The sequence below is a fragment of the Pseudomonas sp. UBA3149 genome, from assembly GCF_002364655.1.
GTDB classification, from domain to species: domain Bacteria; phylum Pseudomonadota; class Gammaproteobacteria; order Pseudomonadales; family Pseudomonadaceae; genus Chryseomonas; species Chryseomonas luteola.
In genome coordinates this window covers 283,450-514,135 of record NZ_DEYV01000010.1, presented here as the reverse complement: position 1 = coordinate 514,135, position 230,686 = coordinate 283,450, and the positions used below count along the sequence as shown (strand labels likewise).

The window sequence follows — 230,686 nt, the reverse complement described above, 5'->3', positions numbered from 1 at the left end:
ATCTCGCGCAGCGGACCCTTGGGTTTGGCCGTCGCGTCATGAACATAGCTGATCAAGGCACCCACAGAATTGCTGGGCGTCAGCTGCATATGAATCTCGTGGTGATTACGAAACAGGGAAGACAGGCTTTGATAATTGAGCATGGCTACGCCGACCATAACCACGGCGGTTACACCGCTGGCAATGGATTTGCTCAACAGCTCGCGCGGCCACCGACGATACTGAACCGGTGTCCTCCAGAGCAGCCAGACCGGCAGCGCGCCGAGCAGGAGCAGATAGGCAGCCAGCTTGAATGACAGCAGATCCCCCACTTCGGCCGTGTCGGTCTCCAGCATGTTACGGAGCATCTCCGTATCGATCATGACACCGTACTGGTTCATGAAATAGGCAACCCCTGCTGCGCTCAGAAAGAGTACGCTCAGTAGAGGCTTGAAGATCCAGCGAAAGGCGAACAAGGTCAGGATCAGATTGAAGGCTGCCAGGAAAAGAACAGCCACTGCGCCCAAGGTGAGCACACCTTTCATATCGAGAGGTGTCACCACGTCGAACAGGTGAGTCCACAGTGGGACGTTGTAAAAAATCAGGAAAGCCGCACTCACGATCAGCGTGAGCCACTCGGGACGAACCGGTCTCAACTTCAGCATCTCGTACAACTCTTGAAATAAGATGACAAAAGTGTGGTGAGGGGCTCGTCAACGTTTCGTGAAGAAAGCCTTGTAAAAACGTTTCACTTAATTGCTTCTCAAACTGCCCCTCAAGGGTGTAAAAGAGAGAAGGAACCGTGATTCCAGACGGCATGCTTGCTAAGCTCCAAGCATAACCCTCAATAAGAAGATCATAGGGAGCTCCTCATGGCCCGCATCGAACTCAATCTTCCAAGCGACCAGTTTTATTTTACTACCCATCAAACGGTCCGCAGTACCGACATCAATGCCGGTGGCCACTTGAGTAACGAGTCGATGATTTCCATGATTTCAGAAGCTCGTACACGCTTCATGTTTTACTACGGTATCCGGGATGGTGCCGAGGATGGCATTGGTACCATGGTGACGGATCTTGCGACCGTTTATCTGGCTGAAGCCTTTGCAAGGGACAAGCTGCAATTTGACATTGGGGTCATGGACTTCAATAAATACGGGGGCGATATCATCTTCCGCATTACTCGGCCGGATACCGACACCACCATTGCGCTCGCCAAGTGCGGTTTTGTCTTTTACAACTATCGCGAAAAGCATATCGAGCCTATGCCCAAGCCTTTCCACCGTATTTTCCCCAAGGTTAATTGGGTCAGTGATCGGCCAGCGGCCAGCACGCAGAACGTCACGCCTATCAAGGAAAGTTCGCACGGATAATGTGCAATGCGCTTCAAAGTGGTGCAAAAAAGCTCAGAATAGTCAGGATCTCCTGACAAAAAATAGAGCCAGGTCAGGCAGTTACATTCTTGGCACGTCCCCTGCTTAGTCTCTAGGCAGACATCAAGCGCAGCCTTCAACGGCGAACGGCAGCGCTCCCCCGACAGGCCTATGCAGGCCGATAACGGGACCGGACAAAGGCGTCCTCGCATTCATGTGCGGGACGCCTTTTTTGTTGCCTCGATTTCAAGCACGCCCGGTGGGCAGCTTGCGGAGACGCCTGATGAAAAAGCTCAAGCTGGTACTGATCGGCAATGGCATGGCTGGGGTACGCACCCTGGAAGAACTGTTCAAACTCGCCCCTGACCTGTATGACGTAACAGTCTTTGGCGCAGAACCACACCCGAACTACAACCGCATCCTGCTATCCCCCGTTCTGGCTGGCGAGCAGACCTTTAAGGAGATCGTCCTGAACGACCTCAACTGGTACGCCGAGCACGCTATCGAGCTGCATCTCAATCGCAGGGTTACGGAAATCGATCGCCAGAACCGCCGCGTCATAGCCGAAGACGGCACCGTGGCAGAGTATGATCGACTCATCATTGCCACCGGCTCCAACCCCTTCATTCTGCCCATTCCGGGCAAGGATCTGGAGGGTGTGATTGGTTATCGTGACATTGCCGACACCCAAGCCATGATCGATACGGCAGCCACGCATCGCCACGCAGTGGTTATCGGCGGTGGCCTCCTGGGTCTGGAAGCGGCCAACGGCCTCAAGCTACGCGGCATGGACGTCACCGTCGTTCATATCGGTGACTGGTTGATGGAGCGCCAGCTGGACAAGACGGCTGGCAACCTTTTGCAGACCGCCTTGGAAAGCCGTGGCCTCAACTTTCTGCTGCCCAAGCAGACCGCCGAGCTGCTCGATGACGGCAACGGTCGTGTCTGCGCCGTTCGTTTCGCCGATGGTGATCAAATACTTGCTGATCTGGTCGTGATGGCTGCCGGCATTCGTCCCAACTATACGCTGGCCGAATCGGCCGGATTGACCTGTAACCGCGGCCTGACCGTCGACGATACGATGCGCACCTCAGATCCAGACATCTTCGCCGTAGGAGAATGCGCAGCGCACCGAGGCATTGCCTATGGCCTGGTAGCCCCCTTGTTCGAACAGGCCAAGGTGTGTGCCAATCATCTGGCCCTTCAGGGCACCGCCGAATATCACGGCTCGGTGACGTCTACCAAACTCAAGGTCACGGGCATCGACCTGTTTTCTGCCGGGGACTTCATAGGCGGTGAAGGCTGTGAGGAGATCACCCTCTCCGATCCTATTGGCGGTATCTACAAGAAACTGGTGATAAGAGACGACATTCTCGTCGGCGCGTGCCTGTACGGCGATACGGCAGATGGCGGCTGGTACTTCCGCCAGATTCGTGAGAATCACAACGTTAGCGAAATCCGTGACCTGCTCATGTTTGGCGAGCATGCCATAGGCGATGCTGGCCATCAGGGGCAGGACAAGGCCATGCTGATGAGCGACGAAATGGAGGTCTGCGGATGCAACGGCGTCTGCAAGGGCACTATCGTCAAGGCCATCACTGAAAACAACCTGCTCTCCGTGGATGAGGTGAAAAAGCACACCAAGGCGGCCAGCTCCTGCGGCTCCTGCACCGGTCTGGTGGAACAGATCCTGATCAATACGGTGGGCGGTGCGGCCGATGTAAAGCCCAAGAGCGAAAAACCGGTATGTAACTGCACTGACCATACCCATGGCTTCGTTCGTCAGGCCATCCGTGAGCAGCACCTGACGACCATTCCCGAAGCCATGACGGTCCTGGGCTGGAAAACGCCTAATGGCTGCGCCACCTGCCGCCCGGCACTCAATTACTACCTGATCTCCACGTGGCCGAGCGAAGCCAAGGACGATCCGCAGTCCCGCTTCATCAACGAACGCGCACACGCCAACATTCAGAAAGACGGCACCTATTCGGTTATTCCCCGTATGTGGGGCGGCGTAACCAGCGCAGCGGAACTGCGTCGTATCGCGGACGTGGCCGACAAATACAAGGTGCCCATGGTGAAAGTCACCGGAGGCCAGCGCATCGACCTGCTGGGTATCAAGAAGCAGGATTTGCCCGGGGTCTGGAAGGATCTGGACATGCCGTGCGGCCATGCCTATGGCAAATCCATCCGCACCGTGAAGACTTGCGTGGGCAGCGAGCTCTGCCGCTTTGGCACCCAGAACTCGACCCAGATGGGAATTGATCTGGAACATGCCCTGTTCGGCATGTGGTCACCGCACAAGGTCAAGCTGGCCGTCTCCGGGTGCCCGCGCAACTGCGCCGAATCCGGTATTAAGGACGTGGGCATCATTGGTGTGGACTCCGGTTGGGAGTTGTATATCGGTGGTAATGGGGGCATCAAGACCGAAGCTGGCGAATTCTTTACCAAGGTGAAAACGGCTGAAGAGGTCATGGAGTACAGCCTGGCCTTTATCGAGCTGTACCGCCAGGAGGCCTTCTACCTCGAACGGACCGTGCACTACATGCAGCGCGTGGGCCTTGAGCACATCAAGACTGCCATTCTGGACGATGCCGAGCGGCGCAAAGGCCTCTATCAGCAGCTGATGTTCGCCCTGTCGCTGGAACAGGACCCCTGGAAGGCGCGCATCGAACAGACGGCGCTCAAGAAGGAATTCGAACGGATTCCGGTGGCGGCGCTATAGACGTCTCTTGATCGATGGGTATCGCTTCGCTCACCACCCTCCTGCGGAGCGGCCCATCGCGTATCCCTTTTACGCGACTTGAACAGGATTACCTCATGAACTGGCTGAACATCTGCGCATTGACCGATATCCCTCAACTGGGCGCCCGGGTCATCGAAGGTCCCAAAGGCGACATTGCTCTCTTCCGCACGTCTTCTGACGATGTCTTTGCCCTGGATGATCGTTGCCCGCACAAGCACGGCCCGCTGTCTCAGGGCATCGTCTTTGGCAAGACCGTGGCCTGCCCATTGCACAACTGGCAGATTGCTCTCGACTCCGGTGAAGCCCTGGCCCCGGATGTAGGGTGCGCCCACCGTTATCCGGTCAGAGTAGAAGACGGACGCGTCTATCTCGCTCTGGAGAAGACGCGCCGCAGCGCTCACATCATTGCCAGCACGACTGCCGCCTAATCGTTTGACCTGGCTCGCCGCCGGGCCCGCGTGAACAGAATGGAGCACCCCATGACCATCCATCCTCACGAGCCGCGTGATGGCGCTGCTACTCAGATCACTGCTTCAACCTGCTGTTATTGCGGCGTAGGGTGTGGCGTGCTGATCGAACATGACGGTACTCGCATCCTGAATGTGACGGGCGATCCGGCTCATCCAGCCAATTACGGGAGGCTCTGTAGCAAAGGCGCTACGCTGCACCTGACCGGCGATCTGGATGCACGTGCGCTCTACCCCGAACTACGCCTGGGCAAGACGCTGGCACGCAGCCGGACCGATTGGAACAGCGCGCTTGACCACGCTGCCACCGTCTTTGCCGACACCCTCCGCGAGCATGGCCCGGACAGCGTGGCCTTCTATATTTCCGGCCAGCTGCTGACCGAGGACTACTATGCCTTCAACAAACTGGCCCGTGCCCTGATCGGTACCAACAACATCGACAGCAACTCCCGGCTATGCATGTCGTCCGCGGTGGTCGGTTACAAGCGCAGCCTGGGAGCCGATGCGCCACCCTGCTCTTATGAGGATATCGAACACGCACAGACCCTGCTGATTGCAGGCAGCAACATGGCCTATGCCCATCCGGTCCTGTTCAGACGCCTGGAAGAAGCAAAGGCCCAGCAACCCGACATGAAAATCATTGTGGTCGATCCGCGCCGTACCGACACCTGTGAGTTGGCCGACCTGCACCTGGCCATTCAGCCGGGCACCGATGTTGCGCTCTTCCACGGCATCTTGCACCTGCTGCTCCGGGAGGGTTGGACCGACCGTCGCTATATCGATACCCATACCGAGGGGTTTGATGCCCTGAAAGCGCTGGTGCGAGACTATAACCCCAGCATGGTGGCAGAGCTGTGCGGCATTACCGTAGAGGCATTGACGACCTGCGCCCGATGGATTGGCGAATCGCCCGCGTTTCTGTCGCTCTGGTGCATGGGGCTGAATCAGTCCACTGCAGGCGTGGCCAAGAACTCAGCCTTGATCAATCTGCACCTGGCAACAGGCCAGATCGGCAAACCCGGTGCCGGTCCCTTCTCACTGACCGGCCAGCCCAACGCCATGGGAGGACGTGAGACCGGCAGCCTGTCGAACCTGCTTCCTGGTCATCGTGAGGTAGCCGATCCTGGTCACCGTAGCGAGGTCGCGGCTTACTGGGGTATCGATGCGCTACCCGAAACGCCCGGCCTTTCGGCTATCGAACTGTTCGATGCGGTGCACAGCGGCAAAATCAAGGCACTCTGGATTGCCTGTACCAATCCGGCTCAGTCCGTACCAGATCAGGCCAAAATTCATGAAGCCCTGGCCTGCTGTCCGTTCGTAGTGGTTCAGGAAGCCTTTTTCACGACCGAAACCTGTCGCTATGCCGACTTGCTGCTTCCCGCGGCCAGTTGGGGCGAGAAGGAAGGAACGGTAACCAACTCCGAGCGACGCATCAGCCATGTGCGCCGCGCCATCTCCGCACCGGGTGAAGCACGCCCGGACTGGGCCATCACCCTTGACTTTGCCCGCCGGCTGGAAAGCCGCCTGTACCCTGAGCAAAGCAGCCGATTCGCCTTCCCGACACCTGAAGCGCTCTTTGAGGAATACAAGCACCTGACGGCAGGACGTGACCTGGATCTTTCCGGTATCAGCTATTCGCTGATCGATGCCCAAGGGCCCCAACAATGGCCGTTTCCCACCGGCGCCAGCCAGGGCACGCCCCGCCTGTATGAAAACGGTGTGTTTCCCACAATGTCGGGGCGGGCACGCTTTGTTGCCGACGAGTACGCCGCACCGAAAGAGAAGCGTGATGCCCGCTATTCGCTGACCCTCAATACTGGCCGCCTGCGCGACCAATGGCATGGCATGAGCCGTACCGGCACGGCGGCGCGGTTATTCAGCCATGTGGAGGAGCCGCTTCTCTCCCTGCACCCGGACGATATGCGCCGCCGTCGGCTGATGAGCGGCCAACTGACCCGTGTTAAAAGCCGTCGCGGCAGTCTTCTGGTCCGTGTCGAGGCGGACGAGAACATCAGACCGGGTCAAGCGTTCCTGCCCATGCACTGGGGGGATCGCTTTCTCAAAGGGCTCGGTATCAATGCCCTCACCCTCTCGGAATTCGATCCGCTCTCCAAGCAACCGGAGCTCAAACATGCCGGCATTGAAGCGGAAAGGGTAGAACTCCCCTGGGAGCTGTATGCACTGGTAGAAGGCCATGTACAAATGCGCTTCGAAACCCTGCGCCCACTGTTTGAAACCTTTAGCCATGCCAGTCTTACCCTGACTGGCCGCGACCGTCCGGCCCTGCTTATTCGCGCTGCACATGGAGAGTCACCCGACAAGGCCCTGCTTGCACAGATCTATGATGGCCTTAACCTGCTGGACGGACCGGTCATGGCCTATGACGATGCGCGCCGCCAGGTGGGTAAGCGGGTTCGTATCGAGGCGGGCCGTATTACCGCGCTCTGCCTGACAGGTGAAACAGCAGCACGGCGCTGGCTCAAGAGCCTGTGGGAAGAAGGTCGAGCAGATCAGGACCTGCGCCGTTGGTTGTTGGCGCCCCTCAGCACGCCCCCTGGCAGCCCGACCGGGGTTAGTTGCAAAACGCTTTGCAACTGCATGAATGTCAGCGAAGCCGCCATTCGCGGCGGTATCGCTGAAGGACTTGACTTGAACGGGCTGAAGGAGTCGCTGGGCTGTGGTACGCAGTGCGGCTCCTGTGTTCCGGAGATCAAGCGCTTGCTGGCACGTACACCTGTCCATACCTGAAACGTCGGCAATAAGGCGCACCGTTTAGGTGCGCTAGTACCTAAACCTGTGCAAGAACAAGGTAATGGACACTCATGATCATGATGAAAAGTGCTCTACACACCCACTTTCAATACTTGGCATAATCACTGCACTGATTTGTCTGACATAGGATGCGGCGCTCAACGGCGAGTGCGGCATTTTCTGAAGAGGCCTTCAAGGCCCGAACAGAACCGGACAAAGGCGTCCCTGCTGGTTACAGCGGGTGCGCCTTTTTTGTTTGTCCTGATTGAATAGAACACGAGGGTATGTTCATGAATGCAAAAGTCTGGCTGATCGGTGCAGGTCCAGGTGACCCAGAACTCTTGACCCTCAAGGCCGTTCGCGCATTGGGCGAGGCACAGGTAGTCCTGATTGACGACCTGGTCAATCCTGCCGTGCTGGAGCACTGCCCGCATGCACACATCATCAAGGTAGGCAAACGGGGCGGCTGCCGCTCAACGCCTCAAGCGTTCATTCATCGCCTCATGCTGCGTTATGCACGCCAGGGTAAGGTCGTGGCGCGCCTCAAAGGCGGCGATCCATGCATTTTTGGCCGAGGCGGTGAAGAAGCCGAATGGCTGGCGAACCATGGCATTCAAAGCGAAATCGTCAACGGCATCACTGCCGGTCTTGCAGGCGCGACGAACTGCGGCATTTCACTGACTCACCGCGGCATTGCCCGAGGCGTTACGCTGGTCACAGCCCATACCCAGGACGATAGCTCATTGAATTGGGACGCCTTGGCCCGAAGTGGCACGACCCTTGTCATCTATATGGGCGTTTCGCGACTGAACGATGTTCAGCAGGGGCTCCTGGCAGGCCAGATGGCTGCCTCTACCCCGGTCGCCATGATCGAAAACGCCTCCCTGCCGGAACAGCGGGAATGCCGAAGCACATTGGGAACCCTGTTAGCCGACGCAGCCCTCTTTCAGCTCAAGAGCCCAGCCATACTTGTGATTGGCGAGGTCGCGTCTGCTGCCGAATCGCTTCGCCTGCCGCTTGAGCCTGTTCAGAAGACACTTACCGGGTGACCAGAGAGCGCCTGTTCGTTATTGGGCAGGCAAGTATTTCCCTTCAAGTCACTTTATGTGCTCAAAGACTATATTCGTAGCATAATGCTACTATCAACTTTGCCAGCCTGCCGTCGATAACACGACAAGGACTTCACCTCAGTCCCAGGCCCTGCCCCTTGTTCGATCTTGCTACCGAGCTGCTCATGTCTCTGAAGCCCTTTTTCTACTCACTGCATAAAAGGCATTTCAGAGACGTTGCCAGCATCATTGCCTTGGGTGTCTTACTGCTTGTAGTGATGATCGAATGTGATTTCTTCGAGCATCTTGTAGCTTTCAGCGCCAGACACGAAAGCTGGCAAGTCGACGAGTGCATAACGGCATTTATCATCATTGGGTGGTGCGGCTTCTTCTTCGGATTCCGTCGCATCGCGGATATGCGCAAGGAAATCGAAGCACGCAAGCAGGCGCAGGAGGAAGCCTATCACCTGGCCAATCATGACAATCTCACGCACCTGCCGAATCGCCGCGCGTTGAATGAGCATTTCGCACAAGCGATACGCGGCACGCGAGAGCCCTTCTTCCTAGCCATTTTCGACTTGGATGGATTCAAGGCCATCAACGATATATACGGCCATATTACGGGCGACCGGTTGCTCGAAGAGATTTCGCAGCGTGTGGCTACGGCTCTACCTAAAGGAGATTTTATTTGCCGCCTGGGTGGAGACGAGTTTGCTGTTCTGCTGCATTCCGCCAAGAGCGAGACCGCAGCCCACGCCATTCTGAAAGGACTGGCGGGTCTGGTTGCAACCCCGATGGTCCATGGTTCGACTGCACTGATGACGGCGGCCACATTTGGCGTTTCCCATTACCCCAATGATGGGCAGGACATCAGTACGTTGCTTCGTCGCGCCGATGTTGCGCTCTACCAGGGCAAACGCAACGGCAAGAATATCATTCGCTTCTTCGACATGGCCCAGGATCATATGCTGGAACAGCAATCCATGATTGCTCAGGCATTGCGCGAGTCCATCGAACAGGGCTACGTCCGGCCCGAGTACCAGCCAATCGTTGCCTTGGATGGAATGACCATTGCCGGTTTTGAAGCGCTGGCCCGGCTTGATCATCCGATCCATGGCTCCATCGTTCCCGACAAGTTCATTCCGGCGGCCGAGGAAAGCGGCCTGATGACCGAGTTGACGGATTATCTCCTGCGAAAAGCCTGTATCGATGCCAAATACTGGCCTACAGGCATTTATCTGTCCTTCAACCTGAGCGCGATCGATCTGCGCGATCCTCTGCTGCCGGACCGCATTGAACGTATTCTGCTTGAGACCGGATTTGCGGCCTCGCAGCTGGAAATCGAAATCACCGAAACCGCCATCGTCAAGGATATTCGGCAGGCCAAGCTCAACCTGGATCTGCTACGGGAGCTGGGCGTACGGGTTGCTGTCGATGACTTTGGCACGGGCTATTCCAGCATGGCGCAGATCAGCCGCTTTACCTTTGATAAGTTGAAAATCGATCGCGAGTTCATCGACTCCATGGCCATCAATGACAAGGATGACAAGATTGTGCGCTGCATGCTGGGGCTGGGGCATGGTCTGAACATGCCATCCATTGCCGAAGGGATCGAACATGACTATCAGGTCCAGTGGCTACGCGAGGCAGGATGTGAATTCGGTCAGGGGTTCCTCTTCAGCCGGGCGGTGCCCAATTCCGAGGTTCCTGAGCTGCTGGAACGCCACGGTTGCTATAGGTCGGACGCCTCCCGCGCAGAGCCGGTGATTTAGGCCTGCCCTTTCAGGTCACAAGGCGAGCGCAGCCCGCTCGAACTGATCCGCCCCGTTCCGCTCTTATTAGATAAGCCCATCAAGAGCGACACCATGGATCTTGTCATCGCCCGACCCGAAGGTCTCTATTGCCCTCCAGGGGATTTCTATATCGATCCCTGGCGCCCCGTCGAACGCTCCGTCATTACCCATGCCCATGGCGATCATGCACGTGGGGGGAATCAGCATTACCTGGCGTCAGCGCCCAGCGAAGGCATTCTTCGCTCCCGACTGGGGCAAGACATCAATCTGCAAACGCTGCACTACGGCGAAGTCATCGATCACCATGGCGTCAAGATCAGCCTTCACCCGGCCGGGCATGTTCTGGGCTCAGCCCAGGTCCGCCTGGAATACCAGGGTGAGGTCTGGGTAGCGTCGGGGGATTACAAGGTAGAACCGGACGGCACCTGTGACGCCTTCGAACCCGTGCGCTGCCACACCTTCATTACCGAATCCACATTTGGCCTGCCTATTTATACGTGGCAGCCGCAGGCAGAGATTTTTGCGCAGATCAATGCCTGGTGGCGGCAGAATGCAGCGGAAGACCGCGCCAGCGTGCTGTATTGCTACGCTTTCGGCAAGGCACAGCGCATCCTGCACGGAATCGATGCGAGTATCGGCCCTATTCTGACTCACGGCGCTGTGGAACCGCTCAACCGGGTCTACCGTGAAGGCGGTGTGTACATCCCGGATACCCACTACGCAGGGGACTTCAAGAAGAACGACCCTCTTCTGCGCAAGGCCCTGATCATTGCGCCGCCCTCGGCTGGCGGAAGCACCTGGATTCGCCGATTCGGCGAGCATAGCGATGCCTTCGCCAGCGGCTGGATGATGCTGCGTGGAACGCGTCGGCGTCGTGGCGTGGACCGTGGCTTTGTGCTCTCCGACCACGCCGACTGGCCTGGCCTGCTCTGGGCCATTGAACAGACAGGGGCTGAACGGGTCATGGTGACCCATGGCTCTGTGGGAGTGTTGGTTCGCTACCTTCGTGAACAGGGACTAGATGCCCAAGGCTTTACCACGGAATACGGTGATGAAGACGACGAGCCCAACAACGAGAAGTCCGCCTAAGTAAAAAAGAATATACGCGCGTGCCTTTTGCTTGCGCCAATCAATGCTTCAGCGCAATGTCATCAGGCAAGCGACTGTACCGAATCAAGGCGACCCGTTCGTCATGTGGAACCCGCTTTATCAATGCATTCACCGAGTCGGCCAGCTTTTTGAGCACGGAAGGATTGGTCTGGCCAAAATGGTGGATCTGCTCAAATGCAAGCCCTACCGCCAGCTCGAATGTCAGAGGGCGTTCGATCAACCGAATCTTTCCGTCGTCACCGCAATGTGTCCAGCAAGGCTTACGCTGCCCCAGGAACACCAGCGTTTCACAAAGCCGGTCAATGGCTCGAAATGCTGTAGTAGGATCATTGATGGAAGGCGATAACGCCTTGATCGCGATATCTGCCATTTCTATCAGCCAGTACTCGATATCCTGCTCGGGCGTACGATCCGATCCAAGAACGAACTTTTTCCTCAGCTCTGCCATGACGGCAGCATCAGCCGCCTCGGCAGGCCAGATCAAGGCAACTGGGGCACCGGGCAAGATAAAGCTGCCGATGCGGTGCTCCATACGAATGATTAAACTCTGCTTGTGCGCCAACTTGAGCAGCCCCTTGCGGTCGATAGCCTGCAGGTAACCTCCCTGCTGCGTACACAAAGGGTACCCGTTCTTATCCAACGCCTCGTTTACATACGCATCGGGCTCGGCCTGAGGTTTGTCGAGAGGCACGAAGGCCTGCTCAATCTGTTCGATGGCACGATGAGTCACCTGCTGCAGGATGACGGCAATCTGCATGGAGCGGGAGGCGTGATCGATGAAGTAGATAATCAAACCAACGCTGACCAACGCCAGCACTATGCCCAGCGCGATAGCGATTTGCGGAACAAAGGGTACGGATGAGGGCGAGGCCGAGCGGATCATGCTCATGACAATCAAGGTATACGTGAAGGTCCCGATCAGCAGGCCCAAGACCACTTGATTGGCTCGATCAGAGGTGAAGTTTCTGAGTTGACGCGGCGAAAACTGACTGCTGGACAGCTGAAGTGCAACGATCATGATGGAAAAGACTGTACCCGTGACCGTCACCACGCTGGTTCCAATCGCCGATAGCACTGAACGAGCCCCCGCCCCTGTACTGCCCGCCAGCCACACCAGCCGCTCACCTGCATTGATGATGCCCAGGCGCTCTAAGGACACGAGCGCCACGGCCAATCCGGCCGCCAGGAGCGCTATCACCATTGGGATAAACCAGAGACTGTCCCGGCAGGCGATCCAGATGAAGCGGATATGTTGGCCCATCTACTGCAACCTCATTGTCAGACAATCACTTAGAAGGCTGCAGTGGTCCTGCTGTTCCACGTCGCCTGATAAACCGGACAGGGGAACAGGAACACACCACATCACGAACTCCTTTCCCCATAACAGGCTCATAACAACAGCGAAGCGATATCGGATTAACAGAGGCTCGCGAGCGGCCCGTTACTGATTGCTTCTGAACGCTGTGTAGAAAGCGAGACCATGATGAAAGCCTTCGCCGATCTCTATGCCCGCCTGGATGCAACAACCTCAAGCAATGCCAAGCTCCAGGCCATGCAGGATTACTTCAACCAGGCCGAGCCTGCCGATGCAGCCTGGGCCGTTTATTTCCTGGCCGGCGGACGCCCGCGGCGAACGGTGCCCACGCGCCAGCTTCGAGAGCTGACGATTGCCGCCTCGAACCTTCCGGAATGGCTGTTCGAGGAGAGCTATCAGGCGGTAGGCGATCTGGCAGAAACGATGTCGCTGCTTATTCCTACCGCCGAGCATCTTTCGGATGAGGGTCTGGCGGTCTGGATGGAGGAGCGGCTTCTGCCCTTACGTGGCCTTGCGCCGGAAGAACTGGCTGAGCGCCTGCCGCAGCTGTGGTCGCAACTGGACCGGCCCAGTCTCATGGTCAGCCTCAAGCTTATTACCGGCGAGTTTCGAGTTGGCGTATCCAAGCTGCTGGTTACGCGCGCGCTCGCAACCATGGCAGGCCTGGATGCCAAGCGCGTAGCCCAGCGTCTGGTGGGCTATACGGACCTGTCCCATCGTCCGACTGCCGAAGCTTACCTTGCGCTGATCGCTCCCGAGTCGGACGATGAACATGCCCAGCGTGGCGGGCAGCCCTATCCGTTTTTCCTGGCGCATGCCCTCCAGCTACCCGTCGATCAATTCGATGCCCAGCTGGGGCCTGTCGAGAACTGGCAGGTGGAATGGAAATGGGACGGCATCCGCTCGCAGTTGGTCAAACGCGACGGGCGCCTGTGGATCTGGTCTCGGGGCGAGGATCTGGTCACCGATCGTTTTCCCGAATTGCACGCGCTCGCCACCTGCCTGCCAGACGGCACTGTCATTGACGGTGAAATTGTCGTCTGGAAAGACGAGGAAAGCCCCGACCTGCTGATGAGCAGCAAAGAGGTCACCCACCAGCAGGCCGAACACGCGCCCGGCGAGCCTATTCCGTTTGGTGTCAAACCCTTTGCGCTCTTGCAGCAGCGCATCGGTCGTAAAACCCTGAGCAAGAAGCTGCTCGACGATGTACCTGTAGTCATCCTGGCCTATGACCTGCTGGAATGGCAAGGGCATGACTGGCGCAGCCGCCCGCAGCATGAGCGTCGGGCGCAACTTGAAGCGGTCACCGCACAGTGCAACAGTCCTCTTTTACGCCCCTCCCCCCTTCTTGCCGGTGAAAGCTGGCAGGACCTTGCCCACCAGCGGGAGGCCTCCCGCACGCTCGGGGTGGAAGGCATGATGCTCAAGGCCCGGGACTCGCTTTATGGGGTGGGACGCACCAAGGACATGGGCGTCTGGTGGAAATGGAAGGTCGACCCGTTCTCGGTGGATGCGGTACTGATTTATGCCCAGCGCGGCCATGGCAGACGCGCCAGCCTATACACCGACTACACCTTTGCCGTCTGGGATGGCCCGCCGGGCACCGAGCGTACCCTGGTACCTTTCGCCAAGGCTTATTCGGGTCTGACCGATGAAGAAATGCGCAAGGTGGATGCCATTGTGCGCAAGACTACTGTCGAGAAATTCGGCCCTGTACGCAGCGTCCAGCCAACACTGGTATTCGAACTGGGTTTTGAAGGCATAGCCCTGTCCACGCGGCACAAGAGCGGCGTTGCCGTGCGCTTCCCGCGCATGCTGCGCTGGCGTCACGACAAGCCTGTTGAGGAAGCAGATACGCTGGACATCCTGCAAGGCCTGCTGGTTTAACCAGACAGGCCTCCTTTACAGACGTCTCAGAATGCGACTGATGTCTGTAGATAGACGGTACGCGGCTGCCCCAGGTATTTGCCCTTGTTGTTGTCGTCAAAGGAGCGGGTGTAATACTCGGTATTGAAGATATTCTTCACCCCGACCGCTACTTTCAGGTTGGACAGTTGCGGACCAAAGTCATAAGCCGCACGACTGTTCCAGGTCATGTAGCCAGGGATACGGCCGTTGCTGCCATCGGCGCTCTCCTCCACCGTATTGGCATTATCGGCGTACTGGCTGGATTGGAAGGCGCTGTCCAGATCCAGACGCCAGGCATTGTGGGTGTAGCCTACGCCCAGCGTACCCTTGTGTTTGGACGAGAACGGTACACGGTTACCCTTGTTTGGCCCCTCTTCACGAATGGTGGCATCCACGTAGGCGTAGGTTGCGTAGACATCGAATCCGGCCAGGCTCGGGCTCAGGTCTTCCAGCTGATAAGTCACGCTGGCCTCAAGACCGCGGTGGCGTGTTTTACCACGGGCGATAACCGTATCCAGCGTCTGACTGCTGTCGTACTGGTTATCAAAATTGATAAGAAAGGCTCCCAACTCCGCCTTCAAAGTCCCGTTATCGTAACGAGTACCCACTTCCCAGGTGCGTGCCTTTTCCGGCTTTACTTCACCTGCAGCAACCCGGTTCGGCATCTGGCTGTACTGGACCGAACCAAACGAGCCCTCTGTGTTGGCATACAGGTTCCAGGTGTCGGTTACGTGATACATCACGTTCAGCGCGGGCAGCGAGGCGTGGTAGTCACCTTTATAAGGTGTATTGTTGAGCTTGTTGACCTGCTCGGAATCGATCAGCTCGTAGCGAATACCTGGGGTGAACGTCCATTTGCCGATGTCGATACGGTCGTCGATATAGAACGCATTGGCCTCGGTACTGCCGCGGGTGTCGCGATCCTTGCGGCTGGACGTGGATGGCCGCTCCGTGGAGGTCGGTACCCGATATCGCAGCTCGTGACTGGCTTCGTTGACATAGCGGTAGCCGATGCCCACCTCATGCCAGCTCTCGCCTAAAGAAAAGCCCTGGGAGAACCGGGTTTCCACCCCACGCACCCAGTACTCGCGGGGCGATAGCGACTGGAATGTACCTTGATCCAGATAACCGCTGCGTAGGGTCTTGGTGAAGAACGTATTCACCGTGAACTTCCGCGCGTCTTCTTCATACTGATATCCCAGGCCGACCAGGGTACGACGGCCCCAGAATTTATCCAGGGGACGTGTGGACTGGTACGGGTTGCTGTCGAAATCGGCAACCGACAGGCCACCCGGCATCTCTGCCTTGCCCCCGTAGTACTGGCCGATCGCCGTAAAGCTGTTGGCGTCATCGAGCTGGTATTTACCCTTGAGGATCAGATCATCAATCTGCGTATCACTGTGCTCACGGTAGTCACCGCCCCGTACGCCTGAATACAGCAAGGCGCCACCCAGACCGTTTTCCCCCGTACCACCAATGAGCAGGTTGCCACTGGTCTTGATACCGTCATGACTTGAAGACGGACTGAGTTCGTTCTGGATGCCGCCCTTGACGGTAAAGTCGTCAGGAATGGCACGGGTCACGAAGTTGACGATACCGCCCACGTTCTGCGGGCCATAGCGGACTGCACCACCACCGCGCACCACATCGACTGCATCCATGTTGCCCATGGAAATGGGTGCAAAGGACAACTGTGGCTGGCCATAGGGTGCAAACGGGACCGGGATGCCATCCATCAACACTGTCGAACGGGATGCGAGACGCGGATTGAGGTCTCGGATACCAAAGTTGAGTGCCATGTCATGGCTGCCGGTTCCGTTGTTTTCCGGCGCATTCACACCGGGAATCCGGTTGAGCACTTCACGCGCCGTGGAGGCGCCGACCCGCTCGAACTCATCGCGGCGGATCACATCCCGTGCCCCTGGATGCTCGAATACATCCTGCTGCTGCGCATCACCCAGCCAGTCACCTACCACGGTCAGGGTTTCCAGGTTGGCTGCTGCCCCCTCATCGTTAGTGGCAGATGCCGGAACAGCAACGGGTTGCAGGCTATAGCCACCCTTCTGCGCGACGGCCTCAAGCCCACTCCCCTCCAACAGATGGCTCAACCCTTCGAAAATACCGAATTCACCCTCCAGCCCTTGAGTGGTGCGGTTCGTCGTCAGATCGGGACTGAACGCCACCATGATATTCGCCGTCTGGCCGAACTGGTTGAGGGCGGCCTCCAGCGGACCGGGGGCAATATGAAATGTTCGGCTCATCTCAGCCTGAGTAACCGTTTGCGCCGTTGCCATCAGCGGCACACTGCCAAGCAGCACAGCTGTACCGAACACGACATGGCGAAGCGCCCGGCTTAAAGGGGTCAATGTAAATGTAGAGGAAGACATGAGATCAGCCTGCAGTAAGGGTACCTGCCTTACTTGTCACGCGAGAAGTGGAAAAGGCTCACCGCTGATTGAAAATATTCAACTCACGCTGTGCGAGGCTGAATGCTGATCCAGTAGCGCGTCCGCCGCTGGATGCGCACCGGCTGGGTAACTTCCAGCATGGCCAGGATGGCTTCTATGTCCTTGAGTGGATACGTTCCTGAAACCAGCAGACTCTCAACGTGCTCGTCGCACTTCAGCCAACCGGGCTGATAGCGAGATAGCTCCTGGATGAACTGCCCAAGCGGCATATGGGCTGCCACCAGCAGACCGTCACGCCAGGCATCCAGACCACTATCGAGCGGTACTACCTTACCCAGGTGGTGCGCGCTAAAGCGTACCTGTTGCCCCGCCGTCAGGGTCGTGGATAGATCCGGCCGCTCGGCACAACGCACCTGAACGCTGCCAGCAAAAACACTCAACCGGCAGCCATCGTCGAACTTGCGAAGATTGAAACGCCCCTGGGTTGTTGAGACCATGCCTGCCTGGCTCTGTACCGAAAATGGCAGGGCTGAATGGGCAGCGTGTAACAGTATCTCGCCACGAATCAGCATGAGCTGACGCTGCGTAGCCGTGATGCTGACATTCACAGCACTGTCGGTATTCAGATCAAGGCGGCTGCCATCGGTCAGGATAACCGTTCGCTGCTCCCCAATCCGGGTGTGGTAGTCCGCCAACCAGGGCTCGGCACGCTCCTTTAAGAGCCAGGCGGCCGGGCCCAGGAGGGCAAACACCCCCATGAGCTTCAGCGCCTCGCGGCGACCGTATGCGGGCTTGCTCAATACAGCCTGACGCGCAGCCTTTGAGGGCAACCCCTGCAGCCGCTGGTTGATGGTCTCGATCCGCTGCCAGGCACGCTCGTGCTCAGGATCAGCGGCCCGCCATTGTTGCCAGGCCCGATGCTCTTCCTCGCCTGCCCCCGCCTGCAGCTCTACCAGCCACTGCACGGCCTGCTCGGCGATCCGGGGAGAGATGGGCGCTGTCACGCCATGCACTCCGCGAAATAACATTGCTGAGCGGCCTTGGCGATGTACCGCTTGACGGTTGCCAGCGAAACACCGAGATGTGCGGCGATATCGGCGTATGGCATTCCGTCCAGCTGTGCCAACAGAAAAGCCTGTTTGATCGGTTCAGCCAATCCATCCAATACGCGAGCCAACTCCAGAAGTGTTTCCAGAGCGATAGCACGAACTTCCTCGCTGGGAACCTCCTGCTCAGGCAAGGCCGCCAAGGCATCCAGGTAGGCCCGCTCGATATCCTGACGTCGGTAATGATTGAATAGGACACGCTTGGCAACAGTAATGAGAAAAGCCCGAGGTTCAGCAAGCTGGCCCAGCTCCTGACTTCCCAGGAGGCGAATGAACGTATCGTGGGTCAAGTCATCTGCACTATCGGAGCACCCCAGACGCCGGCGCAACCATCCAAATACCCAGGAGCGATGCTCATGATAGAGCTGGCCAAGATCCCCCTGTGGTGAAGTACTGCTGGCGTGCACACCGATATCCTTGCGCTAGAATCCTAGGCATTCACTTAATGATAATTGTTCTCATTATAGGCAAGCCTGGATGATTACAACAAGGGTTAAGCTCAGTTTGCCACTATATAAATGGGCTGGTATTACATAAAACGTTAGCGTCAGCGGACACTATTCCTCAATGCGTACGATGTTGCGGCAATCTGGAAAGGCGCTGCAGCCCCAGAAATAGGCGCCAGCATTGCTTCCTTGCCTGGCCTTGCGCATGACCATGGGCGAGCCGCATTTCGAGCATATCGGAGACGCTGCCTCGCTCGCCGCCTCCCCTTTGCTGGAGCGCCGGGCTGCTGTGCGTTTGCGCGAGGTCAAGGCCCCGCCCTTCTGTAAGACAGCCATGATCTCTTCCCGCACCTGCGCAGTCGAATAAGCCCCTTGTACCGGAATCTGGATAAGCGGCAAGGCAATCGCCCGACAGACGCCCACCACAAAGAGGTCCCGTGCCTGCCGATCAGGCCGCTGGTGGGAGCTGTCATCCAGCTCGATAACCGCCACGAATGACAGGTCATCGCGGTTGCAGAGGACGTAGTCGAAATGTTTGGCGCTGATCTTGTTGAAGGCTCTGTACCAGCTCTTTTGGTCCCGAATGGCTTTCACGCTAGCCACATCTGCAATGCGGACCTTGCCAAAGATGCGGTAGTCCTCACCAATCGCCTCATCGAGTACGGTTAAAAAGGCGCGTTCAGCAGGTGTAAACAGCGCTTCGTTAAGCACATAGGGAAACGCTCGCTGGGTATCACGCGAACGCAGCGCGATGACGATACAAAGAAAAACAACGACGCCAAGCCCGACATAAAGCCAGGGATGCGCTGACAACAGATGAACCATGAGATGACCAACAGCAGGAAAGGCGGATAAAAACAGATGCGTTATACGCCGGCAGCCTATAACGATGCGGTGTTCAGGATGAGTGATAGTACAGGCAAGCCGATGGACTCTTGCGCTTCCATCGGCTCAACAGGGATCAGCTAAGGGCTCAGCGCTTGCCAGCAGGCTCGTATGCGGCCTTGAGCAGACTGCGCAGCCGAAAGCTTTCCGCCATTTTTATGAAAAAGGCCAGAATCCAGACGATGAGCGGCAATCCGTACTGCTGAGTACCGCGAGCGAACTCAACACACATGGCGATGGTACCGAAGAGTGCCAGAATGAGCGCAAGCACGAACAGCGCGACCGACTTACCATCATGTGCAGGAAGATCACCCACATGAGAGGCATTTGCCCGAGGCTCTTTCACCGTCAACTCCAGAAAACAATAAACCTTCGAATAGCTTAGCCTGAACAGGGTATCAGGGGTAGCACATCCAGAAGCTAGCGATCACAGATCATACGGACGTGTCGCTCGTACAGGTCCGGCAAGCGTTCTAGAACGGCCTCCCGCCCCAACATGGATGACTCGGCAACAACCTGCTCCAGCAGATCCAACGTTAGCCATTCGAGCGCAAGGGTTGCCAGCGGCTCATAACTGAGGTGCCAGGGCTCTTCATACATACCGCCCCGGTATTCCCGATAAGGTCGAAAAAAGCCGAACTGTTCGATGTGCGCATCGAGCCAGAGATGCAGCTTATGAAACACACCGCCGGGCTGCGTCTCCTCAGGCAGCAGCTGAACGACATACCCTGGCGGAGCCTGGGTCAGGTCAACCACATCGATTTCGGTGCCCCAGTGATGGCGGCTTGCGCCTGGCAGAGCTGACCAATTCAGAATGCAGTCGATGCGCTCATCCACGGCAAGAGCAGACTGATCACGCACCTGGCCGTTGCGGTCATACAACGGCTTTTCACCGGCAAACTTACGGTTCCAGATTCTGAGCTGCGTCCTGTAGTCACGAAAGGCACTGAATGGATGCAAGGTAAATCCATCCCTCCGTGCAGCCTCCTGCATTGCCTTGAACGGCGCATAGACCTCACGATGGATCGCATAGCGTGGGTTATCGATCTGCAACAGATGCGTTCGCGCCCTGCCTGTCAGCTCCCATTCGTCAAGCATTACCCGCTCCCGTATACGCCTTGATCAATCTAGAAAGATCATGTCATCCAATCGTTTCGAATCCACCCACCGTTTCGCTGCGTTGCTACAAAGCGCACCTCTCTTGGGTGACACTTCCCAAATGGCATACCAGGCTGTATGCACACCAATCAGTTTCAAGATGCCATCATCCTTTCGCACCAAAGCTGTGCAACCTCCTGCTCTCTTAGGGAATTACGCACATTTTAGGTGCAGGATAGTGAATAAAGGCTGCCTTATTCTTCCCGGACGAGACGCCTGGCCTACTCTGTGTTTATGGACATGACCTCAATATAGTGGCAGTTGGTTCGGTTATTGCTGCGAACAGCCCGTCATCTGCAGCGCGACCTCTGGTACGCACTCTATTGCAATTATTCGTATTAGGACGACCCATGAAAAAGAAATGGCTGACCCTCTCCGCAATTGCGCTGTGCCTTTCCGCGGGCTCTGCGCTGGCGAAGGACATCAAGGAGATTCGTTTCGGTGTAGACACCACCTATCCTCCTTTCGAATACAAGGCACCGGATGGAAGCTTTGCAGGATTCGATGTAGAACTGGGCAATGCCATTTGTGAAAAGCTGGCGGTGAAATGCCGCTGGATCGTCAGCGACTTCGACGGATTGATCCCAGGCCTGCGGGCACGCAAGTTTGACGGCATCCTGTCCTCGCTGACCGTAACGCCTCAGCGAGCCGAGCAGATCGACTTCACAGACCGCATGTGGTCAGGCAACTCGTCCATGATTATGGAGAAAGGTGCCAATCTAGAGCCTACGGCCGAGTCACTCAAGGGTAAGGTCGTTGGTGTTCAGCAGGGCACCATTCAGGAAAACTTTGCCAAGACCAAGCTAGCCACTGCCGGCGTGAAGGTACAGAGCTACCAGGACCAGGATCAGGTTTATGCTGACCTGACCTCGGGCCGCATCGATGTATCCATGCAGGACATGTTGCAGGCCGAAGGAGATTTCATGAAATCTCCTCAAGGCAAGGATTATGTCAACCAGTCGATTCGTGACGAGCTGCTGCCTGCCGATACCGCCATTGGCGTACGCAAGGGCAACGACGAAATGAAGGCCCTGCTGAACAAGGGAATCGCGGCCATTCATGCCGACGGCACCTACGAGAAGATTCAGAAGAAGTACTTTGGCGATCTGGATATCTATAACAACAAGTAAGATCCGCCTTAACGTCAGCGCCTCCCGCTTGTGGAGGCGTTGGCATTTCAAGACCTATAAGAACAGCGCGATCAAACATGCCGCAGACTTCGTTCGACACCTTTCTTGAAAACCTGGGGTTGGGCGCCTTCGCACTCCACGGTTACGGTCCTCTACTGCTGGAAGGCACCTGGATGACCATGAAGCTGGCTGTCCTGTCGCTGGTGGTGTCAGTCATCCTGGGCCTGCTCGGCGCCACGGCCAAACTATCCCCCATCAAGGCCTTTCGCCTGCCCGCCGCCCTGTATACCACGCTGATTCGGGGCGTCCCTGATCTTGTGCTCATGCTTCTGATCTTTTACAGCCTGCAGAGCTGGCTGGGCGAGTTCACCGATTACATGGATTGGGACTATATCGAAATTGATCCGCTTTCCGCCGGGGTACTGACCCTGGGTTTCATTTATGGCGCGTACTTCACCGAAACATTTCGTGGGGCGATCCTGGCGGTGCCGCGGGGGCAAATCGAGGCCGCCACCGCATATGGCATGACACGTACGCAGACCTTTTTTCGGATTACCTTTCCGCAAATGATGCGCTTTGCCCTACCTGGCATCGGTAATAACTGGCAGGTGCTGCTCAAGGCCACGGCGCTGGTCTCCATCATCGGCCTGAGCGATATCGTCACCGCGACTCAGGAAGCCGGCAAGACCACCTACAAGATGTTCTACTTCCTGATCCTGGGCGGCGTGATCTATCTGCTGATTACCGCACTGACCAACCAGGTCCTGAACTGGCTGGAGCGCCGTTATTCTGCGGGTGTTCGGGAGGCTGTACGATGATCGAAATCCTGCAGGAGTACTGGCGCGCCTTCCTCTGGACGGATGGTTATGGTTTGTCGGGTCTTGCGATGACCCTGTGGTTGCTGACGGCCTCGATCGCCATCGGCTTCGTGGCATCGCTTCCGCTTTCCGTTGCGCGACTATCGCGCCACCGTCTCATTCGCTGGCCGATACAGTTCTATACGTATGTGTTCCGAGGCACTCCGCTCTATCTCCAGCTGCTGATCTGCTATACCGGGATCTACAGCATCGAAGCTGTACGCAACCAGCCACTGATGAACGAGTTCTTCAGGGATGCACTGAATTGCACCATTCTGGCTTTTGCTCTCAACACCTGCGCCTATACCACCGAGATCTTTGCAGGTGCGATCCGCAATATTCCCCATGGTGAGATCGAGGCAGCCAAGGCCTACGGCCTGACAGGCTGGCGGATGTACATTCACGTCATCATGCCGTCTGCGCTACGCCGCGCCCTTCCCTACTACAGCAACGAAGTCATTCTGATGCTGCATTCCACGACGCTGGCGTTCACGGCTACCGTCCCGGATATTCTCAAGGTCGCTCGTGATGCCAACACTGCGACATTCCTGACCTTTCAATCCTTTGGTATTGCGGCGATTCTGTACCTCATCCTGTCCTTCACGCTCATTGGCCTGTTTCGCCTGGCCGAGCGCCGCTGGTTGGCCTTTCTTGGCCCGGCCCGCTGACCCTTCATGCAGGATGCCACGACCCGCAGGGATGCGGGCTGATTCATTAGGAGTTACCTCATGCGTCACGCCACACACGACCTGATCTCTCCGGTGCCCGGCACCGATCGCAAGATCCACAGCTTTCATTTCGGACCGCAGGACAGCGGCCGCAAGATCTACATCCAGTCCTCGCTGCATGCTGACGAACTGCCCGGCATGCTGGTCGCCTGGAAACTCAAGAATCAACTCCGCACACTGGAAGACGCAGGCCGTCTGAAGGCCGAGATTGTGCTGGTTCCGGTCGCCAACCCTATCGGGCAGGATCAGCAGGTCATGGATATTCACCTGGGCCGCTATGAGCTGGAATCCGGACAGAACTTCAACCGTCGCTTCCTGGACATGACCAGCAAGGTCATTGCTGAAATCGAAGGCACCCTGACCGACGACCCCGCACAAAATCAGGCGTTGGTGCGCAAGGCCTTCAAGGCAACACTTGAGCGTGAGACCGCGAACAATCAATTGACGTCTCAGCGACTGGTTCAGCAGCGGCTGGCCTGTGACGCCGAGATGGTGCTCGACCTGCACTGCGATTTCGATGCGGTAGAGCATCTCTACACCACACCGGAAGCCTGGGATCAGGTAGAGCCCCTGGCCCGTTACCTGGGCTCCAAGGCCAGCCTGCTGGCCACCGACTCTGGCGGTCAGTCATTTGATGAGTGCTTTACGCTTCTGTGGTGGAAGCTGAATCAGCAGTTCGGTGAACGCATTCCCATGGGCAGCTTTTCCGTCACGATCGAGCTGCGAGGCCAAATGGATGTGTCCCATGATCTGGCTGAACAGGATGCCCAAGCCATTCTCGACTACCTGACCCACTACGGCGTCATCTCCGGCGAGGCGCCTGCACTGCCGGAGCTGCCATTCCCTGCCACGCCGCTGGCGGCCGTAGAGCCGATTGAAAGCCCTATAGGGGGTGTTCTGGTCCTGATGGCAAAACCAGGCGATGTAATCGAAGCCGGACAGGTCATCGCCGAAGTGATCGACCCGATTGCCGACCGGGTAGAGCCTATCCGCAGCTCGGTGTCAGGTGTCCTGTATGCCTGCGCCAATCGCCGTATGGCCACAGCCGGCATGGCGGTCGCACGCGTGGCAGGCACCGAAGCCTATCGCAGCGGCTACCTGCTTTCGCCGTAACGCTCGTTTCTGGCACACGGCGAGCCCGCGCAGACGGGCCGCCTTGTGGCCGTGCTCCGATGTCTGGAGCACGGCCGTTTGATTGGAACAAGGACTTCATATGTACAAGCTGACCGTCGAAGGGCTGCATAAGCGTTACGGCGATATCGAAGTGCTCAAGGGTGTCTCGTTACAGGCCCGGACGGGCGATGTGATCAGCCTGATCGGTGCCAGTGGCTCGGGTAAGAGTACCTTTCTGCGGTGTCTCAACTTTCTCGAAATGCCGGATGCCGGTGTCATGACGCTGGATGGCAATCCCATTCGCCTGGAGCGGCACGGGAATGGGCTGCGCGTAGCGGATCAGGCTCAACTGCAACGCTTGCGCACCCGGCTGGCCATGGTGTTCCAACACTTCAACCTGTGGAGCCATATGACCGTACTGGAAAACATTACCCTGGCACCTCGCCGCGTGCTCGGCTTGGGCAAGCAGGAAGCCGAGGAGCGCGCTCGCGCTTACCTTGACAAGGTAGGTCTTCCTCAACGCGCCGCCGATCAGTATCCGTCTTTTCTCTCAGGTGGTCAGCAGCAGCGTGTAGCCATTGCGCGAGCCCTGGCCATGGAGCCGGAAGTCATGCTGTTCGACGAACCCACGTCTGCACTCGATCCAGAATTGGTAGGCGAAGTGCTCAAGGTCATCCAGGCGCTGGCCGAGGAAGGCCGTACCATGCTGATGGTGACGCACGAGATGGGCTTTGCGCGACAGGTGTCCTCACAGGTTGTGTTTTTGCACCAAGGCCGCGTCGAAGAAGCGGGGGCACCCTCTGAGGTACTGGTCAAGCCACAAAGCGAACGCCTGAAGCAGTTCTTGAGCGGCAATCTGAAATAGACCCTATGTCCTTGAGTGGCGGCTTTCTCTCTGCCGCTCAAGGATGTCAAAAAGGGAACCTGCCTACCGCTTGATACTCCGAAGCATAAGCATGACGGAGTCCATCAGTTGCCTGACGATATGATTTCTTCCCCCCGCCTGGGTGCCGCCTGGTTCGCTCAACGTGGCTGGTCGCCCTTCCCTTTTCAGGATGAAGTCTGGCGCGCGGTCGAGCATGGCGAGTCGGGCCTGCTTCATGCGACCACCGGATCCGGCAAAACCTACGCCGTATGGCTCGCGGCACTCAACAGCTTTGCCAAGGACAAACCGCTAACGGCCAAGGGTGAACCCAGCAAACGCAAGCAGGCGGCAGAGCCACTGAGCGTACTGTGGCTGACCCCTATGCGAGCCCTGGCCGCAGACACAAAGCGTGCATTGGAAGCCCCCGTCAATGATTTGGAACTCAACTGGACGGTCGGCCTGCGCACAGGCGATACCAGCAGTGCTGAGCGGGCCCGGCAGAGCCGCCGTCAGCCTACCGCGCTGGTCACCACGCCGGAAAGCCTCTCGTTGATGCTCAGCCGTGAAGACAGCCGCGAGATTTTTTCCAGCCTGCGCATGATCGTGGTTGATGAGTGGCATGAGCTGCTGGGTAACAAACGTGGCACACAAGTCCAGCTGGCCCTTGCACGGCTGCGCCAGTGGAACCCTGCACTGGTGGTCTGGGGGTTGTCAGCCACGCTGGGTAATCTTCCCCATGCGCAGGAAGTGCTGTTGGCGGGTCATCCAGGCCGGCTGGTTCAGGGCAAGCTAGCCAAAGACCTTCTAGTAGACACGCTGTTGCCCAAGCGAGGTGTGGAGCGCTTTCCCTGGGCTGGGCATCTGGGAGTACGAATGGTGCCCCACGTTGCAGACGAGATCGAGCACAGCGCAACCACGCTTATATTTACGAACACCCGAGCGCAGGCCGAAATCTGGTATCAGGCACTGCTTGAGGCCCGTCCCGAATGGGCGGGACTGATTGCTCTGCACCATGGTTCCCTGGACCGCGAAGTGCGTGACTGGGTTGAACTGGGGCTCAAGGAAGGCAAGCTCCGGGCCGTAATCTGCACCTCCAGCCTGGACCTGGGTGTGGATTTTCTGCCAGTGGAGCGCGTACTACAGGTGGGCTCGCCCAAAGGCGTTGCACGTCTGCTGCAGCGCGCCGGGCGAAGCGGCCATGCCCCGGGACGTCCCTCCCGCGTCACGCTGGTGCCTACACATAGCCTGGAACTGGTCGAGGCGGCAGCGGCCCAGAAAGCCGTGGCCGCCCGGCGAATCGAATCCCGCAGCGCGCCGCCCAAGCCATTGGATGTACTGGTACAACACCTCGTCACCATTGCGTTGGGCGGCGGTTTCGATCCGCAGGCCTTGCTTAAAGAGGTCCGTACAGCCTGGGCTTATCGCGAACTGACGGACGAGGAATGGGCATGGTCCCTGGCCTTTGTTCGTCACGGCGGTCACTCGCTCACGGCTTATCCCGACTACCGCCGTGTAGAACCGGATGAACACGGTATCTGGCGCGTACCGGACCGCCAACTGGCCCGCCGGCATCGCATGGGTATTGGCACTATTGTCAGCGAGTCGGCCCTACGGGTGCAGTTCTGGACCAAGGGCGGCGGTGGCGGCAAGTTGGGCAGTATCGAGGAAGGTTTTATCGCCCGCCTGAAACCCGGTGATCACTTCCTGTTCGCTGGCCGCGTGCTGGAGCTGGTGCGTGTGGAAAACATGACAGTGTATGTGCGGCGGGCAAGTAGCAAGAAAGCGGCCATTCCACGATGGAGCGGAATGCGTATGCCGCTGTCGGACGAGATGGCCGAAGCCGTCATTGATGAGCTTACCGAGGCGGATCAGGCGCGGTTCACCTCTCCCGAAATGCAACTGGTCAAGCCGCTGCTGGAGGTCCAGAAGCAGTGGTCTGCCCTGCCGACCCGCAATCATTTGCTAGGGGAAACGATGAAATCCCGAGAGGGCTGGCACCTGTTTCTCTATCCGTTTGCAGGACGACATGCACACCTGGGCCTGGCGAGCCTTCTGGCCTGGCGCATCGCCCAGAAACGACCGATCAGCTTTTCCATTGCCATCAATGATTACGGCTTTGAGCTGCTGTCGCCTAGCAAGGTGAACTGGGAAGAAGAGCTGAATGCCGAGCTGTTTTCCACCGGGACGCTTCTTGCCGATGTCATTGCCAGCCTGAACGCCAGTGAACTGGCGCAGCGACGGTTCCGCGAAATCGCCCGCATCTCAGGGCTTATCTTTACCGGCTACCCGGGCGCGCAAAAAAGTACCCGGCAGCTACAGGCCAGCAGCAGTCTTTTTTTCCAGGTGTTCCAGCAATACGACCCTGAGAACCTGCTGCTTACCCAGGCTGAGCAAGAGGTACTACGCCAGGAGTTGGATGTACGAAGGCTGGAAAAAGCCCTGAATCGCATGCAGGCACTTGAACTTAACCTGCACGCCATTGAGCGGCCTACCCCCTTCAGCTTTCCGCTTCTGGTCGAGCGTTATCGCGAAAGCATGAGTTCAGAGAAACTGGCGGACCGGATTGCACGTATGGTTCAAGATCTGGAAAACGCTGCTGGACCCGGTGATTACGAGCTGCCCGGCGAAGGAAATGACCTGATGGGATTGGGCGCAGGAGAGTCAGACCTGCCCGCTCGCCGCAACGGACGTGCTCCGCGTCAGACCAAAACCGGGCTTCCTCGTACAAAACAGCAAAAGACTGTGTAGCAATTCACGCTTTATCAGTATAAAGGATGAGTGCAATATCACACAATTAATTGGCGCGGTAAAATTGACAACTGCTTCATAAGTAGTTGATATGAAAAATCTTTTTAGTGCCTTACTGCTATTGTTGTCGGCCAAGGCGCGTGCGCCTGAATGGCAGGAAAGTCCCACGTTGGCCCAATTGTTCAAGCGAGCCAACCTCAAGGGTACATTCGTGCTTTACGATGTCTCGGCAGATACGTTTACCGGGTATGACCGGACACGTGCAGACACCCGTTTTGTTCCCGATTCCACCTTCAAGATCGTCAACAGCCTGATCGGTCTTTCCACCGCAACCATTCGTAACGTGAGTGAGGTACTGCCCTATGGAGGGCAACCGCAGCCCTTTCCTGAATGGCAGCGTGACCTGGGGTTACGTGATGCGATCAAGGTCTCCAGCGTACCGGTTTATCAGGAGCTGGCACGACGTATCGGCCTTGAACGCATGCAGGACTTTGTGCGCAGGCTCGAATACGGCAATGCGCAAGTAGGCGACAGTGTGGACGATTTCTGGCTGGCCGGACCGCTCAAGATCAGCGCCCTGGAGCAGGTACGCTTTTTGGCACGCCTGGCACAGGAACGCTTGCCTCTGCCCGAAACCGTACAGGCAACGGTACGCGACCTGATTTGTCTGGAGCAGGGAAAAGACTGGACGCTGTACGGTAAAACCGGTTGGGTTCAGAACCAAGACCCTGACCTTGGCTGGTGGGTCGGCTGGATTGAAAAACAGGGGCTGGTCTATACCTTTGCGCTCAATATCGACATGCCCAACCCTCAGGAACGGCACTTGCGCATTGATCTGGGTATGGATTGCCTCAGATCGCTGGGCATCCTGTAGACGCCGAGCAGCCTGTTGTCTGCCCAGGCTACGTTCCCAGGAACGAGGCTGTTAAAGTGGCAGGCTTTCCGCTGTTCTTGCATGTGCATGCGTACCCATATTCCCGTATCCCTTGCCGGCACTGAGGTGTGGTTGCTGGCTGACAAGGCCGTCTACTGGCCCGAGCAGAAGGCGCTGCTGATTGCCGATATCCATTTTGGCAAGGCAGCTGCCTTTCGTGCCCTTGGGCAGCCAGTACCCCATGGCACCACCGCTACCAACCTGGCTCGCCTGGATGCACTGCTGGAAGCCTACCCGACCGAGCACCTGTACTTTCTTGGCGACTTCCTGCATGCACCGGAATCCGATGCTCCGACCACGCTCAATGCGTTGGCGCGATGGCGTAACGCAAACCCATCGCTGCTCATCACCCTGATTCGGGGTAATCATGATCTACGTGCTGGGGACCCGCCCGCCTCGCTCAAGATCAACGTAGTGCCCGAGCCGCTCTTGATTGGTCCATTGGCGTTACAGCATGAGCCGGAATCGCACCCCAGCCACGTTGTGCTGGCGGGCCATATCCATCCGGCGTTCAGTCTGAGCGGCCGGGGGCGCCAGCGTCTGCGCCTGCCCTGCTTCTGTCTGGATAATGATGTGCTGTTGCTGCCGGCCTTTGGTGACTTTACCGGCGGATGGGAGATCAAGGCCTTGCCGGGCCGAAGGATCTTTGTGGTAGGCGATGGTGGGATCTGGCCATTGGGCTGATCCTGGGAACGCTGCTACTGCAGCGTTCAACAGAGGTTCTTCAATCCATTTGGGCAATGCCAGAAATCATGATGCCGTAACGTTCCAGCAGCGCTACCGTGGGGGCCTCATAGTCCTGGGGCAAATCGGAACTGTCATAACTATCGAGCGCTTGGTCCCGTACCAGTTGAGCGGCTTGCTCCATATCCGGTTTCTGTTCGGCTTCAGTTTCCACGACGGACGTGTTGCCATCATTGTTGGTATAGGTAATTTTCCACTTTGGCATCGCGCAAACTCCAGTAGCTTACTGAACTGTATCTTTAGACGCCGGATTGCGCCGCAGTTCTCTACAAAGCGCCTTTACCTGATGGGCTGCCCGAACAGCGCGTCCAGCATATGATCCAGCCCACCTCCCGTCAGCCCCATGCCTGCCAGCGTATTGCGTGCTGTGCTCAGATGGTTCTCGAGCTGCGTCTGTACCGACTCACGGCCCAGCAGCGCGACCAGCGTGGACTTGCCGTCATCCTGATGGGCATCCTTTCCCAGGCCATGTCCGTCCTGCAGGTCATCAAGCAGTTGGAAAGCCAGCCCCAATTCGGTAGCAAAACGATGCATCCCCTCCCGGACCGACGGCTTGGCACTGACGGCCAGAGTCGTCATGTCCAGCGCTGTCGTGAACAGGAGTCCGGTCTTGAGGTGATTGGTACTGTTAATAGCCTCCGCGCTGCGGCTTTTGGCTCCTTCGCGCAGGTCACGGTATTGCCCCCGCACCAGTCCTTGCGAGCCTACAGCGGATGTCAGCATGCACACCATCTGATTACGCAGGACAGGCGCAACACCTGATGTACTGGCGACGACGCAAAAGGCATGGCTGAGCAGCGCTACTGCTCCCAGAACGGCGACATCCTCACCAAACTGCACATGAATGGTAGGCCGACCGCGTCTGAGCGTGGCGTTATCCATGCATGGCATATCGTCCAGAAACAGCGAGGCGGCATGCACCATCTCAACCGCGCAGCCCAGATCCAGAATAGCCGGCGAAAAGGCATCCAGATCCCGGGAAGCCAACAGCATGAGCAATGGCCGTATACGCTTGCCAGGCGCCAGCGCACCCTCACGCATGGCGGCTGCGATCAGATCATCATTCTCGACCGGCGGAAGCAGCTCCTCTAGTCGGGTATCGATACGGGCACGCTCTGTTACAAGCTCGAAAGCGCATTCCTTCGGAAGTTTTGGCACTAATACCGTTGCCATGAGTCGAGATACTCCAGCACATGTAAGCGAGCCGACGAATGGTCGACACCAGCGACTCAACAATTTCCCTGATCCGATCTTGCAGATCAGAGCCGCTTGACGTACTCATGACCACAATAGCCGACGAAAGGTCGATGGCAACAGGAAAAAGGTAACTCATGGTTGATTGGGAATTGGCAAGTCGCAAGAACGATCACTTGGATATCGTCCTTGATCCTGCACGTGCCTTGAGCAGTATCACGACCGGGTTTGAGCAGATTCAATTCCAGCACTGTGCCCTGCCAGAGCTGCACCTGAACCAGATCGATCTTGCCACCACGCTGCTGGGCAAGCCGCTCAAGGCACCTGTTCTCATCAGTTCCATGACAGGCGGGCCGGAACGTGCACAGACCATCAACCGACACCTTGCCGAAGCGGCGGAAACGCTAGGCCTGGCGCTGGCAGTGGGCTCGCAGCGCATTGCCCTGCAGAACGGTGGAGACAAGGGGCTGACCGGTCAATTGCGGCAACTGGCTCCGTCCATTCCCCTTCTCGCCAATATTGGCGCAGCTCAATTAGTGGCGGGTTATGGCGTGACCGAGGCCCGTCGGGCAGTCGACATGATCCAGGCCGACGCCTTGATCATTCACCTCAACCCACTCCAGGAGGCAGTACAGTCCGGCGGCGATCGCAACTGGCAGGGCGTCCTGGCTGCCATCGAACATCTGGTTACACATTTGGGCGTTCCGATCGTCATCAAGGAAGTAGGCGCAGGCATTTCTGCTGATGTCGCCCAGCAACTGACAGAGGTGGGTGTCGCCGTGATCGACATAGCCGGCGCAGGAGGAACCAGCTGGGCAGCTGTCGAAGCCGAGCGTGCCCATAACGACCTTGATCGTCAGGTTGCTCAGGCCTTTATCAACTGGGGCATTCCAACCGCCCAGGCGATTGCTCAGGTCCGTGAGCAATGCCCGGACATTCCACTCATTGCCTCGGGCGGTATCCGCAACGGCGTCGATGCGGCCAAAGCCATTCGCCTGGGCGCCGATGTGGTCGGTCAGGCTGCCGCCGTGCTGCATAGCGCAACCCTGTCTCCAGAAGCCGTTCTGAACCATTTCGAAGTCATGATCCGGCAACTGAAGGTAGCCTGCTTCTGCACCGGCTCGGCGAATCTGGCCGAGCTGCGCAAGGCCCGCCTGTTAAGACCCGTTTCGCTCGCGGAGACCTGAATGCCTAATTTCGCCCTCATCGCCCCTGCATTTTCAAGCCATCTTCGCGCAATGGAAGCGATTGCCGAAACCCTGGTGGCGCGAGGGCACACGGTCAGCCTGCTCCATCAGGCGGATGTCGGCGAGCGGCTTCGTAGCAACGCCATCCGCTTTTACCCGATAGGCCTTGAGTCTCATCCGCCTGGCTCGCTGGATGCCATGATTCGCCGGGCCGGTAATCCAGGCGGCCCGCTTGGGCTGATGCGCGTTATTCATGATATGGCTCGCAGCACCGAGTTGTTTTGCCGCGAGGCACCGAAGATCCTGCGTGACCAGGCCGTTGATGCCGTAATTTCCGATCAGATGGAGGCCGCTGGGGGGCTTATAGCCGAGCATTTGCGTCTGCCCTACGTCTCGGTAGCCTGTGCCTTGCCGGTCAACCGGGACCCGCTTGTGCCTCTTCCTGTCATGCCATGGGGATACGACACATCGCCACGAGGCCGCCATCTCAATCAGGGCAGTGCCCAGGTCTATGACCTCCTGATGCACGAGCATGCCCGTGTCATCCAGCGATACGCAAAAACCTTTGGTCTTGAGCCTCGGTCAACATTGGCCGACTGCTTGTCGCCTTACGCTCAAATCAGCCAGTGCGTACCGGGATTCGACTTTCCCCGCACCGAGCTGCCAGCCCACTTTCACGAAGTCGGTCCGCTGCGCCTGCCCGCAGCTCAGGAGCCCGCTCTGAGCTATCCGATCCGCACCGACAAACCGTTTGTGTTCGCATCGCTAGGGACATTGCAAGGCGGACGTTTCACCTTGTTCGAACGGATCGCACGCGCCTGCAAAACGCTTGATGTGCAATTACTCATCGCCCACTGCGGTGGCCTCAACCTGCAGCAATGCGATGCCTTGAGGCAGGCTGGCGCTCACTGGGTTACAGACTTTGCACCGCAGCGAGCCACGTTGGCGCGGGCCGATGCGGTCATTACCCATGCCGGTCTCAACACTGTGCTCGACGCGCTGAAAGCAGGAACGCCCATGCTGGCGTTGCCAATTGCCTTTGATCAACCCGGCGTGGCAGCACGCATCGAGCATGCCGGCGTCGGCCTTCGCCTGAGCCCTAAGCGACTGACCTCCGGCAAATTGGCCCTTGCTCTGCAACGTCTTCTGACCGAACCGCATTTTCGTTGGAAAGCCCAGGCCTTTCAGCCTCGGGTTCAGGCAGCCGGCGGCGTACAAAAAGCCGCTGACCTTATTGAGGACGTACTCAGCAAGGTTGCCCTGGAGAGACCCGCATGAATACCTATGACCTGATCCTGGCGGGAGGTGGACTGGCCAACGGGCTGATTGCCCTGAAACTGCGCCAGACACGTCCAGAGCTCCGCATTCTGCTCATCGAGCAAGGCGACCGACTGGGTGGTAATCACACCTGGTCCTTTCATGAGCCGGACCTGACAACGGAGCAGCACGCCTGGATCGAGCCGCTGGTAGCCCATCGCTGGGCGGAGTATCAGGTATTTTTTCCTGGGCTTGAGCGGACACTGAGCAGTGGCTACGCCTCTATCAGCGCCGAGCGCTTTCATGACGTTCTGATGGAGCGCCTGGGTGATTCGGTACGTCTGAACGCTACGGTCAGCGCACTCGGCCCTGCAGAGGTCAGGCTTAACGGCGAAGCGTTTCAGGCGGCTGCAGTTCTGGATGGCCGAGGTCATCGCCCCAGCCCGCACATGGGGTTGGGTTTTCAAAAGTTTCTGGGCCAGGAGTTACAGCTCGCGCAGCCCCACGGGCTTTCCGGTCCGATCATCATGGATGCCACCGTTCCACAAACGGAGGGTTACCGTTTCATCTACGTCCTGCCGCTTACTCAGGACCGGGTTCTGATCGAAGACACCTACTATGCCGATGGACAGAACCTTGACCCTGATCGGCTGCGTGACCACATCGCCCGCTACGCCGCCGATCACGGCTGGACAATCCAGTCCCTGATCAGGGAAGAGCATGGCGTGCTCCCCATTACGCTGAGCGGTGACATTGAGGCGTTCTGGGCCGAAGCGGGAGACATCCCACCTACTGGTCTCGCCGCCGGACTCTTTCATGCTACTACAGGATACTCGTTGCCTGAGGCGGTACGACTGGCGGAACTTATCGCTAGCTGCTCCCGTCTGGATACCTCTACTCTTGTTGATACGGTTCGCCGGCATGCGCTGCAACGCTGGCGAACCTATGGATTTTTCCGCCTGCTCAACCGCATGCTATTTCTGGCCGGCAAGCCTGAGCATCGCTATCGAGTGATGCGTCGTTTTTACGGTCTTCCGGAACCCTTGATTCAGCGTTTCTATGCCGGACAGTTGAAGCCCAGCGATAAGCTGCGCATTCTGACAGGCAAGCCACCGGTTCCATTACGCGAGGCACTGACGGCGGCACTGGCCAGCCGCACCGGTCAAACAGGCGGACCGATTAAGGACATCTTATGAATACAGACGTCGTTTCCAATTCCAGGCAGGCTGTTGTCGTTGGTGCCGGTTTCGGCGGGCTGGCCCTGGCTATACGCCTGCAGGCCTCCGGGATTCGTACCACGCTACTCGAAAAGCGGGACAAACCCGGCGGGCGCGCCTATGTCTATGAGGACAAAGGCTTTACCTTCGATGCCGGCCCCACGGTCATTACCGATCCCTCGGCCCTGGAAGAGCTCTTTACTGTGGCAGGGCGCAAGCTGTCGGACTATGTCGAACTGCTGCCCGTCGATCCGTTCTACCAGTTGTGCTGGGAAGACGGCACCCGCTTCGACTATGTCAACGATCAAGCCACGCTCGATGCCCAGATCAAGTCACTCGACCCCGCCGACGTCGAGGGCTACCAGCGCTTTTTGGCCTACTCCCGCGCAGTCTATGAAGAGGGTTATGTAAAACTAGGTAGCGTGCCGTTCCTGAGCTTTCGCGACATGGTTCGTGCCGGGCCGCAGCTACTGAAGCTTCAAGCCTGGCGCAGTGTGTACGATCAGGTCTCCAAATTCGTTCGCAACGACAAGCTTCGTCAGGCACTCTCCTTTCATACGCTGCTGGTCGGTGGTAACCCGTTCGCTACCTCGTCCATCTATGCGTTGATTCATGCTCTGGAGCGCCAGGGTGGCGTGTGGTTTCCCCGTGGCGGTACAGGCGCTCTGGTCCAGGGTCTGGCCAAGCTGTTTCAGGACATTGGCGGCACATTGGAACTTAACACGCCTGTCGAGCGCATCCTGGTCGACAATTGTCGTGTAACAGGTGTCATTACCGCCCAAGGCAAGCAGATCAATACTGACCTGGTTGCATCCAATGCCGACGTAATCCACACCTACAAGAAGATGCTGGGTCACCATGTGCACGGTATCGTCGAGGCGAACCGTCTCAAGAAGAAGCGTCACAGCATGTCGCTGTTCGTGGTGTACTTTGGCCTGCGCCAGCGCCCTGAAGAACAGAAGCTTCAACATCATACGATCTGTTTTGGTAACCGTTACCAGGGCCTGATCGAGGAGCTATTTTCCGGTCCTGGCGTTCCTGAGGATTTCTCGCTCTACCTGCACTCCCCGTGCGTGACCGACCCCTCCCTGGCACCAGAGGGCTGCAGTGCTCACTATGTGCTGTCGCCTGTCCCGCACCTGGGCAATGCACCGGTAGACTGGTCGGTAGAGGGTCCGAAGTACCGGGACCGCATTCTGGCCTACCTGGAAAAGCATTACATTCCAAACCTGAATCGCGACCTGGTCACCAGCCGGATTTTTACACCCGAGGATTTCCGCACTGAACTCAATGCGTATGTCGGTTCAGCCTTCTCCCTGGAGCCAATCCTGACCCAGAGCGCCTGGTTCCGGCCGCATAACCGAGACGCCGCTATTCCCAACCTTTATCTGGTCGGTGCCGGCACCCACCCGGGAGCAGGCATTCCTGGTGTAGTCGGCTCGGCCAAAGCGACCGCAAGTGTGATTCTGGGGGACCTTGGAGCAGCCATATGAATACGGCAGTCGTCGAACACGCAACGCAGTCCATCAACGTCGGCTCCAAGAGCTTTGCCGCTGCGGCCAAACTGTTCGACGAACAAACCCGTCAAAGCGCCGTGATGCTTTACGCCTGGTGCCGCCATTGTGACGATGTGGTGGACGGCCAGGACCACGGTCATGGACAGGTTGAAGGCGACCGGACGGCAAGCGAAGCCCGTCTTCAGGAACTTGAAGATCTGACGCGCCGTGCCTATACAGGCGAGCCCATGAGCGAACCGGCTTTTGCCGCCTTCCAGCAGGTCATCCAGCGCCATGCCATCCCCGAGCGCTATCCTCTTGAGCATCTGGCGGGTTTCCGCATGGATGTTGAAGAACGGGTCTACTACCGCCTCGACGATACCCTCCAATACTGCTACCACGTCGCCGGCGTGGTAGGCGTCATGATGGCAATGCTCATGGGTGCACGCGACGAAGACACGCTCGACCGCGCCTGTGATTTAGGCATGGCGTTTCAGCTGACCAATATCGCACGGGACATTGTGGAAGACGCCCGCATAGGCCGAATCTACCTTCCTAGGGAATGGCTCGATGAGGCAGGCATTCCCGTCGCCGAACTGGCTGATCCCGCGCATCGTGTCCGCCTGGCCACCCTGGCGCAGCGTCTGGTCGCGCTGGCTGAACCCTACTATGACTCAGCCGCTACCGGTATTGCCGACCTGCCTCTGCGCTCAGCCTGGTCGATTGCGACCGCTCGCGCCGTTTATCGGGAAATTGGTCTGAAAGTTAACGCACGAGGCCCTAGCGCCTGGGACAGTCGGGTATCAACCAGCACCGTTGATAAGCTTCGCCTGGTGATAAGAGGCGCTCTACGTGCACTGGCTTCACGGGCGGGCCGCTCTAGTCCGCGCCCCGCCGATCTATGGACCCGTCCGCGGTAAGTGAACGCACCGGGCGGTAGTGTCTCGTTACGAAATGAAGACTTGCGTCTTTTGCTGAAATTGGTCACAAACAAGGCGTCGCACGGCGACACTAAACCTAAACTTTTCAGTGGTATAGCAGGTCAGACATAAGCGACTACTTTAAGTCGCTCTACAGTAGTCAAGTACGGGATATATTTATGCACAAGACGGAATCGGCTGTTCCAAGAGATCTACAAAACGCACCGACCTCGCTCTTCTCGATCATCCCGCTTGTGCCGAGTGCACACACTACGGCCAGTCCGGACAGATCGCATACCTACAAACCGGAATTTTTCAACGAGAGCGAATGGGCGCTACTCAAGGCAGCTTGCGAACGCCTGACTGCCACGACCAATCAAGGCACCAGTGAATCCCTGGTCGATCTGCCTATTTTCATTGATCAGCATATGTTGTCGCCTTATGCGCACGGCGACCTGGATTGTCTGCAAGACCCTTTCACCGATGCACCCGCCAAACTTCCTCAGGGTCGCCAGCCGCTACGTGATCTGGTACGTGCCGGGCTTGCGGATCTGAATCGCTACAGTCAACAAACGCATCAGCAGCTTTTTACGGCACTGTCAGCCGAAGAGCAGCAGCATGTTTTGAGCAATGCCGAAGCCGGTCTTCTGGGCACGCAAGCCCAGGAATTCATTTCCCTGCTTCGCACTGAAATCGATCACAGTCGCTTCGCCCACTCGTTGTTTCCGGCATACGAACCCCTGTCTGCTTGAACCCTCTGAACCGAATAAAAAAGCGCGCCTTATGGCGCGCTTTTGCGTGGTGCTTTACTCCTGATCGAACCGCCGCTTATTGAGCGGGCCGTCATGCAGATCACGCAGCTGCTTCTTGAGCGCGGTCACTGATGGCGCATACAGGAAGCCAAACGAGACACATCCCTCCTTTCCATCCACGGCATGATGCATGCGATGGGCCTGATAGAGCCGCTTCAGGTATCCGCGACGCGGGACATATTTGAAAGGCCAGCGCTGATGGACAAGGCCGTCGTGAGCGATGAAATACAACAGCCCGTACGCCGTCATGCCGGCACCAATCCACTCGATCCGGCCATAACCGGACGTGCCGAAATAAATCAGGGCGATAGCAAGGCCGGCGAATACAACGGCATAAAGGTCGTTTTTCTCGAACCAACCGGTGCGCGGCTCATGATGGGACTTGTGCCAGCCCCATCCCCAGCCGTGCATGATGTACTTATGTGCGTACCAGGCAAACCACTCCATAAAGGCCACGGTGCCCAGCACGATTGAGGTATTGATTAAGATATCCATGTTCGGCTCCAGGATCGTCCTTCCACCTTACTGCCTGAAACCCATTTGCGCACGATCTGGATCAGGAAACCGGGTCGGACGTCACCAGCAGGGTCGACGGATTCCCGAGCAGAATGGAATCTGTTGGCAGGTGGACATTCAGCGCGGCAGAGCGCACCACAAAACGTACCTTTTTGCTGTGCATGGGTTCGCCGTCCAGATTCATATCGACCCCTTCGCTGGCGGAAACCTCAACCCAGGGTAACCGGGTACGAATGAACAGATCCTCGCTGGCAAATCCGCCTGAAAACCAGGAGCCCAACGTTCCCATCAGATCCTGTGGCGTGGGCAGAATAGTCAGATCAAGCATGCCATCGTTGACGACTGCATTCGGGCACAGCACATGGCCGCCGCCGGCCTGCCGGCCATTGCCAATCCCCATGGCCAGAAACTCGCCTTCCCATTCAAAATCCGGCCCTTCGAAACGACCGTAGGCGGAGCGCACTTCCGCAAAGCGCGTAAGGCCTGTCAACAGATAAGCCGTGCCACCCAGTACGCGCTTGAGTTCCGAGGACGTATTTGCCGTCACTTGTGAACCAAACCCGCCGGTGGCCATATTGAGAAACATCTCGCCGTCTGCTTCGATCAGATCGATGGGTTGCGCTGGCGTATCCAGTAGCGCCAGTGCCTCGGCAGGATCAGCTGGAATACCCGCCGCCCGGGCAAAGTCATTGGCAGTTCCCAGGGGCATCAGGGCCAACGACGCATCGGAGCGCGTACGAGCCAAAGCTTCGGCCACCAGCTTGAGCGTACCGTCGCCTCCGCCTGCTACCAGATGCGTATAACCTGCAGCGACTGCTTCCTCAACAAAACGGGCCGCATCGCCATTTTCCCAGGTGACTCGGACATCGACCGTTTTGCCGGTCGCACGTCGCGCCTCAACCGCTGCGCGGACATCGTCATTGGTGGCCTGATTACCATTGAGAATCAGCAGTGTTTTTTCATTGGAATCGGAGACGGTGACAGGAACATTCATGAACAGAGCACCCAGCAAAGTCGAGTGTCAGTAGGACTACGTCAACGGGTCCACGTTCCTTGGGAGCGACTTGATTTGTGATGAAGCAACCGCTCTGAAACCGACCTGGGAAAGCCGATGCGTTCCCAGGTCGGCAAGACTTCAGCCAATCAGCTCACTCATGGGAATGAAGCCCACAAGATCACCTTCGGCGATGGTTCTTCCTTCACGTACCTCTACCAACCCGTCAGCCCATGCCGCCGTACGCAGGACATTGGACCCCTGGTCGCGATGAGGCACGACCCGGCCATTTTCAAGCCGCGCCCGCTGGTACTCGCGTCGCTCGCCCACGCGCGTCCAATTAAACCCTGCTGCCACTTCCAGCTTGAGGGGCTCAACATCCTGAACGCCCATCCGACGCAGCAGATAAGGACGCGCCAGCAGTCCGAACGTCACCAACGTAGACGCTGGATTGCCTGGCAGCCCGATAACCGGCACGCCGTTATAACGACCACAAGTGAGCGGCTTGCCTGGCTTGAGCGCCAGCTTCCAGAGGGTCAGCTCACCCGCCTCACGTAAGGCCTGGCCCAGGAAGTCCGCCTCGCCTACCGACACGCCGCCGGTCGACAGGATCAAATCCGCCGAGTGCAGCTGCGCTAATTGCTCACGGGTACGCTCTAGATCATCCGGGAGGATGCCCGCATCGATCACCTCGCAGCCCAGACGCTTGAGCCAGGACGCCAGCACCGTACGGTTACTGTTGTAAATCTGTCCTGGCCCCAATGGCTTACCCGGCTCGACCAGCTCATCGCCGGTCGACAGGATCGCTACCCGGGGGCGCCTGAACACATCAAGAGCCGCGCAGCCCAACGACGCCGCAATACCCAGCTCGATCGGTCCCAGTCGCTTGCCAGCGTCCAGTACCGTATCGCCCTGGCGCGTCTCGTTACCCTTCAGGCGAACGTTTTTGCCTGCCTTGAGCGTCTCTACAAAGCGAATGCGGCCGTCATCCAAGACTTCGGTGTTCTCCTGCATCTCCACCGTATCGGCACCTTCGGGCATGGGCGCCCCGGTAAAGATGCGTGCACAGGTGCCCGGCGTGAGCGGCTGCGGGCTTTGCCCTGCAAAGATACGCTGACTGACAGGCAGCGGTTCGCCCTGAAGATCCTCAAAGCGCAGCGCGTATCCATCCATGGCACTGTTGGACCATGGCGGCAGATCGAGCTCCGCTATCACGGACCGGGCCAGAACGCGTCCCTCGGCCTCCGCCAGAGTCACACGTTGCGTTTCGGTGATCGCGTCGGCATCAGCCATCGACAGGAGACGGGCCAATGCCTCTTCAATAGGTAACAGACTCATCCGCGCGGTCCGCAGGGTTCGGCCTTCTTCAGATGCGGCACAAAATTGCAGGGACGATGACGGTTGTCCAGCTGCTCAGCCAGAATGCCGTCCCAACCTGTACGGCAGGCACCCGTCGAACCCGGCAGGCAGCAGACCAGCGTACCGTTGGCCAAACCTGCCAGCGCACGAGACTGAACCGTGGACGTACCGATGTCTGTCGCAGAGATCTGACGGAAATATTCACCAAAACCATCGACCTGCTTGTCCAGCAGGCAGGCTACCGCTTCCGGTGTGCTGTCGCGGCCGGTAAAACCGGTGCCCCCGGTGATGACAACGACCTGGACGGTATCATCGGCAATCCAGTTGGCTACCTGAGCGCGGATTTTGTAGAGATCATCCTTGAGCAGTACGCGTGCAGCCAGAAAATGTCCCGCCTCGGTCAGACGGTCAACCAGCAACTGTCCCGATGTATCGGTTTCGAAGGTACGGGTATCACTGACAGTCAGAACGGCAATATTCAGCGGTACAAAGACCGCATCGGCCTTAGAGCTCATAACAATCATCCAAAACGGCAGGTAAGAGACATTTTATATCACAGGCAGGACCACCACGTAGCGATCCAGACAGAGACAAACCGTCGCCCCGCCACATAGAGCCAAGCCGCGCTACACTGACGGCCCGTATTCGAGCCTGGACGTTCCCATGACCACACGCCTTTCCGACTGCTCCATTCTTCTGCTTGCCGGTGGCCGTGGTCAGCGTATGGGTGGAAGGGATAAAGGCCTGGTGGAATGGCATGGCCTTCCGCTGATCGAGCATATGCACAGGGTGGTCCGCCCCCTGACAGATGACCTCATTATTTCCTGTAACCGTAATGCCGAGCGCTACGCCCGGTACGCCGATCAGATCGTCAATGATGCCGAGCCCGACTTTCCCGGCCCGCTGGCCGGTATCCGTGCAGGGCTCAAGGCAGCTCGTCATCGCTGGCTGATCCTTCTGCCATGCGATGCTCCGCGCATTGATCGTGACCTGCTTGCCCAGCTACACCGCTGCACACAGGAGACACCTGATGATCCGGTCATGGTACGCCAGGGAAATTTCTGGGAGCCCTTGTTTTCACTTATTCCTACCCGCTTGAAAGATCAAGTGGAAGAAGCCTGGCAGGCAGGCGAGCGCAGCCCCCGGGGTGTATTCATTCCATTGGGTGCCCGGGCGCTAATGATTGCAGAGCATGATCAGCGTCTCGCCAATGTAAATGATGAACACAGCCTGCTTGCCCTTTCATCGGAACCTGGCGGGAAGTGACGGGTCAGAATGTCGTTAAACGTGCGTTTAAAAGGAGACTGCACATGAGAACCCGGATTCTACCTGCCTGTTTGCTGGCTCTTGGTTTTACCGTCCTGGCCGGTTGCTCTACACCTTCAGTGATCACGTTGAACGACGGGCGTGAGATCCAGGCGGTAGATACACCCAAGTACGACGATGACTCGGGCTTCTATGAGTTCGAACAACTGGACGGCAAGCCTGCCCGCATCAATAAAGATCAGGTCCGCACCATCAAGGAACTGTAAAGGTTTGCAGAGGGTACGCAAAAAATTTCACCTAAAACCTTGTCTCTAAAATGTTTTTAGGTAAAATGCGCGCCATCTTTCGGAGCGTAGCGCAGCTTGGTAGCGCGTCTCGTTCGGGACGAGAAGGTCGCTGGTTCGAATCCAGTCGCTCCGACCAGTATCCCGGTCTAACTCTGTTTAGACCAACAAAGCCCGCCTTGTGCGGGTTTTGTTGTTTATGGCCTTAATGTTTTTGTCAGCATTTTGCCGTACACCTCGTCCTTTGCCTCCCACATAAGCGCCCTGTTCACGTAATATCCCGCCTCCGGTTGTGTTTACCTGTAAAAGGAAGCGATCCTGCCCTGTGCTCGGCGGGGTCAGCTCGGCTTATGAAAAATATCTTTTCCGCTTTCCTGCTCGCCCTGACCGCGGCGAGCCTTTCTGTGCATGCGGCGGCTCGCCCTGTGCCGCAACCTCCCCCTGCACTTCAGTTGTTTTGCGCTAAGGGCGCTCTGGACGTTATCGAAAAAATCGGCCCTGTTTATGAAGAAACCTTTGGCAGAAAGCTTGTCAGCCATGTAGCGCCGGCACGTGGCAACGATGCCACCACCATTCCTAGTCGACTGGCCGAAGGTGAGCGGGCCGATGTCTTTTTGCTGGACCGCATGGCCATTTCCAAACTGCAGCAGCAGGGTCATATTGATCCAGACAGCTGCGCTGATTTCGGAAAGTCCTATATTGCGCTTGCTGTCCCCCACGGCCAAGGCCATCCGGCCATGACAAGCATGGAAGAATTCAAACAAATTCTGCTGGATGCCAAATCAATTGCCTATTCCGAGAGTGCCAGCGGTTTGTATCTGGAAAATGTTCTGTTCAACCTCATGGGTATCAAGGAGCGAATTGCGCCCAAGTTGAAAAGAATCACGAACGAGTCAGTGGGCGACGCCATTGCCCGGGGTGAGGCGGAAATCGGTCTGGAACAGGTCAGCGAGCTGAGTCCTTTGCAGGGCGTCGATATCGTAGGACTCATACCCGATCAGGCGCAGAAGATGACGCTATACACCGCCTGCATGGCACCTGACACGCCCCATCCTGAAGAGGCCCGCCAGTTCATCAAATATATCAGCTCCAATGCTTCATTCGAGCTGATCAAAGCCAGTGGATTGCAGCCCCTTGTCGATCCTGACTACGAGCTGCACTTCAAAAAAGGTTGATTATCCACTGCCGGGGCGTTTACAACAGCCCCGCCTTATTCTGCCTGGATGGTAAACAGGCGCTCACCCTTGGCTGTTACCGCTGTGCCTTCATTGATGTCTGCCAGGTAATTGTCGTCCATGTCATACACCTGTTCGCCCTCGATGCGGTAGATCAACCTACCCTGATCATCCGAAGCGCGTACAAAGCCGTCATTGTCAATCAGACCAATCTGAACGGCTTTGTCGCCGTATCCAAATACCAGGTAGCGCCCTTGACTGTAATCGGCAGCCATCTCGTTTCCTCCAAGCATTAAGTTGTCCGATGGACAACCTCTATCCAACATCTGTCGCCCTGTATGAACAACAGTACGTTCTGAAGGTTGGAGTCACGCTCTAGGCAAGAGTGCCGAAAAGTCCCGATCAGAACGAGTTGACTACCAGAGTCATGACAGGCCGACTATCCGATAATGGATGGACCTTGAGCCGAGCGCCGGTGCTACAGGTGATGATTGAATGGTGGCTGCCCAGCATTGGCTTATGTTTGACGACTTCAGGGCAATCAAAGCCAAATGTCTTGCTAGCATGCCAGGCAAGATCGGCCTTGCTCAGATTCTGGCTCGTATTGGCCTTTTGAGGCTGGGTGTTGTAAAGCGACTGATCCGCGCGCGTAAGCTCGGCATGAACAGACCAGGATAACGACGATGCCAGCAATAGAACTGCAAACTCTTTGCGCATGAGAACTCTCTTGAACTGCCCGTGCAGCTTTGAACGTTCACTCCTTAATAAATAGCCAGTCATCACCTAAGGCACACCAGAAGCGTTTAGCGCTTGCGACCTACAACCTTCGCAACGACTAACGCATCCTCGATGGCCATCTGCACATCCCCGACAAGATCAGCCGAAACCCACTTGTCTGAGCTGATGACATCGAGCTTGGCCTGCTCTGCAATGGTGTCGGTATCAACACCTAGCTTCAGGGCTGCTCCAAAAACAGAGGCCAGGGCCTGGCTATACACAACTAATATCCTGTCAGTCATGAATACTTACCTATCATCTTGAGCATCTAGGTGAACGTTCAGCACAACCTCAGTGACACTCCTTTGTCAGCACTGCGAACGGGCGGGGCAAAGCCTGCACCTTTCAAGTAGTAGCTGATAAATTCAAGGACTTCCCGAGAATTTCAAACCATCCATCAGCTTGGCTTAAAGCACGCCGGAAAAGCTCCGATAACCTTTTAGCAAGCAGTTCACCCCTACTTCTGCTTGTCTCCATGGTCTTTAAGCCTCGACTCGTCGAGGCTTTTTTCTTTAAGCGCCAGTGCCTGCTCATCCTTACATTGGTATAGCAAGCACCATGCCTGAAAAAACGCCTGATTTCCGGCACTCGGCCGCTTCCAGCCATAAAAACGTCTATCAGAAGCATTTCACGCTAGCGGCCTGAACTAATTTTGCGTTTACGGTCATACCAGAACGCGCTGTCAGCGTGTCCGTCCCCACATGGAAGTAGCGGCAATCCTATGAACACTCTCGCCCTCTGGCTTACCTCCCTTGGCTTGGTTGCCCTGGCAATGCCCTACGAAGGGCTTTACGCCTGCAGTACCTATACGTGGTGTTATACCCAGAACCCTATATGGCTCCCGCTCTGCATCGTTGTGACACTGATGTCGTTCTGGATTTACAAAAGAGAGGGCGCATCCGGTCAGCCTCGGCGACAGAACACGGATCGATCATCCAGCAGTCTTCAGGCTTGGCCGTCTGCGCCAAAAGACCTCACCTAATAAGATGCTATCTGCTCATCGTCCGCTCGTGCTATTACCTTGCGCAACGGCAGTGTGGCTCAGGCACTGCCTGGAAAGGTTCTCGGACAAGGCGGGACGGCTACTAAGCTAAACGGCTAAGCCGAGCCTGGCTCAGACATCTGGCGATGACGCTCAGCTTTTTCCTGCTCAGACTCGGTGCGATTGGGACCTTCGCCTTCCTGCTCAACTTCCGGCCCGCCCCCGTAGACCTCGGCTTGCCCGGCCATCAAGGCATTGAATCCCTGCTGCGCCACCAATGCAGGATCATTCTTCTTGCCTGAGCCTACCTGAGTATCGTCCTCACCGGCCCGGTGGAAAAAGTTGGTTTCGGTCGGTCCCGGCATCAATACCGTTACGCTCACACCGGTTCCCTTCATCTCATTGCCAATGGCATTTCCAAACGACCGCACAAAGGCCTTGGACGCTCCGTATACCGCCTCGAACGGAACAGGTGAGGTTCCTGAAATCGAAGAGGTTAAAAGCATACGACCTCGCCCTTGAGCCACCATGTCCCGACTGAATAACTTGGCAAGGTGTACTACAGACACCACATTGATCTGAATGAGGTTAAGTTCGCTCTCCAGCGTCGTCTCCGCCTCGGTATCCGGTACGAAACTGCCGCCAACGCCTACACCCGCATTGATGGCAATCGCATCAACTGGGCGGTTCAATGCACGAAACGCCGAATAAAGCTGCTCTACTCCTTCATAGGTTGCGAGGTCAACCGCCGCACACTCGACCTGAGCGCCTAGGGCCTGCAATGTCTGCCGGGCCTCATCCAGGCCTTTGCCCCGCGACGCGATAAGCAGGTCGAAGCCGTTCTGAGCGAATTGCCGTGCCAGCTCCAGCCCTATGCCATTCGAGGCACCTGTTACCACCGCCAGAGGTTTGTTCGTCTGAGTCATGCGGGTTACTCCATAAGGGTCATAAGCGGTATGACCTACTGGAGGCCGGGGCGACTCCCTAACCAACCGTATAAAAGTAGCCTGTCGCCACTACAAAACAGTTCTGGCAGCGAGTCGGTAGCCACGCCAAACCATAGGGTGAAAATAAAACTTCACCTGCCCTTGAACAAACGAATCGCCTCCCCCATCTATGTAAGTGCCGAAAGAGGAAAGCCCGCTTTCTTCAGATTCTGCCTTTTACTATCAGGCACTTGACAACTCGGCTGTTCATTTATACAGTGAGCAGTACTCATCAAGGGGGCGATTAGGATTCGACGCCGGTAACAAAACTTGAGGAGCATGCCGAGCTGGTAGCAGACCTCGTAAATTAGCTGCTGCAAACTTATAGTTGCCAACGACGACAACTACGCTCTAGCTGCTTAACGCGGCTAGCAGTCGCTAGGGGATGCCTGTAAACCCGAAACGACTGTCAGACAGAACAGGATCGCCGCCAAGTTCGCTGTAGACGTAACGGCTAAAACTTATACAGATCGCCCCAAGCGCCCTGCCCATCGGGCCGCTAAGGGTTAACTCTAGTAGATTGGGCTAAGCATGTAGCGCCAAGAGCGGAGAGCTGGCGGACGGGGGTTCAAATCCCCCCGCCTCCACCAAGCATAAAGGGCTAGCCAAACGGCTAGCCCTTTTTTATTGCCTAAAATCAGCTACTGTTAGAAATAAGGCGATACAATGGCATTTTGATATTTTTAATGTTCCACAGTCTGCACCATGGCAGGCGCTACTAAGGACATGGTTGGATAATGAAATACAAGGCTTGGTTACTCGCCATAGCAGGATGCCTGGCTTCCCTGGCCGTCCATGCAGGTGAGCTGACGGATGAGAATGACGAGTTCAGAGAGCGGCGCTCCGTAATCTGGACGGGTGATAAATCTGCCAACGATCTGGTATTTACCGTATCGGCTAGCCAGGCGACAACAAGCTCAGGCGGTAAGATCACAACATACATTGCCAAGCTGTCCAGCATTGGCAACGAAGCCCGCTTTGGTGATTGCCGCTTTGCTCGCTGGACGATTGACGGCAAGGTCTTCTATGAAATGGAAGGCAAATACAAGCTCAACACCTTTCGTGATATCTACGGCGAAGACTTCACGACGCCCGTGACCCGGGAAGCGCTGGAGTATGTTGCGTCCGGCCAGCGCGTGGAATACAGGGCCTGCGATGTTAAAGGCAAGCTGTCTGACGACGATCTTGAAGGGCTTCAGCGCCTCTTGGATGTTACCGAAGGCTGACCTTTCCATCAGCAACTGGGCATTATTCGCACTATGCAATTACCGCTCATTTCAGACTAAAGGCTAACCGGAGTTAGCCGATACCGTAGATACCAGGCAGCAACGTGAGCTGCCGCACTCATTCGTGAGTAGCCTAAGACGCTGCCTAAGGATAGAAAAGTGTTCTACTGTCTCGGCCTGATACTCTTTGTTGCTGGCTCCTTCTGCCTGTTTTTTGCGCCAGAGGACCTTCAAATCGTTATCGAGGGTGTATTGCTGATGGCTATCGGCTTTACTTACATTCTTGAAGGCAAACGCAGCCAGCGCAAGCTAAAGGCGCTGGCATCCTGCCGCTATTCAAGTCTGCATATTCCCGGTCGATAATAAGGCGGGGCTGGCAGTTTCCCTCTCTTTCTGCCCGACCCTAAGCCCCGAGCAATCGGGGCTTTTTATTGCCTGCGTCTATCGCGGCTGAGTATGCCGATAAAGACGCACCAAATGGAAACAGGGTCTTTTAAGAAGCCCCATACAAAAAGGGGATGTTCATGACATCCCCTTTCTCTAGTGCCTTATCGCCGCTGTGCTTAGGCGGCTTGCCCTTCCAGCGCAGGCTTTTCGTCGGCACTCAACTGACCGTTGATAGCGATGCGCTTGGGCTTGGCCTCTTCCGGTACTTCACGTACCAGATCGATGTTGAGCAGGCCATTCTTCAAACTCGCGCCCTTCACCTCAATGTGATCAGCCAGGCGGAAGGACAGCTTGAAGGCACGCTGGGCGATGCCCTGGTGCAGATAGGTCACGCTGTCGGCGCTCTTCTCGCGACGGCCGCTCTTCACGGTCAACACGCCCCGCTCCACTTCGAGCTCAAGGTCGTCTTCGGCAAGGCCGGCAGCCGCGATCACGATGCGATAGCGATCGTCGCCATGCTTTTCCACGTTATAGGGTGGATAGGAGCTGCCCGACTCGTTGCGCAATGCGGATTCGAACAGATCATTGAAGCGGTCGAATCCAACCGAATGGCGGAACAAGGGAGCAAGAGAGAATGCAGTGTTCATATAGGGAATCTCCTGAGTCATCAGCAAGTTTCAACGCAAGGCCCGACTTCGGCGCCCTGCAGAATTCCATATAGGAACCCGCTCGTTTTTTTCAAGTAGTACGCCCGACGAACGGTAAATCATGGATCTATAGTCGGACTGATCGAACCAGATAAATCAAACAGAATAGAGCAGGATTTAATCCTGATAGACGACGTTGGCGACTAATAAACCATCTTTTGGGCGATAGCCTATTCACGACCAGCCATAGAGACTTGGCCCGTTTTGCCTGATTGCCATGAGCGTTAGGGCGAAACTCCAGGCTGGCGTCCCGAAGGGCAGGCAGTGCGGGCGATCCGTGCATGGACGTTATCAACGATCAAGGAGAGAGTCTCTATGTTCAGTTTGAAACCTCTTGTACTGGCGGTATCTGCTCTGACCAGCTTTTCGGCCATGGCAGCATTCGATTCGGCCACACTAACTCAGGAAGGCAATAACAACGAAGTAACCCTCAACCAAAGCGCCGGAACCTACAACACGGCGACGCAGACGCAAACCGGCGATGACAATCAGGCTATTGCCGAACAGACAAACAGTAACAACAGCACGATAGAGCAGGTTCAAGCTGGCAACGCCAACCTAAGCCGAGCAACTCAGGCCTATGCCGAAGAGAGCAGCATCACCACTGACCAGAACGGCAGCAACAACACGGTACTGGCAGGACAGGATGACGTTTCAACCAGTACGATTACCGTCACTCAAGGCGGTGATGCCCACACGGTAGCTGTCCAGCAGATCGGTACGACCGACTCTACCGTTACGGTCTATCAGGAGGGCTCTGGACATACCGCATCCATTACCCAGGCGGGCTCAAACAATCTGGCTGAAGCCTATACCTACGGCAGCAACAACACGGTGAATGCCAGTCAGCAAGGCGCTTTCATGGGCGGTCAATACGGCTCGGATCTGACGATGTTTTTTGGGCAGAGCGGTGATTCGAACGTGGTGAATGCCAGCCAGCAGGGATTCGATAATGAACTCTGGACCGGCCAGTATGATGCGAATAACACCATAACGGTTGAGCAGTCCGGCTTTGGTAACGGTCTTCGACTCGCTCAAGATGAAAACAATAACGTCATGACCAGCGAGCAGGCTGGAAGGAACAATACGCAGGCCATGACTCAGTCCGGCAACAACAACGAATTGAATATCAGCCAGGACGGTATGGACCAGCGCGCAACCTTGATCAGCCAGGGAGACAACAACGAAGTCAACATTACCCAGAACGGTACGATTGGAGGGGTAGATATCACGCAGACAGGGAATGACAACCTCGTCAGTACCACCCAGAGCGGAGACTTCCTGCTCTCTACCATCACCCAGACCGGCGATGTAAACCAAATTCAGCTCAACCAGACCAACGCCTGGAGCCAGGCCTATATCCAGCAAACAGGAACAGGCAACTCCGCAACAGTTAGCCAGTAATCGTAACGTCCAGGCGGCTGGCCAATCGGGGGCAGCCGCTTTCCATTTCATAATTCACCGTCCATCTGCTCGTAACGGTCCTTACATAACCTTTACCTTCCTCCTCTTTTTCTTTACAGCGCTTCGTTGTTTTATTGAATGGCCGGCTTTTCATACAGCCGGGCTCCTGAGGAGGAGACGTTCATGATTCGCCAGTTACCCAAGATTGCGCTTTTGGTAGGTTGCCTCGCTGCGGCTGGCCAAGCTTCCGCTCACGGTGGGCACGGCCCAGGACCTGCCATTTTCGGGGCCGTGGTCGGGGCAGTCGTTGGCGGAGCGATTGTGGCTAACTCACGCGCAGCTGAAGCGCCTGTCTACGTACAGGCGGCTCCACCGCCGCCCCCGCCACAGGTGGTTTACTACCCGGCGCAGCCTGTCTATTACGAGACCCAGGTTGTACGCGTAGCTCCTGCTCCGCCGCCACATTATTACTATGGCCCGCCACCTGGCTATTACGGCCCCCCGCCGCGCTGGTAGCTGAAAGAAGCCTCGCTTGATGCGAGGCTTCTTTTTATGAGGCCAAGGCGCTGCTGATCCACAGCCGTTGCAATGACGCACAGGCGCTAAAGGTTCGAATGCTGAGCCTTAGCCTTCGCTCATTGAACCCTCTCCGCAGACTCACGTACCACCGACCGCACATGGCTGATCACAAAACGACTTTCCGGGAGAACTGGAATACGCGTGATATCGATCGAAAGATCCTGCGGGGGTACGTCATAACGCATCCACTGCGTAAGCGCCTTGACTGCCACCTTTAGCAGCTCGATCGTAATCCACTCACCGGGGCAGCGATGGTTCTGATGATGGTCGCCACCGCCTTGAGTGACAAAACCGAACGGGTTTTCATCCCAAGTCAAAAACCGTTCAGGATCAAATCGCTCAGGGTCCTTCCAGATTCTCGCATCGTGATTGATGCCATAGAGATCCAGCAGAACGCGAGTTCCCTTGGTAAAGGGATAGCCTTTCCACTCGAAGTTCTTGCGAACACGCGCCACTGTAAAGGGAAAGAACGAAAAGACGCGCCGCACTTCTTGTACAAAGGGTTCCAGCATGCTCGGCTCGTCGCGCAGTCGTTGTTGCCACTCGGGGTGCTTGTTCAGGGCCCAGGCAGCAAAGACTACAAAGCGTGCAACCGCTACGGTAGGCCTCAGCACATTGAGAATTTCGACCGCAGCCGTTTTAGGGTCAAGCCGGTTACCATCGCTGTCCTTATGGTGGCTGAAGACGTACAAGGCCGTTTGCGGAGCCGGATTCAACGCACCCTGACGCACCTGCGTGACGAGATCTGCAATCCAGGCTTCAGCTTCTTTGCGAGACTTTCGGCCATTGAGGTGCCGAAGCCCTATCCCACCCGCGCCATCAATCAGAGCGGTGAGCTGCGAACGGCGCTTGGCTACGTCGCCCTCGGGCAGCGGCACGCCGGACCACTCACAAACGACCCGGCAGAGCTGAAACTGGGCTGCATAGAGCAGGATGACTTCGTGATTACCGGTCCAGGCGGAAATGTCTCGCTGCCATTGTTCGGCGTACCGGGCCGTCAGTCGTTGGATATTGTCGGGTGTCATCAATGACATGAACATCTGCTTGCGCACGCGGTGCGCCTGCCCGTCTAGCCCTTGAATGGAGCCAAAGCCAAACAGGGTCTTTTTCAACATGCGGGGGGCGGCCGCTTCCCGCATGAAAAGCGACTCGTCGTAAAATAGCCTGGCCCCCTCCTCCCCGGACAGACAGATAGTGTTCTGCATGAGCAGGCGTGCCTGAAAGACATCGCTCTGGTAACGACGGCAGCGCTCAGGGATGTAGCGGTATCCCTCCTTGAGCAAGGTGATAGAGCTGTCCAGATGGGGGTCTTTAGGGATCGCTGACATAAACGACGGCACTCCAATTGATCGACTTGCACATTGCCGTAACGCTCTGCCGATGGGCAGGCGAACGCACGCGTAATGCCTTAATCGACCCTGCAGACAGGCCAAAGGTGCTGTATGTAGCGACCAGCCGTCAGACTAGCGAAAGCTGCGGCTTAGAAAAGGGGACCCTTTCAAACCAAACCGCCAGGGCACATCGCGCGCCTTGGTGATACCGATCCGTGGCCCTGAAATCGTCTCAAAAGGCGCTGTCGGTGCGGCCAATTTGAGGCCTGGCGACTCCAGTACAAGCCCGTCGTGCTCTCCGGTAATTCCCAGAGCCTGACACACACGCCCCGGGCCTGCACATAGCAGGCGTAGCGTATCGAGTCCGCGGCGCTCACGCATGATGTCAATTCCTTCCAGGGGCTCCAATGCGCGGATCAGCACACCCGCCCCATGCCCCGTGTCGCAGCAGACGATGTTCAGGCACCAGTGGATGCCGTAGGAGCGATAGACATAGAGATGGCCTGGCGGCCCAAACATGGTGGCGTTACGCCGCGTAAGCCCGGAAAAGCTATGGGAGGCTGGGTCTTCGCGATCATAGGCTTCGGTCTCGACGATCCGCCCGCCTACACCATTAACGGTAAAAACCCAGCCAATCAGTTGATGCGCCACTTCATGGGCAGGAGATGCAAAATCAATCGGTACAGTCATGGTCATATTGCCTATACAGTCATAGAGACACATGACACTCCTGAGGACCTCAGGTGCCGTTGAACGATCATTCCAGATTGAACGTGTGCAACCTTATCGGCCGATCTTGATGTTGCTTTAACAGGCATTTTCTAAACGCTTGGTAGGAATTTTTAATATCTGACATGTATCACAAAACCCATATGATTCAAAAATAGCCCACGCCTGATAACAATCATGAACAACCTAGTGCCCACTCCCGCGAACGAGTCCGAGCGGATTGCAGAAATCCGGCAGCTGTACCTGATCAATCCGGAACCGGATCGCGCTTTCGACAAGATCGTTGCGCTGGCTGCTGAGTTGTTTCAGGTCCCGATTGCCCTGATCTCGATTATCGATACTCACCGGCAATGGTTCAGTGCGAGCGTCGGGCTTACCATCAGCGAAACGCCGCGTGAGCACTCCTTTTGCAGTCATGCCATCTTGAGTGATGAGCTTTTCATGGTCAGCGATGCTACTCAGGACCATCGCTTTAGGGACAATCCGCTGGTTACCGGGGAACCTCACATCCGCTTTTACGCAGGCGCTCCCCTGCTGACTCAACAGGGCCTTGGGCTGGGCAGTTTGTGCATCATTGACACGAAGCCAAGGCCCGCTCTGGATAAGCATCAGGTAAAGCTGCTGAACCGGCTCGCCGAGCTGGTCATGGCGCGTGTAGAAACACTGCGCAACCTCAACTTCATTGACCTACCGACCGGCCTGTTCAATCGTCCTCGCCTGGAAAGGGATGTCTCGAGCTTTTTCTCGGACCAGGATCTTCCGATCACGCTGGTGGCAGTCGATGTCATTGCGCCTCGTATCCTCAACGACATCGTCAAAGCGTTGGGCTATACGTTTTCAGAACGGCTCATGCTTCTGATCAGGGACCGCCTACAGGCTGTTGTACCCAGGGATCTTGCACTTTACAGGATCAGTCCTACACGCATTGCCTTTATGTTGGCGAACATCGAAACGGAGGCAACTGAAACGCTTTACAGGCATATCCTCGAGTCCTTTGAGGCGCCGCTGGTTTGCGACACCATTCCCATCCAGACGCAGATAGGTCTGGGCATTCTGGTCCTTAACAAGGAAAAGGCACGCTCAACGGACTGGATACGTTCGCTCGTCAGCGCAGCAGACGATGCACGGGAAAACAATGCTGGCTGGGAGATGTACAGCCCGCGCCGCGACCATGCGCAGCAGCGCGCCTTTCGCCTGCTGAGCGCACTGACGATAGCGCTTCAGGCGGACGATCAGCTCAGGCTCTACTTCCAGCCTAAAATCCAGCTGGCTACCAGTGAGTGTACGTCTGTGGAAGCCTTGCTCCGCTGGCGCCATCCTACACTGGGCGATATCAGCCCAGGCGAATTCATACCGCTGGCTGAAAAGACCTTCCTGATTCGCTCAGTCAGCCTGTGGGTCCTCAAGGCTGCGGTCAAACAGGCGAAGGCATGGCAACAACAGGGGTTGAACCTGACGGTGGCCATCAACGTATCCGCGGCCGATCTGGACGATGAGGTATTTACCGATACGCTGACTGCCCTGCTCAGGGAATATGATCTGCCGGCGCAGCGGCTGGAGGTGGAGTTTACCGAGGGCGCCCTGATCCGGCAGACCGAAGTTGTGCAGCGCCAACTGGAGCGCATCCATGATCTTGGGATCGTCATCGCTATCGATGACTTTGGTACGGGCTACAGCAACTGGTCGTATCTGCGAGATATTCCGGTGTCTGTGGTCAAGCTTGACCAGTCCTTCATCCGCAATACGCTTCGGCAGGAAAAGGACAAACGCATCGTCAAGGCCATGATCAAACTGGCCAAGGAGATGGACTACCGGGTAGTGGCTGAAGGCATCGAGACCGAGGAGATCTACAAGCTGATGCGAAACTGGGGATGCGATGAAGGCCAGGGCTACCTCATGGCTCGCCCCATGCCGGCCCTTGCCCTGCTTGAATGGCTCGAGAGTAAACCGCTTCGCTATTAAAGCTCCTCCTGAGTCCTACCGAACAACAAAGCCGTCTAGCAGTTCTCAGCCTCATGAGGCGTTGGTCTTATCAATGGGATAAACCCTTACTTTTTCTGTCACATCATGAACCGATAGAAAAAAGTATTATTTATGGAATCCGGTAGATCCTCCCTCAGCGCCTTGAGCCCTGGTGAACTGGCCCAACTGGTATTGGCCAATACCTCTGACTATGCCGTGGTCGTATCCGACCTATCGGGGACCATCGTGGACTGGAACCCCAGCGCGGAAAAGGTCCTGGGCTGGACGGCAGCCGAAGCCATTGGCCAGCCGGTATCTATTTTCTTTACCCCTGAAGACTGCGCGCAGGACCGGCCCAACATCGAGATGTCGGAAGCCGCCCGCTGTGGCTGCGCCAAGGACGAGCGGTGGCATATCAAACAGGATGGCACACGCTTCTGGGCCAGCGGTGAGATGAGTGCGCTGCGCAGGGATGGCGTGCTGATGGGCTATTCCAAGATCCTGCGTGACCGTACGCCGGAGCGTCTTGCTGCAGAGCGCCTTCGACTGGCTCAACAGGTAGGAGAGATCGGAACGTTCGAATTGCACCCGGCTCAAGGACGCATAACCGTGTCTCGAGAGATGTGCCAGCTTTGGGGGCTGCCTGAGCAGGAGAGCTTTCAGATCGAGGAGTTGATTGCACTCATCCACCCTGAAGATCGCGCACGTGTTATCACCAACAGTCATGAGTTTTTAGAGGGTGCGTTGGATTACGTCGAGTATCGTATCCGCAGGCCTGACAATGGAGAGGAACGCTGGATGGCTCGTCGAGGCGAGCCTATCTTGGTCAATACTCGTGAAGGCATGCGTTATTTTGGCGTGTGCTACGACATCACCGATCGCAAACGGGCTGAACAGGCACGGTTGGAAAGCGATGCTCGCTTGCGCAACCTTACCCAGGAGATGCAGGAAGGCTTTTTCGTCGCAGAGCCCATCCTAGACATAACAGGCCATATGGTTGATTTTCGTTTTATCGAGGTCAACCCAGCCTTCAGCCAGCTGACAGGACTTCCGCCCGAGCAGGTGCAAGGCCGGACCCTCCGCGAAGCACTACCTCATATCGATGACACGCTGATAGAGAGTTATGCACGCTTCATACGTCATAACGATCCCGTACATTTTGAACTGCAGCTGCAGGCGTTGGAAGGTCGTTGGTTCGAGTCCTGGTTAAGGCGTCTGGACCCTACCCGCTTTGTTGTGCTCTTTCTGGATGTCACCGCACGCAAGCAAGCTGAAGCCGCCTTGTCGGAAAGCGAAGCACGCTTCAAGGCCATCACGAACTCCATTGACCAGATGGTCTGGGCCAGTCGCCCGGATGGTCATCATTACTACTTCAACGAGCGCTGGTACGAATTCACCGGATCGGTGCCAGAACATACCGATGGTGACAAGTGGATTGAGATGGTTCACCCCGATGATCGGGAGACCACTTGGGCGTCTTGGCAGCAATGCCTCACAAGTGGTGAGCCCTACCGTACAGAGTTTCGGCTTCGCCATCGCTCCGGCCAATACCGCTGGGTGCTCGGACGGGCTCAGCCGGTACGTAATGAGCGTGGTGCGGTCGAGGGCTGGTTTGGTACATCGACCGATATTCAGGACATCATCGATGCTCGCGAGGTCCTTTCCCGTTCACGGGAGGAGCTTGAAAAGCAGATTGAGCTACGCACGCGCGAGCGTGATCGAATCTGGCGTTTAAGTAACGACCTGATGAAGGTCTGCCAACTGGATGGCCGACTCACTTCGGTGAACGAGGCCTGGTACGAGACGCTAGGCTGGTCGGAAAACGATCTGCTTGGCAGAAACTATCTTGAATTCATTCATCCTGATGATGTTGACCGCGTCACGCATGGGCTCAGCATCATCGATCAGGAACGGCGGGCCCGTTCCTACGAGGTACGCCTGCTCCATCAGAATGGCAACTATAGGTTGACCTCTTGGACAGCCGTACCCGAGGAAGGATTGATCTATTCGGTTGGTCGGGATATTACCGAGCAGCGCCAGCTTGAGGATCAACTTCGTCAATCCCAGAAAATGGAAGCTGTCGGCCAGCTCACCGGCGGTATCGCCCATGACTTCAACAATCTGCTGACGGGCATTATCGGCTCGCTGGACCTGATGCAGCGCCGTTATGAATCGGGGCGCGCCCAGGATCTGGAACGCTATATGAGCGCTGCCGTCACGTCGGCGCAGCGTGCAGCCGCCCTCACCCAACGCCTTCTGGCTTTTTCGCGGCGCCAGGCCTTGGATCTCAAACCGGTCAACCTGAACACCCTGGTTGCGTCGATGGAGGAGCTGCTCAGACGCACCATTGGTGAAAAGATAGCCCTCGATACAACGCTTGCAGCAGGATTATGGCCGGCGCTTACCGATACGAATCAGCTGGAAAGCGCGCTGCTTAACCTTGTGATCAATGCTCGTGATGCCATGCCGGAGGGCGGAACGATCACTATTGCCACCTCCTCGGCGCACTTTGATGAGCACACTGACGACCCACACCTGACATTGGCGCCAGGTGACTATGTCGTACTGTGTGTAAACGATACCGGGACGGGCATGAGTCCAGAGGTTATCGAGCGCGCCTTTGATCCGTTTTTCACCACCAAACCCATCGGTCAGGGTACCGGCCTTGGCTTGTCCATGATTTATGGCTACGCCAAACAATCCAAGGGACAGGTCCGTATCTTCTCCACACAGGGCAAAGGTACAAGCGTCAGGCTATATCTACCTCGATACCGTGGCGCGCTGGATGAGCACGCGATCAATACCGAAAGACAATTGCTTAAAGGCTCCGGAGAGACTGTATTGGTGGTGGAGGACGAAACCATTGTCCGCTCGCTGATCGTCGAAGTGCTCGATGAGCTGGGCTATAGCTCGCTTGAGGCGGTCGATGCGCAGCAGGCGATTCCTCTGCTACAAAATGGTCAACAGATCGATCTGATGATCTCCGACGTGGGGCTGCCGGGAATGAACGGCCGCCAGCTGGCCGATGTAGCCAGAACCCTGCGACCGGAGCTGAAGATCCTGTTTGCTACAGGCTATGCCGAAGGCGCCCAGGTCGAAGGCTACCTGGGCGAAAACATGGAGATCATTACCAAGCCGTTCAATGTGGATGCCTTGGCCAGCAAGATTCAAGAGATGATCAAGGCTCAAGATTGATGCGCGTCAGGAGACTAAGAATCATGCCCCTCTCCCGAAGGGCATGACTCATATCACGAGGCGTCTGAATAAGCCCGTATAAGGCAAGATTGTCAGGGTTGTGCTCCACAAACGCATTCAACGACCCTGTATCAATAGGCCATTACGCCTTGCTGGCGATCGGCTTTTGCGCTTTTAGTGTCCAAAAGCAGGCAAATACCTTTAAAATCCGTCGCTTCGCTCAATGGCCGTACGTGAAAAACGAACCTTTAGCGGGACAGACTGATCCTGTACGGCGTGTATTCAACTCGCGTGAAGGGAACGCACGAACCCCGTCTTTGCCAACATCGCCCCGCTTTCTTATAAGTTGATCTTGCCATGACCCAAGCTACAAACCCCTTTCTGAACTGGCTGATGCGCTCCAGTCTGGTGATGCAGATTCTCATCGGACTGATCGCCGGCATCGTGCTTGCGCTCGTTGCGCCCTCTGCGGCCCAGGCCACAGGTTTCATCGGCTCCGTGTTCGTCACAGCCCTGAAAGCGGTTGCGCCGATCCTGGTATTTGTTCTGGTAGCGTCCTCCATTGCCAATCACAAGCAGGGACAACCTACCCATATCAAACCCATCCTGTGGTTATATGTAATCGGGACGCTGTCTGCATCGGTAATTGCTGTACTAGCCAGCTTTCTCTTCCCATCGACCTTGACGCTGGTCGCCCATACCAGCGATATCAGCCCGCCGGAAGGGATCAGCAGCGTATTGCAAACATTGCTGCTGAGCATCGTCGATAACCCGGTCAACGCGCTTATCAATGCTAATTTCATGGGCATTCTGGCCTGGGCCATTGGCCTGGGCATTGCCTTCCGTCATGCCAGCGAGACGACCCGTACCGTGTTCACTGATCTGGCGGATGGCGTTTCGAGTATTGTCCGCTTCGTGATTCGCTTTGCGCCGCTCGGTATTTTCGGTCTTGTATCCTCGACCCTGGCAACGTCCGGGTTTGATGCCTTGGCGGGTTACCTGCATCTTTTGGTCGTATTGATTGGTTGCATGCTGCTGGTGGCCTTTGTGGTTAACCCGCTCATCGTGTACTGGAAAACACGACGCAACCCCTACCCCCTTGTCCTGACCTGCCTGCGAGAGAGTGGCATCACAGCGTTCTTCACCCGTAGCTCGGCCGCAAACGTACCGGTCAACCTGGGCTTGTGCGAACGGTTGGGCCTGCATGAGGACACCTATTCGGTTTCGATTCCGCTAGGCGCCACGATTAATATGGCTGGCGCAGCCATTACCATTACTGTGCTAACACTGGCTGCAGTCGAAACACTGGGTATTTCCGTTGATATTCCGACGGCTCTTCTGCTCAGCATAGTGGCCGCGGTTTGTGCCTGCGGTGCGTCAGGCGTCGCGGGCGGTTCGCTGCTGCTGATCCCACTGGCCTGCAGCCTGTTCGGGATTCCCAGTGAAATCGCCATGCAAGTGGTAGCGGTAGGCTTCATTATCGGGGTGGTTCAGGACTCGGCAGAAACCGCCCTGAACTCTTCCACCGATGTGATCTTTACGGCAGCGGCCTGTCAGGCCAAGGAAGCCTGACAGTTAGGCAGCGGAAAGAAACCTCCCTTTCCGCTGCCCTACTCCCTACAGTCAGGCAGGCTCCACTGTAATCTTTGGCGTGCCGTTCTGGGTCTGCACCTTGACCCTTCCAGGGGTGTATTCGACGAGGTGGCCCCCGTCAAAGATAAAGGAATAATCCGAGCGATCGGCTGACATGCTGAGCAACCGGTCCCTGTAAACAAGGACGGTCAGCGACCCTTCCTTCTGTACATGATCCGGTTTACCCATCGAGCCTACGAGTTGCTGCTCGGTCATGTACCGCTCAATCTGCACATCCTGAGCGGTCTGGTCATTCTTGTTCCCATGGGTGCACGCTGCCAGGAGCGCCAGGGAAAGCATCACGATTGTCTTGCGCATGAATCTTCATCCTTTTCCGGCCCGGCAGCACTCACGGCTGCACGCCATGCCGAACCCTGATTGACATCGCTACGCTCAAGGCCCGGTCATCCTTAAAGGACTTCAACCCAGTCGTAACGATTCCTTCCGACTCGCTTTCTGTGATTTCGTTCGCAGCGATTGGAAGCTCAGACAGGATGGAGCCAAGAAACAGATGAGATGGCTATATGACCTCAAGGGAAATCAGCGCTTTCCTGGCTGCTTACGTCCACGGAAACGGTTGCGATTGAGCAGTACATAACCGATGAACTGGACAACTGCTGACAGGACCAGGGGCGTCAGGTGACCCGCGTCACGAGGCGCTCTTTCAGGACCGATCAGCGGCACCAGAGCCGTTACCAGCCCCACTACTCCGCCTACGAACAGCACCAGGCCGATCCAGGTTAATGGGCGTACTTTGGATTTGGAGTCGTTCATTCGATTACTCAGCGAGTTTCTAGGCTCGGCTATTCTATAGGATCGCCCGCCTGACTGCCCCCGGTCGGTTGTGCTGAACCGAAACGGTTTCTTACCTTCAAACCTGTATGTTGCCTTCGCAACCCAATCCCATCCGATTCCAACCGCGAGTATTCAGCATGCGTATTGCTTGTCTTGCCTGGGGCTCCCTGATCTGGAAGCCCGGCCCGCTTCCATTGGCTTCTGCCTGGATGAACGATGGTCCAAGGTTGCCGGTAGAGCTCTGCCGCACCTGTGACGGTGGAGAATTAGCGGTTGCCTTGTCTTCAAGCGCACCGGATAGCCCCACGTTCTGGGCACTGTTGAATGTTCAGGACATTGATATCGCCCGTGAATTGCTACGTGATCGCGAGCAGATCAACCGTGAACGCCCTGAATACGTAGGCAGTATTCCAGGCGAATACGAAGGTCCCTATGGTGAACGCATTCGAGCCTGGGCTGACCACAGAGAGCTGGATGCCGTGGTCTGGACGGCTTTGCCTCCCAAGTCGAGGGACGAAGAGGACCGTATGCCTTCTGTTGATGAAGCCATTGCTTATCTCGATGGGCTTGAAGGGGATATTCGAGATCATGCCTGCAACTATGTCAGGCAGCTTCCGCTTGAAATCAGAACGCCTTATCGCACCGCGATCGAGCAGCGCCTGGGCTGGATGCCTGTTGATCAATGACTGATTCCTAACAACGGACAGTTGAGTTCATCGGCGAAGCATGGATTTAATACACTTTGTGTCCCGGATAATCCGGGAGCCGCCTGTTATCCTGTCACATGACCTCACATAACGCTTCTGCTCTAACTCTGTTTCGTGGCCCTGGTGAGATACGTGCCCTGGCAAGGGACCTTGATTGGTCGAAAACACCACTAGGCGCCGTATCCACCTGGCCACAGAGCCTTCGCTCAACGGTCCGTACCCTTCTTTCGTCCCAGTACCCCATGATCCTTACCTGGGGTACTGCATTTACGCAGATCTACAATGATGCCTACGCCAAGCTGATCGGCGATAAACATCCCCAAGCGCTGGGCGAGGATATCCGCACTACCATGGCGGAAAACTGGGATACGCTTGGTCCTATGATCGAACGGGTCATGGAAAGTGGACAGGCGAACTGGACCGCAGCCCTTCCTCTGCTGATGGACCGCGCAGGCTACCGCGAAGAAGCCTATTTCAGCGTCTCCCATGCACCAGCCGAAAATGACGAAGGAAGCATTGTCGGCATGCTGGCTGTGTGTAGCGAAGTCACTCTGCAGGTTGTAGGCGAGCGCCGATTGAAGCTGCTGAGCGATCTCTCAACACAGGCCGGTGAAATTCGAAGTGTCGAAACCACCAGCAGGGACATTGGAGCCGCACTGGCCAGTGATCCGCTGGATCTGCCTTTTGCACTGCTTTATCTAAAAGGCCCTGAAGAGACGCTGAATCTGGTTGCCGCGACGCCCATAGACCCGGGGGCTCATGTGCCCTCTACCATGTCTGTAGGCAGCACCGCGACTGAGCCGCTGTGGCCCTTCAAACAAGTCTTGGCTGGGCAAGCCCAAACCATTACTGGGCTTTCAGATGCGCTGGGGCTTCATGGTGGCCTCTGGCAGGACCCTGTCGATTCGGCTCATATCATGCCGATCGCTGGCGAAAGTGATGCCGAGCCGCTAGGGGTCCTGATCGTGGGGATCAGTCCAAGCCGTGCGCTGGATGATGCCTATGCCACATTCATCACACTGGTCGCAGGGCAGGTTTCGACGGCTCTGCGCAATGCCCGTGCGTATGAACAGGCACAGCAGAGAGCCGAGATGCTGGCTGAGCTGGACCGTGCCAAGACTCAGTTCTTCTCCAACGTATCCCATGAGTTCAGAACCCCCCTGACACTCATGCTGGGTCCGCTTGAGGATCTACTTGGAACACAAACCCTGACGCCCGAGGTTCGGGGTGAGTTGACCATAGCGCACCGCAATGCCCTCCGCCTACTGCGGCTGGTCAACACATTGCTGGACTTCTCCCGTGTCGAAGCAGGCCGCTCGCAAGCCCGGTTTGTGCCTACGGATCTGGCATCTTTTACAGCAGATCTGGCGAGCAGTTTTCGCTCGGCTATCGAGCGGGCGGGTCTTCGTTTCGATGTCTTCTGCCCCACCCTCCCCGAGCCCGTCTTTGTCGACCGGGAGATGTGGGAAAAGGTGGTCCTCAATCTATTATCCAATGCGTTCAAGTTTACGTTCAGCGGCCAGATCCGCCTGGAACTGAGCTCGACCGATACCCATGTTCAGCTGACCGTAGCTGACACCGGGGTCGGCATTGCTGCAGAGCACCTTCCCCGTCTTTTTGAGCGCTTCCACCGAATCGAGGACACCAAGAGCCGTTCCTATGAAGGTTCAGGTATTGGCCTGGCCCTGGTGAATGAGCTGGTTGCACTGCATGGTGGCTCGGTATCCGTGAACAGCGAGCTGAACCACGGTACCACGTTCACCTTGAGAATCCCCTTTGGCAGCCGTCATCTCCCGGACGAATCGCTTCAGGATGCTGCATCCGGTGCGAGCGAAAGCCCTGGAGCGGCACCGTTTGTAGAGGAGGCCTTGCGCTGGCTGGTTGATGACCCCGTGACTCCGCGGCTGGAAACCCAGGCGGCTGGAGCGGTGATGGTCGCAGCAAGGGATCCCATGAAGCGGCGTGCCCGTATTGTGCTAGCCGATGACAACGCGGATATGCGCGCCTACATCCAGCGCCTGCTTGAGCCTGATCATGACGTTGTTACGGTCGCAGACGGAGCCGCCGCGCTTGAGGTTCTGCAGCAGTACGGGGCAGACCTGTTACTGACCGACGTGATGATGCCCCAACTGGATGGATTCGGCCTGGTACGCAAGCTACGGGAAGATCCGCTGCTTAACACCCTGCCCATCATTATGCTCTCGGCACGTGCCGGTGAAGAGGCCAGTGTGGATGGGTTGGCAGCCGGTGCAGATGACTACCTTGTCAAACCCTTTTCCGCCCGGGAGCTCAAGGCCAGGGTTCAATCTACCCTTGAGCTGGCGCACCTGCGCCAGGAAGCCGAGGAGCAGCTAGCCCAGTCGCGAAAGATGGATGCGATCGGTCAGTTGACGGCGGGCGTGGCTCACGACTTCAACAATCTGCTTGCCGTCGTAATCGCCTCGCTGGATTTGCTGGAGCGGCGTACTCACGACGAGCGTACGAGTCGCTTGCTGAAAAATGCCCAACAGGCCGCCAATCGAGGCGCCAGGCTGACCGCACAGCTGCTTGCCTTCTCACGTAAGCAGCGACTCAACGCCCGCCCCGTTGACCTCAACTCGATCCTACAAGGTATGCAGGCCCTGTTGCACGCCACCCTTGGCGGCACCGTAGAACTGGTGATGAACCTTCAAGCAGGCCTCTGGCCCGCGCAAAGCGATTCTGACCAGTTTGAATTGGCTATCGTAAACCTGGCGGTGAATGCGCGGGACGCCATGCCCAGCGGCGGAAGCCTGACCATTCAGACACAGAACATAAGCGCCTCGGATAGTCGCCCGGCCTCCCTGGGACGAGGCGAGTTCATACGTATCAGCCTTACCGACACCGGTGAGGGCATGTCTCAGGAGGTGCTCAGCCACGTGTTCGAGCCCTTTTTCACCACCAAAGCACAGGGCAAGGGAACAGGATTGGGCCTGGCCCAGGTCTATGGCACGGTTCGTCAGTTTGGGGGAGACGTTGAAATACAAAGCCAGCCAGGTCACGGCACGTGTATCTCTCTTTACCTGCCCCGTACTTCAGAGCCGGTACAGGCAATGAGCGAGCCGGTCAACGTAGACCTTTCCTCTCCAATCCCGCTAAGGATTCTGCTGGTGGATGACGACGCGCAGGTACGTCACTCAACGTCTGCCATGCTATCAGAGCTAGGCTATGAACACATCGAGGCGGCAAATGGGCAGGAAGCGATACAGCAGTTACATGATGGAGACGGGATAGATCTGCTTCTGACCGACTATGCCATGCCCGGCATGACAGGCATGGAGCTGTGCAAGCAGGGTCTGGCCATCAAACCGGAACTCAGGATTGTGCTGATGACGGGATATGCGGACTCAGCTGCGCTCTCTGCGGGCAATCTTACAGTATTGAGCAAGCCGTTTACTTTGAGCCAACTTGCCAGCGTTATTATTAATGTTGCAAGCCGCAAGCAAACTATCAAACTTAATTGATATAAGTGCATTGGTATAAACAAAACCCTCAAGACAGGCTCTATCTTGAGGGTTTCAGAAATACTTTATTATTGAGCAAACCGCATGGAAATATTGAATCCATTTAAAATAACGGTTCAATACTTTTTTCAAAGGCAAATAAATACCCTGATCCGCTAAACAGGATCCTATGAAGTAGTTTTGCTTTTATTCTTATGCGGTAAAAGCCACAGGGCTTGAAAGAAGCGTAATCAGGTCAGCAGCGGCGTTTCTTGGGCAGCACGGCTGATGTCTTCGATGATCTGCTCTTTTTGCACTTCAGTCAGTGAATTCCACTGCTTCTGTGCGAAAACGGTAAGACTGAATACGATATAAGCCGAGAGGACGCCAATAACCAGCCATTCCATGATCGATACGCCCTCTCGACGACGTTTCGATGCACCTTCTTTAGTTCTCACGTTACCTCCACACAAGATATTTAAAAAATCGATTCAGCTGCCTGAAGACGCAAGCTTAATATCCAGCGGTCACATCAAAAGGCAGCAAGCTAACTAATAGGAGCAAAATACCTGACGAGCGGTTATTAACCAGTCAAATGACTGCAACCGTTAATTCTTGTCGTTAGGTATCGGTTTAAAAGACTACTTCTTGATAGTCGTAGCGACTTATTCTTGACCTAGCGGCATGTCAAATGGATGACTTGGCCGGGTTTCAGGGAGAACCGGTTGTCCCAGTACTCGATACAAGCGTCGTGGCTGTTTCGAGGGTCAGAAGATAAGGACAATATCCGGTCTTTCAACGCGACACTCAGCCGCACCCCTTTGTACTCGATATCCAACGAAACATTGTCCAGCGCAGCAGGAGGCGCAGGCATCACTTGTAAACAGGCCACATTGGGCACTATCCCCAGGTAATGCCGCTGCAGGACATCCAGCGACCCGGCCATGGCGCCCAGATGAATCCCTTCCTGAATGCCGCTATCAGAAGGTGCATCCAGGTCGGTACGCAAGCTCTGCCTGAAGTAGTCCCAGGAGCGCTCCGCATCCAGACGAGCCAACGCACCCGCACAAACCACTTTCGACAGACTGGACTCATGCGTGATACGTGCCAGGTAATAGTCAGCCGTTCGCCGAATCTCAGCCAAATGCTCGATATAGCCCAAGCGCGCAAAAAGCCGCTCCAGTTCCCGGGGCGGAAACAGGTAAAGTAGCATCAGCACATCGGCTTGCTTGGTCAGCTGATAATTATCGGTCTTGTCACCTTGAGTCTCCAGCATCCAATCCAGGCGCGGCCGCCCATCTTGACGAAATTTTGGGGGCGGTGACTCCAGCCGGTCAAAGCCTTCAAACTGGCTAATCACGCCATCTCCCTGCACAGGGACATACAGCGTACGGCTGATCCGATCCCAATCCACTCGCTCCTGTGGCGTAACACCAAGCCGCTGTTGAAGTGCATCGGCTTCCTCGTCAGGTAGTAGATCAAGTAATTCCAGAGCCAGGGCCAACACCCAGGACGCCATGACATTGGTATAGGCATTGTTATCGAGCCCCGGCACATCGGTATTGGGATACGCGTTGTGATACTCGTCGGGACCAATAACGCCTTCGATTACATAGCGCCCCCGCTCTGGAACAAAACGCACCATGCTGGCCCAGAAGCGAGCAATTTCCAGAATCAGCTCGCCGCCGTTGTGGCTCAACAGGGAGCGATCTCCTGTGGCGAGATACAGCTGCCAGACATCATAGGCAATGGCTGAACCCACGTGCCGTTGCAGATAGGTATGGTCGGGCACCCAGTGATGGGACAATGGATTACACTGATAAGGAGGGGTTTCCTCCCCTCCGGTTCGCCCGCTTCTCCAGGGGAACATCGCTCCGCGATACCTGCTCCTGCGCGCCAACGCCCGTGCCATGTCGAGGCGGGCATAGCGGTAGTTCACTACCGTATGAGCAAGCTCTGGAAAGTGAGTGGCTAGAAAGGGCACGGCAAAAATCTCATCCCAGAAGATCTGCCCAAAATATCCTTCCTGCCAACCTCTGGCAGGCCACCCCATGTCCTGACCAAGACTGTTGGGCGAAAGCGCCTGAAGCACATGGAAACGATGCAGGCGCAGGGGCAAGGCGAGATGATGCTCGGTCATCTGCATGGCCATGCGGCCCCATAACCTGTGCCAATGGGCGGCGTGCCGCTGCAGGACGCTATCAAAATCGGAGCGCCGACGGAGTTGGTCGAGCATAATCGAAAGCGTTCTCCCACTGTCCTCATGACGCGGGATTTCACCCTCGACCCTGACCGTTACATATTTCTCGATGATCAGCGTTCTGCCTTCAGGCAGATCACAGGTAGCCTCAAGGCACAGGCAGTCGCCCATCACGGCCTGTTGCCAGGGACCAGCCGGCATACTTAGCCGGGTATGTGCCGCAACTGCTACTTCGCGGGACCGGTCATGCAGGGATGCCAACACAGCGGCGCCACCGTCAGCTTCGCTATGGAATCCAATGGTTTGCAGGCGTCGCCCCTCATAGGCTGCATCACGCTTGACCCCGGCATTTCTGACCCCGGCGTTGAGCGTCGAGCGCACCCGGATGCAGCCTCCCTCGGGTACGTACACCTCCCAGCGCAGTACGCACAGATCAGGGTCGGCCATGCTGACCAGACGCGTCTCGCTCAACCGCACTTCACGCGTCGGCCCCATCATGAAAGTCATGTCGCGCCGCAGCGTGCCACGGTCTAGTGAAAGTACCTGGCGATAACGCTGAAGCTTGACAGAGGCGAGGTTGAACCACAGGTCATCATCCAGCGCGAACGTGAGTCCGAACGGATCAGGCAGGTTGACCAAGGCCGACATGGCGATGCGCTTCCCATTCACCCTGCGGGGCGCATCGTCATACCAACCCGCACGATAAAAACCAGGGTAGTGCTGGTCGTCCCCCTGGCTCAGACGGCTTGCGCTAAGTTCCGGTGCACTGGCCCGCATACTGAGCACACCATTGCCCAGTGCCAGAAGTGCTTCACGGCGACGTTCGTCCGAGGGCTTATACTCATTGAATATGATCTCGGTGCGAGTTGTGTTGAACGCATCATTCATAGAGATTGCGTACCCCTGCTCTCAGCCGGTCCGCCTGCTGCTCCACCTCCTCGCGCGAAGGATAGGCAGGTTGCGAGCCGTATCCTCTTACTGCCAGGTTGGCAGCAGCAACGCCTCGCAAAGCGGCTTCCAGCGGTGCGAGGCCTTCCAGCAGGGCAATCGACAGAACGCCTGTGAACGCATCACCGGCCCCCGTGCTGTCCACTACATCAGCCTCTCCTGCCGGGATAAGCGCTGCGCCCTCCTCGGTTACTAGCACACAACCGCCATCCTCCAGCTTGATGCACACAATCGAGACGCCCCACTCATGAAGCGCTCGAGCCGCTTGCAAAGCTGATTCGGGAGAATCGATCGTGATGCCGGTGACTCCCTCGGCTTCGGAGGCATTGGGCGATACCGCCAGAACCTTGCTCAGCAATGCTTTTTCAACGCGGTCGGGAAAGGACAAGTCCATTACGACAGGAACGGTACGCTGGTCTGCCGCCTCGACAGCCTTACGCACTACCCAGGCAGGTATCTCATAGTCCACTGTCAGCAACGCCGGCGGAGCGGTCTGCCTGATCGCCTCAACCATGGCCTGGGCAGATGTCTCATCCCAGTGATCGTTGGCGTTGGTTGCCAAAACGATCTGTTTCTTGCCTTTGGGCGGGACCATGATGATGGAAACCCCGGTAGTCGCTCCGCGCGCCGTGCAAACCGAACCTATATCGACCCCTACCGCCTGCAGAGGTGACAGGGCTTGTCTTGCCAGATCATCGTCTCCCACGCAGCCCAGCAGCCGAGACGTACATCCGAATACCGCACCCAAATAGGCTACGTTGGCCGCTTTGCCTCCCGAAAGGCGCACGTGGTCATGGGCGAGCAAGGTTTCGGCACTACCTGGCTCCTCATCGAGCCGCATTTGAAAGTCTGCATTGATGCTGCCCAGGGATAGCAATGTAGAGCGGGTCAAGGCGTTTCTCCCATGAGAATAAGAGCTCTAAGGAGGACTCGCCCCGATTGTTCAGGTTCGCTGAAAGCTCGTTTTTACCGATCGATTGCGCAACCAGGTGTAACAACAGGCTGTCCACCTTAGACCCATACGTAAGGAACACCCATGACCTGTTGCCTGTTCGATATCAATGAAACACTGTTGGATCTGGCAGGGTTGGATTCGGTCTTCTTCCAGACCTTTGGCTCATCCACAGCGCGTAGTGCCTGGTTTGCCCAGACGCTGCAGAACGCCATGACCGCTACGATCACCGGCCCTAGCATTTCATTCGAGGAGGCTGGGCAGGCTGCGCTGACCATGCTGGCGCAGCGTGAACAGGTTCAGCTGTCAGAAGCCGATCGCCACCACGTTAAAACCGCCATGCGTATGCTGCCAGCGCACCCCGATGTCGAGCCAGCGCTTGAGCAGTTGCGCAAGTCAGGGGCTCGAATAGTCGCCCTGTCCAATAATGCACGCGAGCTGGTTGATGCCCAATTATCCGCCGCTGGACTGCGTGGCTATTTTGATGAAGTGCTTTCTGCAGAAGATGCTCAGACCCTAAAGCCGGATGCGCCTGCGTATCTCCAGGCTGCCAAAACTCTAAATACAGACCCAAAACGGCTGTGGCTGATTGCCGTGCATGCCTGGGACATCGCCGGCGCCCAACGCGCAGGCTTCAAGACCGCACTGGTTTCACGCACTGCTCAACAGGTACCCAGCCCATTGGCGCCACCTACAGTTCAGGGTTCTGACCTGACGGCAGTCGTCGAACAGATACTGACCCTGGAGTCAGCCTGAATAGATGTTTCTGTATGTTACTGATTCCTGAGCCCATCAGTGACTAATGCCGCGGCCTCCACGGCAGGCAGAGATCACAGCCAAACTGTATACCCATGCGCATCTGTCGCAGACAGAAAAAAAACGTAGAACTTTGCGGACCTGACCTATGTCAATGAAACCGTAACGTTGGTGTGGCTATCAGGTGAGGCATATGGATAATCCTTTTCAAGTTATCGCTGCGGCTTTCGAAGCTGATTACCGCGTCAATTTCCGTATTGAGCGCATGGATGGAAGCGTCACGCTGACCCTTTCGGACGATACCGGCACCAAGGCTCGTCGTCTGATTACCAAAGAGCAACTGCACACGCCGAAAAAGCTGGACCGCGTCATCGATGGCATTCGCCTGGGCATGGCGATCGACAGTGGCTGTGGTGTACCGGAGCTGTTGGCCTCCCTGTCGCCTTACAAGACGTATTCGATCTCCCGCTGAGCAAGTAGTAGCTGCATGTCTTCACCCAACGGCCTTGGTGGCGTCTCGATGACTTATGATCCTGCTGAGTCGATCGGCGCGCCCTCCTCTTTTAATACGGTAATTCCGCTAGCTGACGCGACGAACCTGTCGTCCAAAGAAAATACAGTCGTTACCGACGCGATCATGGCGACACGCTATGCGTTGGCATGTGATGAGCTGGCAGACGCGTTGGCCCCGCTCAAGGTGTGGCCAACACTGACTGACCTGCAGGGAACATTTTCCTTTAGCGTACTTGATCTGTACGGACGCGTTGCCTACCGCTCAACACGCATTCGTCAGGTGCAATACAGCGAACCCGGTTCGCTGAAAGGTACTGTCTCGGCAGCCCGACGCGCGCTGGCTGCGCAGGGCCTGGGTTTTCCAGTCTGGGATACAGGTCTTGAAAAACCGGACACCTGTCCGGAGGAAACGACAGCCCCTGCAGATCTGCCTTGCAAGGGCTGTCGTTTGATGGGGTGTAAGTACTAGCGTCAATGGCCAGCCCTACTTTTTAGCGCAACAGCAACACCCGCCAATGGCGGGTTTTTTGTTCTAAATCAACACGCATGACATCCAACAGGCAAAGCCTGCTGGATGTCGATTGAGCAAGCGCAATAACACGCTGTCATAGACAGACGCCTATGCCTCAATCAGCGTAACGCATTACGGTAGCGCCCGTGGCTCGCAAGGTAGCCAACGATTGCGGTGCCAACGCCCCCGCGCGAAGCGAGACGTCTTTGCGCATATCGTCGATCACGATTTGCAGCGCGCGGTCATCGCTTAGCTGGCGAGCGGAAATCACACGCGTAACTCGCGCATCGCTGCCCAAATCCTGTACGCAGAACACAACGCTTCCGTCAGGACGAGGCTCAGTTACCGAGCATTCGTAAGTTGGAAAGGCAGTCATCAGTTTTTCAGTTGCGCTATTCATCATTCCCCCATTCATTAAATAGTTTTACGTTTTATGAATGCGATGAGAAAGACAGTGACTTGGAAGCCAGAGTTCACAACAAAAACTTGAAATTCACGAAAAAATGCAATAGAAGTCGCGATCCTGCTGCTATCAATGCGCCATCTACTGGCAAAATAGGCGATTTAAAGACGAAGCAGAGCCATATACTCCCCTTCCTATCTCTATCAGCAGTGATAAAACTGACCTAATCCTGCATTAAAAAGGTAGCGATCTGTTCGCAATTGAACGGCCAATCCAGCTCTCGTCCACTTTCCAGGTGACGCAGTACCGGAATTCGCATGCCGTACCGCTCCACGCCTCCGTCCAATTCCACAATATCAACGGCTTCGACCAGCAGACCATGCTCGACGAAGGGCATCAGTACCCTTTCCGCGTCATGACAGAGGTGGCAGGCTGCGGTAACCAACAACTGACAATGCGGGCTCATGGCCACCTCCTAAACGTGCAACATCTTTCAGTATGGTACGGATTGAGCAAGCCAGGCATTGATATACCTCAATGGAGTTTACGCTGGCTCATTTAGACTTTTGCTCATCATCACGGGGCTTGGCGTATTCGAAGGGGAGATAACCCCTCATTACGTGGTCGACTCAGTGACGTAACCTGACTGTGAGGCCTACGTGTTCATTGATCTTCTTTTGCTGTTAGCAGCGTCCCTAGTGGTCATCTCGCTGATACGCCGAGTCGGACTGCCGCCCTTGCTGGGCTATCTGTTCGTAGGTCTGGTCCTGGGCCCCAATGCCCTGGGCTGGGTTCAACCGGATCAGTCTCTTCCCCTGATTGCCGAGATGGGCGTCGTGTTTCTGCTTTTCATGCTAGGCCTGGAATTTTCCCTGCCTCGCATGCTGGCGTTGCGTCGGGTCGTCTTCGGGTTGGGCAGTTTCCAGGTTCTGCTATGCAGCATTCCGCTGGCACTGCTCCTGAATCTGCTGGGCGCCTCGCCCGGAACTGCCGCGTTGTTAGGGGTTGGACTGTCACTGTCCTCAACTGCCATCGTGACGCGAGAGCTTTCCACCTTGGGCGAAGTGCTGACGCCCCATGGTCAGAACACCATAGGCGTCCTGCTTTTTCAGGATGTGGTCGCGGTACTGCTTTTGACCCTGATTCCGGTCTTCAGCGGGCATGCCGATACCGTGTGGTATTGGGCCCTTCCCCTTACTTTGGGCAAGACGGCCGTCCTGTTCATCACCCTATTGGCGGCCAGCCGCTGGCTCTTGCCTCCCCTGTTTCGTGAAATCGGCAGCTCCCGCTCCGCCGAGCTGTTTCTGCTGCTGGCATTGCTGATCGTCCTGCTCACCGCCTGGCTCACGCACCTGATGGGCCTTTCCATGGGCTTTGGCGCATTTCTGGCGGGGATGCTGCTGGGCGAGAGCCATTATCGGCATCAGGTCGAAGCGGATTTGCGTCCTTTCCGAGATGTGCTTCTAGGCCTGTTCTTTATCAGTGTCGGCATGCTGATCGATATACAGGTCGTCATACGCCAACCTGGTTTCGTACTGCTCCTGGTCCTGGCAATGGTCGTCCTGAAGGCACTCATCGTGGCACTGGTCGTTCGAAACCGCTTTGGCGATAACGCCACCGGCTGGCGCACGGGCGTGGCGCTGGCCCAGGGCAGCGAGTTCTGCTTTGCACTGGTGGCGCAGGCCAGGCAGGAAGGACTGGTGGAAGAAATGTTCTCCGGTGCGCTGTTGACGGCTGTTTTCATTTCCATGGCCATTGCGCCTGTGCTGCTGCGCAATGCTTCGCGGCTGGCCCGATCATTGGGGCTGGTCAGCCCAACACCCGTCTCGGACATTGCCAGTGCCAGTGAGGGTCTCGCCGGGCATGTCATCATCTGCGGCTTCGGCCGGGTCGGGCAGTCGATCGCCCGACTGCTGAGTCTGGAGAAAATACCATTCACAGCGCTGGATAACGATCCTGTTCGGGTCCAGGAAGCCGTGGCTATCGAGGCAAGCGTTCATTATGGAGACTCCAGTCGTACCGAGCTCCTGGAGGCCGTAGGCATTGCCCATGCCCGCCTATTGGTTGTTGCGGTAGACGACCCGTCCCGGGCGCTGGCCATTGTTCGCCTGGCACGTCAGCAACGGGCGGATCTACCTATCCTGGTGCGCACACGAGACAGCAGCCTCAACGCCGACCTGCGCGCTGCAGGTGCCAGTGCCGTTGTTCCCGAACTGCTTGAGTCAAGCCTGATGCTGGGATCTCAGGCGCTACTTCTCCTGGGGTTATCGGAGCGCCACGTCCAGGAGCGTATCGACACTATCCGCCGGGAGCGCTACAGCCTGCTGCAAGGTTATTACCAAGGCGCACAAGCCGATGTGCTGGATGCTCACCGCAACAGCCGCATCATGCTGCATGCCATCTATCTTTCCGATAATGCCCATGCGGTCGGGCGGTCCCTGGGCTCTCTGGAGCTGGAGGCGCTGGGCCTTAGTCTGGAAACCATCCGCCGTGACGGCACGGAGCTGATCATCACGCCGGAGCTACTCCTTAAAGTCCATGACACCGTGCTGCTCAAAGGGCCGGTCGCGGCTTTGGAGCAGGCCGAGGCCCGCTTGTTGGCCGGTATGTCATGAAAGAGCGACAAACGGAACCTTTGCGACCCAGACAGGTTCGAACCCGCTGAAGCAAATGAAATTCAATCTTTCACGATCTTTGCAAGGAGTATCGATATGACGATGGAAAGCGTTCTTCCACCCTCGCAGGAAGACCAGACCGATTCCAGCACTCAGAAGCAGACTCACCGTGAAAACCTGCGTAATGTTCAGAATGCGATTACTGCCGAGTTTTCTGCATTGATTGCAGATGCCGAGCGCCTACTCAAAGGTTCGACATCGTCTTCGGGCGAGCAGATGGATGAAGCCCGCAGCCGCCTGACTGATACCCTGGCCCGCGCCCGCGAAACCCTGAAAGCCCAGCAGGCTTCCGTGTACGATCAAAGCCGTGCGGCTGTTCAAACCACTGAAGAATACGTTATCGAGCACCCGCTGAAGTCCGTAGGCATCGCAGCCGGTATCGGCTTTGTAGTAGGCCTGTTATTCACCCGTCGCTGATAAAGGAGTGGGATGAATGGACATGACACCGCCGAATCCCCATGAAATACCAGACGAAGTACCCAAGCCGTCCCTGAAGCGGATGGCAGGTGCGGCAGTCGGTCTGGTCCAGAGTCACCTCGAGCTGCTGGGTATCGAGGTTCAGGAAGAGAAGGTTCGCACCTTCAAGCTGTTCCTGCTGACCGGCCTGAGCCTGATTTTCGGTTTGCTAGTCCTGGTGGGGCTATCGGCGGCCGTCATCATTGCGTTCTGGGATACTCACCGTTTGCTGGCAACCCTTCTGCTTTCCGCCGCTTACGCCGTCGCGATGGCGCTGTGTGTCTGGAAGGCCATGAGCCTGATAAAGGGGAATCCTCCGTTCCATGCCACGCTTGAAGAGCTGGCCCGTAATCGGGAGCGCCTACTGCCATGAACCAACCTCTAACGGCGGCTGTTGGCCGTCAGAAGCGTAAGGAAATGGTACGGCTGCGCATGGAGCTGTACCGTCAGCAGATCGTTTACAACGCCGAGCCCTTGCACAATCCGCTCGGGACCTTGAAGGAGATGGTTCGTCCCAAGGACGTGGTCACTCAGTCCAAGGGGCCGTTGGTGATTGGTGCGACGCTGCTTCTATCGTTGTTTGGTAAGCGCCTGGGACCCATTGGACGCCTGGCGCGAATAGGTCTTGCCGTGTATCCCTTCGTCAAGCGTTACCAGACCGTGCGTCATAATCAGCACGCGCAGCACGCGGCGCAACAGGGTACTCATCACCCTTACCCTTAGGAATACTGGCGCACGGATGCGCCATATGCCTGCTCTATCCTAGCGAATATTGGCCGCATTCTTGCGAGAGAAAAGAGACCCTCTTTTCAACCTCAGGTCAGCTTACGGCAGACCTAATCCGCAGGAAGGACCCCGTGTTCACAGGATACCCTCTCGCCTTTTTCCAACCCTTCATCGATACCGCAACCGGACAGATCGCCGGCGTAGAAGCCTTGGGCCGCCTGCGTCAGGCAGACGGTAGCTGTCAGTCGGTAGGCCCACTGTTCGCGTCCCGTACGGTTTCACCCATAGACCTGCGCCAGCTGGATCGAGACATCCATGATAATGCCCTGAGCCGCTTCCGCGACGCGCCACCAGACTGGTTTCTGAGCTTGAATATTTCCCCCCGCTGGATCAGCCACGCCCGTGCGGATCACCCATTGCCGAGCCTGAAGCAGGTCGAACGCCAGGGGATTGACCCTCGGCGTATCGTGTTTGAGATCACCGAGTTGGCAGGTAATCAACAACGCTTACTGGACGTGGTTCATCGCTACCGTACCGCCGGTGCCAGAATCGCCATTGATGACTTTGGTGCAGGCTATTCACAGCTGGATCGCGTCATGGACCTGGCACCGGATATCCTCAAGCTCGACATGCGCCTGTTCCAAGCCGCGGCCAGGGGTGGACCCAGTGGTGAAGTCGTCAGAGCCATGGCCCTGATGGCTGAGAAGATTGGCTGCTGGATCATTGCCGAAGGGGTTGAGACGGAAGAAGAGCTTGATTTCGCACTGGAATGTGGCGCTCGCTACATACAAGGCTTTCTTTTTGCGCAAGCGGCTGAGCAGTTTCAACCAACCGGGACCCATGTCGAGCGCTTTGCAGCCCTGCGAACACGTTATGTGCAGCGCAAGCTACGAGAGCGTACAAGGCTCATGATGTTGCGCCAGCAACTGGCCCGTTTTATCCAGGAGGTGCGTCCCTGGGCAGAAAACAGGTCAATGATCAGCGCACTTCCCCTTCCCCACGACCTGCCCTGGCTGCTGCGCCTGTATCAGTGCGATCGACATGGCACCCAGACAAGCCCGAATCTGGAATGGAACGGCATGTTCTGGCAGGAAAATCGTCGCTACCTGAACCACAACTGGTCATGGCGCCCGTACTTCTACAGCCTGCTTGCCGAGGGCGTGGATGAGCGCCGCCTGAATCTCTCCACCACCTACCGGGACGCTACCACTAACCGGTACTGCATGACGGCAGGCCAGTTCATTGCCCAGGGGCAGCGGCTTCTGCTGATCGACATTGACGCCTCGCTTTTGACGGAGCCTCAGACCTGAAAACCTGCCTGATCGAGAACGGTCTATCGTGTAAGCATTGCCCCAGTATCGCCTACAGGCACAAGCCTGCTAGGGTACGCCACACGAAAACCGTTGTTGCGAGGTAGGCCTTGGACTGGCAAACACTTCTAACCCGCGAGCGCCTCGGCAAGGCTGTGCACAGCACCGCCGAACTGGGCCGCAGCCCGTTTCACAAAGATCACGACCGTATCATTTTCTCAGGCGCCTTTCGCCGCCTGGGACGCAAGACGCAGGTGCATCCGGTCAGCAGCAACGACCATATCCATACCCGACTGACCCACAGTCTTGAAGTCGCCTGTGTAGGCCGCTCGCTCGGTATGCGTGTAGGCGAAAGCCTGCGTCATCAGTTGCCGGACTGGTGCGAACCCAGCGATCTGGGGGTAATCGTGCAGTCAGCGTGCCTGGCGCACGACATCGGCAATCCTCCCTTCGGACACTCGGGGGAAGATGCGATTCGCCACTGGTTCGCCCAAGCGGCCGGCCGTGGCTGGCTGGATGACATGAGCGACATCGAGCGCGACGATTTCCTGCACTTCGAAGGCAATGCCCAAGGCTTTCGTGTCCTGACACAGCTGGAGTACCACCAGTTCGACGGAGGCACACGCCTCACGTATGCCACATTGGGGACTTACTTGAAGTACCCCTGGACGTCCCGCTATGCCGAGGCACCCGGCTACAAGAAACACAAGTTTGGCTGCTACCAGAGCGAGCTGCCGCTGCTTGAACAGATTGCCGGCAAATTGGGTATTCCCCTGCTTGGCAAGGAGCGTTGGGCGCGGCATCCGCTGGTCTATCTGATGGAAGCGGCCGATGACATTTGCTATGCGCTGATCGACCTGGAAGATGGGTTGGAAATGGATCTGCTTACCTATGCCGAAGTGGAAGCCCTGCTGCTGGGCCTCGTAGGCGATGATCTGCCCGAAACCTATCGCCAGCTCGGCCCACAGGACTCGCGTCGGCGCAAGCTGGCCATCTTGCGTGGCAAGGCCATCGAACACCTGACCAATGCCACGGCACGCGCCTTTGTCGAACAACAGGACGCCCTGCTGGCCGGTACCCTGAAGGACGATCTGGTCGAACACATGGATGGTCCCGCCAAGCTGTGCGTGCAGCGTGCCAAAGCCATGGCCCGGGAAAAAATATTCCAGGACAAGCGCAAGACACTGCATGAAATTGGTGCCTATACCACGCTTGAAATTCTGCTCAATGCGTTTTGTGGCGCAGCGCTTGAACAGCATCGCGGCCGTGAGCCGTCCTTCAAGCACCGGCGCATTCTGGACCTGTTAGGCAACAGCGCGCCGGACCCGAACTGGGCGCTGCACCGCTCGTTCATGCGGGTAATCGACTTTATCGCCGGCATGACGGACAGCTACGCCACCGAAATGGCCCGCGAGATGACAGGACGCTCAAGCCCTGTTTGACCATGCTCTTAAGCCGCTCATGAAAACGAGCGGCTGAAGAGTTCAGCGAGCCTTGCCGCAATTACCCTGCGCTATCTGGCTGAGCATCAGCAGGGACGAGGAATAATAATCCTCCTGCTTCAACACTTCCGCCTGCAAGGATTGCGGCTGACCATCGAGCAGCGCGCGAATACCCAGCACTCCCCAGGAGGCCGCATAGGGTGCAACCTCACCAGAGGCTAGATCGACCCAGGCAGGGGGTGAAACCGGATCCTTGCTGTGCCAGAACGTACTGACTGCGCGCCACTCACCGCGCTTGCCAAGTCCTGCCCAGGCGCCATACAGCGGCACGCGGACGGCATCGAATCCAAAGCGTGACGGCCAGCCTTCGGCAGGCTTCAGGGTGCCGTCAGCTCCCTGGGCGATCCAGTCAAATGGTAATTTGGCCTCACCAAACTGCGCGGCTTGAAGCAATTGCGTGCCGCTCTGGAAAAGCGCTGTCCAGGGACCTTCCGGTTCGATCCGCGCAAAGGCTTGCAAGGCAGGAAAGATCCAGTACGACAGGTTGATAACGGTTCCGTCTGGACGCTTGAACCCTTCCAGACCTGGCAGCAGCAGCGTATAGCCCTGCTCGCGCTGGATCAGATGTGCTGCAATGGCGTCACGAATCTGTTTCGAAGCCTTTGCATAGGCAGGGTTCTGCCAACGCTCACCTGCTTGCTGCAAGGCCCAGGCAATAAGCAGGTCCCCATCGGATGCGTTATTGCGATCGGTGACGGCAGGATTTGCCTTTGGGTCGTACCTCCACGAGAACAATCGGTCCTCACGCTGCAGGGTCTGCTTCGTCCAGCTCCAAAGACGGTCAAACGCCCTGCGATCACCATTGGCCTCCGCAATCAGCATCGCGTAGCCCTGGCCCTCGGAATGGCTGATGCCCTGGTTACCCGTATCGGTAACACGTCCTTGCGACGTCACGAACCGCTGCTGATAGATGTCCCAACCCTGCTGGCAGCTCAAGGGCTCTCCTGAGACAAGGGCCGAGGCCAGACAAAGCACAGCCAGGAGGGCACATCGCCATGTTCTAACCTGCACAGCGAAACACCAGCGCGCCTTCGGGCGATTCCAGCAGACGAACCTGCAGCCGATGCTCCTCTCCCTGCGCCTGGAATATGTACTCATATAGACCCTCCAATACGGCAGCCAGGCTCCGGGTCCAGCGCTCGGAAGACTCAAGTATTGGATAGCCACCGTGCACGATCTCGATGGCCTTGCCCTGCACGCCAAAGCGTACCCAGCCCCAATCCATGGCCTTCCAGCGCTCGTTGACAACCCTCTCCAATGCCTCAAGTGTAGGCTGCTCGCTTAACACCATGGATTCGCCCAGGCGCGCCCCTACCAGTCGCAGAAAACCCAGCGCATCAGTACTGCCAGCCGACTCATACATCTGGTTGATCAGCGTCAGAATAAGGCTGCCCCACCGCCCCCGCTCTTCTCGCGTGGACAAATAGGCAAGCGTCGCCTGTTCAATATCCTTGGACTGCATTACGGCAGGTTCTCCAGGTTGTGTTTCAAGTAGAGTTGTCCTGTGGTTTCGGAGTAATCACCAAAGGTATCGTAACTCAGCGCGCCGCCTACCTTGGTCTGCTTGCCCAGGCTATATTCGAGTTTAGCGCCCGCATTGAGCGCAAGCCCGCTGTCACTGCTGCCCTTGTATCGGGCGCTGCTGACATAGCCCTGCCCTGCAAGGAACTCCATGCTCGACTGCAAGGCCTTGTCGGTCGGGAAGTAGTCTTCACTCTTCTGATTGAACGCCTGAAATCCGGGCGCCACGTTGAATTTCATGTCCCATTTGTTGTTGTACTTGGCGGTGTATTCGATCGGGAACGAGACGCCTACGTAATTTTGTGGGCTGAAATACCCGCCATGCCCGACGGTATAGCCGCTCAGATTCTTGTCAAAGCTATTCCAGCCGAGGTGAATCCCTATCTTGAGTTCACGGTCAGTCTCATGGATGGGGCGAACGTAGGCACCGGCGTGGACTCCCAGGGCCTGGTTATCGGCAACGCCCTCTCCCCGATAGATAAAGTAGTCGCCACCATAGTAAGCCCCCACATCGCCATCGTCGTAACTGTACTCAGCCGCTATACCGGTCTTGGTGACGCCACCCCAGCGCTTGCCCGTCAGCGGGTCCTTGGCACCTGCATAGGACAAGACGCTGTCTGTTACTGCGCGCCGTTCGACAGCCAGGGACAACTTGCCGTTATCCCCGACCTTGGGCGTCCATTTGAACCCTCCTACCAGGTTTTGCTTCTCAAACCCGAGCGGGGTCGTGCCGACATCTGCCTGGAATTGTTCATGCCTGATTGCGGCGCTAAGCGCTACCCCGGAGTCGGACTGCGAACCCGGCTCGTAGGGCGCCATCACGGCGCTGGCGCGGTTATTGACAAGGCTTTCGAGCAAAGCGCGACCTTTTCCACCCAGCGCATTGCCGGTATCCGCGTTCAACAGCTCATTACGCACACTTTGCGCAGCGGCCTGCCGGTCAGCCGCCGTCATGTTGGTTCGGCTGTAGTTAACGCTTTCGAGAAAATGCGTCGTAACCTTCTGCTCGAAGTTGAACGCCATCTGCCGATAGAGACTACCGGAGCCAAACCGGTTGGCGCTGTCGCCCTCCACCGACCCTGCGCTGATGGAAACAGGCGTGGCGGTAAGCTCCAGCCGGGTATTACCGAACGGCACCAGTGAGACCGTCAACGGCGCATTGACCTCAGTCAGCCTGCTCAGGCCGGTATCGCCATCCCGTGCACGAATGTTCATGCCTCCCTGGATGAAGGGCATCCGCGCCTGTTGAAGATCCGCCAGGGTTCGCTGAATATCGGTCATCAATGGATCGGCTGGTAGACCTGAAGAGGCTCGCTGCGTGTGCAGATAGCCTGGAACAGCAGAATCAGCGCCTGCATCGGCCAGTAACAAAGGCGAGCCAGCCACCGCATACTCCTTGCGGAATGGATTGCCTTGCCCCAAGGCGGCCAACTCGGCAGACGAACCAGACGCCTGAGGTACCACGCCGTGTTGCTTGCGCTGAGCCGCTTTCAGAAGCTCGATGGCGGTGTCTGTTTTACCCTGGGCCTGAGCGATCCGGGCTGAAAGATAAAGCGAGGTGGCATTGTCGGTATGCCCGGTTTTCTTGAGAATGGCCGATGCGCGTGCCGGATCGTTCAATGCCAGGGCGGCACTGACGCCCCCCTTTACGGCATCTTCGTTGGCAGGGGTCTGCGCCAGTACGTATTCGTACACACCCAGCGCCTCCTTGGGCATGTGTCCGCCATCATAGAGCCGTCCCATCGCCAACAGCAGGTCCGGGTCCCGCGGCGACTGCGCCAATGCAGCCATTAACAGGTCATACGCTCCGGCGTTGTCGCCGCGCTTGCGCATCCAGTCCGCCTGATTGACAGCAATTCCCCGGCGCAAGCCGACCAGGCTGGCCTCATCCACTGCCGATAACCGTCCGCGACGCTCCAGCTGGTGCAGCAGCAGATCGGCTTCGGTCGTTTGACCGGCCTGACTCAACACTGAAACGACAGGCACATAATGGGTGACTGGCTGCTGGCCATCGTCACGCTCGAATGCTCTGACCAGCGACAATGCCCAGGCCGTTTGCCCCATATCTGCCAGCGCCTGAGCTACAGCGCCGCGTCCACCAAGGTCCGAAGGCGCATTATCGTAGAGTTCGCGCAGGGCCTGGCGCGCCTGGATCGGATTACCACCGGCGACGATCCTGCGTACGCGGGCGATACGGCTGTTTATTTCGGTGCGCGTGATCAACTGAAGCATGTCCGGGGTACGAGCCGGCAAAGGGACACGCTCGATATAGCGCTGGGCATCCTCCCAGCGCGCCTGCTCAATGGCGAATACTGCAGCGGCGTGCAAGGCTTCCGGATCGTTGCGGCGCGCATCCGGCTCCATAAGCGCCTGGGCCTGTACCGGGTCGGAACCGTGCAACAGCCGTGCATAGGCCAGGCGGATCCAGGGACTGTTTGGCGCAATGGCCAGGGCCTGCGCATAGAGTTCCAGCGCCTGCTCATTATTGCCGGCCACCGATGCCTTACGGGCACGCTCGCTCAAGGCCTGCGCTTCTACCTGCTCAAGGCTGCCGGCTGCCTGTTTGGCCACGGCAGGGTGCGCCTTGAGTAACGCCAACGCCTCGGCACTGCGTTGTTGCATGAGATAGCTGTTGTACAGCCCCAACCCCGCGGCAGTGTCATCCGGGCGCGCGCTCAATAGAGGTTTATAAACGGCTTCCGCCTCGGCTGCCTTGCTATTACGCAGCAGAATGTCGCCATAAAGCAGCTTGCCCGAGCGCCCCTGCTCACCTGTTGCCTGCGCCAGCGCCCGGGCCTGCTGCTCGGCCTCCATCAGGCGGCCCCGGTCACGTAAAGCGCGCACGGCGGTGAGTCGGCCGTAAAAATCGGCATTAGCTACGGCCTCCGCCCAACGAGCACGTTGCGTCGGATCAAGCTGGCTGGCCCGCTCAAGGCTGCGCTTGGCCGCTTCGTAATCCTGGGCGCGCAATTGGATGATCCCCAGGCCGCCCCAGGCCTCGGCATCCTGTGGATCTTCCTGAAGCGCCTGCTGGAATTTACGGGCAGCCACATCGAGCCGACCTGCGTTCAAATCCTTGAAGGCTGCTGCCCTTGCCTGCCCCTGGGCGCTCTCGGCCTGAGCGTTGACCACCGTCATGAAGTGCTGAACGACCTCGGCATCATTCGGATTGACCTGGGCGTAGCGCTCATACAACGCCTGATCGGAAGATTCCGCGCCCAACCACAGCAGCGCCTGTCGCCAGGGTTGCCGCGCCTCAGGCACCGAGCCTGACAGTTCGGCCAGCTGATGGATTCCCTCCCGCCGCGTCTCGTCCCGGTAGGTCAGCGCCTCGGCAAGCGCCAGACGCGCCTTGAGGTCGGCTGGATTGCGGCGAACCTGCTGCTCCAACCCCTCGCGCCCCTGCACCCAACCGTTTTTTGTGCCTGCAAGCGTCTGGTAGTACTCAAGCGCCAAGTCATCTGGCGGAGGATTGCCGTTGAAAAGCGTCCTGTAGCGCAGGGCAGCCTCGTCAGCTTTGCCTTGGCTTGCCAGCTGACGTATTTGCGGCAACTCGCTGCGATCAAGCGTCTTGGCCTGCGCCTGGTTTTGCAGGATCTCGATGCGGGCGCTGTCCGGGTGCAGTTGTTTGAGTTTCTGCAACCAGCCTTCGTAGGCCGCCCTGTCAGTACCCAGGGCAAGCTGAGCCTGGCGGTACAGGACCTCCTCGGATACCGGGTCAACCTGTAGAGCACGGTCGAGCGCCTGACGAGCCATGTCCGGCCGGTTGCGGCTCTGCCAAAAGCTGGCTTGCTGCAGCAAAACGTCTATACCCTGATTTGCAATCGCCGTATCAGGCAGATTGGCATAGGTCATTCCGCTGAGTGCGCACAGCATCGCGACCGATAAGGTTTTCAGCGCATACTTCGGCATGATCAATTCCTTTTGCCCAGTCGCTTGTGGGCCTGGAGCCTGAGCAATGTGTGAAGCCCAAATGCCGCCAGCACTGCTGCAAGCAACAACAACCCCATCAGGACCAGGGGCCGCTCACTGAACAGCCAGCGCACATACATAAACCAAGGCAACTCGCCATAGGTAAAGCGCAGCCCGGTACGAAAGCTCTCCACCTGACCATCACGGCCAAACAAGGCGATATCGCCTCTGATCTCGGCGCTGTGTTCCGGGCTGTTCAAATAGGTAATTACATTAGGCAGGCGTTCTGGCTGGCTAGCCAATGCCATCACTACGACGCGCTTGTTGTTGAGGGGTGACTGGCGGCTGACAAACCCCTGAAAATCCCGATAGCCCGCCAGCGTGCGGTCGGCTGCATCTATCTGGCGATCCCAGTCGCCCAGCAATACTGTTTCAAGCATGCCGGTTGGCGTGAGCGGTTGGATACGAAGCCGGTTCTGGGTGAGTGTGAAGGACGAGCCCTGGAACAGCGTCTTGAAATCCAGCCGATCACTGATCTGGCCAACCACCAGCCAGTCGCGGTCCGCGACTTCAGGCAGATGTGTGGTTCCCAAGAGCACGGTTGCGTTAAGGGCAGGATAGCCCGTGGCATCACCGAAACGCCCCATCAGCGTCAATAAGGCCTCAATCTCACTGGCGCGGGGTGAATGAGGCAGAATGAGCGCCGTCTGGGAAAGATCGGCCATACGTGTAAAGGGAAAGCCGGCTCCAACGAAGAAAGACAGGTTGGGCAGCTGTGAAAAGTGCTTGGCTCCACTCAGGTCAATCACTGAGTCGCCGTCGATGTAGCTATGCGCTGACTCCGGCAGCACAAGGTTGCAGTCTTCGGTGCTGGTGACCTGCTGGTTGTAGTAAAACCCTAGCTGGTTATCGCCATAGATCAGATACGGCGGCACCTCGATCACTGCATCTTCCTGGCGGCTGGGGTAGCCCAGCAGTGACTTTACCTTTTCATACAGGCCCGGCTTGAGTACCGATACTGAACTCAGGTATTGCCCGTTAAGTGAGACATCCAGTCGGGAGCGTGCGGCGTCGTACCAATCCCCTTCGGGGAAGCGAAACCGTATGCGCATCGGCACATTGTCGCCTTCCCAGAGAAAGTTATCGGGTGCAGCGCGAAAACCTATCTTGATGACACCTGGAAAGAGATTGTCGCTGGTCAGCGCCTCAGGCTTTGCCAGATCAGCGAAGCGGGTAACCTGATTGGAGATCCAGCGCGGCGCATCGTAAGGCCGGCGGGCCGGGATCGAAAACGGCGCTAAATTAGCAGCTTCCCCTTTCAGACGATCCGACCTTAGTACCAGATTCTGAGCGGCGACGCGGACTTCCGATGCATCGCGCCCCAGCACCAGCAGGAGCTTGCCCAGGGAATCACGGGGGTTATCGACCACGGCCAGCATGGGACCCTCAATCGCTGGCAGGGTTAAACCTGTAAAGGATTCGCGTGCCGTGCCAATGAGAACGGCATTCCCCATCGGCAGCTCATTGAAGCTGACCGGAAATTCAGCGCCACGAAAGCGGGACTGCATACCAAACCAAGAGGCGACCATCGCAGCGCTTTCTATCTCACCCGCTTCAGGTTGATCGGGCAGTACCACAGGCAGGCGCAGGCGGCTCATATCCGCTTCATCGAAAAAGGGTGCTGGCAGCAATGCCAGATCGCGCGTAATGGGCAGCCTTTCCAAGGCCAGTTCCAGCGTGGAGGCAGGGTCTATTCTGGCCCACAGCGCAGGATGTAACGGGTTCTCACACTGCTGTGAATAATGCGCATCAAGGCGCAGGTTCAGCCGATTATAAGGCAGCAGGAGTAGCGGATTGATGGGCAGATCGACGTCCAGTCCCGAGGCGGTAGCAGGTACCAATGGAATGTTCTGAATCAGCTCATCGTTGACCGATACCTGCAGGACGCTGCTCTCGGCTAAAAGCTTGTCGGAATAGCTGAGGCGCAGGTGCAGCGTCGCGCCTGTAACCACCTGCTGGCGGTTGATGGAAAAAGCTACGCCCGCCTCCCCTCGCCGCCCCTTCAGCATCAGTGCGTCGGACACGCCCAACCGGCTAAGGCTGATCGATTCAACCCTGCCGGGCATAGCAGGCATGCCAGCAGAGGTTATTGTACTGACGGGTGGCGGCAAGGCCGGGAGCGGCGGAAGGGGCTGCTCATCAGCCTTGGACGGCAAGGAAATAATGCACAGCACGGCAACAACCACCAGGGCGGCGGCAGGCATCAGCGCCCTGGCAAATCCCCGTGGCTTGCGAGTCTTGGTTGCGTTGCCGGGCGAGCGTCTGGTCGGCCGCCTGACCAGTAGCGCGCCCGATCGGATCACATTCCACAATGAGCGCAGCGGGTTATCTTCCTGTGTTGGGTGCGTCTTGAGCCAGGCATCTGGCCGCCCCATGACGATAGCCACCAAATCGCGGCGTTGGGCAATTGAGAGGGGTTTGTAACGCAACTGCACATAGCCATCGCGGGCATTGACCATGTCTGTGCCCAGGATCAGAGGCGACTCGCCATACTGGATCTCGATCTCCTCGACTGGCGCGGACAACTCACCCCCCTTGTAACGAAGCCGCGCACCGCCCATGGAAATATCCACCGACTCGCTGCGCACCACACGGCCATCGGCCAGGTACATGAGAATCGGCAGATTGACAGCGAGCCGCACGGTCTGGCGCACCTGCCGGGTCTCGAGTGCCGCTGCAATGGCCGCCAACAGGATCAACATGTTGAAGACTGTCCAGCCAATGTTGAGCATCAGCGTGAACAAATCCGGCCGAATCGCTTCGATCCAGAAATACTTGGCAATACCAAACAGGATGCCGGCACACAAAAAGCCCACCGTAATCAGGTGCGGCTTCACCACAGGAAAATCGAAGAAGCCCCGGTCCAGCAGATCGCCTTTGTCCGTCACGTTGAACTTGCCCTTCCTGGGGTTGAACAGCGTATAGAGCGTGGGCTTGATCAGGTGAAAGGCCAGCACCGTCTCGTAGATTTCCCCCCAGAAGGAATGACGGTGTTTACCCTGGATACGGGCGTTTGTCAGGATCGACAGCACCAGATGGGGCAAGGCATAGGCAAAAATGGTCTGCGCCGAGGCAGCGATGATGTTCTGTCCCAGCAGCAGGAAGGCCAGCGGCGATGTCAGGAAGACAAAGCGCGGCAGGGCAAACTGGAAATGCAGCATGGCGTTCAGATAGCAGAGCCGCTGAGGCAATGCCAGGCCCCGCCCGAGCAGCGGGTTATCCAGCCGGAAGATCTGCGTCATGCCTCGCGCCCAGCGCATACGCTGACCGACATGCAAGGCCAGGCGCTCTGTTGAAAGGCCTGCCGCCATGGGGACGCTGATAAAGGCTGTGTTCCATCCCTTGCGCTGCAGCTTGAGCGCCGTATGCGCATCTTCGGTTACGGTCTCGACGGCAAATCCGTTCGTATCTTCTAAGGCCTTGCGGCGGATGATAGCGCAAGAACCGCAAAAGAACGTGGCATTCCACAGGTCGTTGCCCTTCTGAATCGGGCCATAGAACAGCTCATCCTCACTGGGAACCTTACCCTGGGTACTGAGGTTGCGGGCAAACGGGTCTGGCGAATAGAAGTGATGTGGCGTCTGCACCAAGGCGAGTTTGGGGTCATCGAGGAATTGCCCGACCGTGGCCTGCAGGAAAACCCGGGTCGTGACGTGATCGCAGTCGAAGATGCAGATCAGGTCGCCGTGGGTCTTGGTCATCGCATGGTTGAGATTACCGGCCTTCGCATGATTGTTGTCCGGCCGAACGATATACCCCACGCCTGCGGCAGCGGCATATGCACCAAATTCGGGTCGGCGACCATCATCGAGTACATAGATTCTGAGCTTGTCGGCCGGGTAATTCAGATTCTGGGCAGCCAGGATCGTATCCTGTACTACGCTCAGGCTCTCGTTATAGGTCGGAATGTAGACATCCACGCTTGGCCACACCGAGGTATCGGCTGGCAGACGGCTGGGCCTGCGCTCAAGCGGCCAGGCACTCTGGAAGTAGCCCAACAGCAGGATGATCCAGGCATAGACCTCGGCCAGGTACAGACCGATACCCAGAACCCATTCCACACCATTGCTGAAATGCAGCGTCTCGGTGGTACGCCAGTAGAGATAGCGTGTCGAAAGCGTGATCGAAATGACCACCAGCGTCAAAGTGATTCGGGAAGAAGGGTTGCGCTTGAGCACCATCGTAAACAGGATGGCAGCCACGCTTAGCAGCAGCTGCATCTCGATGCTCATCGGCACCATGATGATCAGTGCAAGGATAGGCAACGCCAGAACAACAAGCCCGCTGGCTGCGAGCTTTCCGACTCCAGAATTCATCCTTGATTCCTCAGGAATACTGCCGTTGACGCGTATCAGATACAGGTGTGGTCTGCTGCTCAAGCGCGGCCAGCAATCGCTGCGCAAGCATATCGAGGTCATGGGCGGCGGCCGATGCCGAATCGAATGCGAAAACCGATTGCTGACTTGCCAGCGCCTCAGGCAGTGACTCGTCACGATGGATCATGCCCAGCAATGCGCCACCGCAGCGCGCCTGCAGAAACACCGAGACGTCTCGATTGAGGCGCCGCCGCCGATCCACCTGATTGACTACATAGCGCACGGTTTCCGTTCCAGCACTGCCAAAGAACTCACCGGACTCGATGTCCGGCAGCAATGCAACCGAGCCTGCATCGGCCAACAGTACCGCTATGCAGAGATCCGCCTGATGGATAAGTGCGCTCAGAGCAGCGCTTGGGCCAGGCGGCGTATCTGCCAATACAATCACATTGGGAATCGTGAGCAGATCTGCCAGCCCTTCCTTCAGAAAAGAAGGATCATTGAGCAGGCGGTGCTCGAACGCCAGACGCGTCGTTGCGCTAACCCGTCCGTATGGCAGCACCTGAATATTGCTTGGAGAGGTTACCTTTAGCTGCCGCCAGTCTGCGCCCGTCAGAGCGCTTTCAACAAATCCCTGACTCAGCCCGAGCGGCAACCCAAAATGCAGGCGCAAAGCGTTCTGCACGTCGAAGTCAACCAACACCACTGGACGCCCCAGACGCTGAAGTGCATACCCCAGGCTGGCCGTCACGGTCGTCTTGCCTACACCACCCTTGGGAGAGGCAACACAGATTAACGGCATGTGGCAATACTCTTGAGTAGCGCTTTCAGAGAGCCCTGAGGTTGAAGGTCTACCTCGTCCACTGCCGGTTTAATTTTGAAGATATTGCCAAACGGGTGAGCGCCTGAGGCAGGCTTGGCCTGGACATCCACCGGAGGAGCGATGCCTGACGAGGGCTCACGCGCCTCTTGTAAGGGATTGCTCGTCACCGCTGGAATGGCCTCGGTAGAGACCGCAGAAAAAGAATGGATAACAGGTAATGGCTGATCAACAGGCGAGGCAATGGCCTCGAGAAGTGCCCACCCTAGCGTATCCCCTGCTTGAGCCGATGCCCCAGACTGCCGGTTCAGGTTTTCTTCATTAAGGCTGTTAATGTAGTCCCGGATGTCCCGCTCGCTCATGATAGCAATCGTCTGTATGGCAATTTGCTATCATTTTAATACCTAATGCACAATTGATCATTATCTTTTGCGATATTTGTCACATTATGGAGATCCGCCAGATAAATGGCTGTTTAATTCCTCCAGGCGGAAAGCTGACAACGCGTGCTAGTCATTTCACAGGCTGTATTGGCTATAAACCGGTTTGCTGCATAATGTCTGTTTCTTGTAACAGATCGCTCGGCTATCACCTTTTCATCTCGGCCCAGCCTTCTTTTGGGGTTTGTTAATGCTGAAATTCTTCCGCTCCGTTTCACTTGCGCTAGGCCTTCTGCCTCTGGGCTTACCCGCTCTGACCTACGCCGACACTGCCGTGCTGCCACCTAAAGTGCAGCAGCTCATGCAAAAGAACAAACTGGCCAATGACGAGTTGTCCCTGGTCATGATTCCGCTGGATGCTGCCGGAAGCGCTGACTTTTACAATGCCGATGTTTCCGTAAACCCTGCTTCTACCATGAAGCTCATTACGACATTTGCGGCGTTGGAACTGCTAGGTCCTACCTATCAGTGGAAAACGGAGTTCTACACCGATGGCCAGCTCCACAACGGAGTGCTCAACGGCAACCTTTATCTCAAAGGCGGTGGCGATCCAAAGCTGAACATGGAAAAACTGTGGCTGATGATGCGTGATCTGCGCGCCAATGGCGTCACCCAGGTCAACGGGGATCTGGTTCTGGATCGCGGCCGCTTCATCAAACCCGAACTTCCTGTTTTCAACGATGACGGCAACGATGAGAACAAGCCGTTCCTGGTTGGCCCGGATGCCTTGATGGTCAATCTGAAGTCGGTCCGCATGGTCATTCGTGCCGATGACGGCAAGGCCAGCGTCTCGATGGACCCGCCGTTGACCAATGTGCGGGTTGAGAATCAGGTCAAGGCCGTGGGCAAAGGCAAGTGCCCTGCGTGGCCTGAAATACGGTTCAACCCAGTCACGGAAGCAGACGGCACTGCCCTCATCGTGACGGGCAACCTGCCTAGCGGCTGTAGTGCCCAGAGCTATCTGTCCCTGCTGGATCACCCAAGCTATACCGCAGGTGCCGTACGCGCCATCTGGAAGGAACTGGGCGGCACCATCATGGGCAAGGACCGGGAGGGTACGGTACCCAAGAGCGCAGAGCTGCTGGCTCGCTCCTTTTCGCCTGATCTGGTCGAGATCATTCGCGATATCAACAAATACAGTAACAACACCATGGCGCGACAGCTGTTCCTGTCCATTGGTGCCCAATACCGCACCAGCGCGGACGCGAATGATGGCGTAGCGGCGCAGCGTGTGATTCGTCAGTGGCTGGCCCGCAAAGGTATCACCGCTACGCACCTGGTCATGGAAAACGGCTCGGGACTGTCCCGCGATGAACGCATCAGCGCGCGGGAAATGGGCCTGATTCTTCAGGCAGCCTGGCAAAGCCCCTATGCCTACGAATACATCTCTTCCCTGCCCATTGCAGGCATGGATGGCACGCTGCGCAAGCGCCTGAAGAATACACCCCTGCTCGGACAAGCCCACATGAAGACGGGAACGCTCAATAACGTACGTGCCCTGGCCGGCTTTAGTCGGGATGCGAATGGCAGGACGTGGGCAGTGGTTGCGATTCTGAACAGCAGCCGTCCCTGGGGTGCGTCCAGCGTACTGGATCAGGTTATGGTGGATCTGTACAACCGTACCAAGCAGGACAGCACTGCTGCTCGCTGAGAACAGCGGTTACGGGAGGGCTTCAGCCCTCCCGCTCCCAGGCACACCGTGCCCGCAAGTCATCTTCCTGTGGGCTATGGAAGCCTTTCTCAGATTCCCAACGGAACGTATGAGTACCGCTCAAGGCGGTTTCCAGATGCACCACGGCGCTGGCCCAATAGAGGCGTTTGAGCAGGGCCTCGAACTCTTCGACCCATAGTTTCCACTCATACTCGACGCCCTCATAACTGGCACCAAAGTGAATGACCTGGGTTTTATAAAGACCTGCGCCGGCCTGCTCGCACTGGCTGAACATCTCCCGCCCCAGAAATGCCCAGGAATCATGAGGGAGATTGGCCAGAACACGACGATTCAAAGCCCGGCGCATGCGGCGCTCCATGGAGTCGCTCGTCGGCCAATCCTTGATGCAGCCATACACTATGGATTCCGAATCCACGGAACACTCCCTCTTTGCTACTCCTTGGGCTTTTATCACAGCCGCCTGGCCGATTAAACGCCGCGCAACACCTAAATGATCGCTCCGTGATGCAAGGCACTGAGACGAGTGAAATAAGAAGAGGTAGCGCAGAAAAGACAAAACCAGAGCAAGCAACGCTTGGCTCTGGTTTTGTCTCACAACTGACATCGGCAAGGCAGGCCGGTGAAGAGAACCCTACTCTCTTGCACCTCTTTGGGCAAGAATTTTCTCCTACGCACCAAGCAGGGGCAAAAAGCGGGGAGCAGTCGGTCTCTATCGATTCGTAAACACTTGATTAGGAAAGACTTTTCATCTTTAAGCCGTCGACGCTAGATCATTCCCAGCAACACCAGCACGAGCAGTACGACCAGCAACACGCCCACGATTCCAGACGGGCCATATCCCCAGCTGCGCGAATGCGGAAACACGGGCAATCCACCAATCAATAGAACAAGCAGGACCAGAACCAATATGGTAGTCAGCGACATGATGCATCTCCTTATAACCGCTACGGGAATCCACAGCACAGGTCGCTTCCCATCACCGAGACCGGAAAAGCTCGGGGAATAAGAAGAAAGCGTACCTGTACTATCGGACTGCCACCTCTGCGGAAAAGTCCTGCAACCGCTTCGCTTGTTGACGAGAAGCACACTATTTCTGTTTAGTACGGCTTGGGCACAGGCCCCTTCAATAATTTGAGAAACATCAGCGAAACCGTTTGTGCGTCCCCAAGCGCGGTATGCCGCCCCGTTACCGGTATGTCCAGCGCCCGCGACAGGGTGTCAAAGCGCAGATCCAAATGCACGTCAGGAAACAAACGGCTGACCTTGCGATGATAGAGGGCTGACACTTCGATCCGGGGATTCGTCAGTCTAGGCATCCCGTAACGGCGAAAATGACGACTGAGCACGGCGATATCAAAGGACACGTAATAACCCAGCAGCGGGCGATTTCCGATGAAGTCTTGCAGTTGTCTCAGGGCATCCTGGATATTGAGCTGCCCCTCCAGATCCATCCGACGTAGCTTGTGAATGCGGATCGATTCGGCGTCCAGACTGGGTGGCGGCTCGACGTACAGCTCAAGACGTTCCCCTACCTGCATCTTCCCCTGTCGAATGAGTATGGCACCCACACTGAGAATATCGGCCCGACGTGGATCAAGGCTGGTCGTTTCCAAATCCAGCGAAACGATCTCATCGGCGTCCATCGGGTCATGCCACCACCAATGCAGGCGTTGCCGCCAAAGGGGCCAATGCAAATCAGGTCTTGAGATGTAGGCAGCCATCAACGCGTATCCAGATGAAACAGACGTCCCAGGGTTTGCTTGAATTTTTTAACTACATGAAGGCTGAAGCGCAGCAGGTCTCGCTCGGTCCGGCTCAGGATCGACACATCGATACCTTGCGTTAATCCATTCCTGTCACCTGCCAATTGCTGTGACAGCCGTAGCTGCATGAACAGCTCGAAAGCCTCAGCGAGGTTATCGGCCATGTTTCGATCCAGAATGCCTCGCTCGCCCAGCATCTGCAGTCTGCCCAAGGTGCCACGCACCATCAAACCGTCTCGCAGGGCGAGTATTCGGGTCCCATGAACGATCGGGAAAAGACCTCCACGCTTGATGTCCAGGCGTTCGCCAGATGTTTTGAACCCGCCAAACAAGGTCAACGGCGTATCAAACTGTAAGGCAGCCAGCGCCATATCGCTCAGCCAGCGCTCCCCCGAGCCAGACCACACGCTCAGCTGAGCCTGCACAGCCATAAACCAATGCTCATTTCCGGCTACAGGGTGGGCATCCATCAGAATGGACAGACGCAGCAGCTGCTCAAGATGCCCCTCGCGGGCGGCCGTCAGCAGCTCATGCCGCCACTCACTGACAGGTTTGCACCACACCGCATTCGAGGCCATTACCCTTCCTGGGCATTGAGGGTAACCAAACCCCGTGAGCGCCTCATTGAAGCGGGCCATCCAGGCCAATGCCTCCTCGTTTGCAATGTCGTCTGCATGGATCAGCGCATTATCCTGATCGGTTTTGAGCAACTGCTCTCCTCGCCCTTCGCTTCCCATGACCATCAGGCAGCAGCGGGAGCGATAAGCCGCAGGAACGCACTGTTCGAAGACGCGCGCCAGTAATTGCTCATTCAGTGCGCTAACAAGTTGCATGATAAAGCGCAGCCGAATGCCGTTACCCTCCAGAGTAGCAATCAGTATATCCAGGGTTTCGGCGGCTCTCTGCAACTCATCAAGCGTTTCGGCGCGGGCGATCCGTAGCGCCAGAACATGAGAATGGGTGGAAAAGAGACTCAATACCTGAGTCAAATGCAGCAGGCCGACTGCCTGATTACCTTGCCTGACCACGACCCGCTCGATGCGTTGGCGGGTCATGAGAATCATGGCATCGAATAGAAAGTCGCCCAGCTCTATAGAGGCCAGCGGCTGATGCGCCAGCGTCCCGATAGGTGTCTCGTCGCCCAGCCCCTGCTGGAAATGGGCAACCATCAGGTCCGTTCTGGTCACAATACCCAGTCCTTCAAAGCCGTCTTCCAGCCGGACCAGCAACGCATCGGCGCCGACCTTTAGCTGCGTACGGGCAGCCTCACCCAATGACAGATCGGCACCGACTTCCACCGCAGGCATCAGATGCTCACGGGCAATGCGGGTCAGAATGAATTCCGCCAGATTCTGCCCGTCCCGGCGCGCCAGTTGCCGCTTGGTGGCAAGGCTTGCCTGAAAATAGGCAGCAAACGAGGTATTTCGCTCGCACAGTTCATGAAACATCTTGGCGTTGAGTTCGTAGACGATGCTTTCCTCAACAGCTCGATAGGCATGTCGGGTCTGCCCATCAAAAAGCCCCCGCACATCAAAGAGATCGTCCGGCCCATAGTGTGCAAATAGCTGGTCGTCCTTGCCACGCTCCTCAATGACACCCTTCAGCACGATATAGAGTGCAAGCGTGACGCTACCCGGCTCGATCAGTATCTCGCCAGGCACGTAGTATCCGACCGATAGCGCCGAGCGAAGCAGGTTACGTTCATACTCACTGAGTGTGTCGAACGGGGCTGCCTCGAAGTTGAAATTATCCGGCATGACGCGAATTCGCCTGAAATGAAAACGGCAGGCCCTGACGAGCCTGCCGATTCAGTACGACTTAGTGAGCCACTGCGCCGGAAGCGCCAAGACCCGTCTGAGAGCGAACGAACTGCGGGAAGAATCGAGCACGCTCTTCATCGGCTGCGGTAGATTTGTCCGTAATCGAGAAGAACCAGATCCCGATGAACGCTACGAGCATGGAGAACAGTGCTGGATACTCATAAGGGTAGATCGCCTTTTCATGACCCAGAATAGTAACCCAGATGGTCGGGCCCAGAATCATCAGAGCCACCGCCGTGATCAGACCCAACCAGCCACCAATCATGGCTCCGCGTGTGGTTAGCTTCTTCCAGTACATGGAGAGCAGCAGAACCGGGAAGTTACAGCTGGCCGCGATTGAGAAAGCCAGACCCACCATGAAGGCGATGTTCTGCTTCTCGAACAGGATACCCAAGCCAATTGCAACTACACCCAAGGTAATCGTTGTGATTTTGGAGACACGCAACTCGTCTTTCTCGTTGGCATTACCTTTCTTGATCACACTGGCATACAGGTCGTGGGAAACCGCCGACGCACCGGCCAGCGTCAAGCCTGCCACTACTGCCAGAATGGTCGCAAACGCTACCGCCGAGATGAACCCCAGGAAGATGCTGCCGCCCACCGCGTTGGCTAGGTGCACCGCCGCCATGTTGTTGCCACCAATCAGGCCACCGGCAGCATCCTTGAACGCAGGATTGGTGCTGACGAGCAGGATCGCGCCGAAACCGATGATAAAGGTCAGGATGTAGAAATAACCGATGAAACCGGTAGCGTAGAACACGCTCTTGCGAGCTTCTTTGGCATCACTCACCGTGAAGAAGCGCATAAGAATGTGCGGCAGACCTGCTGTACCAAACATCAACGCCAGACCCAGAGAAAAGGCTGAGATCGGGTCTTTTACCAGACCGCCGGGGCTCATGATGGCCTCGCCTTTCGGATGGACCGCGATAGCCTGGGAGAACAGCGCACTGAAGTCGAAGTTGACGGACTTCATTACCATGACGGCCATGAAGCTTGCGCCCGAAAGCAGCAGCACCGCCTTGATGATCTGTACCCAGGTGGTTGCTAGCATGCCACCAAACAATACGTACATCACCATGAGGATGCCGACCAGGATCACCGCCACGTGGTAGTCAAGGCCGAATAGCAGCTGAATCAGCTTGCCCGCACCCACCATCTGAGCGATCAGGTACAACGCCACCACCACCAACGAACCACAGGCAGACAGGGTACGGATTTCCTTCTGCTTGAGACGGTAGGAGGCAACGTCGGCAAAGGTGTATTTGCCCAGGTTACGCAAGCGCTCGGCAATCAGGAACAGAATGATCGGCCATCCGACCAGAAAGCCGATGGAGTAGATCAGGCCGTCATAACCCGACGTAAATACCAGCGCGGAAATACCCAGAAAGGAGGCGGCAGACATATAGTCGCCTGCGATTGCCAAACCATTCTGAAAGCCCGTGATGCGACCGCCAGCAGCGTAGTAATCTGCCGCTGAACGGTTGCGTTTGGAAGCCCAATAAGTGATCCCCAATGTCCCCGCCACGAAAGCAACGAACATTACGATAGCGGCCACGTTCAAAGGTTGCCGTTGAACGGCACCGGTCAACGCATCGGCAGCCCAGGCAGCCGGAGCGAACAGAGCCAGTCCCATTACTGCAGAGAGAGGCGCTTTCATTGTTGAACCTCCTTCAAAATGGCACGGTTAAGCTGGTCGAATTCACCGTTGGCACGGCGAACATAGACACCTGTCAGGATAAAAGCGGAAAGAATCAGACCGACACCGATCGGAATTCCCCAGGTAATCGGACTATCCGGGTTGATCCGAGCACCTAATACATGTGGCGCAAAGGCGATAAGCAGGATGAAGGCGACGTAGAGTCCTAACATGATTAGGGAAAGCAGCCAGGCAAAACGCTCACGCTTGGCAACCAGTTCTTTGAATTGCGGATTTTGTTCTATCCGCCGGTAGATGCTGTCGTTCATTATTGTTGTCCTCACAGCGTGACGGGGATCGTCGATTTGTACTCTAGGCTACCGGCACCTGACAGCCAGACGACTTTAGTCGTAACCGGGATAAAGGGACTGTTTCGCGGGATAAAGGGTAGAGGCTTAAAAGTGCGACCCTACAGCCCCGCTGACGCGGCGGGACTGGAGCGGTCGGCATATGGCTCGGATGCCGAATACGCTTACGGCGGCAACAGCAACGTGGGCTATCCGACCTGATCAACCATAGCTATTTGTGTGACGGCATGTGTCTCGAGAGTTGTCGGCGGGCCCGCTAGTAATCCCACAGACTGCGCCACCCCTCCAGCGGATGATGCCCTTCGGCATCGAGCACCGAGACGCTAGCGGTCATTCCGGCACTCAATTGCACCTCCGGCGGCACATCCAAGAGCTCTACGCGGACCGGAATACGTTGCGCCAGTCGTACCCAATTGAACGTGGGCTGAACTTCCGCCAATAGCTGCTCGTCCGGGCTTGCGTTGCGGTCGGTGATTCCGCTACTGATGCTGGCCACACGCCCCTTGAGAATCCCCTTGTGGCTCATCAGGCGGATATTGACGGCATCCCCTACTGCAATATGCGGGATCTTGGTTTCCTCGAAATAGGCCATGACGTAGAAAGAGCGCGTATCAACCAGCGCCATGACAGCTTCACCGGTACGTACGTAGTTACCTTCGGCAAATCGCAGGTTCGTGATGCGCCCTTCGCGAGGCGCCAGCACTTGGCTACGCGCCAGGTTAAGCTCCGCCAGCCGGATATCCGTCAGCGCTTCCTGATACTGACTCCGTGCCACGGCAGCGTTAATCTGCGCATTTTCCCTGTCTTCGGCACTAATGGCGCTGACACCCAGACGATTACGGCGCTCAGCCTCGCTCTCACGCAGGCGCAGCTGCTGTTTGCGTGTATCGGCAACGGCACGGGCGTGGTTGAGCGTAGCCTGGTAGCGCTCCCGGTCGATCTGCATGATCAGATCACCTTTCTTGACCAGCTGATTATCCTTGACAGGCAAGCGAGTCACCCAACCGGCCACATCGGGCGAGACGACTACGACATCGGCTCGAACACGTGCATCACGCGTCCAGGGCGAGAGCATGTAAAACCGCCACAGCCATAGGCCAGCCAGCACGGCCACTATCACCACGACCACTGTAATCGCTACACGGGCCACCTTGCGCATCATGCCCTCCTCATCCAAGCGTTCATATTCACCGTGACCACGTCACGTCGCGGCAACCCATGTAATGGCTGCGAGCAGCAGCAGAAACAGTGCGCACCCAAATAGTGCCTCATGCCAGATCCAGCGACTCGCATGAAGTTTGTGCATGACCAGCCGAATCGTGCCTGTCAGTAATAAAGCCACTACCGCATAAAGAAACAGCGGACTCAGGTAAACGCCGCCGATAGCCCACTCATGCAGGTCCATGGTGATCCTCAAGCGATTGGCACCACATCGTCCAGGTTCGCTGCAACTGGCGAACCGCTCCATGAGCCAGGCGCTTGGGCTCATCCGGCTCTGGTACGGCTTCTAATACAGAGCGTAATCGGTTCGCGGGTTCATCCAGCTGCTCCGGCCGTACATGCTCCAGACCATTTGCCAGGGCTGCCGAAAACGCCTGTAGGAAACGATCGCGCTCCGCCGCCAGTGAGCCGGTCGCCCCGTCAAGGCAGGCGCGCAGGTGCAACAGCTCGTTACCCAGATCCAATGCCAGCAGGCCATCGTGCCAGCGACGACGCTCATGGAGCGGCATCAGGTTGATGTTGCGTGCCAGCTGCAGCAGTCGATCAGCCATGCGCCCTCCAAACCAGGTTTCGGCAACACTGAGCGGGCGCTCTGTCAGACGCTGCAGGTCATAGGTCGTGGCTGAAAGAATTCTTCGGATCAGCCGCCGCGGGTGACGCAGCGTAATCAAACGAAAGATAACGACGGCAAAGCCAACGCCAATGACCAGCGCCTGTGCCTGATTGAGCAGGTTAGCCATGTCCATGCGGGTATGGTTGTTTGGCGAAACCAGCACAATGAAGTGCAACGCAAACGCAGTAGCCGTACCTACCACCGCTGGCGGCCCCGCCATTCCAAGCGCGGCAAAAAACAGCGGAACCCCCATACCCAGGCACAATAACGGGAAGCCGGACCATGACGGCAATACGGCCTGGCTGACAACAATGGCCACCACGATGGCGTAGGCAATACCACGAAGAAAACTTAGGCCGATCTGAACGGCGTTATCGCGGTTGGCGAACAGGCTGCATAAAACAGCACCCAACAGCATGGCACCGGTTGCGGCAGGCCAGGCGGTGTTCAACCAGAAGATCGCAAGTCCGAGCAATGCCAACGCGCTGCGCATTCCATACAACAGCGCCGTCTGGATGTCGCGGTGCCAGGACAGTGCCGAAGGAGCACTGTCATCAGCCACGCCACGGGCAACCGCCCGTTCGGCCTGTTCAGCCGTTAGCGCCTTGCCGAGCAGAATGCCCAGGCGAGCTAGAAAGTAGCGCTGGTCATTGTTGTAACGTGGGTCATTGAGCTCGTCACGGAGCCGGTTGAGCAATGCCTCAATGGCCGCTGGCTCGAACGGGTCCAGATGTTGGATAACCTCCTCACGCCAGGGCGCGACCGCCTCTCGTTCACCTGCTTCAAGGTTACGCCACTGGCGAACCACGCCCCGCGAGGTACGCAACAGGCTCAGCAGATCTCGACAGAACAGTCGCAACGCACGGGCACGCTGACGTCCTCGATGGCCCTCGAACCATGTGTGGTCGCGCTGCGCATCGACAGCCACGATCTGGCCAAACACCCCAAGCAGTCCGGTCGCAGCGGTTTCATCTTCAGCCACCTCAGCGCGTGCTGCCTGCAGACCCGCCTGCCACACCTTGCTGGCCTGTTGACTCAGGTTCTGCTCTACACGTTGCGGCCAGATTACCGAGCTGACGATAGACGCCACAATGATGCCCATACAGATTTCCGTACAGCGAGCGACTGCCTGATCAAAAACGCCGAGCGGCTGAGCAATGGCTGGCAGGCCGATGATCGCTACGGTGTAGCCGGCCAGAACGAAGGCATAGGACACATGATTGCGCAGCAAGGTCGACGCAGCGGTGCACAACCCGAGCCAGAGCGCCATGGCCAGAAGAAAAGCCCAGGGCGTCTGTGCAAACAGGCCAATCAACACCACAGACATGATCGTCCCGGCTACGGTCCCGATCAGACGAAACAGACCCTTGGCTACCACCATGCCGGACAACGGCTGCGAGACGATAAAGACCGTCATCATCGACCATGTGGGCTGTTCAAGATCGAATCGAAACGCAAGCCATAGGGCCAGACACGCTGCAAAAAGCGTCTTGACCGCAAACTTGAGCGCCAACGGGCTAGGCGCAAGGAAAACCTGCCAGGGAATACGCACGTGCTTATTATCGTCGAGTGATGACCGATAGGCTCACGAACGCGTCAGGAAGTTCCTTGCATCCACCTGGACAATATCAGGCAGCTGGCTCGCTAGCCTCTTCGAACGATGCCGGCGCGCAGACACAGCGCGGCACATAACATCACAATGGACAGCAAGGCCAGCTTGAGTCCTACTGCCTGGGCCAACAGACCGATCAGCGGAGGCCCCATGAGGAGCCCGCCATAGCCCAGGGTAGCAACAGCAGCAACGCCAACCCCCGGGTCAATGCCCGGGCGATTGCCTGCAGCACTGAAAAGGATCGGCACAATGATCGACAGTCCCAGACCGGCCAGAGCAAACCCAATGATCGAAATGATCGCATCAGGCGCCAGCAGCGCTACAACCATCCCCAGTGTTGCCAACCCTCCAAGCGCACGAACCAGTGAGTGATCCTGAAAGCGAACACGCAGGCGATCACCAAAGAGTCGGCCAAATACCATCGTGGCGGAAAAGGCGGCGTATCCCAAAGCGGATAACCCTTCGCTGGCACTTTTCACATCATGCAGAAGCAAGGCGCTCCAGTCAGCGATAGCGCCTTCGGACACAAACGAACACAACGCCATGAGACCCAGCCCTACGACTGCCATGGGCGGCAAACGCAGCCCCGAACCTTTATGGGTGCGCGCAGGCATGTGCTCATCAGGCAAAAGCCGTTTACCGCCAGGCAGTAGAAAGATAAGGGCAATCACTGCCAGTAAGAGGAAATGCCAGACGGGTGACAATGCCACCAGCGCAGCCGCCCCTAGCGCACCGACCAGGCCGCCAAGACTGTACATCCCGTGAAGAAGCGAAAGCGTCGGACGCCGAAGGGCTCGTTCGACTTCTACAGACTGCGTGTTGACCGCAACATCCATTGCGCCACTGGCCAAACCAATAAGATACATCGCCAAGGCGAAGCTGAGCCATTGATGGGCCAGCCCGACCAAGGGAAAGGCAAGCAGGAGCAGTAGCCCTCCACCAATTACAATCCGGCGGCTACCCAGCCAGCGCTGGAGAATTCCTGTCAGGGGGAACGCTGTCAAGGCACCCAGCCCCAGGCACAGCAACGCCTGTCCAAGCGTACCTTCGTCAAGTCCGGCCTGCATTTTCAAGGCCGGTATCCGCGCCATCAGACTGCCGTGCACCAGTCCATTGATAGCAAAGAAATAAGCGCAAGCCCAACGCGCAGAGCCTGCTAATGTCTTCTCAGCCATAACCACTCCAACAAAACAAAGCCCCGCCGAAGCGGGGCTTTGTTGAATCCGGTTGACTACTAGACAACCCAGGCAGTCAGAGCCGAAGCGGTTACCAGAAGTTCATCTGGCCATCCGATCAGGCCTCGGTTTTACCCGCAGCGCCTTTGACCAGCTGCTGTAGCTCACCTTTTTCGTGCAGCTCCAGCAGAATATCGCTACCGCCTACCAGCTCACCGTTTACCCACAACTGGGGGAACGTTGGCCAATTGGCATACTTAGGCAGATTGGCCCGGATCTCAGGATTTTGCAGAATGTCCACATAGGCGAACTTCTCACCACACGCCATCAACGCTTGCGAGGCACGGGCAGAGAAACCGCACTGCGGAGCATTGGGGGAGCCTTTCATGTAAAGAAGAACAGGGTTATTGGCGATCTGTTCTTTGATCGTTTCGATGATATCCACGGTGCACCTCGCTGAATTTCAGTGCTGACCAGTGTAACGGAAAACCCAGTGAAACGCTCGGTTTTGCCTCTGGCCACCCGTCCATACAGATAAGGACAACAGGAACAATTTACAAGCCTGATAACGGCGTGACTTGACGCAGAAGGAGAAATTGGCGGGAGGAAGAAAGAACGCGGCAGTCGTTTCTCTTCGAACCGGCGAACTCCATGTCCGCCGGTTCGAGCTCATCCTTAATGGATAGAGCTGATGGTGCCTTTCTGGCCAGTCACTTTGACGTTGACGGCCTTGTACACCAGGTAGTCCTGAACATCGACTTCATAACGCGGGGCAACGATTACGTCAGCGCCTGAAGCCTTGACAGCCTTGTAAGCTGCAGCAGCTTTAGCCGAGGAAACTGGATCCAGTCCCAGAGCAAAACCACCTTCGCCACCACCATAGGTAACGCCGTCTGCAAACTTGCTATCACCACCCAGCTTCAGCATACCGAACAGAACGTTTACGGAAGACTGACCTGTGATGGTTTCACCTACTTTGACATCCGCTTTCAGACCGGTATCAACCGCGCCACCCAGAGGTAGAGCTGGCTGACTTACGTTCTGGCTGGCACAGCCAGTGAGCAGGGCCAAAGTAGAGAAGGCAGCGGCATACACTACGCGTTTCATGCAATACTCCTTTGCATACAATTTTCCAATAACCCCGTTGCGGGGTAATAACGTCGCCTCGAAAGGCGGGCGGCATAGTAGTCATTTAACAAAAATGTAACAACCGTAGCGGAACAATTTTCCAATCTTTGTGAAGTTTTACCTTTTGCGTAATAACCGGTTGCAATCTCATCTTTTCTGCAGCCTCGCCAGGGATTTGCGCAAATATATAAATTACTTATAAGATCCGGCCCTTCCCTTTCCTCCGCATAGGTGCGGCAGTAGCTTTGGGTGTAGCCTGTTTTTCCTGAAGCCGGCCGGCACCCCTGGCCTGTATTCATAGGTATTGATGATGAGCGCTCGGCATTTTCTTTCGTTCATGGATTGCACACCCGATGAGCTGTTGCAGCTGATCCGCCGTGGCATCGAGCTGAAAGAACTGCGTAGTCGAGGCGTCAGCCACGAACCGTTGAAAAATCGTGTTCTTGGCATGATTTTCGAAAAGGCCTCGACCCGTACGCGTCTGTCCTTCGAGGCAGGCATGATCCAGCTAGGTGGCCAAGCCATTTTCCTGTCCCCGCGCGACACGCAGTTAGGCCGCGGTGAGCCGGTAGATGACTGTGCCCGCGTCATGTCCCGTATGCTCGATGGTGTCATGATCCGTACCTATGCCCACAGCACCCTGACGACCTTTGCGGCAAACTCCAACGTTCCGGTTATCAATGGACTGTCTGATGACCTTCATCCCTGTCAGCTGCTGGCTGATATGCAGACATTCTTCGAGCATCGCGGCAGCATTCAGGGCAAGGTCGTGGCCTGGATCGGTGACGGGAACAACATGTGCAACAGCTATATAGAAGCTGCCGAACAACTGGACTTCACCTTGCGTGTGGCCTGCCCTGAAGGCTTTGAGCCAAACGCCCGCTTCGTTGAGCGCGCCGGTGACCGCATTCAGATTGTTCGTGATCCAACGGAGGCCGTAGAAGGCGCTCATCTGGTCAGTACTGACGTTTGGACGTCGATGGGCCAGGAAGAGGAATCGAAAATTCGTCTGGAAACGTTCAAGGCGTATCAGGTCTCACGTGAGCTCTTGGACAAAGCCAGCCGGGACGTCGTTTTCATGCACTGCCTTCCAGCCCACCGCGGAGAAGAGATCAGTCACGACCTGCTGGAAGATCCACGCTCGGTCGTATGGGATGAAGCAGAGAACCGCCTGCATGCGCAAAAGGCATTGATGGAGTTTCTGATCCCACATACACGCAACGCATGAACATTCTCACGCTCAGCCATCTGGCCTGCGGCTACGGTGGCAGCACGATCGTAAGCGACCTGAGCCTGTCTCTTGAGTCAGGAGAGATTGGCTGTCTGCTTGGTCCATCGGGATGCGGGAAAACCACGACGCTGCGCGCCATCGCCGGATTCGAGCCTGTCATGCAGGGCGAAATCCGTCTCGCCGATCAGGTCATTTCCCGAGCGGGGTTTACCCTGGCGCCAGAGCAGCGCGGGATCGGCATGGTCTTTCAGGACTATGCTCTTTTTCCTCACCTGAACGTAGGTGACAACATCGCCTTTGGTATTCGCAAGCATCCCGAGCGCGAGCGCATCGTGGGTGAGCTGATGGCCCTGGTCAAACTGGAGCAGCTGGCTAAACGCTATCCTCATGAGCTGTCAGGTGGTCAACAGCAGCGTGTTGCCTTGGCTCGCGCCTTGGCACCGTCGCCTCGTCTGTTATTGATGGATGAACCTTTTTCCAACCTGGACGTAGAGCTTCGCCGATTGCTCAGCAGCGAAGTCCGGGATATTCTGAAAGCTCGAGGCACCAGCGCCATCCTGGTGACTCATGACCAGGAAGAAGCGTTTGCGGTAAGTGACAAGGTGGGGGTTTTTCAGCATGGCCATCTTGAGCAATGGGATACACCTGGGCACCTCTATCAGACCCCTGCCACGCCCTTTGTGGCAACGTTTGTAGGCCAGGGATTTTTCATTCCAGGTCTTGCCGTCGACTCAGAATCGATCAGAACGGAACTTGGGGTTGTCAGGGCCAGGAACAAAGCGTTCGAGGAAGGCGATGAGCTTCGCGTTCTCCTTCGGCCTGACGACATCCTCTATAGTCCCGCGAGCACGTTGACCGCGCAGGTGGTCAGCCAAGTATTTCTAGGTGCAAGCACCCGCTATCAACTGGCGCTTGCGTCAGGAGCACGCCTCGAAGCGTCCTTCCCAGGTTTTATTGAGCACAGCATCGGTGAACGGATCGGAATTGCGCTCAAGAAAACGGCGCTGACAACCTTCAGCGCCACATAACGTCAATCCAGCAATAGACGCCCACTGGCGACGCGGCGAGCGTGACCCGCAATGCTCACGCGCTCGCCATCCAGACGGCACCAGAGTTCCCCGCCCCGCTCCGAGCACTGGTAGGCTCGCAGCATCCGCTTCGCCAGGCGACGAGACCAATAGGGAATGAGGCTACAGTGAGCCGAGCCAGTCACAGGGTCCTCATTGATGCCAATACCAGGCGCAAAGAAACGGGACACGAAATCATACCGCTCACCTCGAGCAGTAATGATAACGCCCGGCCAACGCAGGCGCGCCAGAGCCGCAAAGTCAGGCTTGCAGTTGCGCACCGCCTCTTCCGACTCCAGGAGAACCAGTAGCTTATCTGCGCCCAGTACATCGACCGGACTAACGCCTAATGCACGCTCCAGCTCTGGTGTGGAACCGATCTCACTTGGAATTTGTGCGGGAAAATCCAGCGCCAGAAGCCCATCGTCTTCCTTATAGGCACGCAGGGTGCCGGAGCGGGAAATGAATTCGATCTTTTCTCCCGCTTCCTCATAAACAGTAAACAGTACATGAGCCGCTGCCAGCGTCGCATGGCCACACAACGGTATTTCAACCTTTGGGGTAAACCACCGAATGCGCCAGACATCACCCTCCCGACGGATAAAGGCCGTTTCCGCCAGATTATGCTCAGCGGCAATCTTCTGCATCAGATCGTCCGGCAACCATGCATCGAGACGGTAGACCATCGCTGGATTACCCGCGAACGGACGATCAGCGAAGGCATCGATTTGGTGAAAGTCGAGTTGCATGGTTTGCTCCATCTTTTCTTTTGAGTTCTTCGTACAGCATGAGCGAAACGTGCCTACGTCACAATGTACAGTTCACCAGCTATGACAGTTAAACTGGGCCGGCAACTCGCTCTGTGTAGGATCTCTCGGATCATCGGCACTCTTGTCAACAACCGCTACGGGCACACTCAAAGCCCGCTGTAATTGCGAGCAGCCAGATAGCGATCAAGGGAAAACACCAGAGCGGCAATAATTGACCATAGCGCAGTGAATCGATTGGTCAACTCACTTGAAAGGACTTCCTTTGCCCACTACCCCTACGAGCAGAGAACCTGCACATTACTCCCGTGCAATCTCGGCAAACTGCCCTGCGGTCAGGCTAGCCAGCGCCTGGGCAGACAGCTCCACTTCAAGGCCACGTCTGCCTGCACTGACATAAATGGTAGGAAACCGCTCGGCACTGCTGTCAATGAACGTTCTCAAGCGTTTCTTCTGCCCCAGCGGGCTGATTCCGCCTACCAGGTAGCCGGTAGCACGTTGGGCTACCTGAGGATTCGCCATGTCTGCCTTTTTGACAGACGCCGCATGGGCCAAGGCTTTCAGGTCAAGACTGCCACCTACCGGAACGATAGCCACCAGCAACTCCTCCTTCTCGGTAGCAGCCAACAATGTTTTGAACACCCGGACGGGTTCAAGTCCAAGCTTGTCTGCCGCCTCAAGTCCATACGAAGCGGCTTTGGGATCGTGTACATAACTGAGCACGCGATGCTCTATCTTGTACTTTTTAAGCAGGTTTATCGCTGGTGTCATGCCATTATCCTTGTGGCTTTATGATCCAGTTTGTCTTTGCCTTTGCAGCGTGTAAAGCCTTGTAACACCTTACTTGGGGCGTCCCGCAAGCGTGACCTGAAACACGCCTTATAAAGTTCCCTTTCAAACAAGTGTTTTGCCTGTCATAAAATATCCTGCTTCGCTCATCACAATTTTCTATGGGGATGAAAGAAGAACCTTTGACAACGTTCGATTTTGAAACTAACTTTTCGTTTCCGAAAGGATGTAGTTTCACTTTTTTTCTACTACCGCAATAAATACAACAATCAAGAGGCTCCTCGTATGAGTACTCCATTAATGCCCACCCTACGTGGGCAATGCATTGCCGAGTTTTTGGGAACAGGATTATTCATTTTCTTCGGAACCGGTTGCGTCGCTGCCATGAAGGTTGGCGGAGCCACTCTGGGGCTCTGGGAAATCAGCATCATATGGGGCATTGCGGTCAGCATGGGGGTTTACTTGAGCGCTGGCGTGTCGGGTGCACATCTGAGCCCTGCCGTTACCATTGCGCTTTGGCTGTTTGGCGGCTTCGAGCGTAGAAAAGTCCCGCTCTACATCATTTCGCAGATCGCAGGCGCTTTTTGTGGCGCCGCGCTGGTATACGGCCTGTATAACAGCCTCTTTTTCGAATACGAACAGGCTCACAATATGGTACGCGGTAGCGTAGCCAGCCTTGAGCTTGCGGGCGTGTTCTCCACCTATCCGAACGCAGCCCTGTCTGTTGGTCAGGCGTTCCTGGTCGAGATGGTCATTACCGCCATCCTGCTGGCCGTGATCATGGCCTTGACCGACGATGGCAATGGTCTTCCACGCGGCCCGCTGGCCCCGCTTCTAATTGGTTTGCTTGTTGCTGTGATCGGTGGATCCATGGGCCCATTGACAGGCTTCGCCATGAACCCGGCTCGTGACCTGGGTCCTAAACTTATGACCTTCCTGGCTGGCTGGGGTGATGTAGCCCTGACCGGTGGCCGCGATATACCCTATTTCCTGGTACCGATCTTCGCGCCCATCCTGGGTGCCTGCCTGGGTGCCGCTGCTTACAAGGCGCTCATCTGCCGTCACCTGCCCAGTCTTGGCTCAGCAGCGTGCGACATTCCAGTCAAAGAAACCTCAGTTGAAACGAATAAGAAAGACGCCGCCGCTCAGCCCAAGATCAGCGCGTCACAGGCTCAATAATAAGGATTTCCATCATGTCTAATAACAAGCATTACATCGTGGCCCTGGACCAGGGCACCACCAGCTCCCGCGCCATCGTGCTGGATCGTAACGCCAATGTGGTGAGCATTGCTCAGCGTGAATTCGCACAGATCTATCCGCAAGCCGGCTGGGTCGAGCATGACCCGATGGAAATCTGGGCTACCCAGAGCGCTACCTTTGTGGAGGCCCTGGCTCATGCAGGCATTAGCCATGACGATGTAGCCGCCATCGGTATTACCAACCAGCGCGAAACTGCCATCGTCTGGGACAAGACCACAGGCCGCCCGATTTACAATGCCATCGTATGGCAGAGCCGCCAAAGCACAGAGATCTGCAATCAGCTCAAGCGTGACGGCATGGAAGAACATATCCGCCGCACGACCGGACTGGTCATCGACCCCTACTTCTCCGGTACCAAGATCAAGTGGATCCTGGACCACGTGGAGGGCAGCCGTGAGCGCGCCCGCCGTGGCGAGCTGCTGTTCGGTACTGTCGATACGTGGCTGATCTGGAAGATGACCCAGGGCAAGGTCCATGTCACCGACTACACCAATGCCTCGCGCACCCTGATTTTTGATATCCATAAGCGTGACTGGGATCCCATGATGCTTGAAGCACTGGATATCCCCCGCGAAATGCTGCCGGAGGTTCGCTCCTCCTCCGAAGTCTACGGCTATGCCACTCTGGGCAGCAGCCAGGAAACCGGCATTCCGATCGCAGGGATTGCAGGTGACCAGCAAGCCGCCCTGTTTGGCCAAATGTGTGTAGAGCCGGGCCAAGCCAAGAATACCTATGGCACCGGCTGCTTCCTGCTGATGAACACTGGTGAGAAAGCAGTGCAGTCCCAGCATGGTTTGCTAACCACTATTGCCTGCGGACCGCGTGATGAAGTGAATTACGCACTGGAAGGCGCCATCTTTAATGGTGGCTCTACCGTTCAGTGGCTGCGCGATGAGCTCAAGGTCATTAACGAATCCCTGGATTCCGAGTACTTCGCCACCAAGGTGAAGGACAGCAATGGTATCTATCTGGTACCGGCCTTTACCGGCTTGGGCGCTCCCTACTGGGATCCCTATGCCCGCGGAGCCATGTTTGGCCTGACCCGCGGCGTCAAGGTTGAGCATCTGATTCGTGCAGCCCTGGAGTCGATTGCCTATCAGACTCGCGACGTACTGGATGCCATGCAGCAGGATGCCGGCGAGCGTCTACGCTCGCTACGTGTGGATGGCGGTGCCGTCGCAAACAACTTCCTCATGCAGTTCCAAGCCGACCTTCTAGGCACCTGCGTAGAGCGCCCCGAAATGAAGGAAACCACTGCCCTTGGTGCAGCGTATCTGGCTGGCTTGGCCACCGGCTTCTGGAGCAGCCTGGACGAACTACGCAACAAGAGCACCATCGAGCGCGTGTTCGAGCCCACCTGTGATGGCGACCATCGCGAGGAGCTTTACAAGGGCTGGAAGAAAGCTGTCGAGCGTACTCGCGGCTGGGCGCAGGACTGATGTCATTGGACGGGGCGACTGGGAAGTCGCCCTTTTCACATCAGGATGATGAAGTTGATGCACTGAACTGGCGCCCGGCGCCTCGCTACGGCATTCTTCCTGTCAAACCACCGTTGAAGGAAGATTGCATGAGCCTGGCGCCCCGTCAGCAGAACATCCTGGACCTTGTCCGCGAGCGTGGCTATGTCAGCATCGAGGAGCTTGCCCAGCATTTCACCGTAACCCCCCAGACGATTCGTCGAGACATCAACCAGCTGGCCGAAAGCGGTTTGCTGCGTCGTTATCACGGTGGTGCTGCCCATGACTCCAGCGTGGAAAACACGGCTTACACCATGCGTGCTGGACAAATGCGTGATGAGAAGCGTCGTATCGCGGAGGCCGTTGCAGCACAGGTCCCGGATCATGCCTCATTGTTCATTAACATCGGTACAACGACCGAAGCGATCGCTCACGCGCTGCTCAATCACCGTAGCCTGAAGATCATTACGAACAACCTCCATGTTGCGAACATCCTTAGTGCGAAAGAGGACTTCGAAGTCCTGATTGCAGGTGGCAGCGTGCGCAGTGACGGCGGCGTGGTAGGCCAGGCGACAGCTGACTTCATCAAGCAATTCAAAGTGGACTACGCGCTAGTTGGCATCAGCGGCATCGATGAAGACGGCACTCTGCTGGATTTCAATTATCAGGAGGTTCGCGTTTCACAGGCCATTTTCGAAAACGCACGCAAGGTCTTTCTGGCAGCCGACTCCAGTAAATTCGGACGCAGCGCCATGATTCGCCTGGGCTCGCTTGAGCAGATCGATGTGCTCTTTACCGAGTCTCAACCAGACGAAGCCTTTACCCGGCTGCTCTCTCAATTCAAAGTCCGTCTTGAAATCGCCTGACCAGAGTGTCAGGCCTTTCACATTTAATTCATTTAAGTTCGTTTATTTTCCTTTTAGAGTTTTTTTATCGGTTTACGACTGGCGCAAGGCAACTCTTTTGTCTACGATTGTTCGAATACGAACATTGATGTTCGTTTATAACAGGAGACGCCCATGCCTCAGTCCACTTTGCTCGGGACGCCGCCCCTTTCCGAGATCTACGACATCGCCGTGATCGGCGGTGGTATCAATGGTGTTGGTATTGCAGCCGATGCCGCAGGCCGTAACTTGTCCGTCTTTCTCTGCGAACGTGACGACCTGGCGAGACATACCTCCTCGGCCAGCAGCAAGCTGATTCATGGTGGCCTGCGTTATCTCGAACATTACGAATTTCGACTGGTACGCGAAGCGTTGGCCGAACGCGAGGTACTGCTGGCCAAGGCTCCGCATATCGTCAAGCCCATGCGCTTCGTCCTGCCGCACCGGCCACATCTGCGTCCGGCCTGGATGATTCGCGCAGGTCTCTTCCTTTATGACCACCTGGGCAAGCGTGAAAAGCTCCCCGCCTCCCGTGGTCTTCGGTTCGGTTCCGATAGCCCTCTGGTCAGTGATATCAACCAGGGTTTCGAGTATTCGGACTGCTGGGTAGACGATGCACGCCTCGTTGTACTCAACGCCATGGCTGCCCGCGAGCGTGGCGCCCATATTCATACCCGCACCACCTGCACAAGCGCCCATCGCGCTAACAAACTGTGGCACCTGACCCTTCAGCGTGAAGACGGCAGTACCTTCTCGATTAAGGCAAAAGCCCTGGTCAATGCGGCAGGTCCATGGGTTGCCCAGATCGTTCGCGAAAACATCAAAGAGCGCTCGCCCTATGGTATTCGACTGATTCAAGGCAGCCACATCGTCGTGCCCAAGCTATATGAAGGCGATCATGCCTACATCATGCAGAACGAAGATCGTCGGATTGTCTTTGCGATTCCGTACCTGGGCCGTTACACCATGATTGGTACCACGGATCGTGAGTACAAAGGTGATCCAGCCAACGTACAGATTACCGAGCAGGAAACTGACTACATCCTAGGTGTGGCAAACGCACACTTCCGCCACAAGCTGACCCGCAGTGACGTCCTGCATACGTTCTCGGGCGTACGCCCCCTGTGTGATGACGAGTCAGACAATCCTTCAGCCATTACTCGTGACTACACCCTGTCACTGTCGGCTCCTGAAAACGATGCGCCTTTGCTGTCGGTCTTTGGTGGAAAACTGACCACGTACCGCAAGCTGGCCGAGTCGGCCATGCAGCAGTTGCAGCCGTTCTTCAAGACGATGGGACAGCCTTGGACAGCCAAGGCTACGCTACCGGGCGGAGAAGACATGACGACGCCTGAAGCACTGGCCAAACAGTTACAGGCACAGGTCAAGGATTTGCCAGCAGCACTTGCCCAGCGCTGGTCAACCACCTATGGCAACCGCACGCGCAAGCTATTGGAAGGCGTTACGCAAATGGCCGACCTAGGCGAATGCCTGGGGGCGGACCTGTATGCGCGTGAAGTGGATTATCTCCATGCTTACGAATGGGCCAACGCGGCAGACGACATACTCTGGCGCCGGACCAAGCTGGGCCTTGAGTTTACCCCTGGTGACAAGACCAAGCTGGAAACCTATCTAGGCAGTCTGGATATCCGCAAGGCCAGTCACGCAGCAGCGTAATGGATACGTGAATGAAACTGGCCGAATCATGAGCCAGTTTCATTCATGCCCTCCTTGGCTTGGAAATCATTCATAATGGATACCTGCTGCACTCATCAGGATCCAGGCCATGCTCGAACTTCGTCACTTGAAAACGCTACACGCACTGCGTGAGGCTGACAGCCTTGTCGAAGCTGCCGAACGTCTTCATCTGACCCAATCTGCACTGTCTCATCAGTTCAAGGAGCTTGAAGAGCGCCTTGGTCTGAGCCTGTTCGTCCGCAAGACCAAGCCAGTGCGCTTTACCAGTGCCGGCCTGCGCCTCCTGCAATTGGCTGATGCGGTATTGCCTCAGCTTCGCAGTGCGGAACGTGACCTGTCACGCTTTGCTGGCGGCACTGCCGGGCGCCTCAACATTGCCATTGAATGCCATAGCTGCTTTCAGTGGCTGATGCCTACCATTGATCAGTTTCGTGATTCCTGGGCTGAAGTGGAGATGGATCTCGCCTCGGGCTTTTCATTCGCCCCGCTACCAGCCCTGGCACGTGGCGATCTTGACCTTGTCGTCACGTCAGACCCGATTGATCTCACCGGCATCACTTACATTCCGCTTTTTACTTATGAAGCGCAGCTAGCTATGGCCAACCAGCATCCCTTAGCTGGCAAGCCTTACATCGTGCCTGAGGATCTGGCTGAAGAAACGCAGATCACCTATCCGGTCGACCGTGAGCGTCTGGACATCTTCAGGCAATTTCTCGACCCGGCCGGCGTCGAGCCTGCCGGCATACGTACGGCAGAGCTGACGGTCATGATGCTGCAGTTGGTAGCATCCGGCCGGGGCGTATGTTGTCTTCCTAACTGGGCGCTCCATGAGTACAGCTCGCGTGGCTATGTGACCGCGAAGCGTCTGGGTGAGAAAGGCTTGTATGCCACACTGTATGCCGGTATTCGAGAGGACATGCTGGAAGCTCCCTTCATGCAGGACTTTTTACTAACAGCCAAGGACACATCCTTCGCTACGCTTGAAGGCGTCAGTGCGGCACGTTAGGGATCAATCTGACCGCTCCGTCAGTCGCCGGTACAGGTACGCCCCAAACACTAGCGCCGCAGCACTGGTTGCTGCCACGACCATGCGCTCATCAGGACGACGCCATCCTCCATCGACACTGCGATTGCCACTGGGAGGGCTGAACAGATTGCCCGAGGAGTGCTCTACCGGCTCCATTCGACTCAAGGCGCGATCCATAAAGATCCGGGACAGCCGAGCATAGCCAGGCACCAGCGCATGGGCTGCACGAAGTACCGTGGCGGCTTGCCCTACTGTCGTAGACTTGCGTGGATAACGCGCCATGGAGAGGATGGCTCTGGCGACCTTTCGAGCATCATAAACAGGTGGCGTCGGCTTTATTGTCCTTCCACTGTAATTACCGCCGTCTCGCAGCCCTGGCGTATCGATGAACGCAGGGTAAACATCGCAGACATGAATATCGGACCAGCGCGTAAGCTCGCCTCTCAAGGCTTCGGTAAACCCTCTCAGGCCTGACTTGGCAGCCGAATAGGCCACTGCATAGGGAAGCGGTACCCAGCTGCCTACCGATAAGGTATTGATCAAAACCCCTGACCCTTGCCGTTTGAAAACCGGCACAACGGCGTAGGCGCCACGCAGATAGCCTAGAAGGTCGGTCTGCACGACGCGTTCATGCGCCTCAAAAGGCGTCTCATCAAACTTGCCTACCGCACCGATACCCGCATTGTTGACCCAGATATCAATCCGTCCGTGTCCAAATTCCAGCGCACGCTCGGCCAATTGCGAGACTGACTCCATCAACGTGACATCCGTAGGCACACCAATCGCCCGGCCTCCCAAGAGAAGACACTCGGAAACCGTATCGTCTAATGCCGCCTTATCTCGAGCAGCCAATACCAGGCAAGCCCCCTGCCGTGCAAACGCCTGAGCGGTGGCCCGACCAATCCCGCTGGAAGCGCCAGTAATGACCACAATGGCGCTATCTAGATTGCGTGCTTTCATCAGGTATCCCCTTTTGCTTTCAAGCTGATTAAAAGAGGACCCCGCTTACCGCCAGCCATTCCTTCATTCAGACATAAAAAAAGCCCTCAAAATCATGAGGGCTTTTTTCAGTGAGGCCGGATTACTGGGAAGACTTGCTTCCGCCCGGAAACCCTGCAAAACGCTTGTTGAAGCTAGAGACGCGACCCTCGCTTTTCAACTGGCGCTGCTCACCGGTATAGATTGGATGCGAAGCACTGGACACGTCCAGTGCCACATAGGGATAGGTCTTGCCTTCAAATTCCTGGGTACGATCAGTCTGTGCCGTAGAGCCGATCAGGAAGTAATGATCTGCCGTGGTGTCATGGAAAAGCACTGGCCGATAGTTAGGATGAATATTCGGTTTCATGGTACCTCCTGGATACTCGGTTGGACTCTACATCGAGCCGCTTCGTTACATTATAACGATACATTACCAATATAAGGTCTTGGCGGTGGCTTTCAACCCTTACCAGCAGATTAATTTCACTAAGGTCTGAAAACGGTACCCAGTCCCCGTAATAGCCTGTTGCCTTGAGTCATTCGGGCGGAAAAATGCAACTTACCCCCACAAATGCTTGTCGTTTCCCTGTGGAGCAATACCTCCCCACCCCAACGGAGCAACCGGTAAGGAACTATGTGCGGTATAGCTGGAGAATTACGTTTCGATAATCGTCCCGTCACCCTGGCCACGCTGGAACGGGTCACCCATCGCCTCGCTCAACGCGGCCCCGACGCCTGGGGCTTTCATAGCCAAGGCCCTGTTGCGCTAGGCCACCGACGCCTGAAAATCATGGATCTGGCAGAAGCCTCTGGTCAGCCCATGATTGACTCGGACACGGGCCTGTCGATGGTTTTCAACGGCGCCATCTACAACTACCCAGAGCTGCGCAGCGAGCTGGAGGCCAAGGGTTATCGCTTCCACTCTGGCGGCGATACCGAAATTCTGCTCAAGGCCTATCACGCCTGGGGCAAGGAGATGCTGCCCAAACTCAACGGCATGTTCGTCTTCGCTATTTGGGATCGCGATAAGCAGCAAATGTTCATTGCACGCGATCGCCTGGGCATCAAGCCCTTGTACCTGAGTCAGACCAATGAACGCCTGCGCTTTGCTTCAAGCCTGCCCGCCCTGCTTGAAGCAGATGATATCGATACCTCTCTCGATCCCGTCGCGCTGAACTACTACCTCAACTTCCATGCTGTTGTACCAGCGCCCCGCACCATCCTGAACGGCGTAAAAAAGATGCCGCCAGCCACATGGATGGTCATTGACGCCAATGGCAAAACCGAACAGCAAACCTGGTGGACGCTGAATTACGGCCCAACTGCCGATGAAGCCAACTACACCATGGAAGACTGGAGCGGCGAAGTCCTGAACAGCTTGCGCGATGCTGTCTCGATTCGACAGCGGGCAGCCCGCGATGTAGGTGTGCTGCTGTCTGGCGGTGTGGACTCAAGCCTGCTGGTCGGCTTGCTGCACGAGTCCGGCGTACGCGATCTGCTGACCTTCTCCATCGGGTTTGAAGATGCAGGTGGAGAGCGTGGGGATGAGTTTCAGTATTCAGACCTGATCGCTCAGCGCTACGGTACACGGCATCACAGGCTGCGCATCAACGAATCTGAAATCATTGAGCAATTGCCCGCCGCGTTCAGAGCCATGAGCGAGCCGATGGTAAGCCATGACTGTATCGCCTTCTACCTCCTGTCGCGTGAAGTGTCCAAGCATTGCAAGGTTGTACAGAGTGGCCAAGGTGCGGACGAGCTTTTTGCAGGCTACCACTGGTATCCACAGGTTAATGGCGCGGCAGATCCGTTTACAGCTTACCGAGCCGCTTTCTTCGATCGTGACTATGCTGAATACGCAGCTACTGTTCAGGACAGCCGCCGTCTGGATCATGACGCTGCAGGTGATTTCGTTCGTCAGCACTTTGCACAACCCGGCGCAGTAGCTGGCGTTGATAAGGCGCTACGCCTGGACAGCACTGTGATGCTGGTAGACGACCCGGTCAAACGAGTCGACAACATGACCATGGCATGGGGCCTGGAAGCGCGTGTTCCTTTCCTTGACTATAAGCTGGCGGAACTGTCTGCCCGTATTCCGGCGCAGTTCAAGCTGGGAGACGGCGGCAAACACGTCCTCAAGGAAGCAGCTCGCAAGGTGATTCCGGCAGAAGTCATTGACCGCCCCAAAGGCTATTTCCCGGTACCGGGCCTGAAGCATCTGCAAGGTAATACCCTGACCTGGGTACGTGAGTTGCTGCTTGATCCCAGCCAGGATCGCCAGCTATTCAATACTGCAGAAATCGATCGACTCCTGAAGAACCCTGACGACCAGATTACACCGCTACGGGGCTCCAAGCTCTGGCAGCTCGCCGCCCTTAATTTGTGGCTGAGTGAACATGGCCTATAAGTGTTGGAGTATTGCACGATGAAAGCCGCCTACTATAATAATCAGCGTCTTCAAAGGGCTCAGACGCCCAATTATGAGCGTCTACAGGCCCAGATGACTGGGGCTGAACGGGCTACGTGCCAATCCGTTTGCCTGCATTGCGGATGGGGTCGAATTCTAATCGGCCATACGTTCTCCGACGCATCGGTATTGGCTAAGGAACTTCTCAAGGAAGAGGCCGGCGAGCGAGACATCGCCCTATACGTGGCTGCGCCTCAGCAGGTACTGGCCTATGCACCGCAACAGCTTTTCCTGGATCCATCCGACACGTTGCGGCTGTGGTTCACCGACTATCGCCCCGCACATGCGCCCTTCCGCGGCTTTCGTATTCGCCGGGCCTTTAGCGAAAGCGACTGGAGCGAGATCAATCGTCTCTACCAGACGCGCCATATGCTGCCCGTGGATATCGAAAAACTCACGCCCCGACACAAGGGTGGGCCGGTCTACTGGCTAGCAGAAGATCAGGACACGGGCGCCATTATCGGCTCGGTCATGGGGCTGAACCACGCTAAGGCATTCAACGATCCCGAAGGCGGCTCAAGTCTCTGGTGTCTGGCTGTCGCGCCTGACTGCCCTCGCCCAGGTGTGGGAGAGGCTCTGGTTCGTCACCTGATTGAGCACTACGCCAGCCGCGGCCTGGCGTTCCTGGACCTATCGGTCATGCATGACAACAGTCAAGCCAAGCGTCTTTACGACAAGCTGGGCTTTCGGGAACTCCAGACCTTTACCGTCAAGCGCAAGAACGCAATCAACCAGACCCTTTTCCTCGGCCCTGGCCCTGAGGCAGGGCTTAATCCCTATGCCAAGATCATCGTAGATGAGGCTCAACGTCGCGGGATCGATGTACAAGTAGATAATGCCCAGGCTGGTCTTTTTACCCTCATACAGGGGGGCCGCCGAATCCGCTGCCGCGAATCACTGTCGGACCTGACCAGCGCTGTCACCATGACACTTTGTCAGGACAAGACCCTCACAATCCGGACACTCAAGGAAGCAGGATTACGGGTTCCTGATCAGTGTCTAGCCAGTGAAGATGAAGAAAACGAAACGTTTCTTGCCAAGCACGGCGCCCTGGTTGTAAAGCCGGTCAACGGTGAGCAGGGCAAAGGCGTCGCCGTGGATGTACGTGATCCTGAGCACCTGAAAGCCGCGATTGCCCAAGCTCGTCGCTACGACGATAACGTGCTGCTCGAAAGCTACCATGCAGGTCTTGACCTGCGCATTGTTGTCATTGGTCATGAAGCCGTGGCGGCCGCTATACGGCGTCCTGCCGAGGTCATTGGTGACGGTCGTCGAAACATTCATGAGTTGATCGAACACCAGAGCCGCCGCCGCCAAGCAGCAACCGGAGGCGAAAGTCGGATACCTCTGGATGAAGAAACCGAGCGCGCGATCAAGTCTGCCGGCTACAGTTATGACACGGTCCTACCAGAAGGCACCCGCCTGTTTGTCCGCAAGACAGCAAATCTTCATACCGGGGGCACGCTGGAAGACGTTACCGATATTCTTCACCCAGAACTGGCGCAGGCCGCGGTAGCCGCTGCCAAGGCCTTGGATATCCCAGTGACAGGCATGGATCTATTGGTACCGGCTGCTGATCAAAGTGAATACGTAATCATTGAAGCCAATGAGCGGCCAGGCTTGGCCAACCATGAACCCCGCCCTACGGCGGAGCGCTTCATTGATCTGTTGTTTCCCCTGTCTCGAGAGGTGCCCGCTTGAATAAGCTGCCGACACCGGATCTGGATTATCTGCGCCGTGTCCTGCTGGAAATGCTCGCCATTCCAAGCCCGACAGGCTTTACAGACACAATCGTCATGTACGTGGCCGAGCGCTTGAGTGAAATCGGCATTCCCTACGAGCTGACACGACGAGGAACGATTCGCGCCACACTAAAAGGACGTAAGGAAAGCCCCGACCGAGCGGTTTCCGCTCACTTGGATACGATCGGTGCCATCGTCAGGGAAATCAAGGATAACGGCCGTCTGAGCCTGGCGGCGGTAGGCCATTGGTCCAGCCGTTTTGCCGAAGGAAGTCGGGTCAGTATCTTTACCGACAACGGAACCCTACGTGGCAGCGTACTACCCCTGCTCGCCTCTGGGCATGCCTTCAATACCGAAGTCGACAAGATGCCCGTCAGCTGGGATCACATCGAGCTACGTCTAGACGCTACCACCAAAAGCCGTTCAGAGACGGAATACCTGGGTGTACGCGTAGGAGATTTCGTAGCTTTTGATCCGCTACCGGAGTTCACGGAGAGCGGCTACATCAGCGCTCGTCACCTGGACGACAAGGCAGGTGTAGCCGCTCTGCTAACGGCGCTCAAGATGATTCAGGAAGCCGGTATTGTTCCCCCCATAGACTGCCACCCTCTCTTTACCATCACGGAAGAAGTAGGGTCTGGCGCGGCGGGTGCATTGCCTTGGGATGTCAGTGAGTTTGTCGGTATCGATATCGCTCCGGTTGCTCCTGGGCAACAGTCCGATGAGCATCGGGTCAGTGTCGCCCTGCAGGACTCAAGCGGCCCTTACGATTATCACTTGTCACGCCATCTGCTGCGTATTGCAGAGCGAAACAGCATTCCGGTCAGGCGTGACCTGTTCCGCTACTACTACAGCGATGCCCACTCTGCTATCAATGCAGGGCACGACATCCGGATTGCGCTTCTGGCGTTTGGCTGTGATGCCACCCACGGCTATGAGCGGACGCACATTGTCAGTCTGGCAGCACTAAGCCAGCTCTTGGTGGGCTATATGACCAGCCCGCCCGTGTTCGATAGCGACGCAGCGCCAGCAGATAATTCCGTTGACCGCTTTACGCATCAGCTCGATTTGGAAGAGACGCATCAGGACAACCAGACGCATCTGCCTCACATTGAGGAATTAATCAAAGAGGGCGGGAAAACATAGTGACCGATAACGCCGCCCCGCTGGGCGGCGTCCTCTCGCCAACTGGCCAAGCTGTACGTTAGCATCGCTGCCCGCTTCAGGAACTGCCGCCATGCTCATACCCTACGACATGCTCAACCCCGATACGCTAGGCAACCTTCTCGAAGACTTTGTTACGCGAGAAGGAACGGATAACGGTGATGAGACACCTCTGGAGACGCGTGTAGCACGTGCACGTCGGGCGCTGGAAAATGGGGAAGCCGTTATCGTATTCGAGCCGGACAGCGGCCAGTGCCAGCTGATGCTCAGACGGGACGTTCCCAAGGAGTGGCTAAACACTCCAGATGAAGAGACACTTTCCTGACAGGCCTGAATATTCAGTGCACTGACAATTTCGGCCCTATTACCAATACCGTCACGCCCAGCAGACACAGTGCAGCCCCTGCCAGATCGGTCCAGGCGGGTCTGGTTTTTTCAACCAGGCCCAACCAGGCCAGCGATGCCACGATATAGATCCCACCGTAAGCAGCATAGGCTCTGCCAGCGTAAGCCGCCTCCACACGTGTCAACACAAGCGCAAACAGGGTAAGCGATAAAAGCCCTGGGAGCAGCCACAGCGGACTCTTGCCCAGTCTGAGCCATAACCAGAATGTGTAGCAGCCGGCGATCTCAAAACAGGCAGCCAAGGCGAACCAGAAATAATTAAGCATGATATTTACACTTAGCCGTCCTGGCGGAACGGCAATGCGTCTGTAGCGGCCTGCGCATAACGCTTGATGCCTTCGCGCTCCTGATCCAGGAACCCGCTCACGGCCTCACGAAGCCCAGGGTGTACCAGATAGTGCCATGAATGGGTAAAGACCGGCTCAAACCCTCGAACCAGCTTGTGCTCTCCTTGCGCGCCCGCATCAAAGCGGGTCAGCCCTTCACTAATGGCATGATCAATCCCCTGATAGAAACATGTCTCAAAATGCAGCCGGTCAAACTCGGCCAGACAGCCCCAGTAACGTCCGTAAAGAGTCTTTTCATCGCACAGGTAAAATGCCATGGCCACAGGTCGGCTCTCCTGACGAGCCAGGACAACGCGAATGGCCTCAGGCATGCGCTCAGCCAGTTCGCTGAAGAACTCACGGGTCAGGTAGGGATCCTGTCCTCTTACGGCGTACGTATTGGCATAACAGGCATAGACAAAATCCCACTCCTGCTCAGTAAGCGACCCGCCCTCTCGCCATTCAAAATCGATACCCTGCCCTGCAACTTGCTCACGCTCCTTGCGAAGCTGCTTGCGCTTACGTGACGCCAGCGCATCCAGGAAGTCCTGAAAATCCCGATACCCTCTGTTGTGCCAATGAAACTGACACCCAAGCCGTTCGAGCCAGCCTTCTCGATCAGTCAACAAGTGATCTGTCGCTTCGTTGGTAAAATTGACATGCAAACTCGAAAGTCCGCGGCCCTCCAGCTTGCTGGTCACTACATGCAGTAGCTCCTCACAAGCTGTACGCTCCCCTAGCAGACGAGCGCCTCCTACCGGGGAAAAGGGAACAGCGGCAAGAAGCTTCGGGTAATAATCAATACCCGCACGGTGGCAGGCATCAGCCCAGGCCCAATCAAATACGTACTCTCCATAGGAGTGGTACTTTATGTAGGCAGGCATGGCCGCTCTCAACGTACCCTCTAGATCACGCACAATATAGTGCGCTGGCTTCCAGCCCGTACGACGCCCTACGCTTCCACTGATCTCCAGAGCATGTAGAAATTCATGCCGCATAAACGGCTGGTTATCCGGTAACAGCGCATTCCACGCCTGCGCAGGCAGCTCGGACAGGTTATCTAGCCGCTCGATAATCACTGATATCCCCTGTTGATTCACTGGCCTATCGGGCAAGACCTGATTCGAATAGTGACCTATTGTTTAGTCTGCTTAAACAGGTTTATTCGTCAGTCAGCCTCGTACGGCTGATATGACCGCTAAAAGGACAAAATTGCAGGCGAAAAAAAACCGCCTATAAAGGCGGTTTAATAAAGATGGCGTCCCCTAGGGGACTCGAACCCCTGTTACCGCCGTGAAAGGGCGGTGTCCTAGGCCACTAGACGAAGGGGACAAAACCTTCGATTGAAACCAGCACTTGCTGGCCCTAGAAATTTGGTGGAGCTAGACGGGATCGAACCGTCGACCTCTTGCATGCCATGCAAGCGCTCTCCCAGCTGAGCTATAGCCCCGTAACACAATGCCACTTTAAACAAGTAGCTATATATGGCGTCCCCTAGGGGACTCGAACCCCTGTTACCGCCGTGAAAGGGCGGTGTCCTAGGCCACTAGACGAAGGGGACGAAACCTTCGATTAAAACCAGCCACTGGCTGATTCTGGGAATTTGGTGGAGCTAGACGGGATCGAACCGTCGACCTCTTGCATGCCATGCAAGCGCTCTCCCAGCTGAGCTATAGCCCCGTCGCTAAGACGGTGCGAATCTTAAGAGGCCCCGGTGTTTGTGTCAACGATATTTATGCATTCTTTTAAAATATTTTGCTGAATACACAAATACTTATGATCGAACCGGCTCTTTACGAAGCTCGCCCTGTCTATGCGTATATCCATATAGATCGGACAGAAACGGCATTTCTTTAGCTCATAAAAAAAGCCCCGACAAGCGGGGCAAAAAGAACTAATGAACTTGCGCTAGCCCGTCAGCAGCGCGCTGACAGTCAGGTGAGCTATTTACCTCAGCTGCATGACAGGCTGATGACGCCGCCTGCCGCGCTGATGCTCAGCGCTTGCGTAGCACCACGGAGCCAATGGAGTAACCAGCGCCAAAGGAGCTGAGTACTCCAAGGTCACCTGCCGTCAGGTCATCCTGATTCAGGTGAAGCGCAATCACCGAGCCCGCAGAGCTGGTATTGGCATAGGTATCCAGAATGACAGGCGCTTCATCTGGCTTAGCGTCACGCCCAAGCAGCTTTCGAACGATCAACTGATTCATATTCAGATTGGCCTGGTGTAACCAAAACCGCCGCACCTGCTCGACCGGAATGTTCAGTTCGGCCAGATGCTCGGCGATCAAATCGGCCACCATGGGGCATACTTCCTTGAATACCTTGCGCCCTTCCTGAACAAACAACTTATCTGGATTACTCATCCCCTCTTCCGCAGCGCGGTTGAGAAAACCAAAATTGTTACGGATATTGTTGGAGAACTGAGTCAGCAGCTTGGTCCCCAGAATATCGAACTGATGAGGAGACGCTGCCAGATCAGCCCGCTCGATGATCATGGCGGTAGCCGCATCGCCAAAAATGAAGTGACTATCTCGGTCTCTGAAATTCAAATGACCGGTACAGATTTCGGGATCCACCAGCAAAATCGCGCGAGCCTGCCCGAGTTGTACGCTATTGGCAGCTGCCTGCAGTCCAAACGTAGCCGATGAGCATGCCACGTTCATATCAAAACCAAATCCATTGATGCCAAGCGCCGCCTGCACTTCAATGGCGACCGCAGGATAAGGTCGTTGCAGGTTGGAGCAGGCTACGATAACCCCATCAATGTCTGCTGGCGTCTTCCCTGCTCGCTCCAAGGCTTCCCGCGCCGCGCTCACGCTCATCTCACACAGTACAGACCATTGATCATTACTGCGCTCAGGAATACGAGGCACCATGCGGGCAGGATCTAGAATCCCATCCTTGTCAATGACATAACGGCTCTTGATTCCTGACGCCTTTTCAATAAAGGCTGAGCTGGATTCCTGCTTGGCCTCTTGCTCGCCTCGTGCTATCGCGTCGGCATGTTCCGTATTGTACTGATGAACATAGGCATTGAAGGAAGCGACCAACTCGTCATTGGAGATGCTGTTCGGCGGGGTATACAGGCCGGTACCGCTAATGACTGCCTGATGCACGATCATTCCTCTGATTTTTATAAAATAAGCCACTATTGTGCCGCAAATCCAGGCCAAACCCTATTGGCTTATCAGGCTGCCTGGATAGATGTTTTTTGCTGACTTTCCGCCTCAACACTTATCTCCCTAACAAGTCGGCTTTCTCACCAGAGAGAACATGAAGAACGCTAACGATATTTAGTTTTTCATTTTTTCTTCATCGCTCTAAAACCAATCTGTAACCGACCCGTCATGAGCGCCGGTAATACTGGCGCCGCTTTCGAATCGACCTGAGTCGATCACTGGAGCGGCCCTGAAAGCCGACTCGTTCAGCGGTGACGCACGTCGCCCTTATAAAATACGGAGATTGAGATATGCGTCTTTTTTCAGTAGGAACAGCCTCAGGTCTTTGTGGTGGCCTTCTATTGGCCATGAGCATTCCTGCCCATGCGGCGGTTGACGCCAAGCTACTGGATATGTTGAGAGCCAACGGCTCGATTACTCCGGCTCAGTACACTGAATTGAAAGCCGATCTAGATAACGAGACGCGCGCAGAACAGGCGAAGGTTGCTCAGCAGCAGAAACTATCCTCGTTTGAAGAAAAACTGGCCTGGGCAGCGAAAACCCAGATCAAAGGCGACGTACGCGTACGTCACGAGAATATCGATATCGATGGCGAACCGGACAATGGTCGTGATCGGGATCGTCAGCGAATCCGCGCTCGACTTGGTGTCTACAGCCAGATCAATCCTCAGGTCGATGCTGGTATTCGCGTAGCATCAGGCGGTGGCGATGATGCACGCTCCACAAACCAGGACATGACTAACTACTTCAACAAGAAGCAGATCTGGATGGACCTGGCGTATATCGACTTTCATCCCACAGCTGTCCCCAATCTGCACGTCATTGGTGGCAAGATGCTTCAGCCCTGGGTAAGCATGGGTGATGTCATCTGGGATGGTGACATCAACCCTGAAGGCTTGGCCGCAACCTACAAGTATCCCCTGGGTGGATCAACCGAGCTGTTTGGCAGCGCCGGCTACTACGTCCTGAAAGATAACGTTGATGGCGAAGGGTACGAGTTCAAGCATGATTTGCGCCTGTATGCCGGTCAGCTGGGTGCCCGCTTTGCGCCTACCGACAACCTGAAGGTAACTGTCGGTGGGAGTATCTACGGTTACGACAAGGACAAGGACAGCACGTGCGGCAACAGCACAACGACGCCCTGTGCCCTGCAAGCGAACGGCAACACGACCAACGAATTCAACCTGTATGAAGGCTTTGGTCAAGTCGATATTGGTGGCTTGGCCATTCCATTGTCGCTATACGGCCAGTATGTTGTTAACAGCGAGGCCGACGATAACGACACCGCCTGGTTGGCAGGCCTGAAAACCAAGGCTTACGGTATTGGCTTCGATTACAACTATCGCGACGTTCAGCGTAACGCCGTAGTGGGTGCGTTTACTGACTCCGACTTTGCCAACGGCTATGTCGGCTCTCGTGGGCACAAGTTCAAGGTCAGCTACGATATCGACAAGAACTTTGGTCTTGGCGCGACCTACTACATGGCCAAGTCTGACTTTGCCAGCCGCACCAAGCGTGATGCTGACGTTGATACCTTGCAATTGGATCTTGAAGCCAAGTTCTAAGCCATCAGCTTCTGGCTTTTCGTAGCAAACAAGCGCCTGAAAATGGCGCTTGTTTTTTATAATGAGAAAAAATTACTGCTTGCGACATACCAGCTTGGCCTTGGTCGGCGTCTCGGCTGACTTGCCCGGCATACGCAGTGTTGCCGACTTGCCCGGCTCAATTACAGGCTCTTCCTGTTCGCTATCCTTGGGCCCATGTGCCTGTAACCAGCATTTGACTGGCGTCTTTTCGTTATTGGTTAACGTGATGGTCTGAGGCGCATCATTAGGTAATTCCTGACTGGAAGACTCAGCCAGAATATTGAGATCCCCTACATCCTGGTCAAGCTCAAGGCCTTGAGCCAGGCACACTGCCGGCATTATCGAGGCAGCAAAAACGAACGAAATGATTTTACGCATAGTGTTTCCCCATAAGGACCTATACGTTTGGGCACCGAAGTGAGCGCACTGTTCATTTTTGAAGTCTCCCAACCCTGCCTGGCGCAAGGTTGGGAGATACAGCCAACTATGTGTCGGGTATCACCGATTGACGAGCTGTGCCGCTCGAATGACATCGGCTCCAATCTCAGGCTCGTATTTCTTCACCAATGGCTGCATCGCCTCCCTCCATGCCTGCCGCTCGGATGGCGTCAACGTAACCAGCTTGCTGGTACCTGAGCCCAAAATGTTGTCACGATCCTTGTTATTAATCGCCTCAGCTTCCTTATTAACAAACTGCGTCACTTCGTCAGAAATCTGCTCAAGCTGAGTGCGGACGCCAAAGGGCAGCGAGTTCCAGAACTTCGAGTTAGTGATCAGCATATACACCAGCACGCCATGATTGCTTTCAGTAATGTATGGCTGAACGGTGTTGAGCTTTTGGCTGTAAAGGTTAGACCAAGTGTTTTCCGTACCCTGTACCTGCCCACTCTGGAGAGCCTTGAAGGACTGGCTGAATGGCAGTTTCAGTGCCGATGCTCCGATCTGCTTGAACTGATCCTCCAGCAGATTGGAAGCCTGAATTCGGAACGCCAGTCCGTGCGCGTCCGCTGGCTTGCGCAGCTCGCGATTGGCAGAAAACTGCTTCATGCCGTTATTCCAGAACGCCAGCCCATAAATGCCCTGGCCGGCCATGGAGCCTAGAAGCTCACGACTTTTGTCCCGCTTCTCGAAGCGCTTGACGGCCTCAAGGTCATCGAACAGGAACGGCATATCAAAAATTTCGAGCTGCTTGGTGTACTGGTCGAATTTGGAGACCGAAGGCGCCAGCATCTGAACTTCGTTACGCTGCAGGGCGTCGAGCTCATCAGCATCGCCGTACAATGTCGAGTTCGGATAGACCTCGATTTTCACTTTGCCTGCCAGACGCTCCTGAACAAGCTTCTGGAATAGACGAGCACCCTTCCCTTTAGGCGTATCGTCCGTTACGACATGCGAAAACTTGATAACAATAGGCTCTTCGGCTACTGCCGGAGTGACATAAGCAACAGCGAGTGATGCCGCAAACAGTGTCGTAGCGACAAACTTGAACATAGTCTTCCCTTCTAACTCCGTGAAAGGGGCATGTTTCTTATTACGCAAGGATGGGTAATCGGCATAAAAGATCCAAAATCTGTTCACTGACATTTATTTTTCTTTTGTGACCGTTTTGGTCTTGTTTACCCGTGGCCTGTCGCGACAAAAAGCTCCCCAATGATTAAGCAGACCGTTCCGATCCCTAGTCGATAACCGTCTGCCAATCACGATGCAAAAAGCTGGCCTTATCGCAATGACTCATGCATCTGATAGTGGCCCCTATAAGAAAAGAAACTGAAGACTGTGCGAAACGTCCTCAACAGCTCGACTCGAAATGTTGAGGACGATGGGCTTTAGCGCTCTTCCTCACTCTCGTCCATTTGACTTTCATCGCCCACTGACTCGATGAAATCTTCATCCACGTCATAACTGCCACCAGGCACATTTTCTATCGAGGTGCCGTCTTCCTTTCCGGCGAAGTGAAAAGGCATGGCGCGTGTTGCGAATACATTTGACTCAATAAGATGCATGGTCATGTCCTCATAAGTATGCCTACCAACGGTGGACCTGCCTCATACCGGCCAGTTCGACACAGGAACCCCTTGTGAAACGGTTTGTCGCTCGGGTAGCGTGAGCGGTATCAAAACGACAATAAAAAGGATCGTGACCATGAAGGCATTTGCGGTAGCAGGACTGCTTGTGGCGGCCACCAGCGTCTACGCAGCAGACAGCACCTCGCACCTTGATACGGTTATACAAAAAAAGACACTTCGCGTTTGCACCACAGGCGACTACAAGCCGTACACCTTTCTCCGTGACGACGGCGTATACGAAGGAATTGAGATCACGATGGCCGAGGCACTGGCCAAAAGCCTTGGCGCTGACGTCGAGTGGGTAAAAACCAGTTGGAAGACGTTAATGCCGGACTTTCTGGAGGGCCGCTGCGATATATCGGTAGGAGGCGTATCGATTTCCCTCGAGCGTCAGAAAAAAGCCTTTTTCAGTAACGCCATTACGGTGGATGGAAAGATCCCTCTGGTTCGCTGTGATGATGCCAAACGCTTTGAAACCATTGAGCAGATCAACCAGCCCTCGGTCCGCTTGATAGAGCCGCCAGGTGGTACCAACGAAGCGTTTGCTCACCGCGAGTTACCGCAAGCCCAGCTGAGCCTCTTCAAGGATAACGTCACGATTTTTGAAAAACTTGTCAGCAAAGAAGCCGACGTCATGATTACTGACGCCTCGGAGGCATTGTTTCAACAGAAACGCTACCCCTCCCTGTGCGCAGTTAATCCAGATAAGCCCATGCAGTACAGTGAAAAGGCTTTTCTGCTACCCAGGGATGATGTCGCCTGGAAAGCCTATATCGATCAGTGGCTTCACCTCTACAAAGCAACTGGTGAATATCAGAAAACCGTAGATCATTGGCTGGCCAAGCCTGACGCCTAAAATATTGTGGAGCAGTACGCTATCGGCCGGCCTGCTCCACAGCCTCTAGAGACTTCAACCTCTTCCCATTTGCCTGAGCTTTTCCAGGCGAAAGGCAAGCACCTGCTCCAATGCACTGAGCTTTTTTAATAGTTGCGTTCGCAGGGCTGTATCCTGGGTATTGCTGATTTCCTCTTTCAAACGGGCACGCTGATTAAAGAGCTCAATCTCTTGAGGGGGAATGCCCGCATTCTTCAGGACACGAAACGGCATTCGAAGCCCTTCAGGTGTTTGTAGCCATCCTTCATCGATTTTGGTTGGCTCGCCCTTGCCCTTCACCTGCTTCTGCCAGGCTGCCACCTCTCGCGCAATCCTGCGTTCGATTTCTTGCTCCAGTGTGCTCATAACGACTCCTGGATTAAACTGCCATACCTCTATAGAGCGATTAGGCGCCTCCGATGCTTAATGCTCGGCAGTACAGCCGACAGAATGAAGTTCTTTAGTTGCTCTAACAGAACCTCACAGCATTACCAGAAGCGCTATAGTCATAAGCTGCCGACTACCGCCTGAGGTCCCGCGTGAATTTTGCAGCCGCACAATGCCTAAACTCCCGATTCTGGCGCGACGACGCACTGCCGTTCATCGAGATTCGTACAGTCAATGATGGTCGTCAGGTAAGTCATGCCAAGCATACGCATGACACCTTCTCCATCGGGGCCATTACGGCGGGTCGAAGTCACTACCTCAATGCCCGAAGCCAAACCCAGATAAGCCAGGGCTCCGTTGTGATAGTAAATCCTGAGACGGTACATGCCTGTAATCCCGTCAAGGGCGAACACTGGGCCTATCAGATGTTTTATATCGATACGCAGTGGCTGGGCAGGCTACAGACGGAGTCGAGATATAGCACGCAGGACTCATTCGTGCCGTTTGATGTCATCCATACGCGCGTACCTGCCCTACACACAGGACTCGTCAGGCTGCATGAAACACTGACATCACCATGTAACGACAGGCTTTACAAGCACAGCGCAACCCTCGACTTTTTTCTCCAGCTGCAACGATCGCTTTCGACGCGCCCCGCTAAAGCTCCAGAAATACCCCATGTACACCTTAAGCGAGCCGCCGACTTTATCCGTGAGCACTGCGCTGAACCGCTGACCCTGGATGACATCGCCACCGCGGCGGAATTATCGGCGTCCTATCTCATCAGGGCGTTCAAGGATCACTATGGCTTGACGCCCCATGCCTACTTGATCAACCGACGTATCCAGCTCAGCCGCCAATGGCTTCGGCAAGGACACAGTCTTGCTGACGTGGCGATGGCAACCGGTTTCGCTGACCAGGCTCACTTCCAGCGCACTTTCAAACGGCACTTGGCTGCTACGCCTGGGCACTATCGCGGCTGACATTTGCCTTCCTCACTAACCTTGTAAAAGGTATAAGGCACTGGCGACCAGCAACCCTGCCATCATCCGATTCAGGAACCGAACACGACTTGGTCTTTGCACATAACGGCGCAGAAAACTACCGGTAAATGCCCAGCAGGCAACCGAGCCATAGCAAACCACGAAGTAGAGGATGGCAAACGTCCAGACCATGACCGTATTGCCATCGGCAACGAAAAGCCCCATACCTGCCAACGAGGCCAGCCAGGCTTTAGGGTTCAGCCATTGCATCAGCGCGCCGCGCATCATTGAAGGGCCAGAACCTTCCTCTTTTATATCCAGCACCCCATCATCCATTGCAAGCTGGTAGGCCATATAAAAAAGAAAGGCAACACCACTCCATTGAATGAGCTTGATCAGTTCCGGGATGCGGGCCAGCACTTCGTACAATCCCAGACCAATAAGCAAAAGAAGTGCTGTAAAGCCGGTCGTTGCTCCTGTGACGTGCCTAAGGCTCTTACGAAAGCCATAACAGGCTCCCGAACTTAGGGCTACAAGATTGACGGGACCAGGTGAAATAGAAGAAGCCAGAGCGAAGCCGGCCATGGAAAACAACACGTCCATTGATGTCTGCTCATGTGTTCAAGGAACAGACACCATATTTCGCCAGCCTCATGTGGTATTGAATAAAATTACCCTTCTACTGAAGACCTAGTGAATCAATTCAGAGCCGGATATTTCATTATTACTCCAGCCCCAAGTCTTATCTTGCTGGCCGTCCCAGTGATAAAGCGTCTCTTCTCGTCTAGTCGACAGTAGCCATCCTGTTCGAGCGCCTACCAAGGTAGTAACCGCATGCCTGCGTCCAAATACATTGTGACGGGCTAAAAACAAGGCACTGTCACGCAACCAACCAAGGGCCTTGCTATGCGACTGAAACAGTGGAGTCAGAAAACGGCTGGCTTGCCGGTAATAACGTAAATGCTCACGGCGGGCGACACTATAGGCCTCAAAGACAGTTGGCCAGTGGTCCCGGAAGGACACCGACATATCTACGGCATCGGCCAGCGCAGCGGCATCGACTAACGCCATGTTTGCACCCTGACCCAATTGAGGACTCATTGCATGTGCGCAATCACCGATAGCCAGTACTCGCCCATCACTCCAGCGTTGCATCCAGACATCTGCGTAAGCGGCAAATGCTAGTTGCTCTGATTGATTAATGTGTTGCAGGAAAGGCCTTGCGGTTTCGCCAGCCAATTTCACAACCTGCCTTTTCCAGCTATCCAGACCCGCTGTCTGCCATTGGGGATAATCGATGACGGGTAGACTCCAGAACAGGCTGCTCAGCTGGGCATCGCGTTTTTGATGCGTACAGCCTGTAGGCATGATTCCGAACATCTCAGAACAGTGTCTGTACCATTGGCGTAACTCTGTAGAGTCCGAGTGTGCTGGCGTCGAGACCACGCTCCACAACGCACCCCATGGGTAGGGTTTGACATGTTGTTTAACAGCCATCTGCCCACGTAATGCCGAACGTGTTCCGTCTGCCAGAATCAACGCAGCAAAATCGCCTAACAAGCTCTCGTTGCCCTGTGCGTCTCGATGAAAAAGCTGGACGTGACTTGGTGTTTGATGAAAGCGGGTGATGCCACTGCTGGTTTCTATGCTGACGCCTGCATGTCGCGCAGCGTTCAGTAAGGAAGTCATCAGGACGCCGCGGTGAATACCCAATCCAAAACTACCTGGCCTCCAAGTATCATAACGGGTATCCAGAACGACGCGTTTGCCCTGCATGGATGTTCCGTAGAGGCGGCTGACTGGCGCACCTAGAGCAGTACATTCGGTCAGCACGCCCAACGTGTGTAGCACTGCCAACCCCGAAGGTTGCAATAGGATGCCTGCACCAACCGTCCGCAACTCAGGTACACGTTCGAACAGCCTGACCTGATAACCCCTGCGGGCCAGGAAAGTAGCCGTAGCCAAACCTGCGGTACCTGCCCCAACGATCCCTATTGCCACCTTCTCCATAGCCATACTCCTGTTATTGGCTGAGGTACATTCTACGTCTCTCGATCAGCGACGAGTGAGCAGGCTGGCAGCCTTGATTGTCCGCAAATCGCTTTTTATGTATCCACACGTTGGTAGAGCACGGCTAAATCACGATTAGCTCTCACTTAATACAGGTGTGATTAAGTAAAATCCGCCGCCCTGGATTTCCAGCTACTGATTTACGAAAAGGATTTCATATGTTTCTTATCAAGAAATGGTTCGCCCTGATTTTTGTTGCCTCCTTCCTGGTCGCCTGCTCTGGTGCCAACACCCCGGAAAGCGTTGCGGAGCGCTTCATAAAAGCGGCTTACACCCAAGACCTCGATACCATGATGGATCTGATCGATGTACCCAAGGATGCGGATGCGAACGCAAAGGACTTTGTACGTGGCAAGTTTCAGATGCTGCTTACGGAAAGGGCTAAACAGGCCGAATCACTGGGTGGCGTCAAGAGTATAAAAGCCGAAAAAACAACCTATAACGATGACAAGACACGCGCCGATGTCAGCGTAACGGTTACTTTCAAAAAAGACGGCGAAACCCGTACTGAACACACTCATCTAATTCAGAGCGACGGCGACTGGAAGATCAAGATCTGATTGGACGAGGGCTTTGTCCACATCGGATAAAGCCTTTTGCTATTCGACAGATGAACAGTTTGTGTCGTTGGGCTCTAACAGCCCTGCTGTGCATGGGCCTGGCAATAACGGCCTACGAAGGCCGCCAGCCTCAGGCATTACCTACCCTACCTGGGCAGCGCCTGAGCCCGTCGTCACTGGCAGTTGGCGACTGGCTGTTTCGACTGGGAACATCAACAGACAGTCGAATCGTAGAACAGGTAAGTGGTAGCAGGTTTTCCCACGTAGGCATGGTTGTCGCCACAACACCTACGGTCCTGATCGTTCATGCCACAACAGACGATGATCCTGCACATCCAAACCAAGTCCTGCTTACGCCTTTAGATGAGTTTCTAAAGCCAGACATGGCAAGGCATTTCGCAGTAGCACGGCCGACTTTTTTGAATCCTGAACAAAAGGAACGCATTGCGCAGTATCTGAAAAGTACTTTGGGACGAACCTTTGTGCTCGAACCGCGCGACAAGCCCCATCTTTATTGCACAACACTATTGGCTGAAGCGATTGCTACTCAACTACCCTCTTTCGCGCCCCGCTGGACAAGTCTGGATGTCCCAGTTTTCCGAGGTGACTATCTTTTTCCTCAGGCATTCGCGGATTATCCTGGACTTGAATGGATTTACCGCCAGTAACAGGCAGGCAGGGTTGAGCAGCTCAACCCTACTCTTACCGTAAGCCCTTACGCCTCTACGGACTGCCATTGCTTGCTGAGGCGCTTGTCGGAGACAGGCATCTGCGTACCCAACTGCTGAGCAAACAGCGACACTCGATACTCCTCCAGCATCCATCGATACAAGACCAGATTCTCATCATGCTTGCCCTCTTGAGCATGCTTGGTTGCCCTAGCCTTGTATTGCTCCCAGTAACCCGCCAATTCGCTCGTCCAGACCCGATCCCGCTGAACCTGAGACCCCACCTTGTCCAGACGCTGATCGACAGCCTTGAGATAGCGCGGATACTCCTTAAGCCATTGCAGAGGCGTTTCACGAACAAATCCGGGGTAAACCAGAGCACTGAGCTGTTGCTTGATATCGTTGAGCGCCATGGCCTGAGCCAGATCGATCTTGCCTTTGAATCGCTTTTGCAGGGCATGCCACTGCTTGAGAATCTCCAACACCAATCGTGCCGTACGCTCGGCATGCTCGGCCAGCCCGCCTCGCTTTTTCTCGGCCAGCGACGCCAAAGCAGCCCCCTCTCGAGGCAACGGCTGTTCACCGTCCAGAATGCAGCTATCAAGGCTGGCCAGAAGGATATCCTCAACCAGTGAGTCGATACGTCCCAGGTCTCGATAAAGCAATCCTAGCTCGGTCAGCCCAGGCAGCTTATTGCGCAGGAACTTGACCTGATCGCTCAACTGCTGCAACAAAAGCCGCTGTAGTGCCCGGCGATGCTGGAACTCCGCTTCCGACTGGGTAGAGAACCGGCCCTCCTTGACTACACCGTTCTCCTCCACCAGCGCCGGATACACTGTCATGGAGAGACCTGCAATCTTTTGCTGGGCCTGCTGTGGGACGATTGCAAAAGCTTTAGCCTCAACAGGCTTTTGCTGTTCGGTCTTTTGCTGAGGAACGGCCAGAGCGGCCTGGCTGGCTTCGGCAAAACGGGCTGTCAGCTCTGTGAGGTCACGGCCTTCACCCAAGTACTTGCCGCTGGCATCGACAACCTCGATGTTCATTCGAAGATGTCTATCAAGCAGATTGGCAGCCTCCGGCCAGGCATCTTCAGGTATCCGCGCTCCGGTCATGCGTAACAGCTCACGCCCCAGGCTTTCGTATAGTGATCCTTGTCCAAAGGTGATCTTGCTCAATGCTGCCTTGACGAAATCCGGAACCGGAACAAAATTCTTGCGAATCGCCTTGGGCAGGTTGCGCACCAACGCAACGGCCTTATCGTATAACAACCCTGGCACGAGCCATTCCAGTCGCTCCGGTGGCAATTGTGACAACAGGGGCGCCGGTACACGCAGGGTAACGCCATCGCGTGGCTGGGCGGGGTCAAACTCGTAAGTCAGCGGTAGCTGCAGATCGCCAATACGTAACGTATCTGGATACTGCGCTGCGGTAACCTCGCTGGCCTCACGGGCGAGCACATCCTCCTCGCGCATGATCAGCAGCTGCGGGTTCTTAGCGCTTTCCCGCTTGTACCAGCTGTCAAAGGTTGCTGTCTGGTAAATATCGGCAGGCAAACGAGCCGAGTAATACTCGAACAGCGTCTCTTCATCGGCAAGAATGTCACGCCGACGCGCTTTGGCCTCCAACTCATCAAGTCGTTCCAGCAGTTGGCGATTGGCGCTCAGGCACTTCGCGCGCGACTGGATCTCGCCTCTCACCAAGCCTTCACGGATAAACAACTCACGAGAAACGGCAGGGTCGATAGGCCCATAATGCACGGGCCGTTTGGCTACAATGATCAGCCCATACAGCGTAATCTGCTCGTACGCAATTACCTGTCCTCGACGCTTCTCCCAATGTGGTTCGAAGTAATTAGCCTTGGTGAGATGGCGCGCCAGCGGCTCGATCCAATCCGCATCGATCTTGGCTACCATGCGCGCAAACAGTTTGGTCGTTTCAACCAGCTCGGCCGCCATTACCCAGTTTGGCTTCTTGCGGCCAATAACGCTGGATGGATGAATCCAGAAGCGTCGCTGGCGGGCCCCCTGAAAGTCGCCCTCTTCAGTCCTGTTACCAATTTGGCTTAAGAGACCTGACAGAATGGCCTTGTGCACCGAGGCATAACTTTTCGCCCGCTGTGCAGCCTCGGCCGCTTCGGCCTGCAGGGCAGCTTTGGTGTTGACTTTCTTGTCAGTCGAGGGCGAGCTGTCTTCGATCACAGGCACTTGAACAACAGGCTGTGCGTCGGCAGGTTTGCTCTTGAGCTTGAGCTCTCGGCAGATCAGAGTGAGCTGACGGTGCGCATCCCGCCATTCACGCAGGCGCAAGTAATTGAGAAAATTTTTGCGGCACCAGCTGCGAAGTGCATTTGAGCCGAGCGCCTGGCGCTGCTCCTCGAAGCCATGCCACAGCTTGATTAGCGCACCGAAGTCCGAGTCTGGATCTTTCCACTGGGCATGAGCCTGATCGGCAGCCTGCTGACGCTCCGCCGGGCGATCACGGGGATCCTGCACAGACAATGCACTGGCTACAATCAGAACGTCGGAAAGACTGCCCTGCTCTGCCGCCTCCAGCAGCATGCGGCCTAGGCGAGGATCGATTGGCAGGCGCGCCAGTTGCCGTCCTAATGCTGTCAGTTGTCCCTGATTCGTTACCGCCGACAGCTCTTGAAGCAGCGTAAAACCATCCTTGATCGCCTTGCCATCCGGTGGCTCGATGAAGGGAAAGTCCTCAATCCGACCTAGCCGCAGGTGCAGCATCTGAAGAATGACCGCGGCCAGATTGGTCCGCAGAATCTCAGGGTCCGTAAAAGCTGGACGTGAAAGAAAGTCTTCTTCGCTATACAAACGAATGCAGATACCGGGCTCCACCCGTCCACAGCGCCCCTTACGCTGATTGGCACTGGCTTGGGAAACCGCCTCGATAGGCAGCCGCTGAACCTTCGCTCTATAGCTGTAGCGGCTGATACGAGCCGTGCCGCTGTCAATGACGTAACGGATACCCGGCACAGTCAACGATGTTTCAGCCACGTTGGTCGCCAGGACTACACGCCGCCCGGGATGGGACTGAAAAATCTTCTGTTGTTCGGCTGGCGTAAGCCGCGCGTACAGCGGCAGGATTTCCGTGTGCTTGAGGTTGGCCTTGCGCAGCACTTCGGCTGCATCTCGAATTTCACGCTCCCCTGGCAGGAACACCAATACGTCGCCGGGTCGCTTATGCTCGCTGCGCTCGAAGGCTTCCAGCTCATACAGCGCCGCCAGGATGCCCTGATCAACACTCAGATCGTCTTCCAGGCGTTCGCCATCTTCATCCGTTTCTGCGGCCAGAGGACGATACCAAGTCTCGACCGGATAGGTCCGTCCCGACACTTCGACGATGGGGGCATCGCCGAAATGTTTGGAGAAGCGCTCCAGATCAATGGTCGCTGACGTGATGATCAGCTTGAGATCCGGGCGCCGCGGCAGCAGAGTCTTCAGAAAGCCCAGCAGAAAATCGATGTTCAGACTGCGCTCATGCGCCTCATCGACAATGATCGTGTCATAGCGCTCAAGGTAACGGTCATGCTGGGTTTCAGCCAGGAGAATGCCGTCAGTCATCAGCTTTATCAGGCTGCGCTCATTGGACTGATCCTCAAAGCGCACCTGATAACCTACCAGCTCCCCCAAGGGAGTACCGATTTCTTCAGCAACTCGGCTGGCTACACTACGCGCCGCCAGGCGACGCGGCTGAGTATGGCCGATCAGGCCGTGTATACCTCGGCCGATCTCCAGACAGATCTTGGGCAACTGCGTGGTCTTGCCTGAGCCGGTTTCACCGGCGATCACGACTACTTGATGCTTTTCAAGCGCCGCCTTGATCTCTTCGCGCTTGGCGGCGATGGGCAGGTTGTCGTCATAGCGCATGATCGGCACACTGGCACGACGCGCCTCCACTTTGGCGCAGGAGGCCTGAAAGCGCTCTGTCCACTGTGCAAGCCGGGCATCATCAGGCTTCTTGCGCAGGTCACCCAATTGGCGACGCAAACGGTGCCGATCGGCAGTAAGGGCTTGGTCCAGACGCTTGGAAAGTTGTTCGAAAGACGATGTTTGCTCAGTCATTGAATGCTATATGGCAACCATTTCAAGTAGGAACCTGAAAGGCTGGCTCGGTTCGCCAGTTCAGGCACCTTATAAAGAGAGAGATGGGCATTGTCGCAGGTTTGCCCAAACGAAAACGACAAAGCCCCGAAAGTCGGGGCTCTGTGCAGGAAAAGCCGATCAGGCCTTGAGCTTTTTCAGCTCGGCATCACGCAATTCGCGGCGCAGAATCTTGCCGACATTTGTCGTAGGCAGACTGTCTCGGAACTCGACCTGCCTGGGTCGTTTATAGCCTGTCAAATTATCGTGCATGTGCTTGAGCACCTGCTCGGTCGTCAGGGAGGCACCAGGCTTAGGTACAACGAATACCTTGATCTGCTCGCCCGCCTTTTCATCCGGCACGCCAATCGCTGCACACTGCAGGACGCCTGGTAGCTGAGCCAGTACATCCTCCAGTTCGTTCGGATACACGTTGAATCCGGAAACCAGAATCATATCCTTTTTACGATCCACGATTCGGATATATCCGTCTGGATCGATTACTGCGATATCACCGGTACGCAGCCAACCTTCCGGACTCAATACCTCGGCAGTCGCCTCGGGGCGGTTCCAGTACCCCTTCATGACCTGAGGGCCCTGGACACAGAGCTCACCAGGCTGCCCGAACGGCTGGGCAACGCCATCCTCATCCACTACCTTACAGTCCGTAGAGGGTACCGGGATACCGATGGTGCCAATGCGTCGATGCTGGATAGGGTTCACACTGACGACAGGACTGGTCTCGGTCATGCCGTACCCTTCACAGACGCCACATCCGGTTACCTGCTCCCAGCGCTCGGCAACCGCGTGCTGCAAGGCCATACCGCCAGAAAGCGTTACCTTCAGAGCAGAGAAATCCAAGGCGCGGAAGGCCTCATTATTACACAACGCCACAAATAGCGTATTGAGCCCGACGAACCCCGTGAACTTCCACTTGGACAGGTCCTTGATCATTGTAGGCAAGTCACGTGGATTAGTGATCAGCACGTTGTGGTTGCCCAGAAGCATCATCGCCATGCAATGAAAAGTGAACGCATAGATGTGATACAGCGGCAGCGGCGCGATTACAATCTCGCGGCCTTCTTTCATATTCGAGGCCATCAGAACCTGACACTGCAGCATATTGGCCAGCAGGTTCCGGTGCGTCAGCATGGCGCCCTTGGCAATACCTGTAGTACCTCCGGTGTACTGCAGCACAGCGACATCATCTCCGTGCGGCTGGCTTTCCTTGAGAGCACCCTGGCGCCCCTTGGCAAGTGCAGTCGTGAACTTCACAGCCTGAGGCAACCGGTAGGCCGGGACCATTTTCTTTACGTATTTGACTACGCTATTGACCACCAGGCGCTTGAGCGGAGGCAGCATGTCACCTACTTCCGTAATGATGACATGGCGAATCTGCGTATTGGGCAAGACCTGCTCGGCAAGGTGAGCCATGTTGGCCAGACACACCAGCGCCAGCGCACCGGCGTCCTTGAATTGGTGCTGCATCTCACGCGCGGTATACAGCGGGTTCGTATTGACGACGATCAGCCCCGCACGCATAGCACCAAAGACGGCAATCGGGTATTGCAGAACATTGGGAAGCTGTATGGCGATCCTGTCGCCCGGCTTGAGATCGGTATGATTCTGAAGATAAGCCGCAAACTGCCCAGACAGGCTATACAGCTCACGATACGTGAGGGTCTGCCCTAAATTGCTGAAGGCAATCTTGTCGGCGAAACGCTCACAGGACTCCCTGAGGACCGTCTGGACATTAGGATAACGATCAGGGTCGATCTCGGAAGCGATACCGTCCGGATATTTGTCCTTCCAGAAATTCGGGGTCATGGAAGCCCACTCCTAAGCGACAACGTGATCTTGTTGTGATTGTATCGCCTACTCATACGATGAAGGCGAGCCGAGATTATCAGCTTTGACAGGTCTCCACCAGCACCGAAAAGCGGACTCTTGGTAACGAAAATGACTAAAAAAAGATTTATGGTCACGAGCGGTAATTAGACAAACTCATAATACTCCGTCATAACCTGCTGAAATAGCAGAGAACGTGCCGTATCGCCGTAACCTGGCGTCCTTGAATTTAACATTGGGCGCCGGTCCCATTAGCATCGGCCGCCCTTACCGTAACAATAGAATACGAGATCTCTTTCAAGCATGACCGACAATATCCCATACGAAGCCTTGGAGGTAGGCCAGAAAGCCTCTGTCAGCCGTACCATCGAAGAGCGTGACCTGCTCTTATTTGCCGAGGTTTCCGGTGACCGAAATCCAGTACACCTGGACGCCGAGTATGCCGCCAAGAGTGTCTTTCGTGAGCAGATTGCCCATGGCATGTTGAGCGGTGCGCTGATCAGCGCTGCCATTGCCTGTGAACTGCCCGGGCCAGGTTCCATTTATCTAGGACAAACCTTGAGCTTTAACAAGCCGGTCAAGTTAGGCGACACGCTAAAGGTCGAGATCGAGGTGCTGGAAAAGCTGCCGAAAAATCGGGTGCGCCTGGCTACACGGGTCTTCAATCAGAACGATGAGCAAGTGGTTGATGGGGAAGCTGAGGTGCTCGCCCCCAAAAAAGCATTGAGCATCGAATTGAGCACGCTTCCGCCAGTAACCATTGGTTAAATGAAAAGCCCCGCAAACGCGGGGCTTTTACCTTACCGTCTAGAGCCAGCTCTTGACCCGGTCAGGATGGGCTTTCAACCAATCTTTTGCAGCCTGCTCAGGCTTTTTTCCCTCTTCAATGGCCAGCATGACTTCATTGACCTCTCCCGGCTGCCAGGAGAATTTTTTCAGGAAATCCCATACCGGCTTGGCCTTTTTTTCCAGTCCTGGATTAGCCATGGTACGTACCTGCTCGGAGCCGCCATAGACGCCCTTGGGGTCATCCAGAAACTTGAGCTTCCACTTGGCAAACATCCAATGAGGAATCCAGCCCGTGACTGCAACTGGCTTCTGGTCTCGCTCCGCACGTATCAGCTCGGCAATCATTCCACTGCCGGAGCTTGCCACCAGCTTGTAATCCAGATCATAGGCCTTGATCGCCTCCTCGGTCTTGATCATGACGCCCGCCCCGGCATCAATGCCTACGATGCGCCCACCAAAATCGCTTTTCTGGGCGGCCAGATCGGCAATACTGGAGGCTTTTACGTACTCAGGAACGATCAGGCCGATCTTGGCGTCCGGTGTGTTCACGTTCAGGTCGGCAACATCATTCTTCATCTTTTCATAATAGGAACCATGGGTCCCAGGCAACCATGCCGAGAGCATGGCGTCCAGCTTGCCCCGTGCAACGCCTTGCCACATGATCCCTGCTGCAACCGGCATCAGCTTGACTTCGTACCCCAGCTGCTGACGAATGACTTCGGCCGCCGTGAAGGTGGTCGCAACGCTGTCGGCCCATCCATCTACATAGCCAATGGTTACCGTTGGCTTGGCCGCCATAGCCAGATTGGCCATTGCCGACAGGAAGAGCACCATACCCAGGCCTACTACCTTTCGAAACATTCGCATCCTCTGTCCCCTTTTTGAAAACGGCATCACTGCGCCATCCTTATCTTCAAGGGCGACGAAAACGGGACTGCCCTGAGAGCGACCTGAGCAACCGCCATATGCGACACCCGCAATGAAATGGCACCTCTATTGCCTCCAGGAAATAGCCTCGGCATGCTTAGCGCTTTCGATGTCGAGGTTTTCACATGTCCCGCCTGAATATCCGCCCAGCTACTGACGCTGACGTTTCGCACATCCTGACTTTCATCAAAGAGCTGGCCGACTACGAGAAAATGCCTGAGCAGGTCATGGCGACTGAAGACAGCTTGCGCGCGACACTGTTTGGTGAGCGCCGTTACGCCGAGGTGCTTATTGGAGAAATAGACGGGACGCCTACCGGCTTTGCCCTGTTCTTTCACAATTACTCAACATGGCTCGCCAAGCCGGGTATCTATCTGGAAGATCTCTATGTCAGCCCTGCTGCGCGTGGTGAAGGCCTCGGAAAGGCACTGCTTATCAGCCTGGCACGGCTGGCAGTAGAGCGTAATTGTGGGCGTCTGGAGTGGTCCGTGCTGGATTGGAACGAGCCTGCGATCCAGTTCTATCGCAGCCTGGGCGCCATCTCAATGGATGAATGGACAGTCAATCGAGTAACAGGCGAAACCCTGACCAATCTGGCCGAACGCACAATTTGATAGAGAACCAACAAGCACAGCGCACCTTATTATCAGGCTGTGGTCATAGGCTTATTCCAATAAGCAACCCTGCGAAAGGATTCTCCTTATGCTTAGCCCGTTGCGCATCACAGCTCTCCTGGGTGCGCTCTTGCTTGGTCTTTCCGGCCGTGGTGTCGCAGCTGATATTGACGCTGCCACCTATGGCTACCCATTGACCAACCCCTTCGAAGCCACTATCACCTCCACGCCGCTGGAATTACAGCCACTGCTGCCTACTGATCTGGAAATTGACCAGAAAGACTACAGCATCAACTTGCGGCCTGAACGGGAGTACGAACTTCCGGATAACTTCTGGCCGGTCAAGAAGCTGCACTATCGTCTGGCGATGCAGGATCATCCGGCGCCGCTGATCTTCATCATTGCCGGAACCGGCGCCAACTACTCATCCAGCACACCGGAGTACCTCAAGCGCCTGTATTACAGCGCGGGTTACCATGTCGTTCAGCTTTCCTCACCCACCAGCTACGACTTCATGGCAGCGGCCTCCCGGCAGGCTACGCCCGGCTACACCCCTGGCGATGCAGAAGACCTCTATCGCGTCATGCAGGCCGTTCGCGCGCAGCACCCCAAACTGCCTGTAACCAAGTACTTTCTTACCGGTTACAGCCTGGGCGCACTGGATGCAGCGTTCGTTAGCAAGCTCGACGAGAGCCAGCGCAGCTTCAACTTCTCTCGTGTCTTGCTGCTCAATCCGCCGGTCAATCTGTTGACCTCGGTACGCAACCTCGATCGACTGGTTCAGACCCAAGTCAATGGGATAACCAACAACCGGACGTTTTACGAGCTAGTCCTGGCAAAGCTGACCCGTTACTTCCAGCAGAAAGGCCATGTTGATCTCAATGAAGCCCTGCTTTTCGATTTTCAGCAGTCGCCCCAACGCTTGAGCAATGAAGAAATGGCGATGCTGATTGGTACATCGTTCCGCTTTTCAGCGGCAGACATTGCCTTTACATCCGATTTGATCAACCGTCGTGGCTTGATCACACCGCCCGACTACCCGATCGATCAGGGGACCAGCCTGTCGCGCTTCTTTGCTCGCGCCCTGCAATGCGATTTTGACTGCTACATGTATGACCAGCTCTTACCCTTCTGGGAACGGACGACCAAGGGCACCAGCCTGGCTGAACTGGCCAGGCAATCCAGCCTGACGGCATTGGAAGGCTATCTCAAGGAGAGCGACAAGATCGGCGTGATGCACAACGCAGATGACTTGATTCTTGGTCCTGGTGATATCGGCTTCCTACGTCGTACGTTCGGTAATCGCCTGACCCTTTACCCGCTGGGCGGGCATTGCGGCAATCTCAATTATCGCGTCAACGCCGACGCCATGCTGGAGTTCTTCGCCCGTGGCTAAATTCCTCTGCCTGCTTCCCTTACTGGCTAGCGCTTACGCTTTCGCCGATACGGATTCGTCAACTTTATCACCTTCACCCGTAGGCGCAGACGGGTTTACCAACCCCTTGTCCACGCTGAAATTCAACCCTGGCCTGGATCAGCGCGAGTTCGAGCGGGCGTCGCTCAATGCGCTGGATGTCTATGACCCACTGGAGTCCTGGAACCGCCGTGTCTACCACTTCAACTACCGCCTGGATGAATGGGTACTATTACCTGTCGTCAATGGCTATCGTCGGGTCACGCCGGGCTTCGTGCGAAGTGGCGTTAGCAATTTCTTCAGCAACCTGGGTGACATCAGCAATCTGCTGAACAGCACGCTGCAACTCAAGGGTAAAAGGGCTCTGAATACCACGGGGCGTCTGCTGCTAAATACTACTATCGGCGTCTTTGGCCTGTGGGACCCCGCTACGCGCATGGGACTAGCCAAGCAATCCGAAGACTTTGGCCAGACGCTGGGTTTTTATGGTGTTCCCAGCGGCCCTTATCTGGTATTGCCGTTACTGGGTCCGTCCAATCTGCGTGATGCCAGCGGTTTTGCGGTAGATACCCTGGCCGAGAATCAGATCAACTATCTGAATGTAAATGAGGAAAGCGGCCGTCACCCGGAGATTCTACTGTTACGCGGTATCAACCTACGTTACATCACCAACTTCCGGTATGGGCAGCTCAACTCGCCGTTTGAGTACGAAAAGGTCCGTTACGTCTATACCGAAGCACGTAAGCTTCAAATAAAGGAATAAGAAAGAAGCCGGCCTCATGCCGGCTTCTTTCCAACCAAAAGCATCATATTATTAGATATGAAATACATATAATATGGATAAATAGATTAAAATAAATGAAGTATTATGACCTCATCTAGAGATCAGACACCTTGTCTGGCCGCTTGGAGAGCACGAATCATGTACCGCAACGTTCTTGAATTGCATACAGGCCAGCCCGCTTCTGATGGCGCGGGCGTACGCATGACGCGAGTATTTGCCGGCCAGGGCGTTGAGCGCTTCGATCCTTTTCTCATGCTGGACCAGTTTGATACAGCCAATGCAGATGACTATATCGGTGGTTTTCCAGCCCACCCTCACCGCGGCTTCGAGACCGTCACCTACATGCTCGAAGGTCGTATGCGCCACGAGGATCACCTGGGCAACCAAGGTCTTCTGAAGCCTGGTGGCCTGCAGTGGATGACGGCTGCTCGCGGTATCATTCACAGCGAAATGCCCGAGCAACAGGAAGGCCTGATGCGAGGCTTCCAGTTGTGGCTGAACCTGCCCGGCAAAACCAAAATGGGACCCGCCAGCTACCGTGACTATGAGCCTGCAGAAGTACCTCGCCTGACTACCTCACAGGGCGTTGAAGTTGTCGTGCTTGCTGGCCATTTTGATGACGGGGAACACCAGCAGCTGGGCGCCGTGCAGCGGCCGGATACGGACCCTTATTATTTCGACCTCATCATGCCGGCACAAAGCGCTATCAGTCCGCGCCTTCCCGAAGGGCATCGCGCCCTACTCTATGTGTATGAAGGACAGATTGAAGTCGAAGGCGATACCGTGGCGCCTGTAACGACCAATCGGCTGGTTCGCCTGAGCGATGAAGGGCAGCTGCGGATTCGATCCGCCCAAGGTGCTCGCGTGTTGTTGATTGCAGGCGCGCCGCTGAATGAGCCCATTGTTCAATATGGCCCCTTCGTGATGAATACACGTGAGCAGATTGAACAAGCCCTGCATGACTATCAGCGCGGCGAGTTCGGTCAGTGAGCAGCGGCCAATTCCAGCCCTAGGAACTGAATGAGTTGATCACGCTGGGCCAAGGCATCCCGCCGCCCAAGTGCGATCAACTCAGAACAGTAACCTGCCTCGAACAGCAGGTAGCTCAATACGGCAGACCCGCTTTTCTTTGTTGCACCAGGCCCACGAAGAAACAAACGCAGGGACGCTGGCAGCTCATGTCGAAAGCGGCCCGCAATCTCAGCCAAGGGCTCGCTCGGTGCGATCACCAGTGTTTCAACCGGCTTTACACCAAGACGCTTCTGCTGCTCCGAGGGCGGAATCATTTGGCTCATCAAGTTGATACGCTCAAGCACCTCGGTGTCGCTTTCCAGACTATCGATAAACGTACTGTTCAGCAGATGCCCGCCAATCTGCGCCAGTGTAGGCGCCTTACCGGTTGCGGCAGAGGCGTCCTCCGAACGGGAGGCATCGGCGTGAGGGTTGTTGCTGACGCCCACGATCAATACCCGGTTAGCCCCCAGGTGCAATGCCGGACTGATAGGTGCCGCCTGACGCACCGAGCCATCGCCCAGGTATTCACGCCCCAGTTTGACTGCCGGGAAGATAAGCGGAATGGCCGAACTGGCCATTAGATGCTCGACATTCAGACGAGTCGGAAACCCAACCCGGCGATGACGCAGCCAGGGATCAATCGCACCGTGCCCCTGGTAAAAGGTCATCGAGTGGCCGGAGTCATACCCAAATGCAGTAATGGCTATGGCCCGCAGATGCCGGGCCTTAACTGCGGCTGTAATACCTGAAAAGTCCAGCTCCCGAGTTAGCAGTGCGCGTAACGGTGCATTATCCAGCAATGCCGCTGGCGTCTTGCCACGTATACCAAAGACATTCTGTCCAATGAAGTGACTGGCCTGCCGAATCACGCCGGGCCAGTCACTGCGGTAGACCTGATCAATATGAAAATTCTGCCAGACCTGGGTCAGGCGCTGACAGGCCAGTTGGAACTGCAGCGCACCACAGGCTAATACCGTTGCATTGATGGCACCCGCCGATGTTCCCACGATGACAGGAAAAGGATTGCGCGCACCCGCAGGCAGCAGCTCAGCAATGGCAGAAAGCACCCCTACCTGATACGCCGCCCGAGCGCCACCGCCAGACAGGATCAGCCCTGTAACAGGAACAGCCGAAGTAACGTCCAACACCCTTTCCTTGAGTCCGAGGTTAAACACATCGCCTTGAGCATAGCGTGTCATGGGTGCGCGACGGAACTTAGTCGCTTTTGGCGTACAGTTTGGGTTCGCCAGCTGGCCGCGTCTTGAAGCGACGGTGTGCCCATAAGTACTGCTCGGGCAGCTTACTGACTTCTTTTTCCACCCACTGGTTGATTCTTAGGCAGTCAGTCTCCTCTGTCTCACCCGGGAAGTCCTCCAGCGGCGGATGGATAACCAGGCGGTACCCTGACCCATCGGCCAGCCGCTCTTGAGTAAAGGGCATGACAAGTGCCCGGCCCAGGCGTGCAAATTTGGTGGTAGCAGTAACCGTAGCGGCCTGAATTCCGAATAACGGCACGAAGATACTTTGCTTGGCGCCATAGTCCTGATCAGGTGCGTACCAGATGGCGCGGCCGCCTCTGAGCACCTTCAACATGGCTCGTACATCTTCGCGCTCGATGGCAGTGGCATCCAGATTATGTCGCTCACGCCCCTTGCGCTGCACGTAATCGAACACTGCGTTTTTGTGTTCGCGGTACATTCCGTCGATGGTATGCCGCTGCCCAAGCAGCGCAGCGCCGATTTCGAGCGTCGTAAAATGCAACGCCATCAGGATGACCCCCTTGCCCTCTTGTTGGGCTCGCTGGAGGTGCTCGATTCCCTCGATATGAGCGAGCCGACTCAGGCGTGATCTGGGCCACCACCAGCTCATGGCCATCTCGATCAAGGCGATACCGTTCGATGCGAAATTTTCCCTGAGCACACGCTTACGTTCGGCCTCGCTCAATTGAGGAAAGCACAACTCGAGATTGCGCATCGCAATATGGCGTCGACTGGCAGAAACGTGCAGTATGACCCAGCCTATTGCGCGACCCAGGCGAAGCAGTACGCAATAGGGTAGCTGGACGATCAGCCAGAGTACGCCCAATCCCAGCCAGAGCAGCCAATAACGGGGATGAAGAAAAGCAGGTCGAAAACGAGGGCGTTCCATCAAACATCCTGGTAAACATTAAACGGTACATTCTACATTCCTGACCGTTAGCAAGCAGCCATGCTTGCGACATGCTTGTCATCTCGTTATAAGTCCTCGGCATCTGACGCACGCGGTCCCAACATGAGCCAGGTTGATCTTCTCGATAACGATTCCGTATTCCAGCTAAAGGGCAACATGCTTGCCGTTACCGTGCTGGAACTCTCCCGCAACGATCTTTCACGCCTCGACCGCCAATTGGCACAGAAGGTGGCACAGGCGCCCAATTTCTTTCACGACACCCCGCTCATTCTATCGCTCGACAAGCTCGAGGAAGACGATGAGGTGCTTGACCTGGGTGCCCTGCTCGATCTCTGTCGCCGCCATGGCCTGCGAACCCTGGCGCTTCGAGCCAGGCGGCCTCTGGACATCCGGGCCGCCAACGATTTCGATCTGCCGGTGCTTCCTCCGGCAAGCGGTGCAGGGCGCGAGCGTGCCCTTGAGCTGCGCGAGCGGGAACCGGCAAAAGCGGCAGACCCTGCACCTGAACCGGAGAAGCCTGCCGAACCTGCCGTGAACCCTACCAAAGTCATTACGGCACCCGTACGCGGCGGCATGCAGCTTTATGCACCCGGTGGTGACCTGGTGGTGTTATCCTCGGTCAGTCCGGGAGCTGAATTGCTCGCAGACGGCAATATTCATGTGTATGGGCCAATGCGAGGTCGTGCCCTTGCAGGTGTGAAGGGCGACACAAAAGCAAGAATTTTTTGCCAGCAACTCACCGCCGAACTGGTCTCGATTGCTGGACAATACAAAGTAGCGGAAGACTTGCGCAGACATCCCCAGTGGGGAAATCCTGTTCAGATCAGTCTGTCTGGAGATGTGTTGAACATCACACGTCTTTAACGGATACTGCCGCGAATTTTTTACGAAGCGGTAATGTCATCGATACCGCTTTCAGACCCGAATGGCGTCTGGAGTCCAGCCGAGTATTGTGTAGTGTTCCGGCGGCCATTTTTTGGTACTCCAGCCGTTCATTCCGTGAGCTTATTTCGAATTTAGGGTGAATCAGCTTGGCCAAAGTACTCGTAGTCACCTCCGGTAAAGGCGGTGTCGGCAAAACAACCACAAGCGCGGCCATCGGCACTGGTCTGGCCCTGCGCGGGCATAAGACCGTTATCGTCGACTTCGACGTGGGTTTACGTAACCTTGATCTGATCATGGGGTGCGAGCGTCGTGTTGTGTATGACTTTGTAAACGTCATCAACAACGAAGCCACGCTCACCCAGGCGCTTATCAAAGACAAGCGTCTCGAGAATCTGTATGTGCTGGCAGCCAGCCAGACGCGTGACAAGGATGCCCTTACGCTGGAAGGTGTCGGCAAGGTAATCGAAGAACTTAAGGGTAACTTCGAATATATTGTCTGCGACTCCCCTGCCGGGATCGAGAAAGGCGCCCATCTGGCCATGTACTACGCCGATGAAGCCATTGTCGTGACCAACCCAGAAGTCTCTTCCGTACGTGACTCGGATCGTATGCTTGGCCTGCTCGCCAGCAAATCCAAGCGCGCCGAGAACGGCGAGGATGCGATCAAGGAGCACCTGCTTCTGACCCGCTACAACCCAGAGCGCGTCAACAAGGGTGAAATGTTGGGCGTAGAGGATGTGGAAGAGATTCTGGCTATCCGTCTACTCGGCGTCATTCCTGAGTCGCAGGCTGTCCTGAAGGCATCGAACCAGGGTATTCCGGTCATTCTCGACGAACAGAGCGACGCCGGCCAGGCCTACAGCGACGCGGTAGAGCGGCTGCTGGGCAAGGAAATGCCTCATCGCTTCCTCGACGTGAAGAAGAAAGGCTTCCTACAACGACTATTTGGGGGGAGTGAATGAGCCTCTTTGCTTTCTTTCGCGATCGGAGGAAGCAAAACAGCGCTTCCATCGCCAAAGAGCGGCTGCAGATCATCGTCGCTCACGAACGCGGACGTCACTCCCAGCCTGACTACCTGCCTCAGCTGCAGAAAGATCTGCTGGAAGTCATCCGCAAATATGTACCGATCGAGCAGGACCAGATCCAGGTGGAATTGGAAAACCAGGGTAGCTGCTCGATTCTGGAACTGAACATCACTCTGCCAGACCGGGATCGTTGATCCCTGGCTGGTCATTCATCGGCGGCTCATACCGCCGATGGGCTCTTTTCTGAACGTGACATGCCTCTCTCAAATATCCGTTTCATCCACCAGGACGATGCGTTACTGGTAGTAGACAAGCCGACCCTGCTGCTCTCGGTTCCCGGTCGAGCCGAAGATAACAGGGATTGCCTGGTAACCCGCCTCCAGGAGAATGGCTACCCCGAGGCACGTATTGTGCACCGCCTGGATTGGGAAACCTCCGGGATCATGGTGCTTGCGCGCGACGCAGACAGCCACCGTGAACTCTCTCGCCAGTTCCATGACCGCGAGACTGAAAAAGCCTATACCGCGCTTTGCTGGGGTGAGCCTGAGGCCGACAGCGGCCGCATCGAATTACCACTGCGGTATGATCCACCGACCAAGCCACGGCATGTCGTCGATCACGAGTTGGGGCGCCACGCGCTGACTTTCTGGCGCGTCCTGGAACGTTGCGGTCATTACAGCCGGGTCGAGTTGACGCCTATTACGGGACGCTCCCACCAGCTCCGTGTGCACATGCTGTCCATTGGTCATCCGCTATTAGGTGATCGGCTTTATGCTCATGAAGACGCCTTGAATGCGCATTCCCGGTTGTGCCTGCATGCCAGCCTTCTGGCACTGACACATCCCAAAACAGGTGAGCGCATGCGCTTTGAAAGCGCAGCACCATTTTAAAAAGGCCCAAATGGACCGGCTATTACGACGCCATAGGTGACGAGCCGGCCCGCCCTACACTACTGCGTGCGCTGGATCATTGGAACGGTCCCACTGGAGTAGCGCTTGATTTTGGCTGTGTTACAGCTCGTGACACGCTCGAACTCCTGGCGCGCGGCTGGGATGTCATTGCCGTTGATGCACAGGCAGAGGCGCTGAGCGCCTGAGCATTCGTTTCCCGGAATTACACTGCTGCAACCGCGCTTCGAGACACTGGAGCTGCCCAAATGTCAGTTGATCAATGCGAGTTTCTCGCTTTCCTTTCGCGAGCCCTCGTCCTTCAACACCTTATGGCACTCAATTTCCACGGCGTTACGGCCAAACGGGCTATTCGCCGGTCAATTGTTCGGACCGCGAGACAGTTAGGCTGCCCCAGGCATCACAGTGCTGGACAGAGCCTCCGCTCTGGCGCTCTTCTCGGGGTGGACGCTGATTCATTTTGACGAAACTGAGGGGGCCGGGAATACGGCAAAAAGAGCCAACAAGCATTGGCACCTTTTCGACCTTGTGGCGCGTTAATCGACTAACTGAGTTAGCCCCCTAACAGCATAAATGGATAGACTAGGAGCATATCGTAAGGAGTACCGCATGCGCGACACACTCAATCAAGGTTTGATCGACTTTCTCGCTTCGTCCCCTACCCCTTTTCATGCTACCGCCACGATGAGTCGCCGCCTTGAGCAGGCCGGCTTCCAGCGGCTGGATGAGCGGGATACCTGGCATATTCGTCCGAGTGGACGTTACTACGTTACACGTAATGACTCCTCCTTGATCGCATTTCGCCTGGGTGATGATCCGCTACGCAACGGCCTGCGGATGGTCGGCGCTCATACTGATAGCCCCTGCCTACGCGTAAAGCCCAACCCAGAGCTCTACAAGCAAGGTTTTTGGCAACTGGGTGTGGAAGTTTACGGCGGTATGCTGATGGCGCCCTGGTTCGATCGGGATCTGTCCCTGGCAGGTCGTGTCACCTTTCGCCAGACCGGCACTCAGCATAGCCGCCTGATCGACTTCAAACGTCCGATCGCTATCATTCCGAATCTGGCTATTCATTTGAACCGTGAGGCCAATCAAGGCTGGCCCATCAATGCCCAGAACGAGCTTCCCCCCATTGTGGCGCAGGTACCGGCCAGCGAGCGACGCGATTTCCGTGCGCTGCTGACCGAGCAACTGGAGCGGGAGCATGGCATCCTGGCCGAGTCGGTACTGGACTTCGAACTATCGTTCTATGACGTGCAGAAAGCCGCTGTGGTGGGTCTGGATGAAGACTTCATTGCCGGCGCCCGCCTGGATAACCTGCTGTCCTGTTATGCCGGTCTGGAAGCGCTGCTGTCAGCAGATGGCAACGAAAGCTGCGTGCTGGTGTGCACAGACCACGAAGAGGTGGGCTCGAGTTCCCATTGTGGCGCAGACGGCCCGTTCCTTGAGCAAGTCATGCGCCGTGCTCTACCGGAAGGTGAGGACTTTACCCGGATCATCGCCCGCTCACTTTTGATCTCGGCCGATAACGCCCATGGCGTACACCCGAACTATGCCGAGAAGCATGATGGCAATCATGGCCCTAAACTCAATGCCGGGCCGGTCATCAAGATCAATAACAATCAGCGCTACGCGACCAACAGCGAAACCGGTGGATTTTTCCGTCATCTCTGCCTGGAAAATGAAATACCGGTTCAAAGCTTTGTGACCCGCAGCGATATGGGTTGTGGCTCGACTATCGGCCCGATTACTGCCAGCCAACTGGGCGTTCGCACAGTCGATATCGGCCTGCCGACGTTTGCCATGCATTCGATCCGCGAACTCGCTGGCAGCCATGACCTGAATTATCTGGTGAAAGTCCTTAAAGCCTTCTATTCCAGCCATGTACTGCCATAAGGCAGAGGGAACCGCACGATGATCACGCATATCCGCAACAGTCTGCTTGAAGCCAAGACAGCACTGGATAACTTTTTGGCTGACGAACAGGCGCTACGGAATATCGAGCGTGCGGCAGAACTGCTGGTTGAAAGCTTCGAGCACAAGGGCAAGGCCTTCTCCTGTGGTAACGGCGGCTCCATGTGTGACGCCATGCATTTCGCTGAAGAGCTGACCGGCCGTTACCGCAAAAACCGCCCGGGCATTGCTGCCGTCTCCATAAGCGACGCCAGCCACATCAGCTGTGTGGCAAATGACTTTGGCTACGACTACATCTTTTCTCGCTATATCGAGTCCCACGGGCGTGAAGGAGATGTCTTGCTGGCCATCAGCACCAGCGGCAAGAGTCCCAATGTGCTCAAGGCCGCTGAGGCTGCAAAAGCGTTAGGCATCAAGGTCATTGCACTAACCGGCAAACCAGGCTCCCTGCTCGAAACCATGGCTGATGTCTGCATCTGTGCGCCTGGCGGCCACTATGCCGATCGTATCCAAGAGCTGCATATCAAGGTCATCCATATCCTTATGGAGCTGATCGAGCGTAAGTTGAACCCGGAAAACTACGCCTGACTTAACCATTCGGAGGCGGTGCCAACCATGGCGCCGCACTCACCTTACTCTGGCACGTCTACGCTGACATGAATGGCGTCGTGCCGCCAGTATTCCAGATCGCAATCGATCAGACGCCCCTGCTGATCGCGGTTGATACGTGTGATATGCAGCGCCGGGCTTCCCATGCTGACCTTAAGTGCCTGCGCAGCGTCCGCATGCAACGCTGTAGGCCGCATTTCGAAACGAACACGCCCATACCGGATACCGTATTCACTGGCATAGAGATCGGTTAGCGAATGGGTCAGGTCAAATTGCAGGATATTGGGAAAATAGATCGGGTTGAGATAGTGCTCCACATAGAGCACCAGACGGCCGTCGATACGCCTGGCTCGCCGTATCTGATAGACGCCTGTACGCTCGGGAAGCTCGAGAAGCCCACACACCGTTGCATTAGCAGACACCAACCGAGCCGAGAGGACTTCGGTAGCCGGAACACGGCCCTGCCCTGCCACCATGGCATGAAAATGCGAGCGTACTAGCGGGTTGTAGGCCACTCTGGGGGGCGAAACAAACCAGCCACGTCGCTCTTCCCGATAAATCAGCCCCTGCGACTCCAACTGCCCAAGCGCTTCACGCAATGTAATCCGGGTCGTTGAAAACGACTCGCTCAAACGTCGTTCTGCAGGCAGCTTGGTGGAGGGCGCAAGCGCACCACACATAATCTGCTCCTCCAATGAGCGGCAGATGGCTGTGACGGTTTTTGGTGCGTCATCGTGCGGGCTTGCTCTCATTTGGACTAGTCCAGCCGGTAAAGCTCAGGGATGCATGAGCCAGAAAGAAATAGTGGCAGCTTAGATTATCTAGATGACCGCCCCGTTAAGCTGCGAGTTAGCTCATGATTCGTCGTTAGGGCAACCCTCTGCATAGATGCCATCAAGGTGGAAATCAAATCGTCATCCTTCGGCGGTAGATTGGCTTGCGTCTTGCTGATCTAGACCAGCCAATCGACCACGCCTCGAAGGAGCGCTCAATGAAACGCTTGCTTGCTTCACTGTTGGGTAGCGCACTTGCGCTGAATGGCACCCTGGCCCTGGCCGCCACGGATATGAACACACTCGAGCAGGCTGCCCGCCAGGAAGGCCAGGTTGATAGCGTAGGCATGCCTGACACCTGGGCCAACTGGAAGGACACTTGGGCCGATCTGCAGAAAAAGTACGGCCTCAAGCACATGGATACAGACATGAGCTCAGCCCAGGAAATAGCCAAATTCGCAGCCGAGGGTGAAAACGCCACCGCCGATATGGGTGATGTGGGCGCCTCGTTTGGCCCCATTGCCGTTGAGAAAGGCGTGACCCAACCATACAAGCCCACCACCTGGGGGCAGATTCCCGATTGGGCCAAGGACAAGGACGGTCACTGGATGCTGGCGTATACCGGCACCATCGCGTTTATCGTCAACAAGCAGCTGGTAGCTGATGTACCCCATAGCTGGGCTGACCTGCTGCAGGGCAAATACAAGGTTGCCATTGGTGATGTAAGCGCTGCCTCACAGGCAGTGAGTGGGGTCCTGGCGGCTACCTACGCTAACGGCGGTGACGAAAAGAACATCAAGCCCGGCCTGGAATACTTTGGCAAGCTGGCGCAGCAGGGCCGTTTGTCCATGACCAACCCGGTCGTCTCGACCTTGGAGAAAGGCGAAGTCGAAGTGGGTATCGTTTGGGACTTCAACGGATTGAACTATCGCGATCAGATCGATACTTCACGCTTTGAAGTGCTCATCCCTTCAGACGGCTCGATTACGTCCGGCTACACCACGATTCTGAACAAGTATGCCAAGCATCCGAATGCAGCCAAGCTGGCACGTGAATACATTCTTTCCGATGCTGGCCAGATCAACTTGGCTCGCGGTTATGCCCGCCCCATCCGTGCTGACCATATCCAGCTACCCGAGGATGTAAAAGCTAAACTGTTACCAAGCGAGCAATATGCCAGTGCCAAGCCCATCGCGGATGCCAAGGCCTGGGAAGAAACAGCCAAGCGTCTGCCACGTCTCTGGCAGGAAAACGTGATCATGCAGATGAAGCAGTGATCCAATGAAGACGATCCTGGTTGTGCTGGACGGTCTGGCCTATGGAGTCGCCCGTGACTGCATGGGCTACCTCCAAGGTATCTGTCAGGCAGGGCGCGGACGGCTCTATACCATGCAGTGTGAATTGCCGTCACTTTCCCGCCCGCTCTACGAGTGCATTCTCACAGGGGTACGCCCCGTCGACAGCGGCATTACGCACAATCAGGTCGTTCGGCTTTCGAACCAGCGCAGCGTGTTTCATTATGCGCGCGAGGCCTACCTCACGACGGCGGCTGCGGCCTATCACTGGATCAGCGAACTTTATAACCGTTCGCCCTTTGATGCCGCACGGGACCGTCATATCTGTGCCCCGGACCTGCCTATCCAGTACGGCCATTTCTATTACGCCGATCACTATCCAGACTCTCACCTCTTCGACGACGCAGAAAGCTTGAGACGACGTCATTCCCCTGATTTTCTGCTGGCTCACTCGATGAATATCGATGATGCTGGCCACAAATACGGACTTTCCAGCAGCCAATATCGAAACGCCGCACGTGTGGCAGATATATGCCTGTCCGGCCATTTACCGGTATGGCTGGAGGCGGGCTATCAGGTGATGGTGACAGCCGATCATGGCATGAATGATGACCGCAGCCATGGGGGGCTGCTGCCTGAAGAGCGTGAAGTCCCGTTATTCGTGTTCGGGACAGGCTTCAGCCTGCAAGAGGCAAGCCCTGTACAAACTGACCTATGCGGTACACTTTGTGAGCTTTTAGGTGTCGCCCATGACAAGCCGGTTTGTCGGGAACTCCTGGCATGAAAGGCAAATGGCTCGCCACATTGTGCCTTCTGCCCTTTCTAGTTTTCTTTTGTGCATTTCAGATAGCCCCATTGATCTGGATCGCTATCAACAGCCTCAAGCATCTGGATGGCTGGGGCCTGGGTAACTTCACCGAAATCCTTGAATCACCCTTCTATCGCCAGGCTATACGCTTTTCACTGGAGATTTCGGTCTGGTCCAGCCTGTTAGGCCTGCTAATCGCCATTCTGGGCAGTTACTCGCTACGCCAGGTCGACTCGAAGCTAAGAGATTTCGTGACAGCCTTTGCCAACATGACGAGCAATTTTGCCGGTATTCCCCTGGCGTTCGCCTTCATCATCCTGCTTGGCTTCAACGGGTGCCTGACCCTGCTGCTCAAGCAGACCGGGCTGATCGAGGACTTTAACCTGTACTCCAAAAGCGGATTGATCCTGATCTATACCTACTTCCAGATCCCGCTAGGCGTTCTGTTGCTCTACCCTGCCTTTGATGCCCTGCGCGAAGACTGGCGTGAAGCTGCCTCACTGCTTGGCGCCAATACCTGGCATTTCTGGCGTCATATCGGGCTACCGGTGCTGACTCCGGCACTGCTAGGTACATTCATCATTCTACTGGCCAATGCGCTGGGGGCCTACGCAACCGTATATGCCCTGACGACGGGCAATTTCAATGTGGTCCCGGTCCGTATAGCGGCATTGGTCTCTGGCGACATCTTTCTCGATCCGAACCTCGCAAGCGCCCTTGCCATGCTGCTGGTGATGCTCATGGCCGTGATTACCCTCGTTCACCAATGGCTGCTACGCCGGGGCTACCATGTCAAACGCTAACCGGTCGGTTTCACTCTACCATCGCCTGGTCGTCTGGCTGCTCTTTCTGATTCTTCTACTGCCGCTCGCTGCCACCCTGCTGTATTCATTGGCAACACAATGGTCCGCCACGCTTCTTCCCAGCGGGCTGACCTTGAAGTGGTACGTAGCGCTCTGGAGCGACTCACGCTTTCTCATCGCCTTCGGGCATTCATTGATCGTCTGCGTGGGCGCGCTGTTACTGGCCGTCTTCCTCGTACTTCCTCTCATGTTCGTCATCGCCTACCACTTCCCCAGGCTCGATGCACTCATGAACGTGTTCATCCTGCTGCCGTTCGCCGTGCCGCCTGTGGTGTCTTCCGTAGGATTGCTGCAACTCTATGCTGGCGGCCCCTTGCCGTTGATAGGCACACCATGGATTCTGATCGGCTGTTATTTCACCATCGCCCTGCCGTTTATGTACCGAGCCATCAGCAATAATCTGCAGGCACTGAATATTCATGACCTGATGGATGCGGCTCACCTGCTGGGCGCCAGCACCTTCCGGGCGGCCCTCCTGGTGGTACTGCCCAACCTGCGCAAGGGTCTTATGGTGGCGCTGTTTCTGTCATTTTCGTTTCTGATTGGCGAATTCGTTTTTGCCAACATTCTTGTTGGAGCGCGTTACGAAACCTTGCAGGTCTATCTGTACAACATGCGCAATGGCAGCGGCCATTTCACGAGCGCACTAGTCATCTCGTACTTTCTGGTCGTCCTGACCGTAACGTGGGCCGCCAGTGGTTTGAGCCGGGATAAATCATGAGCTTTCTAAGCGTTGAACATCTGCATAAGAGCTACGGCTCGAACATGATCTTTCAGGACATCGATTTCTCTGCAGAACAAGGTGAGCTGGTTACGCTTTTAGGACCTTCCGGCTGCGGCAAATCCACCTTGCTGCGCTGCCTGGCAGGCTTAACCTCGGTAAACGGTGGACGCATCCTGCTCGACGGTCAGGATATTGCGACCCTGCCGCCGCAAAAGCGCGGCATTGCCATGGTGTTTCAGAGCTATGCGCTGTTTCCCAACATGACGGTCGCGCAAAATGTAGCGTTCGGCCTGAAGATGCAAAAAGTGGATCGCCAAACTTTACACCTGCGCACCGCCGAAGTGATCGAACTGGTAGAACTCGAGGGGTTCGAAGACCGCTACCCTCATCAGCTGTCGGGAGGGCAATGTCAGCGTGTCGCCCTGGCGCGATCACTGGTCACTCGTCCACGTCTGCTGCTGCTCGACGAGCCGCTATCGGCACTGGATGCGCGCATCCGCAAGCATTTACGAGAACAGATACGGAGCCTTCAGCAAGCGCTCAATCTGACTACCCTGTTTGTCACGCATGATCAGGAAGAAGCCTTGACAATGTCCGACCGCATCGTGTTGATGCAAGCGGGCCGCATCGTACAAAGTGGCGATGCGGAAACCCTCTATACTGCGCCAGCCACGCTGTTTGCAGCAGGCTTCATGGGTAACTACAACATTCTGGATCCTGCTCAGGCTTCTACCCTGTTAGGGCGAAACTTCACTCAACAGGTGGCGATCCGCCCCGAATCGATCAGGATCAACGCATCGGAAGGCCCCAGTGCCGAGATTGTCGGACATACGCTGCTAGGCAATGTTATTCGCTATCGCGTGCAGACATTGGGGATCGAACTACTGGTAGATGTCCTCAATCAGGATGCCTCTGCCTTGCACCCGTGCGGCTCACGCGTCACATTGGGGATCGATTCATCAGCCGCAAGAGAAGTCGCATGACCCTCGCTATTTTCGACCTTGACGAAACCCTGATCGACGGTGACTGCTCCAGCTTGTGGTGCCAGCGAATGGCCCAACTCGGCTGGGTTGACGATTCCTTCATCCAGCGTGATGCCGCCCTGATGAAGGCATATGCCGAAGGCGCCCTGGCCATGGAAGAATACATGGCATTCGCCCTGGAGCCGCTCATAGGTCGAGCACCTGAGGAGCTGGAGCCGGAGATTGACGCCTATGTCGAAGACGTGATCGAGCCTCTAATCTTCAGCGATGCCTGCCGCTGCATTGCGGAACATCGCGCCAGAGGCGACCGGATCGTATTGATTTCGGCGTCCGGTGCTCATCTGGTCGAACCGATTGCCGGTAGACTGGGGATCAGCGAAATACTGGCCATCGACCTGGAACTGGCCCATGGGGTCTACACTGGCCGTACTCAAGGTGTCCTGACCTATCGAGAAGGCAAGCTGACGCGCCTTCTCGAGCTGATAGATCATCAGGAGGTCGAGCTTGCAGATGCCAGTTTCTACTCTGACTCACGTAACGATCTACCCTTGCTAGAACGCGTTGGGCATCCGCACGCCGTGAATCCCGATCCCTATCTGCGCGAGCAGGCCAGCCGGCGGGGTTGGCCAATCCTTGAGTGGAAATAGCCAAACAAAGGCTGGCCATGCCGGCATGGCCAGCCTCGACATCAGATTAGGCTGTCATCGAGGATCATCACGACCTTACCGTTCACCTTGTTGCTCGACAGTGCCGCAAACGCCGCCTCGGCATCCTTGGCAGCAAATTTCCGCTCCAGGTTCGGCTTGAGCTTGCCTTCTGTAAACAACGGCCAGACCCGTGCAGCCAGCTCTGCCATCAATCGGGCTTTGAACGCCGTATCGCGGTTACGCAGCGTAGAACCGATCAGGCTAATGCGCTTGCTCAACACCTTTGCCAGATCGAACTGCGCCTCTCGACCACTCATCAGGCCAATCAGTACCCACCGCCCGTCACGGCGCAGCACATCCAGATTAAGTTCGGCGTAGCTTGCGCCTACCGGATCAAGGATCACGTCGAATGGCCCGAAGTCACGCAGTCCTTCCAGCCCCTGGTGCCGATCAACGCCCCCTTCGGCACCCAGCGAAATGCAATAGTCCAGCCGCTCGGCCGAACCTACGCTGACCCAGCAAGGATTATCAAAAGCCTTACAGAGTTGAATGGCGGCAGAACCTACGCCGCTGGCCCCTGCATGCAAGAGTACTTTCTCGCCAGGTCGCAAGGCTGCCAATTCGAAAAGATTGCACCAGGCTGTTGCCCAGACCTCAGGTAGCGCTGCTGCCTCAGCCATCGACAGCCCTTCGGGAACCGGAATCGCATGCTGAGCATTCACCACGACTTCGCTGGCCATACCACCACCGGCCAGCAGAGCACAGACACGATCCCCGACGTTCCAATTGGCTCCCTCACCAACTTCGACCACAACACCGGAACACTCCAGACCGAGGGTTTGCGGCGCTCCAGGCGGTGGCGGATAGTTACCGGCCAATTGAAGAAGATCGGCGCGATTAAGCCCGGCCGCGGCGACCTGGATGCGAATTTCACCTGCGGAAAGAGCAGGACTTGTCAGCTGTTGCCACTCAAGCTGACCTTCAATACCTTGCAATGCGTTCACGGTGCCTCCATAGTGAGCTAGCTTTTGACCTTTAACAGCGTACTTGACTGTTGCGGGGAACCGGAACGGTCAAGTACGGCCTATAGCGTTATTACCCGTACTCTAGTCGAATCAAGCATGAAGCAGCTCCTCCCCCGTACCGCCCTCCTGTTCATCCTCGGTGTCAGCGCTCTTCCGCTGGCAGCCAAAACAGCGAGCCCAAACGTCTGGGACGGTCTCAAACCAGACCGCGATCAAGTCGTGGCAAGTCTCAATGTGGTAGAGCTGCTCAAGCGCCATCACTACAGCAAGCCGCCGCTTAACGATGAACGCTCGATAAAGATCTATGACAGCTATCTCAAGATGCTTGATCCCAATCGACTGTATTTCAACGCAGCCGATATCGCCGAGTTTGACGCATGGCGGACTCGCTTCGACGATCTGCTCAAGCAGGGCGACCTGAATCCAGGCTTCACGATCTACAAGCGTTACCTGGACCGTGTGAAGGAACGCCTCGACTACACACTGGGCCTGCTGGACAAAGGCATTCCCCAGCTGAATTTTGCGGCAGACGAAACGTTTGACGTCAACCGCGAAAAGGCGCCCTGGCCGACCAATACGGCCGCACTGGATGATCTGTGGCACAAGAAGCTCAAAGATGAAGTGCTGCGTCTGAAACTGGGTGGCAAGGACGATGCTGCCATCAAGGAGCAGCTGCAGAAGCGCTATCGCAATCAGTTGGCGCGCCTGAAACAGACTCGCAGCGAAGACATCTTCCAGGCTTACATCAACGCCTTCGCCCAAACATACGATCCGCACACGCAGTACCTCTCGCCTGAAAGCGCAGAGAACTTCGATATCAACATGAGCCTTTCCCTTGAAGGCATCGGTGCGGTACTGCAGAGCGATAACGATTACGTACAGATCGTTCGTCTGGTACCGGCCGGTCCCGCCGACAAGAGCAAGCAGCTCGCACCCGCTGACAAGATCGTGGGTGTAGCGCAAGGCAAAGACGGCGAAATGGTCGACGTCGTCGGCTGGCGTCTGGACGAGGTCGTCAAGAAGATCCGCGGCGCCAAGGGCTCCGTTGTTCGCCTGGAAGTCATCCCCTCGAGCAATCCGCCGAATGACCAGACCACAAAGGTCGTCTCGATTACACGTGAAGCGGTAAAGCTTGAAGAACAGGCAGCCCAGAAACACATCATTGACGTGCCTCACAACGGCAAGACCTACAAGCTGGGTGTAGTCGATGTGCCTGCTTTCTACTTGGACTTCAAGGCTTATCGCGCCGGCGACCCGAATTACAAGAGCACTACCCGTGACGTGCGCAAGCTGATCGGTGAGCTGAAAAACGAGAAAGTCGACGGTATTGTCATCGACCTACGCAACAATGGTGGAGGCTCCCTACAGGAAGCAACCGAACTGACTGGGCTCTTCATCGATCAAGGCCCAACGGTGTTGGTGCGTAACAGCGACGGCAAGGTAGACGTGTTGGCTGACGATGAAGGCGATGCTTTCTACACAGGTCCCATGACCGTGCTGGTCAACCGCCTCTCGGCCTCGGCTTCGGAAATCTTTGCGGGTGCCATGCAGGATTATCACCGTGCCTTGATCGTGGGCGGACAGACCTTCGGCAAAGGCACTGTTCAAACCATACAGCCTTTAAATCACGGTGAACTGAAGCTGACCCTGGCCAAGTTCTATCGCGTCTCAGGACAAAGTACCCAGCATCAGGGCGTTATCCCGGATATCAGCTATCCGGATATCGTAGATAACAAGGAGATCGGCGAAAGTGCGCTACCCAACTCCATGCCATGGGATACGATCCGTCCGGTTCTTGAGGTAGAGAACAATCCGTTCAAGCCGTATCTGCCTGAGCTGATCAACCGTCACGATACCCGCACCAAGACCAACCCGGACTTTGTCTTTGCTCGTGAACGCCTTCAGTTTGCACAGGATGTCATGAAGGATACGACGGTCAGCCTGAACGAGCAGAAGCGTCGCGCCGAGCAGGACGCCCTCGACAAGCGCCAGCTGGCAATCGAGAACGAGCGTCGGGTAGCTAAAGGTGAGGAGCCCCTCAAGGAATTGAAAAAAGTTGATGACGACGCTATTGCTGCCGCCAACAACGACGAAAAGACCAAACCTCAAGACGATGCCTACCTGATGGAGAGTGGTCAGATCCTGCTCGACTATCTGGACTTGAGTCACGGCGGTCCGTCTCACTGATTGCCGTCATCAAATAGTCATCGAACTGTCGTGAAATGAACAAGGCCAGCTTATCGCTGGCTTTGTTTATTCAGGACCAAGATAGATGACCGTCAACGAACAGTTGAGCGCGCTTGAGCAGATACTGGCTCGAAGTGATATACACAGCCTTTTCCAACCTATCGTTTCCTTGAGCGAACGCCGCATCATTGGCTATGAAGCACTTAGCCGTGGGCCTTCCAACAGTCCTTTGCACTCCCCGCTTCCCCTGTTCGCCATTGCTCGTACGGCACAGCGTCTGTCCGAGCTGGAAATGGCGTGTCGCACCCAGGCATGCACCGGTTTCCGTGATCTAGGCCTTGAAGGTAAGCTCTTCCTTAACATTTCCCCCGAATCACTTCTTGAGAACAGTCACGAGCAGGGCCGCACCCTGAAACTGCTACAGCGTCTGGGTATCCCTGCTAACCGAATCGTCATCGAGCTGACCGAACAGGCCCCAACCGACGATCTGGGCCTGCTTGATACCGCCTTGCACTACTATCGCGCAATGGGCTTTTCGATTGCTCTGGATGACCTGGGGGCCGGCTATTCCAGCCTGCGCCTGTGGTCCGAGCTGCGCCCGGACTACGTGAAGATCGATCGTCATTTCATCGATGGTATCCATCGTGATGGCGTCAAACGGGAGTTTGTAGGCTCCATCCTTCAAATGGCCAAGGCGTCCAACGCCGTGGTGGTTGCTGAAGGCATTGAGCTGCATGAGGAACTGGTCGTGCTGGCCGAAATGGGCATTGATCTAGTTCAGGGCTACCTTCTGAGTCGTCCTGAAGCAAATCCCCCGCGGGAAGCACGCGAGATCATGCCTCGCCTGGAGACACGCCCCAAAAGCCTTACAGAGGGCGGTACAGGCCTGACATCCATGTTACTTGAGCGGCCTGCCATCCAGGAGCAGACGCTGATACCTGCCGTCATGCAGCTTTTCCACGACAAACCCAGCTTTAACTCCCTGGCCGTGCTTGATGAACACGGTGCGCCTGTCGGCATCGTCCACCATTATGCCCTTGCAGAAGCCCTGCGTAAGCCCTTTGCGCCGGAGCTGTTTGGTCGCAAGCCCATTACGCGACTTATGCATCTGGATTTTCTATGCGTGGAGAAGAGCCAATCTCCTCTTCACGTCAGCCGACTACTCACCCAGCGCGCCAAGCAACGGGTAGAAGAAGACTTCGTTATTGTTGATCAAGGCCAATATGTCGGCATGGGTCGTGTGGTTGATCTTCTCCAACTAATTACTGAACAGAAGATTCAGGAAGCACGGCATGCCAATCCTCTGACAGGCCTGCCCGGCAGCGTACCGATTCATCATTGTCTAAGCCAGTTACTGGAGCACAACCAAAACGCCACCCTGTGTCACCTTGATATCGACAGCTTTACGCCCTTCAATGAGATTTATGGATATGCCAAGGGAGACGAAGTACTGCTGTGCCTGGCACAGGCCTTGGCAGAAAGCATGGATCGCACCCAGGACTTCATCGGTCACTACGGCGATGACAACTTTATAATCGTCCTACGCTCCATGGACTGGCGAGCACGGCTGACTCGACTCATGGAGACTTTCCAGAGTCGCTGCCGTCGCTTTTACGCACCGGAGCACCTGGATGCAGGCTGCCTGATAGCAGAAGATCATGAAGGCTACCGACGCGAGTATCCGCTGCTCTCTCTATCTCTTGGGGTTGTAAGGGTTACGGCAGAAAGTCGAACGTCACGCGATGCCCGCCAACTGCTTAAACTGGCGGAAAGCGCCAAGGCCCAGGCCAAAACCATTCCCGGCTATAGCTTGCACCTGATGGCCGAAACGGCCTGAGTTACCTATCTGAGGAAAAGTTGTACTCGAATACGCGCGTGACTTCAGATGCATGCCAGGCAGCCGCCTCTATACCATCCACCTCGCCGTTGAAGCGCCCGACTCGCTGGGCGCATTCAAAGAAACCAAGACGCGGCAGCCGGCTCGCACCCTGGCTGACCACCAATGCGCTGCGCAACGGCACACCCTGACGGGCATCCAGCGCTATCAGGTGTTCAAGGGCAGCAGTCAGTGTCGCCATGGCGGGCGTCGGTAACTGTAGACGCTCAATCAGCGAGCGATAGGTTACCAAGTGCCGCTGGCAACGGGCTTCTTCCAACTCGGCCAGCAACGCCTGCCAATGGGTACGACTGATCTGTAACGCCACAATACAAACCTGAATTCAACGAAAGGTTACTATAACAGCACAGCTTATCCTGTTCCGATGTGCAAGCACCTCTCGCCACCCAGGCTCAAGCCCGCTCAACCACTATAACGCCCTCAGCGGGTTTCTCATTGGGAAGCGGCGGAGCCGATAGCGACTTTTGCACCGCTACGGGCTGGGCATCTCTCCAGGCGCGAAAGGCATCAAGCTCGCTCTGCCAGGTTTTGCTTACCCACGCCAGCACTGCCAGATCATCAATGAAGCCAAAGGTAAGCATCCAGTCAGGGATCAGATCAACAGGCGAAAGGAAATAAGCAAGTGCTGCGACTACCGACAAGAGTGCCTGCCGACTAATACCCCGATATTCTCCACGCCACCAGGCCAGTAGCAGGGAATGGAAGAGCCCCAGGGTATCCTTGGCGGCACCCAACCGAAAATCTCGCTTGGCCAGCTTACGCCCGACGGCCAATAACAGTGCCGGTAAGCGCCCCCGAACAAGAAAACGTTGGGCAAGCCTCAGATAACGATCAAATCCAACGGGTGGCTTCATGAGATCTCCCCGCCTCGCAAAGGCAGTCTGATAGAGCGTTTGGCGAATAGGTAAATAATTACCTAGATTAGAGCATCGTCCTCACAAACAGGTTTCCTAAAACAAAAAAGCCCCGTATGAACGGGGCTTTTTAATAGAACGGCATGTTACTTCTTGGAAGTATCCTGCTCTTGTGCAGCGTCCGACTCGTCGGATGGCTCTTGCGTCAGGCCATTGTCGCCCTGAGCGCTTGGATCCTTGATACCTAGCAGCTCCAGGTCAAAGACAAGCACGGAGTTGGCAGGAATGGCAGGGCTTGGGCTCTGCGCGCCGTAGGCCAGTTCGCTGGGAATGTACAGCTTGTACTTTTCACCTACATGCATGAGCTGAAGCGCTTCAACCCAACCCGGAATCACGCCACTCACCGGCAAATCAATCGGGCTGCCACGCTTGATGGAACTGTCGAATACAGTACCGTCAACAAGACGGCCTTCGTAGTGAACTGTCACTACATCATTCGGCTTGGGCTGCGGACCATCTGCCTTCTTGACCACTTCATACTGCAAACCGGAAGCCGTTGTGACAACACCCTCGCGCTTGCCATTTTTTTCCAGGAAATCCTTGCCTGCTTTGGCATTGTCTTCGCTGAGCTTGGTCATGCGCTCTTCTGCACGCTTCTGCAGATCGGCAAACGCATCTCTTAGCTGATCATCGGTAAGCTTCTGCTCTTTCTTGCCCACAGCATCTTCAATACCCAAAGCCACTGCTTTTGAATCCAGGTCATCGATGCCTTCCTGAGCAAGGCTTTTACCCATGTTCAAGCCGATGCCGTAGGACGCTTTCTGAGCTGGAGTTTCAAGATTAACCTTGGATTGTGATTGTGAGTCGCAGCCGCTGAGAACCAGGCCAACGAGGGCCACTGCTGCTGCCAACCGGTGCTGTTTCATGCTGTTTCCTTGTCCGTGCGCGAAGCGCGTTCGATAAAACCGCGAGCTTATCAGGGCCTAACTGCCACTGGCTACGGCATGATAAGAATAGTTAGTAGCTTATAAGTTCAGCGCTGAATAGTGACTGAATACAAAGCAGTCTGTGTCCGTGACGTATCAAACAACCCTGAACATACGGACTAGACATCTTTAAAAGAAACTAACTGTACAAAGAACTTCCAGCAAAGAATGCTTAATAGAAGCGGAAAACAGCCGCTAGAAAGGGAATAAACCTGTAGACACGAAAAAAGCGGCGCAAGGCCGCTTTTTCGTAATTTATCGGGAGTTCAGTGGGCCCGATAAACTTAATATGGCGCAGCGGACGGGACTCGAACCCGCGACCCCCGGCGTGACAGGCCGGTATTCTAACCGACTGAACTACCGCTGCGTATATCGCAAAATGGTGGGTGATGACGGGATCGAACCGCCGACCCTCTGCTTGTAAGGCAGATGCTCTCCCAGCTGAGCTAATCACCCACGTAGCTTTCGCTAGTGTTCTTCCTGGGTTCATCAAGAGGATTTAAAATCCTAATCAAGCAACCCAAGATGAAGCAAAAATGGCGCAGCGGACGGGACTCGAACCCGCGACCCCCGGCGTGACAGGCCGGTATTCTAACCGACTGAACTACCGCTGCGCGTAACTTCAAGAGTGGTGGGTGATGACGGGATCGAACCGCCGACCCTCTGCTTGTAAGGCAGATGCTCTCCCAGCTGAGCTAATCACCCACTTAACTTTCGTAAGCGTTTGCTCTCGAAGTGGGGCGCATTCTACGGACGGTTTTATAGGCTGGCAAGCCCCCAAGTGAAAAAAATTTCAAATGATCCAAAGGCTTAGGTTCTTTTCCTTTATTTCCAAGCCTTTGGATCATTTCCCGGGTCTGCCCTTGCAGGCAGGACCGTATCGTTACGCCCCAAAAAGCGGCCTGTTTGTCATTAAAGCCCTTTAATCGTTGCCAATGATCAATTGGGGGTTGGCCTTGGAAGCATGGCAGCGGAATAATGCGCGCTTCGTTTTTTGGGGAATCGTCACGCCATGTGGTTTCGTAATCTTCTTATTTATCGTCTTACCCAGGATTTATCACTCGAAGCCGAGGCCCTGGAAACCGCGTTGGCCAGCAAACCTGCACGTCCCTGCGCCAGCCAGGAACTGACCACTTACGGTTTCGTTGCTCCTTTCGGCAAGGGAGAAGACGCTCCTCTGGTACATGTCAGCCAGGATTTCTTTCTGATCGCAGCTCGCAAGGAAGAGCGCATTCTGCCCGGCAGCGTAGTAAAAGATGCCGTGCAGGAAAAAGTTGATGAAATCGAAGCACAGCAGATGCGCAAGGTTTACAAAAAGGAGCGTGACCAGATAAAGGACGAAATTGTCATGAGTCTGCTGCCACGGGCCTTCATTCGCCGCCAGACTACCTTTGCAGCAATCGCGCCCAAGCAGGGCTGGATTCTGGTAGATGCCTCCAGTGCAAAGCGCGCAGAAGATTTGCTTTCCACCCTTCGTGAAGCGCTGGGCTCCCTTCCGGTTCGTCCGATGTCGGTCAAGCAGGCACCGACTGCAACCTTTACAGATTGGGTCAAGTCTCAGGCAGCCACAAATGATTTCCATCTGCTGGATGAGTGCGAGCTACGCGATAGTCACGAGGATGGCGGTGTTGTCCGCTGTAAAGGGCAAGACTTGACCAGTGAAGAAATCCAGAATCATCTGGGCGCAGGCAAGCTGGTGACCAAGCTGGCCCTGGCTTGGCAGGACAAGCTGTCGCTGTCAATCGATGACAAGGTCGCGCTCAAGCGGCTGCGCTTTGAGGACTTGCTTCAAGAGCAGGCCGAGCAGGATGGCGGCGATGATGCCATGGCGCAGCTGGATGCTACCTTTACTCTAATGATGATGACCTTTGCCGAATTTATTCCGTCGCTGGTCGAAGCGCTGGGTGGAGAAGAAATTCCGCAGGGGCTCTAATCAGGTGCGGCGCCCCGGGGCGCCGCCCAACTTCCAAGGCTCATATTTTTATAAGGATAATCATGGGCGCTCTCGCAGCTTTAAGCCGCTTTGCAGGCAATACCTTTGCCTTGTGGGTCCTGCTGGCGGCTGTTCTAGCCTTTATATGGCCTGAAGGGTTTCGCTCCTTAACGCCAGCTATCGTCCCCTTATTGGGCCTGATCATGTTCGGCATGGGGCTCACGCTCAAAGCTGAGGATTTCAAGGAGGTCTTTCGCAAACCTCTTAGGGTTCTTCTAGGTGTAATCGCTCAATTTATCATTATGCCCGGCATGGCGTGGCTGCTTTGTCTTGTCATGCAATTGCCGCCGGAAATTGCAGTAGGCGTTATTCTTGTGGGTTGTTGCCCTGGCGGTACGGCGTCCAATGTCATCACCTGGTTTTCACGCGGGGACGTCGCACTGTCTGTTGGCATCACTGCCGTCACTACCCTTCTGGCCCCGTTGGTGACCCCTACATTGATCTGGCTATTGGCTTCGGCCTGGCTACCAGTCAAGTTCTCAGCCCTTTTTCTATCCATCGTCCAGGTCGTTATCCTCCCGATTGTGCTGGGACTAGTTGCCCAACGCTTCCTGGGGTCAAAGGTACGGGCAGCGGTTGAGGTGTTGCCCCTGGTCTCGGTTATCAGCATCGTGCTGATCGTGGCGGCCGTTGTGGCTGTCAGCCAGGCGAAAATTGCAGAGTCAGGATTTTTGATTATGGCTGTAGTCGTACTGCATAACACATTGGGACTGATGCTTGGCTATCTGGCCGGAAAAGTGTTTGGGCTACCTCTGGCGCAGCGCAAGACGTTGGCTATCGAGGTCGGTATGCAGAATTCGGGACTGGGCGCAGCACTGGCAACAGCACATTTCTCCCCTCTTGCGGCTGTGCCCAGTGCCTTGTTCAGCGTCTGGCATAATATTTCCGGAGCGCTGCTGGCCACATGGTTCCGTCGCTTGAATGACGAGTCCTCTGCAAAAGAGTGAGCATATAACGAAACCGGCGCGCTCGGGCTTGGCTAGAGCGCATCGGTTCGCGAAGGGGACGACCCCATCGCCTGAAACTATCCGGGGACGGCCCCGCTTTACCAACCCTGGAATCTTTATGTCCTGGATTATTCTTTTTCTGGCCGGGCTGTTTGAAATAGGCTGGGCTATAGGCCTCAAATACACCGAAGGCTTTACCCGCCCTCTTCCTACTGTCCTGACGGCAGCCGCCATGCTGACCAGCATAAGCCTCTTGGGCATGGCCGTTAAGCAGCTTCCTCTTGGTACAGCCTATGCCATATGGACGGGTATTGGCGCAGTAGGAACGGTAATTGCTGGCATCATTCTATTTGGCGAAAGCGTCAGTCCGATCCGTCTGCTCAGTGTGCTGCTTATTTTATGTGGCTTGATCGGGCTTAAACTGAGCCATTAGCGCCTAGTCGCGGATGCTGCGCGTAGGGTCTCCACCGCCTATCACGGCGCGAAAGCGCATCAGGAATTCTGGCACGCTTGCAAACAGGAAGGCATTGACGCCTATATTCATCAACGCAACCGCCAGAAACAGCTCCGGAACTGTCATCTTGAATACAGACAAAAGCAGCATAGTGATAAGGGCCGAGCAGACCATTAGGAGCGCATTGAGAATATTGGTGGCAGCGATAACCCGAGAGCGCTCCTCCTGTGGCGTGCGTGCCTGAATCAGCGCATAGAGCGGAACGATATAAAATCCGCCAGAGATCCCCAGTCCCAAAATGCACCCAAGCGCTGGCCACATGGAAAATTCTTTCAGCGCTGCCCACCCGCCATAAGACCCTGTGATAGCGGCCATGTCAGGCGTGACGGCATAGAGCAAGACGCTGAAGACAGATAACCCCAGCGCACCCAGCGGAACAATACCTGCCTCAACATGCCCCTTGGACAACCGGCCACATAGAAGAGAGCCCAGCGCAATGCCTACCGAGAACAAGGTAAGGATCAGCGAAACCATGCTTTCCTGACCGTGCAGGTAGTCCTTGGCATAGGCTGGTATCTGGGTAAGGTATACCGCACCCACAAACCAGAACCAGGAATTGCCCAGCAGAGAACGAGAGACCGAGGGCGCCTGCCCCAGCCCCATACGTAAGATCACCCATGTTTGCCGGAAAATGTTCCAGTCCAACCTCAGGTGCGAGATGACGGCCGGCGCGGATGGAATACCCAGGCTGGCCAGAAAACCAGCCAGAGCGATCAATACGACGCCTATGGCTACGGCCTGTGAATAATCCGGGAGAGAGAGCAAGGCCCCTGCCCCTATCGTCCCGCCCAGGATGGCCAGGAATGTGCCCATCTCCACCAACGCGTTACCGCCCATCAACTCTCGAGACTCGAGATGCTGGGGCAAAATTGAGTACTTGGAAGGTCCGAAGAGCGCCGAGCGTGTACCCATGGCAAACAGAACAAATAACAATAGTGGCAGGCTGTTAAGCCAAAAACCTAGACTGCCTAACAGCAACATGACGATTTCCGAGCCTTTCAGCCATCGCATGAGCCGCGCCTTGTCATATTTTTCGCCTAACTGTCCGCCTAACGCTGAAAACAGCAGGAACGGAAGAATAAACAGCAAGGCGCACAGGTTGACCAGCAACAGCCTGTCACCGGTAACGCTCAAGTGAAACAGCACCGCCAGAATCAGTGACTGCTTATAGACGTTGTCATTAAAGGCGCTAAGGGACTGTGTTATGAAAAACGGTAGGAAGCGCCGTTTTTTCAACAGAGCGAACTGTGAGGACATCGAACGAGGTCCTATTCGAAGAAGGGAAACCGGAACGGGCCACAGCCATCCTTGCAGCCCGAGATAACAACCGCGTTACATCGTACGTCAGTCAAACATCGTTATATCCGAATAGCCTTAGGAAAAAGAAGCTTCCAGACTGGCTTTTACCGTCGGCCACTCACGGTCGGTAATACTGTACATGACGGTGTCATCAAGCCGACCATCGGCCAAACGTCGATGGTTACGTAACAGTCCTTCACGTACAGCTCCTAGCTTTTCAATGGCGCGTTGCGCACGCAGATTGCTAGCTGCCGTCTTGAGTTGTACACGTACCAGATGCCAGTTCTCGAACGCATGACGCAGCAGCAGGTATTTGATGTTGGCATTCAATCCACTGCCATGCTGCTCCCGATCCAGCCAGGTCCAGCCGATTTCAGCGGCAGGTAGCGCAGGCAGAAACTCTGAAAAGCGAGTGGTACCCACCAGCTTGTCAGCCAGCCTGATGGTAAAAGGGATAGTTTTGCCTTCACGCTGCTCGGCAATGGCGTGCCTATACCAGTCCGGTCGTAGTGGACCGCTCAGGTAATGCAACTCGTCCCGGTTGAGATCAGCCAGGCTGACCAGTTCCAGTACGTCGCTTTCCACCATAGGCTCTAAACGAAGAGCACCGCGCTGCAAGGTAATGGGATGCGCTTCGAACATGGCGCCACTCTCCTTGATAACACTGCGACACGCTAACAGGCTGAAGCCCTCGGCTCAACCAAACCTGCGACATTGGTCTCAGTGACCTTGGAGCAGTCGCTTTGATGAGACACTTATAAAGCCTGCCATGCTCCCCAACGAGCGCATTAGAATAGTCCCTAGGTATTCCCACTACTCGAGACGAGCTCTTTTTAATCTATCTGGCAGCGGAAGGCCTAGGGCCAACCACCTATAAAAGGCCCTGCACAACAAAATTCACAGGAGTTCGCATGACCCTATCCAGCGGACTGATCGCCGCCGTTGCTCTGCTGTACATGGCGGTGCTCTTTGCGATTGCCTTTTATGGCGACAGACGAAAAACGCCGTTGCCCCCCAAGTTACGCGCCTGGGTTTACAGCTTGTCGCTTGCGGTATATTGCACCAGCTGGACATTCTTTGGCGCCGTTGGACAGGCGGCCGACCAACTCTGGTCCTTTCTGCCGATTTACCTAGGGCCTATCCTGCTCCTGCTATTCATGCCACGTCTGATCAAGAAAATGATCATGATCAGCAAGCAGGAAAACATTACTTCCATTGCCGACTTCATTGCCTCCCGCTATGGAAAATCGCGGGCGCTGGCGGTTGTGGTTACGCTGATCTGCCTGGTAGGCGTGCTGCCTTATATCTCCCTGCAGCTCAAAGGCATTGTCATGGGCGTTAATCTGCTGACCGGTGTAGGGGCCGAGTCAATAGGCATGCGTGCACAGGACACCGCCTTGATCGTCTCGCTGGCATTAGCGGTATTTACCATCCTGTTCGGCACTCGCAACCTTGATGTTACCGAGCATCACCGGGGCATGATGCTCGCAATTGCCTTTGAGTCGCTGATCAAACTCCTGGCATTTCTTTCCGTAGGGATTTTTGTGACCTATGGACTTTATGATGGATTCGATGACCTCTTCGATCAGGCACGCATTGCGCCCGAGCTGTCCAAATACTGGCAGGAAACCTTCGACTGGCCCGCACTGCTGGTGCAAACCGGAGTAGCGTTCACGGCCGTCATGTGTCTGCCACGACAGTTTCATGTCACGGTAGTTGAAAATACGGATGCGCGTGACCTGAACCTGGCCCGCTGGGTATTTCCTTGCTACTTAGCCTTGGCGGCGCTGTTTGTTGTTCCCATCGCCCTGGCAGGACAGATGCATCTGCCCAAAGGGGTCGTACCTGACTCCTTTGTTATAAGCCTGCCCATGGCACAGGCGCATCCCGGCCTGGCGCTCCTGGCTTTCATTGGTGGCGCTTCGGCCGCTACCAGTATGGTGATCGTCGCCAGCGTGGCCTTATCCACCATGCTATCCAATGATATTTTGCTGCCCCTCTTATTCCGTAAGCAGAAGGTAGAGCGCCCCTATGAGGTGTTCAGCCACTGGCTGGTAACCATTCGGCGTGTTGCGATCGTGGCGATCCTGCTATTGGCGTATCTCTGCTATCGCCTGCTGGGCTCTACGGCAAGCCTGGCTACCATCGGGCAGATCGCCTTTGCAGCTATCGCTCAACTGGGCCCGGCCATGGTAGGGGCACTCTACTGGAAGCAGGCGAACCGGAGAGGTGTATTTGCAGGACTTGCAGCGGGCGCCTTTCTTTGGGCTTATACCCTGGTTCTGCCAGTCATGGCAGAAAGTCTGAGCTGGCCACTCGACCGTTTTCCTGGGCTAGCCTGGCTGGCGGCCAATCCGTTTGGCCTGCCCTTCAAACCCCTGACTCAAGGCGTACTGCTGTCCTTGGCAGGAAATTTTCTCCTCTTCTTTCTGGTTTCCAATCAGGCCAGGACGCGAGTATCCGAGCACTGGCAGGCCGGCCGTTTCATTGGGCAAATGACCTCGGCGCGCCTGAATACCCGGTCGCTATTGGCAGTGCAGCTAGAGGATCTTCGCGCACTCGCTGCCCGCTTCGTAGGCGATGAACGTGCTCGGCAGAGCTTTATTCGCTTCGCTGACCAGACGGGCCTGACCTTTCATCCGGCCCAGAATGCCAACGGAGAATGGATTGCCCATACCGAGCGCCTGTTAGCCGGCGTGATTGGAGCCTCCTCTGCGCGGGCGGTGGTAAAGGCTGCCATCGAAGGCCGTGACATGCATGTGGAGGATGTCGTACGCATTGCCGACGAAGCGTCCGAAGTACTTGAATTCAACCGCGCGCTTTTGCAGGGCGCTATCGAAAATATTTCTCAAGGTATCAGCGTTGTCGATCAATCTCTTCGGCTGGTGGCCTGGAACCAGCGTTACCTGGAGTTGTTTGACTACCCGGACGGCATGATCCAGGTCGGGCGTCCAATCGCCGAAATCATCCGCTATAACGCAGAACGGGGCCTCTGTGGCCCAGGCGATCCTGACGAGCACGTAGCACGACGTGTTGATCGAATGCGGCAAGGGATTGCCCACACATCTGAGCGACAATTCCCTAATGGCCGGGTAATCGAACTCAGTGGCAAACCCATGCCGAAACGCGGCTTTGTCATGAGCTTTACCGACATCACTGCGTTTCGCGAAGCAGAGCGCGCCCTTCGTGAAGCCAATGAAGGGCTGGAGCAGCGCGTGGAAGAGCGAACCCGGGAGCTCTCCCAGCTTAACCAGGCGCTGACAGAGGCCAAAGCCCATGCAGAAGCAGCAAACCAGTCCAAAACACGCTTTCTCGCTGCCGTCAGCCATGATCTGATGCAACCGCTAAACGCAGCCCGCCTGTTTACGGCCGCCCTCGCCCACCACGATGCGTTACCAAAGGATGCTCGCGAGCTGGTTAACAACATGGATTCGTCCCTGCGCTCCGTGGAAGACCTGATTGCCGACCTGCTGGATATCTCGCGCCTGGAGAGCGGACGGGTTCATACGGAAGTCGGCACGTTCGCAATCAATACGCTATTTGATACGCTGGGCGTAGAGTTTCGTGCCCTGGCGCGAGAACAAGGCATAGATTTCCACCTAAGCGGAAGTCGCCTGAGAGTAGAAAGCGACGTCAAGCTTCTGCGCCGAGTCCTGCAGAACTTTCTGACCAATGCTTTCCGCTATGCCAGAGGGCATGTATTGCTAGGTGTCCGCCGCCATGGTGATCATGTGACACTGGAGGTATGGGACCGTGGCCCAGGTATCCCGGAAGATAAGCGGCAGGTCATTTTTGAGGAGTTCAAGCGACTCGATAGTCATCAGACGCGCGCAGAGAAGGGATTGGGCCTGGGACTGGCTATTGCTGATCGTCTTTGCAAGGTACTGGGCCATCGTATCGAGGTACGCTCCTGGCCAGGCAAAGGCAGTGTATTCAGTGTCTCGGTGCCCGTCGCGACTCAAATTCTATCCGAGCCTGTCCTGCAGCCTACACGCGAACACACCAGCGAACCGCTACGAGGCGCACCGGTATTTTGCGTTGATAACGAGGAAAGCATCCTGACGGGTATGCAGAGCCTTCTTAGCCGCTGGGGCTGTGAGGTTCATACGGCACGCAATCAGCAGGAGTGCGAGGCGTTACTGGCGCAAGGCATTCAGCCACAGATAGCGCTGGTGGATTTCCATCTGGATGACGGCAATACCGGACCTCAACTGATGGCATGGCTTCGCACGCGGCTTGATAAGCCGTTGCCTGGCATTGTGATCAGTGCAGATGCACATCAGGATCGTGTCAGTGAAGTGCATTCGGCTGGGCTGGATTTTCTACCTAAACCCGTAAAGCCAGCCGCCTTACGCGCATTGCTTAGCCGTTATCTGAATTTAAGATGACTTGGCGGCGCCCGTGTCGATAGGTCATAAAAACCCAATCGAAATAATGCAAAAAAATTCTTGCATTTTGATGAAGCCAAGCGTGATGCGGTCTACAGGGTTAATCCACAGAACCTGTGGATAACTCTGTAGAAAAGTTGGTGGAAATGTCCTGTAAGCTAGATGAAATGGGGGGTTCCGTTAAACTGTCCATTTTTTAACCAATCAAAAAAATCCTTATAAATCATATATTTATACCTAAATAACCGTTCTAAATATTTTTATGCCTGTTTAAGCGAAGCGCTTGACAAGCGCATTAGTGCTTGTGCACAAGTCCTGAACATTGCCCCTTGACTCAGGGTGTATTTTTGAGCATAGCCCTTCGCCTGAGTTAGAAAATTTAGTGAATTCATATGTTTTATCACCCTGCCAGACTGACCTCGGCAGGACGACGACTCATTAACACCCTGCCCTCACGGACAGAAAACAGTGGAAGGCCCTGGCTTCTTATCATTTCGTAGTCCGAATCGGCTGACAGGATCAGCAGATTGGCCGGGCGCCCTACTTCCAGCCCATATCGGTCACCCAGCTGCATGGCGTTGGCGCTATTTACGGTCACCAGATCCAAGGCATGCTGCAGGCGCTCATAACCGAGCATGTGACAGATATGCAGGCCAGCCTCCAGTACCCTGAGAATGTTGCCGTTACCCAGTGGATACCATGGATCAACAATGGAGTCCTGCCCGAAGCACACATTCATACCGGCCTCCAGCAGTTCGTTCACACGCGTTACGCCACGCCGTTTGGGAAAGGTGTCGAAGCGACCTTGCAGGTGAATGCTCTCGGTGGGGCACGATATAAAGCTGATACCCGAACGACTCAGCAGACGAAACAGCTTTGAACAGTAGGCATTGTCATAAGAACCCATGGCAGTAGTATGGCTGGCAGTGACACGTGAGCCCATGCCACGACTACGCGCCTCCTCTGCCAACACTTCCAGAAAGCGGGAATGGGGATCGTCTGTCTCATCGCAGTGAACATCCACCAGACAACCTGTGCGCTCAGCCAGATCCATCAGAAATTTGACGGAACTGACCCCTTGCTCACGGGTATATTCGAAGTGAGGGATTCCGCCAACCACGTCGGCTCCCAGCCGAATGGCCTCCTCCATCAGTTCTCGGCCCTGAGGATAGGATTCGATTCCTTCCTGGGGAAACGCCACAATTTGCATGTCAACTAAATGGCTTGTTTCTTCCCGAATTTCCAACATGGCCTTCAAAGCCGCCAGACTGGCATCGGTTACATCCACATGGGTACGAACATGCTGGATACCGTGGACCGCCAGGGCATTAATGGTCTGCTTGGCCCGCGCCTTGGTATCTTCGTGGGTAATAGTCGCCTTTCGCTCTCCCCAGCACTCAATGCCTTCGAATAACGTGCCGCTCATGTTCCACCGCGGTTCCCCAGCTGTCAGGGTGGCATCCAGATGGATATGCGGCTCGACGAAAGGCGGAATAACCAGATTGCCTCGCGCATCCAGTATTTCAGCGCTGGCTGGGCTCACAAAAGCGACCTGTGATTCGATTGCAGCGATCCGGTCGCCTTGCAAACGCACGGTAAACAGCCCTTCCTGACCACGCATCCGCGCATTGATGACATTCATCGACAGACTCCTCAAGCAAAGGACTACTTACTCTTTATAACAGTAGGTGACCTGGAACATTTCCAGCCTATGCCTCTGCGCGAGCGACAACCGATAGCCGGGCCCCCACCAGGCCACACAGCATTACGTACCCCAGCGCGGCAGTACCAACGCCGACAAGAGGCGCCAACCAAGGGGAGAAAAAGGCTGCCAGAACACCCAGGCCATAGGCCGCAAGCCCAACCCAATTGAATTTAGGTAAATGAACAGTCGCCAAGAGGGGGTAACGCCCTCTATGACGATAAAAGAAATCAGCTGCAATCACGCCGCCGATAGGAGGGATAATGGTTCCCAATATAATCAGGTAGGGGACCAGCAGATCGTACATGCCCAGCACTGCCAGCAATGTACCTATTGCTGCGCCAACCAGCGTAACGGTTCGCCGGCGATCTGTTCGAACCAGATTACAACCCGCCACAGCGAAGTTATAGATAGTATTGTCCTGCGTGCTCCAAAGATTAAGCATGAGCATGGCTATCGCTGCCAGCGAGAAACCCTGAAGCAGCAAGACCTCCACCACGTCCGGTTGTTGGTACACAATGGCGCCATAGGCGCCGATCAGCACCATCAGGCCATTGCCGATAAAAAAACCAGCCAGGCTGGCCAGAATGGCAACTCTCCCAGTGCGAGCAAAACGTGTCCAATTAGTAGCCTGTGTCGCCCCGCTGACAAATGTGCCAAACACTAATGTCAGCGCTGTGCTATACTCCATCGTGTTGCCTGGTTGTATGGCCAGCAGGCCTTCCAGCCCACCGATCTTTCGTGTTGCAACCCACATGGATAATGCCAGCAGGCCACACATGGCGGGTACAGCAATATAAGACAGGATCTCCAAGCCTCGGTAGCCAATATAGGCTGTGGCACAAAAGCCAAAACCGAAGATCACCATCAGCAACAGCACAATGCCTTCGGGCAATCCCAGAAACTTACCCAGCACGACTGCCGCCGTCGCCGTGCCCCAGGCATACCAGCCAATCTGCGTGAATCCCAACACCAGATCAGACAACTTGCTTCCTACTTCGCCAAAGCAGAACCGGCCCATCAGAACAGAATTAAGGCCGCTTCGATACGCGATATATCCCAGCAAGGCGGCATAAAGACCAAGCAGCAGATTACCTACCATAATCACGCTCAGCAGGGTCTTGAAATCGAACGCCGTGCCGATCTTACCGCCTGCAAACATCGTCGCGGTAAAGAAGGTAAAGCCCAGCAGCACCAACGTTGTCGACCAGACGCCCCGACGGGCTGACATAGGCACTTCACTTAACGGATAGTCGTTCGCGCTTGCGTTCGTCTCGCTCATTTCGCTATTCCCGCTTGGTCATGGACCTGAGAGCAAGTGCGAAGCGCATGCCAAACGCTGTAACGCTCTGGTGCAACCCAATGACTGCGGCAGGAAGGTGCTAAACAAGAGGCCAACGCACAAAAGCGGCTCATTGTCCTTTAGCTTTGCCTTGAAATGGTTCACTGCAGCGGCAAACACAACATTGTGCTGAAGCAATTTGAAGCACATGAAAAAGAGACATTTCCCATTCAGCGACTTAGCTTAATGGGAAAAGTTGGCAAAAAACTTGCTAAAGCAGGTTATCAATGCAGCAAATTGACGCCGCTGCTGTCATAAGCGCGTCACGTGATTCAACTAAAAGAAGATTATGAATACACATCAGCAAACTCAAACCGCAATCCAAATGCTTTCTTCTGCTTTCGCTCCGTTCGATTGTGTAATCGCTGCGCCCAGCAAGAAAGGCTTTTCATTCATCATCGTCAATGAATTCGGCGTTGCGCGCCATACTCAGCGACTTTACCGTGAGGAATACAGTTGCCCGACTCGTCTGCAGTCCGTTATCGAACGTGCACGCAAAGCCATCAGCGCCTGATCCATTCCCGCCTTACTTTTCCTAATACGATGCCCGACACGCGCCTGACAGGCAGCGTGCAACGGTGCATGCGTGCCAGCGGAATCCTCCCCTTTCCGGCAGGCACAAAAAACCCGTAGCGGTCACAGACGCACTACGGGAAGACGAGGAAACTCTCGCGCGGCTCTACAGGATCTAACGCTTGCGCTTTGCGCGGCGAGCCAGCATGTTCAGGCCTTCGATAACGGCCGAGAATGCCATGGCAGCATAGATATATCCCTTGGGCACATGAGCGCCAAAGCCTTCAGCGATCAGGGTCATGCCGATCATGATCAGAAAGCCCAGCGCCAGCATGACAACCGTGGGATTGTTATTGATGAAGCGCGCCAGCGGATCAGCGGCGACCAACATGACGGTCACCGCGACGATAACGGCGATGATCATGATGGGCACATGCTCGGTCATCCCGACAGCCGTAATAATGCTGTCGATGGAGAAAACCAGATCGAGCATGAGAATCTGGACGATGGCCGAGGTAAACCCGAGGGTAACGGCCTTTTCGCCGCTTTTACCTTCGAATAGGTCGCCTTCCGGATCAGGATCCACATTATGATGGATCTCCTTGGTTGCCTTCCAGAGCAGGAAGAGACCACCTGCTATCAGGATGATATCTTTCCATGAGAAGCCCTTGCCAAAGAGTTCGATCACCGGTTCGGTGAGCTGAACGATCCAGGCAACCGTTCCCAAAAGGCCCAGTCGCATGACCAGCGCCAGGCCTATTCCGATACGCCTGGCCTTTTGCCGATGCTGCTCGGGCAGCTTGTTGGTCAGAATGGAAATAAAGATCAGGTTATCAATACCGAGCACCACTTCCATGGCGATCAGCGTCGCCAAGGCAACCCAGGCGGTAGGATCCGAAATCAACTGCTGGAGGTAATCCATGAACCTTTTTCTCAGAAAATAGGAGAGTTAAGGCGCCGATGAGTTACCAAAGGCACCCAGTTACCCTGAACTATAGCCAAAAGAAAGATGTGAAATTTTTGTCGTATCGCTGATTTGTTTTTGTTTCAAATCATTGAGCTAGACATCTGCCCCGGAGATACTCCGGTTTCGATATCGCCGAACGAAACGATCAACATACTCGTCTGCCGGTTCGTTGAGAATGTGCTGCGGGCTTCCCACCTGAATCAGCTGGCCGTCCCGCAGGATTGCAATCCGGTTTCCCAGCCTGACCGCCTCGTCCAGATCGTGGGTAATGAACACGATGGTCTTGTGCAGGCGCTGCTGTAACTCCAGCAACTGATCTTGCATCTCGGCACGAATCAGTGGATCGAGCGCCGAGAACGCTTCGTCCATGAGGATGATTTCTGTGTCAGTTGCCAACGCCCTGGCCAGCCCGACTCGCTGGCGCATACCGCCTGACAGCTGATGGGGCCATTTGCGCTCATACCCTTTGAGCCCTACCGCTTCAATCCAGTGCTGTGCATGCGTTTCTCGTGCAGTCCGGCTTTCGCCACGTAGTTTCAAGCCGTAGGCCACATTACCCAGTACGGTTTTATGGGGTAACAGCCCGAAGCCCTGGAAAACCATGCTGATCTTGTGGCGCCGGAAATGCCTGAGTTGCTGCATGTCATAGGCCAGTATGTTCTCGCCATCGACTCGGATAGAACCGCTGGTGGGATCAATCAGGCGATTCAAATGCCGAACCAGCGTTGATTTGCCCGAGCCTGACAGCCCCATGATCACAAATATTTCGCCCGCTTCGATGGACAGCGATAGCCCATTGACTCCGACAACACACCCGGTTTCCGCCAGCACCTGATCCTTATCCCGGCCCTGGCGGACCAGCTCAAGCGCTGCGGCTTCGCGACGGCCGAATATCTTATAGACGTTATCGAGCTGAATTTTCATCGCTCGCCCTCATAGCGTGAACGACCATACGCCTGAGTAATGCGATCAATCACGACCGCCAAGATAACAATCGCCAAACCTGCTTCTAGCCCCTTGCCTACGTTGAGCGTCTGGATACCGACCAGAACTTCTTCACCCAAGCCACGTGCACCGATCATCGAAGCGATTACAACCATAGACAATGCCATCATGGTTGTCTGATTGATACCCGCCATGATGCTAGGCAAGGCCAATGGGAGCTGTACGCCAAACAGCTGTTGCCAGCGATTGGCACCAAAAGCATTGACGGCCTCCATGATTTCCTTATCGACCTGTCGGATTCCCAGATCGGTCAGACGAATCAGCGGTGGCGCTGCATAAATGACAGTAGCAAAGATAGCCGGCACCTTACCCAAACCAAACAGCATCAGGACAGGAATGAGATACACAAAGCTAGGCATGGTCTGCATGATGTCCAGCAGTGGCAGCAAGACCATACGCAGCCGGTTACTGCGTGCACACAGAATGCCCAGGGGAATGCCGATCAGCACCGCAATCAGTGTCGCGACCAGCATCAGCGCCAAGGTCTGCATGAGCTTGTCCCACAACCCCATGGCGCCCACGAGAAATAGCAGCCCGGTAATGACCGCAGCCGGTATCACACGTCGCGTGGCGTGGTAGGACACAACAGCCACGACCAGCAGAATCAACCACCACGGTGTTGTCCGGAGAGCGCCTTCAAGCCGGACGATTGCCAGCAGAAGCACATCGGAGATCTGGCGGAACACATCGCCATAATTGGCGACCAGAGCGTCTACCCAGCCATTGACCCAGTCAGCAATAGAAAACGTGAGATTGTCAGGAAACATAGACATGCCCGTTTGGTAAAGGTAGGCCCTTCAAACAGGGCCTACCCTCACATGACCTGCGAAAGCCTACAAAGAGGCCTCGATTTTTTGTGCAGCGGCAGCATCAACCCATTCATGCCAGACATCGGGGTGCGCCTTCAGAAAAGCTCTGGCAGCGGTAGGCGCGTCCTGCTTATACTCGGCCTGTTCTGCCAACGCCTTGTTCAACAGGTCAATCGGCACGTTGACCTTTTCCAGAACGGCAACAAGCTCCGGGGCGTTTTCATAAAAAGGTTTGGACAATCCAGCCTGCACCGTTATGGCTTTCTCATCTCCCGGTTTGCTGGCCAGCTTGATGAGATCCGCTCGCCCCAATAGTGGCGTAGGCGACCAGTAATAGGTCAAGATGGGCTGCTTGCGCTTCACGGCCGATAGGATTGCGGCATCCAGTGCCGGCCCTGTGCCAGGGCGAAAATTGGTAAATGTGTCGGCCAATCCATAGCGTTCGAGCATCTCGGTATTTTCCAGCTCGCATGTCCAGCCGGCTGGGCAATTATAAAATCGACCTTTCCCAGGCTCCTCTGGATCGCGAAACAGCTTGGCGTATTTAGGCAGATCACTGATGGACTTGAGATCTGGAGCCTTGGCATTCTTGCCTTCCACCAGATAGCGCGGCACGTACCAGCCTTCCGTCGCACCTTTGATGGGTGTACCAACGCCTACTACCTTGCCTGCATCAGCGGCTTTATTCCAGACGTCACTACGACCGATCCACTCTTCAGCAAAAACCTGAATATCATTAGAGGAAAGTGCAGCCTCCAACGTAATCGAGTTACCTGGAATACTATCGGTCTTACAGCCGTAGCCTTCCCTCAAGACTGTCGACATCAGCTCGGTGAGAAGCATCCCGCTTTCCCAGTTCACACCGGCGAACTTGACTGGCTTACCAGACTCACACCAACCGGCTGCCTGCGCGTTGCCTATAACCAGCCCCAGCGCCAAAAGGCCTACCGCCAGGCCATTTCTTGCGTTCATGATCTGCATCCTTAGCATCCATACGCCTGCCCGGCGCGAAAAGTCGTTACCTATCGAAGCGGCTGTTTTGAGCCTGGATGCCCTCTGCAGTTTCATAAAAACTACAGCGAAACAGGAAAAAGCCTGTCCGGCTACTCATGCAATAATGGGATATCCAGCGACCATTGCTCGATCACGCTGGGCAAGAATCACTCGATAATCGTCAAGGGAGGCCGGTACAAACGAGCGAATAGCCAGTGTTTCAGCCAGCGCAGGCTGCTCCTGCAGGACCTCATTCAACACGTGCTGCATCTGCTGTACCTCTTCCAGACTACGTGACGCTGCGGTAATGATCGGCAACGCAGGCGTCAGCTCCGTGCGGGCAAGAACTCGTGTGCGGGCTAACGTGTCAGGCGCATAACGCTCAAGGTACCCCCAGGTGACGCAATCAATAGCTGTCAATTCCGTCTCGCCGCGGCTGAGTAACTCCAGGCTTGTCACATGGGCACCGCTGGCCTTGACCTCACCAAAGAATCGCCCCTTTTCAGCCATGGGCGCGACCGTCACCCTTAATAAATTCATGCCGCTATTGGAGTCCAGCGCGTTGATGACCACACGCGCACCTCGAAAGGCCTCCAGGGTACTGCGCTCATCATCTGCGTGGATCACGATAAAACTGCGGTGCTGAGCACCTTCACAGCCGCTCAGCTCATAACAAGGCGTTGCTACGATCTGAACCTTGTCGCGCAGGCGCGTCATCACCGGATAGCCGCAGCTCTGAGATAACAACAGGCTCGGTGATGACCATTGCGCCATGAGATCAGCGGGCGCTTCCTCACATTGTTGAATACCCAGATGCGCCAGGACCCGCTCGATAAAGATCTGACCGGCCTCGCGTACCGGTTCAGGCGTAACGTACATGGGCCATGTAGCTAACGATGTCACGGGTAAATACTCACTGTGCGTTCAAGGCGGCATCCACCCGCGCCGCGGCATCAGCCGAAAGCCAGGCAGACCATATATCGCGATGTTCCTTGAAGAACGCCAGGCTCATCGCATCGGCATCCTTATGTTTCTCCGACATTTCGGCCAATATGTTGTTGAATAATGGAAGCGGTATTTGCACCTTTTCAAACAGCTGTACAAGCTCAGGTGCCTGGTCATGCAGATCTTTCGAGATGCCGATCGTAATCTTCGCAGGGAGCGAGCGGGACGGTAGAGGACTGGGATTCTTGGAGTCGGAAAGTGTTTCCCAGGCTTGCTGACTGAACGGTGGCTCCTCAAGCTGTATCAGCTTGAAGCGGCCCATCAACGGCGTAGGCGACCAGTAGTAAAACACGATCGGCTCGCCTCTGCGGATAGCCGTACTGATGGCTGCGTCCAGGGCTGGACCGGTTCCAGTACGGAAATTCGTAAAACTGTCAGTTAACTTGTAGGCCTTGAGCTTTTGCGTATTGACGATTTCACAGGTCCAGCCAGTCGGGCAATTATAGAAACGGCCTTTGTCGGGTGCTTCAGGATCCTTGAACAGATCCTTGTATCGCGACAAATCCGTTACAGACCTCAGCTCAGGCGCCTTGGCCTCAATCCCACGAGCCGAATCGCCCTTAACCAGATATTCTGGAACCCACCATCCCTCCGTAGCACCCTTGACCGTTTCTCCAACCGAGAACACCTTGCCGGCCTTCTCCGCCTCACGCCAAAAAGGGCTACGGCCAGCCCACTGCTCGCCTGTTACCTGAATATCGTTTTGCGCCAGCGCATTTTCCATCGTTACTGTATTGCCGGGAATCGCATCGGTCTTGCAGCCATAGCCCTTTTCCACCAGAAAGCGCAGCACTTCAGTGGCGAACATGCCGCTCTCCCAGTTGAGACCTGCAAATATCACAGGCTTATCATAGGGACATTTCACCTCATCAGCGTAGGTGTAATGTGTCATACCCAGACTTGTGACAATCGCAAGAATGGACAAAGAGATACGCATGGAAGCTCCTTCATGCTTGGCAACAAGGTCTTCGCCTGTCGCTAAATTGCTCATGCAGCTCGTACTGAGCGGCTACCTCACAGTATTTCAACAATCCGTAACGGTGTAGTCTCAACTCAGCAGTACCACCCGCCCCTGCCAGGTATAACCATTACGGGACGCGATTACGAGCGCTTCACGGTCATGTGGCGCCTGGATAACAATTTCACCATCAGGCAGCCAGAACGTACTACGTCCGGTCGCAAGCCAGCCACCGGTTTCGCCTACATGGTTAGCCAACAGGACAGGAAAGCCATGAATCTGCGCATATGACCTTAGCTGCGCAGTATCAGCTTCAAAACCACCTGGCGTAATCAGAGCGCTGGTGACATAAAGAGAAGCACCCGCCTGAGCCGCACTTACAGCATGCTCGGGGTGACTTGTGTCGGCACATATGGCCAAGGCTATGCGCTCGTTCTCAAGAAGTAGCAGTGGCCCACCGCTTCCCGCCTGAAATGCCTGGTCTTCACCTTCGTGCAGGTATCGCTTGGTATATAGCACGTCGTCCCGCCCCGCACCTATTACCAGCGCCGCAATAAGCGGCTTCCCTGTCGAACTTAACGGCATGCCTGCCAGGATTGATATGCCTGTCTGAGCAGTAGCCTTACGCAACGGCACCAAGCGAGAGTCATTGGGCAACAACGCATTCTGGCTAGCCGTCTTCCGCTCATACCCTGTCAGTGACAACTCAGGAAAAACAAGAAAGTCGACGCCTTGCCGAGCAGCCTGTTCGATTACACGGACATGGCGCTCGACATTGGCTTGAATGTCATGACCAACCGGCGTGATCTGTGCAGCAGCGATTACGATACCTGTAGAACTCATCAGCACATCCCGGCAAGGTTGGAAGGCCAGAGGATGCCATATAACAAACCCATGACGTCAACATAACGTCCGAGCCATACCCGACAAGACAGGTAGTAAAGGGGTAGAAAGTGATGGGTGCAGTCAGTCCCTAGGCAAGGGCAACAGAATGACTTCTACCCAGTTTTCATAATCCATGCAGATTTCAAGTGTCTCGATAGTTGAGACCATATGAGTCGTCTTGATCTCAGGATCGAAGCGCTTGTTCTGGATAACAGCCTTCCCACCATTGTTGAGCATCATAGCCACAATGATTGGTTCGCTTTCAAAATTGACCAAATGACGAAAAACAGCCTCGTAAATATCCTGAGTGCGACCAGAAGCAGGCGAGTCAATTTCTACCTGGTAAATAGTACCGGCCTTCAAATAGCGATAACTCACAGTAGAGAAATGCATCGGTCAAGCACACCGAAAGACAAGGTTTCTTATCTTACCTGATAGCAATTGGCCATTTATCAAAAAAGCGTAAATCTCCGCAAAAGAAAAAGGCTATTTGCGGGCAAAACTTCAAAATGAACCTGACCGTTTTCAATAGCTGAACAAAAAACAAAGCTTGACTGGACGAACTTGCCGGATAATCAGCTGGTCGATGGTTGAGAATGATCAGAATGGGTTTTCCATGACATTTCCTCTCGTCCGCCACGCTTATCGATCCACTCGGCTTCTGGCCTTTTCCGCTTCGGTTGTTCTGTTGGGTGCCTGTGCCACTGCTACAGACAGATCCGAGATGTGGAGCTATCAAAATGCCCAACAGCATCAGGCGCTCCCACCAGACCAGGCGTACCCGGAATTATTTGCAGCCGTACAGCAGCAATGGTTGTTCGACGATCAAAAGCATTTTGTCGATGCCCTACCGCTAAGGCCTCCCGCCACTATCCGGGCGGATTACTTGGCGAAACGAGCCAATCCTGGCTTTGATCTCAGACGCTTTGTGGCGGACAACTTCGAGCCATCAGGAGCTGCTGAAACCCAAAAGCCTCAGACAGGTACCGATATTCGTGAACATATCGATAACCTCTGGCCTGTACTCACACGACATTATGAGAAGGTACCGGCATATAGCAGTATGCTGCCGCTACCCTACCCCTATGTTGTTCCGGGGGGTCGCTTTCGCGAGCTGTACTATTGGGACTCCTACTTCACCATGCTTGGCCTGGTAGAGAGTGGACAAACGAAGTTGGCGCGTCAGATGCTGGATAACTTCGCCTACCTGATTGATACCTATGGCCATATCCCCAATGGCAATCGCACCTACTATCTGAGCCGCTCCCAGCCACCTTTCTTCTCTTACATGGTTGAACTGGAAGCAAAGACGGAGGGGGATGAAGTCTATCGCCGTTACCTTCCGCAATTGCAAAAGGAATACGCTTATTGGATGGAAGGTTCGCAAACGCTAAAGCCTGGCGAGGCTGCCCAGCACGTTGTTCGTCTGGCTGACGGTACGCTATTCAACCGCTACTGGGATGCCAGCGATACACCTCGCCAGGAATCCTACATGCAAGACAAGGAAACGGCAGCCAAGGCTGCTAATCGCCCGGTCAATGAGGTTTACCGAGACCTGCGAGCCGGGGCAGAAAGTGGCTGGGACTACACGTCACGCTGGCTGGGTGATGGGAAAACTCTCGCGACTATCCGTACAACCGCTATCGTTCCGGTAGACCTCAACAGCCTTCTCCATCATCTGGAAACCACAATTGCACTTGCTTGTGAAAAGAACGCCATGTCGACTTGTACGCAACGCTACAGCCAGCGTGCAGAAGCGCGAAAGGCTGCCATAGAGAAACACCTGTGGAACAACAAGGGCTATTACGCTGACTACGATTGGCAGAAGAATCAACTCAGCGATCAGATCACAGCCGCTACGCTCTATCCTCTTTATGCAGGGATCGCCAACTCCGATAGAGCCCGGCAAACCGCATTGACTGTTGAAAAGAATCTGGTCAAAACCGGTGGGCTTGTCACTACGCAAATCCATAACGGACAGCAGTGGGACTCTCCCAATGGCTGGGCTCCGCTTCAATGGATCGCCGTAGAAGGTTTGCGCCGTTATGACCAGCAGGATCTAGCCAGAACCATCGGCCAGGGTTTCCTTGATCAGGTGCAGACGCTGTTCACCAAAGAGCACAAACTGGTCGAGAAATATGATGTGGAGGGTTCAAGCCAGGGAGGTGGCGGTGGTGAGTACAAACTGCAGGATGGCTTTGGCTGGACCAACGGTGTCACGCTGAAACTACTCGACCTCTATCAGCAACCACCAGCTAATGCGCAACCTTGACACCATTAACCAGAGGGCAAGTCTATCTCTTTGCCCTTTGGCTGCCTCGCTAGGCATGGACGTCCTGGCTTTTCACAGCTTTCGTTCCTATCGCCTAGGCTGAGCAATACACCCCGTTACCGGAGCGCCCATGATCGACACGACTTCCCACAATATCGCTGACATGAAACAACACCTTTCTAATGCATTGGACGAAGGTGTAAATGAAATCAAAGCGCATCAGGAGGAAGGTCTCGATATCCCGGAGGCCATGCATGAGCGCCTGATCCGTATCCGCTCAATGCAAGAATCCCTTGAAAAAGGAGAAGACATACGTCTTGAGCTCGAACACTTCGAGGCGTGGAAAAAAGAAAATAATTTGATTTGAGCTGTATAGAAATAAAAAAGCCCCGCAGCATAACTGCGGGGCTTTTTAATATGGCGGAGAGATAGGGATTTGAACCCTAGGAGCCATTGCTGACTCAACGGATTTCGAATCCGTCCCGTTCGGCCACTCCGGCACCTCTCCAATGCAGCGCATGATAACAGCTGAAATGCGTCAGGCGAAGCCTTGAATGCAAAATTTCTACCATTATCAGGCGTTTGCAAAAGTCGCCTGCCAACCTTAGAGCGGTACGCCTAAGCGGTTAGCCACTTCTTCATAGGCCTCGATAACGTCACCCAGCCCTTGGCGAAAGCGATCCTTGTCCATCTTCTTACGGGTTTCCTTATCCCATAGACGACAGCCATCAGGGCTGAACTCATCGCCCAGCACAATCTGGCCATGGTGCACACCAAACTCCAGCTTGAAATCCACCAGCAGCAGCCCTGCGTCATCGAACAGCTTTTTCAGCACGTCGTTCACTTGGAACGTCAGCTCTTTCATGCGAGACAGCTGTTCAGGCGTAGCCCAGCCAAATGCATAGACATGGGTTTCGTTGATAAAGGGATCGTGCAGTGCATCATTCTTGAGGAACAGTTCAAACGTGGGCGGGGAAAGCTCTAGCCCTTCCTCAACACCCAGGCGACGCACTAGGCTACCAGCAGCATAGTTACGAACCACACACTCCACAGGAATCATGTCGAGCTTTTTAACCAGACATTCATTGTCCGCAAGCAACGCATCGAATTGGGTTGGAATCCCTGCGGCCTCAAGCTTTTGCATGATGAAAGCGTTGAACTTGTTGTTCACCATGCCTTTACGATCAAGCTGCTCTACCTTTTGACCGTCGAACGCAGACGTATCATTGCGAAAGAGAAGAATGAGACGGTCCGGGTTGTCCGTCGTGAACACAGACTTGGCTTTGCCGCGGTAGAGTTCGGTGCGTTTTTCCATGATGGCTCCGCTTTTAAATAATCGAAGGTTCAGGCAATGAGCTGCCAACCAAGACCTTCGTGCTGATCGGCGACCTGCAGCCAGTCCGCATCACACCCCAGGGTGTCGACGAACGTTTGCCGAGCCAGATGCGGCCGATTGTTCTTTTCACTCAGATGCGCCAACACAAGATGCTGCAGGGCATCGCATTGCAAGCGGCAAACCAGCGAGGCCGCCTGCTGATTACTTAAATGACCGTGTGATCCACTGACCCGCGCTTTCAGAAAATAGGGGTACAAACCTTCATCCAGCATCTGCCGGTCGTGGTTCGCCTCGATCACCAGGGCGTCCAGATCACGATAACATTCCAGTACTGTCGTTGTAGCCTCGCCCAGATCGGTAAGCACACCCAAGCGACGCCGGCCATCAAAGAAGACGAACTGTGTCGGATCGTATGCATCATGAGACACAGGAACGCTTTTGATCTCAATGGCTTCTAACTCGAGCGTATCGCCTGCTGCCAGTACCGTTGTAGCAGCAATAGGCTTGCGTAAGCCGCGCACTGTACCCTCGGTCAGATAAACCGGAATCCCATAACGACGCGATAACAGCTCGACCCCATGAACATGGTCGGAATGCTCATGGGTAACGAGAATGGCATCGAGTTGTGTAGGTTCGACGCCCAGGCGAGCCAGGCGTCTTATCGTTTCACGTAGCGGAAAACCGCAATCGATCAGTATGTAGGTGTTATGGCTGTGAACCAGGGTTGAATTCCCCCGGCTCCCGCTGCCCAGGACCGCGAAGCGCATATTGCATGCTCGTCTGTAGCTTTTTCAGCACCGTCTCGGCCATATCGGCTGGCGCTACGGTGTTGATGTCTTTATCCAGCGTGACTTGAACAGCATCGCCTACATTGGTCAGACGAACCTGATAACGCTCGGCACGAGCGTTTTCTTCTTCCTTGGAGGGCTCATGACCAAACAGGCGCTTGAAGAACCCAGGTTTGTCCTCGTTGGGCTTGCGTGCACCCTCAGCCAGATTGATGTAGTACACCCCCAAGCTACGGTCCATATCGTCAACGCGTATGTTAGCGCCTTCCAGGGCACGACCGACACTGGACCAGGCACGATCAAAGTCGCTCGTCAGGCTCAGCATCGGGTCGCCATTGCCATCTCTCGTATAGGAGACCCGCTCAGGCGTATCGTAGGAACCAGCAGCCAACAGCGATACTGAACCACCTTGGGTATCGGCACTTGCCAGACTGGTTACCATTTCATTCAGCAGGGCTGCATCGAAGGCCGATGTATCCGAGCGAGAGGACCAGCTCGGCTCACTGCTGCTGCCAGTCTTGCGCGTCTGGCTTTGTACAAAGATTTCACTGGTGTTGCTGGAAACCCCTGGCTCGATCCGCACCCGAATACGTGTTTCGGAGCCCGGCTCGATATCACCACCTGTGCTCAAGCTGCGAGCCAAAGGTGTCGTCAGGTCGGTCAAAGGTTGCCAGCGTGTCGTGAACTCACCGGTCTGCGGACGTGCCTCACCAATCACGAAGCCATTATCGGTAAAGAACTGATTGGCCACCGGCCAGATCTCGGCAGGCTGCTTTTGAGCGACAACCCAGCGGGCCTTACCATTGCGCTGCAGGCTATAGCTACCCGTATCAGTCTGGACAGCCAATGCTTGAGGCCGTGGAGCCTCGAACTCTGCAGGATGGTCCTGGGTATCCGCTACGTTAGCGGGAATAGGTAGCAGGGGCTGCAAGGACTTGGCCTGAACATCAGTCGGAACCTGCATCGGAGCCGTTTGACGCGACTCCAGATAATCATTACTGCGATCACGAAAATACCCGTGCTCGCCCCATAGCCAGCCACACCCACTGGTCGTGCTGATTACTACGGCAAGGGTTGTTAGTCCAGCCAGTCGCTTCATGCGTAAATTCTCCATCAGGCCAGCACACCGGACTGACGCATTGCCTGGCGAAGCGGCTCATGACAGCGCGGACTCAACCAGGTCAGAGGAAGACGGATACCCTCAGGCATCATTCCCATTTCATGCAACGCCCACTTGACCGGGATCGGATTGGACTCGATGAACAGGTTCTTGTGCAGAGGCATCAATTTTTCATTAAGCGCACGAGCAGTCTCGGCGTCGCCACGCAGGGCAGCCGCGCAAAGTTCGCTCATGTCACGGGGCGCCACGTTGGCTGTAACAGAAATATTGCCTTTGCCGCCCATCAACATCAGTTCAACAGCCGTGGCATCATCACCGGAGTACAGCATGAAATCGCTGCTCACACGATCCAGAATGTCACGGGCGCGCTGCAAATCGCCTGTCGCTTCCTTGATACCAACGATATTCGGCACTGTCGAAAGCCGTTCTACCGTCTCGGCCAACATGTCACAGGCCGTACGCCCGGGCACATTGTAAAGGATCTGGGGAATCGCTACGGATTCGGCGATATGCCGGAAATGCTGATAGAGGCCTTCCTGAGTAGGCTTGTTGTAGTAAGGCGTAACCAGCAGGCAAGCGTCCGCACCTGCATCCTTGGCCGCCTGCGTCAGATCAACCGCCTCACGCGTGGAATTGCCGCCCGTCCCTGCAATGACGGGAATACGGCCAGCCACCTGTTTGACTACACGGCGAATGACCTCGGTGTGTTCTTCTACATCCAGAGTGGCGGACTCGCCAGTTGTTCCGACCGCAACGATGGCATTGGTGCCTTCGGTCAGATGAAAATCAACCAGCTTGGTCAGGCTGGACCAGTCCAGATGCCCCTGTGCATCCATGGGCGTGACCAGCGCCACCATACTGCCTGTGATCATGCAACCGCTCCTGCCGAGAAAAGAGAGCCGTAATGGTACTGACGCTACCAGCCTTGCACAAGCCAAGCTCCGGTAAGGCATTCCCCAACAACGCGCTTTTCGCTACCCTTCGGTTTTGGCCGGTCTACCGGTTTCATCATCAGGAAACACTGAATGTCTGCTACACCACCGCCTCGTGAGCAATTTCTAGTTATCAGTGCGCTGGGCTCCAACCCTATGGAGCTAACCAATGTGCTCTATCGCACGTGTTTGGAAAGCCGCTGCGCGGTCGTCAGCAGCCGCCTGAGCCGACACGGCGAATTCAGCGCACTGATCCTTCAAGTGTCCGGCAACTGGGACGGCCTGGCTCGACTGGAGTCCAGTTTACCTGCTCTGGCAAAGCGACAAGGTTTCACGATTGGTGTAACACGTAGCGCAGCGTTGGAAAACCGAGCGCAAGCCCTACCGTACGTCGTTTATGTCAGTGCGGCCTATCGCTCGGATATTCTCAATGAACTCTGCCAGTTCTTTACCGACCATCGCATAGAGGTAGAAAGCCTGGTTTGCGATACCTATCAGGCGCCCCAGACAGGCGGCACCATGCTGACAGCGACCATTACGGTCATTCTGCCAGCCGGTACTCAGATCAGTTGGTTACGGGATCAATTCCTGGACTTTGCGGACGCACTGAACCTTGACGCGCTGATCGAGCCCTGGCGACCTCAGAACCCGTAATCCAGTAAGCTAAGCGAAGAAACGAACATGACAGTTACCGTTGATCAACCCGTTCCCGATTTCATAGCGGCTGCTACTGGCGGAAAGGACCTGTCGCTCGACACGTTCAGGGGTCGGCAGGTTGTATTGTATTTTTATCCCAAAGACAGCACGCCGGGCTGCACAACCCAAGGCCAGGGGTTTCGCGATCATTACGAGGCATTCCAGGCTGCCAATACCGTAATAATTGGTGTCTCCCGCGACGGCATCAAGTCCCATGAAAACTTCAAAGCCAAGCAGGCATTTCCATTTGATCTGATCAGTGACAAATCAGAAGCGCTGTGCACGCTGTTTGATGTGATCAAATTGAAGAAGCTGTACGGCAAGGAGTATATGGGAGTTGACCGCAGTACCTTCCTGATCGACAAGGAAGGGATTCTTCGCCGGGAATGGCGTGGGGTAAAGGTCCCGGGACACGTGGAAGACGTTCTAGCAGAGGCCCAGGCCCTGAACAGTTGATTTCCAAGGGAGGCTTCTGCCTCCCTGCACTTCATGCCTTGCGCAACCAATAATGAAATACGTTTTCCTGTGCCTGCTCGCCGATCAATGCATGCCCTGACAACTGGGCAAAGGTCCTGAAATCACGCTGCGAGCCGGCATCCGTTGCCGTGACCTTCAATACCGAGCCAGAGGCCAAGCGGTTCAGTTCCATTTTGGCTTTCAGCAATGGCAGTGGGCAACTTAATCCACTGGCATCCAGCTCCGCATCACACGGCCCTGTATAAGTACTGGATTCACTCATAAGAAAACTCCATAAATCCCAAGGATAACGTTCACAGCCTTTCATCGCTAGGCAGCAGCTGTGGGGACAGATAAAGTAAGGGTTTTGCAGTCATGAGCGCCCCTATGAAATTTTTGCGCCCTGCCCTTCTTGGTCTGTCCTGCCTGATAGCTGTACCCGCTCCCGCAGCCACTGATTTACCGTCGCTAGGGGATGCAAGCTCTTCAGTTGTCTCTCCTGAACAGGAGTTTCAGCTTGGCCGTACCTGGTTGAGTATGCTCAGGGGGCAAATCACGACATTGACCGACCCACAACTCAAGCAGTTCGTGGAAAGCAGTGTTTATAGACTGGCCGAGACGAGCCAGATTCAAGATCATCGCCTCGTATTCATCCTGATCAAAGACCCACAAATTAACGCATTTGCTGCCCCCGGTGGGGTCGTAGGCGTCAATGGGGGGCTATTCCTGTATGCCCAGACCGAAGCTGAGTATGCAGGCGTCCTCGCGCACGAATTAGCCCACCTGAGCCAGCGGCACTTTGCACGAGGCGTCGAAAATCAGAAGCGCATGCAACTACCGTTGATGGCAGCCATGCTGGCCGGCATTGTGGCCGCTGCTGCTGGCGGTGGTGATGCCGGTATCGCAGCGATTGCCTCTACACAGGCAGCCGCCATACAAAGTCAGCTCCGCTTCTCTCGTCAGAACGAGCAGGAAGCGGACCGGGTAGGCCTGATCAACCTGGCTAAGGCTGGCTATGACCCACGAGGCATGCCCAATATGTTTAGCCGATTGGCTAGGCAATACCGTTACGATCAGCGACCACCCGAGTTTCTCCTTACCCACCCGGTAACAGAGGATCGCGTTGCAGATACTCGTAACCGTGCAGATCAGTATCCCGCAGGAGGACGAGAAGACAGCCTGCAGTATCAACTGATGCGCGCAAGGGTTCAGCTGCTTTTCGAGGAAACTCCAGGCATAGCCGTCAAGCGCTTTCGTGCCATGTTGGATGAAAACCCAAAGTTGGAAGCAGCACGTTATGGCCTTGCTGTTGGCTTGACTCGCCTCGGCCAGCTCAATGAAGCACGCGAAACGCTTAAGCCTTTACTGGATGCCTCTCCAAACGATGTCACGTACAACCTGGCCCAGATCGAGCTCGACATTACCAATAACCGGCTGCCTGACGCACAAAAGCGCGTAGCGAGAATGATGGAAATGTACCCCGACAACTTCGCGGTCAACATGCTACAAGCCGATCTACTGGTTAAGCTCGATAAGCCCAAGGATGCCAGCGCTTTACTGGACAAGGTAATCAAAGCGCGCCCACTGGACCCTGATGTATGGTACCGGGCTGCAGAGGTGCGCGGCCAAGCGGGTCAGCTGATAGAGGTCCATCAGGCCCGTGCCGAATACTTTGCCCTGACAGGTGATTATGATCAGGCCATACAGCAGCTGGGATTTGCAAAACAGCGTGCTTCAAATAATTTTCAGTTAGCGGCGCGGATAGATGCACGTCAGCAGGAAATGATTACGCAAAAGCGAACTGCTGAAGAAATTATGTGATAGGAAACGCCCATCAGGCGTTTCCTGTCTGCCTTAATCTTGCTGCCTGGGTAAAGTCCAGCATGCGCTTGAGTGGTTTTACTGCCCTAGGTATCAGGGAAGGATCAACCAGAACCTCACCGCTACCCTCCTGCAAACAGGCCAGCGTACGCTCCAAGGTATTCAGGGCCATCCAAGGGCAATGCGCACAACTACGACAAGCAGCACCATTACCCGCCGTAGGCGCCTCAATGAATACTTTGTCAGGACACAACTGCTGCATTTTGTAAAAGATGCCTTTATCCGTTGCGACAATAAACGTCGAGTTAGGCATCGTCTGTGCAGCCTTGATCATTTGACTGGTCGAGCCAACCATGTCCGCCAGCTCGATCACCGCCTCAGGAGATTCGGGATGCACCAGAACCGCAGCATCAGGATAGAGCGATTTGATATCAGTTAGCTGAGAAGACTTGAACTCCTCATGAACGATGCAAGCGCCATCCCAAAGCAGCATATCGGCACCTGTTTCCCGCTGAATGTAGCGGCCTAGATGACGGTCCGGTGCCCAAAGAATAGGTTCGCCGTTATCCATCAAGTGCTCAACGATATCCAGGGCACAGCCAGAGGTTACAACCCAATCTGCCCTGGCTTTTACGGCAGCTGAAGTATTGGCATAAACCACTACCGTCCGCTCGGGATGCTTATCGCAGAACGCAGCGAACTCCTGAGCTCCGCATCCGATATCCAATGAACAAGTAGCCTCCAGCGTAGGCATGAGCACTCGCTTCTCGGGATTGAGAATCTTGGCAGTTTCTCCCATGAAACGCACCCCAGCCACCACGACTGTAGAGGCCTTATGCTGGTTACCAAAGCGTGCCATTTCGAGCGAGTCTGCCACGCACCCGCCCGTTTCCTCGGCAAGCGCTTGCAGAATGGGATCGGTATAGTAATGCGCAAGTAGAACAGCGTCACGCGCTTTGAGCTCAGCCGCAATGGCACGGCTAAAATGCTCTCTTTCAGCTGTACTTAAAGTTTTAGGCTGCTTAGCCGCGAGATGGGCTTGGACCAGAAGTCGTTCCGAGATTTGCGACATGCTCGCTACACCCAAACGCTAAAGGGACAGAAGGAGTGTATCGCCAGGAAGCGGCGATCTAACGAAACAACAAGGGGAGGAAAATGGTGGGTCGTGTAGGATTCGAACCTACGACCAATTGGTTAAAAGCCAACTGCTCTACCGACTGAGCTAACGACCCCGAAAGCGAGTGCTATAATAATGATTTCTTCTGGATAATCAATACCCTAGCGCAACTTTTTTTTAAAAATATCGCGTTGGATCTTCAAGGTGTGCCGCACGGAATCCTTCTGCACGCAAGCGGCAACTGTCACATCGCCCACAGGCACGCCCTTCGTCGTCAGCCTTGTAGCAGGAGACGGTTAGGGAGTAGTCCACCCCATTCGCGACGCCCCACTGGATAATCTCAGCCTTCGACATGAACTGGAGCGGTGCAATGATTTTAAAGCCATTGCCCTCAACGCCCGCTTTGGTGGCAAGATTAGCCATACGCTCAAAGGACTCGACAAATTCAGGGCGGCAATCTGGATAGCCTGAGTAATCCACCGCATTAACACCAATAAAGATATGCTGAGCCTCGAGCACCTCAGCCCAACCCAAGGCAAGCGAAAGAAAAACGGTATTACGGGCAGGTACATAGGTGACAGGAATACCCTCGGTAGGTGCTTCCGGCACATCGATAGTGCTATCGGTCAACGCCGAGCCGCCAATACCATTCAGGTTCAAACCAACCACTTTGTGTTCGACCACACCCAATTGAGTTGCCACACGTTCAGCGGCCTTGAGCTCGGCTCTATGACGCTGTCCATAATCAAAGCTCATGGTGTAGCAGGCAAAGCCCTCAGCCCGAGCCATGGCGACAACCGTGGCAGAATCCAGACCACCAGACAGCAAGATAACGGCTTTTTTCTGGTTCATATCAATGTCCTGGCTCGTCATTCCAAAGAATTTTATGCAGCTGCAGCTGAAAGCGTACCGGCAAGTTGTCTTCTACAATCCACTCAGCCAACTGACGCGGGGTAACCTGCTGATGGCTAGGGGAAAACAGCACCTCATCCACCCGCTCATCAAGGCGATACTGAATCAGCTTAGACACAGCCCACTCGTAATCTTCACGTGAGCAAATTACGAACTTCACCTGATCGTTTGGCGTAAGATGATCAATGTTGTCGTACAGATTGCGAGAGACTTCAGCAGAGCCGGGCGTCTTCAGATCGACGACCTTGACGACTCGCCGATCTACAGGCGCGACGTCGAGCGCACCACTGGTTTCAAGTGACACCTCATAGCCAGCGTCACATAGGCGCTCTAGCAAGGGTAAGCAGTTTGGCTGGGCAAGCGGCTCGCCTCCTGTTACACACACATAGCGAGGCTTATACTGAGCGACACGCTCAACGATTTCGTCCAGCGACATGATCTGACCGCCACTGAAGGCATAAGCCGTGTCGCAATATTGGCAACGCAAGGGACAGCCTGTAAGGCGCACGAAAACAGTTGGCAAGCCAGCTGTCCGTGTTTCCCCCTGCAGCGAGTAGAAAATCTCGGTAATACGCAGAGTATTTTGTTGCATGTAGGCCACGGGCGTGACAGCGATACAGGCCGTCCGCCTCCGTTGCGAAAAAAGGGAGGCGGATTCTAACGAAAAAACCTGCCGTTAGGGCAGGTTTTTGAGATCACGCTGGGCTAATTGTGCGGCAGACGATCCAGGATACTGCGCAATGACCTGTTGGTACATTGCTTTAGCCTTGTCTCGATTTCCAAGCCGCTGCTCAACACCAGCCAGCTTGTAAAGAGAGTCTGGAACCTTGGGATGATTTGGGTAAGCCTGACTTACGCGTGCAAACGCCTGTCCTGCAGCTTGTAAATCCCCGGAAGCCATATTGACTTCGCCTAACCAATATTGGGCATTTCCCGCATACTGGCTATTGGGATACTTACGCAGAAACGCTGTAAAGGCTTGGCTCGCCTTGGCAAAATCCTTTGCCTTGATCAGATCAAAGGCCGCATCGTAATACAGCTTTTCCTTTGCGGGATCACCAGGCTCGCTGTTGGCCTGAGAAGCTGGCGGAACAGGTGCGGCGTTCGCATTGATGGCCCCTGCAGACGAACCAGCATCATTACCACCAGTGGCATTCGCTGGCGCTCCAGAAGAAGCACTTGCAGAAATTCGGCGATCAAGGTCCTGGTAACGTTCCAGTCCTTGCTGTTTTAACTGATTGATTTCATTTTGCTGCTCCTCAACCTGACCACGCAGGCGCGCAATATCATCTTGCATCTGCTGCAATTGCATGAAGAGCTGCCCCTGTGCAGAGACAGGGGCGCTAGCGCCCCCATCCCCTGCATAGGGAGCGCCTTGGGTGCTATAGCCGGGAGTAGAACCGCTCCCACCATACCCCCCCTCCTGAACCGGTACCTGTGCCCATACAAAGGAAGTGCACAGAGCCAACGATGTCAGTACAAACAGGCGCTTCGGCATAGATCTTACTTCTTCAGCTCAACGCGACGGTTCTGAGCCCAGGACTGCTCGTCATGACCGATAGCAGCAGGACGCTCTTTACCATAGGAAACGAGTTCCAGCTGAGCCGGAGAAACGCCCTGCAGTACGAGGTAACGCTGAACAGCCTTGGCACGACGCTCGCCCAGAGCCAGGTTGTACTCACGAGTACCGCGCTCGTCAGTATGGCCTTCCAGTACAACGCGCTGACCACTAGTTTTCAGGTCACGAGCATGAACGTCCAGAGCGCGCATGGCTTCCGGCTTCAGATCGGAGCTGTCGTATTCGAAATAGAATGTAGTGATAGCACGCAGAGCGGCTTCGTCGCTCATGCTGCCATCAACGGCACCGGCGTTAGCGCCATAGCCTGCGTTTGGATCGACAGCACCGGCGCCAGCGCCAGCACCTTCACCAGAAGCATCACCACCCTTGGAAGAACAACCTACTGCAACGGCCATGGCCAAAGCCAGAGCAGCGAACTTGCCGAATTTCAGCATTTCCATCGTTAACTCCTAAAGAACCGCAAAGTGTTTTGTATAGAACAGATTATATTGCCGTCAGTTCAGGTAAGGGGACCAAGAAGGCTCGCGAACATCGCCTTGGGTGGTGGGTAGCGTAATACGCACACGTCCGTTGATGGATACAAGCATCAGTACGCCTCGGTCCTGCTGGCGGGACGCGTAGATTACCATGGTGCCATTTGGCGCAACAGTAGGCGAATCGTTAAGACTGGTGTTGGAGAGCACCCGGACGCTGCCACGCTGAAGATCCTGGGCACCAATCTGGAAGTTGGTGAAACCTTCCTGACGATGCACCATTACCAGCGTTTTTTCATCGGCAGATAGTTTAGGGTTCGCATTGTAATTGCCTACGAATGTAACGCGCTCTGCCCCACCGCCGCTAACACTGGTTTTATAGATCTGTGGTTTTCCGGAACGATCTGAAGTGAAATAGATAGTCTGCCCATCACGTCCCCAGAACGGCTCGGTATCAATCGCAGAGTCGTTGGTAACGCGACGAATCTGACGCGAATTCAGGTCCATCACATAAATCTCAGGGTTTCCATCGCGCGACAGCACGAACGCCAGGCGGTTACCGTCCGGAGAAAAAGCCGGAGCGCCATTCAGTCCTTCGAAATTGGTGAGCTGCTCACGACGACCTGTATCTACGTACTGCAGAAAGATACGTGGGCGCTGCTGTTCAAAGGAAACATAGGCGATACGCTTGCCATCAGGAGCAAAACGAGGCGACAGGATTGGTTCACGAGACTGTAGGAGTGTCACGGAACGAGCACCGTCATAGTCTGCACGTTGCAGGGTATAACGAGTGTTGTTCTGGGAAAAACGCTCGGCAGTGACGTACAGGAGCTTCGTAGAGAACGCGCCCTTGATACCGGTCAGCTTTTCGAATGACTGATCGGAAATATAGTGAGCCATGTCGCGCAGCTGATCAGTACCCCCGCCTACGCTACCCGTCATGACCTGCTGCTGTGTAGCGATGTTAAACAGTGCATATTGGATTTGCAGACGACCACCGCTGGGCACGATATTGCCGATCAGCACATAGCTGACCCCCAGTGCCTGCCAATCCTTGTAGGACACTTCGCTTGCCTGAGTCGGCAGGCTAAGCATGTTCTGCCGGTCGATGGGAGCAAAAGAGCCGGAATTGCGCAGATCGTTACCAATGATATTGGCCATATCATCGGGCAGTGGTTGACCACCCTGCCAGCCAAAAGGCACGACTGCAATCGGGATGGCCTTGTCATTGCCACTGGATACCACCAGGGGGTCGGCAGCATGGGCAGCGCCTACCAGGAACATGAATCCCAGCAGAACGATACGAATCAGGTTATTCACAGACTCAAATCCTCCGGTTTGAAGATAATGCGACGCTTGCGATAAAGCTGGTCGAACGTCGCGCGATCAAGCTGTTGCATTTCAGGTATGCGTCCTACGTTGCGCACGGCAGCCACTGCCGAGCTATCGAAAGCAGAATCACCGCTAGACCGGGTCACACTGGCATTGGTTACCGTTCCGTCAGGTAGCATTTCAATTTGCACTTCCACACTCATACCGTTGCGGGCAGATGGCGGGCGGCGCCATTGCTCACTGACCAGACGCACGATAAGGTCATCAAAGTTCGACGCTACCTCATCGCCTACCTCATCAGCCATTGCCTGCTGTCGCTGCGTATCATCGGAAAGAAGCTCAGCTAACGCCTGTGCTTTCTTATCCTCTGCTGCCTTGCGTGCGGCAGCCTGAGCTGCCTTTTTCTTGGCGTCCTCAGCAGCTTTGGCTTTCGCCTGCTTGGCCGCTTTTTTCTTGGCCTCTTCAGCTGCTTTCTTTTTAGCTTCTTCAGCGGCTGCTTTTTTCTCTGCCGCTTCAGCCGCTTTCTTTTGTGCGTCTTCCGCTGCTTTCTTCTTAGCTTCTTCAGCGGCTGCCTTTTTCTGAGCAGCCTCCTCAGCCTGTTTTTTTGCCAATTCAGATTTGCGCTGCTGCTCTGCGGCGGCTTTTTCCTGCGCTGCCTTTTCAGCCTTTGCTGCGGCCTCAGCTTTTGCCGCTTCGGCCTTGGCTTCAGCGGCTTTCTGGGCAGCTTCTACCTGCTGCGCCTTTCGAGCGTCCTCAGCTTTCTTTTGTTCCGCAGCTTTGGCGGCTGCCGCCGCAGCAGCGGCCTGGGCCTGCTGCTCTGCTTTCTTCTGCTCCATCTGCTCGACTTCATACTGGCGAGAAGACGTTTTTTTGGCCTCTCCAGCCAGCTTCTGCTCTGTCTGCACCTGAGCAGGGCTTTTGGATTTCAACTGGACCAGAGTCGCCTGAACAATTGGCTTGGACTGTGGCAGCTCCGGTGCCATTGCCCAGCTCACAAACAGAGCGGCAAAAATGACAACATGGAGAGCCACAGCCCAAACGATAGGCCAGAAATAGCTCTCTGAAGGAGAACGCTCACGGTCTTGCATCAAGGCGCCTCGGTGATCAACCCGACATTGGGTACACCTGCCTGCTGCAGGCCGCCCATGGCTGCTGCCACTATCCCATAGTTAACAGCCTTGTCACCCCGAATGAAAACCTGGGTATCAGGTCTTGCACGCATGATCTTGGTAACCTGCTCCGTCAACTGAGGCAGGGCAACAGCGCTGGCACTGTCACGCTGCTGGTCCGTCTCGACTTCCTTACCTGTATTCCAGTAGTAAGTACCGTCCGCCTTGATAGAAATAGTCAGGATCTGCTTGTTGTTATCCTGCGGCATGGGCTGGCTGTCCGCATTAGGCAAGTCGACCTTGACCCCTTGATTGATCATTGGCGCAGTTACCATGAAAATGACCAGCAGTACCAGCATCACATCGATGTAAGGTACGACGTTCATTTCGGCAACCGGCTTACGCTTATGTCTACCCCTGGAGGACATGGTTGATACCTATTACTCGTCGCTGGTGTGGACTTTGCGATGCAGGATGGACTGGAACTCATCAGCAAAGGTGTAATAACGTCCGATCAGTGTCTCTGAGCGCGCAGCAAACCGGTTGTACGCCACTACGGCCGGAATCGCTGCAAACAAACCGATCGCGGTTGCAATCAATGCTTCTGCAATACCAGGCGCAACGGTAGCCAGCGTAGCCTGCTGTACCGTAGCCAGACCGCGGAATGAGTTCATGATGCCCCATACGGTACCGAACAGACCTACATACGGACTGGTGGAGCCGACGGTAGCCAGGAACGGCAGGCTTTGCTCAAGCTTCTCTTCTTCGCGAGAAATGGCGACCCGCATGGCACGCTGAACGCCTTCCATCACCGCGTCAGGGTCTACCCCCGCCTGCTGACGCAGCCTGGAAAACTCTTTGAAGCCAGCACGGAAGATCTGCTCGACACCTGAATCGGGGTCAGGATTGCTGCCTGCCTGACGGTAAAGCTTGGACAGGTCGATACCCGACCAGAAACGCTCCTCGAAAGTCTCCAGTGCACGTTTGGCTGCACGGATGGCATTGGCACGCTGGATAATCATGACCCATGATGTTACCGAAGCCGCTACCAGCGTCAGCATGACCAGCTGAACTACCAGGCTGGCATTGCTCACAAGGCTCCACATGGAGGAATGGTCGACAGTTGGTTCCACGCTAAATCTCCTGCTTAAATTGAGTCCGAATCGCTCGCGAATACTGTTCGCATGGCCTCAGGAATGGCCCTGGGCCTGAAGTTGTCTGAACGTACACACGCAACCGTCACATACCCTTCGCATAACAGAACACCATCGTCTCGCCGAGTCACCTGCTGATGAAAGCGCAGGCTGGCCCGGTTCAGTTCAATAACCCGAGCGCTGACCTCCAACTCGTCATCCAACCGAGCCGGTGCATGGTAACGTGCCTCACATGAATGCACGACAAATAGGATGTTTTCTTCCGCCAGGCGAGATTGAACAAAGCCTAACGCCCGCAACCGTTCGGTACGAGCACGTTCCATGAATTTGAGATAGTTGACGTAGTAGACGATGCCTCCTGCGTCGGTGTCTTCGTAATACACTCGACACCGCAGCGAATACGGCTGAGTCACATGTTGCGCGCGCATACTCTAGAACCAAGCCTTCAATTTGCCAATCAGAAATACTTGCAGTTGCAATTAATTATTATCTTCCTCAAAAAGATCAGGCACGGTTCCTGGCCCCATACGCTTGGGCACGTTCAAACCAAAGTGAAGATAAGCATGGCGGGTTACCATCCGACCCCTTGGCGTACGCATGATATAGCCCTGCTGAATCAAATACGGTTCCAAGACATCTTCAATGGTGTGACGTTCCTCACTGATTGCAGCAGCCAGACTGTCTACCCCTACCGGCCCGCCGTCGAACTTGTCGATGAGCGTCAGTAGAAGTCTTCGGTCCAGGTGATCAAAGCCGCGTGCATCCACATCCAGCAGATCCAGAGCCTGGCTTGCAATCGTATGACTGATTCGTCCCTGCCCTCTCACCTCTGCAAAATCGCGTACACGCCTTAACAACCGGTTCGCAATACGGGGAGTACCGCGGGCACGGCGAGCGATTTCCACAGCGCCTTCGGCCTCAATTGTCAGATTCAGGATTTTGGCAGAACGCGTAACGATGCTGGCAAGGTCCTCTACGCTATAAAACTCAAGCCTCTGAATAATTCCGAATCGGTCCCTTAATGGGTTCGTCAGCATTCCGGCACGCGTAGTGGCTCCCACCAATGTAAACGGTGGCAAATCCAGCTTGATTGATCGCGCGGCAGGGCCTTCGCCGATCATAATATCGAGCTGATAGTCCTCCATCGCTGGATAGAGGACCTCTTCTACAACCGGCGAAAGGCGATGGATTTCGTCTACGAAAAGAACGTCTCCAGCCTCGAGACTAGTCAGCAGAGCAGCAAGATCTCCTGGCCGCTCAATTACCGGCCCAGATGTGCTTTTGATGGCAACACCCATTTCCTCGGCAATGATATTGGCGAGCGTGGTTTTGCCTAGCCCTGGCGGCCCGAAAATAAGCGTATGGTCTAGTGCCTCGCCCCGCCCCTTTGCCGCCTGGATGAAAAGACTCATCTGCTCGCGCACGACCGGCTGGCCAATGTACTCGGCCAGTCTCAGAGGACGGATAGCACGATCCTGCTGCTCTTCACGATCTCGGCCCGCGGCAGAAATCAAACGATCCGGTTCAATCATGGTTACACCATGCCTTTGAGGGCACGACGAATAAGGTCTTCACTACTGAGGCCTTCTTCAGCGATGGCAGATACTGCACGACTGGCTTCCCGCGGCTTGAATCCGAGCGACACTAACGCACTGACCGCATCAGTTTCAGCTGTTACGACAGGCTTGCCGGCAGCCGTTTCCATCATGAGCGGTGCGATAGACGGAAGGCTTTCCCATGCCTTGAAGCGATCCTTGAGCTCGACCAGCAGACGTTCAGCCGTCTTTTTGCCGACGCCGGGAATCTTAACCAGCGCAGACGCATCCTGGGCCTGTACGCAGCGCACCAGCTCGTCCACCTCAAAGCCAGACATCAGCGCCAGCGCCAGCTTTGGCCCTACTCCATTCAAGCGAATCAACTCACGGAAGAGTTCTCGCTCGCGCTTTTCAAAAAAGCCGTAAAGCAGATGAGCATCCTCACGCACGACCAGATGCGTATGCAAGGTAACTGGCTCACCCAACGACGGAAGGCGATACAACGTTGTCATGGGGACTTCCAGCTCGTAGCCCACGCCATTGACATCGATGATTACATGCGGCGGCTGTTTTTCAGCCAGAGAACCGCGGAGACGTCCAATCACAGAAATACCTATTAAAGACGCAGGCGACCACCGCGCCGGCGAGCTCCTAGAAGCCCATGAGGGGTCAGACTTTGCCGCGTATGCGCATGACAAATAGCAATCCCGAGGGCATCGGAAGCATCTATCTGGGGCTTCTCCTTTAGTTTCAACAAGTGCATGACCATCATCATGACCTGTTGCTTATCGGCAGCACCTGAGCCCACGATGGCTTGTTTGACCTGGGTAGCTGTGTATTCAGCTATTTCAAGCCCCGCTTCGGCACAGGCCACAATGGCCGCACCTCGAGCTTGTCCCAGCTTTAAAGCAGAATCGGCATTGCGCGCCATGAATACCTGTTCAATGCCCATGGTGACTGGCTCATAAAGCCCAATGACTTCCCGCACCCCTCTGTAGACGATTTGCAAACGCTCATACAAAGGGCCATTACCTGTACGAATACAGCCAGAGGCTACGTATTCGCACCCTTTACCCGTGTCCCGGATTACGCCGAATCCAGTGATTCGCGAACCAGGGTCAATGCCTAGTACCAGGGTCATCTCTATATCCTTCCCAGACCAGGCGGGAGAAAGGTGACTGCTTTAAGGAGGCCTGTACCTTTCCAGTAGCAGCCACCCCTGTTGCGCGCTGACACTATAGGGGTATCAGGCCCTTTAGCCTAGCTGCGCCATGACATCATCTGGAATTTCCGCATTGGAGTACACATTCTGGACATCATCCAGATCCTCCAGCATATCGATAAGCTTGAGCACTTTCTGGGCCGTATCCAGATCCAGCGGCGTTGTAGTAGACGGAATCATGGAAATCTCGGCAGCTTCGGATTTGAAGCCAGCTTCCGTCAATGCCTCGTTTACGGCAATAAAGTCGCTAAATGAGGTAAAGACGTCAACAGATCCATCATCATTGGTGACTACATCATCAGCACCTGCTTCAAGCGCCGCTTCCATGAGTGCATCTTCGTCGACGCCCGGTGCAAAGCTGATCTGTCCCTTGCGCTCGAACATGTACGCTACCGAGCCATCAGTACCCAGGTTACCGCCGCACTTGCTAAAGGCATGACGCACCTCAGCGGCCGTACGGTTGCGGTTATCCGTCATGGCCTCTACGATCAAGGCGACACCACTCGGGGCATAGCCCTCATAGGTCAGCTCTTCAACGTTATCCCCTTCGTTGGCGCCTGCCCCTCGTGCAATGGCGCGATCGATGGTGTCACGTGTCATATTGGCAGTAAGCGCCTTATCCACTGCCAGGCGAAGACGCGGGTTATCCGCCGGAACGCCACCACCCTGACGGGCAGCTACGGTCAGCTCACGGATGATCTTGGTAAAGATCTTGCCCTTCTTGGCGTCCTGTCGCTCTTTGCGGTGCTTAATGTTGGCCCATTTGGAATGACCCGCCATAACGAACTCCAAATCACTTTTTGACAAAGGGCAGCCTTGCGGCTGCCCGGTTGATCAATTACTCAGCTTTTGGCTGCTCACGCAAACGAATGTGCAGCTCGCGCAACGCCTTGGCATCCACTGCGCCAGGTGCCTGAGTCATGACATCGGCAGCGCTCTGGGTTTTCGGGAAGGCAATAACTTCACGAATAGACTGCGCGCCGGTCATCAGCATTACCAGACGATCCAGGCCGAAGGCCAAACCACCATGCGGTGGCGCACCAAACTTGAGTGCGTCGAGCAGGAAGCCGAACTTCTCTTCCTGTTCCGCCGCGTCAATGCCCAGCAAGCGGAACACAGCCTGCTGCATTTCCTTGCGGTGGATACGGATGGAACCACCACCCAGCTCGGTGCCGTTGAGGACCATGTCATAGGCGCGAGACAATGCATTCGCCGGACTCGCCTCGAGCTCTTCCGGTGTGCACTTGGGCGATGTGAAGGGGTGATGCAGTGCAGAGAAACTGCCATCATCGTTTTCTTCGAACATCGGGAAGTCAACGACCCAGAGCGGCGCCCACTCACAGGTCAGCAGGTTCAGATCATGCCCCAGCTTGATACGCAGACCGCCCAACGCATCACTGACGATCTTGGCCTTGTCTGCGCCAAAGAAGACGATATCGCCGTCTACCGCACCCACGCGATCAAGAATGGCGTTGAGGTTCGGCTCAGCAATATTCTTGACGATAGGTGACTGCAAGCCTTCAACACCCTGGGCGCGGTTGTTGACCTTGATATAGGCCAGGCCCTTAGCGCCAAAGATACCCACATACTTGGTGTAATCATCGATCTGCTTACGGGGCATGCTGGCACCACCCGGTACGCGCAGTGCAGTTACACGGCACTTGGGATCGTTAGCCGGGCCGGCAAACACCTTGAAATCGACATCCTTGAGCAGATCAGCTACATCCACCAGCTCCAGCGGAATGCGCAGGTCCGGCTTGTCTGAACCATAACGGCGCATGGCCTCCTCGAAGGTCATGTGCGGGAACTCGCCGAACTCTAGATCCAGCACTTCCTTGAACAAGGAACGGATCATGCCCTCGGTGATACCCATGATGTCTTTCTCATCGAGGAAGCTGGTCTCGATGTCAATCTGGGTAAATTCGGGCTGACGGTCTGCACGCAGGTCTTCGTCGCGGAAGCACTTGGCAATTTGGTAATAGCGATCAAAGCCCGCCACCATCAACAGCTGCTTGAACAGCTGAGGTGACTGCGGCAGAGCAAAAAAGCTGCCAGGATGGGTACGGCTAGGCACCAGATAGTCACGAGCGCCCTCGGGTGTCGCACGGGTCAGGATAGGCGTTTCCACATCCATGAAGCCCTGCTCGTCCAGATAACGGCGAATGCTGGAGGTTATGCGCGAACGCAGCTTGAGCTTGGCAGCCATCTCGGGGCGGCGCAGATCAATGAAACGGTAGCGCAGGCGTGTTTCTTCGCCCACATCGGAATATTCGTCCAGCGGGAACGGCGGCGTCTCGGCCTGGTTCAGCACTTCAAGGTCATAACCCAGCACCTCGATAGCCCCTGAAGCCATATTCGGGTTGACCGCACCCGCAGGACGCAAACGGACCTTACCCGTTACCTTGACGACATATTCACTGCGTACACGGTCGGCCTTGGCAAACGTCTCTGCCCGATCCGGATCGAACACGACCTGAGCAAGGCCTTCACGGTCGCGTATATCCAGGAAGATAACGCCTCCATGGTCGCGACGGCGGTGAACCCAGCCGCAAAGGGTGATTTCCTGGCCGTCCAGGCTCTCGTTCAATTGGCCGCAATAATGGCTGCGCATCATGGTTGTGTTTCGCTTCTCTTGAGTCCGGAATTAAGAGATGGGGAGCAAGCATCATTCACAGGCACGTCTCGCAGAACTGCTGCAACGTAAAGCCAGCCAAAGATTGTATTCCCATCTGGTTTCTCTTGGTCAGTGGGCGATTCTATAACAATTACCAAGCCTGAGGCAGCCGACCTATGACAAGCCGGCTGCCTTTTAAGAGCCTAGACTGACTTTTATAGAACCCAAGCGATCAGGCCCTCCCTGACCGGTGCTTGCGAGCATTCCATTTCCAAGGGCCTGTGTTAGGCTCCGTTTCAAATAAACATCACTGCCAAAGGAGAGCGGTATGGAAATCAATATCGGAATTGCTGAGCAAGATCGTGCGGCCATTGCAGATGGGCTCTCTCGTCTGCTTGCAGATACCTACACACTGTATCTGAAGACCCATAACTTTCATTGGAACGTGACAGGGCCGATGTTCAACACGCTGCATACCATGTTCGAAACCCAGTACACCGAACTGGCTACCGCAGTTGATGATATTGCCGAGCGCATCCGCGCATTGGGATTCGCTGCACCAGGCACCTACTCGGCCTATGCCAAGCTATCCAGTATCAAGGAAGAGGAAGGCATTCCAGAGGCGCAGGAGATGATTCGCCTGCTCGTACAAGGCCAGGAAGCAGTCGTTCGTACCGCTCGTGAAATTTTCCCGATTGTAGATAAGGTCAGCGACGAGCCAACAGCCGATCTACTGACTCAACGTATGCAAACGCATGAGAAGACAGCCTGGATGCTACGCAGCCTCCTGGCCAACTGATAAAAGCCCGGCAGACGCCGGGCTTTTTCATTTTTCCCTCTCATTCTGATGGCATCATCGGGCCATTGATTGAGTAGCCTTCACCTTTACGGTTAAATAACGCTGTGCGTATCTGCGCATAAGTCGATCATTCATAGCCACGCGTTTCAGGCAACAACAGCGATCGACTTGCTATTTCTCCAAGGTGACATCATTGAATACGCTTACACTTGTTCACATTGCGTCTGGTGCGATTGCACTTTCGATAGCCGTGGTTTCCTCTTTACAAGCAGATAAACCCAGCTTTTTTCATCATCATGAAGCCTTGCACATGGCTTTTCTTGGTCTTCTCTTGCTGATTACGACCCCTTCCGTCAGCAGCAAAAATAAGGGAGCTACGCAAACCATCACCTCAACGCTGCTGATAGCAGCTGCATGCCTTCAAGCCCTGGAACTCTTGGCTCCTGATGCCTTTCCTGGCCTACCGCCCCTGGTCAGCATCAGCCTGCCGATTGCGATGATTGCAACGCTAGTCAAGCTGTTTGCAGCCTTTAAATCGTCCAAGACAGGCAGCTACAACAAGCACAGGAAGACACGACACAACGCCCAGGATGCACTTCCTGCAGAGGGCCGTGAAATAGGCACTGTAAAGTGGTTCAACACCTCGAAGGGATTCGGGTTCATTTCACGCGATCAGGGGGACGATATTTTCGTTCACTTTCGAGCTATTCGGGGCGAAGGTCATCGCGTCCTGGTAGAGGGCCAGCGTGTCGAGTTTTCCGTTATTCAGCGTGACAAGGGGCTTCAGGCAGAAGACGTGACAGTATCGTTTGCACGTTGACCCGCTCAAAGGCGGCTCCTTTGGGAGCCGCCTTTATCAACATCAATAATGAGGTGGCGGAGCATCGTCCTCGACCGCCCCTTGCGAAACCGCGATTTCAGCCTGCCTTCTCGCAAGCTCTTCGATCTGCAGCTTCATTCGATCCAGCACTCTCTGCTGCTCGACAATAATATCGTTCAAGGTCTGGATCAGATCATCCTGAAACGCTTGTCGCATTTCCAACTCGTTGATTCGTTCTTCAACCGTCATGCTTGTCACCCTCCCACTTTTCGGCAAAAAGGGACTTGAGGTCACTCAGGCATTTTTCAAGCTCGCTTTTACTATAGGCTTTTGCAGGTCCTTTACCCCATACAGGACCCGGCCACGCTAAATCCTCTTCAAAACGAGCCACTACATGAATATGAAGTTGCTTAACTATGTTTCCCAATGTGGCGACATTTATCTTTGCCGCATGGGTGTAGTCTTTCAAACGCTGTGCAACGTATGACGATTCCTTCATCAGTTGCATCTGATCCTCTAACGACAACTCAAATACTTCGCTGATATTGGATCGCCGGGGAACAAGTATCAGCCATGGATAGTTGGCATCCTTCATTAAAAGCAACTTGCACAACGGTAAATCGCTTACCTCTACAGTATCCGCCCCAAGGCGCTCATCAAGATCAAACATAGTTACCTTCCTAACTAAAAACGGGACGGACATTGACGCCCTTGCACCAAAGCAGTTCAGCTACGCCTTTCATCTGAAAGAGCGCGCCTCAAAAGTGTGCATGTACCGAGTGCAAGTCATTGATTATCTACCCGATAACGTGCTGATGGCACTTTGTGCACACTCCTTGCTTAGCGTTCGAGCATCTTATCAAGGGGAACTCTTATCAATCCGGATGAGATTGATAAGGCATCTTTCTGATTCTAAAAAATTATAGAAAGCGCCCATAAAAATTCGATGGGAACTTTCAAGCCTGACACTAGAGTGCTATAAGTTGGCACCAACAAGAACAACCAGTCACGTTTAACGATGACTGACATTTCAATCCAAAGGAGCAATCATAATGCAAGTGATGAAGTGGAGCGTCATCGCCCTCGCCGTAGCGGCAGGGACGACCCAGATGGCATTCGCCAGTCAGCAGTCTGAATCTAAAGGCTTTATTGAAGACAGCAGCCTGACGCTGACCAACCGCAACTACTACTTCAATCATGACGGCAAGAACGGCGCAGGTGATGGTCGTGACTGGTCACATGCACTTTTGACTAACTTCCAATCCGGCTTTACACAGGGCACAGTCGGCTTTGGTGTCGATCTCTTCGCCAATATTGGTTTGAAACTCGACAAGCGCTTTGGTGGTGCAGGTAACGTTCCGGTTCACGACGACGGCAAATCGCCTGACGATTGGGAGCACGTAGGCGGGGCGGTTAAGCTGCGTGTATCCAACACCGTATTGAAATATGGCCAGATGGCACCGACCGCTCCGGTATTTGCTATCGGCGGCTCCCGGATTTTTCCGCAAACAGCCACAGGCTTTAACCTGCTGAGCAGTGAAATCGAAGGTCTTAAGCTTGAAGCCGGACATTTCACTTCGGGTACAGGGCCTCGTGGACAAAGCAACCGTGAGCCTCTATACGCAGCATATGCCAGCGTTGAAGCCAAGAACGTGGACTACCTAGGCGGCAGCTATGATCTGGCTGATGGCCTAAGCGTTAGCCTTTACGGCTCTGAATTCGAAGATATCTGGCGCCAGTATTATGGCAACGTGAACTACGCCATTCCCCTAAGTGATCAGCAGGCGCTGACATTCGATTTCAACCTCTACCGCACATTGGATGAGGGTCGCGCAGATGCAGGCTCCATTAACAACACCACATGGTCGCTGGCTGCCGCTTACTCGCTAGGTGCTCATACATTCACTCTAGCCTATCAAAAAGTCCATGGTGACACTCCATTTGACTATGTAGGTGTTGGCGAAGAGAACAGCGGCGGTGACTCGATTTTCCTGGCAAACTCGATTCATGTTTCTGACTTCAACGGCCCTGGCGAAAAATCTTGGCAGGCTCGCTATGATATCAACATGGCATCCTATGGCGTTCCCGGCCTGAGCTTTATGACTCGTTATGCCAAAGGTTATGATGCTGATGGCACCAATACTGGCAACGGCTCCGCCTACGCAGGCCAGTACGGGGAAGATGGTAAGCACCACGAGTGGGATGTGGAAGCCAAATATGTTGTTCAAAGCGGCCCCGCTAAAGATCTTTCCATCCGTGCGCGTCAGGCCTTCCATCGTGGCAACAGTGATTATGCTGACGGTGATACCAACCAGTTCCGCCTGATGGTGGAGTACCCGCTGAGCATTCTGTAATACAGAACTCATTAGCAACACCTAAAATGCCCGGCCTGCCGGGCATTTTACTTTTCCCGTCACATCTACTTCTCTCTAATGCTTGCCCCTCTCGCCTGTACGGCTAGGAAAGCCCACCGTACAATGCAGTTTTCGCTGATCAGAAAAGACCTGCCCTCATGCGTACTAGTCAGTATCTTCTCTCTACCCTGAAAGAAACGCCTTCTGATGCCACTGTCATCAGTCATCAACTCCTGCTACGCGCCGGCATGATCCGCAAGCTGGCGTCCGGCCTCTATACCTGGCTGCCGCTGGGCCTGCGTGTATTACGCAAGGTTGAGACTGTTGTACGCGAAGAGATGAATGCGGCCGGCGCCCTGGAAGTACTCATGCCAGCCATTCAGCCCGCCGAGCTGTGGCAGGAATCAGGCCGCTGGGAACAATATGGCCCCGAACTGCTCCGCCTCAAGGATCGTCATGAGCGCGACTTTTGCGTAGGCCCAACCCATGAGGAAGTGATTACAGATCTGGCGCGCAACGAGCTCAACAGCTATAAGCAGCTTCCGATCAACATGTACCAAATTCAGACCAAGTTTCGCGATGAGATTCGTCCTCGCTTTGGCCTGATGCGTGGGCGTGAATTCGTCATGAAGGATGCCTATTCCTTCCATATGACCCAGGAATCGCTGCAGGAAACCTATGATCGAATGTATCAGGCCTACTGCAACGTATTCACCCGACTCGGGTTGAACTTCCGTCCTGTTCAAGCTGATAACGGATCCATTGGTGGCAGCGGCTCCCATGAGTTCCATGTACTGGCCAGCTCCGGCGAAGACGATATCGTATTCAGTGACAGTTCCGATTACGCAGCCAATATTGAAAAGGCTGAGGCGCTACCCCGTGAAACTTCACGCGGCGCGGCTACTGAAGAGCTTCGCCTGGTTGATACACCAGACACCAAAACCATCGCGGCGCTGGTAGAGAACTTCAATCTGCCGATTGAGAAGACGATCAAGACATTGATCGTACATGGCGCAGAAGAAGGCACGCTCGTTGCGCTCATCATTCGTGGCGATCATGAGCTGAACGAAATCAAGGCCTCCAATCTCGAACTTGTTGCCTCCCCTCTCGAATTTGCTACTGAGGCGGAAGTTCGTGCAGCCATTGGCGCAGGCCCTGGCTCCCTAGGCCCGCTGAACCTTCCGATGCCTTGCGTCATTGATCGCTCGGTTGCCATGATGAGCGACTTCGCAGCAGGTGCAAATATTGATGACAAACACTATTTTGGAGTGAACTGGGAGCGTGACCTGCCGCTGCCTGAGGTCGCTGATCTGCGCAATGTGGTGGCAGGCGATCCCAGCCCCGACGGCAAGGGCAACCTGGTCATCAAACGCGGCATCGAGGTCGGTCATATTTTCCAGCTTGGCACCAAGTACAGTGAAGCAATGAACCTGACCGTCCTGAGCGAACAAGGAAAGCCCGTCAAGCTCACTATGGGCTGCTATGGCATCGGCGTGTCTCGTGTCGTCGCGGCAGCCATCGAGCAGAATCATGATGAACGCGGCATCCTATGGCCCGATGCGCTTACTCCCTTCCACATTGCGCTGGTTCCTCTGAAATATGAAAACGAGCGCGTACGGGAAGTAACGGATCAACTGTATCAGGCGCTAACTGCTGCCGGTTATGAAGTCCTGTTGGATGATCGTGACAAAAAGACAAGTCCCGGCGTCAAATTTGCAGATATGGAGTTGATCGGCATTCCTCACCGGATCGTAGTAGGTGATCGCGGCCTTGCTGAAGGTACTTACGAGTACAAAGGACGCCGCGAGCAGGACAACCAGAATGTGCCGATCAATGAATTGCTGCCATTTTTGGAAGCACGCATTAATCGTTGAGCCAAGCCATGCCTGTAAGAAGCCCTTCTTTTCTCCTTTCCGTCACGCTTGCCAGTGTGACGGTGCTTTCTGGGTGCGCCAATCACTTACCGCAGCGCAGCGAGCACGAGGAGCGCGTCGATCGCAAATTGATCGAACACAGCCTGCAGATCAATGCTGGCGAAAAAGAAGTGCTCGAACTGCCACAGCGACGAATCAAGGTACTCGATCAACATCGTTATGAAGTGACTGATTTCGAAGTAACACGTCATTACGATCGGTATACGCCTTATCAGCCCTGGCGGGAGCTTTATGAGGTTCCGCTGGGAGCTGTAACACTCGTGGCAGGCATAGGCGCCAATATTCTCAATGTGCCTCTTCTTGGCAGTCTTCCTGAAAGCGCAACACATGGACTGGTCGTCTATGGGCTGGACGGCCTTAACCCGTTCATGAACGTGGCGTCCAATGGGCGCTCCGAGCAGAACCTGGCCAGCATTGATGAAAAGCAGCTCGATAAACGCGTCGAATACACCAGCCTTCCCTGGGCTGAGCGCCCCGTTGAAGTCAAGGCGGGCAAGGCTCGACATGAGCTGCTGACCGACCAAAACGGCTTTTTGCGTCTGAACCTGCTGGAAGACCCTTTTGCAGGTCATGACATCAGCGGCATTGGCAAGCTGGACATCACGGTTATCGACCCTGAAGACCAGACCAAAGCCGAGCGCACGTTAACGGTAAGCCGCAGCCTGCGTAGCAAACTTCTGGAGGCCCATGAGCTTATTTACGATGACCTTGAAGAGGACGATGTGACTCGCTGGGTTCATCGTGTAAAGCGCTTGTCTGAACTAGGCCTGGAAGAAGAATCCAGCGAACTGGAACAGAACCTGATCGAGCTGACCCACAATGATCCGGAGCTGCAAAATGAGTTTGTCACTGCATTAGCCAAAGCAACCGGAACACCCAAGACCATCAGCCAGTAAGCATCTATATGGCTGTTAGCGCCATACTGTAAAGTTACCAAGCCCCAATGGCGCATGATCCTGAACCAGGACTTGATTGACATTTGCCTGTGCGGGGCCATGACGAAGCCATGCCAGAAACTGCTCCAGCGCTTCTGGCTCGCCTTCACATTTTATCTCGACACGCCCATCGTCCAGGTTTCTTACCCACCCTGTGATACCTAGGCGTTCTGCCTCTTCCCGGGCACTTTCTCGATAACGGACGCCCTGTACCCGTCCGTCGACGTGGATATGCCTTGCCTGACTGCTCATGGTGACTGCTTCTCCAGCTCAGCGATACGTGCCTGTATGACCGCAGCCGTTTGCTCCCCTACAAGCTTTTCCCTGAAACGGCCTTGAGGGTCAACAAGATAGGTGGCTGGCAGGACATTGCTGACCGGCAGATCGAAATGCTTGGCAGGATCCTTTTGGAAGACGGCGTATTGAATACCCATCGTTTCTGCACTCTTACGCAATGCATCGTCCTGCTGGTGATCGTAGTTAACGCCTAGCACCCTTATCTCAGCATTGGCTTTGGCCAAGGCATTGAGCTGGGGGATTTCCTTGTGACAGGGTCCGCACCACTCTGCCCAATAATTAATTACCAACCACCGCCCGTCCAGCTGAGCGTTGTCGATTTTATGGCCATACTGGTCATTTCCGTAATCCGGCGTACAGGCTGCCAACAAGAAACTGACGGCAAGCAGGCCGCCACGTAACGCTTTAGTAATCATGTTGACTCCATGGAAGATACTGGTTTGGCTTCAGGTTTCAGCCACTTGGCGAGACTGCCGCCCAGAAGTTGCTCACGTTGCTCATGAAGCTGTTTAAGCGCTTCAATCAGAGGAGGATACCAGTCACCTGTACAGCGCTCGACCTCAGGAAGACGATCGATTTTTGGTAGATGCCATGGGCTCTTTTCCATCAATTGCGTCAGGGTGAATGTGTTGAGATCCCGGCAGAGCACCCATCTTCCACTACTGGTGTGGCACACCAGTTTCTCTTTCTTGAGAAAGTCCAGAATGGGTTGCCATTGATCCTCAGGCAATTTCCAGCCGCTTTTCTGGAGCTCGACAAGATCGAGCGAGGCGCCTGTCTGTTGCCGATCCAGAAAGACACGAAGCACGCCCAGTAAGACAAGAAACGTAGGGATTGGCTGTCGGCGCCACTGCTTGGAGGAAGAAAGGTTGCACACCAACTCAGCGCCAAAAAGAACGATCAGCCAGGAGACGTAAATCCAGACCAGAAAAAGCGGAATGGTCGCAAAAGCGCCGTAGATCAGCTTGTAGCCCGGAAAAAACATGACATACAAGCCAAACAATGACTTGGCCGCCTCGAATAGCACTGACGTAAAGATACCCCCAACCAACGCATGCTTGAGCGGAACACGCGTGTTTGGTACCGCGGCATAGAGCAAGGTGAAGGCAGCCATGCTGAAGAGGAGCGGCATGAACTTGAGCAGCACGGCCGTTCCCATGACCGCATACCGACCGGACATCATGGACAGCGACGCGATATAGGTGCTGATCGCAAAGCCTGCGCCTAGCAAAAGAGGCCCCAGACTGAGGATTGCCCAATACAGGAGAAAACTGGACATGCCTCGACGAGGTTGGGAAACCCGCCAGATGTCATTGAAGGTTTTTTCAATGGTCACCAGCATGGTGAGGGACGTTACTGCCAGCAGCGCGACGCCTAGCCATGTCAAGTGGCGGGCCTGCTCGATAAATCCACGCAGGTGCTCCTCCAAGGTCTCGCCGGTCGAAGGGACGAAGTTATGGAAGATGAATATCTGAATCTGCTCTTCTGTTCCCTGAAAGGCGGGAATGGCAGAGAGCATGGCAAAGGTCACCGTCATGATGGGAACAACGGCAAACAGGGTGGTATAGGTCAAGGCCGCCGCGTTGTTGGGCGCTCGATCGCCAAGAAAGCGTTTGACCAGGAAACGGCCCCATTCAAATGTGTCGCTCAGGCGCTGACGCATTCTATTTCCTCAACCATGCGTGAATCGTCTTGAATCCAATTACCCAGCACAATGCTCGTTCAGACCACCGGAGGCCCGTTAGAATAGCTGTCACCTCCACAACGATGCGACCTTTTCAATGAGCGAATCGATACTCTTCCACAATCCTCGTTGCTCCAAGTCCCGCAGCGCACTCGAATTGCTGCAGGAAAAAAAGCTGGACCTGCATGTGGTTCGCTACCTTGAAACGCCCCCTACCGCCACAGATCTCAAGGATATTCTGCTTAAACTGGGCATCCCGGCTCGTCAGCTTCTGCGTACCGGCGAAGAGGAATACAAAGCGCTAGGCCTGGCGGATGAAACTCTTTCTGAAGACAGACTGATTGAAGCCATGGCGAGTCATCCGAAACTGATTGAACGCCCCATTTTCATCGTAGGCGACAAGGCGGTCATTGGCCGTCCGCCAGAAAAGGTTCTGGAGATACTGCCATGAGTGCTTCCTATATCCTGGTGCTTTATTACAGCCGACATGGTGCTACAGCCCAGATGGCTCAGCAGATTGCCCGAGGTGTAGAAATGGGTGGCCTGGAGGCACGTATCAGGACCGTTCCGAGTGTGTCGACAGTATGTGAAGCAACCGCACCAGAAATCCCAGAGGAAGGCGCGCTATATGCCAGCCTTGATGATCTGCGGCATTGTAGCGGCCTGGCCTTGGGCAGCCCTACGCGGTACGGCAACATGGCGGCGGCGCTGAAGTACTTTTTGGATGGCACGAACAGCTTGTGGCTGACAGGCGAATTGGTAGGAAAGCCGGCCGCGGTCTTCACTTCCACTGCAAGTCTGCACGGTGGTCAGGAAAGCACGCTGCTCTCCATGCTGCTGCCTCTGCTCCATCACGGCATGCTGGTAACCGGATTGCCGTACAGCGAAAGCGCCCTGCTTGAAACCAAAGGCGGCGGCACACCTTATGGTGCCAGCCACTTTGCCGGAACCGATGGCAAGCGGGCCTTGGATGAACATGAGATCACGCTGTGCCGTGCGCTAGGCAAGCGCCTTGCAGCCACAGCCCTGCAACTGGAGTCGAGCCGCTGAAGTGCTTAGCTACAGCGCCGTAAACAGGTAGCGGCTCACCAATCCATGATTTCCTTGACGAACGGAATGGTGAGCTTGCGCCGGGCCTGCAGAGAGGCATGATCCAGGCGCTCCAGCACATCGAACAAGGAGTTCATGCTCCGAGAGCCACGCGTCAGGATATAGCGTCCCACTTCTTCGTTCAGATGCAGACCCCGTCGAGAGGCGCGCAGCTGCAGCGCGCGCAGCTTGTCTTCATCAGACAGCGGCTGAAGCTGGAAGACCAATGCCATGGTAAGCCGTGATTTGAGATCCGGAAGCTTGATAGGCAATGACCGTGGAGGCTTGGAGCCAGACAGCAAGAGCCGCTTTCCAGCATCCCGCACACGATTGAAGAGATGAAACATCGCCTCTTCCCATTCTCGCTTGCCTGCCAGGGCATCCAGATCATCCAGGCAAACCAGCTCGCACTGTTCGAGATTTTCAAACAGTGCGGTTCCATACCCGGAAAGCTCGGCCATTGGCAGATAAACGGCTTGCTCACCCATCTGATAAAACCGCAGGCAGGCAGCCTGCATCAAATGGCTACGCCCGGCGCCTTCCGTTCCCCAGAGGTAGATAAGGCTTTCAGCCCAACCTGCGTCCAGCTCGCATAGGCGCTCGACATAACCCAGCGCCGCCGCATTTGCGCCGGGATAATAATTGGCAAAGGTAGCGTCATCGCGTAGACGCACACCCAAGGGTAACTGTATCGGTTTCATGCCGTGTCTGGCGGCTCGCTGGATTCAGGTCGACCGGGTTTGGAGTAAAGGTCGGAAAGTTTATACAAATCATGGATATGACGCAGCAGAACCATCAAGACGGCGGCTACGGGTAATGCGAGAAGAATACCGCTGAAACCAAACAGTTGACCACCCGCCAGAACGGCAAAGATGACCGCAACGGGATGTAGGCCAATACGATCACCCACCAGAAGCGGTGTCAGCACCATGCCTTCGATCATTTGTCCGAAGACAAATACCGCGAGAATGCCCAGCAGCGGATACCAATCAAGGCCAAACTGGAAGAATCCAGCAGCCATGGCTGCAGTGATGCCAACCGCAAATCCCATATACGGGACAATGCTGGCCAGTCCCGCCAGCAGACCAATCAACAGGCCCAGCTCAAGCGCTACCAGCATCAGCCCACCGGCATAGATGATTCCAAGGCCAAGCATGACCATCAACTGTCCGCGCAGGAAGGCGCCCAGTACCTCATGACAGTCACCCAGCAGCCGAGTCACCAAACCTTCGTGTCGACGCGGGAGCAGGCCCCTGAGCTTGCCAACCATGACATCCCAGTCGCGTAACAGATAAAAGCTTACGACCGGGATCAACAACGTGTTTCCGATCCAGGCCAGTAAAGCAAGACTGGAAGACGTTGCCTGGGCGAGAACGATACCGACGATATCACCGGTACGATCCAGATGGCTGGTCAGCACCGCCTTGATACGATCGAAGCGCCAGAAGCTGTCTGCAAGACCGAATTTGATCTGAATCCATGGCAATGCGGTGAACTGAAGCCAGTCGAGTATGGCAGGCATCAACTCGTAGAGACGGATGAACTGCCTGACCAGCATGGGCACGATGACAAGCAGCATGCCCAGCAGAACCAGCAGGAAGGCCAGATATACCGTAAGCACGGCCAATGTGCGGGAGAGCCCCAGCCGCTCCAGCCGATCTACCAATGGATCACCCAGGTAGGCCAGTAACATGCTGATCAGAAAGGGAGACAGAATAGGCTGCACCGAGTGCAGCAGCCACAGCAAAACGGCCAGCCCGCCAATGACATACCAGCGGCGTGTCGTCATGTTCGTTTCTCGCTAAATAATTTGTGCATAAAGAAAGCCGCCAGGCGAAGGCCAGGCGGCTTGGGAGTGTCTGATGATCGGCCTGCGGTAAGGTCTCTCTTTAGCGGACCCGATCAATGCCAGCGATAATAGAGTATCTGTTGTGCTGGCGCAGGTGCGGGCGGCTGTGAAGCGCCTGGTGCAGCTTGGGTGTCCGGTGCCGCAACGGGCGCGTTGGCATCGACCGGTGCAGAAGATTGCTCCAGATCGGCCAGGCCTAACTGTGCATGAAGTTGATCCGGGTTAGCGGTCAGCTGATAGCGAAGCTGTCCATTCTCTGCCTTGAGCAACCGAGCACCCATGGGTTCCAGCAGCTTTTGCAGCTGAGAGTAGCGCTCGAAATTGGCCCCACCCACTACTAGTGTCAGTGCTTGTGTAGAACCTGGCTTGGTAATGAACTGCTTGGCCAGACGTGTACTTAGCTCATGCATGATAGTATTGGCCAGGGCATCCAGATCGGCTCCCTGCGCATTGCCCTGTGCCGAGTTGGTCCCCTGCCACATCCGCCATTGAGCCTGCCAGGAACCACCCGATTGCCTGGCATGAACCGCCAGCAATACATCACCGCCATAACGCTTGGAAGCCTCACGCAGAGCGTCTGGCTTACCGGAATCAATATTTTCGGCAGTACCGACCAGCTGTTCACTGAGGTCTGCCAAGGGCAGGACGAGCGGCAGGCCACTGTCCTGAGCGGCCCTTTGCAAAGGAGCTGCCGCTGGCTGGCTGTCACCCACCAGGGCACTACCGCCATCAGAATCATTCAACCACCACGTCATCACGGAGGGGCGATTGGCTCCCCAGATAGGCAGCCCCGCCTGCGTTAGGGTACGGTTGACGGATGCAGGATCGAAATTGACGACCAGCACGGCTGGCGGGCCGGCATCGTAACTGTACTGGGTAATCAGTTGCTGAGGGCTTTTTACCGACTCGGATAAGGCAGGGCTCTGAGCGGCATTCGCATCGCCAGTCAAACGAACCACCAGATCCTGCAGGGCACGCCCCAGCGCAGCGTCGCGCTCTGAGGGCTGCTGGGAGGCAACGGGCTCGCGCACCTGATAAAGGCCTTCCACCAAGGCTGCTGAAGCAGACTGGCTCAGCAAGGGTAGGCAGAGCGTAAGCAGAAAGGCAAAACGACGCATGTAGAGTCTCGGCAAGCAGGAACGAAGAGGCATACCTTAAAAGGCGCCCTGCCCGGCGGCAAGCCTGAGGGCAGGTTATGTGCAGCATCACGGTGAAATCAGACCGCGCTTTATGCCAAAAGGCTCCTTTATGACTGAATAAAAGCTGAATAAGCCTGACAAGGTCATTCGATGACCAACAGTGCCTCGTCAGGAAGCGCCGTTTCTCGATTGCTTCTGGTAAAATCGCCGCCTCTCAAAAGCTGTGCCCGCGGCATAGCCTGTTTCGCAGCATTTTTAAAAGGCCTGGATTCATGAGCAAGCAACCCTCGTTGAGCTACAAGGACGCCGGAGTGGATATCGACGCAGGCGAAGCCCTGGTTGAACGTATCAAAGGCGTCGCCAAGCGTACTGCCCGCCCGGAAGTCATGGGCGGCCTCGGTGGTTTTGGCGCCCTCTGTGAAATCCCGGCCGGTTACAAGCAGCCGGTTTTGGTTTCAGGTACGGACGGTGTCGGCACCAAGCTTCGTCTGGCAATGAATCTGAAAAAGCATGACAGCATTGGTATCGACCTTGTTGCCATGTGTGTAAATGACCTGGTTGTCTGTGGCGCCGAGCCACTCTTCTTCCTGGACTACTATGCCACCGGCAAACTGAACGTTGATGTCGCGGCTCAGGTAGTGACCGGTATCGGCGAAGGCTGTGAGCAGGCAGGATGCTCGCTGGTAGGGGGTGAGACTGCCGAAATGCCCGGCATGTACGAGGGCGAAGACTATGATCTGGCTGGTTTCTGCGTAGGCGTGGTGGAAAAGGCCGAGATTATCGACGGCTCCAAGGTAGCGACCGGCGATGCGCTGATCGCGCTGCCCTCCTCCGGCCCGCACTCCAATGGTTACTCCCTGATCCGCAAGATCATTGAGGTTGCAGGCGCGGATATCGAAAGCATCCAGCTCGACGGCAAACCTTTGACCGACCTTCTGATGGCGCCGACGCGTATCTATGTCAAACCCCTGCTCAAGCTGATCAAGGACACCGGCGCCGTGAAAGCGATGGCCCACATTACTGGTGGCGGCCTGCTCGAAAACATTCCGCGCGTTCTGCCTGAAAACGCGCAGGCAGTCATCGACGTGGAGAGCTGGACACGTCCGGTCGTATTCGACTGGCTGCAACAGCAGGGCAACGTTGACGAGACAGAAATGCATCGCGTGCTGAATTGCGGTGTTGGCATGGTCATCTGCGTCGCGCAGGAGCACGTTGATAAAGCGCTGAACACGTTGCGCGATGCGGGCGAGCAGCCTTGGGTAATCGGTCAGATCGCCGCCTGCGATGAAAGCGCTCCTCGCGTTGTACTGAACAACCTGAAGACGCATTGATGCCTGCACGTTGTAATGTCGTGGTATTGATCTCAGGTGCCGGTAGCAACCTGCAGGCACTGATCGATGCCTCGACCAGCCCGGAGGCGCCCATCCAGATCCGCGCGGTGGTTTCCAACCGTGCGGATGCCTACGGATTGGAGCGTGCTCGCCAAGCGGGCATCGAGGCGCAGGTTCTTGACCATACACAGTTCGCTGATCGGGAGGCGTTCGACGCTGCCCTCGTCGAGCTGGTTGATCGCTTTGAACCAGACCTCTTGGTCCTGGCCGGCTTCATGCGTATCCTGACGGAGCGCTTCGTGACCCATTACCGAGGCCGGCTGCTCAATATTCACCCTTCCCTGTTGCCACGCTATACCGGTCTGCGTACGCATCAACGTGCGCTGGATGCAGGCGATCTGGAGCATGGCTGCAGTGTTCACTTTGTTACGGAAGAGCTTGATGGCGGCCCGGTTGTTGTACAGGCCGTCGTTCCCATTCATCCTGGCGACACAGCGGAAACCCTGGCCCAGCGCGTTCACGGACAGGAACACGTAATTTATCCTCTGGCTGTCAGCTGGTTCGCCCAAGGGCGCTTACGGCTGACTGAGCGAGGCGCTGAACTGGATGCCCAGCCGTTGCCGGCTACCGGACATGTCATTCGATCCTAGGAGAAATATCCCATGCGACGATTGTTGTGCCTGATCGCATTTACGCTGGCCCTGCCCGCCCATGCGTTCGACCTTAAACCCTTTGATGCCAGCTACACCGCCGACTGGAAGCAGATGCCCATGAGTGGCTCAGCTGAGCGGCACCTGACAAAACAGCAGGATGGCAATTGGAAACTTGAATTCAGTGCCTCCATGCTGGTGGCGGGCCTGACCGAAGCCAGTACGTTCCGCTACGAAGGCGACACGTTCCTGCCCACGAGCTATAGCTATTCACGCCATGGCCTGGGTAAAAGCCGTGAAAGCAAGCTGACCTTTGACTGGACCGCGAAGAAAGTCACCGGCACTGAAAAAGGCGACTCGGTCAACCTGCCGCTGGACCGTGGTCTGGTGGACAAGTCCACTTACCAGCTGCTCTTGCAGCATGATGTGGCAGACGGCAAGAAAAGCATGAGCTACCAGGTGGTCGATGGTGATGAGATCGATACTTACGACTTTCGCGTAATTGGCGAGGAGCGCGTGCGCACCAAGGTGGGTCTGGTTGATGCCATCAAGGTCGAGCGTGTTCGAGATCCCACCAAGAGCAACCGTAAGACTGAACTGTGGTTTGCGAAGAACTGGGATTACCTGCTGGTCCGCCTGTATCAGATGGAAACCGATGGCAAGGAATACCAGATCATGCTGGAAGACGGCTCTGTTGATGGCAAGCCGGTAAAAGGTCAGCAAGGCTAAATCGCCTGGTACCTCTAAAACGCGTCTTATCGAGAGGTAAGACGCGTTTTTTATTGCCTGTGTTTTTGCAAAAGAACGTGCCGCCTGTTGAACCTGCGACATATTGTCGCTATAAATGTAACAGATTATTGCAAACAATCAGCTTGGTCTCTTTTCCTGATTGATCAATGATCGAGTTGTTAGCTGCCTTGCGTGCCCTTTTAACCAAGGAGAAAGACAATGACCGTTACAGTGACTGAACGCGACGAAAACCATATGTCTCAAGAAGCCCGTTCACTGGGTTTATCTGTCTGGGACGTTCACCAGGAAGGCCATTTAGTCGGCATTTATCATTCCGAGGCCGATGCGGTCGCGTATAAAGCGCAGATCGAAGAAGAAAGTCAACGTTGATTTAAAGCAGTATCCATAAAAAAGCCCGCTTGTTAGAGGCGGGCTTTTTTGATCAGTCGTTTTATTCGAAAACCTTATCCAGGGTAATTGGCAGATCGCGAATACGCTTGCCTGTTGCGTGATAGACCGCGTTAGCGATAGCCGCCGCAACCCCTACGATACCGATCTCGCCTATCCCCTTTGCACCGAGCGGATTGACAATCTCGTCGTGCTCTTCGACAAAGATGACATCCAGATCATGCACATCGGCGTTTACCGGAAAATGGTATTCGGCAATGTTGTGGTTCATCCAGCGGGCCAGATCCTTATCAAGCATCCCCTCTTCCTGCATGGCCATGCCAATCCCCCAGACCATTCCGCCCAGGATCTGGTTTCGTCCTGGCTTGAGGCTCAAGACGCGCCCCGCTGCAATAGCACTGACCATCCGGCTGACCTGAATCGTACCGAAGTCTTCGTCGACCTTGACCTCCACAAACACTGCAGAGTGGGTAGCCGTTGTGTAATCGTCCCGCTCCTTCTTAGGCGAGGCACTGGCGGAAGCCTCCATGCTTGGCGCCCCCCCCTTTTTCAAGAGATCAGCGATCTTGATTCGCTCGACAGGTGCGGCCTTGATGTAAATTTCACCGTTTTCGAAAACGACGTCGGTCAACTCAAGGTTGCTGAAGGGCGATTGATCCTCTTCCTTGGCTTGATCAAGCAGTTGCTGTTGAAGGGTTTCGCATGCCTGCTTAACGGCGGAGCCAACAGAAGAAACGGTAAACGATCCTCCTTCCAGGGGCGCCTTGGGCAAAGTCGAGTCGCCCAATCTGAATGTGACCTTTTCCAGAGGCAGACCGAAGATTTCCGCTGCGATCTGGGTCATGACGGTATAGGTACCCGTACCGATATCAGCTGTAGCGCTGGAGACGACCAAGCTACCGTCGATGTTGATCACTGCCTTAGCACTGGCGGGATTCTGCATGGCCTCCCAGACACCGGTTGCCATTCCCCACCCTACCAGCTGCTTGCCATCGCGCATTGAGCGTGGTTCGTGACTACGCTTGGACCAGCCAAACCGTTCGGCACCCTGGCGGTAACATTCGAGCAACTCCTTGCTTGAGTAAGGCTTGTTGGAGGCAGGATCGACATCCGTGAAGTTGCGGATACGAAACTCCAATGGATCAATATTGGCCGCGTAGGCCAGCTCGTCCATCGCGGATTCAAGGCCATAGACACCTAGCACAGCGCCTGGGGCACGCATGTCCAGCGGTGTATAGAGGTCAAGGGGAGCCAGCTTGTAATCCAGCCGCACGTTGGGGCATCCATAGAGCGAAGCGGACCAGACCACGACCATCTCGGTGAAGTCCTCAAAGCTTGAAGTCTCGCCTACCACTTCGTGGATAGTCGAAACCAGCTTGCCTTCCTGGTCACACGCCAGCCGGAAATGCTGGATGGTTTCCGGGCGATGACCAAACGAGAACATTTGCTCGCGGGACAGCACTACTCGAACGGAACGCTTGAGCTTAAGCGCCGCCATGGTCGCCAGTACCAGTTGATATTGTGGGCGCAGACCAGAACCAAAGGCGCCACCTACAAAGGGTGTTACGACACGTACATCTCCATCAGGCAGGCCGAAGATGTTGGAAATGAACTGAGCGCTGTTCTGCACGCCCTGCGTCTTGTCGTGGACGGTCAACTTGCCATCCGTGTTGTAAATGACCGTAGAGGCATGCATCTCCATCGGATTGTGAAACTCGGCGGCCGAATGGTATTCCGCCTCGATCTTGACTGGTGCACTCGCCCAGGCGCTATCGGCATCGCCTCGATCTGGCGGCATGGGCGTAGGCGCCTTATGAGCATCGCCACGCTGAGCGTAGATGTCAGCCTGATGCGGCTCGGTTTCGTAATCCACTCGAATCAGCGAAGCCGCATAGCGAGCAGCTTCGAAGCTTTCTGCCACCACCAGCGCAACCGGCTGCATGTTGAACAGGACTCGGTCGTTATAGAGAGGACGAAAGTGCTTGCCATCTGCGGCGTCCATATCGGTGTAGCTTTCGTTATACGATGCCACCTCGGGACGGTTTTCATGGGTAATGACATCCAGAACACCCGGAACACTGAGCGCTGCCTGGGTATCGATGCTCAGGATGCGGCCCTTGGCTACTGAGCTGTTGACGACATAACCGGTGCAGAGGTCGGCTGTACCGAACTCACTGGCATAAAGGGCTTTGCCAGTTACCTTGAGTGGCCCATCGACCCGAGAAACGGCCTTTCCTAGATAAGCTGTCATTTGGCATTTACTCCTGAAGCAGCCTCGCTCAAGGCACGCACAATGGCGCGCTTGGCCAATTCGATCTTGAAGCTGTTGTGCTCGAACCCCTGGGCTCCCTGCATGAGCAATTCTGCAGCTGCCCGAAAGTTCTCTTCGGTAGCCGGCTTGCCTACCAGCAATGCTTCAGCCTCAGGTTTACGCCAGGGCTTATGGGCCACACCTCCCAAGGCAATACGGGTTGTGCCTACGTTGTCGCCGTTGAGTTCCAGCGCCGCTGCAACCGAGACAAGCGCAAAAGCATAGGACGCTCGGTCACGGATCTTGACGTAGGCGTAGTTCTCGGCAAATCCTCTGGGAGGCAGCTCAACAGCAGTAATGAGTTCATGCTGTCCCAGATTGGTGTCCAGATGCGGTGTATCACCAGGCAAACGGTGAAACTCGCTCATCGGAATCACGCGGTCACCCTCAGGCCCTGACACATGAACCGAGGCCTCCAACGCAGCCAACGCAACGGCCATGTCGGATGGATGGACGGCGATACACTGATCGCTGTGCCCCAGAACGGCATGGATGCGGTTCTGGCCATTGAGCGCCCCGCAGCCTGAGCCCGGCTCGCGCTTATTGCAGGGCGTGCCGATATCGTAGAAGTAATAACAACGCGTGCGCTGGAGCAGATTGCCCCCGGTGGACGCCATGTTGCGCAGCTGGGCCGAGGCACCCGCCAGAATGGCTTGAGAAAGCAAGGGATACACCCGCTCGACATCAGGATGGTAGGCAACCGTCGAGTTCTTGACCAATGCCCCGATATGCAAGCCTCCGGCCTGCGTCGTTTCGATCTCGCGCAAGGGCAACGCATTGATATCGACCAGCTGGTCGGGGCGTGCCACGTTTTCCTTCATCAGGTCGAGCAGGTTGGTCCCGCCGGCGATGAACCGCCCCGTGTCACTTAACTGCTGGATGGCATCGGTGACTTGCTGGGGTTTTGAATAACTGAAGCGATTCATTCCCGTGGCCCTCCCTTGCAGGCAGGCATGGCCTGCTCGATAGCCGCCAGAATGTTGTTGTAAGCACCGCAACGGCACAGGTTTCCGCTCATTTGCTCACGAATCTCATCACGCGTCTGCGCCTTGCCTTCCTTGATCATGCCAATGGCAGAACAGATCTGCCCCGGTGTGCAATAACCGCACTGGAAGGCATCTTGCTCAACGAAGGCTGCCTGCATGGGATGTAACTCATCGCCGTTGGCCAGGCCTTCGATAGTTGTGATTTCAGCGCCGTCCTGCATGACGGCCAGACTCAGGCAGGAGTTGATGCGGGTTCCGTTGACCAACACGGTACAGGCACCACACTGTCCATGGTCGCATCCTTTCTTCGTACCGGTCATGTCCAGGTGTTCGCGTAGCAGATCAAGCAATGTCGTCCAGGGCTCGACGGTCAGCTCATGCTGTTTACCATTGATGATCAGGGAAATCGTATGGGTATCAGCACCGGCGTCGGGCCGAAGCTGGCGAGTAGGAGTCGCATTCATAAAGGCCTCACGGTCGTAAAGGGGAGTGATCTGAAGTCACTCTTTTTTCATGAAAGGCATCGATTGGATGTCTATTTCAGGAATACGACTGAAAGCTTCCGTCAAGGGTTCAGCACAAACCCATGGCAAGATGTGATGGAGGACTCAGTGCGATGCTCGACCAGAAACCGTTATTCACTACAGATATAAAAGGCTTCGCCTGAAGGCTCGGTTTTTGCACAGCCTTCATGGTGTTTGAGCGGTACGTGAAGGCAGTGAGGAAAAGCACTATGGCAATGAGTCCCTTGCAATCCATTGCACAAGCGTTCGAGGCGGATTTCAGTATCAATTTTCTGATCGAAAATCTGGAAGGCAGCGTCACGCTGGTACTGACCGACCAGAAAGGCTCGAAAATCTGCCGAATCATCACAGCGGAACAACTGGCAGACCCGGCAAGGGTTCAGCGCGTAATCGACACCATACGGTTTGGGCTGGCCATTGACGCAGGCCAAGGGATTTCGGTGATGAAAGCGCTTTCGGAGCCGGCCAATGATCAGGCACTTACGCCATCAATTGGCCGGCAAGGTGCGGCTTCCGATGGCACTGCCTAGGTGCGCCGTTGACCCACGACGGCGCACGGAACGTGCTATCAAAAGGGTGTCAGCAACGCCTCTGCAACGGTGTCGCGCTGTTCCTTACCCACAAGCTGATTGACCAGTTCAAGAGCAAACAGCTGGGCTGTACCGGGGCCTTGGCTAGTGACACAACGGCCATCCACTACGACGGGCTCGTTGACATATTGCCCTTGCTCGAGTTGCTCGATAAAGCTTGGGTAGCAGGTTATACGCTTACCCTCGACCAACCCCCAGGGTTCGAGAATGACAGCAGGCGCAGCGCAAATCGCTCCGTAGAGTCTGCCCTGTTCTACATGCCGTCGCATGAAATGGCGCAGCGCCGTGCAGTCGGCCAACCGTTGAGCGCCTGGCATGCCACCAGGCAAGACAATAAGATCAAAGCTCATGGCCTGCACTTCCAGTAAGGTCACATCGCTCATCAAGCGGGTACCTCTGGCCAGCGTAATCTGGCGACGCGCCTCGATACTGGTTACCAGTACCTCGATGCCAGCACGACGCAGTACATCGATCAGCGTAACGGTTTCGATATCCTCATTACCGTCCGCAACGGCAAGCAAAGCGCGAATCATGGAACCTCCTGCTGTCAGACACGCATACCTTAGTGCAAAGCATAGGTTCTAAAAACAACAAACGGTTCAGTTTGTTACCTTCGTTGAGGAGATCAGCGGGAATAGGATTGATCGATGACATTGATAGTGCAGCTAAACTCGGCATTCCAGAGCGCCCGGCAAAAGTCGAGCCTTGTTTGTACTACTCGCAAGATAAATCGGCCCACTGCAACGACATACTCCTTCCTGCTCACCTGTCATAAGCAAAGTTTGTGAATATCATTGTGCCTTAATATTTTAGGCTGGTATTACTTTGCTTTAAGAGAAAAGGCGTCGCAGGCTCTGCCGTGACGCCCCAGCTCAACAGGTAGGTTGGTTATTTATGGTGACCCTGTAGGTTACAAGGTCACTTAAACGCCGGCTTGATGCAGCGTTCTGGATGTTTTACGACCACGCAAGCTGGGCGACCATAGCCCCAGACGCGCCTGAAGTTGCTCGATACGTGCCAGCGCCTCAGCGTATGACTCGTTCAGTCCTTCGATAGTGTGCTTCTGCTGCTCAAGCTCTTTACGCAGCAGTTCATTTTCCTGGCGCAGGTTCAGTTCAAGCAGGATTTCATCAGAGTGGAAAAGATCATTCTGCATTACGAACACCCTTGATACTGTACACGCATACAGTAACCCAAAACTCCTCCTTGACAAATCAAAACCCGACCAAATGCACCTGTTTTTGAAGGGCAAAACCTCAGCAATGGCGCGGCCTCCAGCCCTCCTGGCAACCTCAATTGACTGAACGAGCAGACAAATCGAAAAAGAGGCATTTGAAATCAAACAGATAGCTATATTTTCTCGGAATTTCATTGGCATTTATCAGCCGCTTCGCTGAAATTAATCATTTTCTCTTCTTTTCCAACCTTATTGGCTATACCCCACCCTTAACGATATCTGTAGGATGCTGTTGATCCATTTCCTGATGTTTCTCTCATGTCTTATTCCAAACGCCAGTCGACTTCTGTAGCCCTACTGGTAGCTGCCACCTTTTTCATGGAAAACCTGGACGCTACCGTGATCGCAACGGCACTTCCACAAATGGGAGAGTCCTTTCGGCGTTCGGCTGTCGATCTTAACGTTGGGATCAGTGCCTACATTCTGGCGCTTGCTGTGTTCATTCCTATCAGCGGATGGATTGCGGACCGCTTTGGTGCCCGCCGTGTCTTTGCGAGCGCTATAGGCTTCTTCACACTGGCCTCGCTGCTATGCGGCATTGCTCAGACACTTGAGCAATTCATTGCCGCCCGGGTGTTGCAAGGCATTGGCGGTGCCATGATGGTGCCCGTAGGCCGTCTGGTAGTGTTGCGCATCACTGAAAAGAAAGATCTGGTCAGAGCCATTGCCTTTATTACCTGGCCTGGCTTGATCGCACCTGTACTAGGTCCTCCGCTAGGTGGACTGATTACCGCCTATACGTCTTGGCGCTGGATTTTCTACCTTAACCTGCCCCTGGGGCTGATCGCCCTTATTCTGGCTCTACGAATGATTCCGACCGGCACCGAAACGCGCCGGGCACCACTTGATTGGTTTGGCTTTCTATTAGTAAGCGGTGCCTGCCTTACGCTTATGTTCGGCATGGAGCAAATCGGTCAAGGTCACGATACGCTGGGCAGTAATCTGGTATGGATACTGGCAGGCCTCATGCTGGGTGGATTGGCCGTCTGGCATATGCGCCAGCAGGAACATCCACTGATCGACCTTTCGAACCTCGGCATTCAGACCTACCGCGTGTCGCTGTATGGCGGCACTCTGTTTCGTATCAGCATCAACACCGCACCCTTTCTGCTGCCATTGATGTTCCAGCTGTGCTTTGGCTTCAATGCGTTTCATGCTGGCCTGATTCTACTAGCGCTGTTTGCCGGAAACCTGTTCATGAAGGTGTTTACCACACCGGTCATGCGTCTGTTCGGCCTGCGGCGAACCCTGATCGTCAACGGTCTGGTTTGCGCCGTGACGCTTCTGCTCTGCGCTCTGCTGTCCGAGCGCTGGCCCCTGCCCGCTATTTTGATTCTGCTATTCGTAAGCGGCATGGCACGCTCACTGCAATTTACCGCCAACAATACACTTGCCTTTTCCGACGTCCCCAAGCCCAGGATGAGCGACGCCTCCACCCTGTTCAGTACGGTATTTCAACTCTCGACCGGTATTGGCGTGGCTATTGGCGCATTGGCGCTCAGGGCCTCCATGGAGTGGAACGATCATGCCACAGCGCAGCTTACCGATTTCCACACGGCCTTCATCGTCATTGGCGTAATAGGCTTGTTAAGCGTGATAGACAGCCTTGGACTGGCCCGCAATGCAGGGGATGCCGTTACGGGACATCAACCACGCCACGTCCGCTGAACAAGCGTTAGACGTCAGCCCATTGCCGGAGTAGGTTGTGATAGGTTCCGGTCAGTGCAAGCAGGGCCTCGTGATCAGGCACATCGCGGGTAAGACGCTGTATGGCCTGATCCAGGTCATACAACAAGCGGCGATGACCATCATCACGCACTAGGCTTTGAGTCCAGAAAAAACTGGCGATACGTGCGCCGCGTGTCACCGGCGCAACCCGATGAAGACTCGTAGCAGGATAGATGACTATGTCACCTGCAGGAAGCTTGACCTGCTGCTCGCCATAGGTGTCCTGAATAATCAGCTCACCGCCATCGTAGGTATCGGGCGAAGAGAAGAAAAGTGTCGCAGAGACATCCGTACGGACCCGCTCAGGATGCCCTTTCAATGCGCGGATGGCGTTATCGATATGAAATCCGAAAGACCCGCCTTCTCTATAACAGTTGAACAACGGAGGAAACACCTTTCGTGGCAAGACTGCCGACACGAAAACAGGGTGGTGGCTCAGACGCTGAACGATCTGATTGCCCAGCTCGATAGAGACCGGGTCATCCTCGGGTAATTGAATATTGTGCTTGGCTCTGGCGGACTGATGGCCTGCCGTTACCTTTCCGTCTCCCCATTTCGCCTGCCGCAACACATGTTCGATGTCACATGCCTCTTCGGGCGAAAATACGCCGGGGATATGTACGAGCATAAACGTTTCCTTTAGGTGTCAGGGCACAGCGAAAGTGATGATGAAAAGCCTTCCTTGCCGGAAGACATCGCTGGCAAAGGTTCCTGCATTCGGGCGTAGCGGCTATTGATTTCAGCTGCCAGCGCACGCAATGGCTCACTGTCGGAGACCGCCAGTGCCTCGGCTATTTTTTGTAGAAAGCCGGGTGTGGCAGTTCGCATGGCCTGCCTTAGCCACGATACCGCTTCATCCACCCGGCCCTGTCGGGTCAGTAGGGCTGCATGACTGCACTGTCCTCGAAAGTCGCCAGCCTGTGCGGCAGACAGATACCAGCGTGCAGCCTCTTCCATGTCCACGGGTACGCCCCAGCCTTCTTCATAAAAGCGTCCCACTAGGTTCATTGATTTGGCGTGGCCTTGTCTGGCTGCCTGGCGATACAGCTCCAATGCGGCGGCGCGATCCCTGGGTACACCATGCCCCTGCGCCAGCAGGTTGGCATAATTGTAGAATCCCCAGTCGAGCCCAAGCTGCGCGGCTTGGGCATACGCCCGTGCGGCAGCTGCCAGATCTACAGCCGTCCCCCAGCCATTTTCCAGACAACGCCCCACCATGTTCATGGCATCCGCATGACCATGGTGGGCTGCAATACGGAACCACCGCAACGCCAACGCCTGGTCGCGCTGAATGCCGTTACCATCAAGCAGGATCTGCCCGAGACGCGCCTGCGCCTCGGGCAAACCACGTTCGGCCCCCTGCAGGAGGAACCGAGCAAGTCGCCGCGGATCCTCCAGCCCGTAACGCAGCAGGGAGTCAGTGCCCAATGAGGGGTGCCGCCCTGTCAAAAGCTGTACTCGGCTGTTAACTGAGCACCGCGTCCTTCCCCTGGAACACCGAAGCCACGGCCGTTGTACTGACGCCAGTAGTGCTTGTCGAACAGGTTGACGATGTTGAGGCGCAGGGCCAGATCAGAGGTCGCCTGCCAGTCCACCGCCGCGTTATGCACCACATAATCCGGCACCTTTACACGCTGTTCGCTGGTAATCGCCTGCGCACGGCCCAAGGCAATGTAGCGCTCCCCTACATAGTTGACGCCATAGCTGACCGTCACGTCATGCGGCAGAGCATAGCTGGTCCAGAGGCTGGCTGAATGGCGCGGCGTGTTGGGCAGCGAAATTCCCTCCTCACTGGCGTTGGGGTTGGCAAAGTCGGTGCTACTGTTAACCGAGCTGTAGCTGCGGATCTTGCTCTTCATATACGCGTATCCACCGAACACCGACCACTTGTCCGTGATGTTGCCGGAAGCACCCAGCTCAAGACCATCAACGCGATATTTTGAGCTGAAGACATTACCCAGCTCGTCGTCACTGTCATATTGCGTGCTTTCCAGATCCGTACGGAACAGGGCGGCCGTCAGTGACAATCGCTCGTGCATCAGATCCCACTTGGTCCCTACCTCATACGTCTTGCCCTTGGTAGGTGAAAGCCCCTCCTCTCCCAAGCTTCCAGTTGTGGCAATCTGAATAGAACCGGGCTGCTTGGCATTGCCATAGCTGACGTAGAACGTCCCGTTATCCACGGGCTTGTAGCTCAGAGCGCCACGGTAGCTGAAAAGCTTTTCCTTCTGGCTGACGTTTGCTGCGTCCGTCCAGTTGCTCAGCGTACCGGTAGTCGTGTTCAGGGTGCGAGTGCGGTCACGCGTGGTACGTGCCTTCCAGTGATCCTGACGGGCCGAAACATCCAACTGCCATTGCGGTGAGAACTTCAGGGTATCAATCAGGTAATAGGCTTTGGTTTCCGACTCGGCGTTGATCTCGCCAGTGTAGGCGACCTCACGAGAACCAACGAACTTGGACGGCGGGTTGGCCGGATCAACGGCAAAGGTGTTGCCCTGGGCACCATAGCGCAGGCTGCCCGTCTTGTACCGAAGGTCTTCCCGCGTGTATTCCAGGCCTGTGACCAGAGTATGCTCGATACCCGCCGTATCGAAGCGCCAAGTCACGTTCGCCTGGTCACTCAGTGTCTGGTTGTCGGTATGCCGCGCC

Annotated in this window: 218 protein-coding genes, 11 tRNA genes, 1 other RNA gene and 1 pseudogene (2 of these 231 running past the window's edge); 104 read left to right on the top strand and 127 right to left on the bottom strand. The window is 55.6% G+C overall.

The genetic code is table 11. The features are described 5' to 3' along the window. Positions 1–644, bottom strand: partial view of a phosphoethanolamine transferase gene (locus B3729_RS08430; protein WP_286787598.1) — the 5' end (the start) only. 1,042 nt of this gene lie to the left of the window's left edge; only the first 644 of its 1,686 coding nucleotides appear in the window; its start codon is at positions 642–644; the stop codon falls past the left edge of the window. Positions 645–851: 207 nt separating this feature from the next. Here B3729_RS08430 and B3729_RS08425 point away from each other — a divergent pair, with 207 nt between their 5' ends. From B3729_RS08425 to B3729_RS08395, 7 genes are all read left to right on the top strand, one after another. Further along, the gene (locus tag B3729_RS08425) at positions 852–1,352 is read left to right on the top strand and encodes a thioesterase family protein (RefSeq protein WP_286787597.1); all 501 of its coding nucleotides are present in this window, start codon (positions 852–854) and stop codon (positions 1,350–1,352) included. A gap of 283 nt (positions 1,353–1,635) precedes the next feature. Continuing rightward, positions 1,636–4,077 (top strand): nitrite reductase large subunit NirB, encoded by a 2,442-nt coding sequence (gene nirB, locus B3729_RS08420; protein ID WP_286787596.1) that lies wholly within the window; start codon positions 1,636–1,638, stop codon positions 4,075–4,077. A 95-nt stretch (positions 4,078–4,172) separates the two neighbouring features. Beyond that, a complete protein-coding gene (gene nirD, locus B3729_RS08415) occupies positions 4,173–4,526 on the top strand; it encodes a nitrite reductase small subunit NirD (protein WP_010794994.1) in 354 nt (117 codons plus the stop codon). A 51-nt stretch (positions 4,527–4,577) separates the two neighbouring features. Then, the gene (locus B3729_RS08410) at positions 4,578–7,313 is read left to right on the top strand and encodes a nitrate reductase (protein ID WP_286787595.1); all 2,736 of its coding nucleotides are present in this window, start codon (positions 4,578–4,580) and stop codon (positions 7,311–7,313) included. A gap of 293 nt (positions 7,314–7,606) precedes the next feature. Beyond that, the gene (cobA, locus tag B3729_RS08405; RefSeq protein WP_286787594.1) at positions 7,607–8,365 is read left to right on the top strand and encodes a uroporphyrinogen-III C-methyltransferase; all 759 of its coding nucleotides are present in this window, start codon (positions 7,607–7,609) and stop codon (positions 8,363–8,365) included. A 185-nt stretch (positions 8,366–8,550) separates the two neighbouring features. Beyond that, entirely contained in the window at positions 8,551–10,137 is a 1,587-nt protein-coding gene (locus B3729_RS08400) for a putative bifunctional diguanylate cyclase/phosphodiesterase (protein ID WP_286787593.1), read from the top strand. A gap of 93 nt (positions 10,138–10,230) precedes the next feature. Further along, on the top strand, positions 10,231–11,247 hold the full coding sequence (locus B3729_RS08395; protein ID WP_125889253.1) for a ligase-associated DNA damage response exonuclease: 1,017 nt from the start codon (positions 10,231–10,233) through the stop codon (positions 11,245–11,247). Between the two features lie 40 nt (positions 11,248–11,287). Here B3729_RS08395 and B3729_RS08390 read toward each other — a convergent pair whose 3' ends face one another. Beyond that, on the bottom strand, positions 11,288–12,529 hold the full coding sequence (locus B3729_RS08390) for a DUF2254 domain-containing protein (protein ID WP_286787592.1): 1,242 nt from the start codon (positions 12,527–12,529) through the stop codon (positions 11,288–11,290). A 219-nt stretch (positions 12,530–12,748) separates the two neighbouring features. Between B3729_RS08390 and B3729_RS08385 the strand changes: the two genes are divergently transcribed. Further along, positions 12,749–14,470 carry an ATP-dependent DNA ligase gene (locus B3729_RS08385; RefSeq protein ID WP_409438656.1) on the top strand — a complete coding sequence of 574 codons (1,722 nt, stop codon included), beginning with the start codon at positions 12,749–12,751 and terminating at the stop codon, positions 14,468–14,470. A 26-nt stretch (positions 14,471–14,496) separates the two neighbouring features. Here B3729_RS08385 and fecA read toward each other — a convergent pair whose 3' ends face one another. The 6 genes from fecA to B3729_RS08355 form a co-directional block, all read right to left on the bottom strand. After that, entirely contained in the window at positions 14,497–16,878 is a 2,382-nt protein-coding gene (fecA, locus tag B3729_RS08380; protein ID WP_286787591.1) for a TonB-dependent Fe(3+) dicitrate receptor FecA, read from the bottom strand. An 83-nt stretch (positions 16,879–16,961) separates the two neighbouring features. Further along, positions 16,962–17,903, bottom strand: coding sequence for a FecR domain-containing protein (locus B3729_RS08375; protein ID WP_286787590.1), 942 nt, complete (start codon positions 17,901–17,903; stop codon positions 16,962–16,964). Continuing rightward, positions 17,900–18,412, bottom strand: a complete 513-nt coding sequence (locus tag B3729_RS08370) for a sigma-70 family RNA polymerase sigma factor (protein ID WP_286787589.1) — start codon at positions 18,410–18,412, stop codon at positions 17,900–17,902. The genes B3729_RS08375 and B3729_RS08370 overlap by 4 nt, the downstream gene beginning before the upstream one ends. A 150-nt stretch (positions 18,413–18,562) precedes the next feature. Next, positions 18,563–19,276: a DUF2726 domain-containing protein gene (locus B3729_RS08365; RefSeq protein ID WP_286787588.1), complete on the bottom strand. Its 714-nt coding sequence runs from the start codon at positions 19,274–19,276 to the stop codon at positions 18,563–18,565. A 148-nt stretch (positions 19,277–19,424) separates the two neighbouring features. After that, positions 19,425–19,682, bottom strand: coding sequence for a hypothetical protein (locus B3729_RS08360; RefSeq protein ID WP_219652394.1), 258 nt, complete (start codon positions 19,680–19,682; stop codon positions 19,425–19,427). 74 nt (positions 19,683–19,756) lie between these two features. Continuing rightward, entirely contained in the window at positions 19,757–20,434 is a 678-nt protein-coding gene (locus B3729_RS08355; RefSeq protein WP_286787587.1) for a M15 family metallopeptidase, read from the bottom strand. A gap of 410 nt (positions 20,435–20,844) precedes the next feature. Between B3729_RS08355 and B3729_RS08350 the strand changes: the two genes are divergently transcribed. From B3729_RS08350 to pdeM, 8 genes are all read left to right on the top strand, one after another. Next, positions 20,845–21,624: a transporter substrate-binding domain-containing protein gene (locus tag B3729_RS08350; protein WP_286787586.1), complete on the top strand. Its 780-nt coding sequence runs from the start codon at positions 20,845–20,847 to the stop codon at positions 21,622–21,624. 77 nt (positions 21,625–21,701) lie between these two features. Beyond that, complete coding sequence (locus tag B3729_RS08345; RefSeq protein WP_010795008.1) at positions 21,702–22,442, top strand: ABC transporter permease; 741 nt, start codon at positions 21,702–21,704, stop codon at positions 22,440–22,442. Further along, the gene (locus B3729_RS08340) at positions 22,439–23,149 is read left to right on the top strand and encodes an ABC transporter permease (protein WP_010795009.1); all 711 of its coding nucleotides are present in this window, start codon (positions 22,439–22,441) and stop codon (positions 23,147–23,149) included. The genes B3729_RS08345 and B3729_RS08340 overlap by 4 nt, the downstream gene beginning before the upstream one ends. Before the next feature lie 60 nt (positions 23,150–23,209). Beyond that, entirely contained in the window at positions 23,210–24,322 is a 1,113-nt protein-coding gene (locus tag B3729_RS08335) for a succinylglutamate desuccinylase/aspartoacylase family protein (RefSeq protein WP_010795010.1), read from the top strand. A gap of 100 nt (positions 24,323–24,422) precedes the next feature. Next, complete coding sequence (locus tag B3729_RS08330) at positions 24,423–25,187, top strand: ABC transporter ATP-binding protein (RefSeq protein WP_286787585.1); 765 nt, start codon at positions 24,423–24,425, stop codon at positions 25,185–25,187. 120 nt (positions 25,188–25,307) lie between these two features. Continuing rightward, the gene (locus B3729_RS08325) at positions 25,308–27,935 is read left to right on the top strand and encodes a ligase-associated DNA damage response DEXH box helicase (RefSeq protein ID WP_286787584.1); all 2,628 of its coding nucleotides are present in this window, start codon (positions 25,308–25,310) and stop codon (positions 27,933–27,935) included. Positions 27,936–28,026: 91 nt separating this feature from the next. Further along, positions 28,027–28,809, top strand: coding sequence for a class D beta-lactamase (gene blaOXA, locus B3729_RS08320; RefSeq protein ID WP_197872307.1), 783 nt, complete (start codon positions 28,027–28,029; stop codon positions 28,807–28,809). Positions 28,810–28,896: 87 nt separating this feature from the next. Then, on the top strand, positions 28,897–29,553 hold the full coding sequence (gene pdeM / locus B3729_RS08315; RefSeq protein WP_286787583.1) for a ligase-associated DNA damage response endonuclease PdeM: 657 nt from the start codon (positions 28,897–28,899) through the stop codon (positions 29,551–29,553). 40 nt (positions 29,554–29,593) lie between these two features. On the opposite strand, the gene B3729_RS08310 is transcribed toward pdeM, so the two are convergent. Then, positions 29,594–29,818, bottom strand: coding sequence for a hypothetical protein (locus B3729_RS08310; RefSeq protein ID WP_010795015.1), 225 nt, complete (start codon positions 29,816–29,818; stop codon positions 29,594–29,596). Positions 29,819–29,892: 74 nt separating this feature from the next. Continuing rightward, a complete protein-coding gene (locus B3729_RS08305) occupies positions 29,893–30,786 on the bottom strand; it encodes a polyprenyl synthetase family protein (protein WP_286787582.1) in 894 nt (297 codons plus the stop codon). A 158-nt stretch (positions 30,787–30,944) separates the two neighbouring features. Between B3729_RS08305 and fni the strand changes: the two genes are divergently transcribed. The 6 genes from fni to B3729_RS08275 all read left to right on the top strand — a co-directional run bounded on the left by fni (position 30,945) and on the right by B3729_RS08275 (position 37,636). Continuing rightward, complete coding sequence (gene fni / locus B3729_RS08300; RefSeq protein ID WP_150347006.1) at positions 30,945–31,994, top strand: type 2 isopentenyl-diphosphate Delta-isomerase; 1,050 nt, start codon at positions 30,945–30,947, stop codon at positions 31,992–31,994. Continuing rightward, entirely contained in the window at positions 31,995–33,272 is a 1,278-nt protein-coding gene (locus B3729_RS08295; RefSeq protein WP_286787581.1) for a glycosyltransferase, read from the top strand. It abuts the gene before it with no gap. Then, positions 33,269–34,447: a lycopene beta-cyclase CrtY gene (gene crtY, locus B3729_RS08290; protein ID WP_286787580.1), complete on the top strand. Its 1,179-nt coding sequence runs from the start codon at positions 33,269–33,271 to the stop codon at positions 34,445–34,447. The genes B3729_RS08295 and crtY overlap by 4 nt, the downstream gene beginning before the upstream one ends. After that, a complete protein-coding gene (locus B3729_RS08285; RefSeq protein ID WP_219652403.1) occupies positions 34,444–35,961 on the top strand; it encodes a phytoene desaturase in 1,518 nt (505 codons plus the stop codon). Before crtY ends, B3729_RS08285 begins: the two co-directional genes overlap by 4 nt. Next, entirely contained in the window at positions 35,958–36,884 is a 927-nt protein-coding gene (crtB, locus tag B3729_RS08280) for a 15-cis-phytoene synthase CrtB (RefSeq protein ID WP_074823682.1), read from the top strand. Before B3729_RS08285 ends, crtB begins: the two co-directional genes overlap by 4 nt. 179 nt (positions 36,885–37,063) lie before the next feature. Continuing rightward, complete coding sequence (locus B3729_RS08275) at positions 37,064–37,636, top strand: gluconate 2-dehydrogenase subunit 3 family protein (protein ID WP_125889267.1); 573 nt, start codon at positions 37,064–37,066, stop codon at positions 37,634–37,636. Between the two features lie 54 nt (positions 37,637–37,690). On the opposite strand, the gene B3729_RS08270 is transcribed toward B3729_RS08275, so the two are convergent. The 4 genes from B3729_RS08270 to moaB all read right to left on the bottom strand — a co-directional run bounded on the left by B3729_RS08270 (position 37,691) and on the right by moaB (position 41,080). Then, positions 37,691–38,191, bottom strand: coding sequence for a sterol desaturase family protein (locus B3729_RS08270; protein WP_286787579.1), 501 nt, complete (start codon positions 38,189–38,191; stop codon positions 37,691–37,693). 61 nt (positions 38,192–38,252) lie between these two features. Then, positions 38,253–39,206 (bottom strand): lipid kinase YegS, encoded by a 954-nt coding sequence (gene yegS, locus B3729_RS08265; protein WP_074824378.1) that lies wholly within the window; start codon positions 39,204–39,206, stop codon positions 38,253–38,255. A gap of 141 nt (positions 39,207–39,347) precedes the next feature. Further along, positions 39,348–40,544, bottom strand: coding sequence for a gephyrin-like molybdotransferase Glp (gene glp / locus B3729_RS08260; RefSeq protein WP_286787578.1), 1,197 nt, complete (start codon positions 40,542–40,544; stop codon positions 39,348–39,350). Next, positions 40,541–41,080, bottom strand: coding sequence for a molybdenum cofactor biosynthesis protein B (moaB, locus tag B3729_RS08255; RefSeq protein WP_010795026.1), 540 nt, complete (start codon positions 41,078–41,080; stop codon positions 40,541–40,543). The genes glp and moaB overlap by 4 nt, the downstream gene beginning before the upstream one ends. Before the next feature lie 148 nt (positions 41,081–41,228). On the opposite strand from moaB, the gene mobA reads away from it, so the two are divergent. The 4 genes from mobA (at position 41,229) to B3729_RS08235 (ending at position 43,290) form a co-directional block, all read left to right on the top strand. Then, a complete protein-coding gene (gene mobA / locus B3729_RS08250) occupies positions 41,229–41,831 on the top strand; it encodes a molybdenum cofactor guanylyltransferase MobA (protein ID WP_286787577.1) in 603 nt (200 codons plus the stop codon). Positions 41,832–41,875: 44 nt separating this feature from the next. Beyond that, positions 41,876–42,097, top strand: coding sequence for a YgdI/YgdR family lipoprotein (locus tag B3729_RS08245; protein WP_122042123.1), 222 nt, complete (start codon positions 41,876–41,878; stop codon positions 42,095–42,097). Between the two features lie 80 nt (positions 42,098–42,177). Further along, a tRNA-Pro gene (locus B3729_RS08240) sits at positions 42,178–42,254 on the top strand. Between the two features lie 211 nt (positions 42,255–42,465). Continuing rightward, positions 42,466–43,290, top strand: a complete 825-nt coding sequence (locus tag B3729_RS08235) for a molybdate ABC transporter substrate-binding protein (protein ID WP_122042122.1) — start codon at positions 42,466–42,468, stop codon at positions 43,288–43,290. A 35-nt stretch (positions 43,291–43,325) separates the two neighbouring features. Here the strand turns inward: B3729_RS08235 and B3729_RS08230 are convergent, their stop codons facing one another. The 4 genes from B3729_RS08230 to B3729_RS08215 all read right to left on the bottom strand — a co-directional run bounded on the left by B3729_RS08230 (position 43,326) and on the right by B3729_RS08215 (position 45,975). Then, positions 43,326–43,565, bottom strand: a complete 240-nt coding sequence (locus B3729_RS08230) for a hypothetical protein (protein ID WP_150346995.1) — start codon at positions 43,563–43,565, stop codon at positions 43,326–43,328. Positions 43,566–43,692: 127 nt separating this feature from the next. Continuing rightward, on the bottom strand, positions 43,693–44,007 hold the full coding sequence (locus B3729_RS08225; protein WP_286787576.1) for a hypothetical protein: 315 nt from the start codon (positions 44,005–44,007) through the stop codon (positions 43,693–43,695). 86 nt (positions 44,008–44,093) lie between these two features. After that, positions 44,094–44,309 (bottom strand): hypothetical protein, encoded by a 216-nt coding sequence (locus B3729_RS08220; RefSeq protein ID WP_010795032.1) that lies wholly within the window; start codon positions 44,307–44,309, stop codon positions 44,094–44,096. An 856-nt stretch (positions 44,310–45,165) separates the two neighbouring features. Then, positions 45,166–45,975, bottom strand: a complete 810-nt coding sequence (locus tag B3729_RS08215; RefSeq protein ID WP_074823659.1) for an SDR family NAD(P)-dependent oxidoreductase — start codon at positions 45,973–45,975, stop codon at positions 45,166–45,168. 296 nt (positions 45,976–46,271) lie between these two features. Between B3729_RS08215 and ssrA the strand changes: the two genes are divergently transcribed. From ssrA to B3729_RS08200, 3 genes are all read left to right on the top strand, one after another. Next, positions 46,272–46,625, top strand: a transfer-messenger RNA (tmRNA) gene (gene ssrA, locus B3729_RS08210). A gap of 147 nt (positions 46,626–46,772) precedes the next feature. Then, the gene (locus tag B3729_RS08205) at positions 46,773–47,261 is read left to right on the top strand and encodes a hypothetical protein (RefSeq protein ID WP_010795039.1); all 489 of its coding nucleotides are present in this window, start codon (positions 46,773–46,775) and stop codon (positions 47,259–47,261) included. 159 nt (positions 47,262–47,420) lie between these two features. Then, on the top strand, positions 47,421–47,624 hold the full coding sequence (locus B3729_RS08200) for a hypothetical protein (RefSeq protein ID WP_074823656.1): 204 nt from the start codon (positions 47,421–47,423) through the stop codon (positions 47,622–47,624). A 200-nt stretch (positions 47,625–47,824) separates the two neighbouring features. Here B3729_RS08200 and B3729_RS08195 read toward each other — a convergent pair whose 3' ends face one another. Continuing rightward, positions 47,825–48,295 carry an Hsp20 family protein gene (locus B3729_RS08195; RefSeq protein WP_150346992.1) on the bottom strand — a complete coding sequence of 157 codons (471 nt, stop codon included), beginning with the start codon at positions 48,293–48,295 and terminating at the stop codon, positions 47,825–47,827. A 375-nt stretch (positions 48,296–48,670) separates the two neighbouring features. Here B3729_RS08195 and B3729_RS08190 point away from each other — a divergent pair, with 375 nt between their 5' ends. Further along, on the top strand, positions 48,671–49,759 hold the full coding sequence (locus tag B3729_RS08190; protein ID WP_286787575.1) for a hypothetical protein: 1,089 nt from the start codon (positions 48,671–48,673) through the stop codon (positions 49,757–49,759). Between the two features lie 183 nt (positions 49,760–49,942). Next, positions 49,943–50,275 (top strand): hypothetical protein, encoded by a 333-nt coding sequence (locus B3729_RS08185; protein ID WP_010795044.1) that lies wholly within the window; start codon positions 49,943–49,945, stop codon positions 50,273–50,275. A gap of 119 nt (positions 50,276–50,394) precedes the next feature. On the opposite strand, the gene B3729_RS08180 is transcribed toward B3729_RS08185, so the two are convergent. Beyond that, entirely contained in the window at positions 50,395–51,666 is a 1,272-nt protein-coding gene (locus B3729_RS08180; RefSeq protein WP_286787574.1) for a cytochrome P450, read from the bottom strand. 135 nt (positions 51,667–51,801) lie between these two features. Continuing rightward, on the bottom strand, positions 51,802–52,359 hold the full coding sequence (locus tag B3729_RS08175; protein WP_286787573.1) for a DNA-3-methyladenine glycosylase: 558 nt from the start codon (positions 52,357–52,359) through the stop codon (positions 51,802–51,804). A 216-nt stretch (positions 52,360–52,575) separates the two neighbouring features. Between B3729_RS08175 and B3729_RS08170 the strand changes: the two genes are divergently transcribed. The 3 genes from B3729_RS08170 (at position 52,576) to sstT (ending at position 59,127) form a co-directional block, all read left to right on the top strand. After that, a complete protein-coding gene (locus B3729_RS08170) occupies positions 52,576–54,360 on the top strand; it encodes a putative bifunctional diguanylate cyclase/phosphodiesterase (RefSeq protein WP_286787572.1) in 1,785 nt (594 codons plus the stop codon). Positions 54,361–54,492: 132 nt separating this feature from the next. Beyond that, positions 54,493–57,555, top strand: coding sequence for a PAS domain S-box protein (locus B3729_RS08165; RefSeq protein ID WP_286787571.1), 3,063 nt, complete (start codon positions 54,493–54,495; stop codon positions 57,553–57,555). Between the two features lie 357 nt (positions 57,556–57,912). Beyond that, positions 57,913–59,127, top strand: coding sequence for a serine/threonine transporter SstT (gene sstT / locus B3729_RS08160; protein WP_010795049.1), 1,215 nt, complete (start codon positions 57,913–57,915; stop codon positions 59,125–59,127). Between the two features lie 51 nt (positions 59,128–59,178). Here sstT and B3729_RS08155 read toward each other — a convergent pair whose 3' ends face one another. Together B3729_RS08155 and B3729_RS08150 are read right to left on the bottom strand one after the other, a co-directional pair. Further along, a complete protein-coding gene (locus tag B3729_RS08155; RefSeq protein ID WP_010795050.1) occupies positions 59,179–59,505 on the bottom strand; it encodes a hypothetical protein in 327 nt (108 codons plus the stop codon). 222 nt (positions 59,506–59,727) lie between these two features. Next, complete coding sequence (locus B3729_RS08150) at positions 59,728–59,961, bottom strand: hypothetical protein (RefSeq protein ID WP_010795051.1); 234 nt, start codon at positions 59,959–59,961, stop codon at positions 59,728–59,730. 158 nt (positions 59,962–60,119) lie between these two features. Between B3729_RS08150 and B3729_RS08145 the strand changes: the two genes are divergently transcribed. After that, positions 60,120–60,668, top strand: coding sequence for a hypothetical protein (locus B3729_RS08145; protein WP_286787570.1), 549 nt, complete (start codon positions 60,120–60,122; stop codon positions 60,666–60,668). Positions 60,669–60,766: 98 nt separating this feature from the next. Continuing rightward, on the top strand, positions 60,767–64,171 hold the full coding sequence (locus B3729_RS08140; protein ID WP_286787569.1) for an ATP-binding protein: 3,405 nt from the start codon (positions 60,767–60,769) through the stop codon (positions 64,169–64,171). Positions 64,172–64,401: 230 nt separating this feature from the next. Here B3729_RS08140 and B3729_RS08135 read toward each other — a convergent pair whose 3' ends face one another. The 3 genes from B3729_RS08135 to B3729_RS08125 form a co-directional block, all read right to left on the bottom strand. Next, positions 64,402–64,608 (bottom strand): hypothetical protein, encoded by a 207-nt coding sequence (locus B3729_RS08135; protein WP_026003743.1) that lies wholly within the window; start codon positions 64,606–64,608, stop codon positions 64,402–64,404. A gap of 218 nt (positions 64,609–64,826) precedes the next feature. Next, positions 64,827–67,238, bottom strand: a complete 2,412-nt coding sequence (locus tag B3729_RS08130; RefSeq protein ID WP_286787568.1) for a glycoside hydrolase family 65 protein — start codon at positions 67,236–67,238, stop codon at positions 64,827–64,829. Then, entirely contained in the window at positions 67,231–68,190 is a 960-nt protein-coding gene (locus B3729_RS08125) for a PfkB family carbohydrate kinase (RefSeq protein ID WP_286787567.1), read from the bottom strand. The genes B3729_RS08130 and B3729_RS08125 overlap by 8 nt, the downstream gene beginning before the upstream one ends. Before the next feature lie 144 nt (positions 68,191–68,334). Here B3729_RS08125 and B3729_RS08120 point away from each other — a divergent pair, with 144 nt between their 5' ends. The 3 genes from B3729_RS08120 to B3729_RS08110 all read left to right on the top strand — a co-directional run bounded on the left by B3729_RS08120 (position 68,335) and on the right by B3729_RS08110 (position 69,988). Then, a complete protein-coding gene (locus tag B3729_RS08120; RefSeq protein WP_010795058.1) occupies positions 68,335–69,006 on the top strand; it encodes a haloacid dehalogenase type II in 672 nt (223 codons plus the stop codon). Positions 69,007–69,199: 193 nt separating this feature from the next. Further along, on the top strand, positions 69,200–69,478 hold the full coding sequence (locus tag B3729_RS08115) for a DUF3509 domain-containing protein (protein WP_010795059.1): 279 nt from the start codon (positions 69,200–69,202) through the stop codon (positions 69,476–69,478). Positions 69,479–69,493: 15 nt separating this feature from the next. Further along, positions 69,494–69,988, top strand: a complete 495-nt coding sequence (locus B3729_RS08110) for a hypothetical protein (RefSeq protein WP_162997611.1) — start codon at positions 69,494–69,496, stop codon at positions 69,986–69,988. 157 nt (positions 69,989–70,145) lie between these two features. Here B3729_RS08110 and B3729_RS08105 read toward each other — a convergent pair whose 3' ends face one another. Next, positions 70,146–70,430, bottom strand: coding sequence for a DUF3509 domain-containing protein (locus tag B3729_RS08105; RefSeq protein WP_010795061.1), 285 nt, complete (start codon positions 70,428–70,430; stop codon positions 70,146–70,148). A gap of 226 nt (positions 70,431–70,656) precedes the next feature. Further along, complete coding sequence (locus B3729_RS08100) at positions 70,657–70,899, bottom strand: glutaredoxin family protein (protein ID WP_286787566.1); 243 nt, start codon at positions 70,897–70,899, stop codon at positions 70,657–70,659. 193 nt (positions 70,900–71,092) lie between these two features. On the opposite strand from B3729_RS08100, the gene B3729_RS08095 reads away from it, so the two are divergent. The 6 genes from B3729_RS08095 (at position 71,093) to B3729_RS08070 (ending at position 77,042) form a co-directional block, all read left to right on the top strand. Continuing rightward, positions 71,093–73,048 (top strand): monovalent cation:proton antiporter family protein, encoded by a 1,956-nt coding sequence (locus tag B3729_RS08095; protein WP_286787565.1) that lies wholly within the window; start codon positions 71,093–71,095, stop codon positions 73,046–73,048. Between the two features lie 96 nt (positions 73,049–73,144). Then, positions 73,145–73,525 (top strand): DUF883 family protein, encoded by a 381-nt coding sequence (locus B3729_RS08090; protein WP_019365812.1) that lies wholly within the window; start codon positions 73,145–73,147, stop codon positions 73,523–73,525. 16 nt (positions 73,526–73,541) lie between these two features. Continuing rightward, complete coding sequence (locus B3729_RS08085) at positions 73,542–73,937, top strand: phage holin family protein (RefSeq protein WP_010795065.1); 396 nt, start codon at positions 73,542–73,544, stop codon at positions 73,935–73,937. Beyond that, the gene (locus B3729_RS08080; protein WP_010795066.1) at positions 73,934–74,287 is read left to right on the top strand and encodes a hypothetical protein; all 354 of its coding nucleotides are present in this window, start codon (positions 73,934–73,936) and stop codon (positions 74,285–74,287) included. The genes B3729_RS08085 and B3729_RS08080 overlap by 4 nt, the downstream gene beginning before the upstream one ends. Before the next feature lie 134 nt (positions 74,288–74,421). Beyond that, positions 74,422–75,600 (top strand): EAL domain-containing protein, encoded by a 1,179-nt coding sequence (locus tag B3729_RS08075; protein ID WP_286787564.1) that lies wholly within the window; start codon positions 74,422–74,424, stop codon positions 75,598–75,600. A 110-nt stretch (positions 75,601–75,710) separates the two neighbouring features. Further along, entirely contained in the window at positions 75,711–77,042 is a 1,332-nt protein-coding gene (locus B3729_RS08070; RefSeq protein ID WP_286787563.1) for a deoxyguanosinetriphosphate triphosphohydrolase, read from the top strand. A gap of 42 nt (positions 77,043–77,084) precedes the next feature. Here the strand turns inward: B3729_RS08070 and B3729_RS08065 are convergent, their stop codons facing one another. From B3729_RS08065 to B3729_RS08040, 6 genes are read right to left on the bottom strand one after another with little or no spacing between them, the layout of a single operon-like run. Further along, entirely contained in the window at positions 77,085–78,077 is a 993-nt protein-coding gene (locus B3729_RS08065) for a glycosyl hydrolase family 8 (protein ID WP_286787702.1), read from the bottom strand. Positions 78,078–78,102: 25 nt separating this feature from the next. Next, positions 78,103–78,564, bottom strand: a complete 462-nt coding sequence (gene bcsD / locus B3729_RS08060; RefSeq protein WP_286787562.1) for a cellulose biosynthesis protein BcsD — start codon at positions 78,562–78,564, stop codon at positions 78,103–78,105. Beyond that, complete coding sequence (locus B3729_RS08055) at positions 78,564–82,535, bottom strand: cellulose biosynthesis protein BcsC (RefSeq protein WP_286787561.1); 3,972 nt, start codon at positions 82,533–82,535, stop codon at positions 78,564–78,566. The genes bcsD and B3729_RS08055 overlap by 1 nt, the downstream gene beginning before the upstream one ends. A gap of 2 nt (positions 82,536–82,537) precedes the next feature. Next, positions 82,538–86,911 (bottom strand): UDP-forming cellulose synthase catalytic subunit, encoded by a 4,374-nt coding sequence (gene bcsA / locus B3729_RS08050; RefSeq protein WP_286787560.1) that lies wholly within the window; start codon positions 86,909–86,911, stop codon positions 82,538–82,540. Between the two features lie 10 nt (positions 86,912–86,921). Then, a complete protein-coding gene (gene bcsQ / locus B3729_RS08045; protein WP_019365819.1) occupies positions 86,922–87,713 on the bottom strand; it encodes a cellulose biosynthesis protein BcsQ in 792 nt (263 codons plus the stop codon). After that, complete coding sequence (locus tag B3729_RS08040) at positions 87,704–88,093, bottom strand: hypothetical protein (protein ID WP_286787559.1); 390 nt, start codon at positions 88,091–88,093, stop codon at positions 87,704–87,706. The genes bcsQ and B3729_RS08040 overlap by 10 nt, the downstream gene beginning before the upstream one ends. A gap of 268 nt (positions 88,094–88,361) precedes the next feature. Between B3729_RS08040 and dacB the strand changes: the two genes are divergently transcribed. Then, positions 88,362–89,822, top strand: a complete 1,461-nt coding sequence (gene dacB / locus B3729_RS08035; RefSeq protein ID WP_286787558.1) for a D-alanyl-D-alanine carboxypeptidase/D-alanyl-D-alanine endopeptidase — start codon at positions 88,362–88,364, stop codon at positions 89,820–89,822. A 22-nt stretch (positions 89,823–89,844) separates the two neighbouring features. On the opposite strand, the gene B3729_RS08030 is transcribed toward dacB, so the two are convergent. From B3729_RS08030 to B3729_RS07975, 12 genes are all read right to left on the bottom strand, one after another. After that, positions 89,845–90,258: a hypothetical protein gene (locus tag B3729_RS08030; protein WP_010795076.1), complete on the bottom strand. Its 414-nt coding sequence runs from the start codon at positions 90,256–90,258 to the stop codon at positions 89,845–89,847. A gap of 350 nt (positions 90,259–90,608) precedes the next feature. Beyond that, complete coding sequence (locus B3729_RS08025) at positions 90,609–90,767, bottom strand: DUF3309 family protein (protein ID WP_010795077.1); 159 nt, start codon at positions 90,765–90,767, stop codon at positions 90,609–90,611. Positions 90,768–90,940: 173 nt separating this feature from the next. Continuing rightward, positions 90,941–91,564 (bottom strand): 3'-5' exonuclease, encoded by a 624-nt coding sequence (locus B3729_RS08020; RefSeq protein ID WP_010795078.1) that lies wholly within the window; start codon positions 91,562–91,564, stop codon positions 90,941–90,943. Further along, a complete protein-coding gene (locus B3729_RS08015) occupies positions 91,564–93,363 on the bottom strand; it encodes a DUF294 nucleotidyltransferase-like domain-containing protein (RefSeq protein ID WP_286787557.1) in 1,800 nt (599 codons plus the stop codon). Before B3729_RS08015 ends, B3729_RS08020 begins: the two co-directional genes overlap by 1 nt. Positions 93,364–93,424: 61 nt before the next feature. After that, positions 93,425–95,083: a cation acetate symporter gene (locus tag B3729_RS08010; protein WP_286787556.1), complete on the bottom strand. Its 1,659-nt coding sequence runs from the start codon at positions 95,081–95,083 to the stop codon at positions 93,425–93,427. Then, the gene (locus B3729_RS08005) at positions 95,080–95,391 is read right to left on the bottom strand and encodes a DUF485 domain-containing protein (protein WP_019365825.1); all 312 of its coding nucleotides are present in this window, start codon (positions 95,389–95,391) and stop codon (positions 95,080–95,082) included. Before B3729_RS08005 ends, B3729_RS08010 begins: the two co-directional genes overlap by 4 nt. 295 nt (positions 95,392–95,686) lie before the next feature. Beyond that, positions 95,687–96,589, bottom strand: a complete 903-nt coding sequence (locus B3729_RS08000) for an HlyD family secretion protein (RefSeq protein WP_019365826.1) — start codon at positions 96,587–96,589, stop codon at positions 95,687–95,689. A 42-nt stretch (positions 96,590–96,631) separates the two neighbouring features. Next, on the bottom strand, positions 96,632–96,835 hold the full coding sequence (locus tag B3729_RS07995) for a DUF1656 domain-containing protein (RefSeq protein ID WP_219652435.1): 204 nt from the start codon (positions 96,833–96,835) through the stop codon (positions 96,632–96,634). After that, complete coding sequence (locus tag B3729_RS07990) at positions 96,822–98,816, bottom strand: FUSC family protein (RefSeq protein ID WP_286787555.1); 1,995 nt, start codon at positions 98,814–98,816, stop codon at positions 96,822–96,824. Before B3729_RS07990 ends, B3729_RS07995 begins: the two co-directional genes overlap by 14 nt. A 92-nt stretch (positions 98,817–98,908) precedes the next feature. Next, entirely contained in the window at positions 98,909–100,051 is a 1,143-nt protein-coding gene (locus B3729_RS07985) for an MFS transporter (RefSeq protein ID WP_286787554.1), read from the bottom strand. A gap of 118 nt (positions 100,052–100,169) precedes the next feature. Further along, entirely contained in the window at positions 100,170–100,496 is a 327-nt protein-coding gene (gene grxD / locus B3729_RS07980) for a Grx4 family monothiol glutaredoxin (RefSeq protein ID WP_010795086.1), read from the bottom strand. A gap of 230 nt (positions 100,497–100,726) precedes the next feature. Then, positions 100,727–101,158: a hypothetical protein gene (locus B3729_RS07975; RefSeq protein WP_010795087.1), complete on the bottom strand. Its 432-nt coding sequence runs from the start codon at positions 101,156–101,158 to the stop codon at positions 100,727–100,729. A gap of 331 nt (positions 101,159–101,489) precedes the next feature. On the opposite strand from B3729_RS07975, the gene argF reads away from it, so the two are divergent. Beyond that, on the top strand, positions 101,490–102,407 hold the full coding sequence (gene argF, locus B3729_RS07970; RefSeq protein WP_125888248.1) for an ornithine carbamoyltransferase: 918 nt from the start codon (positions 101,490–101,492) through the stop codon (positions 102,405–102,407). Further along, positions 102,404–103,438 (top strand): ABC transporter ATP-binding protein, encoded by a 1,035-nt coding sequence (locus tag B3729_RS07965; protein WP_286787553.1) that lies wholly within the window; start codon positions 102,404–102,406, stop codon positions 103,436–103,438. The genes argF and B3729_RS07965 overlap by 4 nt, the downstream gene beginning before the upstream one ends. Positions 103,439–103,440: 2 nt before the next feature. On the opposite strand, the gene B3729_RS07960 is transcribed toward B3729_RS07965, so the two are convergent. Beyond that, positions 103,441–104,226 carry a PhzF family phenazine biosynthesis protein gene (locus B3729_RS07960; RefSeq protein WP_019365832.1) on the bottom strand — a complete coding sequence of 262 codons (786 nt, stop codon included), beginning with the start codon at positions 104,224–104,226 and terminating at the stop codon, positions 103,441–103,443. A 318-nt stretch (positions 104,227–104,544) separates the two neighbouring features. Then, positions 104,545–105,015 carry a Cys-tRNA(Pro) deacylase gene (gene ybaK, locus B3729_RS07955; RefSeq protein ID WP_010795091.1) on the bottom strand — a complete coding sequence of 157 codons (471 nt, stop codon included), beginning with the start codon at positions 105,013–105,015 and terminating at the stop codon, positions 104,545–104,547. Between the two features lie 303 nt (positions 105,016–105,318). On the opposite strand from ybaK, the gene B3729_RS07950 reads away from it, so the two are divergent. The 5 genes from B3729_RS07950 to metR all read left to right on the top strand — a co-directional run bounded on the left by B3729_RS07950 (position 105,319) and on the right by metR (position 111,338). Beyond that, positions 105,319–106,212, top strand: coding sequence for an MIP/aquaporin family protein (locus B3729_RS07950; protein ID WP_010795092.1), 894 nt, complete (start codon positions 105,319–105,321; stop codon positions 106,210–106,212). A 14-nt stretch (positions 106,213–106,226) separates the two neighbouring features. After that, positions 106,227–107,732 carry a glycerol kinase GlpK gene (gene glpK, locus B3729_RS07945; RefSeq protein ID WP_286787552.1) on the top strand — a complete coding sequence of 502 codons (1,506 nt, stop codon included), beginning with the start codon at positions 106,227–106,229 and terminating at the stop codon, positions 107,730–107,732. A gap of 128 nt (positions 107,733–107,860) precedes the next feature. Beyond that, the gene (locus B3729_RS07940; protein ID WP_010795094.1) at positions 107,861–108,616 is read left to right on the top strand and encodes a DeoR/GlpR family transcriptional regulator; all 756 of its coding nucleotides are present in this window, start codon (positions 107,861–107,863) and stop codon (positions 108,614–108,616) included. Positions 108,617–108,769: 153 nt separating this feature from the next. Continuing rightward, positions 108,770–110,311 carry a glycerol-3-phosphate dehydrogenase gene (gene glpD, locus B3729_RS07935; RefSeq protein WP_010795095.1) on the top strand — a complete coding sequence of 514 codons (1,542 nt, stop codon included), beginning with the start codon at positions 108,770–108,772 and terminating at the stop codon, positions 110,309–110,311. A 109-nt stretch (positions 110,312–110,420) separates the two neighbouring features. Next, positions 110,421–111,338, top strand: a complete 918-nt coding sequence (gene metR, locus B3729_RS07930; protein ID WP_010795096.1) for a transcriptional regulator MetR — start codon at positions 110,421–110,423, stop codon at positions 111,336–111,338. A gap of 3 nt (positions 111,339–111,341) precedes the next feature. On the opposite strand, the gene B3729_RS07925 is transcribed toward metR, so the two are convergent. Next, positions 111,342–112,319, bottom strand: coding sequence for an SDR family oxidoreductase (locus B3729_RS07925; protein WP_286787551.1), 978 nt, complete (start codon positions 112,317–112,319; stop codon positions 111,342–111,344). 121 nt (positions 112,320–112,440) lie between these two features. After that, positions 112,441–112,707, bottom strand: a complete 267-nt coding sequence (locus B3729_RS07920; protein ID WP_010795098.1) for a type B 50S ribosomal protein L31 — start codon at positions 112,705–112,707, stop codon at positions 112,441–112,443. 267 nt (positions 112,708–112,974) lie between these two features. Here B3729_RS07920 and B3729_RS07915 point away from each other — a divergent pair, with 267 nt between their 5' ends. The 4 genes from B3729_RS07915 (at position 112,975) to B3729_RS07900 (ending at position 118,038) form a co-directional block, all read left to right on the top strand. Beyond that, positions 112,975–114,747 (top strand): N-acetylglutaminylglutamine amidotransferase, encoded by a 1,773-nt coding sequence (locus tag B3729_RS07915; RefSeq protein ID WP_286787550.1) that lies wholly within the window; start codon positions 112,975–112,977, stop codon positions 114,745–114,747. A gap of 18 nt (positions 114,748–114,765) precedes the next feature. Continuing rightward, positions 114,766–116,508 (top strand): N-acetylglutaminylglutamine synthetase, encoded by a 1,743-nt coding sequence (gene ngg, locus B3729_RS07910; protein ID WP_286787549.1) that lies wholly within the window; start codon positions 114,766–114,768, stop codon positions 116,506–116,508. Then, the gene (locus tag B3729_RS07905; RefSeq protein WP_010795101.1) at positions 116,505–117,695 is read left to right on the top strand and encodes an osmoprotectant NAGGN system M42 family peptidase; all 1,191 of its coding nucleotides are present in this window, start codon (positions 116,505–116,507) and stop codon (positions 117,693–117,695) included. Before ngg ends, B3729_RS07905 begins: the two co-directional genes overlap by 4 nt. A gap of 91 nt (positions 117,696–117,786) precedes the next feature. Continuing rightward, complete coding sequence (locus B3729_RS07900; RefSeq protein WP_010795102.1) at positions 117,787–118,038, top strand: YheU family protein; 252 nt, start codon at positions 117,787–117,789, stop codon at positions 118,036–118,038. Between the two features lie 13 nt (positions 118,039–118,051). Here B3729_RS07900 and B3729_RS07895 read toward each other — a convergent pair whose 3' ends face one another. From B3729_RS07895 to B3729_RS07865, 7 genes are all read right to left on the bottom strand, one after another. Next, a complete protein-coding gene (locus B3729_RS07895; RefSeq protein WP_010795103.1) occupies positions 118,052–118,384 on the bottom strand; it encodes a YnfA family protein in 333 nt (110 codons plus the stop codon). Positions 118,385–118,395: 11 nt separating this feature from the next. Then, a complete protein-coding gene (locus B3729_RS07890; RefSeq protein ID WP_122042080.1) occupies positions 118,396–119,523 on the bottom strand; it encodes a GNAT family N-acetyltransferase in 1,128 nt (375 codons plus the stop codon). Positions 119,524–119,700: 177 nt separating this feature from the next. Next, positions 119,701–119,776 (bottom strand) — tRNA-Glu (locus B3729_RS07885). Positions 119,777–119,818: 42 nt separating this feature from the next. After that, a tRNA-Ala gene (locus B3729_RS07880) sits at positions 119,819–119,894 on the bottom strand. Positions 119,895–119,929: 35 nt separating this feature from the next. Next, positions 119,930–120,005, bottom strand: a tRNA-Glu gene (locus B3729_RS07875). Positions 120,006–120,048: 43 nt separating this feature from the next. Next, positions 120,049–120,124: transfer RNA gene (locus tag B3729_RS07870), tRNA-Ala, on the bottom strand. 316 nt (positions 120,125–120,440) lie between these two features. Further along, positions 120,441–121,562: a beta-ketoacyl-ACP synthase III gene (locus B3729_RS07865; RefSeq protein WP_074825144.1), complete on the bottom strand. Its 1,122-nt coding sequence runs from the start codon at positions 121,560–121,562 to the stop codon at positions 120,441–120,443. A 353-nt stretch (positions 121,563–121,915) separates the two neighbouring features. On the opposite strand from B3729_RS07865, the gene B3729_RS07860 reads away from it, so the two are divergent. Continuing rightward, positions 121,916–123,190, top strand: coding sequence for a putative porin (locus B3729_RS07860; protein ID WP_074824429.1), 1,275 nt, complete (start codon positions 121,916–121,918; stop codon positions 123,188–123,190). Between the two features lie 72 nt (positions 123,191–123,262). Here the strand turns inward: B3729_RS07860 and B3729_RS07855 are convergent, their stop codons facing one another. The 3 genes from B3729_RS07855 to B3729_RS07845 form a co-directional block, all read right to left on the bottom strand. Further along, positions 123,263–123,589 (bottom strand): hypothetical protein, encoded by a 327-nt coding sequence (locus tag B3729_RS07855; RefSeq protein ID WP_019367132.1) that lies wholly within the window; start codon positions 123,587–123,589, stop codon positions 123,263–123,265. A 120-nt stretch (positions 123,590–123,709) separates the two neighbouring features. Further along, positions 123,710–124,702: a TRAP transporter substrate-binding protein gene (locus B3729_RS07850; RefSeq protein WP_167517216.1), complete on the bottom strand. Its 993-nt coding sequence runs from the start codon at positions 124,700–124,702 to the stop codon at positions 123,710–123,712. 335 nt (positions 124,703–125,037) lie between these two features. Beyond that, positions 125,038–125,214 (bottom strand): hypothetical protein, encoded by a 177-nt coding sequence (locus B3729_RS07845; protein ID WP_010795109.1) that lies wholly within the window; start codon positions 125,212–125,214, stop codon positions 125,038–125,040. Positions 125,215–125,353: 139 nt separating this feature from the next. Between B3729_RS07845 and B3729_RS07840 the strand changes: the two genes are divergently transcribed. Next, positions 125,354–126,133, top strand: a complete 780-nt coding sequence (locus B3729_RS07840; RefSeq protein ID WP_286787548.1) for a transporter substrate-binding domain-containing protein — start codon at positions 125,354–125,356, stop codon at positions 126,131–126,133. A gap of 54 nt (positions 126,134–126,187) precedes the next feature. Here B3729_RS07840 and B3729_RS07835 read toward each other — a convergent pair whose 3' ends face one another. Continuing rightward, a complete protein-coding gene (locus tag B3729_RS07835; RefSeq protein ID WP_010795111.1) occupies positions 126,188–126,517 on the bottom strand; it encodes a DnaJ family domain-containing protein in 330 nt (109 codons plus the stop codon). Positions 126,518–126,690: 173 nt separating this feature from the next. Here B3729_RS07835 and B3729_RS07830 point away from each other — a divergent pair, with 173 nt between their 5' ends. Beyond that, positions 126,691–127,521 carry an AraC family transcriptional regulator gene (locus B3729_RS07830; RefSeq protein WP_286787547.1) on the top strand — a complete coding sequence of 277 codons (831 nt, stop codon included), beginning with the start codon at positions 126,691–126,693 and terminating at the stop codon, positions 127,519–127,521. A gap of 15 nt (positions 127,522–127,536) precedes the next feature. Here B3729_RS07830 and B3729_RS07825 read toward each other — a convergent pair whose 3' ends face one another. Next, positions 127,537–128,124 (bottom strand): LysE family translocator, encoded by a 588-nt coding sequence (locus B3729_RS07825; RefSeq protein WP_286787546.1) that lies wholly within the window; start codon positions 128,122–128,124, stop codon positions 127,537–127,539. Positions 128,125–128,211: 87 nt separating this feature from the next. Next, entirely contained in the window at positions 128,212–129,531 is a 1,320-nt protein-coding gene (locus B3729_RS07820; RefSeq protein ID WP_286787545.1) for an FAD-dependent oxidoreductase, read from the bottom strand. 218 nt (positions 129,532–129,749) lie between these two features. Here B3729_RS07820 and B3729_RS07815 point away from each other — a divergent pair, with 218 nt between their 5' ends. Further along, on the top strand, positions 129,750–130,151 hold the full coding sequence (locus tag B3729_RS07815) for a DUF4878 domain-containing protein (protein WP_010795115.1): 402 nt from the start codon (positions 129,750–129,752) through the stop codon (positions 130,149–130,151). Positions 130,152–130,201: 50 nt separating this feature from the next. Further along, positions 130,202–130,819 (top strand): YiiX/YebB-like N1pC/P60 family cysteine hydrolase, encoded by a 618-nt coding sequence (locus B3729_RS07810; RefSeq protein ID WP_010795116.1) that lies wholly within the window; start codon positions 130,202–130,204, stop codon positions 130,817–130,819. A 47-nt stretch (positions 130,820–130,866) separates the two neighbouring features. On the opposite strand, the gene hrpA is transcribed toward B3729_RS07810, so the two are convergent. Together hrpA and fadD1 are read right to left on the bottom strand one after the other, a co-directional pair. Next, positions 130,867–134,895, bottom strand: coding sequence for an ATP-dependent RNA helicase HrpA (hrpA, locus tag B3729_RS07805; protein ID WP_286787544.1), 4,029 nt, complete (start codon positions 134,893–134,895; stop codon positions 130,867–130,869). A 159-nt stretch (positions 134,896–135,054) separates the two neighbouring features. Beyond that, a complete protein-coding gene (fadD1, locus tag B3729_RS07800) occupies positions 135,055–136,740 on the bottom strand; it encodes a long-chain-fatty-acid--CoA ligase FadD1 (RefSeq protein WP_019367141.1) in 1,686 nt (561 codons plus the stop codon). A 324-nt stretch (positions 136,741–137,064) separates the two neighbouring features. Here fadD1 and B3729_RS07795 point away from each other — a divergent pair, with 324 nt between their 5' ends. Then, positions 137,065–137,529 (top strand): MaoC family dehydratase, encoded by a 465-nt coding sequence (locus B3729_RS07795; protein WP_074824462.1) that lies wholly within the window; start codon positions 137,065–137,067, stop codon positions 137,527–137,529. A gap of 39 nt (positions 137,530–137,568) precedes the next feature. On the opposite strand, the gene B3729_RS07790 is transcribed toward B3729_RS07795, so the two are convergent. Further along, positions 137,569–138,417, bottom strand: coding sequence for a glycine betaine ABC transporter substrate-binding protein (locus tag B3729_RS07790; protein WP_026004140.1), 849 nt, complete (start codon positions 138,415–138,417; stop codon positions 137,569–137,571). Between the two features lie 185 nt (positions 138,418–138,602). Between B3729_RS07790 and B3729_RS07785 the strand changes: the two genes are divergently transcribed. From B3729_RS07785 to B3729_RS07770, 4 genes are all read left to right on the top strand, one after another. Then, positions 138,603–139,091, top strand: coding sequence for a GNAT family N-acetyltransferase (locus B3729_RS07785; protein WP_286787543.1), 489 nt, complete (start codon positions 138,603–138,605; stop codon positions 139,089–139,091). An 88-nt stretch (positions 139,092–139,179) separates the two neighbouring features. Continuing rightward, positions 139,180–140,487 (top strand): serine/threonine protein kinase, encoded by a 1,308-nt coding sequence (locus B3729_RS07780; protein WP_074824467.1) that lies wholly within the window; start codon positions 139,180–139,182, stop codon positions 140,485–140,487. Then, on the top strand, positions 140,480–141,268 hold the full coding sequence (locus B3729_RS07775; protein WP_010795123.1) for an MlaA family lipoprotein: 789 nt from the start codon (positions 140,480–140,482) through the stop codon (positions 141,266–141,268). The genes B3729_RS07780 and B3729_RS07775 overlap by 8 nt, the downstream gene beginning before the upstream one ends. A gap of 159 nt (positions 141,269–141,427) precedes the next feature. Then, the gene (locus tag B3729_RS07770) at positions 141,428–142,279 is read left to right on the top strand and encodes a pirin family protein (RefSeq protein WP_286787542.1); all 852 of its coding nucleotides are present in this window, start codon (positions 141,428–141,430) and stop codon (positions 142,277–142,279) included. Here B3729_RS07770 and B3729_RS07765 read toward each other — a convergent pair. Together B3729_RS07765 and B3729_RS07760 are read right to left on the bottom strand one after the other, a co-directional pair. Next, positions 142,273–143,502: a patatin-like phospholipase family protein gene (locus tag B3729_RS07765; protein ID WP_286787541.1), complete on the bottom strand. Its 1,230-nt coding sequence runs from the start codon at positions 143,500–143,502 to the stop codon at positions 142,273–142,275. The genes B3729_RS07770 and B3729_RS07765 overlap by 7 nt on opposite strands. A gap of 16 nt (positions 143,503–143,518) precedes the next feature. Continuing rightward, positions 143,519–144,451 (bottom strand): lipid A biosynthesis lauroyl acyltransferase, encoded by a 933-nt coding sequence (locus B3729_RS07760; protein WP_286787540.1) that lies wholly within the window; start codon positions 144,449–144,451, stop codon positions 143,519–143,521. Positions 144,452–144,574: 123 nt separating this feature from the next. Here B3729_RS07760 and minC point away from each other — a divergent pair, with 123 nt between their 5' ends. The 6 genes from minC to lpcA all read left to right on the top strand — a co-directional run bounded on the left by minC (position 144,575) and on the right by lpcA (position 149,792). Further along, positions 144,575–145,336: a septum site-determining protein MinC gene (minC, locus tag B3729_RS07755; protein WP_074824478.1), complete on the top strand. Its 762-nt coding sequence runs from the start codon at positions 144,575–144,577 to the stop codon at positions 145,334–145,336. 167 nt (positions 145,337–145,503) lie between these two features. After that, the gene (gene minD / locus B3729_RS07750; protein WP_010795128.1) at positions 145,504–146,319 is read left to right on the top strand and encodes a septum site-determining protein MinD; all 816 of its coding nucleotides are present in this window, start codon (positions 145,504–145,506) and stop codon (positions 146,317–146,319) included. Continuing rightward, complete coding sequence (gene minE, locus B3729_RS07745; protein WP_010795129.1) at positions 146,316–146,576, top strand: cell division topological specificity factor MinE; 261 nt, start codon at positions 146,316–146,318, stop codon at positions 146,574–146,576. Before minD ends, minE begins: the two co-directional genes overlap by 4 nt. 60 nt (positions 146,577–146,636) lie before the next feature. Beyond that, positions 146,637–147,272, top strand: coding sequence for an RluA family pseudouridine synthase (locus B3729_RS07740; protein ID WP_019367149.1), 636 nt, complete (start codon positions 146,637–146,639; stop codon positions 147,270–147,272). Between the two features lie 627 nt (positions 147,273–147,899). Continuing rightward, positions 147,900–149,186 (top strand): M18 family aminopeptidase, encoded by a 1,287-nt coding sequence (locus B3729_RS07735; RefSeq protein ID WP_286787539.1) that lies wholly within the window; start codon positions 147,900–147,902, stop codon positions 149,184–149,186. An 18-nt stretch (positions 149,187–149,204) separates the two neighbouring features. Next, a complete protein-coding gene (gene lpcA, locus B3729_RS07730) occupies positions 149,205–149,792 on the top strand; it encodes a D-sedoheptulose 7-phosphate isomerase (RefSeq protein ID WP_010795132.1) in 588 nt (195 codons plus the stop codon). Positions 149,793–149,836: 44 nt separating this feature from the next. Here the strand turns inward: lpcA and B3729_RS07725 are convergent, their stop codons facing one another. Then, positions 149,837–150,565, bottom strand: a complete 729-nt coding sequence (locus B3729_RS07725; RefSeq protein WP_037029642.1) for a UTRA domain-containing protein — start codon at positions 150,563–150,565, stop codon at positions 149,837–149,839. 239 nt (positions 150,566–150,804) lie between these two features. On the opposite strand from B3729_RS07725, the gene B3729_RS07720 reads away from it, so the two are divergent. Genes B3729_RS07720 through B3729_RS07695 form a run of 6 tightly spaced genes read left to right on the top strand, consistent with a single transcriptional unit; the run spans position 150,805 to position 155,906 of the window. After that, positions 150,805–151,863, top strand: coding sequence for an ABC transporter substrate-binding protein (locus tag B3729_RS07720; RefSeq protein WP_286787538.1), 1,059 nt, complete (start codon positions 150,805–150,807; stop codon positions 151,861–151,863). 4 nt (positions 151,864–151,867) lie between these two features. Next, entirely contained in the window at positions 151,868–152,665 is a 798-nt protein-coding gene (locus B3729_RS07715) for an alkaline phosphatase family protein (protein ID WP_286787537.1), read from the top strand. Next, entirely contained in the window at positions 152,662–153,492 is an 831-nt protein-coding gene (locus tag B3729_RS07710; RefSeq protein WP_286787536.1) for an ABC transporter permease, read from the top strand. The genes B3729_RS07715 and B3729_RS07710 overlap by 4 nt, the downstream gene beginning before the upstream one ends. Beyond that, the gene (locus tag B3729_RS07705; protein WP_010795137.1) at positions 153,479–154,273 is read left to right on the top strand and encodes an ABC transporter permease; all 795 of its coding nucleotides are present in this window, start codon (positions 153,479–153,481) and stop codon (positions 154,271–154,273) included. Before B3729_RS07710 ends, B3729_RS07705 begins: the two co-directional genes overlap by 14 nt. Then, positions 154,270–155,259, top strand: coding sequence for an ABC transporter ATP-binding protein (locus B3729_RS07700; protein WP_125888224.1), 990 nt, complete (start codon positions 154,270–154,272; stop codon positions 155,257–155,259). Before B3729_RS07705 ends, B3729_RS07700 begins: the two co-directional genes overlap by 4 nt. Next, positions 155,256–155,906, top strand: coding sequence for an HAD family hydrolase (locus tag B3729_RS07695; protein WP_286787535.1), 651 nt, complete (start codon positions 155,256–155,258; stop codon positions 155,904–155,906). The genes B3729_RS07700 and B3729_RS07695 overlap by 4 nt, the downstream gene beginning before the upstream one ends. Before the next feature lie 41 nt (positions 155,907–155,947). Here the strand turns inward: B3729_RS07695 and B3729_RS07690 are convergent, their stop codons facing one another. Next, entirely contained in the window at positions 155,948–156,910 is a 963-nt protein-coding gene (locus B3729_RS07690; protein ID WP_177411897.1) for an NAD(P)H-quinone oxidoreductase, read from the bottom strand. A 117-nt stretch (positions 156,911–157,027) separates the two neighbouring features. On the opposite strand from B3729_RS07690, the gene B3729_RS07685 reads away from it, so the two are divergent. Both B3729_RS07685 and B3729_RS07680 read left to right on the top strand, forming a co-directional pair. Continuing rightward, entirely contained in the window at positions 157,028–159,118 is a 2,091-nt protein-coding gene (locus tag B3729_RS07685; protein WP_037029645.1) for a carboxy terminal-processing peptidase, read from the top strand. Between the two features lie 85 nt (positions 159,119–159,203). Further along, on the top strand, positions 159,204–160,955 hold the full coding sequence (locus tag B3729_RS07680; protein WP_286787534.1) for a bifunctional diguanylate cyclase/phosphodiesterase: 1,752 nt from the start codon (positions 159,204–159,206) through the stop codon (positions 160,953–160,955). 1 nt (position 160,956) lies between these two features. Here the strand turns inward: B3729_RS07680 and B3729_RS07675 are convergent, their stop codons facing one another. The 7 genes from B3729_RS07675 to B3729_RS07645 form a co-directional block, all read right to left on the bottom strand. Then, on the bottom strand, positions 160,957–161,322 hold the full coding sequence (locus B3729_RS07675; RefSeq protein ID WP_286787533.1) for a hypothetical protein: 366 nt from the start codon (positions 161,320–161,322) through the stop codon (positions 160,957–160,959). An 85-nt stretch (positions 161,323–161,407) separates the two neighbouring features. Further along, complete coding sequence (locus B3729_RS07670; RefSeq protein ID WP_010795144.1) at positions 161,408–161,869, bottom strand: YkvA family protein; 462 nt, start codon at positions 161,867–161,869, stop codon at positions 161,408–161,410. A gap of 146 nt (positions 161,870–162,015) precedes the next feature. After that, on the bottom strand, positions 162,016–162,795 hold the full coding sequence (locus B3729_RS07665; RefSeq protein WP_010795145.1) for an FKBP-type peptidyl-prolyl cis-trans isomerase: 780 nt from the start codon (positions 162,793–162,795) through the stop codon (positions 162,016–162,018). 350 nt (positions 162,796–163,145) lie between these two features. Next, a tRNA-Asp gene (locus tag B3729_RS07660) sits at positions 163,146–163,222 on the bottom strand. A gap of 13 nt (positions 163,223–163,235) precedes the next feature. Next, positions 163,236–163,311: transfer RNA gene (locus B3729_RS07655), tRNA-Val, on the bottom strand. An 81-nt stretch (positions 163,312–163,392) separates the two neighbouring features. Next, a tRNA-Asp gene (locus tag B3729_RS07650) sits at positions 163,393–163,469 on the bottom strand. 15 nt (positions 163,470–163,484) lie between these two features. Then, positions 163,485–163,560 (bottom strand) — tRNA-Val (locus B3729_RS07645). A gap of 307 nt (positions 163,561–163,867) precedes the next feature. On the opposite strand from B3729_RS07645, the gene rdgC reads away from it, so the two are divergent. The 3 genes from rdgC to sugE all read left to right on the top strand — a co-directional run bounded on the left by rdgC (position 163,868) and on the right by sugE (position 166,228). Continuing rightward, the gene (gene rdgC, locus B3729_RS07640) at positions 163,868–164,788 is read left to right on the top strand and encodes a recombination-associated protein RdgC (protein WP_286787532.1); all 921 of its coding nucleotides are present in this window, start codon (positions 163,868–163,870) and stop codon (positions 164,786–164,788) included. Positions 164,789–164,850: 62 nt separating this feature from the next. Further along, on the top strand, positions 164,851–165,795 hold the full coding sequence (locus B3729_RS07635; protein WP_010795147.1) for a bile acid:sodium symporter family protein: 945 nt from the start codon (positions 164,851–164,853) through the stop codon (positions 165,793–165,795). A gap of 118 nt (positions 165,796–165,913) precedes the next feature. After that, a complete protein-coding gene (sugE, locus tag B3729_RS07630; RefSeq protein WP_010795148.1) occupies positions 165,914–166,228 on the top strand; it encodes a quaternary ammonium compound efflux SMR transporter SugE in 315 nt (104 codons plus the stop codon). 51 nt (positions 166,229–166,279) lie between these two features. On the opposite strand, the pseudogene B3729_RS07625 reads toward sugE, so the two are convergent. Next, positions 166,280–167,566: pseudogene (locus tag B3729_RS07625) on the bottom strand (MFS transporter); the annotation flags it as partial. 117 nt (positions 167,567–167,683) lie between these two features. Then, positions 167,684–168,250, bottom strand: a complete 567-nt coding sequence (locus B3729_RS07620; protein ID WP_010795150.1) for a GNAT family N-acetyltransferase — start codon at positions 168,248–168,250, stop codon at positions 167,684–167,686. Between the two features lie 269 nt (positions 168,251–168,519). Between B3729_RS07620 and B3729_RS07615 the strand changes: the two genes are divergently transcribed. Next, positions 168,520–171,996, top strand: coding sequence for a hybrid sensor histidine kinase/response regulator (locus B3729_RS07615; RefSeq protein ID WP_286787531.1), 3,477 nt, complete (start codon positions 168,520–168,522; stop codon positions 171,994–171,996). Positions 171,997–172,396: 400 nt separating this feature from the next. On the opposite strand, the gene codA is transcribed toward B3729_RS07615, so the two are convergent. Further along, positions 172,397–173,638 carry a cytosine deaminase gene (gene codA, locus B3729_RS07610; protein WP_286787530.1) on the bottom strand — a complete coding sequence of 414 codons (1,242 nt, stop codon included), beginning with the start codon at positions 173,636–173,638 and terminating at the stop codon, positions 172,397–172,399. 67 nt (positions 173,639–173,705) lie between these two features. Next, entirely contained in the window at positions 173,706–174,980 is a 1,275-nt protein-coding gene (gene codB, locus B3729_RS07605; RefSeq protein WP_286787529.1) for a cytosine permease, read from the bottom strand. 349 nt (positions 174,981–175,329) lie between these two features. Between codB and B3729_RS07600 the strand changes: the two genes are divergently transcribed. After that, positions 175,330–175,554: a hypothetical protein gene (locus B3729_RS07600; RefSeq protein WP_010795154.1), complete on the top strand. Its 225-nt coding sequence runs from the start codon at positions 175,330–175,332 to the stop codon at positions 175,552–175,554. 174 nt (positions 175,555–175,728) lie between these two features. Here the strand turns inward: B3729_RS07600 and B3729_RS07595 are convergent, their stop codons facing one another. The 8 genes from B3729_RS07595 to B3729_RS07560 form a co-directional block, all read right to left on the bottom strand. After that, positions 175,729–176,475, bottom strand: coding sequence for a TerC family protein (locus B3729_RS07595; RefSeq protein WP_010795155.1), 747 nt, complete (start codon positions 176,473–176,475; stop codon positions 175,729–175,731). A 138-nt stretch (positions 176,476–176,613) separates the two neighbouring features. Next, on the bottom strand, positions 176,614–177,444 hold the full coding sequence (locus B3729_RS07590) for a quaternary amine ABC transporter ATP-binding protein (protein WP_286787528.1): 831 nt from the start codon (positions 177,442–177,444) through the stop codon (positions 176,614–176,616). Then, positions 177,441–178,292, bottom strand: a complete 852-nt coding sequence (locus tag B3729_RS07585) for an ABC transporter permease (protein WP_150348591.1) — start codon at positions 178,290–178,292, stop codon at positions 177,441–177,443. Before B3729_RS07585 ends, B3729_RS07590 begins: the two co-directional genes overlap by 4 nt. A gap of 66 nt (positions 178,293–178,358) precedes the next feature. Then, the gene (locus tag B3729_RS07580; protein ID WP_286787527.1) at positions 178,359–179,306 is read right to left on the bottom strand and encodes an ABC transporter substrate-binding protein; all 948 of its coding nucleotides are present in this window, start codon (positions 179,304–179,306) and stop codon (positions 178,359–178,361) included. Positions 179,307–179,441: 135 nt separating this feature from the next. Next, positions 179,442–180,230, bottom strand: a complete 789-nt coding sequence (locus B3729_RS07575; RefSeq protein ID WP_150346933.1) for a phosphate/phosphite/phosphonate ABC transporter substrate-binding protein — start codon at positions 180,228–180,230, stop codon at positions 179,442–179,444. Between the two features lie 10 nt (positions 180,231–180,240). After that, on the bottom strand, positions 180,241–181,269 hold the full coding sequence (locus tag B3729_RS07570; protein WP_286787526.1) for an ABC transporter substrate-binding protein: 1,029 nt from the start codon (positions 181,267–181,269) through the stop codon (positions 180,241–180,243). Positions 181,270–181,380: 111 nt separating this feature from the next. Beyond that, positions 181,381–182,133: a carbon-nitrogen hydrolase family protein gene (locus B3729_RS07565; RefSeq protein ID WP_019367185.1), complete on the bottom strand. Its 753-nt coding sequence runs from the start codon at positions 182,131–182,133 to the stop codon at positions 181,381–181,383. A 123-nt stretch (positions 182,134–182,256) separates the two neighbouring features. Then, the gene (locus B3729_RS07560; RefSeq protein ID WP_019367186.1) at positions 182,257–182,568 is read right to left on the bottom strand and encodes a hypothetical protein; all 312 of its coding nucleotides are present in this window, start codon (positions 182,566–182,568) and stop codon (positions 182,257–182,259) included. A gap of 223 nt (positions 182,569–182,791) precedes the next feature. On the opposite strand from B3729_RS07560, the gene treA reads away from it, so the two are divergent. Together treA and B3729_RS07550 are read left to right on the top strand one after the other, a co-directional pair. Beyond that, positions 182,792–184,447: an alpha,alpha-trehalase TreA gene (gene treA, locus B3729_RS07555; RefSeq protein ID WP_286787525.1), complete on the top strand. Its 1,656-nt coding sequence runs from the start codon at positions 182,792–182,794 to the stop codon at positions 184,445–184,447. Between the two features lie 130 nt (positions 184,448–184,577). After that, on the top strand, positions 184,578–184,814 hold the full coding sequence (locus B3729_RS07550; protein WP_239381165.1) for a hypothetical protein: 237 nt from the start codon (positions 184,578–184,580) through the stop codon (positions 184,812–184,814). Between the two features lie 51 nt (positions 184,815–184,865). Here B3729_RS07550 and B3729_RS07545 read toward each other — a convergent pair. The 5 genes from B3729_RS07545 to dapA form a co-directional block, all read right to left on the bottom strand. Next, positions 184,866–184,955: transfer RNA gene (locus B3729_RS07545), tRNA-Ser, on the bottom strand. Between the two features lie 96 nt (positions 184,956–185,051). After that, positions 185,052–185,762 carry a phosphoribosylaminoimidazolesuccinocarboxamide synthase gene (gene purC, locus B3729_RS07540; protein WP_010795165.1) on the bottom strand — a complete coding sequence of 237 codons (711 nt, stop codon included), beginning with the start codon at positions 185,760–185,762 and terminating at the stop codon, positions 185,052–185,054. A 29-nt stretch (positions 185,763–185,791) separates the two neighbouring features. Then, a complete protein-coding gene (locus B3729_RS07535) occupies positions 185,792–186,550 on the bottom strand; it encodes an MBL fold metallo-hydrolase (RefSeq protein WP_010795166.1) in 759 nt (252 codons plus the stop codon). Beyond that, positions 186,489–187,670 (bottom strand): outer membrane protein assembly factor BamC, encoded by a 1,182-nt coding sequence (gene bamC / locus B3729_RS07530; RefSeq protein WP_286787524.1) that lies wholly within the window; start codon positions 187,668–187,670, stop codon positions 186,489–186,491. Before bamC ends, B3729_RS07535 begins: the two co-directional genes overlap by 62 nt. A 14-nt stretch (positions 187,671–187,684) precedes the next feature. Continuing rightward, positions 187,685–188,563 carry a 4-hydroxy-tetrahydrodipicolinate synthase gene (gene dapA, locus B3729_RS07525; RefSeq protein ID WP_010795168.1) on the bottom strand — a complete coding sequence of 293 codons (879 nt, stop codon included), beginning with the start codon at positions 188,561–188,563 and terminating at the stop codon, positions 187,685–187,687. A gap of 153 nt (positions 188,564–188,716) precedes the next feature. Here dapA and B3729_RS07520 point away from each other — a divergent pair, with 153 nt between their 5' ends. Together B3729_RS07520 and B3729_RS07515 are read left to right on the top strand one after the other, a co-directional pair. After that, positions 188,717–189,277 (top strand): glycine cleavage system protein R, encoded by a 561-nt coding sequence (locus B3729_RS07520; protein WP_010795170.1) that lies wholly within the window; start codon positions 188,717–188,719, stop codon positions 189,275–189,277. A gap of 27 nt (positions 189,278–189,304) precedes the next feature. Beyond that, entirely contained in the window at positions 189,305–189,775 is a 471-nt protein-coding gene (locus tag B3729_RS07515; protein WP_010795171.1) for a peroxiredoxin, read from the top strand. Between the two features lie 31 nt (positions 189,776–189,806). Here B3729_RS07515 and B3729_RS07510 read toward each other — a convergent pair whose 3' ends face one another. Then, positions 189,807–190,058 carry a sulfurtransferase TusA family protein gene (locus tag B3729_RS07510; protein WP_010795172.1) on the bottom strand — a complete coding sequence of 84 codons (252 nt, stop codon included), beginning with the start codon at positions 190,056–190,058 and terminating at the stop codon, positions 189,807–189,809. 104 nt (positions 190,059–190,162) lie between these two features. Here B3729_RS07510 and B3729_RS07505 point away from each other — a divergent pair, with 104 nt between their 5' ends. Next, on the top strand, positions 190,163–191,596 hold the full coding sequence (locus B3729_RS07505) for a M48 family metalloprotease (RefSeq protein ID WP_122042034.1): 1,434 nt from the start codon (positions 190,163–190,165) through the stop codon (positions 191,594–191,596). A gap of 13 nt (positions 191,597–191,609) precedes the next feature. Here B3729_RS07505 and nadA read toward each other — a convergent pair whose 3' ends face one another. The 16 genes from nadA to aspS form a co-directional block, all read right to left on the bottom strand. Further along, positions 191,610–192,668 (bottom strand): quinolinate synthase NadA, encoded by a 1,059-nt coding sequence (gene nadA, locus B3729_RS07500; RefSeq protein ID WP_286787523.1) that lies wholly within the window; start codon positions 192,666–192,668, stop codon positions 191,610–191,612. Between the two features lie 84 nt (positions 192,669–192,752). After that, a tRNA-Lys gene (locus B3729_RS07495) sits at positions 192,753–192,828 on the bottom strand. Between the two features lie 62 nt (positions 192,829–192,890). Then, complete coding sequence (queC, locus tag B3729_RS07490; protein ID WP_286787522.1) at positions 192,891–193,565, bottom strand: 7-cyano-7-deazaguanine synthase QueC; 675 nt, start codon at positions 193,563–193,565, stop codon at positions 192,891–192,893. A 1-nt stretch (position 193,566) separates the two neighbouring features. Continuing rightward, entirely contained in the window at positions 193,567–194,217 is a 651-nt protein-coding gene (queE, locus tag B3729_RS07485) for a 7-carboxy-7-deazaguanine synthase QueE (RefSeq protein WP_010795176.1), read from the bottom strand. Between the two features lie 84 nt (positions 194,218–194,301). Next, positions 194,302–195,123, bottom strand: a complete 822-nt coding sequence (ybgF, locus tag B3729_RS07480) for a tol-pal system protein YbgF (protein WP_122042031.1) — start codon at positions 195,121–195,123, stop codon at positions 194,302–194,304. A 5-nt stretch (positions 195,124–195,128) separates the two neighbouring features. Beyond that, entirely contained in the window at positions 195,129–195,644 is a 516-nt protein-coding gene (pal, locus tag B3729_RS07475) for a peptidoglycan-associated lipoprotein Pal (protein ID WP_010795178.1), read from the bottom strand. Between the two features lie 54 nt (positions 195,645–195,698). Continuing rightward, on the bottom strand, positions 195,699–196,997 hold the full coding sequence (gene tolB / locus B3729_RS07470) for a Tol-Pal system beta propeller repeat protein TolB (RefSeq protein ID WP_010795179.1): 1,299 nt from the start codon (positions 196,995–196,997) through the stop codon (positions 195,699–195,701). After that, entirely contained in the window at positions 196,994–198,100 is a 1,107-nt protein-coding gene (gene tolA, locus B3729_RS07465; RefSeq protein ID WP_286787521.1) for a cell envelope integrity protein TolA, read from the bottom strand. Before tolA ends, tolB begins: the two co-directional genes overlap by 4 nt. Then, positions 198,097–198,546, bottom strand: a complete 450-nt coding sequence (tolR, locus tag B3729_RS07460; protein ID WP_010795181.1) for a protein TolR — start codon at positions 198,544–198,546, stop codon at positions 198,097–198,099. Before tolR ends, tolA begins: the two co-directional genes overlap by 4 nt. Positions 198,547–198,558: 12 nt before the next feature. Then, positions 198,559–199,251 carry a protein TolQ gene (gene tolQ / locus B3729_RS07455; RefSeq protein WP_010795182.1) on the bottom strand — a complete coding sequence of 231 codons (693 nt, stop codon included), beginning with the start codon at positions 199,249–199,251 and terminating at the stop codon, positions 198,559–198,561. Positions 199,252–199,265: 14 nt separating this feature from the next. Further along, positions 199,266–199,700, bottom strand: a complete 435-nt coding sequence (gene ybgC / locus B3729_RS07450) for a tol-pal system-associated acyl-CoA thioesterase (protein ID WP_010795183.1) — start codon at positions 199,698–199,700, stop codon at positions 199,266–199,268. Between the two features lie 51 nt (positions 199,701–199,751). Beyond that, positions 199,752–200,804, bottom strand: coding sequence for a Holliday junction branch migration DNA helicase RuvB (ruvB, locus tag B3729_RS07445; RefSeq protein WP_074824567.1), 1,053 nt, complete (start codon positions 200,802–200,804; stop codon positions 199,752–199,754). 2 nt (positions 200,805–200,806) lie between these two features. Continuing rightward, the gene (gene ruvA, locus B3729_RS07440; RefSeq protein WP_286787520.1) at positions 200,807–201,412 is read right to left on the bottom strand and encodes a Holliday junction branch migration protein RuvA; all 606 of its coding nucleotides are present in this window, start codon (positions 201,410–201,412) and stop codon (positions 200,807–200,809) included. A gap of 11 nt (positions 201,413–201,423) precedes the next feature. Continuing rightward, positions 201,424–201,948: a crossover junction endodeoxyribonuclease RuvC gene (gene ruvC / locus B3729_RS07435; protein ID WP_010795186.1), complete on the bottom strand. Its 525-nt coding sequence runs from the start codon at positions 201,946–201,948 to the stop codon at positions 201,424–201,426. Between the two features lie 114 nt (positions 201,949–202,062). Next, on the bottom strand, positions 202,063–202,809 hold the full coding sequence (locus B3729_RS07430; protein ID WP_010795187.1) for a YebC/PmpR family DNA-binding transcriptional regulator: 747 nt from the start codon (positions 202,807–202,809) through the stop codon (positions 202,063–202,065). Between the two features lie 58 nt (positions 202,810–202,867). After that, positions 202,868–204,643: an aspartate--tRNA ligase gene (gene aspS, locus B3729_RS07425; protein WP_219652641.1), complete on the bottom strand. Its 1,776-nt coding sequence runs from the start codon at positions 204,641–204,643 to the stop codon at positions 202,868–202,870. Between the two features lie 328 nt (positions 204,644–204,971). On the opposite strand from aspS, the gene B3729_RS07420 reads away from it, so the two are divergent. Continuing rightward, on the top strand, positions 204,972–205,442 hold the full coding sequence (locus tag B3729_RS07420) for a Dps family protein (protein WP_286787519.1): 471 nt from the start codon (positions 204,972–204,974) through the stop codon (positions 205,440–205,442). 193 nt (positions 205,443–205,635) lie between these two features. Continuing rightward, positions 205,636–206,262 (top strand): cold-shock protein, encoded by a 627-nt coding sequence (locus B3729_RS24760; protein ID WP_019366319.1) that lies wholly within the window; start codon positions 205,636–205,638, stop codon positions 206,260–206,262. A gap of 42 nt (positions 206,263–206,304) precedes the next feature. Here B3729_RS24760 and B3729_RS07405 read toward each other — a convergent pair whose 3' ends face one another. Further along, positions 206,305–206,511 carry a SlyX family protein gene (locus tag B3729_RS07405; RefSeq protein ID WP_010795191.1) on the bottom strand — a complete coding sequence of 69 codons (207 nt, stop codon included), beginning with the start codon at positions 206,509–206,511 and terminating at the stop codon, positions 206,305–206,307. Continuing rightward, complete coding sequence (locus tag B3729_RS07400; RefSeq protein ID WP_286787518.1) at positions 206,501–206,932, bottom strand: HIT domain-containing protein; 432 nt, start codon at positions 206,930–206,932, stop codon at positions 206,501–206,503. The genes B3729_RS07405 and B3729_RS07400 overlap by 11 nt, the downstream gene beginning before the upstream one ends. A 382-nt stretch (positions 206,933–207,314) precedes the next feature. On the opposite strand from B3729_RS07400, the gene B3729_RS07395 reads away from it, so the two are divergent. The 3 genes from B3729_RS07395 to B3729_RS07385 all read left to right on the top strand — a co-directional run bounded on the left by B3729_RS07395 (position 207,315) and on the right by B3729_RS07385 (position 211,446). Next, positions 207,315–208,616, top strand: coding sequence for an OprD family porin (locus B3729_RS07395; RefSeq protein WP_150346922.1), 1,302 nt, complete (start codon positions 207,315–207,317; stop codon positions 208,614–208,616). Between the two features lie 158 nt (positions 208,617–208,774). Then, complete coding sequence (locus tag B3729_RS07390; RefSeq protein ID WP_010795194.1) at positions 208,775–210,490, top strand: proline--tRNA ligase; 1,716 nt, start codon at positions 208,775–208,777, stop codon at positions 210,488–210,490. A gap of 8 nt (positions 210,491–210,498) precedes the next feature. Next, the gene (locus tag B3729_RS07385; RefSeq protein WP_286787517.1) at positions 210,499–211,446 is read left to right on the top strand and encodes a hypothetical protein; all 948 of its coding nucleotides are present in this window, start codon (positions 210,499–210,501) and stop codon (positions 211,444–211,446) included. A 15-nt stretch (positions 211,447–211,461) separates the two neighbouring features. On the opposite strand, the gene B3729_RS07380 is transcribed toward B3729_RS07385, so the two are convergent. From B3729_RS07380 to B3729_RS07370, 3 genes are read right to left on the bottom strand one after another with little or no spacing between them, the layout of a single operon-like run. Further along, the gene (locus tag B3729_RS07380; protein WP_019366325.1) at positions 211,462–211,737 is read right to left on the bottom strand and encodes an acylphosphatase; all 276 of its coding nucleotides are present in this window, start codon (positions 211,735–211,737) and stop codon (positions 211,462–211,464) included. Further along, entirely contained in the window at positions 211,734–212,198 is a 465-nt protein-coding gene (locus B3729_RS07375) for a TlpA family protein disulfide reductase (RefSeq protein WP_010795197.1), read from the bottom strand. Before B3729_RS07375 ends, B3729_RS07380 begins: the two co-directional genes overlap by 4 nt. Further along, on the bottom strand, positions 212,195–213,445 hold the full coding sequence (locus B3729_RS07370) for a YihY family inner membrane protein (RefSeq protein ID WP_286787516.1): 1,251 nt from the start codon (positions 213,443–213,445) through the stop codon (positions 212,195–212,197). Before B3729_RS07370 ends, B3729_RS07375 begins: the two co-directional genes overlap by 4 nt. A 118-nt stretch (positions 213,446–213,563) precedes the next feature. Between B3729_RS07370 and arsC the strand changes: the two genes are divergently transcribed. Together arsC and wrbA are read left to right on the top strand one after the other, a co-directional pair. Further along, a complete protein-coding gene (gene arsC, locus B3729_RS07365; RefSeq protein ID WP_286787515.1) occupies positions 213,564–213,917 on the top strand; it encodes an arsenate reductase (glutaredoxin) in 354 nt (117 codons plus the stop codon). After that, positions 213,914–214,516 carry an NAD(P)H:quinone oxidoreductase gene (wrbA, locus tag B3729_RS07360; RefSeq protein WP_286787514.1) on the top strand — a complete coding sequence of 201 codons (603 nt, stop codon included), beginning with the start codon at positions 213,914–213,916 and terminating at the stop codon, positions 214,514–214,516. Before arsC ends, wrbA begins: the two co-directional genes overlap by 4 nt. Before the next feature lie 35 nt (positions 214,517–214,551). Here wrbA and hda read toward each other — a convergent pair whose 3' ends face one another. The 3 genes from hda to B3729_RS07345 form a co-directional block, all read right to left on the bottom strand. Continuing rightward, a complete protein-coding gene (gene hda / locus B3729_RS07355; RefSeq protein WP_010795201.1) occupies positions 214,552–215,256 on the bottom strand; it encodes a DnaA regulatory inactivator Hda in 705 nt (234 codons plus the stop codon). Continuing rightward, positions 215,253–216,344, bottom strand: coding sequence for an AI-2E family transporter (locus B3729_RS07350; protein ID WP_286787513.1), 1,092 nt, complete (start codon positions 216,342–216,344; stop codon positions 215,253–215,255). The genes hda and B3729_RS07350 overlap by 4 nt, the downstream gene beginning before the upstream one ends. Positions 216,345–216,457: 113 nt before the next feature. Next, on the bottom strand, positions 216,458–217,522 hold the full coding sequence (locus B3729_RS07345) for a DUF2066 domain-containing protein (protein WP_286787512.1): 1,065 nt from the start codon (positions 217,520–217,522) through the stop codon (positions 216,458–216,460). Between the two features lie 293 nt (positions 217,523–217,815). Between B3729_RS07345 and purM the strand changes: the two genes are divergently transcribed. The 4 genes from purM (at position 217,816) to B3729_RS07325 (ending at position 220,643) form a co-directional block, all read left to right on the top strand. Beyond that, positions 217,816–218,874 carry a phosphoribosylformylglycinamidine cyclo-ligase gene (gene purM / locus B3729_RS07340; RefSeq protein ID WP_286787511.1) on the top strand — a complete coding sequence of 353 codons (1,059 nt, stop codon included), beginning with the start codon at positions 217,816–217,818 and terminating at the stop codon, positions 218,872–218,874. Beyond that, positions 218,874–219,524, top strand: coding sequence for a phosphoribosylglycinamide formyltransferase (gene purN / locus B3729_RS07335; protein ID WP_074824605.1), 651 nt, complete (start codon positions 218,874–218,876; stop codon positions 219,522–219,524). Before purM ends, purN begins: the two co-directional genes overlap by 1 nt. A 12-nt stretch (positions 219,525–219,536) precedes the next feature. After that, a complete protein-coding gene (locus B3729_RS07330) occupies positions 219,537–220,253 on the top strand; it encodes a DUF3108 domain-containing protein (RefSeq protein WP_286787510.1) in 717 nt (238 codons plus the stop codon). 219 nt (positions 220,254–220,472) lie between these two features. After that, complete coding sequence (locus tag B3729_RS07325) at positions 220,473–220,643, top strand: hypothetical protein (RefSeq protein ID WP_019366332.1); 171 nt, start codon at positions 220,473–220,475, stop codon at positions 220,641–220,643. A gap of 61 nt (positions 220,644–220,704) precedes the next feature. Here the strand turns inward: B3729_RS07325 and B3729_RS07320 are convergent, their stop codons facing one another. From B3729_RS07320 to B3729_RS07310, 3 genes are read right to left on the bottom strand one after another with little or no spacing between them, the layout of a single operon-like run. Beyond that, the gene (locus B3729_RS07320; RefSeq protein WP_286787509.1) at positions 220,705–222,912 is read right to left on the bottom strand and encodes a xanthine dehydrogenase family protein molybdopterin-binding subunit; all 2,208 of its coding nucleotides are present in this window, start codon (positions 222,910–222,912) and stop codon (positions 220,705–220,707) included. Then, positions 222,909–223,898, bottom strand: coding sequence for an FAD binding domain-containing protein (locus B3729_RS07315; RefSeq protein ID WP_286787508.1), 990 nt, complete (start codon positions 223,896–223,898; stop codon positions 222,909–222,911). The genes B3729_RS07320 and B3729_RS07315 overlap by 4 nt, the downstream gene beginning before the upstream one ends. Further along, positions 223,895–224,422, bottom strand: a complete 528-nt coding sequence (locus B3729_RS07310) for a (2Fe-2S)-binding protein (protein WP_286787507.1) — start codon at positions 224,420–224,422, stop codon at positions 223,895–223,897. Before B3729_RS07310 ends, B3729_RS07315 begins: the two co-directional genes overlap by 4 nt. A gap of 269 nt (positions 224,423–224,691) precedes the next feature. Here B3729_RS07310 and B3729_RS07305 point away from each other — a divergent pair, with 269 nt between their 5' ends. Continuing rightward, positions 224,692–225,012, top strand: a complete 321-nt coding sequence (locus B3729_RS07305; RefSeq protein WP_286787506.1) for a DUF3509 domain-containing protein — start codon at positions 224,692–224,694, stop codon at positions 225,010–225,012. A gap of 38 nt (positions 225,013–225,050) precedes the next feature. On the opposite strand, the gene B3729_RS07300 is transcribed toward B3729_RS07305, so the two are convergent. Continuing rightward, positions 225,051–225,605 (bottom strand): DJ-1 family glyoxalase III, encoded by a 555-nt coding sequence (locus B3729_RS07300; RefSeq protein WP_019366336.1) that lies wholly within the window; start codon positions 225,603–225,605, stop codon positions 225,051–225,053. A 389-nt stretch (positions 225,606–225,994) separates the two neighbouring features. Next, positions 225,995–226,228, bottom strand: a complete 234-nt coding sequence (locus B3729_RS07295) for a hypothetical protein (RefSeq protein WP_010795213.1) — start codon at positions 226,226–226,228, stop codon at positions 225,995–225,997. A gap of 339 nt (positions 226,229–226,567) precedes the next feature. Between B3729_RS07295 and B3729_RS07290 the strand changes: the two genes are divergently transcribed. Next, positions 226,568–227,977 (top strand): DHA2 family efflux MFS transporter permease subunit, encoded by a 1,410-nt coding sequence (locus B3729_RS07290; protein ID WP_286787505.1) that lies wholly within the window; start codon positions 226,568–226,570, stop codon positions 227,975–227,977. A 7-nt stretch (positions 227,978–227,984) separates the two neighbouring features. Here the strand turns inward: B3729_RS07290 and B3729_RS07285 are convergent, their stop codons facing one another. The 3 genes in view from B3729_RS07285 to B3729_RS07275 are tightly spaced (at most 17 nt apart) and all read right to left on the bottom strand, a layout consistent with a single transcriptional unit that may run on beyond the window. Beyond that, entirely contained in the window at positions 227,985–228,665 is a 681-nt protein-coding gene (locus B3729_RS07285; RefSeq protein WP_286787504.1) for a Fe2+-dependent dioxygenase, read from the bottom strand. Between the two features lie 11 nt (positions 228,666–228,676). After that, positions 228,677–229,465, bottom strand: coding sequence for a tetratricopeptide repeat protein (locus B3729_RS07280; RefSeq protein ID WP_286787503.1), 789 nt, complete (start codon positions 229,463–229,465; stop codon positions 228,677–228,679). A gap of 17 nt (positions 229,466–229,482) precedes the next feature. Continuing rightward, a protein-coding gene (locus tag B3729_RS07275; RefSeq protein WP_286787502.1) for a TonB-dependent receptor crosses the window boundary here: on the bottom strand, positions 229,483–230,686 show its 3' portion. The gene runs 1,094 nt beyond the window's last position; only the last 1,204 of its 2,298 coding nucleotides appear in the window; its start codon lies beyond the right edge, outside the window; it ends in the stop codon at positions 229,483–229,485.

Excerpts from the sequence above, each read along its gene's own strand:
- B3729_RS08215 (WP_074823659.1), bottom strand. The coding sequence starts at position 45,975 with ATGACTCAGACGAACAAACCTCTGGCGGTGGTAACAGGTGCCTCGAAT.
- B3729_RS07820 (WP_286787545.1), bottom strand. The coding sequence starts at position 129,531 with ATGGAGAAGGTGGCAATAGGGATCGTTGGGGCAGGTACCGCAGGTTTG.
- B3729_RS08085 (WP_010795065.1), top strand. The coding sequence starts at position 73,542 with ATGGACATGACACCGCCGAATCCCCATGAAATACCAGACGAAGTACCC.
- B3729_RS08395 (WP_125889253.1), top strand. The coding sequence starts at position 10,231 with ATGGATCTTGTCATCGCCCGACCCGAAGGTCTCTATTGCCCTCCAGGG.
- lpcA (WP_010795132.1), top strand. The coding sequence starts at position 149,205 with ATGATCACGCATATCCGCAACAGTCTGCTTGAAGCCAAGACAGCACTG.
- rdgC (WP_286787532.1), top strand. The coding sequence starts at position 163,868 with ATGTGGTTTCGTAATCTTCTTATTTATCGTCTTACCCAGGATTTATCA.
- B3729_RS07430 (WP_010795187.1), bottom strand. The coding sequence starts at position 202,809 with ATGGCGGGTCATTCCAAATGGGCCAACATTAAGCACCGCAAAGAGCGA.
- B3729_RS08355 (WP_286787587.1), bottom strand. The coding sequence starts at position 20,434 with ATGCTTGACGAATGGGAGCTGACAGGCAGGGCGCGAACGCATCTGTTG.
- B3729_RS08110 (WP_162997611.1), top strand. The coding sequence starts at position 69,494 with ATGTCTTCACCCAACGGCCTTGGTGGCGTCTCGATGACTTATGATCCT.
- bcsQ (WP_019365819.1), bottom strand. The coding sequence starts at position 87,713 with ATGCCGTTAATCTGTGTTGCCTCTCCCAAGGGTGGTGTAGGCAAGACG.
- B3729_RS08295 (WP_286787581.1), top strand. The coding sequence starts at position 31,995 with ATGCCTAATTTCGCCCTCATCGCCCCTGCATTTTCAAGCCATCTTCGC.
- queE (WP_010795176.1), bottom strand. The coding sequence starts at position 194,217 with ATGCAACAAAATACTCTGCGTATTACCGAGATTTTCTACTCGCTGCAG.
- dapA (WP_010795168.1), bottom strand. The coding sequence starts at position 188,563 with ATGATCACAGGCAGTATGGTGGCGCTGGTCACGCCCATGGATGCACAG.
- ybgF (WP_122042031.1), bottom strand. The coding sequence starts at position 195,123 with ATGCCGAAGCGCCTGTTTGTACTGACATCGTTGGCTCTGTGCACTTCC.
- B3729_RS07290 (WP_286787505.1), top strand. The coding sequence starts at position 226,568 with ATGTCTTATTCCAAACGCCAGTCGACTTCTGTAGCCCTACTGGTAGCT.
- glpK (WP_286787552.1), top strand. The coding sequence starts at position 106,227 with ATGTCTAATAACAAGCATTACATCGTGGCCCTGGACCAGGGCACCACC.
- B3729_RS07735 (WP_286787539.1), top strand. The coding sequence starts at position 147,900 with ATGCGCGACACACTCAATCAAGGTTTGATCGACTTTCTCGCTTCGTCC.
- B3729_RS07680 (WP_286787534.1), top strand. The coding sequence starts at position 159,204 with ATGACCGTCAACGAACAGTTGAGCGCGCTTGAGCAGATACTGGCTCGA.
- B3729_RS08140 (WP_286787569.1), top strand. The coding sequence starts at position 60,767 with ATGACCTCACATAACGCTTCTGCTCTAACTCTGTTTCGTGGCCCTGGT.
- B3729_RS08115 (WP_010795059.1), top strand. The coding sequence starts at position 69,200 with ATGGATAATCCTTTTCAAGTTATCGCTGCGGCTTTCGAAGCTGATTAC.
- B3729_RS07895 (WP_010795103.1), bottom strand. The coding sequence starts at position 118,384 with ATGCTTAATTATTTCTGGTTCGCCTTGGCTGCCTGTTTTGAGATCGCC.
- B3729_RS07855 (WP_019367132.1), bottom strand. The coding sequence starts at position 123,589 with ATGCGTAAAATCATTTCGTTCGTTTTTGCTGCCTCGATAATGCCGGCA.
- B3729_RS07285 (WP_286787504.1), bottom strand. The coding sequence starts at position 228,665 with ATGCTCGTACATATCCCCGGCGTATTTTCGCCCGAAGAGGCATGTGAC.
- glpD (WP_010795095.1), top strand. The coding sequence starts at position 108,770 with ATGCCTCAGTCCACTTTGCTCGGGACGCCGCCCCTTTCCGAGATCTAC.
- ruvC (WP_010795186.1), bottom strand. The coding sequence starts at position 201,948 with ATGACCCTGGTACTAGGCATTGACCCTGGTTCGCGAATCACTGGATTC.
- B3729_RS07985 (WP_286787554.1), bottom strand. The coding sequence starts at position 100,051 with ATGGCTGAGAAGACATTAGCAGGCTCTGCGCGTTGGGCTTGCGCTTAT.
- tolR (WP_010795181.1), bottom strand. The coding sequence starts at position 198,546 with ATGTCCTCCAGGGGTAGACATAAGCGTAAGCCGGTTGCCGAAATGAAC.
- B3729_RS07620 (WP_010795150.1), bottom strand. The coding sequence starts at position 168,250 with ATGTTCGAAGCGCATCCCATTACCTTGCAGCGCGGTGCTCTTCGTTTA.
- B3729_RS07785 (WP_286787543.1), top strand. The coding sequence starts at position 138,603 with ATGTCCCGCCTGAATATCCGCCCAGCTACTGACGCTGACGTTTCGCAC.
- B3729_RS08385 (WP_409438656.1), top strand. The coding sequence starts at position 12,749 with ATGATGAAAGCCTTCGCCGATCTCTATGCCCGCCTGGATGCAACAACC.
- B3729_RS07375 (WP_010795197.1), bottom strand. The coding sequence starts at position 212,198 with ATGATTACTAAAGCGTTACGTGGCGGCCTGCTTGCCGTCAGTTTCTTG.
- B3729_RS07585 (WP_150348591.1), bottom strand. The coding sequence starts at position 178,292 with ATGTTTCCTGACAATCTCACGTTTTCTATTGCTGACTGGGTCAATGGC.
- nirB (WP_286787596.1), top strand. The coding sequence starts at position 1,636 with ATGAAAAAGCTCAAGCTGGTACTGATCGGCAATGGCATGGCTGGGGTA.
- ybaK (WP_010795091.1), bottom strand. The coding sequence starts at position 105,015 with ATGACACCAGCGATAAACCTGCTTAAAAAGTACAAGATAGAGCATCGC.
- B3729_RS07570 (WP_286787526.1), bottom strand. The coding sequence starts at position 181,269 with ATGCGTATCTCTTTGTCCATTCTTGCGATTGTCACAAGTCTGGGTATG.
- B3729_RS08090 (WP_019365812.1), top strand. The coding sequence starts at position 73,145 with ATGACGATGGAAAGCGTTCTTCCACCCTCGCAGGAAGACCAGACCGAT.
- metR (WP_010795096.1), top strand. The coding sequence starts at position 110,421 with ATGCTCGAACTTCGTCACTTGAAAACGCTACACGCACTGCGTGAGGCT.
- B3729_RS07300 (WP_019366336.1), bottom strand. The coding sequence starts at position 225,605 with ATGATTCGCGCTTTGCTTGCCGTTGCGGACGGTAATGAGGATATCGAA.
- B3729_RS07560 (WP_019367186.1), bottom strand. The coding sequence starts at position 182,568 with ATGCATTTCTCTACTGTGAGTTATCGCTATTTGAAGGCCGGTACTATT.
- B3729_RS08305 (WP_286787582.1), bottom strand. The coding sequence starts at position 30,786 with ATGGCAACGGTATTAGTGCCAAAACTTCCGAAGGAATGCGCTTTCGAG.
- B3729_RS07380 (WP_019366325.1), bottom strand. The coding sequence starts at position 211,737 with ATGAGCAGTCAGGCAAGGCATATCCACGTCGACGGACGGGTACAGGGC.
- B3729_RS08175 (WP_286787573.1), bottom strand. The coding sequence starts at position 52,359 with ATGACTGTACCGATTGATTTTGCATCTCCTGCCCATGAAGTGGCGCAT.
- B3729_RS08410 (WP_286787595.1), top strand. The coding sequence starts at position 4,578 with ATGACCATCCATCCTCACGAGCCGCGTGATGGCGCTGCTACTCAGATC.
- B3729_RS08205 (WP_010795039.1), top strand. The coding sequence starts at position 46,773 with ATGAAATACAAGGCTTGGTTACTCGCCATAGCAGGATGCCTGGCTTCC.
- B3729_RS08055 (WP_286787561.1), bottom strand. The coding sequence starts at position 82,535 with ATGCCGAAGTATGCGCTGAAAACCTTATCGGTCGCGATGCTGTGCGCA.
- B3729_RS07310 (WP_286787507.1), bottom strand. The coding sequence starts at position 224,422 with ATGAATGCGACTCCTACTCGCCAGCTTCGGCCCGACGCCGGTGCTGAT.
- B3729_RS08310 (WP_010795015.1), bottom strand. The coding sequence starts at position 29,818 with ATGCCAAAGTGGAAAATTACCTATACCAACAATGATGGCAACACGTCC.
- B3729_RS07320 (WP_286787509.1), bottom strand. The coding sequence starts at position 222,912 with ATGACAGCTTATCTAGGAAAGGCCGTTTCTCGGGTCGATGGGCCACTC.
- B3729_RS07695 (WP_286787535.1), top strand. The coding sequence starts at position 155,256 with ATGACCCTCGCTATTTTCGACCTTGACGAAACCCTGATCGACGGTGAC.
- B3729_RS08025 (WP_010795077.1), bottom strand. The coding sequence starts at position 90,767 with ATGTCGCTGACTACCATATTGGTTCTGGTCCTGCTTGTTCTATTGATT.
- B3729_RS08145 (WP_286787570.1), top strand. The coding sequence starts at position 60,120 with ATGCGTATTGCTTGTCTTGCCTGGGGCTCCCTGATCTGGAAGCCCGGC.
- bamC (WP_286787524.1), bottom strand. The coding sequence starts at position 187,670 with ATGAAGCGACTGGCTGGACTAACAACCCTTGCCGTAGTAATCAGCACG.
- codB (WP_286787529.1), bottom strand. The coding sequence starts at position 174,980 with ATGAGCGAGACGAACGCAAGCGCGAACGACTATCCGTTAAGTGAAGTG.
- B3729_RS07510 (WP_010795172.1), bottom strand. The coding sequence starts at position 190,058 with ATGAGTGAATCCAGTACTTATACAGGGCCGTGTGATGCGGAGCTGGAT.
- glp (WP_286787578.1), bottom strand. The coding sequence starts at position 40,544 with ATGAGTCTGTTACCTATTGAAGAGGCATTGGCCCGTCTCCTGTCGATG.
- B3729_RS07810 (WP_010795116.1), top strand. The coding sequence starts at position 130,202 with ATGAACAGTTTGTGTCGTTGGGCTCTAACAGCCCTGCTGTGCATGGGC.
- B3729_RS08350 (WP_286787586.1), top strand. The coding sequence starts at position 20,845 with ATGAAAAAGAAATGGCTGACCCTCTCCGCAATTGCGCTGTGCCTTTCC.
- B3729_RS07580 (WP_286787527.1), bottom strand. The coding sequence starts at position 179,306 with ATGAACGCAAGAAATGGCCTGGCGGTAGGCCTTTTGGCGCTGGGGCTG.
- codA (WP_286787530.1), bottom strand. The coding sequence starts at position 173,638 with ATGAATGTCATCAATGCGCGGATGCGTGGTCAGGAAGGGCTGTTTACC.
- B3729_RS07790 (WP_026004140.1), bottom strand. The coding sequence starts at position 138,417 with ATGCGAATGTTTCGAAAGGTAGTAGGCCTGGGTATGGTGCTCTTCCTG.
- wrbA (WP_286787514.1), top strand. The coding sequence starts at position 213,914 with ATGAGTGCTTCCTATATCCTGGTGCTTTATTACAGCCGACATGGTGCT.
- B3729_RS08390 (WP_286787592.1), bottom strand. The coding sequence starts at position 12,529 with ATGGGCCAACATATCCGCTTCATCTGGATCGCCTGCCGGGACAGTCTC.
- B3729_RS08270 (WP_286787579.1), bottom strand. The coding sequence starts at position 38,191 with ATGGATATCTTAATCAATACCTCAATCGTGCTGGGCACCGTGGCCTTT.
- B3729_RS08365 (WP_286787588.1), bottom strand. The coding sequence starts at position 19,276 with ATGGTTCATCTGTTGTCAGCGCATCCCTGGCTTTATGTCGGGCTTGGC.
- B3729_RS08130 (WP_286787568.1), bottom strand. The coding sequence starts at position 67,238 with ATGAATGATGCGTTCAACACAACTCGCACCGAGATCATATTCAATGAG.
- B3729_RS08180 (WP_286787574.1), bottom strand. The coding sequence starts at position 51,666 with ATGTCAGCGATCCCTAAAGACCCCCATCTGGACAGCTCTATCACCTTG.
- B3729_RS08150 (WP_010795051.1), bottom strand. The coding sequence starts at position 59,961 with ATGAACGACTCCAAATCCAAAGTACGCCCATTAACCTGGATCGGCCTG.
- B3729_RS07595 (WP_010795155.1), bottom strand. The coding sequence starts at position 176,475 with ATGGATTACCTCCAGCAGTTGATTTCGGATCCTACCGCCTGGGTTGCC.
- B3729_RS07505 (WP_122042034.1), top strand. The coding sequence starts at position 190,163 with ATGAAATTTTTGCGCCCTGCCCTTCTTGGTCTGTCCTGCCTGATAGCT.
- treA (WP_286787525.1), top strand. The coding sequence starts at position 182,792 with ATGACATTTCCTCTCGTCCGCCACGCTTATCGATCCACTCGGCTTCTG.
- B3729_RS08340 (WP_010795009.1), top strand. The coding sequence starts at position 22,439 with ATGATCGAAATCCTGCAGGAGTACTGGCGCGCCTTCCTCTGGACGGAT.
- B3729_RS07400 (WP_286787518.1), bottom strand. The coding sequence starts at position 206,932 with ATGTTTGATCTTGATGAGCGCCTTGGGGCGGATACTGTAGAGGTAAGC.
- B3729_RS07515 (WP_010795171.1), top strand. The coding sequence starts at position 189,305 with ATGACAGTTACCGTTGATCAACCCGTTCCCGATTTCATAGCGGCTGCT.
- B3729_RS08330 (WP_286787585.1), top strand. The coding sequence starts at position 24,423 with ATGTACAAGCTGACCGTCGAAGGGCTGCATAAGCGTTACGGCGATATC.
- hda (WP_010795201.1), bottom strand. The coding sequence starts at position 215,256 with ATGAAACCGATACAGTTACCCTTGGGTGTGCGTCTACGCGATGACGCT.
- B3729_RS07520 (WP_010795170.1), top strand. The coding sequence starts at position 188,717 with ATGTCTGCTACACCACCGCCTCGTGAGCAATTTCTAGTTATCAGTGCG.
- B3729_RS08195 (WP_150346992.1), bottom strand. The coding sequence starts at position 48,295 with ATGAACACTGCATTCTCTCTTGCTCCCTTGTTCCGCCATTCGGTTGGA.
- minE (WP_010795129.1), top strand. The coding sequence starts at position 146,316 with ATGAGCCTCTTTGCTTTCTTTCGCGATCGGAGGAAGCAAAACAGCGCT.
- B3729_RS07925 (WP_286787551.1), bottom strand. The coding sequence starts at position 112,319 with ATGAAAGCACGCAATCTAGATAGCGCCATTGTGGTCATTACTGGCGCT.
- nadA (WP_286787523.1), bottom strand. The coding sequence starts at position 192,668 with ATGTCGCAAATCTCGGAACGACTTCTGGTCCAAGCCCATCTCGCGGCT.
- B3729_RS08100 (WP_286787566.1), bottom strand. The coding sequence starts at position 70,899 with ATGAGCCCGCATTGTCAGTTGTTGGTTACCGCAGCCTGCCACCTCTGT.
- B3729_RS08245 (WP_122042123.1), top strand. The coding sequence starts at position 41,876 with ATGAGAACCCGGATTCTACCTGCCTGTTTGCTGGCTCTTGGTTTTACC.
- B3729_RS07840 (WP_286787548.1), top strand. The coding sequence starts at position 125,354 with ATGAAGGCATTTGCGGTAGCAGGACTGCTTGTGGCGGCCACCAGCGTC.
- B3729_RS08275 (WP_125889267.1), top strand. The coding sequence starts at position 37,064 with ATGCACAAGACGGAATCGGCTGTTCCAAGAGATCTACAAAACGCACCG.
- minC (WP_074824478.1), top strand. The coding sequence starts at position 144,575 with ATGAGCCAGGTTGATCTTCTCGATAACGATTCCGTATTCCAGCTAAAG.
- B3729_RS07295 (WP_010795213.1), bottom strand. The coding sequence starts at position 226,228 with ATGCAGAATGATCTTTTCCACTCTGATGAAATCCTGCTTGAACTGAAC.
- ybgC (WP_010795183.1), bottom strand. The coding sequence starts at position 199,700 with ATGCGCGCGCAACATGTGACTCAGCCGTATTCGCTGCGGTGTCGAGTG.
- aspS (WP_219652641.1), bottom strand. The coding sequence starts at position 204,643 with ATGATGCGCAGCCATTATTGCGGCCAATTGAACGAGAGCCTGGACGGC.
- moaB (WP_010795026.1), bottom strand. The coding sequence starts at position 41,080 with ATGAGCTCTAAGGCCGATGCGGTCTTTGTACCGCTGAATATTGCCGTT.
- B3729_RS07825 (WP_286787546.1), bottom strand. The coding sequence starts at position 128,124 with ATGGACGTGTTGTTTTCCATGGCCGGCTTCGCTCTGGCTTCTTCTATT.
- B3729_RS07550 (WP_239381165.1), top strand. The coding sequence starts at position 184,578 with ATGATCGACACGACTTCCCACAATATCGCTGACATGAAACAACACCTT.
- B3729_RS07600 (WP_010795154.1), top strand. The coding sequence starts at position 175,330 with ATGAATACACATCAGCAAACTCAAACCGCAATCCAAATGCTTTCTTCT.
- B3729_RS07325 (WP_019366332.1), top strand. The coding sequence starts at position 220,473 with ATGACCGTTACAGTGACTGAACGCGACGAAAACCATATGTCTCAAGAA.
- B3729_RS07975 (WP_010795087.1), bottom strand. The coding sequence starts at position 101,158 with ATGAAACGCGTAGTGTATGCCGCTGCCTTCTCTACTTTGGCCCTGCTC.
- B3729_RS07760 (WP_286787540.1), bottom strand. The coding sequence starts at position 144,451 with ATGGAACGCCCTCGTTTTCGACCTGCTTTTCTTCATCCCCGTTATTGG.
- hrpA (WP_286787544.1), bottom strand. The coding sequence starts at position 134,895 with ATGACTGAGCAAACATCGTCTTTCGAACAACTTTCCAAGCGTCTGGAC.
- blaOXA (WP_197872307.1), top strand. The coding sequence starts at position 28,027 with ATGAAAAATCTTTTTAGTGCCTTACTGCTATTGTTGTCGGCCAAGGCG.
- fecA (WP_286787591.1), bottom strand. The coding sequence starts at position 16,878 with ATGTCTTCCTCTACATTTACATTGACCCCTTTAAGCCGGGCGCTTCGC.
- B3729_RS07700 (WP_125888224.1), top strand. The coding sequence starts at position 154,270 with ATGAGCTTTCTAAGCGTTGAACATCTGCATAAGAGCTACGGCTCGAAC.
- B3729_RS08015 (WP_286787557.1), bottom strand. The coding sequence starts at position 93,363 with ATGCCGGATAATTTCAACTTCGAGGCAGCCCCGTTCGACACACTCAGT.
- B3729_RS08165 (WP_286787571.1), top strand. The coding sequence starts at position 54,493 with ATGGAATCCGGTAGATCCTCCCTCAGCGCCTTGAGCCCTGGTGAACTG.
- crtB (WP_074823682.1), top strand. The coding sequence starts at position 35,958 with ATGAATACGGCAGTCGTCGAACACGCAACGCAGTCCATCAACGTCGGC.
- purM (WP_286787511.1), top strand. The coding sequence starts at position 217,816 with ATGAGCAAGCAACCCTCGTTGAGCTACAAGGACGCCGGAGTGGATATC.
- B3729_RS07765 (WP_286787541.1), bottom strand. The coding sequence starts at position 143,502 with ATGACACGCTATGCTCAAGGCGATGTGTTTAACCTCGGACTCAAGGAA.
- arsC (WP_286787515.1), top strand. The coding sequence starts at position 213,564 with ATGAGCGAATCGATACTCTTCCACAATCCTCGTTGCTCCAAGTCCCGC.
- purC (WP_010795165.1), bottom strand. The coding sequence starts at position 185,762 with ATGGAAAAACGCACCGAACTCTACCGCGGCAAAGCCAAGTCTGTGTTC.
- B3729_RS08285 (WP_219652403.1), top strand. The coding sequence starts at position 34,444 with ATGAATACAGACGTCGTTTCCAATTCCAGGCAGGCTGTTGTCGTTGGT.
- B3729_RS07685 (WP_037029645.1), top strand. The coding sequence starts at position 157,028 with ATGAAGCAGCTCCTCCCCCGTACCGCCCTCCTGTTCATCCTCGGTGTC.
- ruvB (WP_074824567.1), bottom strand. The coding sequence starts at position 200,804 with ATGATTGAACCGGATCGTTTGATTTCTGCCGCGGGCCGAGATCGTGAA.
- cobA (WP_286787594.1), top strand. The coding sequence starts at position 7,607 with ATGAATGCAAAAGTCTGGCTGATCGGTGCAGGTCCAGGTGACCCAGAA.
- argF (WP_125888248.1), top strand. The coding sequence starts at position 101,490 with ATGAGCGCTCGGCATTTTCTTTCGTTCATGGATTGCACACCCGATGAG.
- ngg (WP_286787549.1), top strand. The coding sequence starts at position 114,766 with ATGAAAGCCGCCTACTATAATAATCAGCGTCTTCAAAGGGCTCAGACG.
- B3729_RS08425 (WP_286787597.1), top strand. The coding sequence starts at position 852 with ATGGCCCGCATCGAACTCAATCTTCCAAGCGACCAGTTTTATTTTACT.
- B3729_RS08185 (WP_010795044.1), top strand. The coding sequence starts at position 49,943 with ATGATTCGCCAGTTACCCAAGATTGCGCTTTTGGTAGGTTGCCTCGCT.
- B3729_RS07740 (WP_019367149.1), top strand. The coding sequence starts at position 146,637 with ATGCCTCTCTCAAATATCCGTTTCATCCACCAGGACGATGCGTTACTG.
- B3729_RS07965 (WP_286787553.1), top strand. The coding sequence starts at position 102,404 with ATGAACATTCTCACGCTCAGCCATCTGGCCTGCGGCTACGGTGGCAGC.
- B3729_RS07835 (WP_010795111.1), bottom strand. The coding sequence starts at position 126,517 with ATGAGCACACTGGAGCAAGAAATCGAACGCAGGATTGCGCGAGAGGTG.
- sstT (WP_010795049.1), top strand. The coding sequence starts at position 57,913 with ATGACCCAAGCTACAAACCCCTTTCTGAACTGGCTGATGCGCTCCAGT.
- B3729_RS07305 (WP_286787506.1), top strand. The coding sequence starts at position 224,692 with ATGGCAATGAGTCCCTTGCAATCCATTGCACAAGCGTTCGAGGCGGAT.
- B3729_RS08080 (WP_010795066.1), top strand. The coding sequence starts at position 73,934 with ATGAACCAACCTCTAACGGCGGCTGTTGGCCGTCAGAAGCGTAAGGAA.
- B3729_RS07845 (WP_010795109.1), bottom strand. The coding sequence starts at position 125,214 with ATGCATCTTATTGAGTCAAATGTATTCGCAACACGCGCCATGCCTTTT.
- B3729_RS07950 (WP_010795092.1), top strand. The coding sequence starts at position 105,319 with ATGAGTACTCCATTAATGCCCACCCTACGTGGGCAATGCATTGCCGAG.
- B3729_RS07900 (WP_010795102.1), top strand. The coding sequence starts at position 117,787 with ATGCTCATACCCTACGACATGCTCAACCCCGATACGCTAGGCAACCTT.
- B3729_RS08000 (WP_019365826.1), bottom strand. The coding sequence starts at position 96,589 with ATGCGCAAGGTGGCCCGTGTAGCGATTACAGTGGTCGTGGTGATAGTG.
- B3729_RS08120 (WP_010795058.1), top strand. The coding sequence starts at position 68,335 with ATGACCTGTTGCCTGTTCGATATCAATGAAACACTGTTGGATCTGGCA.
- B3729_RS07390 (WP_010795194.1), top strand. The coding sequence starts at position 208,775 with ATGCGTACTAGTCAGTATCTTCTCTCTACCCTGAAAGAAACGCCTTCT.
- B3729_RS07615 (WP_286787531.1), top strand. The coding sequence starts at position 168,520 with ATGACCCTATCCAGCGGACTGATCGCCGCCGTTGCTCTGCTGTACATG.
- B3729_RS08040 (WP_286787559.1), bottom strand. The coding sequence starts at position 88,093 with ATGAGCGAGCGGGACATCCGGGACTACATTAACAGCCTTAATGAAGAA.
- B3729_RS07725 (WP_037029642.1), bottom strand. The coding sequence starts at position 150,565 with ATGAGAGCAAGCCCGCACGATGACGCACCAAAAACCGTCACAGCCATC.
- B3729_RS07915 (WP_286787550.1), top strand. The coding sequence starts at position 112,975 with ATGTGCGGTATAGCTGGAGAATTACGTTTCGATAATCGTCCCGTCACC.
- B3729_RS07780 (WP_074824467.1), top strand. The coding sequence starts at position 139,180 with ATGCTTAGCCCGTTGCGCATCACAGCTCTCCTGGGTGCGCTCTTGCTT.
- B3729_RS07315 (WP_286787508.1), bottom strand. The coding sequence starts at position 223,898 with ATGAATCGCTTCAGTTATTCAAAACCCCAGCAAGTCACCGATGCCATC.
- purN (WP_074824605.1), top strand. The coding sequence starts at position 218,874 with ATGCCTGCACGTTGTAATGTCGTGGTATTGATCTCAGGTGCCGGTAGC.
- B3729_RS07385 (WP_286787517.1), top strand. The coding sequence starts at position 210,499 with ATGCCTGTAAGAAGCCCTTCTTTTCTCCTTTCCGTCACGCTTGCCAGT.
- B3729_RS07670 (WP_010795144.1), bottom strand. The coding sequence starts at position 161,869 with ATGAAGCCACCCGTTGGATTTGATCGTTATCTGAGGCTTGCCCAACGT.
- B3729_RS07720 (WP_286787538.1), top strand. The coding sequence starts at position 150,805 with ATGAAACGCTTGCTTGCTTCACTGTTGGGTAGCGCACTTGCGCTGAAT.
- B3729_RS07860 (WP_074824429.1), top strand. The coding sequence starts at position 121,916 with ATGCGTCTTTTTTCAGTAGGAACAGCCTCAGGTCTTTGTGGTGGCCTT.
- B3729_RS08400 (WP_286787593.1), top strand. The coding sequence starts at position 8,551 with ATGTCTCTGAAGCCCTTTTTCTACTCACTGCATAAAAGGCATTTCAGA.
- fni (WP_150347006.1), top strand. The coding sequence starts at position 30,945 with ATGGTTGATTGGGAATTGGCAAGTCGCAAGAACGATCACTTGGATATC.
- pal (WP_010795178.1), bottom strand. The coding sequence starts at position 195,644 with ATGGAAATGCTGAAATTCGGCAAGTTCGCTGCTCTGGCTTTGGCCATG.
- mobA (WP_286787577.1), top strand. The coding sequence starts at position 41,229 with ATGACCACACGCCTTTCCGACTGCTCCATTCTTCTGCTTGCCGGTGGC.
- B3729_RS08170 (WP_286787572.1), top strand. The coding sequence starts at position 52,576 with ATGAACAACCTAGTGCCCACTCCCGCGAACGAGTCCGAGCGGATTGCA.
- B3729_RS07850 (WP_167517216.1), bottom strand. The coding sequence starts at position 124,702 with ATGTTCAAGTTTGTCGCTACGACACTGTTTGCGGCATCACTCGCTGTT.
- B3729_RS08005 (WP_019365825.1), bottom strand. The coding sequence starts at position 95,391 with ATGAACGACAGCATCTACCGGCGGATAGAACAAAATCCGCAATTCAAA.
- pdeM (WP_286787583.1), top strand. The coding sequence starts at position 28,897 with ATGCGTACCCATATTCCCGTATCCCTTGCCGGCACTGAGGTGTGGTTG.
- B3729_RS07960 (WP_019365832.1), bottom strand. The coding sequence starts at position 104,226 with ATGCAACTCGACTTTCACCAAATCGATGCCTTCGCTGATCGTCCGTTC.
- B3729_RS07920 (WP_010795098.1), bottom strand. The coding sequence starts at position 112,707 with ATGAAACCGAATATTCATCCTAACTATCGGCCAGTGCTTTTCCATGAC.
- B3729_RS08020 (WP_010795078.1), bottom strand. The coding sequence starts at position 91,564 with ATGGCTGCCTACATCTCAAGACCTGATTTGCATTGGCCCCTTTGGCGG.
- B3729_RS07535 (WP_010795166.1), bottom strand. The coding sequence starts at position 186,550 with ATGCGCTTCGCGGTCCTGGGCAGCGGGAGCCGGGGGAATTCAACCCTG.
- nirD (WP_010794994.1), top strand. The coding sequence starts at position 4,173 with ATGAACTGGCTGAACATCTGCGCATTGACCGATATCCCTCAACTGGGC.
- B3729_RS07995 (WP_219652435.1), bottom strand. The coding sequence starts at position 96,835 with ATGGACCTGCATGAGTGGGCTATCGGCGGCGTTTACCTGAGTCCGCTG.
- queC (WP_286787522.1), bottom strand. The coding sequence starts at position 193,565 with ATGAACCAGAAAAAAGCCGTTATCTTGCTGTCTGGTGGTCTGGATTCT.
- B3729_RS08225 (WP_286787576.1), bottom strand. The coding sequence starts at position 44,007 with ATGCGCAAAGAGTTTGCAGTTCTATTGCTGGCATCGTCGTTATCCTGG.
- B3729_RS07370 (WP_286787516.1), bottom strand. The coding sequence starts at position 213,445 with ATGCGTCAGCGCCTGAGCGACACATTTGAATGGGGCCGTTTCCTGGTC.
- B3729_RS08155 (WP_010795050.1), bottom strand. The coding sequence starts at position 59,505 with ATGCGCAAGACAATCGTGATGCTTTCCCTGGCGCTCCTGGCAGCGTGC.
- B3729_RS07330 (WP_286787510.1), top strand. The coding sequence starts at position 219,537 with ATGCGACGATTGTTGTGCCTGATCGCATTTACGCTGGCCCTGCCCGCC.
- B3729_RS07350 (WP_286787513.1), bottom strand. The coding sequence starts at position 216,344 with ATGACGACACGCCGCTGGTATGTCATTGGCGGGCTGGCCGTTTTGCTG.
- yegS (WP_074824378.1), bottom strand. The coding sequence starts at position 39,206 with ATGAATGTTCCTGTCACCGTCTCCGATTCCAATGAAAAAACACTGCTG.
- B3729_RS07565 (WP_019367185.1), bottom strand. The coding sequence starts at position 182,133 with ATGAGTTCTACAGGTATCGTAATCGCTGCTGCACAGATCACGCCGGTT.
- B3729_RS08235 (WP_122042122.1), top strand. The coding sequence starts at position 42,466 with ATGAAAAATATCTTTTCCGCTTTCCTGCTCGCCCTGACCGCGGCGAGC.
- B3729_RS07405 (WP_010795191.1), bottom strand. The coding sequence starts at position 206,511 with ATGACGGTTGAAGAACGAATCAACGAGTTGGAAATGCGACAAGCGTTT.
- B3729_RS07345 (WP_286787512.1), bottom strand. The coding sequence starts at position 217,522 with ATGCGTCGTTTTGCCTTTCTGCTTACGCTCTGCCTACCCTTGCTGAGC.
- B3729_RS07395 (WP_150346922.1), top strand. The coding sequence starts at position 207,315 with ATGCAAGTGATGAAGTGGAGCGTCATCGCCCTCGCCGTAGCGGCAGGG.
- B3729_RS08335 (WP_010795010.1), top strand. The coding sequence starts at position 23,210 with ATGCGTCACGCCACACACGACCTGATCTCTCCGGTGCCCGGCACCGAT.
- B3729_RS07710 (WP_286787536.1), top strand. The coding sequence starts at position 152,662 with ATGAAAGGCAAATGGCTCGCCACATTGTGCCTTCTGCCCTTTCTAGTT.
- B3729_RS08190 (WP_286787575.1), top strand. The coding sequence starts at position 48,671 with ATGTTCAGTTTGAAACCTCTTGTACTGGCGGTATCTGCTCTGACCAGC.
- crtY (WP_286787580.1), top strand. The coding sequence starts at position 33,269 with ATGAATACCTATGACCTGATCCTGGCGGGAGGTGGACTGGCCAACGGG.
- B3729_RS07815 (WP_010795115.1), top strand. The coding sequence starts at position 129,750 with ATGTTTCTTATCAAGAAATGGTTCGCCCTGATTTTTGTTGCCTCCTTC.
- bcsD (WP_286787562.1), bottom strand. The coding sequence starts at position 78,564 with ATGCAGTCCAAGGATATTGAACAGGCGACGCTTGCCTATTTGTCCACG.
- B3729_RS07705 (WP_010795137.1), top strand. The coding sequence starts at position 153,479 with ATGTCAAACGCTAACCGGTCGGTTTCACTCTACCATCGCCTGGTCGTC.
- B3729_RS07770 (WP_286787542.1), top strand. The coding sequence starts at position 141,428 with ATGTACCGCAACGTTCTTGAATTGCATACAGGCCAGCCCGCTTCTGAT.
- B3729_RS07590 (WP_286787528.1), bottom strand. The coding sequence starts at position 177,444 with ATGAAAATTCAGCTCGATAACGTCTATAAGATATTCGGCCGTCGCGAA.
- B3729_RS07635 (WP_010795147.1), top strand. The coding sequence starts at position 164,851 with ATGGGCGCTCTCGCAGCTTTAAGCCGCTTTGCAGGCAATACCTTTGCC.
- bcsA (WP_286787560.1), bottom strand. The coding sequence starts at position 86,911 with ATGAATTCTGGAGTCGGAAAGCTCGCAGCCAGCGGGCTTGTTGTTCTG.
- B3729_RS07665 (WP_010795145.1), bottom strand. The coding sequence starts at position 162,795 with ATGAAACAGCACCGGTTGGCAGCAGCAGTGGCCCTCGTTGGCCTGGTT.
- B3729_RS07795 (WP_074824462.1), top strand. The coding sequence starts at position 137,065 with ATGACCGACAATATCCCATACGAAGCCTTGGAGGTAGGCCAGAAAGCC.
- B3729_RS07420 (WP_286787519.1), top strand. The coding sequence starts at position 204,972 with ATGGAAATCAATATCGGAATTGCTGAGCAAGATCGTGCGGCCATTGCA.
- B3729_RS08105 (WP_010795061.1), bottom strand. The coding sequence starts at position 70,430 with ATGAATAGCGCAACTGAAAAACTGATGACTGCCTTTCCAACTTACGAA.
- B3729_RS08345 (WP_010795008.1), top strand. The coding sequence starts at position 21,702 with ATGCCGCAGACTTCGTTCGACACCTTTCTTGAAAACCTGGGGTTGGGC.
- B3729_RS08325 (WP_286787584.1), top strand. The coding sequence starts at position 25,308 with ATGATTTCTTCCCCCCGCCTGGGTGCCGCCTGGTTCGCTCAACGTGGC.
- B3729_RS08230 (WP_150346995.1), bottom strand. The coding sequence starts at position 43,565 with ATGGCTGCCGATTACAGTCAAGGGCGCTACCTGGTATTTGGATACGGC.
- B3729_RS08220 (WP_010795032.1), bottom strand. The coding sequence starts at position 44,309 with ATGACTGACAGGATATTAGTTGTGTATAGCCAGGCCCTGGCCTCTGTT.
- fadD1 (WP_019367141.1), bottom strand. The coding sequence starts at position 136,740 with ATGACCCCGAATTTCTGGAAGGACAAATATCCGGACGGTATCGCTTCC.
- B3729_RS08010 (WP_286787556.1), bottom strand. The coding sequence starts at position 95,083 with ATGAAAGCGCCTCTCTCTGCAGTAATGGGACTGGCTCTGTTCGCTCCG.
- B3729_RS07940 (WP_010795094.1), top strand. The coding sequence starts at position 107,861 with ATGAGCCTGGCGCCCCGTCAGCAGAACATCCTGGACCTTGTCCGCGAG.
- sugE (WP_010795148.1), top strand. The coding sequence starts at position 165,914 with ATGTCCTGGATTATTCTTTTTCTGGCCGGGCTGTTTGAAATAGGCTGG.
- dacB (WP_286787558.1), top strand. The coding sequence starts at position 88,362 with ATGCTGAAATTCTTCCGCTCCGTTTCACTTGCGCTAGGCCTTCTGCCT.
- B3729_RS07715 (WP_286787537.1), top strand. The coding sequence starts at position 151,868 with ATGAAGACGATCCTGGTTGTGCTGGACGGTCTGGCCTATGGAGTCGCC.